Source organism: Pseudomonas sp. WMBT8 (assembly GCF_050916005.1).
Lineage (GTDB): Bacteria > Pseudomonadota > Gammaproteobacteria > Pseudomonadales > Pseudomonadaceae > Aquipseudomonas.
In genome coordinates this window covers 5,688,557-5,910,981 of record NZ_CP188096.1, presented here as the reverse complement: position 1 = coordinate 5,910,981, position 222,425 = coordinate 5,688,557, and the positions used below count along the sequence as shown (strand labels likewise).

218 protein-coding genes, 1 other RNA gene and 1 pseudogene (2 of these 220 running past the window's edge) are annotated in these 222,425 nt (G+C 61.9%); 123 read left to right on the top strand and 97 right to left on the bottom strand.

Features of this window, described 5'->3' with window-relative positions; genetic code table 11:
* Positions 1–264, bottom strand: the 5' end (the start) of a protein-coding gene (locus ACO77H_RS27070; protein ID WP_172313745.1) for a NorM family multidrug efflux MATE transporter. 1,104 nt of this gene lie to the left of the window's left edge; 264 of the gene's 1,368 nt are visible here — the first part of the coding sequence; the start codon lies at positions 262–264; its stop codon lies beyond the left edge, outside the window.
* Positions 265–416: 152 nt separating this feature from the next.
* Here ACO77H_RS27070 and ACO77H_RS27065 point away from each other — a divergent pair, with 152 nt between their 5' ends.
* Positions 417–1,337 carry a LysR substrate-binding domain-containing protein gene (locus ACO77H_RS27065; RefSeq protein WP_170042075.1) on the top strand — a complete coding sequence of 307 codons (921 nt, stop codon included), beginning with the start codon at positions 417–419 and terminating at the stop codon, positions 1,335–1,337.
* Between the two features lie 189 nt (positions 1,338–1,526).
* Entirely contained in the window at positions 1,527–3,509 is a 1,983-nt protein-coding gene (locus ACO77H_RS27060; RefSeq protein ID WP_432754781.1) for a methyl-accepting chemotaxis protein, read from the top strand.
* Here ACO77H_RS27060 and ACO77H_RS27055 read toward each other — a convergent pair whose 3' ends face one another.
* Positions 3,510–4,421: an ABC transporter six-transmembrane domain-containing protein gene (locus tag ACO77H_RS27055; protein WP_432754780.1), complete on the bottom strand. Its 912-nt coding sequence runs from the start codon at positions 4,419–4,421 to the stop codon at positions 3,510–3,512.
* Between the two features lie 113 nt (positions 4,422–4,534).
* Here ACO77H_RS27055 and ACO77H_RS27050 point away from each other — a divergent pair, with 113 nt between their 5' ends.
* Positions 4,535–5,110: a TetR/AcrR family transcriptional regulator gene (locus ACO77H_RS27050; protein ID WP_169955392.1), complete on the top strand. Its 576-nt coding sequence runs from the start codon at positions 4,535–4,537 to the stop codon at positions 5,108–5,110.
* A gap of 6 nt (positions 5,111–5,116) precedes the next feature.
* Here the strand turns inward: ACO77H_RS27050 and ACO77H_RS27045 are convergent, their stop codons facing one another.
* Positions 5,117–6,613, bottom strand: coding sequence for a YifB family Mg chelatase-like AAA ATPase (locus tag ACO77H_RS27045; protein ID WP_432754779.1), 1,497 nt, complete (start codon positions 6,611–6,613; stop codon positions 5,117–5,119).
* A gap of 176 nt (positions 6,614–6,789) precedes the next feature.
* Positions 6,790–7,050 carry an accessory factor UbiK family protein gene (locus tag ACO77H_RS27040; RefSeq protein WP_057444205.1) on the bottom strand — a complete coding sequence of 87 codons (261 nt, stop codon included), beginning with the start codon at positions 7,048–7,050 and terminating at the stop codon, positions 6,790–6,792.
* Positions 7,051–7,470: 420 nt separating this feature from the next.
* Here ACO77H_RS27040 and glnK point away from each other — a divergent pair, with 420 nt between their 5' ends.
* The 4 genes and pseudogenes from glnK (at position 7,471) to sutA (ending at position 10,021) form a co-directional block, all read left to right on the top strand.
* Entirely contained in the window at positions 7,471–7,809 is a 339-nt protein-coding gene (gene glnK / locus ACO77H_RS27035; RefSeq protein WP_002555808.1) for a P-II family nitrogen regulator, read from the top strand.
* A 34-nt stretch (positions 7,810–7,843) separates the two neighbouring features.
* Entirely contained in the window at positions 7,844–9,181 is a 1,338-nt protein-coding gene (locus ACO77H_RS27030; RefSeq protein ID WP_029289659.1) for an ammonium transporter, read from the top strand.
* Positions 9,182–9,432: 251 nt separating this feature from the next.
* A pseudogene (locus ACO77H_RS27025) lies at positions 9,433–9,537 on the top strand (YjbQ family protein); the annotation flags it as partial.
* A 160-nt stretch (positions 9,538–9,697) separates the two neighbouring features.
* Positions 9,698–10,021 (top strand): transcriptional regulator SutA, encoded by a 324-nt coding sequence (sutA, locus tag ACO77H_RS27020; RefSeq protein ID WP_169955390.1) that lies wholly within the window; start codon positions 9,698–9,700, stop codon positions 10,019–10,021.
* Positions 10,022–10,131: 110 nt separating this feature from the next.
* Here sutA and ACO77H_RS27015 read toward each other — a convergent pair whose 3' ends face one another.
* Genes ACO77H_RS27015 through lptM form a run of 6 tightly spaced genes read right to left on the bottom strand, consistent with a single transcriptional unit; the run spans position 10,132 to position 14,717 of the window.
* Positions 10,132–10,827, bottom strand: coding sequence for an HAD family hydrolase (locus ACO77H_RS27015; protein WP_432754778.1), 696 nt, complete (start codon positions 10,825–10,827; stop codon positions 10,132–10,134).
* Positions 10,824–11,723 (bottom strand): tyrosine recombinase XerC, encoded by a 900-nt coding sequence (xerC, locus tag ACO77H_RS27010; RefSeq protein ID WP_170042082.1) that lies wholly within the window; start codon positions 11,721–11,723, stop codon positions 10,824–10,826. The genes ACO77H_RS27015 and xerC overlap by 4 nt, the downstream gene beginning before the upstream one ends.
* 2 nt (positions 11,724–11,725) lie before the next feature.
* A complete protein-coding gene (locus tag ACO77H_RS27005) occupies positions 11,726–12,451 on the bottom strand; it encodes a DUF484 family protein (protein WP_169955387.1) in 726 nt (241 codons plus the stop codon).
* A gap of 13 nt (positions 12,452–12,464) precedes the next feature.
* Positions 12,465–13,295, bottom strand: a complete 831-nt coding sequence (gene dapF, locus ACO77H_RS27000) for a diaminopimelate epimerase (RefSeq protein ID WP_169955386.1) — start codon at positions 13,293–13,295, stop codon at positions 12,465–12,467.
* Positions 13,296–13,298: 3 nt separating this feature from the next.
* Positions 13,299–14,546, bottom strand: a complete 1,248-nt coding sequence (gene lysA, locus ACO77H_RS26995) for a diaminopimelate decarboxylase (RefSeq protein ID WP_169955385.1) — start codon at positions 14,544–14,546, stop codon at positions 13,299–13,301.
* A 9-nt stretch (positions 14,547–14,555) separates the two neighbouring features.
* Complete coding sequence (lptM, locus tag ACO77H_RS26990; protein WP_038444426.1) at positions 14,556–14,717, bottom strand: LPS translocon maturation chaperone LptM; 162 nt, start codon at positions 14,715–14,717, stop codon at positions 14,556–14,558.
* Between the two features lie 239 nt (positions 14,718–14,956).
* Here lptM and cyaY point away from each other — a divergent pair, with 239 nt between their 5' ends.
* From cyaY to rnk, 3 genes are all read left to right on the top strand, one after another.
* Positions 14,957–15,289: an iron donor protein CyaY gene (gene cyaY / locus ACO77H_RS26985; protein WP_038444425.1), complete on the top strand. Its 333-nt coding sequence runs from the start codon at positions 14,957–14,959 to the stop codon at positions 15,287–15,289.
* 2 nt (positions 15,290–15,291) lie between these two features.
* Positions 15,292–15,510, top strand: coding sequence for a DUF1289 domain-containing protein (locus tag ACO77H_RS26980; RefSeq protein ID WP_169955384.1), 219 nt, complete (start codon positions 15,292–15,294; stop codon positions 15,508–15,510).
* 143 nt (positions 15,511–15,653) lie between these two features.
* Positions 15,654–16,064: a nucleoside diphosphate kinase regulator gene (rnk, locus tag ACO77H_RS26975; protein WP_169955383.1), complete on the top strand. Its 411-nt coding sequence runs from the start codon at positions 15,654–15,656 to the stop codon at positions 16,062–16,064.
* Here the strand turns inward: rnk and ACO77H_RS26970 are convergent.
* The 3 genes from ACO77H_RS26970 to ACO77H_RS26960 form a co-directional block, all read right to left on the bottom strand.
* Positions 16,061–18,901, bottom strand: a complete 2,841-nt coding sequence (locus ACO77H_RS26970) for a class I adenylate cyclase (protein WP_169955382.1) — start codon at positions 18,899–18,901, stop codon at positions 16,061–16,063. The genes rnk and ACO77H_RS26970 overlap by 4 nt on opposite strands.
* 168 nt (positions 18,902–19,069) lie before the next feature.
* The gene (locus ACO77H_RS26965; RefSeq protein WP_169955381.1) at positions 19,070–19,324 is read right to left on the bottom strand and encodes a TIGR02647 family protein; all 255 of its coding nucleotides are present in this window, start codon (positions 19,322–19,324) and stop codon (positions 19,070–19,072) included.
* Between the two features lie 149 nt (positions 19,325–19,473).
* Positions 19,474–19,758 (bottom strand): hypothetical protein, encoded by a 285-nt coding sequence (locus ACO77H_RS26960; RefSeq protein WP_057440482.1) that lies wholly within the window; start codon positions 19,756–19,758, stop codon positions 19,474–19,476.
* 126 nt (positions 19,759–19,884) lie between these two features.
* Here ACO77H_RS26960 and ACO77H_RS26955 point away from each other — a divergent pair, with 126 nt between their 5' ends.
* The gene (locus ACO77H_RS26955; protein ID WP_170042084.1) at positions 19,885–20,547 is read left to right on the top strand and encodes a glutathione S-transferase family protein; all 663 of its coding nucleotides are present in this window, start codon (positions 19,885–19,887) and stop codon (positions 20,545–20,547) included.
* Positions 20,548–20,714: 167 nt separating this feature from the next.
* Here ACO77H_RS26955 and argH read toward each other — a convergent pair whose 3' ends face one another.
* On the bottom strand, positions 20,715–22,109 hold the full coding sequence (gene argH / locus ACO77H_RS26950) for an argininosuccinate lyase (RefSeq protein ID WP_169955380.1): 1,395 nt from the start codon (positions 22,107–22,109) through the stop codon (positions 20,715–20,717).
* A gap of 552 nt (positions 22,110–22,661) precedes the next feature.
* On the opposite strand from argH, the gene ACO77H_RS26945 reads away from it, so the two are divergent.
* The 7 genes from ACO77H_RS26945 to ACO77H_RS26915 all read left to right on the top strand — a co-directional run bounded on the left by ACO77H_RS26945 (position 22,662) and on the right by ACO77H_RS26915 (position 29,051).
* Complete coding sequence (locus tag ACO77H_RS26945) at positions 22,662–23,408, top strand: LytR/AlgR family response regulator transcription factor (RefSeq protein ID WP_169955379.1); 747 nt, start codon at positions 22,662–22,664, stop codon at positions 23,406–23,408.
* 137 nt (positions 23,409–23,545) lie between these two features.
* Positions 23,546–24,487: a hydroxymethylbilane synthase gene (gene hemC, locus ACO77H_RS26940; RefSeq protein WP_432754777.1), complete on the top strand. Its 942-nt coding sequence runs from the start codon at positions 23,546–23,548 to the stop codon at positions 24,485–24,487.
* On the top strand, positions 24,484–25,251 hold the full coding sequence (locus ACO77H_RS26935) for a uroporphyrinogen-III synthase (RefSeq protein ID WP_432754776.1): 768 nt from the start codon (positions 24,484–24,486) through the stop codon (positions 25,249–25,251). Before hemC ends, ACO77H_RS26935 begins: the two co-directional genes overlap by 4 nt.
* 19 nt (positions 25,252–25,270) lie before the next feature.
* On the top strand, positions 25,271–26,383 hold the full coding sequence (locus ACO77H_RS26930) for a uroporphyrinogen-III C-methyltransferase (protein WP_169955376.1): 1,113 nt from the start codon (positions 25,271–25,273) through the stop codon (positions 26,381–26,383).
* A 5-nt stretch (positions 26,384–26,388) separates the two neighbouring features.
* Positions 26,389–27,630: a heme biosynthesis protein HemY gene (locus ACO77H_RS26925; protein WP_170042086.1), complete on the top strand. Its 1,242-nt coding sequence runs from the start codon at positions 26,389–26,391 to the stop codon at positions 27,628–27,630.
* Positions 27,631–27,866: 236 nt separating this feature from the next.
* Positions 27,867–28,388 carry a disulfide bond formation protein B gene (locus ACO77H_RS26920; protein WP_169955374.1) on the top strand — a complete coding sequence of 174 codons (522 nt, stop codon included), beginning with the start codon at positions 27,867–27,869 and terminating at the stop codon, positions 28,386–28,388.
* Positions 28,389–28,592: 204 nt separating this feature from the next.
* A complete protein-coding gene (locus ACO77H_RS26915) occupies positions 28,593–29,051 on the top strand; it encodes an Rsd/AlgQ family anti-sigma factor (RefSeq protein WP_070994033.1) in 459 nt (152 codons plus the stop codon).
* A 55-nt stretch (positions 29,052–29,106) separates the two neighbouring features.
* On the opposite strand, the gene ACO77H_RS26910 is transcribed toward ACO77H_RS26915, so the two are convergent.
* On the bottom strand, positions 29,107–29,772 hold the full coding sequence (locus ACO77H_RS26910; protein WP_432754775.1) for an FKBP-type peptidyl-prolyl cis-trans isomerase: 666 nt from the start codon (positions 29,770–29,772) through the stop codon (positions 29,107–29,109).
* Between the two features lie 192 nt (positions 29,773–29,964).
* Between ACO77H_RS26910 and ACO77H_RS26905 the strand changes: the two genes are divergently transcribed.
* Positions 29,965–31,107, top strand: coding sequence for an AlgP family protein (locus tag ACO77H_RS26905; protein ID WP_432754774.1), 1,143 nt, complete (start codon positions 29,965–29,967; stop codon positions 31,105–31,107).
* On the opposite strand, the gene ACO77H_RS26900 is transcribed toward ACO77H_RS26905, so the two are convergent.
* Positions 31,104–31,568 (bottom strand): TIGR02444 family protein, encoded by a 465-nt coding sequence (locus ACO77H_RS26900; RefSeq protein WP_432754773.1) that lies wholly within the window; start codon positions 31,566–31,568, stop codon positions 31,104–31,106. The genes ACO77H_RS26905 and ACO77H_RS26900 overlap by 4 nt on opposite strands.
* A 50-nt stretch (positions 31,569–31,618) precedes the next feature.
* Here ACO77H_RS26900 and ACO77H_RS26895 point away from each other — a divergent pair, with 50 nt between their 5' ends.
* From ACO77H_RS26895 to ACO77H_RS26885, 3 genes are all read left to right on the top strand, one after another.
* Positions 31,619–33,529 carry an ATP-binding cassette domain-containing protein gene (locus ACO77H_RS26895; RefSeq protein WP_432754772.1) on the top strand — a complete coding sequence of 637 codons (1,911 nt, stop codon included), beginning with the start codon at positions 31,619–31,621 and terminating at the stop codon, positions 33,527–33,529.
* Positions 33,529–34,098, top strand: coding sequence for a mechanosensitive ion channel family protein (locus tag ACO77H_RS26890; RefSeq protein WP_057440468.1), 570 nt, complete (start codon positions 33,529–33,531; stop codon positions 34,096–34,098). The genes ACO77H_RS26895 and ACO77H_RS26890 overlap by 1 nt, the downstream gene beginning before the upstream one ends.
* Positions 34,099–34,168: 70 nt before the next feature.
* Positions 34,169–34,801: a LysE family transporter gene (locus tag ACO77H_RS26885; protein WP_432754771.1), complete on the top strand. Its 633-nt coding sequence runs from the start codon at positions 34,169–34,171 to the stop codon at positions 34,799–34,801.
* A gap of 122 nt (positions 34,802–34,923) precedes the next feature.
* Here the strand turns inward: ACO77H_RS26885 and ACO77H_RS26880 are convergent, their stop codons facing one another.
* From ACO77H_RS26880 to ACO77H_RS26865, 4 genes are read right to left on the bottom strand one after another with little or no spacing between them, the layout of a single operon-like run.
* Entirely contained in the window at positions 34,924–35,664 is a 741-nt protein-coding gene (locus ACO77H_RS26880; RefSeq protein ID WP_170042092.1) for a penicillin-binding protein activator LpoB, read from the bottom strand.
* 3 nt (positions 35,665–35,667) lie between these two features.
* On the bottom strand, positions 35,668–36,255 hold the full coding sequence (gene lpoB / locus ACO77H_RS26875) for a penicillin-binding protein activator LpoB (protein WP_169955039.1): 588 nt from the start codon (positions 36,253–36,255) through the stop codon (positions 35,668–35,670).
* A 35-nt stretch (positions 36,256–36,290) separates the two neighbouring features.
* Entirely contained in the window at positions 36,291–36,659 is a 369-nt protein-coding gene (locus ACO77H_RS26870) for a YcfL family protein (protein ID WP_169955038.1), read from the bottom strand.
* Positions 36,660–36,669: 10 nt separating this feature from the next.
* Positions 36,670–38,067: a COG3014 family protein gene (locus tag ACO77H_RS26865; protein WP_169955037.1), complete on the bottom strand. Its 1,398-nt coding sequence runs from the start codon at positions 38,065–38,067 to the stop codon at positions 36,670–36,672.
* Positions 38,068–38,368: 301 nt separating this feature from the next.
* Between ACO77H_RS26865 and ACO77H_RS26860 the strand changes: the two genes are divergently transcribed.
* Positions 38,369–40,267, top strand: coding sequence for an FTR1 family protein (locus ACO77H_RS26860; RefSeq protein ID WP_169955036.1), 1,899 nt, complete (start codon positions 38,369–38,371; stop codon positions 40,265–40,267).
* A gap of 63 nt (positions 40,268–40,330) precedes the next feature.
* On the opposite strand, the gene elbB is transcribed toward ACO77H_RS26860, so the two are convergent.
* Complete coding sequence (elbB, locus tag ACO77H_RS26855; protein WP_432754770.1) at positions 40,331–40,996, bottom strand: isoprenoid biosynthesis glyoxalase ElbB; 666 nt, start codon at positions 40,994–40,996, stop codon at positions 40,331–40,333.
* Between the two features lie 114 nt (positions 40,997–41,110).
* On the opposite strand from elbB, the gene ACO77H_RS26850 reads away from it, so the two are divergent.
* Positions 41,111–42,346 (top strand): sterol desaturase family protein, encoded by a 1,236-nt coding sequence (locus ACO77H_RS26850; protein WP_432754769.1) that lies wholly within the window; start codon positions 41,111–41,113, stop codon positions 42,344–42,346.
* Here the strand turns inward: ACO77H_RS26850 and ACO77H_RS26845 are convergent.
* Complete coding sequence (locus tag ACO77H_RS26845) at positions 42,327–42,971, bottom strand: DedA family protein (protein WP_169955033.1); 645 nt, start codon at positions 42,969–42,971, stop codon at positions 42,327–42,329. The two genes, ACO77H_RS26850 and ACO77H_RS26845, sit on opposite strands and share 20 nt — an antisense overlap.
* Before the next feature lie 218 nt (positions 42,972–43,189).
* Between ACO77H_RS26845 and hemB the strand changes: the two genes are divergently transcribed.
* From hemB to ACO77H_RS26830, 3 genes are all read left to right on the top strand, one after another.
* Entirely contained in the window at positions 43,190–44,203 is a 1,014-nt protein-coding gene (gene hemB / locus ACO77H_RS26840) for a porphobilinogen synthase (protein WP_169955032.1), read from the top strand.
* Between the two features lie 18 nt (positions 44,204–44,221).
* Positions 44,222–46,444, top strand: coding sequence for a polyphosphate kinase 1 (ppk1, locus tag ACO77H_RS26835; protein WP_169955031.1), 2,223 nt, complete (start codon positions 44,222–44,224; stop codon positions 46,442–46,444).
* Positions 46,445–46,677: 233 nt separating this feature from the next.
* Positions 46,678–48,087, top strand: a complete 1,410-nt coding sequence (locus tag ACO77H_RS26830; protein WP_170042269.1) for an amidase family protein — start codon at positions 46,678–46,680, stop codon at positions 48,085–48,087.
* A gap of 3 nt (positions 48,088–48,090) precedes the next feature.
* Here ACO77H_RS26830 and ppx read toward each other — a convergent pair whose 3' ends face one another.
* Positions 48,091–49,593 (bottom strand): exopolyphosphatase, encoded by a 1,503-nt coding sequence (gene ppx, locus ACO77H_RS26825; RefSeq protein WP_170042097.1) that lies wholly within the window; start codon positions 49,591–49,593, stop codon positions 48,091–48,093.
* A 480-nt stretch (positions 49,594–50,073) separates the two neighbouring features.
* Between ppx and ACO77H_RS26820 the strand changes: the two genes are divergently transcribed.
* The 4 genes from ACO77H_RS26820 to ACO77H_RS26805 all read left to right on the top strand — a co-directional run bounded on the left by ACO77H_RS26820 (position 50,074) and on the right by ACO77H_RS26805 (position 54,595).
* Positions 50,074–50,721 carry a DUF1120 domain-containing protein gene (locus ACO77H_RS26820; protein WP_170042098.1) on the top strand — a complete coding sequence of 216 codons (648 nt, stop codon included), beginning with the start codon at positions 50,074–50,076 and terminating at the stop codon, positions 50,719–50,721.
* Positions 50,722–50,909: 188 nt separating this feature from the next.
* Positions 50,910–51,557: a fimbria/pilus chaperone family protein gene (locus ACO77H_RS26815; RefSeq protein ID WP_432754768.1), complete on the top strand. Its 648-nt coding sequence runs from the start codon at positions 50,910–50,912 to the stop codon at positions 51,555–51,557.
* Entirely contained in the window at positions 51,547–54,036 is a 2,490-nt protein-coding gene (locus tag ACO77H_RS26810) for a fimbria/pilus outer membrane usher protein (RefSeq protein WP_432754767.1), read from the top strand. Before ACO77H_RS26815 ends, ACO77H_RS26810 begins: the two co-directional genes overlap by 11 nt.
* A gap of 4 nt (positions 54,037–54,040) precedes the next feature.
* Positions 54,041–54,595, top strand: a complete 555-nt coding sequence (locus ACO77H_RS26805) for a hypothetical protein (protein WP_178123952.1) — start codon at positions 54,041–54,043, stop codon at positions 54,593–54,595.
* On the opposite strand, the gene ACO77H_RS26800 is transcribed toward ACO77H_RS26805, so the two are convergent.
* Genes ACO77H_RS26800 through ACO77H_RS26785 form a run of 4 tightly spaced genes read right to left on the bottom strand, consistent with a single transcriptional unit; the run spans position 54,567 to position 57,406 of the window.
* On the bottom strand, positions 54,567–55,304 hold the full coding sequence (locus tag ACO77H_RS26800; RefSeq protein ID WP_169955027.1) for an amino acid ABC transporter ATP-binding protein: 738 nt from the start codon (positions 55,302–55,304) through the stop codon (positions 54,567–54,569). The genes ACO77H_RS26805 and ACO77H_RS26800 overlap by 29 nt on opposite strands.
* The gene (locus tag ACO77H_RS26795; RefSeq protein ID WP_169955026.1) at positions 55,291–55,941 is read right to left on the bottom strand and encodes an amino acid ABC transporter permease; all 651 of its coding nucleotides are present in this window, start codon (positions 55,939–55,941) and stop codon (positions 55,291–55,293) included. Before ACO77H_RS26795 ends, ACO77H_RS26800 begins: the two co-directional genes overlap by 14 nt.
* On the bottom strand, positions 55,938–56,606 hold the full coding sequence (locus ACO77H_RS26790) for an amino acid ABC transporter permease (protein WP_170042101.1): 669 nt from the start codon (positions 56,604–56,606) through the stop codon (positions 55,938–55,940). Before ACO77H_RS26790 ends, ACO77H_RS26795 begins: the two co-directional genes overlap by 4 nt.
* Positions 56,607–56,620: 14 nt before the next feature.
* Complete coding sequence (locus ACO77H_RS26785; RefSeq protein ID WP_169955024.1) at positions 56,621–57,406, bottom strand: transporter substrate-binding domain-containing protein; 786 nt, start codon at positions 57,404–57,406, stop codon at positions 56,621–56,623.
* 254 nt (positions 57,407–57,660) lie between these two features.
* Between ACO77H_RS26785 and ACO77H_RS26780 the strand changes: the two genes are divergently transcribed.
* The 5 genes from ACO77H_RS26780 to ACO77H_RS26760 all read left to right on the top strand — a co-directional run bounded on the left by ACO77H_RS26780 (position 57,661) and on the right by ACO77H_RS26760 (position 62,895).
* A complete protein-coding gene (locus ACO77H_RS26780) occupies positions 57,661–58,362 on the top strand; it encodes a FadR/GntR family transcriptional regulator (RefSeq protein ID WP_170057556.1) in 702 nt (233 codons plus the stop codon).
* 120 nt (positions 58,363–58,482) lie between these two features.
* Positions 58,483–58,812, top strand: a complete 330-nt coding sequence (trxA, locus tag ACO77H_RS26775; RefSeq protein WP_169955022.1) for a thioredoxin TrxA — start codon at positions 58,483–58,485, stop codon at positions 58,810–58,812.
* 232 nt (positions 58,813–59,044) lie between these two features.
* Positions 59,045–60,304, top strand: a complete 1,260-nt coding sequence (rho, locus tag ACO77H_RS26770) for a transcription termination factor Rho (protein WP_003176825.1) — start codon at positions 59,045–59,047, stop codon at positions 60,302–60,304.
* A gap of 156 nt (positions 60,305–60,460) precedes the next feature.
* Entirely contained in the window at positions 60,461–61,927 is a 1,467-nt protein-coding gene (ubiD, locus tag ACO77H_RS26765; protein ID WP_038444369.1) for a 4-hydroxy-3-polyprenylbenzoate decarboxylase, read from the top strand.
* A complete protein-coding gene (locus ACO77H_RS26760) occupies positions 61,927–62,895 on the top strand; it encodes a CDP-6-deoxy-delta-3,4-glucoseen reductase (protein ID WP_170042104.1) in 969 nt (322 codons plus the stop codon). The genes ubiD and ACO77H_RS26760 overlap by 1 nt, the downstream gene beginning before the upstream one ends.
* Positions 62,896–63,098: 203 nt before the next feature.
* Here the strand turns inward: ACO77H_RS26760 and ACO77H_RS26755 are convergent, their stop codons facing one another.
* Positions 63,099–63,575 carry a sn-glycerol-3-phosphate transporter gene (locus ACO77H_RS26755; RefSeq protein ID WP_169955020.1) on the bottom strand — a complete coding sequence of 159 codons (477 nt, stop codon included), beginning with the start codon at positions 63,573–63,575 and terminating at the stop codon, positions 63,099–63,101.
* A 326-nt stretch (positions 63,576–63,901) separates the two neighbouring features.
* Between ACO77H_RS26755 and ACO77H_RS26750 the strand changes: the two genes are divergently transcribed.
* The gene (locus ACO77H_RS26750; RefSeq protein ID WP_432754766.1) at positions 63,902–66,289 is read left to right on the top strand and encodes a TonB-dependent receptor plug domain-containing protein; all 2,388 of its coding nucleotides are present in this window, start codon (positions 63,902–63,904) and stop codon (positions 66,287–66,289) included.
* A gap of 26 nt (positions 66,290–66,315) precedes the next feature.
* On the top strand, positions 66,316–66,981 hold the full coding sequence (locus ACO77H_RS26745; protein ID WP_169955018.1) for a gamma-glutamylcyclotransferase: 666 nt from the start codon (positions 66,316–66,318) through the stop codon (positions 66,979–66,981).
* Here ACO77H_RS26745 and glpT read toward each other — a convergent pair.
* On the bottom strand, positions 66,965–68,302 hold the full coding sequence (glpT, locus tag ACO77H_RS26740; RefSeq protein ID WP_057440450.1) for a glycerol-3-phosphate transporter: 1,338 nt from the start codon (positions 68,300–68,302) through the stop codon (positions 66,965–66,967). The genes ACO77H_RS26745 and glpT overlap by 17 nt on opposite strands.
* Before the next feature lie 288 nt (positions 68,303–68,590).
* Positions 68,591–69,571 (bottom strand): NADPH:quinone oxidoreductase family protein, encoded by a 981-nt coding sequence (locus ACO77H_RS26735; protein ID WP_169955017.1) that lies wholly within the window; start codon positions 69,569–69,571, stop codon positions 68,591–68,593.
* A 149-nt stretch (positions 69,572–69,720) separates the two neighbouring features.
* Here ACO77H_RS26735 and ACO77H_RS26730 point away from each other — a divergent pair, with 149 nt between their 5' ends.
* Positions 69,721–70,128 carry a flagellar basal body-associated FliL family protein gene (locus tag ACO77H_RS26730; RefSeq protein WP_169955016.1) on the top strand — a complete coding sequence of 136 codons (408 nt, stop codon included), beginning with the start codon at positions 69,721–69,723 and terminating at the stop codon, positions 70,126–70,128.
* A 62-nt stretch (positions 70,129–70,190) separates the two neighbouring features.
* Here ACO77H_RS26730 and ACO77H_RS26725 read toward each other — a convergent pair whose 3' ends face one another.
* The 5 genes from ACO77H_RS26725 to ACO77H_RS26705 form a co-directional block, all read right to left on the bottom strand.
* The gene (locus ACO77H_RS26725) at positions 70,191–70,640 is read right to left on the bottom strand and encodes a hypothetical protein (RefSeq protein ID WP_432754765.1); all 450 of its coding nucleotides are present in this window, start codon (positions 70,638–70,640) and stop codon (positions 70,191–70,193) included.
* A gap of 150 nt (positions 70,641–70,790) precedes the next feature.
* Positions 70,791–71,909, bottom strand: a complete 1,119-nt coding sequence (locus tag ACO77H_RS26720; protein WP_432754764.1) for an ABC transporter permease — start codon at positions 71,907–71,909, stop codon at positions 70,791–70,793.
* The gene (gene rbbA / locus ACO77H_RS26715; protein WP_170042106.1) at positions 71,909–74,626 is read right to left on the bottom strand and encodes a ribosome-associated ATPase/putative transporter RbbA; all 2,718 of its coding nucleotides are present in this window, start codon (positions 74,624–74,626) and stop codon (positions 71,909–71,911) included. The genes ACO77H_RS26720 and rbbA overlap by 1 nt, the downstream gene beginning before the upstream one ends.
* Positions 74,623–75,588 carry an HlyD family secretion protein gene (locus tag ACO77H_RS26710; protein ID WP_432754763.1) on the bottom strand — a complete coding sequence of 322 codons (966 nt, stop codon included), beginning with the start codon at positions 75,586–75,588 and terminating at the stop codon, positions 74,623–74,625. The genes rbbA and ACO77H_RS26710 overlap by 4 nt, the downstream gene beginning before the upstream one ends.
* A gap of 86 nt (positions 75,589–75,674) precedes the next feature.
* Positions 75,675–76,124, bottom strand: a complete 450-nt coding sequence (locus ACO77H_RS26705; RefSeq protein ID WP_169955011.1) for an EVE domain-containing protein — start codon at positions 76,122–76,124, stop codon at positions 75,675–75,677.
* Positions 76,125–76,319: 195 nt separating this feature from the next.
* On the opposite strand from ACO77H_RS26705, the gene ACO77H_RS26700 reads away from it, so the two are divergent.
* Entirely contained in the window at positions 76,320–76,469 is a 150-nt protein-coding gene (locus ACO77H_RS26700; RefSeq protein WP_169955010.1) for a hypothetical protein, read from the top strand.
* A 2-nt stretch (positions 76,470–76,471) separates the two neighbouring features.
* Here ACO77H_RS26700 and ACO77H_RS26695 read toward each other — a convergent pair whose 3' ends face one another.
* The 4 genes from ACO77H_RS26695 to ACO77H_RS26680 all read right to left on the bottom strand — a co-directional run bounded on the left by ACO77H_RS26695 (position 76,472) and on the right by ACO77H_RS26680 (position 77,896).
* Complete coding sequence (locus ACO77H_RS26695; RefSeq protein ID WP_169955009.1) at positions 76,472–77,107, bottom strand: 5-formyltetrahydrofolate cyclo-ligase; 636 nt, start codon at positions 77,105–77,107, stop codon at positions 76,472–76,474.
* A 56-nt stretch (positions 77,108–77,163) separates the two neighbouring features.
* Positions 77,164–77,342, bottom strand: a non-coding RNA gene (ssrS, locus tag ACO77H_RS26690) — 6S RNA.
* Between the two features lie 30 nt (positions 77,343–77,372).
* Positions 77,373–77,690 carry a cell division protein ZapA gene (locus tag ACO77H_RS26685; RefSeq protein ID WP_029289530.1) on the bottom strand — a complete coding sequence of 106 codons (318 nt, stop codon included), beginning with the start codon at positions 77,688–77,690 and terminating at the stop codon, positions 77,373–77,375.
* On the bottom strand, positions 77,687–77,896 hold the full coding sequence (locus tag ACO77H_RS26680; RefSeq protein ID WP_057440444.1) for a TIGR02449 family protein: 210 nt from the start codon (positions 77,894–77,896) through the stop codon (positions 77,687–77,689). Before ACO77H_RS26680 ends, ACO77H_RS26685 begins: the two co-directional genes overlap by 4 nt.
* Positions 77,897–78,033: 137 nt before the next feature.
* Between ACO77H_RS26680 and ACO77H_RS26675 the strand changes: the two genes are divergently transcribed.
* The 9 genes from ACO77H_RS26675 (at position 78,034) to gcvH (ending at position 87,483) form a co-directional block, all read left to right on the top strand.
* Positions 78,034–78,591, top strand: a complete 558-nt coding sequence (locus ACO77H_RS26675; protein ID WP_169955008.1) for a YecA family protein — start codon at positions 78,034–78,036, stop codon at positions 78,589–78,591.
* A gap of 20 nt (positions 78,592–78,611) precedes the next feature.
* Positions 78,612–79,934 carry a Xaa-Pro aminopeptidase gene (gene pepP, locus ACO77H_RS26670; RefSeq protein ID WP_432754762.1) on the top strand — a complete coding sequence of 441 codons (1,323 nt, stop codon included), beginning with the start codon at positions 78,612–78,614 and terminating at the stop codon, positions 79,932–79,934.
* The gene (gene ubiH, locus ACO77H_RS26665) at positions 79,931–81,118 is read left to right on the top strand and encodes a 2-octaprenyl-6-methoxyphenyl hydroxylase (protein WP_432754761.1); all 1,188 of its coding nucleotides are present in this window, start codon (positions 79,931–79,933) and stop codon (positions 81,116–81,118) included. The genes pepP and ubiH overlap by 4 nt, the downstream gene beginning before the upstream one ends.
* Positions 81,111–81,596 carry a DUF4442 domain-containing protein gene (locus tag ACO77H_RS26660; protein WP_169955005.1) on the top strand — a complete coding sequence of 162 codons (486 nt, stop codon included), beginning with the start codon at positions 81,111–81,113 and terminating at the stop codon, positions 81,594–81,596. Before ubiH ends, ACO77H_RS26660 begins: the two co-directional genes overlap by 8 nt.
* A gap of 9 nt (positions 81,597–81,605) precedes the next feature.
* Complete coding sequence (locus ACO77H_RS26655) at positions 81,606–82,823, top strand: 2-octaprenyl-3-methyl-6-methoxy-1,4-benzoquinol hydroxylase (RefSeq protein WP_432755787.1); 1,218 nt, start codon at positions 81,606–81,608, stop codon at positions 82,821–82,823.
* Between the two features lie 166 nt (positions 82,824–82,989).
* Entirely contained in the window at positions 82,990–83,994 is a 1,005-nt protein-coding gene (locus ACO77H_RS26650; protein WP_169955004.1) for an extracellular solute-binding protein, read from the top strand.
* A gap of 197 nt (positions 83,995–84,191) precedes the next feature.
* Entirely contained in the window at positions 84,192–85,808 is a 1,617-nt protein-coding gene (locus ACO77H_RS26645) for an ABC transporter permease (RefSeq protein ID WP_169955003.1), read from the top strand.
* Between the two features lie 156 nt (positions 85,809–85,964).
* Positions 85,965–87,047: a glycine cleavage system aminomethyltransferase GcvT gene (gene gcvT / locus ACO77H_RS26640; RefSeq protein WP_169955002.1), complete on the top strand. Its 1,083-nt coding sequence runs from the start codon at positions 85,965–85,967 to the stop codon at positions 87,045–87,047.
* 52 nt (positions 87,048–87,099) lie between these two features.
* Positions 87,100–87,483, top strand: coding sequence for a glycine cleavage system protein GcvH (gene gcvH / locus ACO77H_RS26635; RefSeq protein ID WP_432754760.1), 384 nt, complete (start codon positions 87,100–87,102; stop codon positions 87,481–87,483).
* Between the two features lie 42 nt (positions 87,484–87,525).
* On the opposite strand, the gene ACO77H_RS26630 is transcribed toward gcvH, so the two are convergent.
* The 6 genes from ACO77H_RS26630 to ACO77H_RS26605 form a co-directional block, all read right to left on the bottom strand.
* Positions 87,526–88,665 (bottom strand): DegT/DnrJ/EryC1/StrS family aminotransferase, encoded by a 1,140-nt coding sequence (locus ACO77H_RS26630; RefSeq protein ID WP_169955000.1) that lies wholly within the window; start codon positions 88,663–88,665, stop codon positions 87,526–87,528.
* A 161-nt stretch (positions 88,666–88,826) separates the two neighbouring features.
* Positions 88,827–89,144, bottom strand: a complete 318-nt coding sequence (locus tag ACO77H_RS26625; RefSeq protein WP_057440438.1) for a DUF2388 domain-containing protein — start codon at positions 89,142–89,144, stop codon at positions 88,827–88,829.
* A 69-nt stretch (positions 89,145–89,213) separates the two neighbouring features.
* Positions 89,214–89,660 carry an NfeD family protein gene (locus tag ACO77H_RS26620; RefSeq protein WP_169954999.1) on the bottom strand — a complete coding sequence of 149 codons (447 nt, stop codon included), beginning with the start codon at positions 89,658–89,660 and terminating at the stop codon, positions 89,214–89,216.
* A gap of 10 nt (positions 89,661–89,670) precedes the next feature.
* Positions 89,671–90,591, bottom strand: coding sequence for an SPFH domain-containing protein (locus tag ACO77H_RS26615; protein ID WP_027608388.1), 921 nt, complete (start codon positions 90,589–90,591; stop codon positions 89,671–89,673).
* A gap of 74 nt (positions 90,592–90,665) precedes the next feature.
* Positions 90,666–92,417: a GspE/PulE family protein gene (locus tag ACO77H_RS26610; RefSeq protein WP_432754759.1), complete on the bottom strand. Its 1,752-nt coding sequence runs from the start codon at positions 92,415–92,417 to the stop codon at positions 90,666–90,668.
* 84 nt (positions 92,418–92,501) lie between these two features.
* A complete protein-coding gene (locus ACO77H_RS26605) occupies positions 92,502–92,837 on the bottom strand; it encodes a hypothetical protein (protein ID WP_169954997.1) in 336 nt (111 codons plus the stop codon).
* 127 nt (positions 92,838–92,964) lie between these two features.
* On the opposite strand from ACO77H_RS26605, the gene ACO77H_RS26600 reads away from it, so the two are divergent.
* Positions 92,965–93,435 (top strand): Lrp/AsnC family transcriptional regulator, encoded by a 471-nt coding sequence (locus tag ACO77H_RS26600; RefSeq protein WP_076963642.1) that lies wholly within the window; start codon positions 92,965–92,967, stop codon positions 93,433–93,435.
* Positions 93,436–93,537: 102 nt separating this feature from the next.
* Here the strand turns inward: ACO77H_RS26600 and ACO77H_RS26595 are convergent, their stop codons facing one another.
* The gene (locus ACO77H_RS26595; protein ID WP_170042117.1) at positions 93,538–94,905 is read right to left on the bottom strand and encodes an inorganic triphosphatase; all 1,368 of its coding nucleotides are present in this window, start codon (positions 94,903–94,905) and stop codon (positions 93,538–93,540) included.
* 160 nt (positions 94,906–95,065) lie between these two features.
* On the opposite strand from ACO77H_RS26595, the gene argE reads away from it, so the two are divergent.
* Together argE and argA are read left to right on the top strand one after the other, a co-directional pair.
* Complete coding sequence (gene argE / locus ACO77H_RS26590; RefSeq protein WP_169954995.1) at positions 95,066–96,214, top strand: acetylornithine deacetylase; 1,149 nt, start codon at positions 95,066–95,068, stop codon at positions 96,212–96,214.
* Between the two features lie 135 nt (positions 96,215–96,349).
* Positions 96,350–97,648, top strand: a complete 1,299-nt coding sequence (gene argA / locus ACO77H_RS26585; RefSeq protein WP_032858930.1) for an amino-acid N-acetyltransferase — start codon at positions 96,350–96,352, stop codon at positions 97,646–97,648.
* 126 nt (positions 97,649–97,774) lie between these two features.
* Here argA and tauA read toward each other — a convergent pair whose 3' ends face one another.
* Positions 97,775–98,761 carry a taurine ABC transporter substrate-binding protein gene (tauA, locus tag ACO77H_RS26580; RefSeq protein ID WP_169954994.1) on the bottom strand — a complete coding sequence of 329 codons (987 nt, stop codon included), beginning with the start codon at positions 98,759–98,761 and terminating at the stop codon, positions 97,775–97,777.
* Between the two features lie 369 nt (positions 98,762–99,130).
* On the opposite strand from tauA, the gene ACO77H_RS26575 reads away from it, so the two are divergent.
* From ACO77H_RS26575 to ACO77H_RS26540, 8 genes are all read left to right on the top strand, one after another.
* Positions 99,131–100,462 (top strand): OprD family porin, encoded by a 1,332-nt coding sequence (locus ACO77H_RS26575; protein ID WP_169954993.1) that lies wholly within the window; start codon positions 99,131–99,133, stop codon positions 100,460–100,462.
* Positions 100,463–100,738: 276 nt separating this feature from the next.
* Positions 100,739–101,377 (top strand): peroxiredoxin, encoded by a 639-nt coding sequence (locus ACO77H_RS26570; protein WP_169954992.1) that lies wholly within the window; start codon positions 100,739–100,741, stop codon positions 101,375–101,377.
* A gap of 316 nt (positions 101,378–101,693) precedes the next feature.
* Positions 101,694–102,287: an NADPH-dependent FMN reductase gene (ssuE, locus tag ACO77H_RS26565; RefSeq protein WP_170042120.1), complete on the top strand. Its 594-nt coding sequence runs from the start codon at positions 101,694–101,696 to the stop codon at positions 102,285–102,287.
* Positions 102,288–102,380: 93 nt separating this feature from the next.
* A complete protein-coding gene (locus ACO77H_RS26560; protein ID WP_169954991.1) occupies positions 102,381–103,349 on the top strand; it encodes a sulfonate ABC transporter substrate-binding protein in 969 nt (322 codons plus the stop codon).
* Positions 103,350–103,374: 25 nt separating this feature from the next.
* Positions 103,375–104,523: an FMNH2-dependent alkanesulfonate monooxygenase gene (ssuD, locus tag ACO77H_RS26555; protein WP_169954990.1), complete on the top strand. Its 1,149-nt coding sequence runs from the start codon at positions 103,375–103,377 to the stop codon at positions 104,521–104,523.
* Between the two features lie 9 nt (positions 104,524–104,532).
* The gene (gene ssuC, locus ACO77H_RS26550; RefSeq protein WP_169954989.1) at positions 104,533–105,321 is read left to right on the top strand and encodes an aliphatic sulfonate ABC transporter permease SsuC; all 789 of its coding nucleotides are present in this window, start codon (positions 104,533–104,535) and stop codon (positions 105,319–105,321) included.
* The gene (gene ssuB / locus ACO77H_RS26545) at positions 105,318–106,124 is read left to right on the top strand and encodes an aliphatic sulfonates ABC transporter ATP-binding protein (RefSeq protein WP_169954988.1); all 807 of its coding nucleotides are present in this window, start codon (positions 105,318–105,320) and stop codon (positions 106,122–106,124) included. Before ssuC ends, ssuB begins: the two co-directional genes overlap by 4 nt.
* 27 nt (positions 106,125–106,151) lie before the next feature.
* Positions 106,152–106,367, top strand: coding sequence for a TOBE domain-containing protein (locus ACO77H_RS26540; protein WP_003213899.1), 216 nt, complete (start codon positions 106,152–106,154; stop codon positions 106,365–106,367).
* Between the two features lie 113 nt (positions 106,368–106,480).
* Here the strand turns inward: ACO77H_RS26540 and ACO77H_RS26535 are convergent, their stop codons facing one another.
* Both ACO77H_RS26535 and ACO77H_RS26530 read right to left on the bottom strand, forming a co-directional pair.
* Positions 106,481–107,107, bottom strand: coding sequence for a TetR/AcrR family transcriptional regulator (locus ACO77H_RS26535; RefSeq protein WP_169954987.1), 627 nt, complete (start codon positions 107,105–107,107; stop codon positions 106,481–106,483).
* Between the two features lie 163 nt (positions 107,108–107,270).
* Entirely contained in the window at positions 107,271–108,647 is a 1,377-nt protein-coding gene (locus ACO77H_RS26530; protein WP_057440427.1) for a glutamine synthetase family protein, read from the bottom strand.
* 278 nt (positions 108,648–108,925) lie between these two features.
* Here ACO77H_RS26530 and ACO77H_RS26525 point away from each other — a divergent pair, with 278 nt between their 5' ends.
* From ACO77H_RS26525 to ACO77H_RS26490, 8 genes are all read left to right on the top strand, one after another.
* Positions 108,926–109,714, top strand: a complete 789-nt coding sequence (locus ACO77H_RS26525) for a gamma-glutamyl-gamma-aminobutyrate hydrolase family protein (protein WP_169954986.1) — start codon at positions 108,926–108,928, stop codon at positions 109,712–109,714.
* A gap of 39 nt (positions 109,715–109,753) precedes the next feature.
* A complete protein-coding gene (locus tag ACO77H_RS26520) occupies positions 109,754–111,112 on the top strand; it encodes a glutamine synthetase family protein (protein ID WP_038444282.1) in 1,359 nt (452 codons plus the stop codon).
* Positions 111,113–111,167: 55 nt separating this feature from the next.
* Positions 111,168–112,532 carry an aspartate aminotransferase family protein gene (locus ACO77H_RS26515; protein ID WP_169954984.1) on the top strand — a complete coding sequence of 455 codons (1,365 nt, stop codon included), beginning with the start codon at positions 111,168–111,170 and terminating at the stop codon, positions 112,530–112,532.
* Positions 112,533–112,726: 194 nt separating this feature from the next.
* Entirely contained in the window at positions 112,727–113,824 is a 1,098-nt protein-coding gene (locus ACO77H_RS26510) for a polyamine ABC transporter substrate-binding protein (protein WP_038448089.1), read from the top strand.
* A 241-nt stretch (positions 113,825–114,065) separates the two neighbouring features.
* Entirely contained in the window at positions 114,066–115,160 is a 1,095-nt protein-coding gene (locus ACO77H_RS26505; protein ID WP_169954983.1) for a polyamine ABC transporter substrate-binding protein, read from the top strand.
* A gap of 67 nt (positions 115,161–115,227) precedes the next feature.
* On the top strand, positions 115,228–116,370 hold the full coding sequence (locus tag ACO77H_RS26500; protein WP_029289449.1) for an ABC transporter ATP-binding protein: 1,143 nt from the start codon (positions 115,228–115,230) through the stop codon (positions 116,368–116,370).
* The gene (locus ACO77H_RS26495; protein ID WP_029289447.1) at positions 116,367–117,287 is read left to right on the top strand and encodes an ABC transporter permease subunit; all 921 of its coding nucleotides are present in this window, start codon (positions 116,367–116,369) and stop codon (positions 117,285–117,287) included. Before ACO77H_RS26500 ends, ACO77H_RS26495 begins: the two co-directional genes overlap by 4 nt.
* Entirely contained in the window at positions 117,284–118,168 is an 885-nt protein-coding gene (locus ACO77H_RS26490; protein ID WP_057440425.1) for an ABC transporter permease subunit, read from the top strand. Before ACO77H_RS26495 ends, ACO77H_RS26490 begins: the two co-directional genes overlap by 4 nt.
* Positions 118,169–118,298: 130 nt before the next feature.
* On the opposite strand, the gene ACO77H_RS26485 is transcribed toward ACO77H_RS26490, so the two are convergent.
* Entirely contained in the window at positions 118,299–118,940 is a 642-nt protein-coding gene (locus ACO77H_RS26485) for an HD domain-containing protein (RefSeq protein WP_432754758.1), read from the bottom strand.
* Positions 118,941–119,212: 272 nt separating this feature from the next.
* On the opposite strand from ACO77H_RS26485, the gene ACO77H_RS26480 reads away from it, so the two are divergent.
* Complete coding sequence (locus ACO77H_RS26480; protein ID WP_432754757.1) at positions 119,213–120,178, top strand: GlxA family transcriptional regulator; 966 nt, start codon at positions 119,213–119,215, stop codon at positions 120,176–120,178.
* Here the strand turns inward: ACO77H_RS26480 and ACO77H_RS26475 are convergent.
* The gene (locus tag ACO77H_RS26475; protein WP_432754756.1) at positions 120,117–120,509 is read right to left on the bottom strand and encodes a carboxymuconolactone decarboxylase family protein; all 393 of its coding nucleotides are present in this window, start codon (positions 120,507–120,509) and stop codon (positions 120,117–120,119) included. The two genes, ACO77H_RS26480 and ACO77H_RS26475, sit on opposite strands and share 62 nt — an antisense overlap.
* Before the next feature lie 99 nt (positions 120,510–120,608).
* On the opposite strand from ACO77H_RS26475, the gene ACO77H_RS26470 reads away from it, so the two are divergent.
* Complete coding sequence (locus ACO77H_RS26470) at positions 120,609–121,514, top strand: AraC family transcriptional regulator (RefSeq protein WP_432754755.1); 906 nt, start codon at positions 120,609–120,611, stop codon at positions 121,512–121,514.
* 110 nt (positions 121,515–121,624) lie between these two features.
* Here ACO77H_RS26470 and ACO77H_RS26465 read toward each other — a convergent pair whose 3' ends face one another.
* On the bottom strand, positions 121,625–123,991 hold the full coding sequence (locus tag ACO77H_RS26465) for a penicillin acylase family protein (protein WP_432754754.1): 2,367 nt from the start codon (positions 123,989–123,991) through the stop codon (positions 121,625–121,627).
* A 40-nt stretch (positions 123,992–124,031) separates the two neighbouring features.
* Positions 124,032–124,607, bottom strand: coding sequence for a DUF6436 domain-containing protein (locus tag ACO77H_RS26460; RefSeq protein ID WP_170042128.1), 576 nt, complete (start codon positions 124,605–124,607; stop codon positions 124,032–124,034).
* Positions 124,608–124,718: 111 nt separating this feature from the next.
* Between ACO77H_RS26460 and ACO77H_RS26455 the strand changes: the two genes are divergently transcribed.
* A complete protein-coding gene (locus tag ACO77H_RS26455; RefSeq protein ID WP_432754753.1) occupies positions 124,719–125,660 on the top strand; it encodes an alpha/beta hydrolase in 942 nt (313 codons plus the stop codon).
* Positions 125,661–125,782: 122 nt separating this feature from the next.
* Here ACO77H_RS26455 and ACO77H_RS26450 read toward each other — a convergent pair whose 3' ends face one another.
* Positions 125,783–126,535: a DUF2059 domain-containing protein gene (locus ACO77H_RS26450; protein WP_169954976.1), complete on the bottom strand. Its 753-nt coding sequence runs from the start codon at positions 126,533–126,535 to the stop codon at positions 125,783–125,785.
* 131 nt (positions 126,536–126,666) lie between these two features.
* Here ACO77H_RS26450 and ACO77H_RS26445 point away from each other — a divergent pair, with 131 nt between their 5' ends.
* Entirely contained in the window at positions 126,667–127,299 is a 633-nt protein-coding gene (locus tag ACO77H_RS26445; RefSeq protein WP_169955048.1) for a 2OG-Fe(II) oxygenase, read from the top strand.
* 2 nt (positions 127,300–127,301) lie between these two features.
* Positions 127,302–127,796 carry a DUF523 domain-containing protein gene (locus ACO77H_RS26440; protein ID WP_169954975.1) on the top strand — a complete coding sequence of 165 codons (495 nt, stop codon included), beginning with the start codon at positions 127,302–127,304 and terminating at the stop codon, positions 127,794–127,796.
* 159 nt (positions 127,797–127,955) lie between these two features.
* On the opposite strand, the gene ACO77H_RS26435 is transcribed toward ACO77H_RS26440, so the two are convergent.
* The gene (locus tag ACO77H_RS26435) at positions 127,956–128,579 is read right to left on the bottom strand and encodes a transporter substrate-binding domain-containing protein (protein ID WP_169954974.1); all 624 of its coding nucleotides are present in this window, start codon (positions 128,577–128,579) and stop codon (positions 127,956–127,958) included.
* 134 nt (positions 128,580–128,713) lie between these two features.
* Between ACO77H_RS26435 and ACO77H_RS26430 the strand changes: the two genes are divergently transcribed.
* Complete coding sequence (locus tag ACO77H_RS26430; RefSeq protein ID WP_169954973.1) at positions 128,714–129,151, top strand: DUF4399 domain-containing protein; 438 nt, start codon at positions 128,714–128,716, stop codon at positions 129,149–129,151.
* A gap of 64 nt (positions 129,152–129,215) precedes the next feature.
* Here the strand turns inward: ACO77H_RS26430 and serA are convergent, their stop codons facing one another.
* Positions 129,216–130,445: a phosphoglycerate dehydrogenase gene (gene serA, locus ACO77H_RS26425; RefSeq protein ID WP_029289418.1), complete on the bottom strand. Its 1,230-nt coding sequence runs from the start codon at positions 130,443–130,445 to the stop codon at positions 129,216–129,218.
* 205 nt (positions 130,446–130,650) lie between these two features.
* On the opposite strand from serA, the gene ACO77H_RS26420 reads away from it, so the two are divergent.
* The 4 genes from ACO77H_RS26420 to ACO77H_RS26405 all read left to right on the top strand — a co-directional run bounded on the left by ACO77H_RS26420 (position 130,651) and on the right by ACO77H_RS26405 (position 134,968).
* On the top strand, positions 130,651–132,045 hold the full coding sequence (locus tag ACO77H_RS26420) for an FAD-binding oxidoreductase (protein ID WP_169954972.1): 1,395 nt from the start codon (positions 130,651–130,653) through the stop codon (positions 132,043–132,045).
* A gap of 24 nt (positions 132,046–132,069) precedes the next feature.
* Positions 132,070–132,735: a fumarylacetoacetate hydrolase family protein gene (locus ACO77H_RS26415; protein ID WP_170042132.1), complete on the top strand. Its 666-nt coding sequence runs from the start codon at positions 132,070–132,072 to the stop codon at positions 132,733–132,735.
* Positions 132,736–132,999: 264 nt separating this feature from the next.
* Entirely contained in the window at positions 133,000–133,926 is a 927-nt protein-coding gene (locus ACO77H_RS26410; RefSeq protein WP_169954970.1) for an SdiA-regulated domain-containing protein, read from the top strand.
* Positions 133,927–134,047: 121 nt separating this feature from the next.
* On the top strand, positions 134,048–134,968 hold the full coding sequence (locus ACO77H_RS26405) for an SdiA-regulated domain-containing protein (RefSeq protein WP_169954969.1): 921 nt from the start codon (positions 134,048–134,050) through the stop codon (positions 134,966–134,968).
* A gap of 7 nt (positions 134,969–134,975) precedes the next feature.
* On the opposite strand, the gene ACO77H_RS26400 is transcribed toward ACO77H_RS26405, so the two are convergent.
* The gene (locus ACO77H_RS26400) at positions 134,976–136,922 is read right to left on the bottom strand and encodes an autotransporter domain-containing protein (protein ID WP_432754752.1); all 1,947 of its coding nucleotides are present in this window, start codon (positions 136,920–136,922) and stop codon (positions 134,976–134,978) included.
* 362 nt (positions 136,923–137,284) lie between these two features.
* Positions 137,285–137,956, bottom strand: coding sequence for a ribose-5-phosphate isomerase RpiA (gene rpiA, locus ACO77H_RS26395; RefSeq protein ID WP_029289406.1), 672 nt, complete (start codon positions 137,954–137,956; stop codon positions 137,285–137,287).
* Between the two features lie 136 nt (positions 137,957–138,092).
* Here rpiA and ilvA point away from each other — a divergent pair, with 136 nt between their 5' ends.
* Both ilvA and ACO77H_RS26385 read left to right on the top strand, forming a co-directional pair.
* A complete protein-coding gene (ilvA, locus tag ACO77H_RS26390) occupies positions 138,093–139,607 on the top strand; it encodes a threonine ammonia-lyase, biosynthetic (protein WP_169954967.1) in 1,515 nt (504 codons plus the stop codon).
* A 40-nt stretch (positions 139,608–139,647) separates the two neighbouring features.
* Positions 139,648–140,061 carry a DUF2269 family protein gene (locus ACO77H_RS26385; RefSeq protein ID WP_170042135.1) on the top strand — a complete coding sequence of 138 codons (414 nt, stop codon included), beginning with the start codon at positions 139,648–139,650 and terminating at the stop codon, positions 140,059–140,061.
* A 112-nt stretch (positions 140,062–140,173) separates the two neighbouring features.
* Here ACO77H_RS26385 and ACO77H_RS26380 read toward each other — a convergent pair whose 3' ends face one another.
* Positions 140,174–140,830, bottom strand: coding sequence for an HAD family hydrolase (locus ACO77H_RS26380; protein ID WP_169954965.1), 657 nt, complete (start codon positions 140,828–140,830; stop codon positions 140,174–140,176).
* A gap of 143 nt (positions 140,831–140,973) precedes the next feature.
* Between ACO77H_RS26380 and ACO77H_RS26375 the strand changes: the two genes are divergently transcribed.
* Both ACO77H_RS26375 and ptsP read left to right on the top strand, forming a co-directional pair.
* The gene (locus ACO77H_RS26375) at positions 140,974–141,453 is read left to right on the top strand and encodes an RNA pyrophosphohydrolase (protein WP_032858866.1); all 480 of its coding nucleotides are present in this window, start codon (positions 140,974–140,976) and stop codon (positions 141,451–141,453) included.
* A 22-nt stretch (positions 141,454–141,475) separates the two neighbouring features.
* Positions 141,476–143,755, top strand: a complete 2,280-nt coding sequence (gene ptsP / locus ACO77H_RS26370; RefSeq protein ID WP_169954964.1) for a phosphoenolpyruvate--protein phosphotransferase — start codon at positions 141,476–141,478, stop codon at positions 143,753–143,755.
* A gap of 111 nt (positions 143,756–143,866) precedes the next feature.
* Here the strand turns inward: ptsP and ACO77H_RS26365 are convergent, their stop codons facing one another.
* Entirely contained in the window at positions 143,867–144,613 is a 747-nt protein-coding gene (locus ACO77H_RS26365) for an NRDE family protein (protein ID WP_432754751.1), read from the bottom strand.
* Between the two features lie 213 nt (positions 144,614–144,826).
* On the opposite strand from ACO77H_RS26365, the gene lgt reads away from it, so the two are divergent.
* Positions 144,827–145,639, top strand: a complete 813-nt coding sequence (gene lgt, locus ACO77H_RS26360; RefSeq protein ID WP_169954962.1) for a prolipoprotein diacylglyceryl transferase — start codon at positions 144,827–144,829, stop codon at positions 145,637–145,639.
* Positions 145,640–145,690: 51 nt separating this feature from the next.
* Positions 145,691–146,662: a thymidylate synthase gene (locus ACO77H_RS26355; protein ID WP_170057573.1), complete on the top strand. Its 972-nt coding sequence runs from the start codon at positions 145,691–145,693 to the stop codon at positions 146,660–146,662.
* A 114-nt stretch (positions 146,663–146,776) separates the two neighbouring features.
* Here the strand turns inward: ACO77H_RS26355 and cadR are convergent, their stop codons facing one another.
* Positions 146,777–147,226 carry a Cd(II)/Pb(II)-responsive transcriptional regulator gene (gene cadR, locus ACO77H_RS26350; RefSeq protein WP_169954961.1) on the bottom strand — a complete coding sequence of 150 codons (450 nt, stop codon included), beginning with the start codon at positions 147,224–147,226 and terminating at the stop codon, positions 146,777–146,779.
* Positions 147,227–147,311: 85 nt separating this feature from the next.
* Between cadR and ACO77H_RS26345 the strand changes: the two genes are divergently transcribed.
* The 6 genes from ACO77H_RS26345 to ACO77H_RS26320 all read left to right on the top strand — a co-directional run bounded on the left by ACO77H_RS26345 (position 147,312) and on the right by ACO77H_RS26320 (position 155,277).
* Entirely contained in the window at positions 147,312–149,624 is a 2,313-nt protein-coding gene (locus ACO77H_RS26345; protein ID WP_432754750.1) for a heavy metal translocating P-type ATPase, read from the top strand.
* Positions 149,625–149,640: 16 nt separating this feature from the next.
* On the top strand, positions 149,641–150,504 hold the full coding sequence (locus ACO77H_RS26340) for a LysR family transcriptional regulator (RefSeq protein ID WP_432754749.1): 864 nt from the start codon (positions 149,641–149,643) through the stop codon (positions 150,502–150,504).
* Between the two features lie 235 nt (positions 150,505–150,739).
* Positions 150,740–151,804: a putative 2-aminoethylphosphonate ABC transporter ATP-binding protein gene (locus ACO77H_RS26335; RefSeq protein WP_169954958.1), complete on the top strand. Its 1,065-nt coding sequence runs from the start codon at positions 150,740–150,742 to the stop codon at positions 151,802–151,804.
* 1 nt (position 151,805) lies between these two features.
* Positions 151,806–153,530 (top strand): putative 2-aminoethylphosphonate ABC transporter permease subunit, encoded by a 1,725-nt coding sequence (locus ACO77H_RS26330; RefSeq protein ID WP_432754748.1) that lies wholly within the window; start codon positions 151,806–151,808, stop codon positions 153,528–153,530.
* Positions 153,531–153,555: 25 nt separating this feature from the next.
* Positions 153,556–154,581, top strand: a complete 1,026-nt coding sequence (locus tag ACO77H_RS26325) for a putative 2-aminoethylphosphonate ABC transporter substrate-binding protein (RefSeq protein ID WP_432754747.1) — start codon at positions 153,556–153,558, stop codon at positions 154,579–154,581.
* Between the two features lie 141 nt (positions 154,582–154,722).
* Positions 154,723–155,277 (top strand): phosphonate degradation HD-domain oxygenase, encoded by a 555-nt coding sequence (locus tag ACO77H_RS26320; protein WP_172313666.1) that lies wholly within the window; start codon positions 154,723–154,725, stop codon positions 155,275–155,277.
* On the opposite strand, the gene ACO77H_RS26315 is transcribed toward ACO77H_RS26320, so the two are convergent.
* Together ACO77H_RS26315 and ACO77H_RS26310 are read right to left on the bottom strand one after the other, a co-directional pair.
* Entirely contained in the window at positions 155,274–156,641 is a 1,368-nt protein-coding gene (locus ACO77H_RS26315) for a DUF3482 domain-containing protein (protein WP_169954954.1), read from the bottom strand. The genes ACO77H_RS26320 and ACO77H_RS26315 overlap by 4 nt on opposite strands.
* Positions 156,634–158,013, bottom strand: a complete 1,380-nt coding sequence (locus ACO77H_RS26310) for a DUF2868 domain-containing protein (RefSeq protein ID WP_432754746.1) — start codon at positions 158,011–158,013, stop codon at positions 156,634–156,636. Before ACO77H_RS26310 ends, ACO77H_RS26315 begins: the two co-directional genes overlap by 8 nt.
* A gap of 69 nt (positions 158,014–158,082) precedes the next feature.
* Here ACO77H_RS26310 and ACO77H_RS26305 point away from each other — a divergent pair, with 69 nt between their 5' ends.
* A complete protein-coding gene (locus ACO77H_RS26305) occupies positions 158,083–158,595 on the top strand; it encodes a dihydrofolate reductase (RefSeq protein WP_169954952.1) in 513 nt (170 codons plus the stop codon).
* Between the two features lie 67 nt (positions 158,596–158,662).
* On the opposite strand, the gene ACO77H_RS26300 is transcribed toward ACO77H_RS26305, so the two are convergent.
* On the bottom strand, positions 158,663–160,054 hold the full coding sequence (locus ACO77H_RS26300; RefSeq protein ID WP_170042142.1) for an L-cystine transporter: 1,392 nt from the start codon (positions 160,052–160,054) through the stop codon (positions 158,663–158,665).
* Between the two features lie 242 nt (positions 160,055–160,296).
* On the opposite strand from ACO77H_RS26300, the gene ACO77H_RS26295 reads away from it, so the two are divergent.
* A complete protein-coding gene (locus ACO77H_RS26295) occupies positions 160,297–161,355 on the top strand; it encodes a haloacid dehalogenase-like hydrolase (protein ID WP_432754745.1) in 1,059 nt (352 codons plus the stop codon).
* A 168-nt stretch (positions 161,356–161,523) separates the two neighbouring features.
* Here the strand turns inward: ACO77H_RS26295 and ilvD are convergent, their stop codons facing one another.
* The 3 genes from ilvD to ACO77H_RS26280 form a co-directional block, all read right to left on the bottom strand.
* On the bottom strand, positions 161,524–163,365 hold the full coding sequence (gene ilvD, locus ACO77H_RS26290) for a dihydroxy-acid dehydratase (protein WP_170057576.1): 1,842 nt from the start codon (positions 163,363–163,365) through the stop codon (positions 161,524–161,526).
* 228 nt (positions 163,366–163,593) lie between these two features.
* Entirely contained in the window at positions 163,594–164,793 is a 1,200-nt protein-coding gene (locus ACO77H_RS26285; protein WP_172313660.1) for an MFS transporter, read from the bottom strand.
* Between the two features lie 246 nt (positions 164,794–165,039).
* The gene (locus tag ACO77H_RS26280; protein WP_057960898.1) at positions 165,040–166,236 is read right to left on the bottom strand and encodes a class I SAM-dependent rRNA methyltransferase; all 1,197 of its coding nucleotides are present in this window, start codon (positions 166,234–166,236) and stop codon (positions 165,040–165,042) included.
* A gap of 296 nt (positions 166,237–166,532) precedes the next feature.
* Here ACO77H_RS26280 and ACO77H_RS26275 point away from each other — a divergent pair, with 296 nt between their 5' ends.
* Together ACO77H_RS26275 and mutM are read left to right on the top strand one after the other, a co-directional pair.
* Positions 166,533–167,345 carry an HDOD domain-containing protein gene (locus ACO77H_RS26275; RefSeq protein ID WP_169991609.1) on the top strand — a complete coding sequence of 271 codons (813 nt, stop codon included), beginning with the start codon at positions 166,533–166,535 and terminating at the stop codon, positions 167,343–167,345.
* Positions 167,346–167,366: 21 nt separating this feature from the next.
* Complete coding sequence (mutM, locus tag ACO77H_RS26270) at positions 167,367–168,179, top strand: bifunctional DNA-formamidopyrimidine glycosylase/DNA-(apurinic or apyrimidinic site) lyase (protein WP_057440389.1); 813 nt, start codon at positions 167,367–167,369, stop codon at positions 168,177–168,179.
* A 124-nt stretch (positions 168,180–168,303) separates the two neighbouring features.
* Here the strand turns inward: mutM and ACO77H_RS26265 are convergent, their stop codons facing one another.
* The 5 genes from ACO77H_RS26265 to ACO77H_RS26245 form a co-directional block, all read right to left on the bottom strand.
* On the bottom strand, positions 168,304–168,555 hold the full coding sequence (locus ACO77H_RS26265; RefSeq protein ID WP_003213796.1) for a YfhL family 4Fe-4S dicluster ferredoxin: 252 nt from the start codon (positions 168,553–168,555) through the stop codon (positions 168,304–168,306).
* A gap of 103 nt (positions 168,556–168,658) precedes the next feature.
* Positions 168,659–169,138, bottom strand: a complete 480-nt coding sequence (gene coaD, locus ACO77H_RS26260) for a pantetheine-phosphate adenylyltransferase (protein ID WP_003176711.1) — start codon at positions 169,136–169,138, stop codon at positions 168,659–168,661.
* 114 nt (positions 169,139–169,252) lie between these two features.
* Positions 169,253–170,848 carry a GMC family oxidoreductase N-terminal domain-containing protein gene (locus tag ACO77H_RS26255; RefSeq protein ID WP_432754744.1) on the bottom strand — a complete coding sequence of 532 codons (1,596 nt, stop codon included), beginning with the start codon at positions 170,846–170,848 and terminating at the stop codon, positions 169,253–169,255.
* 57 nt (positions 170,849–170,905) lie between these two features.
* The gene (locus ACO77H_RS26250; RefSeq protein WP_170042145.1) at positions 170,906–171,451 is read right to left on the bottom strand and encodes a twin-arginine translocation pathway signal protein; all 546 of its coding nucleotides are present in this window, start codon (positions 171,449–171,451) and stop codon (positions 170,906–170,908) included.
* Between the two features lie 28 nt (positions 171,452–171,479).
* Entirely contained in the window at positions 171,480–172,907 is a 1,428-nt protein-coding gene (locus tag ACO77H_RS26245; RefSeq protein ID WP_432754743.1) for a coniferyl aldehyde dehydrogenase, read from the bottom strand.
* A gap of 147 nt (positions 172,908–173,054) precedes the next feature.
* Here ACO77H_RS26245 and ACO77H_RS26240 point away from each other — a divergent pair, with 147 nt between their 5' ends.
* Positions 173,055–173,726, top strand: coding sequence for a TetR/AcrR family transcriptional regulator (locus ACO77H_RS26240; RefSeq protein WP_029300622.1), 672 nt, complete (start codon positions 173,055–173,057; stop codon positions 173,724–173,726).
* Between the two features lie 33 nt (positions 173,727–173,759).
* Complete coding sequence (locus ACO77H_RS26235; protein ID WP_170042147.1) at positions 173,760–174,614, top strand: sulfurtransferase; 855 nt, start codon at positions 173,760–173,762, stop codon at positions 174,612–174,614.
* 113 nt (positions 174,615–174,727) lie between these two features.
* On the opposite strand, the gene ACO77H_RS26230 is transcribed toward ACO77H_RS26235, so the two are convergent.
* Genes ACO77H_RS26230 through ACO77H_RS26215 form a run of 4 tightly spaced genes read right to left on the bottom strand, consistent with a single transcriptional unit; the run spans position 174,728 to position 179,233 of the window.
* Complete coding sequence (locus ACO77H_RS26230; RefSeq protein ID WP_172313654.1) at positions 174,728–175,723, bottom strand: hydrolase; 996 nt, start codon at positions 175,721–175,723, stop codon at positions 174,728–174,730.
* Positions 175,724–175,780: 57 nt separating this feature from the next.
* Complete coding sequence (gene rsmD / locus ACO77H_RS26225; protein ID WP_169954941.1) at positions 175,781–176,395, bottom strand: 16S rRNA (guanine(966)-N(2))-methyltransferase RsmD; 615 nt, start codon at positions 176,393–176,395, stop codon at positions 175,781–175,783.
* Positions 176,395–177,885 (bottom strand): M16 family metallopeptidase, encoded by a 1,491-nt coding sequence (locus ACO77H_RS26220; RefSeq protein ID WP_432754742.1) that lies wholly within the window; start codon positions 177,883–177,885, stop codon positions 176,395–176,397. The genes rsmD and ACO77H_RS26220 overlap by 1 nt, the downstream gene beginning before the upstream one ends.
* A complete protein-coding gene (locus ACO77H_RS26215) occupies positions 177,878–179,233 on the bottom strand; it encodes a M16 family metallopeptidase (RefSeq protein ID WP_169954939.1) in 1,356 nt (451 codons plus the stop codon). The genes ACO77H_RS26220 and ACO77H_RS26215 overlap by 8 nt, the downstream gene beginning before the upstream one ends.
* Positions 179,234–179,574: 341 nt before the next feature.
* Between ACO77H_RS26215 and ftsY the strand changes: the two genes are divergently transcribed.
* From ftsY to rpoH, 4 genes are all read left to right on the top strand, one after another.
* The gene (ftsY, locus tag ACO77H_RS26210; RefSeq protein WP_432754741.1) at positions 179,575–180,960 is read left to right on the top strand and encodes a signal recognition particle-docking protein FtsY; all 1,386 of its coding nucleotides are present in this window, start codon (positions 179,575–179,577) and stop codon (positions 180,958–180,960) included.
* Entirely contained in the window at positions 180,957–181,628 is a 672-nt protein-coding gene (gene ftsE / locus ACO77H_RS26205) for a cell division ATP-binding protein FtsE (protein ID WP_003213784.1), read from the top strand. The genes ftsY and ftsE overlap by 4 nt, the downstream gene beginning before the upstream one ends.
* On the top strand, positions 181,625–182,647 hold the full coding sequence (ftsX, locus tag ACO77H_RS26200) for a permease-like cell division protein FtsX (RefSeq protein ID WP_057440383.1): 1,023 nt from the start codon (positions 181,625–181,627) through the stop codon (positions 182,645–182,647). The genes ftsE and ftsX overlap by 4 nt, the downstream gene beginning before the upstream one ends.
* Before the next feature lie 129 nt (positions 182,648–182,776).
* Positions 182,777–183,631: an RNA polymerase sigma factor RpoH gene (gene rpoH / locus ACO77H_RS26195; protein WP_003176698.1), complete on the top strand. Its 855-nt coding sequence runs from the start codon at positions 182,777–182,779 to the stop codon at positions 183,629–183,631.
* A 170-nt stretch (positions 183,632–183,801) separates the two neighbouring features.
* Here rpoH and mtgA read toward each other — a convergent pair whose 3' ends face one another.
* Positions 183,802–184,524 carry a monofunctional biosynthetic peptidoglycan transglycosylase gene (mtgA, locus tag ACO77H_RS26190; protein WP_170042150.1) on the bottom strand — a complete coding sequence of 241 codons (723 nt, stop codon included), beginning with the start codon at positions 184,522–184,524 and terminating at the stop codon, positions 183,802–183,804.
* 74 nt (positions 184,525–184,598) lie between these two features.
* Here mtgA and ACO77H_RS26185 point away from each other — a divergent pair, with 74 nt between their 5' ends.
* The 4 genes from ACO77H_RS26185 (at position 184,599) to trmB (ending at position 186,836) form a co-directional block, all read left to right on the top strand.
* Complete coding sequence (locus ACO77H_RS26185) at positions 184,599–184,979, top strand: DUF423 domain-containing protein (RefSeq protein ID WP_076963151.1); 381 nt, start codon at positions 184,599–184,601, stop codon at positions 184,977–184,979.
* 71 nt (positions 184,980–185,050) lie between these two features.
* The gene (gene thiS / locus ACO77H_RS26180) at positions 185,051–185,251 is read left to right on the top strand and encodes a sulfur carrier protein ThiS (RefSeq protein ID WP_162947777.1); all 201 of its coding nucleotides are present in this window, start codon (positions 185,051–185,053) and stop codon (positions 185,249–185,251) included.
* 55 nt (positions 185,252–185,306) lie between these two features.
* Positions 185,307–186,101 carry a thiazole synthase gene (locus ACO77H_RS26175; protein WP_017845016.1) on the top strand — a complete coding sequence of 265 codons (795 nt, stop codon included), beginning with the start codon at positions 185,307–185,309 and terminating at the stop codon, positions 186,099–186,101.
* 9 nt (positions 186,102–186,110) lie between these two features.
* Positions 186,111–186,836 (top strand): tRNA (guanosine(46)-N7)-methyltransferase TrmB, encoded by a 726-nt coding sequence (trmB, locus tag ACO77H_RS26170; protein ID WP_432754740.1) that lies wholly within the window; start codon positions 186,111–186,113, stop codon positions 186,834–186,836.
* 138 nt (positions 186,837–186,974) lie between these two features.
* Here the strand turns inward: trmB and ACO77H_RS26165 are convergent, their stop codons facing one another.
* The 9 genes from ACO77H_RS26165 to ACO77H_RS26125 all read right to left on the bottom strand — a co-directional run bounded on the left by ACO77H_RS26165 (position 186,975) and on the right by ACO77H_RS26125 (position 193,633).
* The gene (locus ACO77H_RS26165; RefSeq protein WP_034116244.1) at positions 186,975–187,298 is read right to left on the bottom strand and encodes a DUF3392 domain-containing protein; all 324 of its coding nucleotides are present in this window, start codon (positions 187,296–187,298) and stop codon (positions 186,975–186,977) included.
* A gap of 18 nt (positions 187,299–187,316) precedes the next feature.
* Positions 187,317–188,519, bottom strand: coding sequence for a radical SAM family heme chaperone HemW (gene hemW, locus ACO77H_RS26160; protein WP_432754739.1), 1,203 nt, complete (start codon positions 188,517–188,519; stop codon positions 187,317–187,319).
* On the bottom strand, positions 188,516–189,112 hold the full coding sequence (gene rdgB / locus ACO77H_RS26155) for an RdgB/HAM1 family non-canonical purine NTP pyrophosphatase (RefSeq protein ID WP_169955044.1): 597 nt from the start codon (positions 189,110–189,112) through the stop codon (positions 188,516–188,518). The genes hemW and rdgB overlap by 4 nt, the downstream gene beginning before the upstream one ends.
* Entirely contained in the window at positions 189,109–189,543 is a 435-nt protein-coding gene (locus tag ACO77H_RS26150; protein ID WP_029300487.1) for a DUF4426 domain-containing protein, read from the bottom strand. The genes rdgB and ACO77H_RS26150 overlap by 4 nt, the downstream gene beginning before the upstream one ends.
* Before the next feature lie 21 nt (positions 189,544–189,564).
* Complete coding sequence (gene metW / locus ACO77H_RS26145) at positions 189,565–190,185, bottom strand: methionine biosynthesis protein MetW (protein WP_029300485.1); 621 nt, start codon at positions 190,183–190,185, stop codon at positions 189,565–189,567.
* Between the two features lie 7 nt (positions 190,186–190,192).
* A complete protein-coding gene (gene metX / locus ACO77H_RS26140) occupies positions 190,193–191,332 on the bottom strand; it encodes a homoserine O-succinyltransferase MetX (RefSeq protein ID WP_169954935.1) in 1,140 nt (379 codons plus the stop codon).
* A 162-nt stretch (positions 191,333–191,494) separates the two neighbouring features.
* On the bottom strand, positions 191,495–192,085 hold the full coding sequence (locus tag ACO77H_RS26135) for a YggT family protein (RefSeq protein ID WP_057440376.1): 591 nt from the start codon (positions 192,083–192,085) through the stop codon (positions 191,495–191,497).
* A gap of 9 nt (positions 192,086–192,094) precedes the next feature.
* The gene (gene proC / locus ACO77H_RS26130) at positions 192,095–192,913 is read right to left on the bottom strand and encodes a pyrroline-5-carboxylate reductase (RefSeq protein WP_057440375.1); all 819 of its coding nucleotides are present in this window, start codon (positions 192,911–192,913) and stop codon (positions 192,095–192,097) included.
* Positions 192,914–192,946: 33 nt separating this feature from the next.
* The gene (locus tag ACO77H_RS26125) at positions 192,947–193,633 is read right to left on the bottom strand and encodes a YggS family pyridoxal phosphate-dependent enzyme (protein ID WP_170042152.1); all 687 of its coding nucleotides are present in this window, start codon (positions 193,631–193,633) and stop codon (positions 192,947–192,949) included.
* Between the two features lie 57 nt (positions 193,634–193,690).
* Here ACO77H_RS26125 and ACO77H_RS26120 point away from each other — a divergent pair, with 57 nt between their 5' ends.
* Positions 193,691–194,725: a type IV pilus twitching motility protein PilT gene (locus ACO77H_RS26120; RefSeq protein ID WP_170042153.1), complete on the top strand. Its 1,035-nt coding sequence runs from the start codon at positions 193,691–193,693 to the stop codon at positions 194,723–194,725.
* A gap of 76 nt (positions 194,726–194,801) precedes the next feature.
* Here the strand turns inward: ACO77H_RS26120 and ACO77H_RS26115 are convergent, their stop codons facing one another.
* Positions 194,802–195,437, bottom strand: coding sequence for a C40 family peptidase (locus ACO77H_RS26115; RefSeq protein WP_170042154.1), 636 nt, complete (start codon positions 195,435–195,437; stop codon positions 194,802–194,804).
* A gap of 249 nt (positions 195,438–195,686) precedes the next feature.
* Here ACO77H_RS26115 and ACO77H_RS26110 point away from each other — a divergent pair, with 249 nt between their 5' ends.
* Positions 195,687–196,115, top strand: coding sequence for an NINE protein (locus ACO77H_RS26110; RefSeq protein ID WP_170042155.1), 429 nt, complete (start codon positions 195,687–195,689; stop codon positions 196,113–196,115).
* Between the two features lie 144 nt (positions 196,116–196,259).
* Here the strand turns inward: ACO77H_RS26110 and ACO77H_RS26105 are convergent, their stop codons facing one another.
* The 7 genes from ACO77H_RS26105 to gshB form a co-directional block, all read right to left on the bottom strand.
* On the bottom strand, positions 196,260–197,531 hold the full coding sequence (locus ACO77H_RS26105; RefSeq protein ID WP_432754738.1) for a dihydroorotase: 1,272 nt from the start codon (positions 197,529–197,531) through the stop codon (positions 196,260–196,262).
* Positions 197,528–198,532 carry an aspartate carbamoyltransferase catalytic subunit gene (locus ACO77H_RS26100; protein ID WP_038444135.1) on the bottom strand — a complete coding sequence of 335 codons (1,005 nt, stop codon included), beginning with the start codon at positions 198,530–198,532 and terminating at the stop codon, positions 197,528–197,530. Before ACO77H_RS26100 ends, ACO77H_RS26105 begins: the two co-directional genes overlap by 4 nt.
* A gap of 24 nt (positions 198,533–198,556) precedes the next feature.
* Positions 198,557–199,063 carry a bifunctional pyr operon transcriptional regulator/uracil phosphoribosyltransferase PyrR gene (gene pyrR, locus ACO77H_RS26095; protein WP_432754737.1) on the bottom strand — a complete coding sequence of 169 codons (507 nt, stop codon included), beginning with the start codon at positions 199,061–199,063 and terminating at the stop codon, positions 198,557–198,559.
* An 82-nt stretch (positions 199,064–199,145) separates the two neighbouring features.
* The gene (gene ruvX / locus ACO77H_RS26090) at positions 199,146–199,583 is read right to left on the bottom strand and encodes a Holliday junction resolvase RuvX (RefSeq protein WP_005792259.1); all 438 of its coding nucleotides are present in this window, start codon (positions 199,581–199,583) and stop codon (positions 199,146–199,148) included.
* Entirely contained in the window at positions 199,583–200,152 is a 570-nt protein-coding gene (locus tag ACO77H_RS26085) for a YqgE/AlgH family protein (RefSeq protein WP_170042156.1), read from the bottom strand. Before ACO77H_RS26085 ends, ruvX begins: the two co-directional genes overlap by 1 nt.
* 100 nt (positions 200,153–200,252) lie before the next feature.
* The gene (locus ACO77H_RS26080; RefSeq protein ID WP_169953560.1) at positions 200,253–201,152 is read right to left on the bottom strand and encodes an energy transducer TonB; all 900 of its coding nucleotides are present in this window, start codon (positions 201,150–201,152) and stop codon (positions 200,253–200,255) included.
* A 77-nt stretch (positions 201,153–201,229) separates the two neighbouring features.
* Entirely contained in the window at positions 201,230–202,183 is a 954-nt protein-coding gene (gene gshB, locus ACO77H_RS26075; RefSeq protein WP_029300457.1) for a glutathione synthase, read from the bottom strand.
* Positions 202,184–202,421: 238 nt separating this feature from the next.
* On the opposite strand from gshB, the gene pilG reads away from it, so the two are divergent.
* The 6 genes from pilG to ACO77H_RS26045 all read left to right on the top strand — a co-directional run bounded on the left by pilG (position 202,422) and on the right by ACO77H_RS26045 (position 212,298).
* Complete coding sequence (gene pilG / locus ACO77H_RS26070) at positions 202,422–202,829, top strand: twitching motility response regulator PilG (protein WP_032858786.1); 408 nt, start codon at positions 202,422–202,424, stop codon at positions 202,827–202,829.
* A 44-nt stretch (positions 202,830–202,873) separates the two neighbouring features.
* Entirely contained in the window at positions 202,874–203,239 is a 366-nt protein-coding gene (gene pilH, locus ACO77H_RS26065) for a twitching motility response regulator PilH (RefSeq protein WP_169953561.1), read from the top strand.
* Positions 203,240–203,251: 12 nt separating this feature from the next.
* Entirely contained in the window at positions 203,252–203,788 is a 537-nt protein-coding gene (locus tag ACO77H_RS26060; RefSeq protein ID WP_169953562.1) for a chemotaxis protein CheW, read from the top strand.
* Positions 203,785–205,836, top strand: coding sequence for a methyl-accepting chemotaxis protein (locus ACO77H_RS26055; protein ID WP_169953563.1), 2,052 nt, complete (start codon positions 203,785–203,787; stop codon positions 205,834–205,836). Before ACO77H_RS26060 ends, ACO77H_RS26055 begins: the two co-directional genes overlap by 4 nt.
* A 158-nt stretch (positions 205,837–205,994) precedes the next feature.
* Complete coding sequence (locus tag ACO77H_RS26050) at positions 205,995–211,850, top strand: Hpt domain-containing protein (protein ID WP_432754736.1); 5,856 nt, start codon at positions 205,995–205,997, stop codon at positions 211,848–211,850.
* A complete protein-coding gene (locus ACO77H_RS26045) occupies positions 211,843–212,298 on the top strand; it encodes a chemotaxis protein CheW (RefSeq protein ID WP_169953565.1) in 456 nt (151 codons plus the stop codon). The genes ACO77H_RS26050 and ACO77H_RS26045 overlap by 8 nt, the downstream gene beginning before the upstream one ends.
* Before the next feature lie 158 nt (positions 212,299–212,456).
* Here ACO77H_RS26045 and ACO77H_RS26040 read toward each other — a convergent pair whose 3' ends face one another.
* Both ACO77H_RS26040 and ACO77H_RS26035 read right to left on the bottom strand, forming a co-directional pair.
* Positions 212,457–212,744 carry a HigA family addiction module antitoxin gene (locus ACO77H_RS26040; RefSeq protein ID WP_172313644.1) on the bottom strand — a complete coding sequence of 96 codons (288 nt, stop codon included), beginning with the start codon at positions 212,742–212,744 and terminating at the stop codon, positions 212,457–212,459.
* 14 nt (positions 212,745–212,758) lie between these two features.
* Entirely contained in the window at positions 212,759–213,019 is a 261-nt protein-coding gene (locus ACO77H_RS26035; protein ID WP_169953841.1) for a type II toxin-antitoxin system RelE/ParE family toxin, read from the bottom strand.
* A 395-nt stretch (positions 213,020–213,414) separates the two neighbouring features.
* On the opposite strand from ACO77H_RS26035, the gene ACO77H_RS26030 reads away from it, so the two are divergent.
* The 11 genes from ACO77H_RS26030 (at position 213,415) to madM (ending at position 221,769) form a co-directional block, all read left to right on the top strand.
* Positions 213,415–213,666, top strand: coding sequence for a DUF6124 family protein (locus ACO77H_RS26030; protein ID WP_432754735.1), 252 nt, complete (start codon positions 213,415–213,417; stop codon positions 213,664–213,666).
* A 121-nt stretch (positions 213,667–213,787) separates the two neighbouring features.
* Positions 213,788–214,510, top strand: a complete 723-nt coding sequence (locus ACO77H_RS26025) for a hypothetical protein (RefSeq protein ID WP_432754734.1) — start codon at positions 213,788–213,790, stop codon at positions 214,508–214,510.
* Between the two features lie 99 nt (positions 214,511–214,609).
* Entirely contained in the window at positions 214,610–216,280 is a 1,671-nt protein-coding gene (mdcA, locus tag ACO77H_RS26020) for a malonate decarboxylase subunit alpha (protein WP_115129199.1), read from the top strand.
* Entirely contained in the window at positions 216,281–217,138 is an 858-nt protein-coding gene (locus ACO77H_RS26015) for a triphosphoribosyl-dephospho-CoA synthase (protein ID WP_432754733.1), read from the top strand. It abuts the gene before it with no gap.
* Positions 217,138–217,437, top strand: coding sequence for a malonate decarboxylase subunit delta (locus tag ACO77H_RS26010; RefSeq protein WP_057960874.1), 300 nt, complete (start codon positions 217,138–217,140; stop codon positions 217,435–217,437). Before ACO77H_RS26015 ends, ACO77H_RS26010 begins: the two co-directional genes overlap by 1 nt.
* Positions 217,430–218,272, top strand: coding sequence for a biotin-independent malonate decarboxylase subunit beta (locus ACO77H_RS26005; RefSeq protein WP_432754732.1), 843 nt, complete (start codon positions 217,430–217,432; stop codon positions 218,270–218,272). Before ACO77H_RS26010 ends, ACO77H_RS26005 begins: the two co-directional genes overlap by 8 nt.
* On the top strand, positions 218,269–219,048 hold the full coding sequence (gene mdcE / locus ACO77H_RS26000; RefSeq protein WP_432754731.1) for a biotin-independent malonate decarboxylase subunit gamma: 780 nt from the start codon (positions 218,269–218,271) through the stop codon (positions 219,046–219,048). The genes ACO77H_RS26005 and mdcE overlap by 4 nt, the downstream gene beginning before the upstream one ends.
* Positions 219,042–219,638, top strand: a complete 597-nt coding sequence (locus ACO77H_RS25995) for a malonate decarboxylase holo-ACP synthase (RefSeq protein WP_170057591.1) — start codon at positions 219,042–219,044, stop codon at positions 219,636–219,638. Before mdcE ends, ACO77H_RS25995 begins: the two co-directional genes overlap by 7 nt.
* Entirely contained in the window at positions 219,635–220,540 is a 906-nt protein-coding gene (gene mdcH, locus ACO77H_RS25990) for a malonate decarboxylase subunit epsilon (RefSeq protein ID WP_169953578.1), read from the top strand. The genes ACO77H_RS25995 and mdcH overlap by 4 nt, the downstream gene beginning before the upstream one ends.
* A 66-nt stretch (positions 220,541–220,606) precedes the next feature.
* The gene (madL, locus tag ACO77H_RS25985; RefSeq protein WP_169953580.1) at positions 220,607–220,999 is read left to right on the top strand and encodes a malonate transporter subunit MadL; all 393 of its coding nucleotides are present in this window, start codon (positions 220,607–220,609) and stop codon (positions 220,997–220,999) included.
* A 5-nt stretch (positions 221,000–221,004) separates the two neighbouring features.
* Positions 221,005–221,769 carry a malonate transporter subunit MadM gene (gene madM / locus ACO77H_RS25980; protein WP_169953582.1) on the top strand — a complete coding sequence of 255 codons (765 nt, stop codon included), beginning with the start codon at positions 221,005–221,007 and terminating at the stop codon, positions 221,767–221,769.
* Positions 221,770–221,871: 102 nt separating this feature from the next.
* On the opposite strand, the gene ACO77H_RS25975 is transcribed toward madM, so the two are convergent.
* On the bottom strand, positions 221,872–222,425 hold the 3' portion of the coding sequence (locus ACO77H_RS25975; protein ID WP_169953584.1) for a LysR family transcriptional regulator. It continues 361 nt past the right edge of the window; 554 of the gene's 915 nt are visible here — the last part of the coding sequence; its start codon lies off the right edge, out of view; its stop codon occupies positions 221,872–221,874.

Sequence of the window (222,425 nt, the reverse complement as noted above, 5' to 3'; positions counted from 1 at the left end):
GGTAGCGCCTTCGATATCACCGGCGCCCTGGCGAATGGCGACCAGGGTGCCCACGGCGGCAATCACGCCGATGCAAAAGATCGACACGAACGAATAGCTCGCCGCGCCGAGCCCACCGCCGGCCAGGGCTTCGGGGCTCAGGCGGGCCATCATCAGGGTGTCGGTCAGCACCATCAGCATGTGCGCCAGCTGTGAGGCAATCAACGGCCCTGACAGCCGCAGAATGGCCCAGAGTTCGGTACGCGCCGGATGCTGCATGATCATCACGCTCAATATTTGCACAAAGGGTAGAAGGGTTGATTTTCGACGCTCTCAGCGCTTTTCACAAAGGGATAAATGCGATCATTGGCATGATTAAAACTCATGCCAGGATGATTCTGGTAGGGTTTGCGGATCGTGCCGTCGGAGTTTTCCTCATGTCTCGTCGCCTTCCTCCGCTGTATGCCTTGCGTGCATTTGAAGCCGCCTCACGGCACAACTCCTTCACCCGTGCCGCCGAAGAACTGTCCATCACCCAAAGTGCGGTCAGCCGGCATATCCGCACCCTGGAGGAGCATTTCGCCTGTCGCCTGTTCCAGCGCAGCGGGCGCACCTTGCAGCTCACCGAATCGGCGCGCTTGCTGCTGCCGGGCGTGCGCGAGGGCTTCGCCGCCCTGGAGCGCGCCTGCCATACCTTGAATGCCGAAGATGACATCCTGCGCATGAAGGCCCCGTCGACCCTGACCATGCGCTGGTTGCTGGCACGCCTGAGTCGGTTCCGGCACTTGCAGCCGGGCAACGAGGTGCAGTTGACCAGTGCGTGGATGAGCATCGATGAGGTGGATTTCAACCAGGAGCCGTTCGACTGCGCGGTCCTACTGAGCGATGGGCACTTTCCCACAGATTGGGAGGCCAGTTACCTGTTCCCCGAACTGCTGATCCCGGTGGGCGCGCCGAACCTGCTCAACGATGGCCCCTGGGATGTGGAGCGCCTGGCCGGCGCTGAACTGCTGCACCCCACGCCGGACCGGCGTGATTGGCGCCGTTGGTTGCAACGCACCGGCCTGGCCTCTCGTGTCGCCATCAAGGGTGGGCAGGTGTTCGATACGCTGGAGTTGGGCATGATTGCCGCCGCTCGGGGCTATGGCGTGTCCATGGGGGATTTGCTGATGGTTGCCGAAGATGTGGCGCAGGGGCGCTTGAGCCTGCCCTGGCCTACTGCGGTGGCCAGCGGCGAAAGTTACTACCTGGTCTGGCCCAAGACCCGCCCCGGCGGCGAGCGCCTGCGCAGGCTCTCGGACTTCCTGCAAAGTGAGGTCCGGGCCATGACACTGCCGCCAGTGGAGCAGCTCGACTGAATCGATGCAGCGCGCGCAAACAATGCGTTTGAGTGATACCCCTGTAATTTGCTCAAGTATTGATCCAGGCCGCCGAAGTAGGTGTGTCGGAGCCGCCATTAGTTGCGGCTCAGCGTGCCCCCCAATCCAAGAAATTCGCCGATTAGCGCTATGAGATCAGGACGATCCGGGCCTCGGCCAGGAGCTGTCATGTCTCAACCCCGCGCCCGCATCGCTTCGCAGCTGGGCATTGCCTTGGCGGTCATATTGGCTGTCGTGATCAGCGCCAGCACCCTATTTGCCCTGCGCTCCCTGGATTCGGCCAACCTGCAAACCCGCGAAGAACACCTGGCCAGCGAAGCGCGCTTGCTCGCCGACCAACTCAATACCTTCCACAGCACCCTGCGCGAGAGCACCGAGCGTTTGAGCGGGTTGTTTGAGCAGCGCTTCGCCGCCGGGTTGCGCGTGCATCCCGAGCAGAAAGTGAACGTGGCCGGGGTACAGACCCCGAGCCTGTACCTGGGCGACCAGGTGTTGAACAACAACTTCGACGAGGTTGATGAGTTCAAGCAGATGTCCGGTGGCGTGGCTACGGTGTTCGTGCGCAGTGGCGAAGACTTTGTCCGCATCAGCACCTCCCTGACCAAACAGGACGGCAACCGTGCGATCGGCACCGTGCTGGATCGCCAGGGCCCGGCCTACCAGCGCCTGCTTGCCGGGCAGAGCTACATTGGCCGTGCGGTTCTGTTCGAGCGCTCCTACATGACCCAATACAGCCCGGTGCGCGATGCCAGCGGCCAGGTGATTGCGGTGTTGTTTATCGGTTTTGACTACACCGATGCGCAGAACGCCCAGTTCGCCAACCTCAAGCGTTTTCGCATTGGCCAGACCGGCTCGCTGGCGCTGCTGGACGAGCAAAAGCACTGGCTGGTGCCGCCCGCTGGTGTGCAGGCCCCGGAGCAGGCGGTTGCGCCGATCCTGGAGCTGGCGCAAAAGCCCGGCCAGGGGCGTTTCTGGAGTGACCAGGGCGAGGACTTCTACAGCGTTGCGGTGCCGTTTGACGGCGGCCCGTGGTCGGTGGTGGCGACCATGCCCAAGGCCGAGATCCGCGCGGTGACCTGGGCCGTGGGTATCCGCCTGGTAATCGGCAGCGTGCTGGCGATGCTGTTGGCCGTGGGCGCGGCGGTCTGGCTGCTGCGCAGCAAACTCCAGCCCCTGGGTGACCTGGTGCGCCAGGCCGAAGCCCTGGGCGCCGGTGATTTGAGTGCGCGGCTGAATGTGTCCAGCCATGACGAGATCGGTCAACTGGCGCGCAGTTTCAACCAGATGGGTGAAGCCCTGTCGACCATGGTCTCCCACATCCGCGAGGCGGCCGAAGAGGTCAACAGCCGCGCCCAGGCGCTGTCGGGTCTGTCGGGCGGGGCCTATGAGGGCATGGAGCAGCAGTCCGGCGAGATCACCAGCATGGCCGGCGCGGTGGAAGAGTTCAGCGCCACCTCGTTGAACATTGCCGACAACATGGGCAATACCGAGCGCCTGGCCCAGGAAAATGCCCAGCAGACCCGCATCGGTCGCAACTCGATGCAGGAGGCGTCGTCGTCCCTGGAACATATCGCCACGGCACTCAACAGCACGGCCACGGTGATCAATACCCTGGGCCAACGCTCCCAGGAAATCGGCGGCATCGTCGGCGTGATCACCTCGATTGCCGATCAGACCAACCTGCTGGCGCTCAACGCCGCCATCGAGGCGGCGCGGGCCGGGGAGCAGGGGCGTGGGTTTGCCGTGGTCGCCGATGAAGTGCGCAACCTAGCCTCACGCACCCGCCAGGCCACCGATGAAATTTCCGGAATGATCCAGAGCATCCAGCAGGAAACCGGCAACGCCATCAGCACCATGGAGCAGGGCAATGTGCTGATGCAGGAAGGCCTGTCGCGCAACGCCGACGTGGCCTCGGCTCTGGCGCGCATCGACGAACAAAGCCGTTCGGCGGGGCAGCAGTTCGCCGCGATTACCACCGCGACCCAGGAGCAAAGCAGCACCGCGACTTTGCTCAGCAGCAACCTGCAGAGCATTGCCCTGGCCAACAGTGAGCAGCGGGAAGTGGTGTCGAACCTTGCGATCACTGCCCGGGAGCTGGAGACGTTGGCGGCGGGGTTGCGGCAGGAGGTGGATCGGTTTCGACAAGGCTGATCAATCCCCGAGCCCCGGGTCCACCCGTTTGCCGATGTCCTTGAGTCGCGCCAGTTGATCAACCATCCCTGGCGCTTCGTCGAGACTGCTGACGAAGGTCCACAGGTACGTCATCACCGCATAGACATGACCGGCCTTGACCGCTGGCGACAAGGCCAGTTGGCTGATCGCTACGATGAACAGTAGCGCTGCCAGCGTGCCGAGAAACAGGTAGGCGGCGGCTTCGCGGTCCGACAGCCAGATACGCAGGCGTGACAGCAACTGGTAATGGCGTCGCAATGTCTGGGCGCCCACCTTTTCCACCAGGCCAATTTCTTTCTCCAGGCGGTTATTCAACCGTTCGTGCAACTGCTCGTTACGGCGGGCAAATCGCGGTAGCAGGATGATGCAAAGCAGCAATGCCGCAAAGCAGGCCAGGCCCACCCAAGGTTCAATCACCAGCAGCATCGCAGCTGCGCCAACGATGGAGACCAAGGCCGTTGCGATCACGGGCACATGTTTTTCGAAAAAATCGACAAAGTCCCGCGCCAGCACCACCCGTGCGGCTGCCTTGGACGTGCTGTGGTTCTGCAGACGCTGATTGAGAATCACAGGTACGGCAAGATCGGCGTAGATCCGCGTGAAAGTGCGGGTATCCAACGCCCGGCGTGCGGCGCCGACCACCCAGAACGCCATCACCACGGCCGCATAGAACAGCGCACTGCCGGCATCGCCGCGCAGGATCGAGTCCACGGCGAAACCGGCAAACAGGGGATAGGCCAGCAGCAACGCGTTCTCCAGCGCAACCAACGACAGCGTGCAGAACAGCTTGCCGGGATAAGCCTTGGCGATTGCCTTGAGGGTTTGGCTGGCCGATTGCTGGCCGATTTTCTTGCTTTCTTCGATCAGGATGTGTGGCGTTGTGGATGGCATGGGTGCACCGAAGGAGTAATAGGCGCTACTATTGAGCGACTGCTCAAGTATCCTTGAGCGATCGCTCAAAAAGCAAGCGCCGCTTATCTGGTGGCGCCCGTAAGGAATTGCCCATGTCGCGTATCGACCGTAAAGACCAGATCATCGCCGCTGCCTTGGAGCTGTTTCGCAGCAAGGGGTTTGCCGATGTATCCACCCGTGACTTGGCCGAACATGCCGGGCTGTCGCGCAGCCATGTCTATCACTACTTCAGCGACTGGAATGAATTGCGCCGCGAAGCCTTTGTGCGCTTTGCGAATGAGCAATTGGATGAAGTGCGCGAGCCCTTGGCCGATGCCCCACCACTGGAGGCGCTCGTAGGATTCTTGAGCGACTGTCTGCCCAGCACCGCCGATGCAGGCTGGGCTCTCTGGCTGGACGCCTGGGACGAGGCCATGCATGACGCGCAAATGGCCAAGGCTTACCTGGTGATCAATGCCCAATGGCAAGGCATGCTTGCCGAGGTGATCGAGCGGGGTGTCGCTGCCGGGGTCTTTCGCTGCAAGTCGCCCCAACGCGCTGCACGGCAGCTCTTCGCCCTGGCGATGGGCTACGCCGATGACCTGATGCTCAAGCCTTCCGCCGAGTCGGCAGAAGCGGTACTGGGTGAGGTGCTGGAAGTGGCGAGGCTGCTGCTGGATTTTTCCTGAACGCTGCTAGCCAACTGATGCCGGCCGGTACTGCAATGCCTCCGCCAAGTGATGGCGAGCGATGCCTTCCACTTGCTCAAGGTCTGCCAGGGTACGCGCGACCTTGAGCAGTCGGTGGGCTGCGCGCAGCGATAACGTCAGCCGCTCGCAAGCGCTCTCCAGCCAGCTTTCATCGGCGTTTACCAGTGCGCAGTGCTCGCGTAATCCCGCCAGGTCGAGGAAGGCATTCGCGCAACCCTGGCGCCCTTGCTGGCGCTCCCGGGCCTCGGCCACTTGGGCGGATGCCTTCGCCGTGTCATCACCGACCTTTTGGGAGGGGTTCAGCACGGTGGTTTCACGTGCCACGGTCAGGTGCAAATCAATCCGGTCCAGCAACGGCCCGGAGAGTTTGTTGCGGTAGCGCTGGATCTGCTCCGGCGTACACCGGCAACGTCCACTGGGCTCACCCATGTAACCGCAAGGGCAGGGGTTCATCGCCGCCACCAGTTGAAAGCGTGCCGGGAAGCTGACGCGGTCGCGTGCCCGGGAAATCACGATATGTCCCGATTCCAGCGGTTCGCGCAGCACCTCCAGCACCTTGCGATCAAATTCCGGCAGCTCATCGAGAAACAACACCCCGTGATGGGCCAGGGTGATTTCCCCAGGCTGCGGTTTCGAGCCGCCGCCCACCAGCGCCGGCCCGGACGCGGAATGGTGCGGCTGGCGAAAGGGCCGATGAGGCCAGTGGCTCAACGGCGCCAGGCTGACCACTGATTGGATCGCCGCCACTTCCAGCGCCTCCTGTTCGCTCAAGGGCGGTAGCAGGCCGGGCAGGCGGCTGGCAAGCAAGGTCTTGCCGGTGCCGGGTGGCCCGCTGAACAGCAAGTTGTGGGCACCCGCTGCCGCAATCAGCAGTGCGCGCTTGGCGGCCAGTTGGCCCTGCACCTCGCTCAGGTCCGGGTAAGGTTTGTTCAGGTACAGCAATCCGTCGGACGTGTAAGGCTCGATCGGCACCAGCCCATTCAGGTGCGCCACCACTTGCAGCAGATGATCCACCGCAATCACCTTCAACCCGCCGGCCAGGCACGCCTCCTCGGCATTGGCCCTGGGCACGATCACGCTGCGCCCGGCCTTGCGTGCGGCCAATGCGGCTGGCAACACACCTTTGACGGCACGCACTTCGCCAGACAGGGCCAGTTCGCCGAGGCACTCCACGCCATCCAACGCCTGTGCCGGCACCTGTACGCTGGCCGCGAGAATCCCCAGGGCAATCGCCAGATCAAAACGCCCGCCGTCCTTGGGCAGGTCGGCGGGCGCCAGGTTAAGGGTGATGCGGCGCGCGGGGTATTGCAGCGCACTGTTGAGAATGGCGCTGCGCACGCGGTCTTTGCTTTCCTTGACCGCAGTCTCCGGCAAGCCCACCAGGGTCAGGGACGGCAAGCCATTGGCCATATGCACTTCGACCGTGACGGCGGGGGCTTCGACGCCGATCTGGGCGCGGCTGTGGACGATGGCGAGGGACATGTTCGTTCCTTGAAGGGAGGGCCGCTTTGCGGTTTTTCAAGGGTAGACGAGAGAGGGGGAGGCGCCTTGCGCAGGTTTTACTGAACGTATCCGGGCGTTGAAATTGCAGGAGCCGGCTTGGTGTGTCAGGTAGACAGCCATCGCCGGCAAGCCGGCTCCTACAGGGGGCAGGGTGGTTATTCCTGGGGTGGATTCAACCGTGCTTCCAACTCTGCCACCTTCGCCTCCAGGCTCTCCAGGCGTGCTCGGGTGCGGGCCAGGACTACCATCTGGCTGTCGAATTCTTCCCGGCTGACCAGGTCCAGTTTGCTGAACCCGCTTTGCAGCAGTGCCTTGAACTGGCTTTCGATTTCATTGCGAGGCAGCGGGGTCTCGCCGCTGAACAGGCGAGAGGCGTGGCCGCTCAGGGCGTCGAGGAGGTCTTTGGGCGCGAGCATGGGAAACATTCCGGAAAACAGTTGGCCGGCAGTGTATCACGCAGCGCCTATAGTCTTTTCCCAGTGCTCTGCGCACGCTTTTCGCGCATTGGCCCGAATGCGGACGCACTGTTTTTGTGCGTATGTGGGCTGCTACAACGGCCCATCGCTCGGTGTGAGCGGGCAACGGATTGATTTCAGTGATTTTTACGGAGCTGGCAAGGTTTCTGCTTAGACGATCATGACCCATGCACTGATGCAGTCGCTGTGACGAATGCAGTGCGCTGACGGACCAGGGTACATGTTTCGTCACCAACGGTTAGCTGGCGTCGCCAAGGCAATTGCCGAGGCGACGATGCGTTACAAAGCCAGGCACTGCGCTTAGACTTGAGACGGGTTTGTTTTCCTGGGGCAAGTCCACCAATTCGGGAGAGAGTTTTCATGAAGCTAGTCACTGCCATCATCAAGCCGTTCAAGTTGGACGATGTACGCGAGTCACTGTCCGAGATCGGCGTGCAGGGCATTACCGTCACTGAGGTCAAAGGCTTCGGTCGGCAGAAGGGTCATACCGAGCTGTATCGCGGCGCGGAATACGTAGTCGATTTCCTGCCGAAGGTGAAGATTGATGTCGCCATTGACGACAAGGATCTTGATCGGGTTATCGAGGCGATAACCAAGGCGGCCAACACCGGCAAGATCGGCGACGGCAAGATCTTCGTGGTCAATCTGGAACAGGCTATTCGCATCCGTACCGGCGAAACCGATACCGACGCAATCTAAGCCGCCAAACCCCAACGCCCCAGGAGAAAACAATATGACTCTGCGTAAATTCGCAGGGCTAGGAGCCCTGTTGTCCATCGTAATGCCCAGCCTGGCCATGGCGGCAGACGAAGTGGCGGCTCCAGTCCTCAATTCCGGCGACACTGCCTGGATGCTGACAGCCACCGCACTGGTGCTGTTCATGACCATCCCTGGCCTGGCGCTGTTCTACGGCGGCATGGTCCGCTCCAAAAACATTCTTTCTGTGATGATGCAGTGCTTCGCCATTACCGGTCTGATCAGCATCCTGTGGGTCGTCTACGGCTACAGCATTGCGTTCGACACCACGGGCATGGAGCAAGGCGTCGTCAACTTCAACTCGTTCTTCGGCGGCATGGGCAAGGCGTTCCTGGCGGGTGTCACACCGTCCAGCATCACTGGGCCTGCAGCGCTGTTCCCGGAAGCGGTGTTCATCACCTTCCAGATGACCTTCGCGATCATCACCCCGGCGCTGATCGTCGGTGCGTTTGCCGAGCGTATGAAGTTCTCCGCCATGCTGCTGTTCATGGCCATCTGGTTCACCCTGGTCTATGCGCCGATCGCGCACATGGTCTGGAGCGGCAACGGCGGCCTGATGTGGGACTGGGGCGTGCTGGACTTCGCTGGCGGCACCGTGGTGCACATCAACGCCGGTGTGGCTGGCCTGGTGGCGTGCATCGTGCTCGGCAAGCGTAAAGGCTACCCGACTACGCCGATGGCCCCGCATAACCTGGGCTACACCCTGATCGGCGCGGCGATGCTGTGGATCGGTTGGTTCGGCTTCAACGCCGGCTCCGCTGCTGCGGCCAACGGCACGGCGGGCATGGCGATGCTGGTGACCCAGATCGCTACCGCGGCTGCGGCACTGGGCTGGATGTTCGCCGAGTGGATCACCCACGGCAAACCAAGCGCCCTGGGCATCGCCTCGGGTGTGGTCGCCGGCCTGGTGGCCGTTACTCCGGCCGCCGGTACCGTGGGCCCAATGGGCGCCCTGGTGATCGGCCTGGCGTCTGGCGTGATCTGCTTCTTCTGCGCCACCAGCCTCAAGCGCAAGCTGGGCTACGATGACTCCCTGGATGCCTTCGGCGTGCACGGTGTTGGCGGGATTGTCGGGGCGATCCTCACCGGTGTATTCGCGGCGCCGATCCTGGGTGGCTTCGGCACGGTGACCGATATTGCCGCGCAGGTCTGGATCCAGGCCAAGGGCGTAGGCTTTACCGTGATCTACACCGGTATCGTGACCTTTGTGATTCTCAAGGTGCTGGACTTGACCATCGGCCTGCGTGTGACCGAAGAGGAAGAGGCCGTTGGCCTGGACCTGGCGGAACACAACGAACGTGGCTACAACTTGTAAGAACCTATGAAAAAAACATGCCCGGCTTGCCGGGCATTTTTTTGTCTGGTATTTGCCTGTGGTGAAAGCGTGTGAGAATTTTTGTGTCGAGTTTGTGATCGGATCCACACGGTACTTTTCAGTGTGCGAATGTCTTACAGGCATGTAGGCGTATTCGGCACTTTGTTTTTTCCCAGAGCGCGCTAGAATGCGCGCCGATGGGCGCAGAACTGTATACATCGGCAGACCCTGATTACCCTGCGGGCCAAGCCCCGGGTCATTTCAAGGGCAGCCTTTCGGCTCGCCAACTGAGTTTGCAGGTCACGGCCGGCCATTTGGCAATGGGCACATGGCAAGGCGTTTATCTGGGCGAGTAGCGTGATCATGGCGGTGCTCGTAACGTCCTCGGCACCTTGCACGGTGACGGGGCATAAGCCACTGGTTATCCGGTGGACGTTGATTTTTTTCCGGCAGCCTTCGACAGATGGTGAAGCTGGGCTATAACTAATCTGCTTTTCGCAAGTCATGAGGTAGAACATGAGCGACGATGATCTGGAAAACGACGACCTCGAAGTAGGTGACGACGAAACCGAAGAAGGTCTTGAGGCGGCTGCCGAAGACGTAGCTGACGACGACGGCGGCGATGACGCGCCGGCCCCGACCGCCAAGGGCAAGGCCAAGGCTGCTGTGTCGGTTGATGAGTTGCCGAGCGTTGAAGCCAAGAACAAAGAGCGCGATGCGCTGGCCCGCGCGATGGAAGAATTCCTCGCCAAGGGCGGCAAAGTGCAGGAAGTCGAGGCCAACGTGGTGGCAGATCCACCGAAGAAGCCGGACAACAAGTACGGCAGTCGGCCTATCTGAGGCCGGTTACTTGCTTGCTGAAAAAGCCCGCCGTCGCTGCGGGCTTTTTCATGCCTGAGACAAATGGCCAGTGCCGCAAACCCATGTGGGAGCTGGCTTGTCGGGTCGCGTTATTTCCAGCTGTGGAGCAGCGAAGGCAGCTCGCTCAAGCTGCGAATCTGCGCATCCGGCAATTTCTCGCCTTCCCAAACCTTGCCCGCCGGGTTGAACCACACCGCCCGTAACCCCGCCTGCTGCGCCCCGGCGATGTCGTCGCCCGGATGGTCGCCAATATGTACCGCCGCACTGGCATCCACCCCACCTTGCTGCAACGCTTCCTGAAACAAGCGCGCATCCGGCTTGGCGATGCCGATATCTTCGGCCCTCAGGGCAAAGTGGAAGTAATCCGCCAGGCCCACGCGCTGGACATCGGCATTGCCATTGGTGATCACCCCCAGCAGGAAGTGCTGGCGCAGGGCTTGCAGCATCGGCTCAGTTTCCGGGAAGACCGTGAGCTGGTGCCGCGCATGAATAAACGCTTCAAAACACACATCGGCCATTTCCGTGGCCTGCGGCTGTGGATAACCGGCCTCTTCAAAGGCGTGCATCAGCACCCGGTGGCGCAGGATGCTGATCCGGTGCTTGAGTTCGGGATGACGTTGCAGTACGTGCTGGCGCAGGCTGGCGAAATGCTCCAGGGGCAGGTCGCCGACCTTGGACGCATGGGTCGCCAGCCAGTGGCGCATCGACGCTTCGGCGCTGATGATGACGGGGACGTTGTCCCACAGGGTATCGTCCAGATCGAAGGTGATTAGCTTGATGCTCATGAGTCGCCGCCTTTAACGCGTTTGGCCCGTGGATGGGCGCTGTCGTACACCGTCGCCAGGTGCTGGAAGTCCAGGTGGGTGTAGATCTGTGTGGTCTTGATATCCGAGTGGCCGAGCAGTTCCTGCACGGCGCGCAAGTCTTGTGATGACTCCAGCAGGTGACTGGCAAAGGAGTGGCGCAGCATGTGCGGATGCAGGTTCTGCCCCAGTTCCCGCTCGCCGGCGGCCTTGACCCGCAGCTGAATGGCCCGTGGCCCGAGGCGTCGGCCTTGCTGGCTGACAAACACCGCATCGTCCGGCGGGTTGGCCAGGGCTCGTAGGGGCAGCCATACCAGCAGGGCGTCGCGGGCTTTTTTGCCAATGGGCAGCACGCGGGTCTTGCTGCCTTTGCCGTGCACTTGCACCAGGCCATCGGCCAGGTCCAACTGCTCGAGGTTGAGGCTGGTCAGCTCCGACAGCCGCAGGCCCGAGGAATAGAACAGCTCCAGGATCGCCTGGTCGCGGTGCGCCAGGAAGTCATCCTCGACCGCGCCATCGAGCAATTGCAGGGTGCGGTCGGCATCCAGGGTTTTGGGCAGGCGGCGCTCACCCTTGGGCGGTGCCAGGCCGTTGGCCGGGTCGTGATCGCACAGGCCTTCGCGGTTGAGGTAGTGATACAGGCCACGCACCGCTGACAGCAGGCGCGCCAGGCTGCGGGAGGATTGGCCTTGCTGGTGCAGGCGCGCAACCAGGCTGCGCAGGCCCTGGATATCGAGGGCCTTCCAACTGCCGATCTGTTGTTTCTGGCAGAACGCCAGGACCTTGTTCAAGTCCCGCCGGTAGGCTTCCAGCGTATGGGGAGACACCTGGCGCTCGCTGCGCAGGTGAGCGCAGTAGGCGTCCAGTTGTCGTTCCATGGCTAGCGCACCGCGCGCAGGGCGCTGGTGAAGCGTGGCAGGCTGCGGCTCAACACTTCGGCAATGTAGGTCAAGAACAGCGTGCCCACGGTGCTTTTGTAGTGCTGCGGATCACGGCTGGCGATGGCCAGGACACCGTGCAAGCCTTGATGGCTGAGGGCGACCACGGCAGTCGAGCCGATCTGCACGCGCTGGTCTTCGCCAAACAGGAAGTCCAGCTCATGCTCGCGCAGGGTGCCGCTGATGGTCTTGCCTTCCGACAACAGGCCGCCGATGGCGGTCTGTGCGTCGCTGCCCTTGACCCAGCGCCCGACCGGCATCGGGTTGTCACTGAACAGGATCAGGCTGACAAACGGCACCTGGAAGTCCTGGCGCAGGCTGTCTTCGACGGCAATGGTCAGGTCTTCCAGGCTGGCGGCATCCAGCAGCGCCAGGATCAAGCGGCGGGTCTTGTCGAACAGGCGGTCGTTGTCGCGGGCCACGTCCATCAACTGTGAGAGCCGATGGCGCATTTCGATATTGCGCTCGCGCAGGATCTTCATCTGCCGCTCCACCAGCGACACGGTATCGCCGCGCTGGTGAGGGATGCGCAGGGCCGGCAGCAGCTCGTCGTGTTCGACGAAGAAGTCCGGGTTAGCCTCCAGGTAAGCGGCGACAGCCGCTGCCTCCAGGCTTTCGCAAGGGGATCCTTCGGGCTGCTTGGCGGGTGCCTGGGGCTTATCGGTCATTAGCGAGTCGCTCTCATAGACGGACCTGTCCTTCGTATACACGGGATGCCGGGCCGGTCATCTTCACCGGTTGGCCTGGGCCTGCCCATTCGATGGACAGGCGTCCACCAGGCAGGTCGATCAACAGTGGCGAATCCATCCAGCCCTGGCTGATCGCCGCCACGGCGGCGGCGCAAGCACCGGTGCCACAAGCCTGGGTTTCCCCGGCGCCGCGTTCCCAGACCCGCAACTGCGCGCGGGAGCGGTCGATGACCTGCAGGAAGCCGACGTTGACCCGTGCCGGAAAACGTGGGTGATGTTCGATCTTCGGGCCCAACTCATGCACTGGCGCATTGTTGATGTCGTTGACCCGCAGCACTGCATGGGGGTTGCCCATGGACACGGCGGCCACCTCGACCACGGTACCGTCGACATCCAGCGGATAGCTCAACGCCTGGGCATCAGCCACGAACGGAATATCGGCCGGTACCAGGCGCGGGGCGCCCATGTCGACGCTGATCTGGCCGTCGCTGCGGATATCCAGCTCGATAATGCCGCTTTTGGTCTCGACGCGAATCTGCCGTTTGGCGGTCAGGCGCTTGTCCAGCACGAACCGCGCGAAGCAGCGCGCACCGTTGCCGCATTGCTCCACTTCGGAACCGTCGGAGTTGAAGATCCGGTAACGGAAATCCACCTCCGGGTTGCTCGGCGCTTCGACGAGCAGCAGTTGGTCGAAGCCGATGCCGGTATGGCGGTCGCCCCACAGTTTGGCGTGCTTGGGCAGGATATGCGCGTGCTGGCTGACCAGGTCAAGGACCATGAAGTCATTGCCCAGCCCGTGCATCTTGGTAAAACGCAGCAGCATGGCTTACTCCGGCAGCAGGCTTTCGCCAGCAAACAACTCGGCTACCGTCTCGCGGCGACGCACTTCAAACGCTTGATCACCGTCCACCAACACTTCGGCGGTACGCCCGCGGGTGTTGTAGTTGGAACTCATGACAAACCCATAGGCACCGGCCGAATGCACGGCCAGCAGATCGCCTTCTGCCAGGGCCAGTTCACGGTCCTTGGCCAGGAAGTCACTGGTCTCGCAAATCGGGCCGACGATGTCATAGGTGTGCGGCGCGCTGTCGCGCGGGCGCACGGCGCTGACATCCATCCAGGCCTGGTACAGGGCCGGGCGGATCAGGTCGTTCATCGCCGCATCGACGATGGCGAAATCCTTGTGTTCGGTGTGCTTGAGGTACTCGACCTGGGTCAGCAGTACGCCCGCATTGGCAACGATGTAGCGGCCCGGCTCGAATATCAGCTTCAGGTCGCGGCCTTCGGTGCGCTCGCGTACGGCCTTGACGTAGTCGGCCACCAGCGGCGGCTCTTCGTCGCGATAACGCACGCCCACGCCACCACCCAGATCAATGTGGTGCAGGTAGATGCCGCACTCGCCGAGGCGATCGATCAGCGCCAGCAGGCGGTCGAGGGCATCGAGGAACGGTGGCAGGCTGGTCAGTTGCGAGCCGATATGGCAGTCCACGCCCAGCACTTCCAGGTTCGGCAGTTGGGCGGCGCGGATGTACACGTCTTCGGCGTCGGCAATGGCGATGCCGAACTTGTTCTCTTTGAGACCGGTGGAAATGTACGGGTGCGTGCCGGCATCCACGTCCGGGTTGACGCGCAGGGAAATCGGCGCACGCACGCCCATCTCGGCGGCCACCACTTGCAGGCGCTCCAGCTCGTCGGTGGACTCGACGTTGAAGCAATGCACGCCGATTTCCAGGGCGCGGCGCATGTCTTCGCGGGTCTTGCCGACACCGGAGAACACGATTTTGTCAGCCTTGCCGCCCGCGGCCAGTACACGCTCCAGCTCGCCACGGGACACGATGTCAAAACCAGCGCCCAGGCGCGCCAGGACATTGAGTACACCCAGGTTGGAGTTGGCTTTTACTGCATAGCACACCAGGCTTGGCGTACCCTCCAGTGCATCGGCAAAGGTGCGGTATTGCGCTTCGATATGCGCTCGCGAGTACACATAGGTCGGGGTACCGAAGCGTTCGGCAATCGCGGACAGCGCCACGTCTTCCGCGAACAGCTCGCCGTCCCGGTAGTTAAAAGCGTCCATGAAATTCCCTTAGTAGGTGTCGTGCTTGTGCGCTTTGGATTGCGACGTTTGCGCCTGTTCATTCGGGTCTTTGCTGTCATCGGGCAGGTACAGCGGGCCTTTTTGACCACAGGCACTGACGAGGCAAGCGACCGCGACGAGCGCAGCAAGGGAAGAGATCAGGCGCTTCATGGCTAAATCCTTGAATATGCATTAATTGCGCCCGAGTATACCGACCACCCGCCAGCTTGCCTATGCGCCGGGACACCCGTCCGGCGGGGCTTTGCCGAGTATGTCGTGATGTGGCCTACATCCCGTCGGGATAATTCGCACGGCTGGTGGGAATGAAATCGGTATCCTTTGCAATCATCATGGCGCCTCCGTATCGTGCGGCGCTTGAGCGTGAGTAGACACTTTTTGAGGTTCCCACCATGAGTTTGACCGAAGCCCGCTTTCACGACCTGGTCGATGCGACCCAGCAAGCGCTGGAGGATATTTTCGACGAGAGTGGCCTGGACGTGGATCTGGAAAATTCTGCAGGCGTGTTGACCGTCAAGTTTGAGAACGGCAGCCAATTGATCTTCAGCCGCCAGGAGCCGCTGCGCCAGCTGTGGCTGGCCGCGCGTTCCGGAGGGTTTCACTTCGACTACGACGAAGAAGAAAAACGCTGGTCGAACGACACCAGTGACGAGCTGTTGAGCGAAATGCTTGCACGCATCACCCTGGAACAAGCCGGCGTCGAGCTGGACTTCGACGAGATCTGATCGTGACCCAGCCCGCGCCCGTCCGCCCGCCCAAGCCGCTGTTCAGCAATGTCAGCCCGGCTGTGCCGTCACCTTGTATCAGTTTGTGTCGGCTGGATGAGCAAAAAGTCTGCCTTGGCTGCTTCCGGCATGTGGAAGACATCCGGGAATGGCGCTCCGCCGACGATCAGCGGCGCCGCGTGATCGTCGCCCAGGCCGAGCAACGCAAGGCTGGCGCCTGACCTTCAGGCCGGCCCATCTTGTTTATTTGGTGTGCTGTGGTAGTGTCCGGGTATACCTCAACTCATCGAGGTCCGTGAGAACCCCGCCGTTTATTGGCGGGGTTTTGCTTTTTTGTGCAGAAAAAAAGGAGTCTGCCGCAATCATGACTGCACCTTCCATCATCCTCACCCGTCTCGATGTGCAACGTCTTGAGCAACTGATCGACCGTATGGACGACAAACTGCCAGGCGTCATCGCCCTGCAAGCCGAACTTGACCGCGCCGAAGAGGTGGTTGGCCACGATGAAGTGCCTGCCGGTGTCGTGACCATGAACTCCAGCGTGCATTGCCGTGAGCAAAGCAGCGGCAAGGACTATCACCTGACCCTGGTCTACCCCAAGGACGCGAATGCCGACGAAGGCAAGATCTCGATCCTGGCCCCGGTGGGCAGTGCGTTGCTGGGCCTGCAAGTCGGCCAGCATATCGATTGGCCTGCTCCGGGCGGCAAGACCCTCAAGCTTGAGCTGCTGAGTGTCGAAGGCCAGCCGAAGGACGGCGGCGCATTCGCGCTCTAAACCTCATTCAAGGCCTGGTTGAGCGCCTGCTCCAACTCGGCTTTGTAGCGCAGGTACAGATTGCTTGGGCTTTGAACATCACCGAGTAGGCCGGATAGGTCCAAATCGGTGATGTAGCAACGATAGCGCTCGGTTTCCCGGCGCTGCCCGACGATCTCCTGGGCGACCACAGCAAACAGTTGGTCGCCAAACTCCAGTTCGCAAAACTCCCGCTGATTGCAGTACAGGGTAATCCCCACCTGGCCTGGCGCGCCCTTGCCGATAATCGCCTGCACGTCGTAGAACGGTTTGTTGGCCGGAGTCTGCGGCGCAGGCCGTGGCTCGACCCGACGGGTACGGCCGCCTGCCGATGGCAGCAGTTGGTAATACAGCGTCTGCACCGCCCCCAGTGGCTGCTGCGGGTCCAGCGGTGACAGCGCGTCCCGTCGATAAATGATCGATTGCAGAAAGCGCTGCAAAGGCGCGAGCAAGCTCTGCTCATCATGAAACGGCAGGCGCTGTTGCCAGAGGGCGTTGAACTCGTCGAGTACGTACAGCTCGGCGAAGCCGTCGTTGATGCGGTAGAACACCTGCACACAATCGGCCTGGCCCATGGGCAGCAGTGCTGCCAGGTCGTGGTCTTCCAGGGCCATGGCATCCAGGTGCAACGGGCTGTAGCTGGCCAGCTCCTCGCTGAGGTAGTCCACCAGCGCCTGCTGGCTGGGCAATGACACGTGATTGGCTTGCCCCGGTGCCAGCTCCATGACGTGATAGTGCTGTTGTACCTGGATCAGATAGCGGTGGTTGAGCTGGCTGAGCATCAGGTTTTGCGCGGTATCGAAAATCTCTTCGACCCGCTGGGCAATGAACTGCGCACGGTTGTGACAGAAACAACGCACCCGCAGCCGCGGCAATCGGTCATGCGGTAACTGATTCAGGTAATCGCGCAGGCAATCGAGCAGGGCGTGGGGCCCCTCGTAGCGGCTGACCATCACCTCGTTCCAGCTGTTGAGCGTCACCTGGTCCAGGGTCAGCACCAGGTTTTCCCTGACGCCGGCGTAACTCAGGGAGTCGGTGCGCTCGGTGGTCATCAGGATATTCAAGTCACGGTGATGCTTGAGGGGGTCGACGCCGACGTTGATCAGCAACAGCACCTCCTCGGGTATCGCCGTACGCAGCAGGCGTTCTTCATCGACCGTGGCCAGGGGCAGGGCGACAGTCTGTTGCAGGCTGCCCAGCAGGTTGAACAGCTCGAATTCGCTCAAGTCGCTGGTGCCGGGGTGCAGGGCCAGGCGTGTGCTGCTGTCGATCACGCCGTTGCGATGGCACCAGGTGAGCATCTCCAGCAGGTCGCGGCTGCGTTTGATCGGCGCAAAGTGCTCCCATTCCAGGGCGGTCAGGCTGCCGTTGTACAGGCCCCAGTGAAACTGACCCGGCTCCTTGCGATTGGGCGAATGAACCAGGGTGAGGGTGTCTTCGGCCAGGTCCGGAGCAATCCCTGGGTTGATGAACTCGACCTTGCCGGCCTTGCGTTCGAAGGCCGCGTACAGGCGCCGGCCCAGCACATTGAGGTCGCGCTTGTTGATCAGGCTCACGGTCTGTTCGGTGCGGGCGAACTGGGTCAGGAAGCGATAACTGTAATTGAGCTCATTGACCAGGGCCCGGCGCTCGGACGCGACCTGGCGCACTTTCCACTGGCTGCGGCTGTCGAGCAGGGCCAGTTGCCGCTGGTCCCAGCCCCATTCATTGGCCAGGCGCTCCAGCAGTGCGCGCTGCCAACCGATGGTGCGCTGGCCGGTGGTGAGCTTGCGGTTGACCTTCAGGTACAGGCTGCGCCGCACCAGTTCCAGGCGTTCGGGTTCGTTGCGGCTGCGCAGGTATTCCTCGATGCGGCGGTAGACCACGATATACGGGTCCAGCTCATCCAGATCCAACTGGTTGGCGAACACTGCGCGTTTGAAACGCAGGCTCAGGCACTGCACCTTGGGGTGTTCGCTGGCATACACCTCGGTCAGCAACAGCTTGAGCACCGACTTATAGGGTGACTCGATGCCCTTGAACAGTTGCCACAGGCCGGCGCCGATGAATTCCCCAGGTGGAATATGGGCCAGGTGCCCGAGGTCGAGGGTTTCGTCGGCGCGGATAAAACGTTTGGAAATCAGCGTGTGGGTAAATTCGGCGTAGCGCGCTTCTTCGTAGACCGGTACCAGCCACCAGATCGGCGTGCGCCCGGCCAGCCAGATGGCGGTGCGGTAGAACTCGTCGAGCAACAGATAGTGCTGGCTGGTGCCACAGTCATCCGAACTGAGCTGGGTATCGCGACCGCCCTGTGCAAAGCGGCTCGGTTCGATCAGGAAAAAATGCGCTTCGGCGCCCATGCCCAGGGCCCAGGCTTCCAGCAGTTGGCATTTTTTGCGCAGCTCGCCCAGCTCGGCCTCGCTCAGGTCGGCGGCGTGGCACACCCACACGTCCATATCGCTCTGGTCAGCCTGGGCCAACGTGCCGAGGCTGCCCATCAGGAACAGGCCGTGGATCGGGGTGGGCGGGTTGCCGTGGCGTGGCTTGTAGGAAAACGAGCGGGTCAGGCGCTGGGCTTCGGCCAGGACCTGGGCATCCGGTTCAAAATTCGCCAAGCCGGCCGGCGTACTGCCCGAGACATAGCCCGGCAGCAGCGGGTGATTGACGTGGAAAAACAGCGGCAGCAGCGCCAGCACGCTTTGCTGGCGCGGCGTCAGGCCTTCGACGGCGCGGGCCATGCGGCCGGCATTGAGGGTCAGGAAACGCGAGCGCAGTTGGGCCAGTACCTTGCGGTCAATGCCTTCATCCAAGTCAGGGCGGATTTCATGGGTACTGGTCATGTCGAACTCAACGGCTCGCAGGGCCCGGCGTGGGCAGCCGTGTAGGAGTTTACAGACAGAATCGTAGGAGGTTTAAGGGGAATTTGTTTTTGACGTCAGAATTTTATCGTGCACACGGGAATGCCCGCGGAATCCGTGAACAGAGGATCCCGTGGGCGATACGGTGGATCAGGCGGCTTCTTTGGTGGTAGCGGTAGTCAGAATCGTCAGCAATGTTTGCGCTTGTTCTGCCGCGTCGCGGCCCAGGCTGGTCAGGTAGCCGCCATCTGGCTGGTCGATCAGTTTTTTCTCGAACAGGCGTTTGGCAGCAGCAATGGCAGTGGGAGCGGCGGTCTGATGGACTTTCAGGCCTTCCTGGATATTGCCCAGGTTAAAAAGTGCAAGGATTTCCAGTTCGGCAACCAACTCAGGGGTATACGACATAAGGACTCCAGACGTTCTAGGAATTGTCAGACGCTAGCAGCCCCTAAGGTGAACGTACTTGGGCGAACTGTCCAGTGCGATATGGGCACAGGGGAGGCAAGCCGCACTCCTGTAGGAGCCAGCTTGCCGGCGATGGCGGTTCCAGGGGCCTACTGGTTTTCCGGCGGCAGCTCTGGCAGTGCGCGCAGGGCGGTTTCATACCAGTCGGTGTTGAACGGCCGGTCTTCTTCCAGCATCGCGTCGATTTCCACGGCCAGCACATGGGCCATCAGGTTCAGGATGTCTTCGCGCTCGTAACCCACCAGGGTCAGCTTGTTGAACGTGGCCTTGGCCGCGGGCGGGTTGTCGCTTTCGATCTGGTTTTCGATCGCTTGGGTCAGGGTGGACTCGGCGAACTCTTCGTCGTCGTTGTCGATATCGGTTGGCTCGCTCATGGCTGCCTCCTGTCAGGAAAGGGCGCCAGTCTACCTCCATTCAGCCAGGTGATGCTGCTGGTCAGGCGGCGCATCACGTTCTATAACCTACCCAGCCAACCCCCTGCACGGCCTGGAGGCTTTGTGATGCTCAAGCTCTACGGATTTTCGGTCAGTAACTACTACAACATGGTCAAGCTGGCGCTCCTGGAAAAAGGCCTGCCCTTCGAGGAAGTGGCTTTTTATGCCGGGCAAACCCCTGAAGCCCTGGTGGTGAGCCCGCGCGGCAAGGTGCCGGTGCTGAAGGTCGAGAGAGGTTTTATCAACGAAACCAGCGTGATTCTCGAATACCTCGAACAGACCCAGTCGGGCCCGGCCCTGCTGCCAGGCGATGCATTCCAGCGCGCCCAAGTGTTGGCGCTGTGCCGGGAAATCGAGTTGTACATCGAACTGCCGGCCCGCGCTTGTTATGGCGAGGCGTTCTTTGGCATGACGGTACCGCAGGCGATCAAGGACAAGGCCAAGGCCGAGTTGCTGTTGGGGATTGCGTCGCTGGGCCGGCACGGCAAGTTCGCGCCGTATGTGGCGGGGGAGAGTTTTACGCTTGCCGATCTGTATTTTATGTACAGCGTGGACTTGGCGTGTGCGGTCGGTGGGAAGCTGTTTGGCCTGGATCTGCTGGCTGAGTTGCCGAAGGCCAAGGCCTTGCTGAAGAAGCTGCAAGACCTGCCCAACGCCCAGCGAGTGGCGGCGGACAAGGAGGCGGCGATGCCAGCCTTCATGGCGATGGTCGCGGCGAAGAAGTCATAAATGTGGGAGCGGGCTTGTGTGGGAGCTGGGCTTGCCCGCGATGCAGGCACCTCGGTGTGTCAGTGACACTAAGGTGATGTTATCGCAGGCAAGCCAGCTCCCACATTTTGACCGAGTTAAATTGAAGGCTCTGGTCAAAGGTGGGAGCTGGCTTGCCTGCGATGCTTTTAGCGGCTGGCGAGCAGGGCCTGGCCGCGCACCACGGCTGCCTTGACCTGGGCCGGAGCCGTGCCGCCGATATGGTTACGGGCATTGACCGAGCCTTCCAGGGTCAGCACCGCGAACACATCCTGCTCGATCTGGTCGCTGAACTGACGTAGCTCTTGCAGGCTCATTTCCGCCAGGTCCTTGCCGGTGTCGACGCCGTACTTCACGGCATGCCCGACGATTTCATGGCAGTCACGGAACGGCAGGCCACGGCGCACCAGGTAGTCCGCCAGGTCAGTGGCGGTGGAGAAACCGCGCAGCGCCGCTTCACGCATGATCGCGTGCTTGGGCTTGATCGCCGGGATCATGTCGGCAAATGCGCGCAGCGAGTCGCGCAGGGTGTCGGCGGCGTCGAACAGCGGTTCCTTGTCTTCCTGGTTGTCTTTGTTGTAGGCCAGGGGCTGGCCCTTCATCAGGGTCAACAGGCCCATCAGTGCGCCGAATACACGGCCACTTTTACCGCGCACCAGCTCCGGCACGTCGGGGTTTTTCTTTTGCGGCATGATCGAACTGCCGGTGCAGAAGCGGTCCGGCAGGTCGATGAACTGGAACTGTGCACTGGTCCACAACACCAGTTCTTCGGAGAAACGCGACAAGTGCATCATCGCGATGCTGGCTGCTGCACAGAACTCGATGGCGAAGTCGCGATCCGATACGCCGTCCAGGGAGTTGCCGCCCACGGCGTCGAAACCCAGCAGTTGCGCGGTGTACTCGCGGTCGATCGGGTAGGTGGTGCCGGCCAGGGCCGCGCTGCCCAGAGGCATGCGGTTGGCGCGCTTGCGGCAGTCGACCAGGCGCTCGTAGTCGCGGCTGAGCATTTCGAACCAGGCCAGCAGGTGGTGGCCAAAGGTCACGGGTTGTGCGGTCTGCAGGTGGGTGAAGCCGGGCATGATGGTGTCCGATTCACGCTCGGCCTGCTCCAGCAGACCTTTTTGCAGGCGGGTGATTTCGGCCAGGATCAGGTCGATTTCATCGCGCAGCCACAGGCGGATATCGGTGGCCACCTGGTCGTTGCGGCTGCGCCCGGTGTGCAGCTTCTTGCCAGTCACGCCGATGCGGTCGGTAAGACGCGCCTCGATATTCATGTGCACGTCTTCAAGGTCCACGCGCCAGTCGAAGGTGCCAGCCTCGATTTCGCCACGGATGGTGGTCAGGCCATCGATGATGCTGTCGCGCTCGGCATCGGTCAGCACGCCGACCTTGGCCAGCATGGTGGCGTGGGCGATCGAGCCCATGATGTCGTGGCGATAGAGGCGCTGGTCGAAATTGACGGAGGCGGTGAAGCGCGCGACGAAGGCGTCGACGGGCTCACTGAAGCGGCCGCCCCAGGACTGGTTGGTCTTGTCGGTGCTCATGGATTCGCTCGTGATCTGCTTAAAAGAGGGCATGAAAGTGTGCCGCCGATAATAACAGGGTTGTCCGTGGAGGCGTTGATACGCCGCGTCGGCATTTTTATTTGTTTGATGGGTGGCAAAGTGCCTTGCCGTTGGCCGCGTCCGGGATGAGACTGGAGGCGGGAGTGAACGCGGGGGTTTAAACCGGTCGGTTCCTGAGGTAAACAAAGGGTGTTTATCGAGACGATATTTGACGATTGAGCAATGTCGCCTTCGTGAGCGTCTACAGTTGCACTGACAGGGGTGCAGTGCACCAATGCCAGGCGATGAGGTCGAACTCCAGGCTAACCTTAAAGTAGAGGGGGTGTTCATATTGAGTATCAGCAAACCCTATGACGATGCCCTGCGGTATCGGGTTTTGGGCGGTATTGAACAGGTCCGGGTAAATATTGGTGTCGCTCTCGGGGCACTTTTTGCCGCTCACGCTAGTCTTAGCGTGGATCGCCGTGACGGAAGTCACCGCACCTGTCTACGCTATCCTTGTGCGAGACTCACGCAGGAATCCAGCGCAATATGAATGTCCTGATCGTTGATGACGAACCCCAAGCCCGCGAGCGACTGAGCCGTATGGTCAGTGAACTCGAGGGATACACTGCCCTTGAACCGAGCGCGTCCAGTGGCGACGAGGCATTGACCTTGATCGACAGCCTGAAGCCGGACGTGGTGCTCCTCGATATCCGCATGCCGGGCCTTGATGGCCTGCAGGTCGCCGCCCGCTTGAGCGAGCGCGAGTCGCCGCCGGCGCTGGTGTTATGCGCCAGCGACGAGGAGTTTTCTGCCGAGGCCCTGGAGGCCAGCGGTGTGAGCTTCCTGGCCAAACCGGTATCAGCCGATGCCCTGCTCAAGGCCTTGAAGAAAGCCGAGCGGCCCAATCGCGTGCAACTTGCCGCCCTGACCCAGCCCGCGGCGCAAAGTGGCAACGGCCCCCGCAGCCATATCAGTGCCAGGACTCGCAAGGGCATCGAGCTGATTCCCGTGGACCAGGTGATTTATTTCATTGCCGATCACAAGTACGTGACCTTGCGTCACGAGCACGGTGAAGTGCTGCTCGATGAGCCGCTCAAGGCCCTGGAAGACGAATTTGGCGAGCGTTTCGTGCGTATCCACCGCAACGCGCTGGTGGCCCGCGAACGCATCGAGCGTCTGCAGCGCACGCCCCTGGGCCATTTCCAGCTGTTCCTCAAAGGGCTCAACGGCGACGCATTGATCGTCAGCCGGCGCCACGTCGCAGGCGTGCGCAAGATGATGCAGCAGCTTTAGCCCGAAGGCTGTAGCGACCTGCATGCCCCAATTGCGGTGCGCTGCGGCCAGGGAGGCCCCGCACTTGCTGATTCAAATCAAGGCGGTTCTGCCTGAGCTGTTATTATCTGCCGTATCTATTCAGTACGGATTGATCCATGTCCTCTCGCGAAATCCGCATCGCCACCCGTAAAAGCGCCCTGGCCTTGTGGCAGGCCGAATACGTCAAAGCCCGCCTTGAGCAAGCCCATCCTGGCCTCACGGTGACCCTGGTGCCCATGGTCAGTCGCGGCGACAAGCTGCTCGACTCGCCGCTGTCGAAAATCGGTGGCAAGGGCCTGTTCGTCAAGGAGCTGGAAACCGCTCTGCTGGAGAACGAAGCCGACATCGCCGTGCACTCGATGAAAGACGTGCCGATGGACTTTCCCGAAGGCCTCGGCCTGTATTGCATCTGCGAGCGTGAAGACCCGCGCGATGCCTTCGTGTCCAACACCTACGCCTCCCTCGATGAATTGCCGCAGGGCAGTATCGTCGGCACCTCCAGCCTGCGTCGCCAGGCCCAGTTGCTGACCCGTCGCCCGGACCTGCAGATCCGCTTCCTGCGGGGCAACGTCAATACCCGCCTGGCCAAGCTGGATGCCGGCGAGTACGACGCGATCATCCTGGCGGCGGCTGGCCTGATTCGCCTGGGCTTTGAAGACCGCATCACCTCGGCCATCAGTGTCGAGGACAGCCTGCCGGCCGGTGGCCAGGGAGCAGTCGGTATCGAATGCCGCACCGCAGACTGGGAAATCCAGACGCTGCTCAAGCCTCTGGATCACCACGACACTGAGGTTCGTGTCACCGCCGAACGCGCCCTGAACAAACACCTCAATGGTGGCTGCCAGGTACCGATTGCCTGCTACGCGGTACTTGAGGGTGAGAACCTGTGGCTGCGCGGCCTGGTGGGCGACCCTGACGGTGGTTTGCTGCTCACCGCGCAAATCCGCGGGCCACAAGCCGAAGCCGCGAGCCTGGGCGTGCAGGTAGCCGAAGAGCTCCTGGCAAAAGGCGCCGGCGCCATTCTGCAAAAAGTCTATGGCGAGGCCGGCCCGCAGTGACCGGCTGGCGTGTGCTGCTGACGCGGCCTGCCGAGGATTCGGCAGCCTTGGCGGCCTCGTTGTCCGAAGCCGGTATCTTCAGCAGCAGCCTGCCGTTGCTGGAAACCCAACCCTTGCCCATCACTGCTGAACACCGGGCGGTTTTTCAGGGCCTGGATCGCTATTGTGCGGTGATCGTCGTGAGCAAGCCGGCCGCACGCCGGGCGTTGCACTTGCTTGATCGATACGCGCCAGCAGTGCCGGCCTTGCCGTGGTTCAGCGTTGGTGCGGCAACGGCCCAGGTCCTGGCTGAGCATGGCCTTAACGTGAGCTACCCCGAGCTTGGGGATGACAGTGAGGCCTTGCTTGCATTGCCCAGGTTGCGCGAGGCTGTCGCTGTTGACCATGCGCGGGTATTGATCCTGCGCGGGCAGGGTGGGCGAGAGCTGCTGGCTGAGCGTTTGCGCGGCCAAGGTGCTAGTGTCGATTATCTGGAGTTGTATCGTCGGTTTCTGCCGGCCTACGACCCGGATGTGCTCGCCCAACGCATTGCAGTGGAACGCTTGAACGGCCTGGTGGTCAGCAGTGGGCAGGGTTTTTTGCATCTGCAAGGCCTCGCCGGTGCCCATTGGCCACGCGTGGCCCAGTTGCCGTTGTTCGTGCCCAGCCCACGAGTCGCCGAAATGGCGCGGGCGGCGGGCGCGGAAAAAGTTGTGGATTGCCGTGGTGCCAGTGCCGCGGCTTTGCTAGTGGCGTTACGGAGCCAGCCCGTTCCCACTCTCTAATAACGCAAAGGATGGACACGTGAGCGAAACAGCCTTGCCTAAAGATGAAGCTCAGCCCGCGCTCGATGCGCCTGTTGAGACCCCGATCACTGCGCCTCGCCGTGGCAATGGCCTGGCGATCCTCGCTCTGCTGCTTGGTGCCGCCGGTGTTGCGGCTGGCGGCTGGGGGCTCTGGCAGGTCCGGGCCTTGCAAGCGAGCAGCCAGCAACAGTTGGGGCAGGTGCGCACCCTGGATGAACAATCCCAGGGCATCGCGCAGGCGCAACAGCAGTTGGCCGCACGTCTGGCACAATTGCCCGGTGCTGATGAGCTGGAGGAACGCCGCCGGTTGGTCGCGCAATTACAGGGCGACCAGCAGCGCCTGAACCAGCGTCTGGAAACCGTACTGGGTGCCAGCCGCAAGGACTGGCGCCTGGCCGAGGCCGAGCATCTGCTGCGCCTGGCCAGCCTGCGTTTGTCAGCGTTGCAGGACATCAACAGTGCCCAGGCGCTGGTGCAGGGCGCCGATGAGATCCTGCGCGAGCAGAGCGATCCGGGTTCGTACGCCGCCCGCGAGCAATTGGCCAAGAGCCTGGCGGCGTTGCGCAGTGTCGAGCAGCCAGATCGTACCGGGCTGTACCTGCAACTGGCGGCGCTGCGTGACCAGGTGGTGCAACTGGCGGCCGTGTCCCCGGAATATCAGCTGCAAGAAAGCCCGCAAGGCCTTGCGACTACCGACACTGACAATCGCTGGAGCCAATGGTGGGAGCAGATTTCCCGCTACTTCCGTATCGACTTCAATCCCGACGATAACATCCGCCCGTTGCTGGCAGGCCAAGGCCTGAACCAGGTGCGCCTGGCCCTGAGCCTGGCGCTGGAGCAGGCGCAATGGGCCGCACTCAATGGCGAGCCGGCGGTATACGCCCGAGCGCTGGGCGAGGCGCGCAGCGTGTTGCAGGGCAACTTCAACCAGGACAATCCGCAAAGCCAGGCCATGCTGGCGCGTATCACCGAGCTTGAGCCCAAGGCCGTCTCGGTGGTGACCCCGGACCTCGCCGCGAGTTTGTCTGCGGTGCAGGCTTACCTTGAACGCCGCCACCTGTCTGCCGATGAAGCCAAGGCTTCAGCCGGTAAGCCGGCGACCCAGGAGTAAAGCCGATGAAGCGTTTCTATGTGATCCTGGTGCTGGCGATAGCTCTCGCCCTGGCGCTGGCGGTGGGCATCTCGAAACACACCGGCTATGTGCTGATCAGCTACCCCCATGTGCTGCATTATGAGTCCGGCCTGTGGTCGACCCTGGTGGCGGTGTTTGTCGTCGGCCTGGCGATCTATCTGCTGCGGGTACTGCTGGGCCTGGTGACGACTTCCGGTGGCGTGGTCAACCCGTGGTCGCGGCGCAATCGCAGTCGACGGGTGCAAGTCGCTATTGAACAAGGGCAGATGGACCTGGCGGAAGGCCGCTGGGCCAGTGCCGAGCGGCACCTGCACCGCGCGGCGGAAGCCGAACGCCAACCATTGCTGTATTACCTTGGCGCAGCCCGGGCGGCCAACGAGCAGGGGCGTTATGAAGAGTCCGACAGCCTGCTGGAGCGCGCTTTGGAGCGTCAGCCCCAGGCCGAGCTCGCCATCGCCTTGAGCCACGCGCAGTTGCAGATGGACCGTGGCGACACGGATGCGGCCCTCGTGACGCTGCAGGCCATGCATGAGCGCCATCCGCACAACGCCCAGGTCTTGCGCCAGCTCCAGCGCTTGCACCAGCAGCGCGGTGACTGGTCCTCGGTGATCCGGCTGTTACCGGAGCTGCGCAAGGACAAAGTGCTGCCCGCCCCCGAGCTGGCGGATCTGGAGCGCCGGGCCTGGGGTGAAAACCTGAGCTTGGCGGTACAGCGTGAAGAACAGGGCGAGGCGGGCCTGCAATCCCTTGAGCGGGCCTGGCAACAATTGACCTCGGCCCAGCGCCAGGAGCCCCAGTTGGTGTTGGCCTATGCCGAGCAATTGCGCCAATTGGGCGCCGATGCCAAGGCCGAAGAGGCGTTGCGTGTTGCGCTCAAGCGTGGTTACGACAGTCACTTGATCAGGTTGTATGGCCTGCTGCGCGGTAGCGATCCGGCACGCCAGCTGAAATTCGCCGAAGGTTGGCTCAAGGACCATCCGGGGGACGCCAGTCTGTTGCTGACGCTGGGCCGGCTCTGCCTGCAAAACAGTCTTTGGGGCAAGGCGCGGGACTATCTGGAAAGCAGCCTGCAAGTGCAACGCAACCCCGAGGCCTGCGCCGAATTGGCGCGATTGCTGGCGCAGTTGGGTGACACCGAGCGCAGTAATCAATTGTTCCAGGAAGGCCTGGGGTTGTTGGATAGTCGCCTGCTGGCTTCGCCGCTACCGGTGCCTGCACGGGTTTAACGTAGGATGTTTTGAAGGGTTGGCTCGGAAGCATCTGGTAACCAGCCCTTCAAAATCCCTGGGTTTTCTCGATTTCAGGGGCTTGAGGTGGTTTCCCACACCGGGCCACGTAAAGTCGCCTGCCCTCTGACGGGATATCCCTGCTATCTCGCGGAAGCGTCTGCTCCAGCGCGTATTGAAAGGGGTAAGGTCTTTCCTCTACCGTAACTACCTATCTCTTGCGTTGCGGATAAACAATGTCTTTGGCCCCCTCACGCTCCTTGTTCTTCCTGGCGTTCATGGCCGGTGTGCTGACGTTGGGCGCGTCTTTTTATCTGGAATACGGGGCTCTGCTGCGACCTTGTTTCCTGTGCCTGATCCAGCGCAGCCTGCTGGCGGTGTTCACCCTGATTACCCTGATAGCAACGCTCCATGGCCCCAGGCGCGTGGGCATTTACCTGTACTGGGCGGCGAGCATGGGTTGTGCGCTGCTCGGCGCAGTGACAGCGGTGCGCCAGGTGCTGTTGCAGAACATCCCGCCTGACCAGATGCCCAACTGCTGGCCGAGCCTGGAATACATGATCGAAAACCTGTCGCTGGGGCAAGCCTTGCAACTGGCATTCAAGGGCACCGTCGATTGTGTGGAAATCAACTGGACGCTGTTCGACTTGAGCATCCCGGAGTGGAGCCTGCTGTTCTTCGTGGCCATGCTCATCCTGGGGGCAACGCAGTTTTCGCGTTTGTTGCCCGGCCCGGGTTTGCGGTTCGTGAAGCACTGATTGGGTGTGTTGGCTCGTAGGATGGGATTAAACACTTGTATGAACTTTCTGGTCTGCGTACCTTGAAGCCATAGTCACGCGGGCATAATCTGGCCCGCACGCGTTATTGAAACAGTTTGTTCGATGCGGCGTTGTCCGCTTGCCGCTTATCCTCGACGTATTGCGCGGGCAAAAGCGGCACCGCCCATAAGGGAAGAGATCATCATGTTGGAAAGTTGTCAGAATGCTCAGGAACGCTGGGGTGGTGTGCATAAGCTGATCGACAGCTGGTTGAAAGCACGTCACGAATTGGTTCGGGCCTTTGATGCTCTTGGTGAGAAACCCGAGGCTCTGGCTGAGAACCGCAAGCCTCTGCAGGAGTTCTGTGGGGTCTTGGTGGACTACGTCTCGGCAGGGCACTTCGGGGTGTATGAGCAACTGACCAAGGAGGCCGAGGCCTTTGACGACCAGCGTGGCCTGGACTTGGCCAAGACCATTTACCCGCGCATCGACGTCATCACCGAAAAGCTCCTGGCTTTTAACGACCTCTGCGACAAGGGTGAGTGCGTTGCCGCAAAATTCAAAGAGCTGGGCGGCTTGCTCCATGAGCGTTTCGAGCTGGAAGACTGCCTGATCGAAGTGCTGCACAACGCCCACAAGGAAGAGCCTGCAACCCAGGCTTGAGCCTTCGCCGCGAGACAAGAAAACGGTGCGCATGGCGCACCGTTTTTCGTTGGGGTCAGGCTCCGGTTGCGAGCAACTCAATCTCGAAAACCAGTGGCGTGTAAGGTGCTATCAACTCACCTGCGCCGTCTGCGCCATAGGCTTGTGCCGATGGAATCACCAGGCGCCACTTCGCGCCCACCGGCATCTGCTGCAACGCGCTTTGCCAGCCGTTGATCACACTGTCCAGGCGAAACCATTGGGGCTGGGCACTCTGGTCGAAAATCGTGCCATCGGGCAATCGCCCCACATACGTCACTTGAACCCGATCATGGGCGCCCGGCTTTTTCCCGCTGCCGGGGGTAAGTTCCGTGAGCAAGATACCGTCGGCCAATTCACGCACGCCGGTCCGGGTTTTTTCCGTGGTCATGAATTGTTGTTCGGCGGCGAGGGCCTTTTCGCTTTGCGGCACTTGGGTCTCGTTGCTGGCCTGCGCTTCGTGCTGGGCGAGAATCTGTGCGATGCGTGCCTCATCCAGTGCCAGGGGCTTGCCTTGATAGGCTTGTTTGAGACCGTCGAGCAAGGCCTGGATCTGCAGGTCGGGGACTTCCTGGCGCAGGCGCTCACCCAGGCTGGCGCCCAGGCTGTAGGCCAGATCGTGGCTGTCTTTGGACGCCGCCGGTTCAGTTGCATTGGCCACTGAAATCGACAAACCCAGGATGAAAAAAAGGTAACGCGACATGGGTATTCTCCAGCCGAAAGTGCGGTGGATTATGCCAGTGTGAGGGGGTAAAGAATGGAGTGGTTTTTCGTTATATCGATAAGAATTTTTGTGCGGTGCAACGCAACGCATTCGATACTGTCAACATGCCCTAGCGGCGGTAAGAGCAGAGGGCTAGTATGAGCCGCACCCACGTCAGCCAGGAGGTAAACCATGTCGGCCAAACAGAAGCCTGTTAATACCCCGTTGCACTTGCTCCAACAACTCTCGGGCAGCCTGCTCGAACATTTGGAAAGCGCTTGCTCCCAAGCCTTGGCTGATGCAGAAAAATTGCTCGCCAAGCTGGAAAAGCAACGCGGCAAGGCGCAAGAAAAACTGCATAAATCCCGTACCAAACTGCAAGACGCCGCAACCGCCGGCAAAGCCAAGGCGCAAACCAAAGCCAAGGGCGCCGTGAAAGAACTTGAGGACTTGCTCGATGCCCTCAAGGATCGTCAATCCGAAACCCGCACCTACATCCTTCAACTCAAGCGCGATGCCCAAGAGAGCCTGAAATTGGCGCAGGGTGTTGGTCGTGTGAAAGAAGCGGTGGCCAAAGTGCTGAGCACTCGTACACCGGCCAAGGCCGTTGCGGCCAAGGCGCCGGCCAAAGTTGCGGCTAAGCCTGCTGCTAAAAAAGCGCCTGCGAAACCAGCTGCCAAGCCAGTTGCCAAAACCGCTGCTGCGAAACCAGCCGCTAAACCAGCTGCCAAAACCGCTGCTGCGAAACCAGCCGCTAAACCAGCTGCCAAAACCGCTGCTGCGAAACCAGCCGCTAAACCAGCTGCCAAAACTGCTGCTGCGAAACCAGCCGCCAAGCCAGCTGCCAAAACCGCTGCTGCGAAACCAGCCGCCAAGCCAGCTGCCAAACCTGCTGCTGCGAAACCAGCCGCTAAGCCAGTTGCCAAAACTGCTGCTGCGAAACCAGCCGCTAAGCCAGTTGCCAAAACTGCTGCTGCAAAGCCTGCCGCTAAACCAACTGCCAAAACTGCTGCTGCGAAACCAGCCGCCAAGCCAGCTGCCAAAACTGCTGCTGCAAAGCCGGCCGCTAAGCCAGCTACTAAAACTGCTGCCGCAAAACCAGCCGCCAAGCCAACTGCCAAACCTGCTGCCGCAAAACCAGCTGCCAAACCTGCTGCTGCAAAATCAGCGGCTAAACCTGCTGCTGCCAAGCCAGCTGCTGCAAAGCCAGCCGCCAAACCAGCTCCAGCAGCCGCCAAGCCTGCTACCCCTGCCGCTCCAGCCGCTACCACCGCACCGGCCAGCAACACGCCTGCCCCGGCAGCACCCGTCACCACCCCAACCAGCGCTTCCTAAGTGCCGGTGGCCGCGGCGCGCAGCTGATGCAGCGCGTCGTGGTCGAGGTTGGCGGCTTCGGTCGCCAGTCCTTCAAGCCATGTTTGATCCGTGGCTCGTTCCCCTGTTGGCCAACCCTTCGCCAGCGCCTCCAGGCGTAACAGCAACTGCCGTTCGGCTTCCAGCTCCAGGGCCTTGACCCGCTCGCGCAAAGCTCCCAGTTCCACATCCTGCTGCGCCATAGCGCGCCATTGCGTGCGCACCTTGCGCAAGGGCTGTACGACATCTGCCTGCCAGGGGTCGGCAATTTCCCGTAGTGCCAGCACACGCGCAGGTTCGGGTGCGACGCCACGCTGTTCCAGCCACAGCCCGCACAACAACAGACACACATTCGCCCCTTGTTCCTGCAAGCGCAGGCAGGCATCTTCAGCGCCCGCACGGGCGTAGGTCGAGAGGGCAAAGCTCCACAGGTCAGCGCACATGTTCACACCCAAGCCAGCGGTCAACGAAGCTGGTAGACTCCGCCGCCATTATGATCCGACTTCAAAGCCTAACATTACAGCGTGGCCCGCAACGTCTTCTTGAAGACGCCGAGCTGACCCTGCACGCCGGTCACAAAGCCGGCCTGATCGGTGCCAATGGCGCCGGAAAATCCACGTTGTTTGCCCTGTTGCTCGGTGAGCTGACCCCGGATTCCGGGGATTGCCTGCTGCCGGCCGACTGGCGTATCGCCCATATGCGCCAGGAGATCGACACCCTGGACCGCATCGCGATCGACTATGTGCTCGATGGCGACCTGCGCCTGCGCCAGGTGCAACACGACCTGGCCGAGGCTGAGAAAGCCCAGGACGGTGCCGCCCAGGCCCGCCTGCACTCGGAACTCGACAGCGCCGACGGCTACACCGCGGACGCCCGCGCGCGCAAAATGCTCGCCGGCCTTGGGTTCACCAACGAACAGATGGATCGCCCGGTCGCCGACTTTTCCGGTGGCTGGCGCATGCGCCTGAACCTGGCCCAGGCGCTGATGTGCCCCTCGGACCTGTTGCTGCTCGATGAGCCGACCAACCACTTGGATCTCGATGCGATCCTGTGGCTGGAGGATTTCCTCAAGAGCTACCCCGGCACCTTGTTGCTGATTTCCCACGACCGGGATTTCCTCGACGCCGTGGTCGATAACATCGCCCATGTCGAGCAAAAGAAAATCACCCTCTATCGCGGCGGCTACACCGCGTTCGAGCGGGCCCGTGCCGAACGCCTGGCCCAGCAGCAACAGGCTTTCGAGAAGCAGCAGGCGCAGCGTGCGCACATGGAAAGCTACATCGCCCGGTTCAAGGCCCAGGCCACCAAGGCCCGCCAGGCCCAGAGCCGGATCAAGGCCCTGGAGCGCATGGAAGAACTGTCGGCGGCCCACGTCGATTCGCCGTTCGACTTTGTGTTTCGCGAGTCGGTGAAAATCTCCAGCCCCTTGCTCGATCTCTCGGATGCACGCCTGGGTTATGGCGACAAAACCATCCTGGAGAAGGTCAAGCTGCAGCTCACCCCGGGTGCGCGCATCGGTTTGCTCGGCGCCAACGGCGCGGGCAAATCGACGCTGATCAAGAACCTGTCAGGCGAGCTGCAACCCCTGGCCGGGCGCCTGACCCGTGGCGAGAACCTGGTGGTGGGCTACTTCGCCCAGCATCAACTGGACTCCCTCGACTCCAAGGCCAGCCCGCTGTTGCACTTGCAGCGCCTGGCGCCAACCGAGCGCGAACAGACCCTGCGTGACTTCCTCGGTGGCTTCGACTTCCGTGGTGCACGCATCGATGAGCCGGTGCTGAATTTCTCCGGCGGCGAAAAAGCCCGCCTGGCCCTGGCCCTGATCGCCTGGGACCGGCCCAACCTGCTGCTGCTCGACGAACCGACCAACCACCTGGACCTGGAAATGCGCCTGGCGCTAACCATGGCCCTGCAGGAGTTCAGCGGGGCGGTACTGGTGGTGTCTCACGACCGCCACTTACTCAAGAGCACCACCGACAATTTCCTGCTGGTGGCCGATGGCAAGGTGGAAGAGTTCGACGGCGACCTGGACGACTACGCCCGTTGGCTGACTGACTATCGCCTGCGTAACGCGCCGGTCAGCAACACCCCGGTCAACCCGGACAAGACCGACAAGAAAGCCCAGCGCCAGGCCGCCGCTGCCCTGCGCCAGCAGTTGGCGCCGCACAAACGCGAAGCCGACAAGCTCGAAGCCGAGTTGGGCAAGGTCCACGAGCGCCTGGCCAAGATCGAAGCCAGCCTCGGCGACAGCGCGGTGTACGAAGCGGCCCGCAAGGATGAACTGCGCGACTTGCTGGCCGAACAGGCCAAGCTCAAGGTGCGTGAAGGGCAATTGGAGGAAACCTGGATGGAAGCCCTCGAATTGCTCGAAGGCCTGCAAGCGGAGCTGGAGGCGCTGTCCTGATGGAAGCCTTGCAACTGCCGCTGCCAGCGCAATGGATCGAACCGGTGTGGGTCGGCGTGCAAATCCTGCTGATCCTGCTGGCCGGCTACCTGGCCCAGCGCTTCGTCGCCAAGGGCCTGACGCGGCTGGGCGAGCGCTACCCGTTCCCGCCACAACTGCTGATGCCCCTGCGTGGCGGCCTGCGCTGGCTGATCATGGGCAGTGCGCTGATCTTCGTCCTCGAACGCCTGGGCGTGTCGGCCACCGTGCTGTGGACTGCGCTCTCGGGTTTTGTGGCCGTGGCGGCAGTGGCGTTCTTTGCCATGTGGTCGGTGCTGTCCAACCTGCTCTGCGCGATCCTGATTTTTACCGTCGGCCCGTTTCGCCTGGGCGATGTGGTCGAGCTGGTGGACACCGTCGACAAGCCTGGCGTCAAAGGCCGGGTGATCGCGATCAACCTGCTTTACACCACGCTGATCGAAGTGGCCGAGGCGGGCACCGACAGCGCGGTGGTGCAAGTGCCCAACAGCCTGTTCTTCCAGCGTTCGGTACGCCGCTGGCGCGGTAGTGATATCAGCCCCTTGCCTTAAAATTCTCTAGCCAGCCCTCGGCCCTCGGAGTTAGCTTAGTGCTCACAACGAATTTGCTACGAGGTGTGTAATGGCGCTCGACACATGGCTGGCCTTTTTCCTGGCCAGCTGGATCATCAGTCTCTCCCCCGGCGCGGGCGCCATCGCCTCCATGTCCAGCGGCCTGCAATACGGTTTCCTGCGCGGTTACTGGAACGCCATCGGCCTGCAATTGGGCCTGGCGATGCAGATTGCCGTGGTGGCGGGCGGCCTGGGCGCCATTCTTGCGGCGTCTTCTACCGCGTTCTATGCGATCAAGTGGTTTGGCGTGGCGTACCTGGTGTACCTGGCCGTCAAGCAATGGCGCGCCTTGCCCATGGACATGAGCGATGACGCGGCCGTACGCCCGATCGGCAAGCCGATGGCGATGATGTTCCGTGGTTTCTTGGTCAATGCCAGCAACCCCAAGGCCCTGGTCTTCATGCTGGCGGTGCTGCCGCAGTTTGTGAACCCGCAGGCACCGCTGCTGATCCAGTACCTGATCCTCGGCGCGACCATGATCGGCGTGGATATGGTCGTGATGGCCGGCTACACCGGGCTGGCGTCGAAGGTACTGCGCCTGTTGCGCACACCCAAGCAGCAAAAACGCGTGAACCGTACGTTTGCCGGGCTGTTCGTGGGCGCGGCGGGTTTCCTCGCCAGCCTGCATCGCGCAACGGCCTGACTGAATAAACCCAATCAAAACTGTAGGAGCTGGTTTGCCGGCGATAGCGGTGTATCAGCCAGCATATATTGCACTGACCCATCGCTATCGCCGGCAAGCCGGCTCCTACATTGGTTTTGGGTTCAGTGCAGGATCTTCGGCGCCTCATCCCTTGGCAGGTTATTGCGCAACGCAGGCTGGCCGGGCTCTTGATACCCGCCGCCCAACTGCTCTTGTAGCTGGCGCGCCACATCTTCACCCAGGGTTTTCGACACTTCCTTCACCACCCGTGGCCGGCTCAGGCTCACGCGCACGTCGCGACTGCTCACCAACTTGGTGTCCTGGCCTTCACCCATGGCGGTAAATGCCGAGGTGATCTCGTAGGTACGGGTGTTGATCAGGCTGAAGTCCGCCACGACCGCCAGCCCCAGTACCGCTGAATAGCTGTTGGTGCGATCCAGGGCGTTGATGTCCTGGGTGAAGTCGATATCCGACAAGGTGCCAAACAACACATAGTCGGCGCCCTTGAAGTGGCCGGCCTTGATCCGCTTGATCACGTCGTACACATCGCCTTTGGCCTCGCTGGTGTAGGGCGTGCCCTGGACCAGTTGGAACTGGCGCGACTTGAGAATCTCGCCCTTGATATCGCCGCTGAATTTGCGCAGCTCGCTCTGTTCGATGTAGCTGTTGCGGCTCTCGAACTCGGTGTAGCTGGACGCACCGCTGGCGTTGTACGGGCTGGCCTGGAAGTTATTGCTGGCCGCGACGGCGTGGATGTATTGCTCCACCCGCGCCTCGTAGGCCAGGTCCGTGACCGCGATTTTCGGCGCCGCCCAGGCGCCAAAGCTGCACAGCAGGGCGATGATGCCGATCCATGGGCCCATGGCTTAGCGCTCCGTGGTCTTGCGGATTTCTTTTTCGTCCATCCATTCCGCCAGGCCGCTTTCGACGTCGACCAGTTGCAGGCTGAACTTGTAGAACACGTCCTTGTAGTCGGCGCTGCGCTTGACGATGGAGCTGATGGAACCTTCCAGGCGGTACTTGGCGGCGACCATGTTGCCGGTCTTGCTGACCGTGGACTTCTTGTACAGGCCGCTCTGGTTTTGCAGCTTGAGCTGGTCGACCTGGCTTTGCATATCGGTGTTGTCGCTGGCGAAGCGGGCGGTGCCGGTCTTCATCAACTGGGTCTTGATCGAGGTGGTGATCTCGCGGGTATCGATGTACTCGCTGGTCTTGTTCTTCACGTCATACACCTGCACCACCGGGCGGCCCTGGAGGATGCCGGACTGCGCCAGGGAGCGGGTCATGCTTTCAGCGATCATCTGCAGGTCGGTGGAGCCGAACTCGTTGGTCACCAGTTCCACGGCCTTGGTGTCGCCATAGCTGATGTTTTTGCCGCCGATGACCGGCGAGGTGTTGGCGCAGCCGCTGGCCAGGACGGCGATCACGGCGAGGAACGAAAAGCGTGCAAACATGGGAAGGTCTCTCGAAAACTGAATAGGGGCCAGGCTCAAGGCGTCTTGACTTCAAGGCGGAAGTCGGCGGCCTGGGGCAGGTTGGCGATGGCCGGCAGGAAGGTGGCCTGGTTGGCGTAGAGGTTCAGCACTTTCCAGGTTTCTTCGTCGCCCACCGGGAAGCCATCGGCGCCCAGCCAGGCGAAGCGGTAGTACATCATCTGATTGCTGCTGGTGATGTTGCTCAGTTGCACTTTGGCTGTCAGGAAGCCGTTTTCGCGGGCCACCCGAATGGCGCCGACGGCGATGCCCTTGAACTTGCCCATCACCACGACTTTGCTCGCGGCGCTGCCAGGTGCCGGCGGCGGGGTGGCGCAGCCGGCGAGGAAGATCAGCGCCAGGGCGCCGAGGATGAAATGACGCATAGCGTGCTCCTTAAGGTTGTTTGAGGCTGGCGACGGCCTGGGCCGGGTTGCTCGCGACCACATGGGCCGCCAGGCCGCTGGCGAAGACCTGGTTGCCGACCACCCGCAAGGTGATCACCTGGTGGCGTTGTTCGGCCTTGACCGTCACCAGGCTGCCGCCCAGGGCATTGGGCAGGCTCACCTGGTGCTCGCCACGCTTGAGGCGCAGGCGCGTGACCTGGGTGACGTCCGGCAGGGTGCGCCAGGTGCGGGTGTCGGCGCCCTCGGTGACGGCGGAGGCGATGCCCAGCACCAGGCCGGCCATCGGGTTGGTCTGGTTGAGGTTTTTTTGCGTCACGCCACGGCTGATGGCACGCACGGTCGTGCGCAGGATGATCCCCGGCATGTCGTCGCGCAGGGCGCGGCGTGACATCGCGGTCGTGCTGTTGAGGGCCGTGAGGTTCTGCTGCCGGCCATCGACGCCGATCTGCGCAAAGGTGGCCGTCGAAGTGTCTGGCTTAATCACCGGGAACGACAGCGGTGTGATCACCCAATGCCCGTCGATAGGAATCGGCAACGGCAGGCGGATCGAGTCGCGGGCCGGCGCCAGGCCGCTCTGGACCACGATCAGCACGTCGCTTTCGTCAGCCGCCACGGCAGAAGCGTCCAGATCGAGCAGCGCCTGTTCCAGCAGCGGTGTGTTGGGGCGCAGTTCGGCGGCCTTGCGATAGCCCGGCGCGGCCAGGTCCTTTTCGCCCAGGGCTTCGTAGACGAAACCGGCCAGGTAATGGCTGAACGCGCTCTGGTAGCTGTTCTTCAGGCCCACCACGTCCGGCGCGTCGAGGCTTTCTACCGGGTAGCCACGCAAGTCCTTGAACTGGGTGGCTACGCCCTGGCGCTCGGCTTCGTTTTCGCGCTTGAGGTATTCCCTGTCCCGCAGCTCGGCGATCACCGCTTCGCGTTCGTGGGTTTTCTTGATTTCGGTCCGGGCGCCGTCGAAGTCATTGACCGCCAGCAGATTCAACGCCATCTGGGTGGTGAGCATGACTTTTTCATAGTCATACCCTTCGTAGCGCCGCACCTTGTCATTGACCAGGAAACTGCCGAACTGCGCCAGATAGCGCTCGGTGTCGAACTTGACCGACTCCTCCCACTTGTACACCACCACGTCTGCGCGGTGCCAGGCCGCCTGGCTGCCGGCCAGGTCGCCCTTGGCGCGCAGCAACTCGCCTTTTTCGAAGTAGTAGAGAAGGTCTTTGTCTTCGCTACTGTTGTTCTTTTCCAGCAGGGTCAGCGCGGCATCCACGTTGCCGCTGGCCAACTGCTGGTTGGTGGCTTGCAGTTCCGTGTCGTAACTGCGGAACATCGAACAGCCCGACAGCAGCGTGACTGCCGCGAGGGCAAGGGAGGTAAAAGCGCGAGATGCCATTGAGGTGCTGCTTCCCTGAGCGTAATCGGCCGAAGGGGCTGGTCGGGTCGAATAACCAATCGCAGGAAGCTTTTTCCTACCTATTCCTCATAAAAAGAGGAGCCTAAATGCCGATTCGCGATAACGAAGGCGGCGCATTATAGGCCTCGTTACTGGCAAAACAATGGCTTTTCAGCGGCATTGTTTAAGGTTTGTGCCACTACCCAGGGCACAGATTTCAGCCGCCAATCACTAACGCCTTGAGTCAAACCCATTAACATTCGACAATATGTTACTTCTTGTTTCCATCTGAGATTCATTCATGACTGCCCCCTCCCGTTTTCTCGCCTGGCTGTTGTTGCCAGCGTTGGTGTCGTGCAGCTTCAATCTGCTGGCTGCCACCGCAGAAGGTGCGCCCCAGGCCCTGCATTTGCTGGACTATATTGGCGCCGACTATCCGCCGACGGTGCAGGCGGGCAAGGTGGTCGATGAGTCTGAATACCGTGAGCAGGTGGAATTTCTCGGCGTGTTGCAGGGGCTGGTGGCAGAACTGCCGGACAAGCCCGAGCGTGAGGCGCTGGTCAAAGGCGTCGATGAGCTGCTGGCCGCCGTTACCAGCCATCAGGACGGTAACGCGGTAGCACGCCAGGCCCGGCAACTGGGGGCGCAGTTGGCGGTAGCCTATGAAGTCAGCCAGGCGCCGGCCATTACCCCGGACCCGACACGTGGCGCGCCGCTGTACGCCCAGCATTGTTCGGTGTGCCACGGTGACGCCGGGGCGGGCGATGGCCCGGCCGGTGTCGGCATGACCCCGCCGCCGGCCAACCTGCGCGATGCGCAGCGCCTGGACCGCCTGAGCCTGTATGGCATCTACAACACCCTGGGCCTGGGCGTCGAAGGCACCGACATGCCGTCGTTCGCCGACCAGCTGGATGACCGTCAGCGCTGGGACCTGGCGACCTACATCGCCGGCTTCACCGCCGACCCGGCCGCTGCAAAAAGCGAAAAATCCTTCAACCTGGCCGACCTGGCGCGCCAGACCCCGGAAGAGGTGCTGGCCGCCGAAGGGCCGGACGCCGTCCGGGTGTTCCGCGCCCAGCGCGCGCAGCCGCCGCAGGTCCAGCGTGGTCCGGCGCAGTTGCTGGAGTACACCGCGGCGACCCTGGACAAGAGCCTTGCGGCGTTCCGCAGTGGTGAGCACGAGCAGGCCTACGACCTGTCGGTAGCGGCGTACCTGGAAGGCTTCGAGCTGGTGGAAAGCTCACTGGATAACGTCGATGCCAACGTGCGCAAGGACACCGAGAAAGCCCTGATGGCGTATCGGCAGTCGTTGCAGGACGGATTGCCAATCGAGCAGGTCCAGCAGCGCCTGGATGTGGCCAAGGGCAAACTCACTGAAGCGGCCGGCCTGTTGGGCGGCGACGGCCTGAGCTGGTCGTTGAGCTATATCTCGGGCTTGCTGATCCTGCTGCGTGAAGGGCTGGAAGCGATCCTGGTGCTGGCGGCGATCCTGGCCTTTTTGCGTAACACCGGCCAGCAGTCGGCGGTGCGCAGCGTCAACGTCGGTTGGGCGCTGGCGTTGGTCGCTGGCGCGGCGACCTGGGCCCTGGCGGCGTATGTGATTGACGTCAGCGGCGCCCAGCGTGAATTGCTCGAAGGCTGCACGGCGCTGTTTGCCAGTGTGATGGTGTTGTGGCTGGGGGTATGGATGCACGATCGGCGCCACGCGGCCGCCTGGCAGGACTACATCAAGAGCAGCCTGGTCGGTGGTGGCGGGCGTTTTGGGTTTGCGATCCTGGCGTTCTTCTCGGTGTACCGCGAACTGTTCGAGGTGATCCTGTTCTACGAAACCCTGTGGCTGCAGGCCGGTCCTGCCGGGCATAACGCGGTATTGGCCGGTGGCGCCACGGCGCTGGTGCTGCTGATGGGCCTGGCGTGGATCATCCTGCGCGGTTCGGCGAAGTTGCCGTTGGCACTGTTCTTCGGCATCAACGCGGCGTTGCTGTGTGCGCTGTCGGTGGTGTTCGCCGGGCATGGCGTCAAGGCGTTGCAGGAAGCCGGCATTTTCGGTACCCGGCCGGTGGCGTTCTTTGACTTCGATTGGCTGGGCATCCATGCCGATGCGTACTCGTTGAGTGCCCAGGCCGTGGCGATCATTGCGATTGTGGTGCTGTACAGCCGCAGCCGCTTGGCCGAGAAGCGCCGGGTGGCGGCTTCCTGAAGGTACTTGCGGTCAAATTGTGGGAGCTGGCCAGCTCCCACCTGTTTGATCGGCTTCGCTGGTTCAGTCGTTCTCGTGGGTCAGTTCCAACACCCGGTCCACCAGCTTGTTGATCCCCGATGCCACTTCGCTGATGTTCTTGCCCAGCATATAGGCCGGCGTGCTCACCAGCTTGCGCGCCTTGTCTTCGACGATTTCGTCTACCGCGCATTCCTGGTGGGTCGCACCCATCTTGTCCAGGGCGGCGGCGGTGTCGGCGTCGTTGCCGATGGTGCAGGTCACGCCTGGGCCGTAGATTTTTGCCGCCAGGGCCGGCGAAATGCAGATCAACCCCACCGGCTTGCCCGCTTCGGCAAAGGCTTCGGCCAGTGCCAGTACGTCCGGGTTGACGCTGCAACCGGCGCCTTCGACGGCAAAGTTCGACAGGTTCTTCGCCGCGCCAAAACCGCCGGGCACGATCAGCGCATCGAATTCTTCCACGCGGGCCTCGCGAATGTCCTTCACCTCGCCCCGGGCGATGCGCGCCGACTCCACCAGGACATTGCGCGACTCAGGCATTTCTTCGCCGGTGAGGTGGTTGATCACATGCAACTGCGCGATGTCCGGGGCAAAGCACTGGACCTCGGCGCCGCGCTGATCCAGGCGCAGCAGCGTGATAACACTTTCATGGATTTCAGCGCCGTCGTACACGCCACAGCCGGAAAGGATCACTGCAATCTTTTTGCTCATGGGCATTTCTCCTGATTTATGGCGTTAAATGTCTACTTATTTGTCGCGCATTGCCAATGGGACAACCGGCCACTGCACTAATCTTGGTGTAACAATAATTGACCGGACTGGCCCATGGACTTCGTCCCTTATGCGGTACCGTTTTTCATTGCCCTGATTGTGGTCGAACTGCTGGCCGACCGTTGGCGCGGCGAGCGCAACTACCGGGTGGCCGACGCCATCAACAGCCTGAGCACCGGTGTATTGTCCACCACCACTGGGCTGTTGACCAAAGGCGTCGGGCTGCTGACCTATGCCTTCGCCCTCAAGCATTTGGCGCTGTTCGAGCTGCCGGCCCAGAGCGTCTGGACCTGGGTGTTCGCCTTTGTCTTCTACGACTTCTGCTACTACTGGCTGCATCGCTGCGGCCACGAGCGCAATATCCTGTGGGCGGCGCACTCGGTGCATCACCAGAGCGAGGACTACAACCTCACCACCGCCTTGCGCCAGACCAGCACCGGCTTTTTGCTGAGCTGGGTCTTCTATCTGCCGCTGGCTGTCGTCGGCGTGCCGCTGCTGGTGTTTATCAGCGTGGCGTCGCTCAACCTGCTGTACCAGTTCTGGGTGCATACCCGCCATGTGCCCAAGCTCGGCTGGTTCGAATGGTGCTTCGTCACACCGTCCAATCATCGGGCCCACCATGCACAGAACGCTCTCTACATGGATCGCAACTACGGCGGGGTGTTCATTATTTGGGACCGTTTGTTTGGCTCGTTCCAGGAAGAAGACGAAAACGAGCCGGTGATCTTTGGCGTGACCACGCCTCTGGCCAGTTGGAATCCGCTGTGGGCCAACCTGCAGTTTTATGCACAGCTGTGGAGTGACGCCCGGCGTACCGAAAATGGGTGGGACAAACTGCGTATCTGGTTCATGCGCACCGGCTGGCGCCCGGCGGACGTCCAGGCCAGGTACCCGCTGGCCAAGCCGGACCTGAGCCAGTTCCGGAAATTCGAGGTGCCCCTGGACACGCGCCAGCAGATTTACATCGCCCTGCAATTTGCCGCGTATGTGGGTTTTGGCAGCTATTTGATGAATGTCGGCGAAGGTATGCCGACGGCTGCGCTAGTGTTGGGTTGGAGTGTGATGGCACTGGGCTTGTTTACCCTGGGCGTGGCCCTGGAGAATCGCCCGTGGGCCTTGAAGGCCGAGCTGCTGCGGTTGGGGCTGAATGTGCCGCTCGTGTGGCTGGCGCCGCTGGTCGGGTTGTGGCCCGCCAGCGTGCTGGGCTGGCTGGGGTTGGCCAGCTACAGCCTGCTCAGTGTCATCGGCCTTTACTGTTGCCGGGGCCGGCTTACTCGATTGGCGTCGTAGGCTCGGGCTTTTTCGGCTCGGCCAGTTGTTCCTGCTCCAGCCGGGCTTTTTCGGCCGCGCAGTTTTCCCGGGTCAGGCGGGCGTTGCGGATGCGCCGGCGCAGCCACAAGCCCAAGCCGAGCACTAGCAAGGCGCCGAGGACCCACAGCTCGTACTTCTTGACGCTGCCCAGCATGCCTTCGAGCACGGCGCCAAAGTGATAGGCCGCAGCACCCAGCGCTGCCGCCCAGATCGCCGCGCCGATACCGTTGAGCAACAGGTAGCGCCCCGGCGGGTAGCCGGACAGGCCAATGGCCACGGGCATGACCGTACGCAAGCCGTAGACGAAGCGGAAACTCAGTACCCAGATATCCGGGTGCCGGCGGATATGCTCCAGCGCCCGATCGCCCAGCAGTTGCCAGCGTGGCTTGCGCGCCAACAATTTGCGCCCGTGCTTGCGGCCCATGAAGTACCAGAGCTGGTCGCCGGCGTAGCTGCCGAAGAACGCGACCACCACCACCACGTTGATATCCATGTATCCGCGGAACGCAAGGAAGCCTGCGAGAACCAGGATGGTCTCACCTTCAAAGAACGTCCCCAGGAAGAGGGCAAAGTAGCCAAAGTCATTCAGAAATTGTTGGAGCATTGTCTGGGTGCTGGCGAAATGAACGCGCAGCCTACGCCTTCGTGAACATTCATGAAAGTATCGAGATGTGTCACGAAGTGAACATTTCCTACGTAAAGCATGAATGCGGCTACAGGTCGCATGCCAGTTGGATGAGTAAGCACAACTGTCATTCCTTCGTCATAATGGCCGCTTATAACTGTCACGCTCGCCCGTCAAGCCGGGCTCAGGAGTCTGCCGTGAGCTTTACCCCCGCCCAACGCCTGTTTCCCGCTACCCGCCTGCGCCGCAACCGTCGTGATGATTTTTCTCGCCGCCTGGTCCGTGAAAACGTACTGACGGTGGATGATCTGATCCTGCCGGTGTTTGTGCTGGACGGTGAAAATCGCCGGGAAGCGGTGGCGTCGATGCCGGGTGTCGAGCGCTTGACCATTGATCTGCTGCTCGAAGAGGCGGCGCAGTGGGTTGAACTGGGGATCCCGGCGCTGGCGCTGTTCCCGGTCACGCCGGCCGGGCTCAAGTCCCTGGACGCCGCCGAGGCCTGGAACCCTGAAGGCATTGCCCAGCGCGCAACCCGCGCCCTGCGCGAGCGTTTCCCCGAGCTTGGGGTGATCACCGACGTGGCGCTGGACCCGTTCACCACCCACGGGCAGGATGGCATCCTGGATGAAGAGGGTTATGTGCAGAACGACATCACCGTCGACGCACTGGTCAAGCAGGCGCTGTCCCATGCCCAAGCGGGCGCCCAGGTGGTGGCCCCCTCGGACATGATGGACGGTCGGATCCAGGCGATCCGCGAGGCGCTGGAGCTGGCCGGGCATGTCAACGTGCGGATCATGGCCTATTCGGCCAAGTACGCCAGCGCCTACTACGGCCCGTTCCGCGATGCGGTCGGCTCGGCATTGAACCTGGGCAAGGCCAACAAGGCCTCGTACCAGATGGACCCGGCCAACAGCCACGAAGCCTTGCACGAAGTGGCGGCGGACCTGGCCGAAGGCGCCGATATGGTGATGGTCAAGCCTGGCATGCCGTACCTGGACATCCTTTATCGGGTCAAGGAGGAATTCAAGGTGCCAACCTTTGTCTATCAGGTCAGTGGTGAATACGCCATGCACATGGCCGCGATTCAAAATGGCTGGTTGGGTGAAGGCGTGATCCTTGAGTCCCTTACCGCCTTTAAACGTGCGGGTGCTGATGGCATCCTGACTTACTTTGCCGCCCGTGCCGCCCAATTGCTTAGAGAGCAACAATAGCCCTCACAGGAACACTCGATGAATACCGAAGGACTCACAGAAGTTGCCGTAAAAGATGCGCACCCGGTGGTTGAACAGGTGGCCGAAACCCCGCCGGAGCTTGCGCCCGAGCAGCCTGCCGTGACCGCGGAGCCGGTGGTGGCGGCACCGCCTATCGTGATTCCGAACCTGGACGACAGCAGCCTGTACATCCATCGCGAGCTGTCGCAACTGCAATTCAATATCCGCGTGCTGGAACAGGCGCTGGATGAGTCCTACCCGTTGCTCGAGCGTTTGAAGTTCCTGCTGATCTTTTCCAGCAACCTGGACGAGTTCTTCGAGATCCGTGTCGCCGGCCTCAAGAAGCAGATCACCTTTGCCCGCGAGCAAGCCGGCGCCGATGGCCTGCAGCCGCACCAGGCCCTGGCCCGTATCAGCGAGCTGGTGCACGGCCATGTGGATCGCCAATACGCCATCCTCAACGACATCCTCTTGCCGGAGCTGGAAAAGCACCAGGTGCGCTTCATCCGCCGCCGCAACTGGACCGTCAAGCTCAAGACCTGGGTTCGTCGCTATTTCCGTGACGAGATCGCGCCGATCATCACCCCGATTGGCCTGGACCCGACGCACCCGTTCCCGCTGCTGGTGAACAAGAGCCTGAACTTTATTGTCGAGCTCGAAGGGATCGATGCCTTTGGCCGTGATTCGGGCCTGGCGATCATTCCTGCACCGCGCCTGTTGCCAAGGATCATCAAGGTACCGGAAGAGGTCGGGGGGGCTGGCGATAACTATGTATTCCTTTCGTCGATGATCCACGCCCACGCCGATGACCTGTTCCAGGGCATGAAGGTCAAGGGTTGCTACCAGTTCCGCCTGACCCGTAACGCTGACCTGGCGGTCGACACCGAAGACGTCGAAGACCTGGCCCGCGCCCTGCGCGGCGAGCTGTTCTCGCGGCGCTACGGCGACGCGGTCCGCCTGGAAGTGGCGGACACCTGCCCCAAGCACCTGTCGGACTACCTGCTCAAGCAGTTCAACCTGGCCGAGACCGAGCTGTACCAGGTCAATGGCCCGGTGAACCTGACGCGCCTGTTCAGCATCACCGGCCTGGACAGCCACCCGGAACTGCAATACACGCCGTTCACCCCGCAGATTCCGAAGCTGCTGCAAAACAGCGAGAACATCTTCAGTGTGGTCAGCAAGCAGGACATCTTGCTGCTGCACCCCTTCGAGTCGTTCACCCCGGTGGTCGACCTGTTGCGCCAGGCCGCCAAGGATCCTCATGTCCTGGCCGTGCGCCAGACCCTGTACCGCAGCGGCGCCAACTCGGAAATCGTCGATGCACTGGTCGACGCCGCGCGTAACGGCAAGGAAGTCACGGCGGTGATCGAACTGCGTGCGCGGTTCGACGAAGAATCCAACCTGCAACTGGCCAGCCGCCTGCAAGCGGCCGGCGCGGTGGTGATCTATGGCGTGGTCGGCTTCAAGACCCATGCCAAGATGATGCTGATCCTGCGCCGCGAGGCCGGTGAAATCGTGCGTTACGCGCACCTTGGTACCGGCAACTATCACGCGGGCAACGCCAAGCTCTACACCGACTACAGCCTGCTGACGTCCGACGACGCGCTGTGCGAAGACGTCGGCAAACTGTTCAGCCAGTTGATCGGCATGGGCAAGACGCTGCGCATGAAAAAGCTGCTGCATGCGCCGTTCACCCTGAAAAAGGGCATGCTCGACATGATTGCCCGCGAGACCCAGTTCGCCCTCGACGGCAAGCCGGCGCATATCATCGCCAAGTTCAACTCGCTGACCGATCCGAAGATCATTCGCGCGCTGTACAAGGCCAGCCAGTCCGGCGTGCGGATCGACCTGGTGGTGCGGGGCATGTGCTGCCTGCGTCCGGGCATCGCGGGCGTGTCCCACAATATCCACGTGCGTTCGATCATTGGGCGCTTCCTGGAGCACACGCGGGTGTTCTACTTCCTCAACGGCGGCGAGGAGCAGATGTTCCTCTCCAGCGCCGACTGGATGGAGCGCAACCTCGACAAGCGGGTGGAGACTTGCTTCCCGGTGGAAGGCAAGAAGCTGATCATGCGGGTCAAGAAAGAGCTTGAGAGTTATCTGACCGACAACACCCACAGCTGGAGCCTACAGTCGGACGGGCGCTATGTGCGCAACACGCCGACCGGCAACCAGAACCCGCGCAGTGCCCAGGCAACCTTGCTGGAGCGCTTGGGCAGCCCGGTGCTGACGGTCCGCTGATATCGGCCAGGCCTACACCCCCCACTGAGAAATCGGACAGCACCGTCAGATTTCCCAGGTTGGGGAGCCCAGGCTCCCGCTCCTAGACTGACCTCGGGCTATCAGGCGATAGCCTGTATAGCGCAGTTGAGGAGTTTTCGATGATCGGATCGGGCGTAGGAATCGGGCTTGAAGCCTCGGGTTTTTTTGAGGTGCTGGCCGCACCGCCGAAGGGCTACCGCAGTGCGCAGGCCATGTCGTCCGACATGGCTCGGGCGGCAGTCACTTCAGAGTCGCTGGTGCGCGATTCATTGCAAGGTATCGCCAACATCGACCAGGGTTTGCAGGGTGGCAATGCGTTCCTGCAGGTCAACCCCGATGCACGTGAACAGGCGCGGGCGCGCGATCAGGAGCGTGCCGGCGGTACCGTGCGCGGTTTTTTGCACGGCGTGCCGATTGCCCTGAAAGATGTCTTTGAAACCAGCGGTAAAATGCACACCAGTGCGGGTTCCCGTGCGCTGGTCGGTTCACCGGCGACCAAAAACGCCAAGGTTGTGGACAACCTGCTCAAGGCTGGCGCCGTGATCGTGGGCAAGACCAATATGAGCGAGCTGTCCAACTTCCGCTCCAGCGTGGCGGTCGATGGCTGGAGCTCCCGTGGCGGGCAGACCCTCAATCCCCATCGGCTGGGAGGGCAGGTGGCAGGGTCCAGTTCGGGTTCGGCGGTGGCGGTCGCCCAGGGCCTGGTACCGCTGGCACTGGGCATCGAGACCAACGGCTCGATCATTGCCCCGGCGGCCTACAACGGCGTGGTTGGTTTGAAAACCTCGGTCGGGCTGGTGAGTACCGAGGGCGTCATCACCAGTTCCAGGCTGGACTCGGTGGGCACGTTTACCCGCAGCGTGCGGGATGCTGGCGAAGCGCTCAATGCCATGACCGAAACCACCGGCTACACCGCCGGCCTGACGGCCAATGCCTTGCAGGGTAAGCGTATCGGCTACACCCCGCTGCCTGAGCTGTCGCCGCAGGCCGCCCAGAATCCGGCCCTGCGCGCAGACAGAAAGCACTACGAGGACGCGCTCGCATTGCTCGCGTCCAAGGGTGCAGTCATGGTGCCCATAGGCAGGCTGGACGCGAATGTATCGAATGAGACGTACGATCAATACAGCGACGCGCTGTTTGCTGGGATCAAGCAACGCCTGGAAGGCTACTTGGCCGGCCGGGAAGGGTTGCCCGTGAAGTCGCTGGCTGAGCTGATTGCGTTCAACGAGCGTGACAGGAAAACCGGGGAGCCGGACCAGGCGTTGCTGGAGCACATCAACAGCCTGGACGTGACGGATGAGCAGCGCGAGCAACTGTGGGCGGCCGTCCTGCCGACTTTCAAGGACACCCTCGATAAGCCGTTGAGCGAGCACAGGCTCGATGCCATCGTGTCGAACTTCCGCTCCGACAGTTACTACTTTGCCGCCGCAGCCGGTTACCCCGGCATCTCGGTGCCCTCGGGCATGGATGAGGAGGGTATGCCGACCGCGCTGCACTTTTGCGGCACGGGCAACAGTGAAGCCACGCTGCTCTCGGTTGCACACGGTTATGAACAGGCCTCGCAGGCCATCCGCGAGCCGGCGTTCCGGCCTGGCGTACCGCTGTCGTCCGAGAGGGTCTAGGTGTCAGTGCACGTTCAAGCTGAACCCCACCCGCGTCAGCCACTCGGCTTCCTGGGCGAAATCCGCCTGGGTCAGTTGGTTCTCGTCCAGCCAGTTTTTGGGGAACACCACATCCAGGCTGTCGCCATTGGCGCGCAGGGTGACTTGCGGCATCTGTTGGGTGCCTCGAATGTGATGGAACAGGATCGCAAAGCGCAGTAGGGCGCATAGGCGAATCAGCTTGATGCCCTCGGCGCCGAACTCGGCGAACTTGTCCTTGGGGATATTGCGGCGATGGCCGCGCACCAGCAGCGCCAGCATCTGCTGGTCCTCCCGGGAAAACCCCGCCAGGTCGGAGTGCTCGATCAGGTACGCGCCGTGCTTGTGGTAATGGTAGTGGGCGATGTCCAGACCCACCTCATGGACCTTGGCCGCCCAGCCCAGCAGTTCACGCCAGACCCCGTCTTCCAGGTCCCAATCCTCGGCGACCTGGTCAAAGGCATGCAGCGCCTTGCGCTCGACCCGTGCCGCCTGTTCCAGGTCAACGTGGTAACGCTCCATCAGCGAACCCAGGGTGCGCTCACGCACGTCTTCGTGATGATGGCGGCCCAACAGGTCGTAGAGCACACCTTCACGCAGGGCACCATCGCAATGGTCCATACGCTGCAACTCGAGGGCGTCGAAGATGGCTTCCAGGATCGCCAGGCCGGCAGGGAAGATGGCGCGGCGGTCGGGCTTGATGCCATCGAAGTCGATCTTCTCGGCATCGCCGAGCTTGAACAGCTTGCGCTTGAGCCAGGCCAGGCCTTCGGCATTCACTTCGCCAGTGCCATGGCCGCCGGCCTTCAGGGCCAGGCCGATGGCGCGGATGGTGCCGGATGAGCCGATGGCTTCATCCCAGGTCAGGCGGTGCAGGGCGTGCTCGATGCTCATGATCTCCAGCCGCGCCGCCGTGTACGCCTGGGCGTAGCGGGCCGGGGTGATCTTGCCGTCCTTGAAATAGCGCTGGGTGTAGCTGACGCAACCCATTTGCAGGCTTTCGCGCAGCAGCGGCTCGAAGCGTTGGCCGATGATGAACTCGGTGCTGCCGCCGCCAATGTCGGCCACCAGGCGCTTGCCGGGGGTATCGGCCAACGTGTGGGAAACGCCGAGGTAGATCAGGCGCGCTTCTTCACGGCCGGAGATGACTTCCACCGGGTGCCCGAGGATCTCCTCGGCGCGGCGGATGAATTCGCCACGGTTACGCGCTTCGCGCAAGGCGTTGGTGCCGACGATACGCACGGCGCCCTGGGGCATGCCGTTGATCAGTTGGGCAAAGCGCTTGAGGCAATCGAGCCCGCGCTGCATGGATTCTTCGTTGAGCTTGCGCTCATCGTCGATCCCGGCCGCCAATTGTACCTTTTCGCCGAGCCGCTCAAGGATGCGGATCTCACCGTTCTGGGCCTTGGCCACGACCATGTGAAAGCTGTTGGAGCCCAGGTCGATGGCGGCGATCAGGGACAGATTCTTGGCTTGGGATTGCGGCATGGGTAGGGGATCTCGGTCGATAACCTTGCCATCGTGCCACGATCAAACGCTGGCGCCAACGCGTAGTGCTCGGTGATTTGTCTTACCCCTGCTCTCGATCAAGTTTTGTAGGAAATGTAGGGCAAATTCCCGGGCGGCCTATGACATCTCCCTAGTGGTATGTAGGGGGTTATAAAGTTTTTCAAAAGTTGAAGTGCTTATGCGGTTTCCTACATGGCGGCGTTAATTATGCTGATCTTTAGTTTGCTCCGGACTACTTCTATAGTTGTTAAAAGGGACGGTTGTATTTAACAGGTCTCACAGGGTTTAAGGTGTTGTCTTATATTTATTAGGTGGTGGGCAGGGTGAAACTGTCCTTCGGCAATGATGCCGTGGTGTTATTTATTTATGGCTTTGTGTTTCAACAAGGAACTAAAGATGGGCGGTAAACTGCCCGGTTTAAATAAATAACGCCTGACACTTTCTAACGACAGGTTGATCATGAAAAAAGCATTGGGTTTGACGATGGGCATTATCTGCCTGGCAGCCAGTATCGCTGCCCAGGCAACAAACGTAGCGCAACTGGTGGTGCGGGGGACGATCACTCCCACCTCCTGCAACCTGAGCCTGGGTGGTGGTGGGATCATCGACTACGGGACCATCCGCTCCGGCGAGTTGTCCCAGACCGCCTTCAACCCTCGCGAGGAGCGAACCACCTCGGTGTCCGTCAACTGCGGCAGCACCCCGGCCAAGTTCGCCCTGGCCCTGACCGACCTACAGGCTAGCAGCAAGGTCACCGGGATCCTCGGTGCCGGCTATACCGAGGCGCAGAACTTCGGCTTGGGGGCCGTATCGAACCGGCGTACCGGCGGTTACTCGGTCACCCTGCGCGACCTGAGGTCGTCAGGGGTGGTGTTGAACCCGATCATGCGGTCGGGCACCGGCGCCTGGCAGGTCAGTGATGGCAAAGTCGCGCAATCCCCCAGCCAGTATTCGTGGCGCAATGGCGCGACCATTACTCCGGCAGCCGTTGCCCAACTGACCGGTGTGATTGCGGTCAAGGCGGTCATCAACAAGGCGCAGGACCTGGACCTCACCCGGGATGTCACGCTGGATGGGCGGGCTACTTTAGTACTTAGTTACATCTAAGCACTTATAAAAACAGCCGATATTGCAACGGAAGTTTTCTTGGTACTTCCGGAACTTGTCGGCTGCTTTTGCGTGGGCACTTGTTTGTTATTTGTTTGGGTCGTTGCGGAGAAAACACTGTGAGTTGTTTTTTGAAAGCAAGTGTGACGCTGTTGAGTTGTTCAGCTTTACTGTTTTGCGCAAGTGGCATGGCCTTCGCCGATGGCATGCAGCCCGAGACAACGGTGGTCGTGCTCTATGAAGAAGACGGTGAAGCGACGATCAATCTCAAGAACACCGATCCGGGTCCCGCGTTACTTCACTCGGTGATTGAAAACATCCCGGAAGATCAAGAGCCGCTGCTGGTTGTCACGCCGCCGATTAGCCGGGTCGAAGCCGGTGAAACCCAGTTGGTGCGTTTTATCAGCACCGCCGCTGCGCCGCTCAAGACCCAGCGCTTGAAACGAGTGTCCTTTGAAGGCATCCCCCAGGCCCGCAGCCCCGGCGGGGCGACCATTGGCATCACGCTGCGCCAGAACCTGCCGCTGATCCTGCATCCCAAGGGGCTGGCCAGGCACCAGGCACCCTGGGAACTGCTGAAGTGGAAGCGCCAGGGCAGTGGCCTGGTCGTGCACAACGACAGTGCGTATGTGGTGCGGTTGGCGCTGGAGTTGCAACTGCTGCCGGGCAAACAGCTGGCGACCCTGCCGCGCAGCTACATCCTGCCGGGTGAGACCCTGGCGGTCGCGACCCAGGGCGCCCTTTCCGCCGTCAGCTCGGTGGTCCTGCAGCCGGCGACTGTCTACGGGTTCAGCGTCGACACTTACCAAGCCAATGTGGCCGATCATGGGAATTGACCGGGCGGTGGGCAAGATGACGGGTGGTGCCCGTTGTTCGGGGCTGTTCATGGGCCTGGCCAGCCTTTTCGGGGGGCATGGGGAGGTGGTGGCCATCGAGCTGGGGACGGGGTTTGACCTGGCGGCCCTGACCACCCATGGCATTGATCCAAAAGTCTCGGAATACTTTCGCAGTGCCGCGCGTTTTCGCGAGGGTGTCCAGGTGGTCGGGCTGCGGGTCAATGGCGCCGCATTGGGGTTGGTCGACGCTCGTTTCGACTACCAGGGCCAACTGTGCTTTACCCGAGGGCTGCTGGACAAGGCCGGTTTGCGGGTGCCATCGGTGATCTTGCAGGCCGGTGTCACGGCCGATCAGGCATGCCATGACTTTATTGGTGAGTATCCGGCAACGATAGTGCGGCTGCGCCCCGGCAGTGACGAAGTATCCCTGGTGGTGCCCACGCAATCGTTGCGCGAGGCGCAGTGGGAGGCGGGCAGCTTCAGCCAGGGCGGTACGGCCGCCATGCTCAACTACGATGTGCTGGGGTTCGACAGCCATGCACGTGATGGCTCCAGCCGGTTTGTCTCGGCCTATACCGAGGCGGGGTTCAACCTGGGCAACTGGGTTGTGCGCAGTCGGCAGTTCTACATTTCCGATAATGGCAGGGGCAGCAGCGAGCATGTGTATGCCTACGCCCAGCGCGATTTCGCGGCCCTGCAATCGACCTTCCAGGCAGGCCAGATTTCCAGCCGCAGCCCGGTGTTTGGTGGGCTCCAGCTTTCGGGCTTCCAATTCTTTCCCGATGGTGTGGCGCGCCTTGGGAGCGCCAACGGTGTAGTGGTCGAAGGCCTGGCCCATAGCCAGGCGAGGGTTGAGGTGCGCCAGTCCGGGGTACTGATTTATTCGACCCTGGTGCCTGAAGGCCCCTTCAGCCTGACCGGTCTGCCGCTGCTCAATGGCACCAGTGACCTGGACGTGAGTGTCATCGGGACCCGGGGTGGCAAGCGCAGTTTCGTGGTGCCGGCGGCGTCGTTCGGAGCCCAGGTGCCTGTGGCGCCTGGCTTCGACTTTGCCCTGGGCAAGGTGCGCGAAACGCTCGTCAGTGGCCGGGAGCAACCGGTGGTGGCGATGGGCAGCGGTACCTGGGGCCTGGGCGCAGGCACGGCCCTGGGGTTCGGCGTGCTGGGGACAGATGAATATCATGCGGCCGGTGGTACGTTGAGCCGGGTGTTTTTCCAGCGGGTTTCGCTGACGGCAAGGCACAACATGTCGCGTGACCAGGTCCGTGGCGTGGGCGGCACGCGCAATGCCGTGTCGCTGGGCAGCCCGTTGGGCGCCGGGGTTGAAGTGAACCTGAGTGCTACTACCCAGAGCCGAGGTTATCGGGATGTCCTGGAGGCAGGCGCCGTCTCGAACAAGGACTTTCTGGATGCGCGTTTCCAGCGCCAGTACACCGCCGGGCTGAGTTGGGCCGAGCCGCTGTTTGGCGCGCTATCTCTCAGCTATTCGCGCAGCACCCAGTTTGACGGGCAGGGTGCCGAACACGTATTCGCGTCGTGGAACAGGCGTTTCAGTGAGGTTGATGTCGCGTTGATCGCCGACTCGCAAACCGGCCCGTCGCGCCGCCGAAAACGCCGTTATGCCGCCAATGAGGAGCTTCCCTCGCAAGGGATGTCCCTGCGCCTGCAGGTCAGCCTGCCCTTTGGCGAGAGCCGTCGCCTGACCTCCTACGCCAGTCGGCGCAATGGCCGCTCCGATATCGGCACATCCTTGTCGGAACGGGTCAATGAGTATGTGGACTATGAGGTTGGAGCCGAGCGCGATCTGACGGACCGCCAGCAATCGGTGCACGGGCGGGTCGATGTCATGCCGCGCTACACCCGCATAGGTGCGGGAGTGAACCGCGACGCCTCGGGAACCAGCTACACCGGGCAATTGCAGGGCGCCGTGGTGGCCCATGGGCAAGGGCTGACTTTTTCGCCCTACCCGGTACAGGACACGTTCGGCCTGCTGTCGGTGGGGAATATCTCGGGCGCCAAGGTCGAGACGCCCCAGGGCCCGGTCTGGACTGACTATCGCGGCCAAGCGGTCATTCCTGGGCTACCGGCGTACAGCAACAGCCACCTCCAAGTGCAGACCCAATCGCTGCCCAAGCGCGTCGACCTCAAGAACGGCACCCAAACCCTGGCGGCTGCACGCGGCTCGTTCAATACCGTGGAATTCCAGGTGGTCAGTGCCCGCCGTGTTCTATTGACTGCCCGTGATCAGCATGGGCGCGCGTTACCCCAGGGGGCTGCTGTGTTTGGCACCGACAAGGCCTTTGTGACCAGCGTGGTGGGCGAAGGCCTGATCTTCCTGAATGACAGCCAGCCCCAGCAAACCCTGAGTGTCCAATTGCCGGATTCGACCAAACCCTGCCTGTTGCAACTGAACCTTGAGCCAGAGCCCTCCAATGACAAACTTTATGAAACCGCCTCGGCCACCTGCCAAGGGTTGTAAATCGGTGAGCAGGTTTTATCAGCGCCTGTTGTTCGTTATCGCGATATTGGCCAGTGAAGCCAGTGTCGCCAATTGCCAGTTGGTTTTAAGCCAGCCTCGCGTCGACTTTGGCATATTGCGCCACGCTCAGTGGCTTGATGGCCCCGCCAGTTCACCGTCACTGGGCAAGCGTACGGTGGTGCTGAACGTGGTGTGCATCGATCCCGTGCCCATGGCGATCCGGTTTGGCGGGTTGCCTGCGGGAGGGCGGGGGTTTCGGTTTGGTGACGAGGGCGTCGTTACCTTGAGTATCCGGCACTCCCAGCTGGATGGCCGCCCCGTGGACCTGGCCGTCGACGGCTCGACCGGCGATCAGCTTGTGCCCGGGCAGGTGCTGATCGCCCGGGCCGCAGGCGTACCGGTGACAGGCCGGCGATTATCGGCGCAGTTGGAGGTCGACCCGTATCTGCCGGTCGATGCGTTCTCTGTGCGCCGTGAAACCACATTGGAAGGGCAGGTCCAGGTCGAGTGGGTGCCGCACGGGGCTGGCATCAGCCCGGCTGCTCCACAGAACCAATAAAGTTGGCTAGCTCAGCGGTGCGCGGTTGGGCAAACAGAACCTTCGGGTCGCCAACCTCATGTACCTTGCCCTGGTGCATGAACACCAATTTGTCGCCGACTTCCCGGGCAAAACGCATCTCGTGGGTGACCATGATCAAGGTCATGCCATCCTTAGCCAGTTGGCGCACCACTGTGAGCACTTCATTGACCAACTCCGGGTCCAGCGCCGAGGTGATCTCATCGCACAGCAACACTTTGGGCGACATCGCCAGTGCCCGTGCGATGGCCACCCGCTGTTGCTGGCCGCCGGACAGGCGATCCGGGAAGGCATCGAATTTTTCCCCCAGCCCGACGCGCTCCAGCATCTGTCGCGCCAGGTCCGCGGCCTTGGCCTTGGTGACTTTTTGCACGACCTGGGGCGCGAGCATGACGTTTTCGCCCACGGTCAAATGGGGGAACAGGTTGAACTGCTGGAACACCATGCCGACTTTCTGCCGCAGGCTGCGCAGGTCGGCGCGGGCCGCGTCGAGGTATTCGCCGTCGACTTCAATCACCCCATCGTTGATCGACTCCAGGCCATTGAGGGTGCGCAGCAAGGTGGATTTTCCCGAGCCACTGCGGCCGATGATCGCCACCACCTGGCCTTCCTCGACCGTCAAATCGATACCCTTGAGCACATGGTGATCGCCGTAATACTTGTGCAGCGCGGATATTCTAAGCAGAGGCATGCAGTCTCCTTTCCAGGTAGCGGGCACTGAGGGACAAGGGGTAGCAGAGCAGGAAGTAACCGAGTGCCACCAGGCTGTAGACCATGAAGGGCTCGAAGGTGGCGTTGGCGAGCATGCTGCCGGTCTTGGTCAATTCGGTGAAGCCGATGATCGACGTCACCGCCGTGCCCTTGACCACCTGCACCGAGAAACCCACTGTCGGCGCCACGGCAATTCGCAGGGCCTGGGGCAAAATCACGTAGCGCAGTTGCTCATAAGGGTTGAGGGCCAGGCTGGCGGAGGCTTCCCACTGGCCATGGGCGATCGCGTCGACACAGCCGCGCCAGATCTCGGCCAGGTAGGCGCTGGTAAACAGGGTCAAGGCAATCGCGGCGGCCAGCCACGGCGAGATATCGATCCCCAGCAAGGCGATGCCGAAGAACACCAGGAACAACTGCATCAGCAGCGGCGTGCCCTGGAACAGTTCGATATAGGTGCGGGCAATATTGCGCGGCAGTGCCTTTTTGCTGATGCGCAGGGTCATCACCAGCAAGCCGATCAGCCCGCCGCCGATAAACGCCACCAGCGACAACAGTAGCGTCCACTGCAGGCCGGTCAGCAGGTTGCGCACGATGTCCCAGAACGAAAAATCACTCATCGGCTGTTCCTCATCACATAGCGGCGGCCGATCCAGTTGAGCAACTGGCGGATCATCAACGCCATGCACAGGTACACCAGGGTGGTCAGTGCATAGGTTTCAAACGCACGGAAATTGCGGGACTGGATAAAGTTGGCGGCAAAGCTCAACTCTTGCGTGGCGATCTGTGAGCACACCGCCGAACCGAGCATCACGATGATGATCTGGCTGCTCAGCGCCGGCCACACCTTGCCCAGCGCCGGCAGCAACACCACATGGCGGAACGCTTCAAGGCGCGTCATTGCCAGCGCCGCTGCGGCCTCCAGTTGCCCACGGGGAATCGCCTGGATCCCGGCGCGAATGATCTCCGTGGAATAAGCCCCCAGGTTGATCACCATCGCCAGCACCGCTGCCTGCCATTCGGAAATCTGCAGGCCCAGGGACGGCAAACCGAAGAAGATGAAGAACAACTGCACCAGGAATGGCGTATTGCGGATCAACTCGACATACACCCCGAAGAGCCAGCAGAACGGCTGGATTTTCCATGCCCGCACCACGGCGCCGACAATCCCCAGCGCCACCCCAAGGATGGCGCCGATAGCGGTCAGCTCCAGGGTGAACAGCGCACCGCGCAACAACAGGTCGGTATTGGCCAGCACCGGCACAAAGTCGAATTGATAGGCCATGGATCAGCTCCGCCTCACAGGTCTGCCGGCAACGGTTCTTTGAGCCACTGCATCGCGTTTTTTTCCAGGCTGCCGTCAGCCTTGGCGGCGACCAGGATCTGGTTGACCTTCTCCAGCAGCGCCGGCTCGTTTTTGTTCACGCCGACATACACCGGCGAATCCTTGAGTTTGACTTTCAACGCCGGCACCCGCTTGGGGTTGCGCGCGCTGATCGCCACCATCACCACGTTGCCACTGGCGATCAGGTCTACCTGGCCGGCGAGGTAGGCGGCGATGGTCGAGTTGTTGTCTTCAAAGCGCTTGATCGTGGCTTCCTTGGGCGCGACGGCGGTCAACTCGATATCTTCGATGGCGCCGCGGGTTACGCTGATGGTCTTGCCCTTGAGGTCGTCGAGGCTCGCGATGGCCGCGTCAGGTGGGCCAAATACCGCGAGATAGAACGGCGCGTAGGCCTTGGAGAAGTCGATGACCTTCTCGCGCTCCGGGTTCTTGCCCAGGCTGGAAATCACCAGGTCCACTTTGCCAGTGGTGAGGAACGGGATGCGATTGGTGCTGTTGACCGGGGTCAGCTCCAGCTTGACCTTGAGTTGCTCGGCCAACAGTTTGGCGGTGTCGATATCCAGGCCGCGCGGCTTCATGTCGGGGCCGACCGAGCCGAACGGCGGGAAATCCTGGGGCACCGCGACCTTGAGGGTGCCACGGGCGACGATATCGTCCAGGCCGTTGGCCTGGGCTGGCGCCTGGCTGAGCATCAGGCTGGCAAACAAGGCAGTGAGCAGGGCGCTGCAACGCTTGGTCATGGCAACTCTCCGAAAAGGGTGAAGGGGTTTTCTGAGTTTGCCCAGTGCACAGCCCATGCCATGACGCCCTGAAACGGTCGCAAGGCAGGATTTAATGGGCTTGCAGCGGTCTTACTGGTCTGAACAGTCAGCCGCTGTTTCGCACCCTTTTCGAGCGCCGGCAAAACCGCACGAGCCCCTTTGGGGCGTGGCTTGCGGGCTGCCGAGAATAGATTTACAACTAGGCTTACTGTTGACTAAAACCTCGGGTTTTTATGAATTCCATCGCCCAAGCCGTACCGGAAGCGGCCTTGCAAGCCATCCGCAAACTGATCAAGCAACAGGGCTTCGGTCCAGGTGATGCATTGCCTTCCCAGCGGGACCTGGCGCTGCAACTGGGGGTCAGTCGTGCCTCGTTGCGTGAGGCCTTGTCATCGCTCAGCGCCCTGGGGTTGGTCAGCGTGCAACCGGGCAAGGGCGTGTTCGTGCAGGCACCACTGGCGGGTGATATGGGCGGTGTGGCCTGGCCGTTTACGGCACAGGCTAGCCCGTTGGATATCTTCCAGTTGCGTTACGCCCTGGAGGGTTTTGCTGCGGGGCTGGCGGCCATGACGTTGACCACCGAGGAACTGGATGGGCTCGAAGACAATGTCCAGGCCATGCGCCGGGAGCTCAAGGCCGGTGATTTCGAGGCCGCCGCACGGCTGGACTTCGCTTTCCACCAGCGCATCCTGTTGGCCAGTGGCAATCAGGCGATGGTGAGCATCCTCAGCGCCAGCGCCGAGGTGTTCCTGGAAAGCCAGAAACTACCGTTCATCCGACCGGAACGGGCGATGGAAACCTGGCAGGAGCACCGCAAGATCCTCCGTGCCCTGGCCCGGCGCAGCAGCGCGGCGGCGCACAAATCCATGCAGGAGCACGTGCGTAACGCGGCGCTGCGTACGGGGATCGCCTTTATCACCCCGGTAGCCTCATGACCCGGCCATATCCAAAATGATAGCGTCCCATAGCAAGAGTCAATCAGCGGCGGCTTCCTGAACGAAGGAAGGGCGGCTATGATGGGCAACGTTTTTTTTGCTTACAACCCGGAGACATCCATGAGCAGCGATCTTATCAAGCACGTCACCGACGCGACCTTTGATGCCGAAGTCCTTCAGGCCCAAGGCCCGGTGCTGGTTGACTACTGGGCTGAGTGGTGCGGCCCTTGCAAAATGATCGCCCCGGTCCTGGACGATATCGCAGCTACCTACGAAGGCAAGCTGACCATCGCCAAGCTGAACATCGACGACAACCAGGAAACCCCGGCCAAGCATGGCGTACGTGGTATCCCGACCCTGATGTTGTTCAAGAACGGCAACGTCGAGGCCACCAAGGTCGGCGCGCTGTCGAAGTCGCAACTGCAAGCTTTCCTCGACGCCAACATCTAAGCGTCGTCAAAAAGCCCCGCAAATTGCGGGGCTTTTTCGTGAAACAGGGCTAGACGCTCCCAAACTCAGGTGGTACATTCGGCCCCGCACTGGTTTCTCCACTGCCCCCTGCAAGCCGTCGCCGACGCATTCCTTTCGATTAGTACGCGATCCTGTCGCCTTCTCTGCGGCGCGGCCTCATTAAGCCAAAAGCTTAATTCCCCCCCTCTATAAATGATTACGTCATTCCTATATGAATCTGACTGAACTCAAGCAAAAGCCGATTACCGACCTGCTCCAACTGGCCGAAGAAATGGGCATAGAAAATATGGCCCGTTCGCGCAAGCAGGACGTGATTTTCTCCCTGCTGAAAAAGCACGCGAAAAGCGGCGAGGAAATCTCCGGTGATGGCGTGCTGGAGATTCTCCAGGACGGCTTCGGCTTCCTCCGCTCTGCAGACGCCTCCTATCTCGCCGGCCCAGACGATATCTACGTCTCGCCGAGCCAGATCCGTCGCTTCAACTTGCGCACCGGTGACACCATCGTTGGCAAGATCCGTCCTCCAAAGGAAGGCGAGCGTTACTTCGCCCTGCTCAAGGTCGACACGATCAACTTCGATCGTCCCGAGAACGCGAAGAACAAGATTCTCTTCGAGAACCTGACGCCGCTGTTCCCGACCGTGCGCATGAAGATGGAAGCCGGCAACGGTTCCACTGAAGACTTGACCGGTCGTGTGATCGACCTGTGCGCCCCGATCGGCAAGGGCCAGCGTGGCCTGATCGTCGCACCGCCGAAAGCCGGTAAGACCATCATGCTGCAGAACATTGCAGCGAACATCGCGCGTAACAACCCTGAAGTTCACCTGATCGTGCTGCTGATCGATGAGCGTCCGGAAGAAGTGACCGAAATGCAGCGCACCGTGCGCGGCGAAGTGGTTGCCTCGACGTTCGATGAGCCGCCAACCCGCCACGTGCAGGTTGCCGAAATGGTGATCGAGAAGGCCAAGCGCCTGGTCGAACACAAGAAGGACGTGGTGATCCTGCTCGACTCCATCACCCGTCTGGCCCGTGCCTACAACACCGTGATCCCGAGCTCCGGCAAAGTGCTCACCGGTGGTGTCGATGCCCACGCCCTGGAGAAGCCGAAACGTTTCTTCGGCGCCGCGCGTAACATCGAAGAAGGCGGCTCGCTGACCATTATCGCCACCGCGCTGGTTGAAACCGGCTCGAAGATGGACGAAGTGATCTACGAAGAGTTCAAGGGTACCGGCAACATGGAACTGCCGTTGGACCGTCGCATCGCTGAAAAACGCGTGTTCCCGGCCATCAACATCAACCGCTCCGGCACCCGCCGCGAAGAGTTGCTGACGGCCGACGACGAACTGCAGCGCATGTGGATCCTGCGCAAGCTGCTGCACCCGATGGACGAAGTTGCCGCCATCGAGTTCCTGATCGACAAGCTGAAAACCACCAAGACCAACGACGAGTTCTTCCTGTCGATGAAGCGTAAGTAATACGACGTTTCAGGTCCGAAAGAATGGCGCCCCCAGGGGCGCCATTTTTTTTCGTGTGTTTTTTAAGCATGTTCCAAACGCAAATACGCCGCGATAAGCTGCCAGCCGCCCTCAGAGCAGGTAGGATGTACGCCTATTTTACGGGTGGCATGGTTAATGAAATTCAAGGATCTTCGGGATTTCGTGCAGCAACTTGAGCAGCGCGGAGAGTTGAAACGTATTCAGGTGCCGGTTTCCCCGGTCCTGGAAATGACTGAGATTTGCGACCGCACCCTGCGTAACAAGGGCCCGGCGCTGCTGTTCGAGAACCCCACAGGCTTTGATATCCCGGTGCTCGGCAACCTGTTCGGCACGCCCGACCGGGTGGCGTTCGGCATGGGCGCCGAGTCGGTCAGCGAACTGCGCGAGATCGGCAAGCTGCTGGCCTTCCTCAAGGAGCCCGAGCCGCCCAAGGGCCTCAAGGATGCCTGGTCGAAGCTGCCGATCTTCCGCAAGATCATTGCCATGGCGCCCAAAGTGGTCAAGGACGCGGTGTGCCAGGAGGTGGTCATCGAAGGCGATGACGTCGACCTGGCAATGCTCCCGGTGCAGACCTGCTGGCCCGGCGACGTCGGCCCGCTGATCACTTGGGGCCTGACCGTCACCAAGGGCCCGAACAAAGACCGCCAGAACCTCGGCATCTACCGCCAGCAAGTGATCGGCCGCAACAAGGTGATCATGCGTTGGCTTAGCCACCGTGGCGGCGCGCTGGACTTTCGTGAGTGGTGCGAGAAGCATCCCGGCCAGCCGTTCCCGGTATCTGTCGCCCTGGGCGCCGACCCGGCCACCATCCTCGGGGCCGTGACGCCGGTGCCGGACAGCCTGTCCGAATACGCCTTTGCCGGCCTGTTGCGCGGCAACCGCACTGAGCTGGTGAAGTGCCGTGGCAACGACCTGCAAGTGCCGGCCACCGCCGAAATCATCCTCGAAGGCGTGATTCATCCGGGCGAGATGGCCGATGAAGGCCCCTATGGCGACCACACCGGCTACTACAACGAAGTCGATAGCTTCCCGGTGTTCACCGTCGAGCGCATTACCCACCGGATCAAGCCGATCTACCACAGCACCTACACCGGCCGCCCGCCTGATGAGCCGGCGATCCTGGGGGTGGCGCTGAACGAAGTGTTCGTGCCGATCCTGCAGAAGCAGTTCCCGGAAATCACCGACTTCTACCTGCCGCCGGAAGGCTGTTCGTACCGCATGGCCATCGTGACCATGAAGAAGTCCTACCCGGGCCACGCCAAGCGCGTCATGCTCGGTGTGTGGTCGTTTTTGCGACAGTTCATGTACACCAAGTTCGTTATTGTCACCGATGACGACATCAATGCCCGGGACTGGAACGATGTGATCTGGGCCATCACCACGCGCATGGACCCCAAGCGCGACACAGTGATGATCGATAACACGCCGATCGACTACCTCGACTTCGCCTCGCCGGTGTCGGGCCTGGGCTCGAAGATGGGCCTGGATGCCACCCACAAGTGGCCGGGTGAAACCACCCGTGAGTGGGGCCGGGTGATCGTCAAGGATGAAGCCGTGACGGCGCGTGTCGATGCGATGTGGAAAGAATTGGGAATAGATTGATGCGTGTAACCCTGCAACCTTCCGGTGCGGTCCTCGACTTGCAGCCGGGCGAGCGGATTCTTGAAGGTGCGCGGCGCCTGGGCTACGAATGCCCGCAGGCGTGCCGCAATGGCGTGTGCCACGTGTGCGCGGCCCTGTTGGTCGAGGGCCGGGTGCAGCAGGCCGGCGAGGTGCGCGATCATGGCGAGTTCTACACCTGCATCGCCGAGCCGCTGGAAGATTGCATCGTGCTATGGGATGGCGTGTTGGCGCCGGGGGAGTTGCCGGTGCGCAAGCTTGCCTGCCAGTTGAGCGAGTGCGTGGACCTGGGTGGCGATGTGTGGCGCGTGCGCCTGCGTGCGCCGGCCGGCAAGGCGCTGCGCTACCACGCTGGCCAGTACCTGATGATCGAGCGCGAAAACGGCGAGAAATCGGCGTTTTCCCTGGCGTCGGCGCCCCATGCCGGGCGCGACCTGGAGCTGCATGTGCTGGTGCGCGAAGACAGTGCCCGCAGCCTGATCGAGCAGTTGCAGCGCAACCAGATGGCGCGGGTCGAACTGCCGTTTGGCGATACCCACCTGGCCGAGCTGCCCGACGGGCCGCTGGTGCTGATCGCGGCCGGCACCGGCATGGCGCAGATGCACAGCCTGATCGAGCACTGCCGGGCCAGCGGTTTCAAGCACCCGGTGCATCTGTACTGGGGCGTGCGCCGTCCCGAAGATTTCTATCAGGTCGAACATTGGGAGCAGTGGCAGCAATTGCCCAACTTGTTCCTGCACAAAGTGGTCAGCGACCTGTGCGGTTGGGAGGGGCGTTGTGGCTTGTTGCATGAGGCGGTGTGCGAAGACATAACTGACCTCAAGGCTGTGCATGTCTACGCCAGCGGTTCGCCGGCAATGATCTATGGCACGCTGGATGCGCTGGTCAACGCGGGCATGGATGCACATCAGATGCGTGCTGACGTGTTTGCCTACGCCCCTCGCGCCTGAGGCGCCGATCAAACTGTGGGAGCGGGCTTGCCCGCGATAGCGGTGTATCAGTCAGCGACGATATTGACTGAACCAACGCTATCGCGGGCAAGCCCGCTCCCACAGGGGATCTGCGCATGGCAGGGAATTTTGGTACCGCCACAAATCAAATATGGGGGCGGGCAAGCTCCCACATCGGATTGTGTCTACTCAGGTGCGCGGCCTCAGAAGCGCACGCCCGTGGTCACCATCGCCGCATTGAACCCCAGCAGCACAAGCTCTGCCGCCACCGGCCCATAGTGCGCGCCTACCGACGGAATGATCACTGGTGCCACGCCGTAGCGGTTCAGCGGGATCTTGTCGCGGTATTTGCCGCGATAGCCCTGGATCGCCCCGCCGGTCAGCTTCAGGTACACCGGATAGTTGGCCATGTCATAGCGCTTGCCCGCATAGGCGTAATACGAGCGCTGGCGAAACGAGTTGCGAAAGGTCGCACCGCCATACACCCACCCCGAAGCGTCATTGCGCTCCAGGCCGATCAGGTCCTGGTGGTTGTTGTGCTCGGGGTCCGGCGCAAAGTGCCGGGTGTAGACGCTGGTCTGGGCGTACCAGAAGCCTTTGTCGTCGTTGGCGGGTGTTTCGGCGGCCAGGGCGGTGGTGGCCTGCGCCAGGAGCAGCAGGCCAGAAAGTCGGTTTTTCATGGGGCGACCTCGATAGTCGGTTAATGCGCGGCTAAGTGGGGTCGTGACGCGGGCCCATCTTGAGGCCAGGCCGCCCGTAAAGGCTGAACCGGTGCTGAAACAACGACGTTTACCGGGGCAATCCTGACGAATGGGGCCCATTGCTTATGCTTTCTCTTATTCTTAAAAGATATTTATTCGTCAAGATAAATATCATTAAGCTATATGTCATCGGGCCACCGACTTTCTGCCAATAACCAGTAAATGACCGCCACCGTCCGCCACACGGATCGATCGTATGAACTCAGGGCATTGAAGTTCTGACTTTTGATTGCAAGGGGAGCGGTATGGGGAGCTACAACAAACACGCGCTGTACACGGCGATTTTGTCAGCCAATTTGCTGACCGCCGTGGGATTCAATCCAGTGATCGCCGCTGAAACGACGACTGCGGACGCACCAAAGCTCGACACGGTGATCGTCACCGGCACTCGTGCCCAAGAACGCACGGCCAGCGCCTCACTGTCACCGATTGATGTTATTTCCGGCGAAAGTCTGCGCAGTACCGGCTCCGATGAGCTGGGTGCTGTACTGGCGCGGCTGATTCCTTCCATCAACTTCCCACGCCCCAGCCTGGTGGACGGCGCCGAGCTGGTGCGCCCGGCGCAACTGCGCGGCCTGTCGCCGGATCAGGTGCTGGTGCTGGTCAATGGCAAGCGGCGCCACACCAGTGCCTTCGTCAACCTGGGCGGGGCGGTCGGTCGCGGTTCGGCCCCGGCAGACTTGAATGCCATCCCGCTGTCGGCGGTCGACCATATCGAAGTGCTGCGCGATGGCGCGTCGGCCCGCTACGGCTCTGACGCGATTGCCGGGGTGATCAACGTGATCCTCAAGCAGACCGACCATGGAGGCGCGGTTTCCAGCAAGTTCGGGCAATACAAGAAAGGCGACGGGATCCAGCGCAACATCAGCGGCAATACCGGCCTGGCAGTGGGCGAGAATGGGTTTATCAACCTCTCCGCCGAAGGCGCCGACAATGACTACACCAATCGCGCCGGCCACGATTACCGCCCGGCCAGCATCGGCTCTACCACGTACGGCCAGCGGGTGTTCCGCCAGGGCGAACCCTCGACCAACGAAGGCAAGCTGTGGTTGAACGCCGGCTATGCCTTCAACGATGCTGCCGAGTTCTACACCTTTGGCGGCTACAGTAAGCGGCGCGGCGAGACGGCGGCGTTTTACCGGGCGAGCAATGCGTCCAACAACATCCCGGCGCTCAACCCCAATGGCTACCTGCCGCTGATCCGTGGCAACCTCGAAGACACCTCGCTGGTGGCCGGCCTGCGTGGGCAGTTGGCGTATGACTGGCACTACGACCTGTCGGCCAACTACGGCAAGAACCAGTACGAACTGCGCACCGAAACCATCAACACCTCCCTGGGCCTGGCGACGCCGCGCAAGTTCGACAACGGCACCCTGAGCAACGAACAGAAGCAGCTCAGCCTTGACCTGTCCCGGGAGTTCGACCTTGGTTGGTTGCCGTACCCGGTGTCGGTGGCCTTCGGTGGTGAGTACCTGCACCAGGGCTATGAGATTGAAGCCGGTGAGCCGGCGTCCTACTACCAGACCGGCAGTTCGGGCCTCGGCGGTTTCCGTGATGCCGACGCCGGCAGCACCTCGCGCCACAACTGGGCGCAATACCTGGACCTGGAAACCAATTTCACCGAGAAGCTCGGGGTTTCGGCGGCGGTGCGCCATGAGGACTACAGCGACTTTGGCTCCAACGTCAGCGGCTCGCTGTCGGCACGCTATGACTTCACCCCGCAGGTGGCCCTGCGCGGCAGCATTTCCAATGGCTTTCGCGCACCGTCCCTGGCCCAGCAGAACTTTGCCTACACCTCGTCGCAGTTGATCGGCAACACTATCCAGGAAGCCGGCACGTTCCCGGCCACCAGCCAGGTCGCCCGCCTGCTCGGCGCCGAAGACCTCAAGGCCGAAAAGTCGCGCAACTACAGCCTGGGCCTGGTGCTGGAGCCCGCGGATAACCTGACGGTGACGGTCGACGTGTACCGTATCGATATCCGCGACCGTATCAGCCTGTCGTCCAACCTCGCGCTCAACGCGGCGACTCGCGCTTATCTGCAGGCCAACGGTGTTGGCAACATCGACTACACCACCGCCCGTTACTTCACCAATGCCACCGACACCAGCACCGATGGTGTCGACCTGGTGGCCAATTACCGCTACCAACTGGATAACGGCATCCGCTGGAACAGCACTGTGGGCTACAACTACAACCACACCAAGGTCACGGACGTGAAGGCCAACCCGGCCATTCTCGATAGCCTGGGCGCCAACCTGGTGCGGGTCGACCGGCGCGAGCGCATCGGCTTGCTGGGCGACACCACGCCCCAGCACAAGCTGAGCCTGGCCAACGATTTCACCTTCGGCAACTGGGCGCTGCACAGCAACCTGGTGCGTTATGGCGAATTCACCAGCTACCAGGCAGACAAGGTCAACGACCAGACCTTCAAGGCCGCCTGGGTGCTGGACCTGTCGGCTGACTACAAATTGCACAACTGGACCTTCACCGTGGGCGGCGACAACGTGACCGACAAATACCCGGAAAAGCTCAATGCCTACGCCAGCAGTGGCGGCAACCTGGCCTATAGCACTTTTTCGCCTTACGGTTACAGCGGCGCGTTCTATTACGGTAAAGTCGCCTATAACTGGTAATGCACAGGAGACCTAAGCGATCTGCCATGACCGTTATTGAATCCGAACGTCTGCAATTGGCTTACCCACCGCGGCTCGATCTGGGGCCGCAACTCACTCACGAACAATTGATGAGCTCGATGCAAGCCACCATGGGCCTGCACAAGGGTGGGCCGGTCTGGCTGTTTGCGTATGGCTCGCTGATCTGGCGTCCCGAGTGTTCGGCGACCCAGCGCCTGCGCGCCCGGGTCCATGGGTATCACCGGGGCCTGTACCTGTGGTCCCACGAGCACCGGGGCACGCCGGAGTTGCCGGGGCTGGTGTTTGGCCTGGATCGTGGTGGCTCGTGCAGCGGCTTTGCCTACCGCCTGCCGGAGGATCAACTGGAGGCCTCGCTCTATGCCTTGTGGCAGCGCGAGATGCCTTACCCATCGTATCGGCCACATTGGCTCAGTTGCCGGCTTGAAGACGGCAGCCAGGTGCAGGCGTTGGGTTTTGTGCTGGAGCGGCACCTGCCCAGCTACGCCGGCAACTTGCCCGACAGCGTGCTGAACCAGGTATTTGAAAGCGCTTGCGGGCGTTACGGCACCACTCGCGATTATGTCGAGCAGACCGTCAACGCCCTGCGTAGCCACGCCATGCCAGATAAAAATCTGGAGGCGCGGCTCAAGCGATGTGCCAAAGGCGTCGCGGCGATTAACGCGCCGAGCTGACGCTATTGGTGTGCCACAGGGTTGGGATCAGGAACGCGATGGCCAGCAGGCACGCGCCGATCAGCAGCACAAAGCCGCCGTCCCAGCCGAAGTGGTCCACGGTGTAGCCCATGGCCGCACTGGCCGCTACCGAACCGCCCAGGTAGCCGAACAGGCCGGTAAAGCCTGCCGCCGTACCAGCGGCTTTCTTCGGCGCCAGCTCCAGCGCCTGCAGGCCGATCAACATCACCGGGCCGTAGATCAAAAAGCCAATGGAGAACAGCGCGATCATGTCGACCATCGGGTTGCCTGGCGGGTTGAGCCAGTACACCAGGGTCGCCACGGTCACCAGGGCCATGAACACAATGCCGGTCAGGCCACGGTTGCCACGGAAGATCTTGTCCGACATCCAGCCGCACAGCAGCGTGCCGGGAATCCCCGCCCATTCGTAGAAGAAGTACGCCCACGACGACTTGTCGACGGTGAAGTGCTTGGCTTCCTTGAGGTAGGTCGGTGCCCAGTCCAGCACGCCATAGCGCAGTAGGTAGACGAACACGTTGGCGAAGGCGATGTACCAGAGCATTTTGTTGCGCAGCACGTACTTGACGAAGATTTCCTTGGCGCTGAATTCGTCTTCGTGGCTGGCGTCGTAGCCTTCCGGGTAGTCGTTCTTGTACTTCTCGATCGGCGGCAGGCCCACCGACTGCGGGGTGTCGCGCATGGTGATGAAGGCAAACGCCGCCACTGCCAAGGCTACGGTGGCCGGCACGTAGAACGCTGCGTGCCAGTCGTTGAACCAGGCCATGCCCAACAGGAACAGCGGGCCGATCAGGCCGCCGCCGACGTTATGCGCCACGTTCCATACCGACACCACGCCGCCGCGTTCTTTCTGCGACCACCAGTGCACCATGGTCCGCCCGCTTGGCGGCCAGCCCATGCCCTGGGCCCAGCCGTTGATGAACAGCAAAATGAACATCATGGTCACGCTGGAGGTTGCCCAAGGCGCGAAACCGAAAATGAACATCACCCCGGCCGATACCAGCAGGCCAAACGGCAGGAAATAGCGCGGGTTGGAGCGGTCGGACACCAGGCCCATGAGGAACTTGGACAGGCCGTAGGCAATGGCGATTGCCGACATGGCCAAGCCCAGTTGACCACGGGTGTAACCCTCGTCGATCAGGTACGGCATGGCCAGGGAGAAGTTTTTGCGCAGCAGGTAGTAACCCGCGTAGCCAAAGAAAATACCGGCGAAGATCTGCCAGCGCAGTCGTCGGTAGGTACTGTCGATCTTTTCTTCAGGCAGGGGTGCCTGGTGTGGGGCAGGACGAAAGAAAGCAAACATTCAAGAGCTCCAAATTTCTTGTTTTGACTGCGGATGCGAATGTTACAGTTTCGTTACCGAAAATAGCATCGCCTCTTATCCGCAAACACAGGAAACCGGAGTAATTGCATGTTCTTTTACGAACATGTCGCCAATAGACAAGTATGGGTCGTAACCAGATTCTTCAGAACACCGCAGACCCACTGTAGGAGCTGGCTTGCCTGCGATAGTGGTGGATCAGTTACCAACGATGTAGCTGGCCCACCGCTATCGCAGGCAAGCCAGCTCCTACATTGATTGCATTTCAAATCACTGGCGGACCTGCACGACCACCTTGCCCACCGCCCTGCGCTGCCCCAGGTCATTGATCGCCTGCGCCGCGTTATCCAGCGGATACACCTGCGACACCAGCGGCTTCAACTTGCCCTGCGCATACCAACTGAACAACTGCTGGAAATTCGCCGCGTTATCCTGCGGCTGGCGCTGGGCGAACGAGCCCCAGAACACCCCGAGCACCGCCGCGCCCTTGAGCAGCGCCAGGTTCACCGGTAGTTCAGGGATGCGCCCGCTGGCAAACCCCACCACCAGCAGGCGGCCGTTCCAGGCAATGGCGCGGATGGCCTGGTCAAACAGATCGCCACCCACCGGGTCGTAGATCACGTCGGCGCCGTTGCCATCGGTCAGGCGTTTGATTTCATCCTTGAGGTTGCTTTCGCTGTAGTTGATCAACTCATCGGCCCCGGCAGCCTTGGCCACGGCCAGCTTGTCGGCGCTGCTGGCGGCGGCGATCACCCGGGCACCCATGGCCTTGCCGATTTCCACGGCGGCCAGTCCGACGCCACCGGACGCGCCCAGTACCAGCAGGGTCTCGCCAGCGGCCAGATGGCCACGCTGGGTGAGGGCGTGCATCGAAGTGCCGTAGGTCATGCTGAAGGCAGCGGCGGTATTGAAATCCATGCTCGGTGGGATCGGCAGCACGTTATAGCCCGGCACCGCGACCTGCTCGGCAAAGCTGCCCCACCCGGTCAACGCCATGACCCGGTCGCCGACCTTGAGGTGGCTGACCTTTTCCCCGACCTCGCTGACCACACCTGCCGCTTCGCCACCCGGCGAGAACGGGAAGGGTGGCTTGAACTGGTACTTGCCCTCGATGATCAGCGTGTCCGGGAAATTCACCCCGGCGGCGTGCACATCCAGCAGGATCTCGTTCTTCTTGATCGCCGGGCTTTCGACGTCTTCCAACACCAGGGTTTCGGCAGGGCCGAAGGCTTTGCACAGCACGGCTTTCATCGGACTATTCCTTTTGGCGTATTGGCCGATAAGTGTAGGTGGGTAAGGTCACGGGTCAACGAGCATGCCCCGGCCTGATAAGTCGCCATAAGCTTGTGCTCTGCCTTGCTAGCGTTATGCTACTGGCCACCGAATATGAGGAATGAACTGTGAAAGCGTGGATCCTGTTGATGCTGGCCCTGACGTTGCCGATGGCAGCCCATGCCGAAGAAGCCAAGGAAGGCGAAGCGCCCAAGGTCAGCTATTACAGCCTGACGCCGCCTTTTGTCGGCAACTACGCCCTGGATGGCGGCCCGAAACTGCGGGTATACAAGGCCGATGTGGCCCTGCGCGTGACCGGCCCGGAAGCGGCGGCGGCGATCAAGGCCAATGAGCCGCTGATTCGCAATCAACTGGTGGCGTTGTTTACCCAGCAGACAGTCGAGAGCATGGGCAGTGTCGAGGGCAAGGAGAAGTTGCGCCAGGAAGCGCTGAAGCAGGCTCAGCAAGTGATGAACGATGAGACGGGCAAGCCGGTGGTTGAGGATTTGTTGTTTAACAACCTGATCATTCAATAGCTCCGAGTGGGGGAGCTTTTGATGGTTTAAAAAACCAGCAACTAAGTTGCTGGTTGTAATAGTTAGTACACAGTGAGCTTCAGTGTTTTTCTATCTGTTCTCCATACTCCCTCGGGGGGCGCGTCGAAGATAAAGTAGAAAGTGAAAAATAGTGCTGTGTTGGCTGTTTGGTAGCTCATTGATGAACCCCAAGAGTGCCATTGGCCATCTTGTGGAGGGTTGACTGACAATGTGGGGCCGATGGGGCCCTCGGTGTCTCTGGTGATTTCGAAGCGGGGGTTTTTACCCGTTACCGCAGTACGCTCGAATAGATATCTGAGCGCAGTTATCGTGTAGACATTACTTCTCCAGGTGTATTCAACCTCTATCGCTCCTTTATATCCATGCAATGAATACTCCCCTGTAACTGTTGTTTTTCCGTTGGGGTTATTCGAGTCGATCTTAATCTCTATGACCTCTGGGGTGGCAGCGTCGCTGGAGCCACTGTTATCCGAATCTGATTTATTGACCATTTTCGTTCTCCCGGGGTGCTACGGCGATAAGTTCGTGGTTGGCTGTTCAAGCTAACAAGGGGAGAGGAATGCCGGCTACTGTCATAAATGACAGTTTTTTATTTTGTTTTTTAATAGGCTTAGTGGTTTTTATAATTTACAAGTGATAGTTCAAGACGCCAGACTCTTCCTGAACCGCGCCAACGCCACCGCAAAAAACAGCAACCCAATTCCCGCCAGCGCCAGCAAATCCGGCCACACCACGCTCACCCCCGCATCCCGGAACAGAATCGCCGCACTCAAACTCACAAAGTGCGTGGACGGCGAGCCCTGCATCACCCATTGCAACCATTCGGGCATGCTGTCCAACGGCGTACTGCCGCCTGATAACAGCAGCATCGGAATGATCACCGGGATCGCCAGCAAGCCGAACTGCGGCGTCGAGCGGGCGAGGGTGGCAAGGAAGATGCCCAAGGCGGTGCTGGCAAACAGGTATAACGCCGTCACCAGCAGGAACAGGCTCAACGAGCCGGCCAGCGGCACGCCGAGCAGGCCCTTGACCACCACTTCCAGGGACAGCCATGTACACAGCACCACCACCAGCATATTGCTCCAGATTTTTGCCAGCATGATTTCCAGGGCGGTCAGCGGCAGCACCAGCAAATGGTCGAGGGTGCCGTGCTCGCGTTCGCGCAGCAGGGCGGTGCCGGTCAGTACGATGGCGAGGATGGTGATGTTGTTGACGATCTGGATCACCGCCAGGAACCAGCCACCTTCCAGGTTGGTGTTGAACAACGCGCGGGTGGTGAGGGCCGCTGGCGCGCGCTGGCTGGCGTCGGACTGGCCGCCGTAGGTCAGCAGTTCGCGCTGGAAAATCCGCCCGATATAGCCCGCGCCCATAAACGCCTGGCTCATGGCCGTGGCATCCACGTTGACCTGCACGCTCGGCTGGCGTCCGGCCAACAGGTCGGCCTGGAAATTGGCCGGCACGTTGATCACGAAAGTGTACTGGCCGCTGTCCATGACTTTGTCCAGCTGGTCGTAGGGCAGTGGCACGGCAGGCTGGAACTCCGGTGGCTGCAGGGCTTCGGCCAACTGGCGCGACAATTGGCCGTGGTCTTCATCGACAAAGGCCACGCTGGCGTTGTGCACGCCAATCACCGAGCCGGCCGCCGGCATGTAGATGGCGACGGTGAAGGCATAGAACAGGAACAACAGCAGCACCCTGTCGTGGCGCAGGCTGGTGAGCTCTTTGACTCCCAGGCGCAGGATATGGGCGAACTTGTGCATCAGGCCTCCTGCTTCTTGAGCATGACCAGGCTCAGCCCGGTGAACCCCAGGAAAAACCCGAACAGCGCCAGGCACTGGGGCCACAGTTGGCGCAGGTCCAGGGCTTTGGTGAAGGTGCCGACGGCGACATCCAGGAAGTAACCGGCGGGAAACAGCATCCCCATCAGCGCCGCCGCCCCTTCCAGGGACGAGCGCGGCACGATCAACCCGGAGAACTGGATGGTCGGCAGGCTGGTGATGATCATGGTGCCGAGGATCGCCGCGATCTGGGTGCGGGTGAACGCGGAAATCAGCAGGCCCATGCTGGTGGTGGCCAGCACATACAGCAGGCCGCCAAACGCCAGGGTCAGGCCGCTGCCCTTGAACGGCACGCCGAACAGCCAGCGGTTCATCGCCACCAGCAAGGCCAGGTTGATCAGGCTGATCACCAGGTACGGCGCCTGTTTGCCAAGGAGGAACTCCAGGCGGGTAAGGGGCGTGGCGTAGAAGTTGGTGATCGAGCCCAGTTCCTTCTCGCGCACGATGCCCAGGGCGGTGAGCATGGCCGGGATAAACGCCAGGATCAGCGCCATCACACCCGGGCCGATGGCATTTACGCTGACCACGTCCTGGTTGTAGCGAAAGCGCGTTTCCAGCTTGGCCGCGGCCGGTTGGGACAGCGGTGTGCTGTTGAGTTCGGCCAGTTGTTGCAGGTTGGCCTGGTGTACGGCTTCTACATAATTGCGGCTGGTCTCGGCGCGAAACGGCATTCCTCCATCGAGCCAGGCGGCCACCGCTGGTTGGCGCCCGGCGTACAGGTCGCGGCCAAAGCCGGGCGGAATTTCCAGGGCCAGTTTGATTTCCGAACGTTGCAGGCGCCGGTGCAGCTCGGCCGAATCAGTGATCGGCGGCTGTTCGGCGAAGTAGCGCGAACTGCGAAAGGCCTCCAGATAGGCGCGGCTTTGCGGCGTCTGGTCCTGGTCATACACGGCGAAGGCGAGCTTCTCCACGTCCAGGGAAATGCCGTAGCCGAAGATCACCATCATGAAAATCGCCCCGAGCAAGGCAAAGGCCATGCGCACTTTGTCGCGCAGCAGTTCCTTGCCTTCACGGCTGGCCACCGCCAGCAGGCGCGCCAGGCTGAAGCCGCGCTTGCTGACGGGCGGCGTGGTCGGCGTGCTGACGCTCGCGCTGGGCGCGGCGGTTTCCGGGGTTTGCTGGGCTTGCTCCAGGCAGGTGACGAACGCGGCTTCCAGGGTCTCGCCGTGGAATTGTCGTTGCAGGGCGTCTGGCGTGTCGCAGGCCAGCACCTTGCCTGCGTGCATCAACGAGATGCGGTCGCAGCGCTGGGCTTCGTTCATAAAGTGGGTGGAGAGGAAAATCGTCACCCCTTGCTCGCGGGACAACTCCACCAGCAAGCGCCAGAAATCGTCGCGGGCGGCGGGGTCCACACCCGATGTGGGTTCGTCGAGGATCAGCACTTCCGGGCGATGCAGCACCGCCACGGCCAGGGACAGGCGCTGGCGCAAGCCCAGGGGCAACTCGCCGGAGGGTTGTTCGGCGACGCTGCCCAGGTCAAAACGCTGGATCAATTCTTCGATGCGTGGGCCGCTGTCGGCCTTGGGCAGATCAAATAACTGTGCGTGCAGCACCAGGTTCTGGCGCACGCTGAGTTCGCCGTACAGCGAGAAGCTCTGGGACATGAAACCCACGCGCTTGCGGGTCGCCAGGTCCTTGGCATTCACCGGGTTGCCCAGCAGCGTGGCGCTGCCTTCACTGGCCGGCATCAGCCCGGTGAGGACTTTCATGGTGGTGGTCTTGCCGCAGCCGTTGGAACCGAGAAAGCCGAAGATCTCGCCACGGCCAATGGCGAAGCTGACTTTGTTGACAGCGGTGAAGTCGCCAAAACGCAGGGTCAGGTCGTGGGCTTCGATGGCGATATCGGTGTTGTCGTTAGCCCGAGGGGGGATCACCAGCGGCTGGTTGTTGTGCGCGCTGTCGCCCTGGAAATGGGTGAACGCGTCATCCAGCTTGCCACTGGGCGTAACAGCAGCCAGGTCACGGCTCAGGCCATCGGCAATCAGCTTGCCGCGGTCGAGCATCAGGCAGTGCTCGAACTGCTCGGCTTCTTCCATGTAGGCCGTGGCCACCAGCAGCGTCAGTTGTGGGCGCTCGCTGCGTACGGTTTCTACCAGTTCCCAGAAGCGCCGGCGTGACAAAGGGTCGACGCCGGTAGTCGGTTCATCGAGGATCAGCAGGTCCGGATCGTGGATCAGCGCGCAGCACAGCCCCAGTTTTTGCTTCATCCCGCCCGACAGCTTGCCCGCCGGGCGGTCGGCGAAGCGTGCCAGGTCGGTGGCCAGCAACAGGTTGTGCATGCGCTGGTCGCAATCGGCTGTGGACAGGCCAAACAGGGTGGCGAAAAAACGGATGTTCTCGCTGATAGACAGCTCTGGATACAGGTTGCCACCCAGGCCCTGGGGCATGAAGGCGATCAACGGGTACAGGCTGTTGCGGTGGCGGCGGTCTTCGATGGAACCGCCCAGCACCTGCAAGTCACCGGTCTGCAGCTTTTTGACCCCGGCGATCAAGCCCAGCAGGCTCGACTTGCCCGCGCCATCGGGGCCGATCAGGCCGCAGCGGGTGCCGGCCGGCAGGCTGAAGGCGATGTCGATCAGCGCCTGTTGCTTGCCGTAGCGGTGGTTGATGCCCGTGGCGTGCAGCGCCAGCCCGTTCATTGCAGGTTGGCCGGCCAGTCCAGGTCGGCAGTGCGCACGTAGCCGGCGCCGGGCATGCCGGGCTTGGCCTGGGGCACGGCGCTTGGTTGAGTCAGGCGCAGCTTGACGCGAAACACCAGTTTCTGGCGCTCGTCGCGGGTTTCCACTTCTTTGGGGGTGAACTGGGATTTGGCCGCGACAAAGCTGATTTTCGCTGGCAGCGGCTGATCCGTGAGGGCATCGAGCACGATCCGCGCTTCACTGCCCACGGTCAGGCGACCAGTGACGGAGGCGGGCAGGTAGAGGTTCATGTACTGGTCATTCGGATCGATCAGCAACAACACCCGCCCACCGGCGCCGAGCACTTCGCCAGGTTCGGCCAGGCGCAGTTGAATGATGCCGTCGATGGGCGCGCGCAGGCTGCTGTCGTCGATTTCGCTGGTCAGTTGCGCCACCTGGGCCTCGGCGGCACCAATGGCGGCCTTGACCGCATTCACCTGGGCCTGGGCGGCCACCACCGCCGCATTGCCGGTGTTCTGGCGTGCCTGCTGCTGGTCGATCAACTGCGCGCTGGCGAAACCGCGGCGGTACAGCTCTTGGGTCCGCTTGAGTTCCTGGCTGGCCAGCAGGTTCTCGCTCTGGCGCAATTGCACGTTGGCTTCGGCAGCGGCGAAGTTCTCCTTGGCGCGCAGTACTTCGGCTTCGGCCTGGGAACGCTGGGCTTCCAGGGTGCGGGTGTCGATACGCGCCAGCAGTTGGCCCTTGAGCACCTTGTCGCCTTCATCGACCCGCACCTCGGCCAAGCGGCCGGGGATCTTGGTGGCGATCTGCACTTCGGTGGATTCCAGTCGGCCGTTGCCCATGCTCAAGCCTTCCGGCAGGCGGTCGAGGGTGGACTTCCAGTAACCGAAGCCGCCGGCGGCCACCAACAGCAAAATCAGGAGAAAGGCGAAGAATTGCGAACTGCGATGTGACGTCGACATGGGTGCATCCTGCGGTGTTAGCGTCCTAGTTTGCCGGGATCGTAACCGATAGCCGTTGATACCGGTCAAATGAATACCTTTAGGCGTTAGCGCAGCGCCATGACCGCCGCCCATTGCTCCGCCGTCACTGGCATCACTGACAGGCGACTGCCTTTTTGCACCAGCGGCAATTCGGCCAGGGCCGTCTGTTGCTTGAGGTAGCCCAGCCCGAGGACTTTGGGGAAGGTTTCGACGTGGGCCACGGTGATGGCGCTCCACGGATTCTTCTCGGTGGTGGCCTTGGCATCGAAGTAATGGCTATCAGGCTCCAGCGCAGTCGGGTCGGGGTAAGCCGCTTCGATGATTTTTCCTACGCCGGCAATGCCCGGTTCCGGGCAACTGGAGTGGTAAAAGAAGAACGCGTCGCCCACGGCCATGGCCCGCAGGAAATTGCGCGCCTGGTAATTGCGCACGCCGTCCCAGCGCGCCTCGCCGAGTTTTTCCAGGCCCTTGATGGACAGCTCATCGGGCTCGGATTTCATCAGCCAATAGGCCATGGTTTTGCTCCTTTGCAGGGGATTGGGCAGCTTGTCTGTCAATTTCATGACAAACCGACGGTCGGTTGACGCCAAGGTTTGCGTGTTGGTTCACGTTAACGCAGAATGCCGGGATTTTAAGCTTGACGCAGCTGGAACGGACTACTTTGGAACGTTGCTGTCATCGTGTGTGATATGCCTGAAGGGGGGCAATCGATGAAACGCAAACCGGATTTACTATGGATTTTGGTTATTTTGTTCGGTCTGGGCGTCGTGACCACCGGGTATGCGCAAAGCCTATGGTCGAACAAGACCCAAGCCCCGGTTGAATTTGCACAGCAGCAACAACAAACCTTCAAGCGTTGACGCTATTTCGGCGCCGTTGAGTCCAGCGGCGTCCCCTCTGCGACATACCATCTTCTATCGGTAACGGTGCCATTCAACGGCACGTCCCAGCTTGCCTGCGCCAGGCGTTCGACCTTCTGGCATTCATGGGCCAGCCCCAGCAGCGTCGGCTTGCGCCACGACGAGCGGCGCGCCAGGTACGCCAGGCTGCGATCGTAAAAACCGCCGCCCATGCCCAGCCGCCCGCCCGCGTCATCAAAACCCACCAACGGCAGCAGCACCAGGTCCAGGGCCCAGACCTTGCGCTGGCGCCCGACATTGACCCGTGGCTCAAGAATGCCAAAGCGGTTGGGCGCGAGCTTTTCCCCAGGGCGCACGCGTTGGAACACCATCTTGGTCCGTGGCCAGGCGCTGAGCACCGGCAGGTAGGTGGCCTTGCCCCGGCGCTGGGCAGTGCGCAGCAGCAAGCGCGGATCGATTTCGCCATCCGTCGACAGGTACAGGGAGATATGTTTGGCCCGGCGAAACAGCGGGTGCTGTGCCAGTTGCCGATACAGGCCAAGCGCGGCCTGGCGTTGCTCGCTCGGCGTCAGGGCGCGGCGGGCCTTGCGCAACATGCGTCGAAGGTGCGGACGGGAAAGTGGCGCAGGTTCGGTCATGGTGTTCGGCTCATAAAACAATGCCAGTCCGGGGACTGGCATTGAGTTTGGGAATCAGGCTCCCCGACAGAACCGCTGTCGACTTAGCCCTTGAACCCGAAAGTTCAAGGTGGAAGATGCAGTAGGCTTTAAGGCTTTCCGTCTAGCGGACATGCACACCAGCCCAACGTGCAACTTCCAGGGTAGTGCGAATCGGCTCAGGGACATCGCCGACTGGCAAGCACGCCAGGGAGTGAGGCGAGTATACCCGAAATAGACGCGGCGATCAGCCCTTGGGTGGTTCCTGGTCGGTAGAAAGCACCAGGTCGACGCGCTCGAGCAGGTCACGCACTTGCTCGCGTGTCGAACCACTGGCCTGTACGTCAGGGCGTTCCTGCTTATGCAGCAAATCGTGGGTAATGTTCAGCGCGGCCATCACGGCGATACGGTCGGCGCCGATGACTTTGCCGCTGCTGCGGATTTCACGCATCTTGCCATCCAGGTAGCGGGCGGCGCTCACCAGGTTGCTGCGCTCCTCCTGGGGGCAGATGATCGAATACTCTTTGTCGAGAATCTGCACGGTGACGCTATTGCTTGAACTCATGAGTCTTGCTCCAGGGCCTTCAGGCGCGAAATCATCGATTCGACCTTACGCCGGGCGATTTCGTTTTTTTCAATGAGGTGCGCGCGTTCCTCGCGCCAGGTCTTTTCCTGAGCTAATAGGAGTCCGTTTTGACTCTTTAGTTGCTCGACCCGGGTAATTAGCAATTCGAGTCTGGCCATCAGCGCTTGCAAGTCGGCGTCTTCCATAGGGTTCCACTGGATTTGTCTGATGAATGGCAACTGCAGGATAAACGATCTGACGCCCTTGATAGTCGGGTGCGTCTGCCGGTGCTAGGATACAGCGCTTCATTCTAGACATCGCGCCGCCTGGCGCCTAGCTCATCATGCCTATTCAGAACTCCCCGTACGACGCTTTTTCCAAACTGCTGAGCTCCAGCGGTCACCCTTGCTCGCCTGCCGAACTGCATGGCGTGCTGCTGGGCCGTAGTTGCACCGGCGTCGGTTTTGACGCCGACAACTGGCTGGCCGACGTGGCCGAGCTGCTGGAAACCGAGCCTACCGAAAACGTGCGCAACGCGTTGATCGGCTTGCAAGAAATGGTTAAAGGCGAACTGACCGGTGATGACGTCACCGTGGTCCTGCTGCTGCCAACCGACGATGCGTCGCTCACCGAGCGTGCCGCTGCACTGGGCCAATGGTGCCAGGGTTTCCTCCATGGCTTTGGCGTGAACGCCGGCGGCCTGGAGCTGAGCACCGACGCCAAGGAAGTGTTGCAGGACCTCGCAGCCATCTCCCAGGTGCAAGATGCCCTGGAAGAATCCGAAGACGGCGAAGGCGACTATATGGAAGTCATGGAATACCTGCGCGTCGCGCCGTTGCTGCTGTTCACCGAGAACAAAAAGTCTGCTGAACCTGCTGCAACCAAGCCGTCGCTGCACTAAGAGAGGGAACCCACCTGCCCATGATCCATATCCCCAAAGCGGAATACACCCGCCGCCGCAAGGCGCTCATGGCGCAGATGGAACCCAACAGCATCGCGATCCTGCCGGCCGCTGCCGTGGCGATCCGCAACCGTGATGTCGAGCACGTGTACCGCCAGGACAGCGACTTCCAGTACCTGAGCGGCTTCCCCGAGCCCGAAGCGGTGATTGTGCTGATGCCTGGGCGCATTCACGGCGAATACGTGCTGTTCTGCCGTGAACGCAACGCCGAGCGCGAATTGTGGGACGGCCTGCGCGCTGGCACCGAAGGCGCGATTCGCGAATACGGCGCCGACGATGCGTTCCCGATTACCGATATCGACGACATCCTGCCCGGCCTGATCGAAGGCCGCGACCGGGTGTACTCGGCCATGGGCAGCAATGCCGAATTCGACCGGCACCTGATGGAGTGGATCAACGTGATCCGCTCCAAGGCGCACCTCGGTGCGCAGCCGCCGAACGAATTCGTTGCCCTGGATCATCTGCTGCACGACATGCGCCTGTATAAATCCGCCGCAGAAGTGAAGGTCATGCGCGAAGCCGCGCGGATTTCCTGCGCGGCCCATATTCGGGCGATGCAGGCCAGCCGCGCCGGGTTGCATGAGTTCAGCCTGGAAGCCGAGTTGGACTACGAATTCCGCCGGGGCGGGGCGAAGATGCCGGCCTATGGCTCCATCGTCGCCTCGGGGCGCAACAGTTGCATCCTGCACTACCAGCAGAATGACGCGCTGCTCAAGGACGGGGACCTGGTGTTGATCGACGCCGGGTGTGAAATCGACTGCTATGCCAGCGATATCACCCGCACCTGGCCGGTCAATGGCAAGTTCTCGGCCGAGCAGAAGGCGATCTACGAAATTGTGCTGGCCTCCCAGGACGCCGCCTTTGCCCAGATCGCGCCGAACAAGCACTGGAACCAGGCCCATGAGGCGACGGTGCAAGTCATCACCGCGGGGCTGGTGAAGCTGGGCTTGTTGCAGGGTGATGTGGACGAGTTGATCGCCAGCGAAGCCTACAAGGCGTTCTACATGCACCGCGCCGGGCACTGGCTGGGCATGGATGTGCATGATGTGGGCGAGTACAAGGTCGGCGGCGAATGGCGGGTGCTGGAAGTGGGCATGGCCCTGACCGTGGAGCCGGGCATCTACATTGCCCCGGACAACCAGAACGTGGCAAAGAAATGGCGTGGCATAGGCGTGCGCATCGAGGATGACGTGGTGGTGACCAAGCAAGGCTGTGAAGTTCTGACCAATGGCGTACCCAAGACCGTGGTCGAGATTGAAGCACTGATGGCGGCCGCCCGATGAGCCGGGTCAACCTGGCGATTATCGGTGGCGGCCTGGTGGGCGCCAGCCTGGCCTTGGCATTGCAGGCCGGGGCCAAGGCCCGTGGCTGGAAAATCGTGCTGATCGAACCCTTCGCCCCCGGCGACAGCTACCAGCCGAGCTATGACGCGCGTTCCTCGGCGCTGTCCTTTGGCGCGCGGCAGATCTACCAGCGCCTGGGTGTATGGCAAGACATTTCCCGACGTGCCGAACCGATCAAGCAAATCCATGTTTCCGACCGTGGGCGCTTCTCTACCGCACGCTTGTCGGCCCTTGAAGAGGGCGTACCGGCCCTGGGCTATGTGGTGGAAAACGCCTGGCTCGGGCAGTGCCTGTGGCAAGGCCTGGACAAAGACGTGATCAGTTGGCGCTGCCCCGCAGAAGTCAGCCGCATGGAGCCGCTGGCCGATGGCTACTGCCTGACCCTCAACGATGAAACCGTCATTGAGTGCGACCTTGCGGTACTGGCCGATGGTGGCCGCTCCGGGCTGCGCGAGCAGTTGGGCATTGGCGTCAAGCAACGGCCTTACAACCAGAGTGCCCTGATCGCCAACATCACCCCCAGCGAAGCCCATAACGGCGAGGCGTTCGAGCGTTTCACCGACGAAGGCCCGATGGCCTTGCTGCCGCTGGCGGACAACCGTTGCGCGCTGGTCTGGACCCGCGTCGGCATGGACGCCCAGCGCCTGGCGCAGTTGGATGAACGCAGTTTCCTCAACGAGTTGCAGGGCGTGTTTGGCTATCGCCTGGGCACCCTGAAACAGGTCGGCGCGCGCCACTTGTATCCGCTGACGCTGGTGGAGGCCGAGGAGCAAGTGCGCTCGCACCTGGTGGTCCTGGGCAACGCCGCCCACAGCTTGCACCCGATTGCCGGTCAGGGTTTCAACCTGTCCCTGCGCGATGCCTATGCGTTGGCCGAGGCCTTGCTGGCCGGGCCCGCCGTGCCGGGTGACCTGGCGACCTTGCAGGCCTACCGCGAACGCCAGCGCCTGGATCAACAACTGACCGTGGGCTTCTCCGACCAGGTCACCCGCCTGTTCGGCAGCGGCCAACCGCTGGTCGCCATGGGGCGTAACCTCGGCCTGCTGGGCCTGGACCTGCTGCCGCCGGCCAAACGCTGGTTCGCCCGGCAGGCCATGGGCCTGGGCACGCGCCCCGATGCGTAAGTGGCTGACGGAGCGCCTGGGCAAGGCGCGGTTATTACGCTGGTTCTTGAGCCTGTACCCGCCGTACCTCGGCGCCGGGGTGCGGGTCCAGCACCTGAGTGCCGACTTTTGTCACGCCAAGGTGCGCATGGGCCTGGGCTGGTACAACCGCAATTACGTCGGTACGCAGTTTGGCGGCAGCCTGTATTCGATGGTCGACCCGTTCTACATGCTGATGCTGATGGAGAACCTGGGCCGCGACTACATCGTCTGGGACAAGGCGGCGAGCATCGATTTCATCTCGCCGGGCAAAGGCCCGGTGTTTGCCGAATTCTCCATCGACCAGGCCTTGCTCGATGAAGTGCGACGCCAGACCGAGGGCGGCGAGAAATACTTGCCGCACCTCAAGGTGCAGATTTACGACGGCTCCGGCACCCTGGTGGCGCGAGTCGACAAAACCCTTTACGTGCGGCGCAAGCCGCCAGCGAAACAGGCATAAAGCATGGACATGCGCGCAGATGTGCTGATTGTCGGGGCCGGAATGGTCGGAAGCGCCCTGGCGCTGGCGTTGCAGGGCAGTGGCCTGCAAGTGCTGCTGCTCGACGGCAGCCCGTTGAGCGTCAAGCCATTTGACGCTGATGCTCCGTTTGAACCGCGGGTGAGCGCCTTGTCGGCCGCCAGCCAGCGCATCCTCGACCGCCTGGGCGTGTGGGACGGCATCGCCAGTCGCCGCGCCAGCCCCTACGGCGAAATGCAGGTTTGGGATGGCAGCGGCACCGGGCAGATCCACTTCTCGGCGGCCAGTGTGCATGCCGAGGTGTTGGGGCATATCGTCGAAAACCGTGTGGTCCAGGACGCCCTGCTTGAGCGCCTGCACGACTGCGACCTGGGCCTGCTGGCCAATGCACGCCTGGAGCAGATGCGCCGCTCCGGCGATGACTGGCTGCTGACCCTGGCCGATGGCCGCACCCTGCGCGCGCCGCTGGTGATCGCCGCCGACGGCGCCAACTCGGCCGTGCGCCGCCTGACCGGCACCGCCACACGCGAATGGGATTACCTGCACCACGCCATCGTCACCAGCGTGCGCAGCAGCCAGCCGCACCAGCGTACGGCCTGGCAGCGCTTCACCGACCATGGCCCGCTGGCGTTCCTGCCGCTGGTGCGCGATGGCCAGGAAGATTGGTGCTCGATCGTCTGGTCGACCACGCCGAGCGAGTCCGAACGCTTGATGGCCCTGGACGACGAAAGCTTCTGTGGTGAACTGGAGCGCGCTTTTGAGGGTCGCCTGGGCAGCGTGGTCAGTGCCGACCCACGCCTGTGCGTACCGCTGCGCCAGCGCCACGCCAAGCGCTACGTCGCCGAAGGCCTGGCGCTGATTGGCGATGCCGCCCACGTTATTCACCCGTTGGCGGGGCAGGGCGTGAACCTGGGCTTCCTCGACGCCGCGGTGTTGGCCGAGGTGCTGCTAAAGGCGTGCGAGCGCGGTGAACGCTTGGCAGATGTGAAGGTGCTCAGTCGCTACGAGCGCCGGCGCATGCCGCACAACCTGGCGCTGATGGCGGCGATGGAGGGCTTTGAACGGTTGTTCCAGGCCGACCAGCTGCCGTTGCGCTGGTTGCGCAATGCCGGGCTGAAATTGGTCGACCAAATGCCCGAGGCCAAGGCGCTGTTTGTGCGTCAGGCGCTGGGCTTGACCGGCGACCTGCCGGACCTGGCCAAGCCCTGAGTGCGTTCACCCCGCTAGGAGCCGGCTTGCCGGCGATGAGGCCGGTTGTCGCAGGGTAAATTCTTCCCATGCAACATCTCGTAACGCCTGCGCCCAGTGTTTGGTTGAGATGCTAAATGTGAGTCCTTATCATTTGCGCTCACTTTTCCTACGAGAGACCGCACCTATGTTGGCACCCAAGCGCCTCCTGACTGCCCTGGCACTCACCCTTATCGCCAGCACCACCGTCCAGGCGGCTGACGAAGTGGTGGTCTACTCCTCTCGTATCGACGAGTTGATCAAGCCGGTGTTCGACGCCTACACCAAGAAAACCGGGGTGCAGGTGAAGTTCATCACCGACAAGGAAGCGCCGCTGATGCAGCGCATCAAGGCCGAAGGCCAGAACGCCACCGCCGACCTGCTGCTGACCGTCGATGGTGGCAACCTCTGGCAAGCCGAGCAGATGGGCATTCTGCAACCCTTCACCTCCAAGGTGATCGACGCCAACATCCCTGCACAATATCGCTCCTCCAGCCATGCCTGGACGGGCTTGAGCCTGCGGGCGCGCACCATCGCCTACTCCACCGACCGCGTGAAGCCGGCAGAGCTGACCACCTACGAAGCCCTGGCCGACAAGCAATGGGAAGGCCGCCTGTGCCTGCGCACCGCGAAGAAGGTCTACAACCAGTCGCTGACCGCCACCCTGATCGAAACCCATGGCGCAGAAAAGACTGAAGAAATCATCAAGGGCTGGGTCAATAACCTGTCCACCGACGTCTTCTCCGATGACATTGCGGTACTGCAGGCAATCAACGCCGGGCAGTGCGATGTGGGTATCGTCAACACCTACTACTACGGGCGCCTGCACAAGCAGGACCCGAAACTGGCGGTGAAACTGTTCTGGCCGAACCAGGGCGACCGTGGCGTGCACGTCAACCTGTCGGGCATCGGCCTGACCAAGTACGCCCCGCACCCGGAAGCCGCCAAGGCTCTGGTGGAGTGGATGACTACGCCTGAGGCGCAGAAGATCTTTGCCGACGTCAACCAGGAGTTCCCGGCCAACCCTGCGGTAGAACCTTCGGCTGAAGTGGCGAGCTGGGGCAAGTTCAAGGCGGACACCCTGCCGGTGGAAGTGGCGGGCAAGCGCCAGGCCGAGGCGATTCGCCTGATGGATCGTGCGGGCTGGAACTGAGTACAATTTGTAGCACACCGCAGTTCTAATTAATGTGGGAGCGGCTTGTGTGGGAGCTGGCTTGCCTGCGATAGCATCACCCCGGTATCGCTGATAAACCGAGGTGTCTGCATCGCAGGCAAGCCAGCTCCCACACAAGCCAGCTCCCACAGTGTTTTGTGCAGGCCTGCGAATAATCCACTGCTTGAGAATTCCTTTTGGCCCACCCCGCCCAACGCCGCTGGTACCTGCCGGTCTTCACTGTCGCCGCCCTGGTGCTGCTGCCCCTGAGTGTCCTGTTGCTGTCCTGGCAAAGCATCGACACGCAAATCTGGTCGCACCTGTGGGACACCCAGATGCCGCGTCTGCTGGGCAACACCTTGACCCTGGTGGTGGGCGTCGGGGTAGGCGTAACGGTGCTGGGCGTGAGCCTGGCCTGGCTGACCAGCCTCTGTGAGTTCCCCGGCCGGCGCTGGCTGGACTGGGCGTTGATGCTGCCGTTTGCCATCCCGGCCTATGTCCTGGCGTTTGTCTTCGTGGGTTTGCTGGATTTCTCCGGGCCGGTACAAACCCTGCTGCGCGAATGGTTCGGCATGGGCCTGCGCCTGCCGCGCGTGCGCTCCACCAGTGGCGTGATCATCGTGCTGGTGCTGGTGTTCTATCCCTACGTCTACCTGCTGGCGCGCACCGCGTTCCTGGCGCAGGGCAAGGGGTTGATGGAAGCGGCGCGGGTGCTGGGCCAGTCGCCCTGGCAGGCGTTCTGGCGGGTGGCCCTGCCCATGGCGCGCCCGGCCATCGGCGCCGGCGTAGCCTTGGCGTTGATGGAAACCCTGGCGGACTTCGGCGCGGTGTCGGTGTTTAACTTCGACACCTTCACCACCGCCATCTACAAGACCTGGTATGGCTTTTTCAGCCTGTCCAGCGCCGCACAACTGGCGAGCCTGCTGCTGTTGGTGGTGATGCTGGTGCTCTACGGCGAGCGCCGGGCCCGTGGCGCCAGCCGCCCGAGCAACGAGCGACCGCGGGGCAAGGCGCTCTATCACCTGCATGGCGTCAAGGCCGCCGCCGCCACCGGCTGGTGCGCCCTGGTGTTTGCCTGTGCCTTTGTTATCCCGATGCTCCAGCTGCTGGCCTGGTTCTGGCAGCGCGGGCGTTTCGACCTCGACGAGCGCTATGCCGGGCTGATCGTGCATACCCTCTACCTGGGCGGCATGGCCGCGCTGATCACCGTCAGCGTGGCGTTGCTGCTGGCCTTCGCCAACCGCCTGGCGCCGACCCGGGCTATCCGCTCCGGGGTCAGCCTGGGAAACCTGGGCTATGCCTTGCCGGGTTCGGTATTGGCGGTGTCGATCATGCTGGCTTTCAGCTATCTGGACCGCGAGTTGGTGATTCCGGTTTCCAGCTGGCTGGGCGGCGCTGGCAAACCTTTGCTGCTGGGCAGCCTGTCGGCGCTGGTGATGGCCTATCTGGTGCGCTTCCTGGCGGTGGCCTATGGCCCGCTGGAAAACAGCCTGGCGCGCATCCGCCCGTCCTTGCCGGAAGCAGCGCGCAGCCTGGGGGTCAGTGGGCCACGACTGTTTTGCAAAGTGTATCTGCCACTTTTACTGCCCGGCACCTTGAGCGCGGCCTTGCTGGTGTTTGTCGATGTGCTCAAGGAAATGCCCGCGACCCTGCTGATGCGCCCATTCGGCTGGGACACGCTGGCGGTACGCATCTTCGAGATGACCAGCGAGGGCGAGTGGGCGCGTGCCTCGTTGCCCGCCCTGACCCTGGTGTTGGTCGGCCTGTTACCGGTCATCGGCTTGATCCGACGTTCGGCGCGACGAATCGGTTAGGTGCCAGTCCTACGGCTTGAGGCTACAATGCGCGGCATTCGGTGCGGCCCGTCTTCCGGGCAGGGTGGCTGATTGTGGCTGCAGGCCTTGTATTTCAAGGTGTGTAGCCCGAACGGCAACCGTCCGCACCTTCGCCACGCCCGGAAGGAGAAACCCATGGGACAGCGTACGCCTCTGTATGACCTGCATCTCGCCCTCGGCGCGAAAATGGTCGATTTTGGCGGTTGGGATATGCCTCTGCACTACGGCTCGCAAGTCGAGGAGCACCATCAGGTGCGCCGTGACTGCGGGGTGTTTGATGTTTCCCACATGACCGTGATCGATATCTCAGGCCACCAGGCCAGGGAGTGGCTGCAGTACTTGCTGGCCAATGATGTCGATCGTTTGCATGGCTGCGGCCATGCGCTGTACAGCGCCATGCTCAACGAGCAGGGCGGGGTGGTGGACGACATGATTGTCTACCGCACCGAAGACGGTTACCGGCTGGTGGTCAATGCGGCCACCCGCGACCAGGATATCGCGTGGATGCAGGCCCAGTTGGGCAGCTATCAGGTGCTGATGCGTGAGCGCCCGGACCTGGCCATGCTGGCGATCCAGGGGCCCCAGGCCCGGCACAAGATTGCCGAGCTGGTCACCCAGTCTCGCGGCGTGCTGATCCACCAGCTCAAGCCTTTCGAGGGCCGCGCCGACGGCGACTGGTTTATCGCACGCACAGGCTATACCGGCGAAGATGGCCTGGAAATCGTCCTGCCCGCCGACCAGGCCCCGGGCTTTTTCAACGACCTGGTGGGCGCGGGCATCTCGCCTATCGGCCTGGGTGCGCGTGACACCCTGCGCCTGGAGGCCGGCATGAACCTCTACGGCCAGGATATCCACCTGAATGTGTCACCTTTGGCCGCCAATATGGCCTGGAGCATCGCCTGGGAACCCGCGGGCCGCGACTTCATCGGGCGTGCCGCCCTGGAGGCTGAACGGGCCGCCGGAGTGCAGCTCAAGCTGGTGGGTTTGGTGCTGGAAGAACGCGGGGTTTTACGCGCTCATCAAGTGGTTCGTATCGCCGATGTTGGCGAAGGAGAGATCACCAGTGGTAGTTTCTCTCCTACGCTGAGTAAATCCATTGCCCTGGCGCGTGTACCGATGGCAACCGCTGACCGCGCGGAAGTAGAGATTCGCGGCAAGTGGTACCCGGTGCGAGTGGTCAAGCCGACCTTCGTGCGCCATGGCAAGACCTTGATCTAACCTTTTGCGGCAGGCCAATGGCCGCTGACATTTCTTTTTGAGGACACAGACTATGAGCGATATCCCTGCCGCACTGCGTTTTGCCGAAAGCCACGAATGGGCACGCCTGGAAGCGGATGGCACCGTGACCGTCGGGATCTCCGATCACGCCCAGGAAGCGTTGGGTGATGTGGTGTTTGTTGAATTGGCGGAAGTGGGCAAGGTGTTCGCCGCGGGCGACGCCGCAGGCGTAGTCGAATCGGTGAAGGCTGCTTCGGATATCTACTCGCCGGTTTCGGGTGAAGTGATTGCGGTCAACGAGGATTTGGCCGATGCCCCTGAGTCGCTCAATGAAAAGCCTTACGAGGCCTGGATCTTCAAGGTCCAGCCAAGCAATACCGCCGAACTGGAAAAACTGCTGGATGCCGCTGGCTACCAAGCCGCCATCGGCGAATAACAACGTCCCCTGCAGGAGCCGGCAAGCCGGCTCCTGCAACGGTCAGGGCTTGAGCACCTGCTTCACCGCCGCAACAGCCCGCTCCACATCCGCCTTGGTCATCGCCGTAAACATCGGCAACGACACAATCAAGCGCCCGACGCTTTCCGCAACCGGAAACATGCCTTCCTTGAACCCCTGTGCCCGATACAGGCTCAGCAGGTGGATCGGCGGGTAGTGATAGCCAATGCCCACGCCCTGGGCCTGCATCTGCTCCATGAACGTAGCGCGGGCCGGCAGGCCATCCGAACGCTCGGGCAGAACCAGTTGGAACAGGTGCCAGTTGCTGTTTTCAAAGTCCGCAGGCGGCAGTTGTGCGCCGTACGTTGCCTCGAAATCGCTGCCCAAACACTCGAAGTAATGCCGGGCCAGGGCCTGGCGATGGGCCGTGATCTGCTCGAGATGGGCAAACTGGCCCAGGCCGATGGCGGCGGCGATATCGGTCATGTTGAACTTGCCGCCCAGCACATCCACGTCCAACCCGTCGAACCCACTGCGGGTTACGCCTTGCAGGCGGTATTTCTCCGCCAGGCGCGCTTCTTCAGCGTTGTTCAACACCAGGCAGCCGCCTTCGGAACAGGTGATGTTCTTGTTCGCCTGGAAGCTGAACGAGACAAAATCCCCCGTGGCGCCAATTCGCTGGCCATCCCAACTGGAGCCCAATGCCTGGGCGGCGTCCTCGATGATCCGCAGCCCATATTTGTTGGCCAGTGCATAGAGCATCGGCATGTCCAGCGGCAGGCCGGCCAGGTACACCGGGATGATCGCCTTGGTGCGCGGCGTAATGGCGGCCTCCACCTGGGCCAGGTCGATATTGCGGGTCACCGGGTCAATATCGGCAAACACCGGCGTGGCGCCTACCTCCAGAATCACGTTGGCCGTTGCCACCCAGGAAATCGGCGTGGTGATCACTTCATCCCCCGGCCCGACACCGGCGATGCGCAAGGCAATCTCCATGGTGCAGGTGCCGGAGTTGAAGGTGCGCACCGGCCGGCCGCCAAAATATTCCGACAATTGTGCTTCGAACGCCTGCACCTTGGGCCCGCTGGTGATCCAGCCGGAACGCAACACTTCACCGACTGCCGCGATAGTGGCTTCATCAATGGTCGGTTTTGAAAACGGCAGGAAAGGCAGTTGGCTCATGACGTTGAAAGCATCCGTTTTAAGAAGAACTAAGAATAAAAGCTCATATCAACCCCGGCATCGTCGCACGGGGTAACTGAATATAGCCTGTCATCCGTGAACGAATCGTCGAACGACAGGCACAAAAAAGCCGCTTTTGAAGCGGCTTTTTTGTGCCCGGTTTACTCGGCGGCGATGGCGTTCTTCGCCAGGATGGCGTTGGCCAGTTCCATGTCAGTGGCCTTCAGGCCTGGGTTGTCGGCACGCACTTTCTGCATGGCGGCTTCCAGGTAAGGGCCACGGATGCCGCCGTCGCTGGCGACGAAGCTACCGGCGTCGTCCTGGGCGGCGACTACCAGCTTGTGGTCCTTGAAGGTCAGGTACGTGGAGCCGGTGGTGGCGCCCGATGAGATGACATTACGCCAGAAGCTGTCGGCCATGGCCGATCCAACTGGGAGGGAAAGCACGGCGAGGGTGGCGACAGCATATTTGAGACGCATGATGGGTGACTCCGACTGGGTTATCTGAACAGTTTGATTGTAGATAACCCAGCCTAGTTCCATGGCTGACTAAACAGTTTCGACCCGCAGAATCACGCCTTCCTGGCCAATCACCCGTACTTGAGCCCCTACAGGCGCATCAGGCCCGGTGACCATCCACACGCCATCGCCGACCTTGACTTTGCCCCGGCCATCGATAATCGCCTGATGCACCACAAAGGTGCGGCCAATCAGCTCCGAACCACGCATATTCAGGCCCGGCTGATCGCTGGCCTTGGCACTGCTGCGCTGGCGCTTCCACCAGTACACCGCCGTCAGGATCGACAGCACCGCAAACAGCAGCAGTTGCAGCTCCAGCCCAAGCCCTGGAATCAGGAACTTGAGCACGCCAACCGCTGCCGCCGCGATCCCCATCCACAACAGATAGCCGCCGGCACCAAACACTTCGAGAATCAGCAGCACGGTGCCCAGCGCCAGCCAATCCCAGAACGACAGGTGTTGCAGGAATTCCCACATGGCGCGAGCCTCAGGCTTTCTTGTTGTCGAAGGTGGCCTTGACGATTTCGCCGATGCCGCCCACCGCGCCAATGACCTGGCTGGCTTCCAGCGGCATCAGGATCACTTTGCTGTTGTTGGCCGAGGCCAGCTTGCCCAGGGCATCGATGTATTTCTGCGCGACAAAGTAGTTGATGGCCTGCACGTTACCGGTGGCAATCGCCTCCGATACCACCTGTGTGGCGCGCGCTTCGGCTTCAGCCTGACGCTCACGGGCTTCAGATTCCAGGAACGCAGCCTGGCGACCCCCTTCGGCCTCGAGGATCTGCGCCTGCTTCTTGCCTTCGGCGGTCAGGATAGCGGAGGCACGCAGGCCTTCGGCTTCGAGGATCTGGGCACGCTTGATCCGCTCAGCTTTCATCTGGCCGGACATAGCGGCCATCAAGTCGGCAGGTGGGCTGATGTCCTTGATCTCGATGCGGGTGATCTTGATGCCCCACGGCGCGGTGGCTTCATCGACCGTGCGCAGCAGCTTCTCGTTGATGCCGTCGCGCTGGCTGAGCATGGCGTCCAGTTCCATGGAACCGAGCACCGTACGGATGTTGGTTTGCAGCAGGTTGCGGATCGCATGTTCGAGGTTGTTGACCTCGTAGGCCGCCTGGGCGGTATTCACCACCTGGAAGAAGCACACCGCGTCGATCTGCACCGTGGCGTTATCGGCCGTGATCACTTCCTGGGGCGGAATATCCAGCACGCTTTCCATCACGTTGATCTTGCGCCCGATGCGGTCCATCACCGGAATGATGATATTCAGGCCAGGCTTGAGCGTGTTGGTGTAGCGGCCGAAGCGCTCCACCGTCCATTGGTAGCCCTGGGGCACGACTTTGAAGCCCATGAACAGGATGGCAATGGCCAAGCCTACGAAGAGGAGAAGCACTGTTCCGATCTGCATAACGATTCCTTGTCTGGTGGTGGCGGTACGCGAAGTCTGTCGATTGTAACGGGCTTGTCGCAGATAAGAACGGTTTACTCGTTGGAGGGGATGACCCGTAAGACCTCTTCCAGGGTGGTCAGCCCCGCCGCAACCTTGTGGGCGCCCGACAATCGCAGGCTGTGCATGCCGTCCTTGAGCGCCTGGCGGCGCAATGCCTGCAGGTCGGTTTCGGCGCAGACCAGGTTCCTGGCAGCGTCATTCATCAGCATGATCTCGTAAACCCCGATGCGTCCGCGATAGCCACTGTCCCGGCATTCTGCACAGCCATTGGCCCGGTAGACGCTGGCGGGGGGCGGCGTGCAGGACTGGGTGGCGCTGCGCCAATCGTCCTGGTTCAGTGCCTCCGGGCTTTTACACTGTGGGCACAACCGTCGCACCAGACGCTGGGCCATGACCCCAATTAATGTGGCCTTGATCAAGTAATGGGGGATGCCCAGTTCCAGCAGGCGGCTGATCGCGCTGGGGGCATCGTTGGTATGTAGGGTCGAGAGCACCAGGTGGCCGGTCAAGGCCGCCTGGATCGCCATTTCAGCGGTTTCCAGGTCGCGGATCTCGCCGATCATGATGATGTCCGGGTCCTGGCGCATCAGCGCGCGGATGCCGCTGGCGAAGGTCAGGTCGATATTGTGCTGGACCTGCATCTGGTTGAAGGCCGGTTCCACCATCTCGATTGGATCTTCCACCGTGCACAGGTTGACCGTGCGGGTCGCCAGCTGTCGCAGGGTGCTGTAGAGGGTGCTGGTCTTGCCTGACCCGGTGGGGCCGGTGACCAGGATGATGCCGTTGGCCTGACCGGTCATTTGCCGCCAGCGCAGCAAGTCATCGGCCGAAAGCCCCAGTTGCTGGAAGTCCTGGAGCAGCACCTGTGGATCAAAAATCCGCATCACCAGCTTCTCGCCGAAGGCCGTGGGCAGGGTCGAAAGGCGCAGTTCCACTTCGATCCCCGCGGGCGTCTTGGTCTTGATCCGGCCATCCTGGGGTTTGCGCTTTTCGGCGACATTCATCCGCCCAAGGCTTTTCAGGCGGCTGACCACGGCGGTGGTGACCTGGGACGGAAACTGATAGGCATCGTGCAGCAGTCCATCGATACGCAAGCGCACGCGGCCCTGGTCGGCGCCCGGCTCGATGTGGATATCGCTGGCGCGCTGGCCAAAGGCAAATTGCAGCAGCCAGTCGACAATATTGACGATGTGCGCGTCGTTGGCGTCTGGTTCCTGCTCACCGGCACCGAGCCTGAGCAGTTGCTCGGCAGCGGTCGCCGTGGGGTTGGTCTGGTCGGCCCCGTTGACCGACCTGGCCAGGCGGAAGAACTCCTGGGTGCAACTGCGGATTGCCTCGGGGTTGGCTACCACGCGCTTGATCGGGCGCTTCAACACATGGGCCAGGCCTGTTTCCCACTCACGCAGGTACGGTTCGGCACTGGCTACCGTCACGCTGTCGCGGTCAACGGCGACGGCAAGGATATGGTGGCGTTGGGCGAAGGCGTGAGACATCAGCGGCACCACGCTCGCGACATCAATTTTCAGCGGGTCGATGCGTAGGTAGGGCTGCCCGACCTGACGGGCGAGCCACTCCGTCAGCCGTTCCAGGCACAGCAATAGGCCGGGCCTGGCGGGATCAGGCAGTGACTGGCCGGCGAGAAACTCCAGCGGATGCAAGCCATTGGCCGATGTGCGCCGCAAGCGCTCGGCCAGGGCGGTGTCGAGCAAACCGTGGGCGGTAAGGGCGGGCAGCAGATCGTCGAGGCAAAGCCTGCGATCCTGGTGTTCTGGCACAGCGGACATGGCGGTTTCCTGGGCGGTTTGAAGCAGCAGCGCCAAGGCTAGTCCGATCCTGCTCGCTGTCGCCCAGCGGGTTATTGCCGGTTTTTACTGAGCCACCGCCTGCACGGTTTGTAGCCTTGTGGATTCAACGGGTTGCAGTTCCAGCGAGCACACGCTGATCAGGTTACGAAGTTTTTCACCGATCACCTGGGCGCGGTGCCAGCTCAGGCCATCCATCACTACGTCGATGTTCAGCAGGTCATCGTCGCGCATCACGGTCACCTGCTGCGGCACCAAAAACTGCAAGGCGAAGAAATTGAGGATCCGGCACAGCACATCGGGCTCGGCTTCGGCGAGGATCTGGTAGCGCGCCTGGCAATGGCTGTTGTTGACGGCCCAGGCATCGACGCGGGTGGTGGGGCTGGATGGAATTGAATGCATGGCCGTTCTCCAAATTTGACTGGAGAAATTTTTACATGGGGTGTGGGGTATTTCTTATCTATGTTGGAGTGATATGCCTTATATATGAATAAGGTAATTCGCAGAAACTGGATTAATAGGTATTTTTATGCACAGTGAGTTGGACGTCTACGACCGCCGGATCCTGGCACTGCTCCAGGAAGACGCGTCGCTCTCCAGCGCGCAGATTGCCGAACAGGTCGGCCTGTCGCAGTCGCCCTGCTGGCGGCGGATTCAGCGGCTCAAGGAGGAGGGGGTGATTCGCGCCCAGGTAACGCTGCTCGACCGCAAGAAAATCGGCCTTAATACGCAGATCTTTGCCGAGGTCAAACTCAACGCCCACGGGCGCTCCAACTTCACGGAATTCACCGAGGCGATCCGCGGGTTCCCGCAAGTGCTGGAGTGTTATGTGCTGATGGGGTCGGTGGATTTTCTACTGCGCATTGTCACCTCGGATATCGAGGCATATGAGCGTTTCTTCTTCGAGAAACTGTCGATGGTGCCGGGGATTCAGGAGGTCAATTCGATTGTGGCGCTGTCGGAGATCAAGTCCACCACCAGCCTGCCAGTGTTGCGGTGATAGTGCGGGTGTCATCGCGGGCAAGCCCGCTCCCACAGTTGACCGAGTGTTCCAGAGGAAATCGGTTCGAGTGTGGGAGCGGGCTTGCCCGCGATAGCAATCTTACATGCGCAACAAAGTCTTCCAGGCACGGTTCTGATACACCGCAATCACCTGATGCATCCGCGCATCCAGCGACTCATCGGTGATCGGCTGGTTGGCCAGGGCCGCCAACTTGTTCAACTCGCCGTACAAACGATCCAGCTCCGGGATCTCCAGCAGGTGGCGGGCGTGATGCAGCCAGGCCTGCAGACGCTCGATGCGCGGCAGTTGCTCGGCCAGGTCTTCGGGCTGTTGCTGGTAGCGCGGCAGGCGCAGGGCCACGGCTTCGTCGGCCAGCAGGCGCGGCAGCCAGTTGGCGACCTGGGCGGCGCCCTGGCGGTTGCCACGCACATTGCGGTCCAGGGTCCAGGTGCGGGCCAGCAACCAGCGCGAAGTGTTCAGTGAGAACAGGCCCCAGCGCACGTCGGTCAATTCTTCGAGGAACTGTTCTGGCGCGGCCTTGCGCACGTCTTCATCGTCTTCACCGGCCTGGACCAGCGGGCGCCAGTCTTCCAAAAGGGCGTCGAGGGCGCTGCGCAGTTCGCTGGTGGATTGGCGCGGCGCGGCCTGGCCAAGGCTGCCGATCAGGGCGCGCATTTCGGCGAGGTTGTCTACCCAGTCCTGCAACAGGCGCCAGTGACCGTTGAAACGGTACTGCTCGGCCAGGCGCTGGCTGCTGCCCAGCAAATGCCAGGTCAGCGCGGCGAAGGCGTCGTCCAGGGGCATTTGTGGTTGCAGTTGCGGGGCCGGCAGGCTCAGGGAGTAGCTGTTGGCGTCGAACAGGCGATAGCCGCGCTCGGCCTTGCTGATATCACACGGCATCAGCGCCAGGGTTTGCGCCAGCTCGGCTGCCAGTTCCAGGAGGGCGGCGGGCTCGCCTTCGCGCAGTTCCAGTTCCAGCTCGCAGATTTCTTCCTTCTGCTTGCCGACAATCACCTGGCCCAGGTCCAGGGCGGCTTCGATCACCACCTTGGCCTTGCCACGGCCCCAGGCGATCTCGGCACGTTCGCGTACGAAGTCGGTGGTGAAGATCGGCTTGAGGGTCTTTTTGTCCAGCTCGGCCAGTTGCTCGGGCCAGCACTCGCCGTCGAGTTTCTTCACGTCGAGCTTGGCCTTGGCCAGTTTCCAGTCGTATTCATTGCGCTCCGACAAGCCGGCAACGCTGTGGCCACGGGTCTTGAGGGTCTGGATCACTTCGTCGCCATCCTTGCGCAGGCGCAGGGCAACCTTGGCCTGGGCCAGGTCGCGCTCGGGGGTGTCGAAGTACTGGTTCATCAACTCACGGCGTTCCCAGCCACTTTTGTTGCGTTTTTTCAGGAGCGGGTGCTCACGCAGCGCGGCGAGGGTCTCGCGGCTGACGCGGAGCTTGATTTCGGTTTCTTTTTGCATGGCCGGAACATCCAGGATCGGGAGTGCAGCCGGGAGAATAGGTGGCTGCCAAGGCCGTGCAGTGTACAGGACTGAGCCGGGCAACGTGCCGTAACGGGTTTATTGTGCAGCGCGGATGGTTCTATGATGGGTTTCATCTGTGGAAGTTGAGAGACAGCGCATGCCTTTACCGTCCATGAAAGAACAATTTGCCGCACTGATTGCCGCGCCCTCTGTCAGTTGTACCCAAGCGTCTCTCGACCAGACCAACCGCCCGGTGATCGATTTGCTCGCCACCTGGCTCGGCGATTTGGGTTTTGCCTGCGATATCCAGCAGGTCAGCCCCGGCAAGTTCAACCTGTTGGCCAGCTTCGGCAGCGGCCCCGGTGGCCTGGTGCTGGCGGGGCATAGCGATACCGTGCCGTACGATGAAGCGCTATGGCAGACCGATCCTTTGAAGTTGACGGAAGTGGACGGGCGCTGGGTAGGATTGGGTAGCTGCGACATGAAGGGTTTCTTCGCGCTGGCCATTGAAGCCGTCTTGCCGCTGCTCGACCAACCGTTCAAGCAGCCGCTGCTGATCCTCGCCACCTGCGATGAAGAAAGCTCCATGGCCGGCGCCCGCGCCCTGGCTGCGGCCGGTCGCCCGCTGGGGCGTGCCGCGGTGATTGGCGAGCCCACGGGCCTCAAGCCGATCCGCCTGCACAAAGGCGTGATGATGGAGCGCATCGATATTCTCGGACGCAGTGGCCATTCGTCGGACCCAAGCCTGGGCCACAGCGCCCTCGAAGCCATGCATGACGCCATGGGCGAGCTGCGCGGCCTGCGCCTGGCCTGGCAGCGGGAGTACCGCAACCCCCAGTTCAGCGTGCCCCAGCCGACCTTGAATTTTGGCTGCATCCACGGCGGCGATAACCCCAACCGCATTTGTGGCCAGTGCTCCCTGGAGTTCGACCTGCGGCCCTTGCCCGGCATGGATCCCCAGGTGTTGCGCGACGCCATCCGCCAGAAGCTGACGCCCATCGCCGAGCGCCATCAGGTGCAGATCGACTACGCGCCACTGTTCCCTGAAGTGCCGCCCTTCGAGCAGCCGGAAGATGCGGAGCTGGTGCGGGTCGCGGAACGTTTGACCGGTCATCGTGCCGAAGCAGTAGCGTTCGGCACTGAAGCGCCTTATCTTCAGCGCCTTGGTTGTGAAACCCTGGTGCTCGGCCCTGGGGATATCGCCTGCGCCCACCAGCCGGGCGAGTACCTTGAAATGTCACGCTTGACGCCTACAGTGCGTCTATTGCGGGAATTGATTGAACACTACTGCCTCAAACCTGCATAAATTAACTCCATTGCACCCCGTACATAGAAGGAGAGCGAGCGTGTCGCCAAGCCTGTTCCGACGATAACCATCAGCCCGCTGTGCGTTTAGCGATTCATCCTTTTTTGGCTGCTTTTTATTACAGGCCCAGGTTTTATGCCCGAATACGTCAATTGGCTTCGTCACGCTTCGCCCTACATCAATGCCCACCGTGACTGCACCTTTGTGGTCATGCTGCCGGGCGACGGTGTGGATCACCCCAACTTCGGCAATATCGTCCACGACCTGGTGCTGCTGCACAGCCTCGGCGTGCGCCTGGTGCTGGTGCATGGTTCGCGCCCGCAAATCGAAACCCGCCTTGCCGCTCGCGGCCTGACCCCGCATTACCACGACGGCATGCGCATCACCGATGCGGCAACCCTTGAGTGCGTGATCGACGCGGTCGGCCACCTGCGCATCGCCATTGAAGCGCGGCTGTCCATGGACATGGCGTCTTCGCCGATGCAGGGCTCGCGCCTGCGGGTGGCCAGTGGCAACCTGGTGACCGCGCGGCCGATCGGCGTGCTGGACGGCATCGACTACCACCACACTGGCGAAGTGCGCCGGGTCGACCGCAAGGGCATCAATCGCCTGTTGGACGAGCGCTCCATCGTCGTGCTGTCGCCGTTGGGCTATTCGCCGACCGGGGAGATTTTCAACCTCGCTTGTGAAGACGTCGCCACCCGCGCCGCCATCGACCTGGGCGCCGACAAGCTGCTGCTGTTCGGCGCAGACCTGGGCCTGATCGACGAAAATGGCCGGCTGGTGCGCGAACTGCGTCCGCAACAAGTGCCGGCGCACCTGCAACGCCTGGGCAACAATTACCAGGCCGAGCTGCTGGATGCGGCGGCCGAGGCCTGTCGTGGGGGCGTGGGGCGCAGCCATATCGTCAGTTATGTCGAGGACGGTGCGCTGTTGACCGAACTTTTCACCCGCGACGGCGGCGGTACCCTGGTGGCTCAGGAGCAGTTCGAGCTGGTGCGTGAGGCGGCGATTGAAGACGTCGGTGGCTTGCTGGACTTGATCAGCCCGCTGGAAGAGCAGGGGATCCTGGTGCGCCGCTCGCGGGAAGTGCTGGAGCGGGAAATCGAGCAGTTCAGCGTGGTGGAACGCGAAGGCATGATCATCGCCTGCGCCGCGCTATACCCGATTGCCGACTCGGATGCTGGCGAACTGGCGTGCCTGGCGGTCAATCCGGAGTATCGCCATGGCGGCCGTGGCGATGAGCTGTTGGAGCGCATCGAAACCCGCGCCCGGACCCAAGGCTTGAAGACCTTGTTCGTGCTGACGACCCGCACTGCCCACTGGTTCCGCGAGCGCGGCTTCGTGCCGAGCAGCGTCGATCGCCTGCCATCGGCGCGGGCTTCGCTGTACAACTTCCAGCGTAATTCGAAGATCTTCGAAAAGACCTTATAAGCGCCACCCATCCAATGTAGGAGCGGGCTTGCCCGCGATGGCGGTGTATCAGTCGACATCTTTGTTAACTGGCCCACCGCCACCGCCATCGCCATCGCCGGCAAGCCGCTCCTACAGGGGGAGGGTTTATTCTTTGATGAATTTTCCGGTGACGTAGGCCGAATAGTCCGGTAACACGGTCTCTACTTTCCCTTGTTCCTTAAGAAATTTCGCCGTCTCCCCAATGGCCTTGGCTGTCCCACCATTGAGCAAAGCGTCGGTTCGCTGCGCCTGTGCATCGGGGAAGGTGCTGCCTTCCAGCAGTTCGGGGATGTCTGCGGCGTTTGCGCCGGTCAACCGGGCGATCTTCTGCACCGGTACCGAATCCGCCGTCCACTCGGATTTGTGCGCTGCGTACTCGGCAAACGAATCCAGGGTGACCTTGGCAAACTTGGCCACGACCTCCGGATGTTTCTCGGCAAAGTCCTTGCGCGCCACCCACACCTCGAACGTCGGCGCGCCCCATTGGCCCACCTCGGCGGCGTCGGTCAACGTCTTGCCGGTCTTGCGGATTTCCCCCAGGGCGGGCGACCAGACAAAGGCACCATCGATATCCCCGCGTTTCCAGGCTGCGGCAATTTCGCCTGGTTGCAGGTTCACCACTTTCACCTGGGTGGTGTCCAGGCCCCAGTGTTTCAAGGCCCCGAGCAGGCTGTAGTGGGATGTGGAGACAAAAGGTGTGGCAATGGTTTTGCCGATCAGGTCCTTGGGTGCGTCAATTTGGCTGCCGTTACGCACTACCAAAGCTTCAGAACTATTGATCTGAGCCGATACGATGAAGGCTACGATGGGTAGATTGCGGGATGCGGCGGCCGCCAACGGGCTGGAGCCGAGGTTGCCGATCTGCACATCGCCGGAGGCAATCGCGGTGACCACGTCCGGGCCGCTATTGAAGCGGCGCCAGTCGATTTTCTCGCCGATGGCCTGCTCATAAACACCGTCGGCCTGGGGCACTTTGCTCGGATCGATGCCGGTCTGATAGCCGATGGTGAGGTTGGCGGCCTGCACCCCAAAAGAAAGTGTAAGCGATAGTAAAACTGTAACAAATTGACTAGAGGATGCGCGTTTGGCCATGATGGCGTCGCCTTTTTGATCGTGAGTGACGTGTGCGAGATTCTGCTCACACTAAACGATCTAAAAAATGGCCAATAAATACCCTTTAGGAATTAGCTTATGGAGCGATACCCCGCTGCGGGATTGTCGCGCCATGGAAAGTGTTATTCCTGAATAGTATGAAAAAGGATGAAATAATTCTTTTTGGGTGTATGAAAAACTCATTACCCTGCAGGGACCAAATCAACTGCGATTAGACGAAGGTAGTAGACACACAAGGTTACGATTGACTTGTCAGTCACGATCTGGCGCTAATCGCGCATCTGTGGATCGAGGGCGTCAGACCCGAGACCAAAGAACTACAAAAATTAGAAACGAGAGGAGCGGTACATGAAGAAGTCCACATTGGCGTTCGCCGTCGCAGCTGGGGTTTTGGCCCAGCAAGCTGGCGCCGCTGGTTTTGTTGAAGACAGCAAGGCAAGCGTTACTGCACGTAATTTCTACATCAATACCGACAACCGTGATGGCACGGCCAAGCCTTCCAAGCAGGAAGAGTGGGGCCAGGGCTTCATTTTCAACTTTGCTTCGGGCTACACCCAAGGCACCGTTGGTTTTGGTGTTGATGCAATCGGCCTGTACGGCGTCAAGCTGGACTCCGGTAAAGGCACTGCCTACAACGGCAACAACTCCAAGGGCGGCACCGTGTTCCCTAGCGACCACGACGGTCGTGCGGTAGACGACTTCGCCAGCCTGGGCCTGACCGGTAAGGTCAAGATCTCCAAGACCGAACTGAAGCTGGGTACCTTGCTGCCGAAACTGCCGGTAGTGACGTCCAACGACGGTCGTATGCTGCCGCAGACCTTTGAAGGCGGTCAGATCACCTCCAACGACATCGACAACCTGACTCTGGTTGGCGGTAAGCTGGAACACGCCAAAGGCCGTAACTCCACCAACAACGACTCGCTGACCATCGCTGGCTCCAACGGTGCAACCCGCACCGCTACCGCCAACGCCCGCAGCAACGAGTTCTACTTTGCTGGTGGTGACTACAAGATCACCAAGGACCTGACTGCCCAGTACTACTACGGCAACCTGTCTGACTTCTACAAGCAGCACTTCCTGGGCCTGACCCACAACTGGGCGCTGCCAGTCGGTAGCATCAAGTCCGACCTGCGTTACTTCAACAGCGACTCCGACGGCAAGAACTCGAGCCAGGAAGGTCGTATTGCCGGCTACCGTGCTTCGGGCTACCAGAATGGCGGCGAAGTCGACAACCGCACCTGGAGCGCCAAGTTCACGTACAGCCTGCAAGGCCACGCCATCAGCGCCGGCTACCAGCGTGTCAATGGCACCAGCGACTTCCCGTTCCTCAACCAGGGTGATGGCGCTTCGGCTTACATCATCACCGACATGCAGATCGGCAAGTTCCAACGCGCCGGTGAGCGTACCTGGTTGGCCCAGTACGCCTATGACTTCGCAACCATCGGCTTGCCAGGCCTGACCACTTCTGTGGTCTACCTCAAGGGCGACAACATTGCCGCCGTGAATGGTGACAAAAGCGAGTGGGAACGTGACTTCAACCTCGGCTACGTCATCCCTGAAGGCACCTTCAAGGGCCTGGGCCTGGCCTGGAAAAACGCCTCGCTGCGTTCCCAGGTTACTACCCAGCGTGACCAGGACGAAAACCGTCTGATCGTCAGCTACACCCTGCCGATCCTGTAAGACCAGCAGTAAAACCTTGCCCGGCGCAATGCCGGGCAAGGTGCTGTTGCTTTCAAGTCGGGCTCAACCCCCGCAAGCCCTTCCTGAACCCCTCTTTCTACAGCGTCTCAAGGCCTTCTCGAACCTTGGGTGCATGTTGGCCTGCACCTTGGTTGCGGTCCAGTGAACAGATTTTTAATATTCCTTTATCGTCTAAATAAATCGATATTTATTCTTTTTAAAATATCATCGGCACAGGCACAGTGGGTTCCATAAGCACTCATCAGGAGCCACACCATGAGCCTCAGACTGGGCGATATCGCCCCCGACTTTGAACAGGATTCCAGCGCCGGCAAGATTCGCTTCCACGAGTGGCTGGGCGATAGCTGGGGCGTGTTGTTTTCCCACCCGGCTGACTTCACCCCGGTGTGCACCACCGAGCTGGGTTTCACCGCCAAGCTCAAGGATGAGTTCGCCAAGCGCGGGGTCAAGGCCATTGCCCTGTCGGTAGACCCGGTGGACTCCCACCACAAGTGGATCGAAGACATCAACGAAACCCAGAACACCATCGTCAACTTCCCGATCCTGGCCGATGCCGACCGCAAGGTCTCGGACCTGTACGACCTGATCCACCCCAATGCCAACGATACCCTTACCGTGCGTTCGCTGTTCGTGATCGACCCGAACAAAAAGATTCGCCTGACCATCACCTATCCGGCCAGCACTGGGCGCAACTTCCACGAAATCCTGCGGGTTATCGACTCGTTGCAGCTGACCGACAACTACAAAGTCGCCACCCCGGCCAACTGGCAGGACGGTGACGAAGTGGTGATCGTGCCTTCGCTCAAGGATGAGGAAGAGATCAAGAAGCGCTTTCCCAAGGGCTATCGGGCGGTGAAGCCGTATCTGCGGCTGACCCCACAGCCCAACCGGTAACCCGAATCCAATGTGGGAGCGGGCTTGCTCGCGAATGCGGTGGTTCAGCAAGAAATGTGCTGACTGATACGCCGCAATCGCGAGCAAGCCCGCTCCCACAAGTTAATCGCATTTCAGTACTCACATAGCAGGGGTTTTCAGGCCGTTTCGACGGCCTTTTTTTTCGCCTGGCGAATGATCTTTCTTATATGCAATTTAAGAATAAACAAATGAAAAAATAAGATTTATAGATATATAAATCTGCTGATAAGGTCTGTCCCATCTTGGCGCCATCGCCGCACCGCGAACCGCCGACACTTGCTCAAGGAAACTCCAGATGCTGGTCGTAACACTTGGTGGCAGTCCCAGTCAGCGTTCCCGCTCGGGGGTCTTGCTGGATCATTCCCGGCGCTGGTTGCAGCAGCAAGGCGTGGAAGTGGTGAGTTATCAGGTACGGGACTTCCCGGCCGAAGATTTGTTGTATGCCCGCTTCGACAGCCCGAAGGTCCTCGACCTGCTGGCCCAGGTGGCCAATGCCGATGGTTTGCTGATTGCCACGCCGGTGTACAAGGCTTCGTTTTCCGGTGCATTGAAAACCGTCCTCGACCTGCTGCCGGAACGCGCCCTGGCCCACAAAGTGGTATTGCCCATGGCCACCGGCGGCAGCATTGCCCACATGCTGGCGGTGGACTACGCCCTGAAACCCGTGCTGTCGGCGCTGAAAGCCCAGGAGCTGCTGCACGGGATTTTCGCCGAAGACAGCCAGATCGCCTACGGCGAAGGCAGTGCCCAGGCGCAGTTGGTGCCGATCCTTGAACAACGCTTGAGCGAAGCCCTGGAGCAGTTCTACAGCGCCATGGCCCGCCGCCCGCAACCGCTGGACCCCCATGTGTTGAATGAACGTTTGTTGAACGCTCGCTGGAGCATCTAAGCCGAACCCTAATGTAAGAAACCCTCACCTTACTCAGCCGCCAACGGCCAAGCAGGTGCAGCCACAACCCTCATCGTCAATTTGGAGAGCGCCATGCGCACTGTCATCTTGCGTCGGGGCCTGGTCGCACTGTTTGCTGCGGCTGTGTCCTTCGGCGCCATTGTTCAAGCCCAAGCCGCAGAAACCCTGCGGATCGGTTATCAGAAGTACGGCACCCTGGTGCTGCTCAAGGCCAAGGGCACCCTGGAAAAACGCCTGGCGGACCAGGGCGTGAACGTGCAGTGGACCGAATTTCCCGGCGGCCCGCAGTTGCTTGAAGGGCTGAATGTCGGCTCCATCGACTTTGGCGTCACCGGCGAGACCCCGCCAGTGTTCGCCCAGGCCGCCGGCGCCGACCTGCTCTACGTCGCCTACGAACCGCCAGCGCCGACCAGCGAAGCCATCCTGGTACCCAAGGACTCGCCGATCAAATCGGTGGCCGAGCTCAAGGGCAAGAAAGTCGTGCTCAACAAAGGCTCCAACGTGCATTACCTGCTGGTGCGCGCCCTGGAAGACGCGGGCCTGAAATACACCGACGTACAGACCGTGTTCCTGCCGCCCGCCGACGCCCGTGCCGCCTTCGAGCGTGGCAGTGTCGATGCGTGGGTCATCTGGGACCCGTACCAGGCGGCTGCCGAGAAGCAACTGCAAGCCCGCACCCTGCGTGACGCCACCGGCATTGCCGATAACCACCAGTTCTACCTGGCCACCAAGCCTTACACCGAAAAACACCCGGACGTGATCAAGGCGTTGGTGGAAGAAGTACGCGCCGTGGGCGAATGGTCCAAGGCCAACCCCCAGCAAGTCACCGAACAAGTCGCACCATTGCTCGGCCTGCCGGCTGACATCACCCTGACCTCGGTGAAACGCCAAGGATACGGCGCGCTGTTCCTGACCCCGGAAGTGGTAGCCGCCCAGCAGAAAATCGCCGACACCTTCTACCAGCTCAAATTGATTCCCAAGCCCTTGAGCATCAAGGACGTGATCTGGACGCCACCTGCGACCGTTGCCAAAGCGCCGTAATCCGACTTCTTCAGGAGACAACTCCATGAGCCTCAATATTTTCTGGTTCCTGCCAACCCACGGCGACGGCCATTACCTTGGCACCGCCGAAGGCGCTCGCGCCGTGGATCACGGTTATTTGCAGCAGGTCGCCCAGGCCGCTGATCGCCTGGGCTTTGGCGGGGTGCTGATCCCCACCGGGCGCTCCTGCGAGGACTCGTGGCTGGTGGCCGCCTCGCTGATCCCGGTGACCCAGCGTCTGAAGTTCCTGGTTGCGCTGCGCCCCGGGATCATTTCCCCGACGGTGGCGGCGCGCCAGGCAGCGACCCTTGACCGGCTGTCCGGTGGCCGCGCACTGTTCAACCTGGTGACCGGTGGCGATCCAGAAGAGCTGGCCGGTGACGGCCTGTTCCTCAGCCATGAAGAGCGCTACCAGGCCTCGGTGGAGTTCACCCGCATCTGGCGGCGCGTGCTGGAAGGCGAAACCGTGGACTACGACGGCCAGCACATCAGCGTCAAAGGCGCCAAGCTGCTGTACCCCCCCATCCAGCAACCTCGGCCGCCGTTGTATTTCGGCGGTTCTTCCGAAGCGGCCCAGGACCTGGCAGCCGAACAAGTGGAAATGGTCCTGACCTGGGGCGAACCACCTTCGGCGGTGGCGGAAAAAATCGAGCAGGTGCGGGCCAAAGCGGCGAAGCTCGGGCGCACCGTGCGCTTCGGTATTCGCTTGCATGTGATCGTGCGTGAAACCAACGACGAGGCATGGAAAGCCGCCGACAAACTGATCTCCCATCTGGACGACGACACCATCGCGCGCGCCCAGGCGTCGCTGTCGCGCTTTGATTCGGTGGGCCAGCAACGCATGGCCGCCCTGCATGGCGGCAGCCGCGACAACCTCGAAGTCAGCCCTAACCTGTGGGCCGGCGTCGGCCTGGTACGCGGTGGTGCCGGCACGGCACTGGTGGGTGACGGGCCGACCGTGGCGGCGCGGGTCAAGGAGTACGCGGACCTGGGCATCGACACCTTTATCTTCTCCGGTTATCCACACTTGGAAGAGTCGTACCGGGTCGCGGAATTATTGTTCCCGCACCTGGATATCGAACGTCCCGAGCTGCCGAAAAGCGCCGGTTACGTCAGCCCGTTTGGCGAGATGGTGGCCAACGACATTCTTCCCAAAGCCGCGTCGCAGAGCTGAGGCGCCGTCATGAATAGTCAACGGATTCTGCATCGGCTGGCGCCGTGGGCGCTGCCGGTCCTGTTGCTGGCGGTGTGGCAGTTGTCGGTGTCGGCGGGCTGGTTGTCGACGCGTATTCTGCCGGCCCCCAGCGCAGTGATTGCGGCTGGGGTACATCTGGTCAGCAGCGGTGAAATCTGGACCCACCTGGCCATCAGTGGCTGGCGCGCGGGCCTGGGTTTTGTGATCGGCGGCGGCATCGGCCTGGCCCTGGGCTTTATCACCGGCCTGTCGAAATGGGGCGAACGCCTGCTGGACAGCTCGGTGCAGATGATTCGCAACGTGCCGCACCTGGCGTTGATCCCGCTGGTGATCCTGTGGTTTGGCATCGATGAGACGGCGAAGATTTTCCTGGTGGCCCTTGGCACGCTGTTCCCGATCTACCTCAACACCTATCACGGCATCCGCAACGTCGACCCGGCGCTGGTGGAGATGGCTCGCAGTTACGGTTTGTCGGGTTTGAGCCTGTTTCGCCAGGTGATCCTGCCCGGCGCCTTGCCCTCGATCCTGGTGGGGGTGCGCTTTGCCCTGGGCTTTATGTGGCTGACGCTGATCGTTGCGGAAACCATCTCGGCCAGTTCCGGCATTGGCTACCTGGCTATGAATGCCCGCGAGTTCCTGCAAACCGACGTTGTAGTGCTGGCGATCGTGCTGTACGCGGTGCTCGGCAAGCTGGCGGACCTGGCGGCGCGGGGCCTGGAGCGGGTCTGGCTGCGCTGGCATCCGGCCTATCAAGTACATAAAGGAGGTGCGGCATGACCGCTCAACAACCTCCACGCCTGCTGCGGGGTATCCCGTTGGCGGTGCGCAAGCTACGCAAGGCCTTTGGCGCGCGGGAAGTCCTGCGCGAGATCGATCTGCACATCCCGGCGGGCCAGTTCGTCGCCGTGGTCGGGCGCAGTGGCTGCGGCAAAAGTACCTTGCTGCGCTTGCTGGCCGGCCTTGATAGCGCCACCAGTGGCGAGTTGCTTGCAGGCTCCGCACCGTTGAGCGAAGCGCTCGAAGACACGCGGCTGATGTTTCAGGAAGCGCGCCTGCTGCCCTGGAAAAAAATCATCGATAACGTCGGCCTGGGCCTTAAAGGCAACTGGCGGCCCCAGGCCCTTGAAGCGCTGGAAGCGGTCGGCCTGGCCGAGCGTGCCGATGAGTGGCCGGCAGCGTTGTCTGGTGGCCAGAAACAACGGGTGGCCCTGGCCCGCGCCCTGATTCACCAGCCGCGCCTGTTGCTGCTGGACGAACCTTTGGGGGCGCTGGATGCCCTGACCCGCATCGAGATGCAGCAACTGATCGAAAACCTGTGGCGCAAGCATGGTTTTACCGTGTTGCTGGTGACCCATGACGTCAGCGAAGCCGTGGCCATTGCCGACCGCGTGATCCTGATCGAGGACGGCGAAATCGGCCTCGACCTGCATGTGGAACTGCCACGCCCGCGGGTCCGCGGCTCCCATCGCCTGGCGGCCCTGGAAACCGAAGTGCTCAACCGTGTGCTGTCACTGCCCGGCACGCCGCCTGAGCCGGAACCTGTTTCACCGTTGCCTACGCAATTGCGTTGGGCGCAATAACTCACTTGTCCCTTAAGGAATAACACCATGACTATCAAAGCGATCAACGTGCGTAACCAGTTCAAAGGCACCATCAAGGAAATCGTCGAAGGCGACGTACTGTCGGAAATCGACGTGCAGACGGCGTCCGGCATCGTCACGTCAGTGATCACCACCCGCTCGGTCAAAGAGCTGGAGCTGGTGATTGGCAGTGAAGTGATTGCGTTTGTAAAGTCCACCGAGGTGTCGATCGCCAAGCTGTGATCGGCTTCAGGCCGCTATCGCAGGCAAGCCTACTGCCACATTCGAACATGGGAATGCGGTCGAATGTGGGAGCGGGCTTGCTCGCGAAGAGACCGGCCCAGTCACCGTAAAACTTATCGCTTAGGCAAAAACACCGGCAAATAAAGCCCCACATACGCATCGAATACCCGCATCCCTTCCTCCGCCATGCGCGGGGTGATCTGCCCATGCTGATGCACCGAGCGCGCATACACGCGGTCGCTCAGTTCCAGTGCCAGGGCAAACACGTCCACATCCGCCGGCAGCGTCGGCACCTCAAAGTGGCGGTTGAACACTTGCAGCATCAAGTCCCCCAACTCCAGGTCGTGCTGGCGGTCGGCCTGGGTCACTTCGGTGAGGCCGTGCTGGGCGAGGATCAATTGGCGGGCGGCGGCGTCCTTGCTGTAGATCGCCAGCATGCGCAACTCGACCAAGCGCGACAGGTCGCGCCAAGTGTGCAGTTGGTCGTGGTCGATGGGTGCTTGCAGCGCTGCGCGGAAGGCGGCGTGCACGTCTGCCGTCAGGGCTTCGAGTAAGGCCGGTACGCTGGCGAAAAAGTGATACACCGAGGACGGCGGAATCTGCGCCCGTTCGGCCACGCTGTAGATCGACAGGCTGGCCACACCTTCGGCGGCCAGCAAGGTGCGGGCGGCGTCGAGGATCGCGTCGATCCGGGCCTGGCTGCGGGCGCGGGGTTTGCGAGGGGCGGCGGGGCGGGTCATGGATGTCTCCTACAGGGCAGCGGGCATTGTATGAGCAGGAAGGTGTGTTGTCTGCCAAACCGCTATCGCTGTAGGCGCGGGCTTGCCAGCGATCCGCCGCAGGCGGCCATAAAAAAACGCCACAGGCCATAAGCCTGCAGCGTTCATTTATTGCAGCCACCGCTTACACGGTATGCAGATACCAGTTGTATTCAAGGTCGGAGATGGAGTGTTCGAACTCCTCCAGCTCACTTTCCTTACAGGCGACGAAGATATCGATGTATTTCGGATCGATGTACTTGGCCATCACCTCGCTGTCGTCCAACTCGCGCAGGGCGTCGCGCAGGTTGTTCGGCAGGCTTTGCTCGTTCTGCTCGTAGCTGTTGCCTTCCACCGGTGCGCCAGGCTCGATCTTGTTGGTCAGGCCGTGGTGTACGCCTGCCAGGACCGAAGCCATCAGCAGGTAAGGGTTGGCATCGGCGCCGGCCACACGGTGTTCGATACGTACGGCGTCGGACGAGCCGGTCGGTACGCGAATCGCCACGGTGCGGTTGTCCAGGCCCCAGCACGGCGAGTTCGGCACGTAGAACTGTGCGCCGAAACGACGGTAGGAGTTGACGTTGGGGCACAGGAAAGCCATTTGTGCAGGCAGGGTCTCCAGCACACCGCCGATCGCGTGACGCAATGCGGCGTTCTGCTCGGGATCCTCGCTGGCAAAGATGTTCTTGCCGTCTTTGTCCAGGATCGAAATATGCACGTGCAACCCATTGCCGGCCTGGCCTGGGTAAGGCTTGGCCATGAAGGTGGTATCCATCTCATGGTCGTAGGCAATGTTCTTGATCAAACGCTTGAGCAGTACCGCGTAGTCGCATGCCTTGATCGGATCGGCGACGTGGTGCAGGTTCACTTCGAACTGCGCCGGGGCACTTTCCTTGACGATGGCGTCAGCCGGGATGCCTTGCTCTTTGGCACCTTCCAGAATGTCCTGGAGGCAGTCGACGTATTCGTCGAGGTCGTCGATCAGGTAGACCTGTGTCGAGTGCGGGCGTTTGCCGGAAATCGGCGAGCGGGGAGGTTGTGGCCGGCCGTTCACGTTCTCCTGGTCGATCAGGTAGAACTCAAGCTCGAAGGCGGCGCAGATGGTCAGGCCCATATCGTCAAACTTGGTTACAACTTGGCGGAGCACTTCGCGCGGATCGGCGAAGAAAGGTTCACCTTCAAGTTCGTGCATGGTCATCAGCAGTTGCGCGGTAGGGCGCTTTTGCCAGGGTTCATTGCACAGGGTGTCGGGGATTGGATAACAGATTCGGTCAGCATCACCGATGTCCAGACCCAGGCCGGTGCTTTCCACCGTCGAGCCATTGATATCCAGGGCAAATAAAGAGGCCGGCAAGTTGATGCCTTTCTCGTAAACCTTGTGGAGGCTGGTGCGTTCGATGCGCTTACCGCGCACCACACCATTCATATCCGCAATTAGAAGGTCTACGTACAGAACCTCAGGATGATCCTTAAGGAACGCGTTCGCTTCGTTAAGCTGAACGGCACGCGGGGGTACCGACATGATGCAACACCTTTGTTGTTAAAAATATCAATCATTGATCTTTTCTGGTTTCAGTCAACCCGAACGGCTTGCCGAAGTCAAGCGAGGCCTTTTTTGCCCTAAAAAAGCGCCCGGGGGGCTTTTTTGCGGCTTTTTTGGGCAGTTTTGCCAGTTTGACCGGCTTGGGACTAGCAGGCTTGAGCGGGCCGTGTTGTATTTTTTACGGGGGTGTTGTGTAAAAAAATGAACAAGGCTAAGCTCGATTCAAACCCATAACAGCAATAATACCGGGGTGCTTCATGTCTGGCCTGCCGTTAATCGGCGTCACCGCCTGCTCCAAACAGGTTGGTCTGCATGCTTATCACATCAGTGGCGACAAATACGTCCGCGCCGTGGCAGTCGCTGCCAAGGGCCTGCCATTGATTATTCCGTCCTTGGCGGAGCTGTTCGAACCGGCCAATATTCTTGACGGTCTGGACGGCATTCTCTTTACCGGCTCACCTTCCAATATCGAACCCTTCCATTACGACGGTCCGGCCAGTGCGCCCGGGACTGCCCATGATCCTGCACGGGACCAGAGCACCCTGCCGCTGATTCGCGCCGCGATTGCCGCAGGCGTGCCGGTGCTGGGGATTTGCCGGGGCTTCCAGGAAATGAACGTGGCCCTGGGCGGCAGCCTGCACCAGAAGGTTCATGAGTTGCCGGGTATGCTCGATCACCGCGAAGACGATACCCAGCCGCTGGAAGTCCAGTACGGCCCGGCGCACGCCGTGGCGATTGCCCCGGGCGGGGTATTGGCGGGCCTGGGCTTGCCGGACACGATCCAGGTCAACTCGATCCACAGCCAGGGCGTCGACCGCCTGGCGCCGGGCCTGCAGGTCGAGGCGACCGCGCCGGACGGCCTGGTCGAGGCTTTTTCGCTCAAACAGGGCAAGGCTTTTGCAGACGCTTTTGCATTAGGAGTGCAATGGCACCCTGAATGGCAGGTAAGCTCCAACCCGTACTACCTCGCGATCTTCCAGGCATTTGGCGATGCCTGCCGAACGCGGGCGAAACAAAGAGACGCGCACGCGTCAAACAACGCCTGACCTTTAATGGATGTCAGGAAACCCAGCCCAGAGGCATTTATGAGTAACAACCTCGACCAGCTCACCGATTGGTTGAAAGACCACAAGATCACAGAAGTCGAATGCATGATTGGCGACCTCACGGGGATCACCCGGGGCAAGATCTCGCCGACCAACAAGTTCATTGCCGAAAAAGGCATGCGCCTGCCCGAGAGCGTTCTGTTGCAGACCGTGACCGGCGACTATGTCGAAGACGACATCTATTACGAATTGCTCGACCCGGCCGACATCGACATGATCTGCCGCCCGGACCAAAACGCTGTGTTCCTGGTGCCCTGGGCCATCGAGCCCACCGCCCAGGTGATCCACGACACCTACGACAAGCAAGGCAACCCCATCGAGCTGTCGCCGCGCAACGTGCTCAAGAAAGTCCTCAAGCTCTACGCCGACAAAGGCTGGCAGCCCATCGTGGCGCCAGAGATGGAGTTCTACCTGACCAAGCGCTGCGAAGACCCGGACTTCCCGCTGCAACCGCCGATTGGCCGCTCTGGCCGTCCGGAAACCGGTCGCCAGTCCTTCTCTATAGAAGCGGCCAACGAATTCGACCCACTGTTCGAAGATGTCTACGACTGGTGCGAGCTGCAGGAACTGGACCTCGACACCCTGATCCACGAGGACGGCACGGCGCAGATGGAAATCAACTTCCGTCACGGCGATGCCCTGTCCCTGGCCGACCAGATCCTGGTGTTCAAGCGCACCATGCGTGAAGCCGCGCTCAAGCACGACGTGGCCGCCACCTTCATGGCCAAGCCGATGACCGGCGAGCCCGGCAGTGCCATGCACCTGCACCAGAGCATCATTGATATCGCCACCGGCAAGAACGTGTTCTCCAATGAGGACGGCTCCAAGAGCGAGCTGTTCCTGCACCACATCGGTGGCCTGCAGAAGTTCATCCCCGAGCTGTTGCCGCTGTTCGCGCCTAACGTCAACTCGTTCCGCCGCTTCCTGCCCGACACCTCGGCGCCGGTGAACGTGGAGTGGGGCGAAGAGAACCGCACCGTGGGCCTGCGCGTGCCGGATGCCGGCCCGCAGAACCGCCGCGTGGAAAACCGCCTGCCGGGCGCCGATGCCAACCCGTACCTGGCCATCGCCGCCAGCCTGCTGTGCGGCTATATCGGCATGGTCGAAGGCATCAGCCCGAGCGCCCCGGTGGTCGGTCGTGGTTACGAGCGACGCAACCTGCGCCTGCCGTTGACTATCGAAGATGCGCTGGAGCGCATGGAAAACAGCAAGACCATCGAGAAATACCTGGGTCACAAATTCATCACTGGCTACGTCGCGGTCAAGCGGGCCGAGCATGAAAACTTCAAGCGCGTGATCAGTTCGTGGGAGCGGGAATTCCTGCTCTTCGCCGTCTGATGCGCCGGGTGCGGCCAGGATGGGTCGCACCTTCACCTACTTTTTGGAGATTGGTATGTCCAGCAACAACCCGCAAACCCGTGAATGGCAAGCCCTGAGCAACGATCATCACTTGGCGCCGTTCAGCGACTTCAAGCAGTTGAAAGAGAAAGGCCCGCGCATTATCACCAACGCCAAGGGCGTTTACCTGTGGGACAGCGAAGGCAACAAGATCCTCGACGGCATGGCCGGCCTGTGGTGCGTGGCCATCGGTTATGGTCGCGATGAGCTGGCTGACGCCGCCGCCAAGCAGATGAAACAACTGCCTTACTACAACCTGTTCTTCCAGACCGCCCACCCGCCAGTGCTGGAACTGGCCAAGGCGATCGCCGATATCGCCCCGGCCGGCATGAACCACGTGTTCTTCACTGGCTCCGGCTCCGAAGGCAACGACACCATGTTGCGCATGGTCCGCCACTATTGGGCGATCAAGGGCCAGCCGAACAAGAAGACCATCATCAGCCGCAAGAATGGCTACCACGGTTCCACCGTGGCCGGCGCCAGCCTGGGCGGCATGACTTATATGCACGAGCAGGGCGACTTGCCGATCCCGGGCATCGTGCACATCGCCCAGCCGTACTGGTTTGGCGAAGGCGGCGACATGAGCCCTGAAGAGTTCGGGGTGTGGGCCGCCAATCAACTGGAAGAGAAGATTCTGGAAGTCGGCGTGGACAACGTCGGTGCCTTTATCGCCGAGCCGATCCAGGGCGCCGGCGGTGTGATCGTGCCGCCAGAGACCTACTGGCCGCGCATCAAGGAAATCCTCGCCAAGTACGACATCCTGTTTGTCGCCGACGAAGTGATCTGTGGCTTTGGCCGCACCGGTGAGTGGTTCGGTAGCGATTTCTATGGTCTCAAGCCGGACATGATGACCATCGCCAAGGGCCTGACCTCGGGCTACATCCCCATGGGCGGCCTGATCGTGCGCGACGAAGTGGTGGCAGTGCTCAACGAAGGCGGCGATTTCAACCACGGCTTCACCTATTCCGGGCACCCGGTGGCTGCTGCGGTGGCCCTGGAAAACATCCGCATCATGCGCGATGAAAAAATTGTCAGCCGCGTCCATGACGAAACGGCACCGTATTTGCAAAAGCGTCTACGCGAGCTCGCGGATCATCCGCTGGTGGGCGAAGTACGTGGTGTCGGCATGTTGGGTGCGATCGAGCTGGTACAGGACAAGGCCACGCGCAAGCGTTATGAAGGCAAGGGCGTGGGCATGATCTGCCGCACCTTCTGTTTCGAAAATGGCCTGATCATGCGCGCCGTGGGCGACACCATGATCATTTCGCCGCCGCTGGTGATCAGCAAGGCCGAGATTGACGAGCTGGTCACCAAGGCTCGCCAGTGCCTGGACCTGACTTTGGCGGCATTGCAGGGCTAAGTGCTAGGCTCAGAATGCAGCGGCTAGCGGCTGTTGCATTCGGGCAATGATAAATGCGGGGCTTTGGTTGAAAGCCGGCCCCTGAACTTGCCAGACTGTCGCCCTGTTTTGTTGCCCTTCGACGGGCCATGAAACGTAGAAAAATGTGGCCCAAAAAAGAAAAATTGGAGCATGACCGAATGAAGGCATTAGGTTTGAAGAACGCTGGCAAGACCCTCCTGGCCTTGTCCCTGATGGGCGTGATGGCGGGCGCGGCCCAGGCAGACAGTAAAGTACTGCATGTCTACAACTGGTCCGACTATATTGCACCGGACACCATCGCCAACTTCGAGAAAGAGTCTGGCATCAAAGTGGTGTACGACGTTTTCGACAGCAACGAAACCCTCGAGGCCAAGCTGCTGGCGGGCAAGTCCGGCTACGACGTGGTTGTGCCGTCGAACAACTTCCTGGCCAAGCAGATCAAGGCCGGTGTGTACCAGGAGCTGGACAAGTCCAAGCTGCCTAACTGGAAGAACCTCGATACCGACCTGCTCAAGGCCGTCGGTGACGCCAGCGACAAAGGCAACCTGCACGCATTCCCGTACATGTGGGGCACCATCGGCATCGGCTACAACCCCGACAAGGTCAAGGCTGCGCTGGGCGTGGACAAGATCGACTCGTGGGATGTGCTGTTCAAGCCCGAGAACATCGAAAAACTCAAAAGCTGTGGCGTGAGCTTCCTCGATTCGCCAACCGAAATGATCCCGGTGGCCCTGCACTACCTGGGCTACCCGACCGACAGCCAGGACAAGAAGCAACTGGCTGAAGCCGAGGCACTGTTCCTCAAGATCCGTCCTTCGATAGGCTACTTCCATTCCTCCAAGTACATCTCGGACCTGGCCAACGGCAACATCTGCGTGGCCGTGGGTTACTCGGGCGACCTGGAACAATCCAAGTCCCGCGCGGCTGAAGCCGGTGGCAAGGTCAAGGTTTCCTACGCCATTCCCAAGGAAGGCGCAGGCAGCTTCTACGACATGGTCGCCATCCCTAAAGATGCCGAGAACCTGGACGCCGCCTACCAGTTCATGAACTACCTGCTCAAGCCTGAAGTCATGGCTGCCATCACCAACAGCGTACGTTTCCCGAACGGTAACAAGGCCGCTACGCCGCTGGTGAACAAGGATATTTCGGGTGACCCGAGCATCTATCCCTCGGATGCAGTGAAAGCCAAGCTGTATGCAATCAGCGACCTGCCGGCCGCTACCCAGCGCCTGCTGACACGCAGCTGGACCAAGATCAAGTCGGGTAAATAAGCCTTGATAAGTGTGGGAGAGGGTTTGGGTGGGAGCGGGCTTGCTCGCGAAAGCGGCGTGTCAGTAGAGACATATGCAGGCTGACACGCCGCCTTCGCGAGCAAGCCCGCTCCCACACAAGCCCGCTCTCACAAATTAAATGACAGAAAGTTTTGCCGGATCGGTTTATCGAGGGTAAGTTGCGCGCCGGTTTTGTTGTCGGGCAACAACTTTGGGCCCAACTATTTAAGAGGACCTCCACTTGCCAATTTCTTTATTTCGCAAAGCCTTGCTGGTAGGGGCGGGTCTCACGTTGGCAGTCAGCGTGCAGGCGGCTTCGACTGTGCATATTTATAACTGGTCGGACTACATCGGCCCCGACACCCTGGCCAACTTTGAAAAGGCCACCGGCATCAAGCCGGTCTATGACGTGTTCGATTCCAACGAAACCCTGGAAGGCAAGTTGCTGGCCGGGCGCACCGGGTATGACGTGGTGGTGCCGTCCAACCACTTTTTGGGCAAGCAGATCAAGGCGGGCGCGTTCCAGAAGATCGACAAGTCGTTGCTAAGCAACTATGCCAATCTCGACCCGGCGCTGCTCAAGCGCCTGGAAAAGAACGACCCGGGTAACCAATACGCGGTGCCTTACCTGTGGGGCACCAACGGCATTGGCTACAACGTCGACAAAGTCAAAGAAGTGCTGGGTGTCGACAAGATCGACTCCTGGGCCGTGCTGTTCGAGCCGGAAAACATGAAGAAGCTGGCCAGTTGCGGCGTGTCCTTCATGGACTCGGCCGATGAAATGCTACCGGCGGTGCTCAACTACATGGGCCTGGACCCTAATAGCACCAACCCGGCCGACTATAAAAAGGCCGAGGAAAAACTCCTGAAAGTACGTCCCTACGTGACCTACTTCCACTCATCCAAATACATCTCGGACCTGGCCAACGGCAATATCTGCGTGGCTGCCGGCTTCTCCGGCGATGTGTTCCAGGCCAAGGCCCGGGCGGCCGAGGCAGGCAAGGGCGTGAACATCGCCTACGCGATTCCGAAAGAAGGCGGCAACCTGTGGTTTGACGTGCTGGCGATCCCCAAGGACGCGACCAACGTCAAGGAGGCCCACGCCTTCATCAACTATTTACTGCAACCTGAAGTGATCGCTCAGGTCAGTGATTACGTCGGCTACGCCAACCCTAACCCAGGGGCGGACACGCTGATGGAGCAATCGATACGCACCGACGAAGCGGTTTATCCACCGCAGGCGGTTCTCGACCGGACGTTTGTCAACTTCGAGCTACCCCCGAAAGTGCAACGCTTGATGACCCGTAGTTGGACCAAGGTCAAGACGGGCAAGTAAGGCTCACACTATCTAAGGTTCGTCCGTATTGGACGTTCTGCACTCTTTTTTTCTGGGAGTTTCGTAAATGGCAGTTGCCTCCGGCGCCTATAAGAAAGCCCTCGAGGGCGACCAGACACCGAAAAAGGTGTTGGTCAAAATCGACCGGGTCACGAAGAAGTTCGACGAGACGATTGCCGTGGACGATGTGTCCCTGGAAATCAAGAAAGGCGAGATATTCGCCTTGCTCGGCGGTTCTGGTTCGGGCAAGTCCACCTTGCTGCGCATGCTCGCAGGTTTCGAGCGACCGACCGAAGGGCGGATTTTCCTCGACGGTGTGGATATCACCGACATGCCGCCCTACGAGCGGCCGATCAACATGATGTTCCAGTCCTACGCCTTGTTCCCACACATGACCGTGGCGCAGAACATCGCCTTCGGCCTGCAACAGGACAAGATCCCCAAGGCCGAAGTCGAGGCCCGCGTGGCCGAGATGCTCAAGCTGGTACAGATGAGCCAGTACGCCAAGCGCAAGCCGCACCAGTTGTCTGGCGGCCAGCGTCAGCGGGTGGCCCTGGCCCGGTCCCTGGCCAAGCGCCCGAAACTGCTGCTGCTCGATGAGCCAATGGGCGCGCTGGACAAGAAGCTGCGCTCGCAGATGCAGCTTGAACTCGTCGAAATCATCGAGCGCGTCGGCGTGACCTGCGTGATGGTGACCCACGACCAGGAAGAGGCCATGACCATGGCCGAGCGCATCGCGATCATGCACCTGGGCTGGATCGCGCAGATCGGCAGCCCGATCGATATCTACGAAACCCCCACCAGCCGCCTGGTGTGCGAGTTCATCGGCAACGTCAACATCTTCGACACCGTGGTGGTGGATGACGCCGAAGGCCACGCGGTGCTCAAGTGCGCCGACCTGGACCGCGATATCTACGTGGGTTATGGCATCGCCACGTCGGTGGAAGACAAGTCGGTGACCTACGCCATCCGCCCGGAAAAGCTGCTGGTCACCACCGAAATGCCGACCTGCGAGCACAACTGGTCCAGCGGCAAGGTGCATGACATTGCCTACCTGGGCGGCCACTCGGTGTTCTACGTCGAGCTGCCGAGCGGCAAGCTGGTGCAGTCCTTCGTCGCCAACGCCGAACGCCGTGGCGCGCGGCCGACCTGGGGTGACCAGGTCTACGTATGGTGGGAAGACGACAGCGGCGTGGTACTTCGCTCATGAACATGAAGAAATTCAAACGGCGATTGCACCGAATAATTCCCAGCGGCAAGCAGGTGGTCATCGGGATTCCATTCCTGTGGCTGTTCCTGTTCTTCATGCTGCCGTTCTTCATCGTCCTGAAGATCAGCTTTGCCGAAGCCGACGTGGCGATCCCGCCCTACACCGAGATCTACACCTACATCGAGCAGAAGCTGGAGGTGGTGCTCAACCTGGCCAACTACAGCCTGCTGGCCGGCGACGAACTGTACATTGCCGCCTACCTGGGCTCGCTGAAGATGGCGTTTTTCAGCACGGCCTTGTGCCTGCTGATCGGCTACCCGATGGCCTACGCCATCGCCAGTGCGCGCAAAGAGATGCAGACCGTGCTGGTGCTGCTGATCATGATGCCGACCTGGACCGCGATCCTGATCCGCGTGTATGCGTGGATGGGCATCCTTAGCAACAACGGCTTGCTCAATGGCTTCCTGATGTCCATGGGCCTGATCAACGAACCGTTGCAGATCCTCAACACCAATATCGCGGTGTATATCGGCGTGGTCTATTCGTACCTGCCGTTCATGATCCTGCCGCTGTATGCCAACCTGGTCAAACATGACCAGAGCCTGCTGGAAGCCGCGTCGGACCTGGGTTCGAGCACCTTCAACAGCTTCTGGAAAATCACCGTGCCGCTGTCCAAGAACGGCATCATTGCCGGCTGCATGCTGGTATTCATCCCGGTGGTGGGCGAGTTCGTGATCCCGGAACTGCTGGGCGGCCCGGAAACCCTGATGATCGGTAAAGTGTTGTGGCAAGAATTCTTCAACAACCGCGACTGGCCGGTGGCCTCTGCGCTGGCGGTGGTGATGCTGGCGATCCTGATCGTGCCGATCATTCTGTTTAACCGCAGCCAAGCCAAAGAGATGGAGGGCAAGGTATGAAGCGCTTCAGTTTCTCCAGCTTCATGCTGGTCGTAGGGCTGCTGTTCATCTACCTGCCGATGCTGATCCTGGTGATCTATTCGTTCAACGAATCGAAACTGGTGACGGTGTGGGGCGGCTGGTCGATCAAGTGGTACGTGGGCCTGTTGGACAACACCCAGTTGATGGGCTCGGTGGCGCGCTCCCTGGAAATCGCCTGCTACACGGCGGTGGCCGCGGTGGCGCTGGGTACGTTGGCAGCGTTCGTGCTGACCCGTATCAGCCAGTTCAAGGGCCGCACGCTGTTTGGCGGCCTGGTGACCGCGCCGCTGGTGATGCCGGAAGTGATCACCGGTCTGTCGCTGTTGCTGCTGTTCGTGGCCATGGCGCAGATGATCGGCTGGCCCCAGGAGCGTGGCATCGTCACCATCTGGATCGCCCACACCACGTTCTGTGCGGCGTATGTGGCGGTGGTGGTGTCGGCACGCTTGCGTGAGCTGGACCTGTCGATCGAAGAGGCGGCCATGGACCTGGGTGCGCGGCCGTGGAAGGTGTTCTTCCTGATCACCATCCCGATGATCGCACCCTCGCTGGCGGCGGGCGGCATGATGTCGTTCGCGTTGTCCCTGGATGACCTGGTACTGGCCAGCTTCGTGTCGGGCCCGGGTTCGACCACCTTGCCGATGGAAGTGTTCTCGGCGGTGCGCCTTGGGGTCAAGCCCGAGATCAACGCCGTGGCCAGCCTGATTCTGTTGGCGGTGTCGCTGGTGACCTTTTTGGTGTGGTTCTTCAGCCGCCGTGCCGAAGAGCGTCGCAAGAAGGCGATCCAGCAAGCGATCGAAGAAGCCGCGGCGGATGGCTGGAAACAGCCGGATGTACGGCGCGCGCCCGCACCGGTCTAACGGCCGGAACAGGCTCAAAATGTGGGAGCTGGCTTGCCTGCGATAGCAGAGTGTCAGTCACAGAAGATGTGACTGAACCACCGCTATCGCAGGCAAGCCAGCTCCCACATTCAATTGCATTTCAAGTTGATTAAGCCGTCCACGGCGACTGGCGAATCACCTCGACAAAGTTCATCGGCTTGAACCCCGGCTCCTGATCCACCAGCACATCGGTCTTCACGTTGCCAAACGTGGTCTGCGGGCGATGGCGCAACCCGTCGGCAAACGCGCAGATGATGCACTCCTTGAACCCTTCACCCCGTGGATGCGCATGCACCACCGCCTCGCGCTGCACGTGGGTAAACGCGGCGTAGTCCATGCCCAGCACATCCATCTCCACGCCAGCGGTCACCAGGGCGACGGTAGGGCGCAGGTGCTTGGGCACGCCCGGCGTGGTGTGCAGGGCGATGGACAGCCACACCTGCTCGATATCGTCGTCGCTCAAGCCATAAGGCTTCAGAAAGGCGGCGGCAGCGTTGGCGCCGTCCACTTCAAAACGCTCATCATCGCTGCGGTGGCCGGCCACCAGGCCCAAGTCATGGAACATTGCGCCGATGTACAGCAGCTCCGGGTTGTAGGCCAATTGCTGGCGCTCGCCGCTCAAGGCGCCAAACAGGAACACCCGGCGGGAGTGGTGGTAGAGCAGGTCGGATTCAATGTCGCGGATGTACTCGGTGGTAGCCTTGGCCAGGGCACTGTCGGGGATTTTGATGCCGGCGATGGTGGTGCTCATGGTCATGATCCTCAAGAAAGCGCCGGTTGGCGCTGATCAGTCCAGTCTGGTCGCCCAACTGCCAGGCAACCACCGCCGCAGGGGCGCGATCCCGGCCAATGTGCCTTCATATCGCGCCATGGTTGTACACGATGCAATGTGGGAGCTGGCTTGCCTGCGATAGCATCGCCTCGGTACATCAGGTATACCCAGGTGATGCCATCGCAGCGATGCGGCGATCCGACAAGCCAGCTCCCACAGGGTTTTGCGACAGTCCAGAGGAAGGTTTACCCATGCACAAGACCGTCGCGATCCTGATCTTCCCCGGCGTCCAGTCGCTGGACGTGACCGGCCCCATGGATGTGTTCTGCGAGGCCAATCGCTTCCTGGCGCCTGCGGATCATTACCGGCTCGAAGTCATCGGCCAGGTCCAGGGCCAGATCGCCTGTTCCAACGGTCTGTCCTTGCAGGCTCATATCCATTACAGCAATGCGCTGCAAGCCTATGACCTGTTGTTGGTCGCCGGCGGCCCGCAGTTGCCCTTCGAAGATTTCGGCGCGCCGTTCCATCAATGGCTGCGTGACGCCAGCGCCAGGGCCCGGCGCTTCGGTTCGATCTGTAATGGCGCCTTCATGCTGGCCCGGGCCGGATTGCTGGATGGCAAAACCGTCACCACCCACTGGAGCGATGCGGCTGATCTGGCGCGCCTGTGCCCCTCGACCCAGGTCGACGCCGACCGCCTCTACGTGCAGGACGCCAACCTCTACACCTCGGCCGGGGTCACGGCGGGCATCGACCTGTCGCTGTACCTGTTGGCCCAGGACCACGGGCCGGAAGTGGCCTTGAGCGTGGCCAAGCGCCTGGTGGTGTTTACCCAGCGCAGCGGCGGGCAATCGCAGTTCAGCCCGTTTCTCACGCCCCACGCCGAAGCCACCTCGGCGGTGGCGCAAGTGCAGTTGTACGTGCTGGCGAACCTGACGGGTGACCTGGGCATCGCCGACCTGGCCCGCGCGGCCAATATGAGTGCGCGCAACTTTTCGCGGGTGTTTGCCCGCGAAGCGCGGATCACCCCGGCAGAGTTTGTCGAGCGCGCGCGGGTGGATGCGGCGCGGGTGATGCTCGAAAGCAGCACCGCACCGCTGAAGACCGTGGCCTACCAATGCGGGTTTCGCGACGCCCAGCACCTGCGCAGTGTGTTCAAGCGCCGGCTGGGGGTGACGCCGCAGCAGTTTCGGCTGAACTTTGCGGCGCTGGTTTGAGTGTGTCGTAGGCTTCCAGTGCGCGCAGCGAGTAGATGTAGGCGGCGCCGGCATTCAGCGAGATCGCGGTGGCAAGCGTCGCGGCGATTTCTTCGCGGGTGGCGCCGGCCTTGATCGCGGCGTCGGCATGTACGCCGATGCAGCCGTCGCAGCGGGTGGTGATGGCCACGGCAATCGCGATCAGTTCGCGGGTCTTGGCATCCAGGACGTTGTTTTCCTCGGCAGCCTCGCCCAGCGCCATGTAGGCTTTGACCATCTTCGGGTTGCTCTTGCCCAGTGCGCCAAAGGCGTTCTTCACGGTGGGCAGCAAGTCGGGCCAGTTATTGAACATTGCGTTGACTCCTGAACGGGTTGGGTGTGAAGCCAGTGTGTGCCGTTCGGATTTGGCGGTATTGTTCGATCCGCTCATCTTTTTGACCGATATTCGCAAATGAACGCTATCGACACGCTGATCACATTGGCCAACCTGCGTGGCCGCCTTGACGTGCGCTGCCAGTTCCAGGGCGACTGGGCCCTGGACCATGCGCCCGAATCGCTGGGGATGGCGCCGTATCATATTGTCGTGCGGGGGACCTGCCACGCCGAGCTTTCGGGTGGGCAGCAGGTGACGCTGGCAGAAGGCGATATCCTGTTGATGCCCGGTGGTGCGACCCATCTGCTGCGCAGCCAGGGCGCGCAGACCCTGCCGAGGCTGCCCACGGTGATCGACAGCGGGGTACTGAAGGTGCATCGCTTGGGCGGTGATCAGCCGGATGTGGAGATGCTCTGTGGCGCCTTTCACTACAACCGCCAGTCGTTGCTGTTTGCGGCCTTGCCCGAGTACCTGGTGGTGTCCAGCCGACAATGGCCGGCCGATGGGCAACTGGCGGCACTGATTGCGCTGATGCGCAGTGAGGCTGACGGTGAGCGGCTGGGCGCGCGGTCGTTTATTGATGCCCTGTCGGTGGCGCTGTTCACCTTGCTGGTGCGCACCTGGTTGGCGCAACTGGCGCCGCTGGCCGGCACCTTTGCCTTGCTCACCGACAAACGCCTGGGCCGCGCCTGGCAGGCGATGCTGGCCGAGCCCGGGCATGACTGGACCATCGACAGCCTGGCGGGGGCTGCATCGATGTCCCGGGCCACGTTCATGCGCGCATTTGTCAAAGTGGCCGGCGTGTCGCCGTGGGTGCTGCTGACCCAGTTGCGCATGGAGCTGGCGTTCAATCTGCTGCAGCAGTCACGGCTGAGCCTGACGGATATTGCGGCCCGGGTGGGTTACCAGTCCCAGGCGGCGTTCAGCAAGAAATTCAAGGAGGCATATGGCCAAGCGCCCGGTCGAATGCGCAACGCAGATTAAAACTGTGGGAGCGGGCTTGCCCGCGATGGCGGTGTATCAGTCAACTAATGTATCGACTGACACTCAGCCATCGCGAGCAAGCCCGCTCCCACCGTTTTGAGGGTGTTTCTTCAGGGCTGTTGTGGGCGGGCCGGCAACAACTTGAGGGTGCCGCGAGTATTGGCCTGGACCTCTTCTTCATCAAAATGCGCCTGCTCGTACCCGCCCTCGATATAGGTCTCGGCCTGGTCGGCATAGTGCTTGTCGAACGGCACACCGCTTTGGCCCACCGGGTTGATGGTCAGCGCGTGAGCGGCGTCGGCAAAGTCCACCAGGCGTCGGGTGGACGGGCCGTACGTCACCGGCCATGGCGCAGGGCCGATGATTGCCGACAGGTTGTTCGGCACTTCGTGGCTGCCCGGTGAGGCGAACGGCCCGACATTGACGATCTGGTCCAGTGGCTTCTTGATGCCCAGCGGATGGCCGTGGGTCAGGGTATGGGCCTTGCCCCACTGCCATTGCGCCGGGTCGTCACCGAAGGTGGTTCTCAGGTGCGCCAGGCTGTTGTCCCAGGCGTGCTTGACGGTCGCGGCACGCTGGCCGTTCCACCACGGCGAATCGGCAGCAGCGGCCAGGCGTGGCAAGGCGGCGTCGATCACACGGGTGGTGATCAGGGTCTTGAACATCTCGTCACCCAGTTTGGGGCGAAAGGCCGCGTCAGTCAGGTCGTACAGCAGTTGGTTGAACAGCGTGGCCGGGATCGACTGCACCGGGTAGTCACCTTTCCACGCGGCCAGTTGCTCCAGCAGCTTGAGTTCGGCCGGGTCCTTGACCACCTCGCGCAGCACCGGCAACAGCGGCGCCAGCAGGCGTGGCCCGTAGGCAGTGGTGGTGCCCAGTTGCAGGGCCTGGCTGTTGTCCAGGTCCCATTTGACCTGGTTGGCGCTCAATTGCGCGTTCAACTGCTGGCCACGGTCCGCCAGGTTGTAATAGCCGGGGATCTGCATGCCAGTAGGTGACACCGGCTGGGCATTGGCCGAGACCACGTAGCCACGGGCCGGGTTTTCTTCCTGGGGGTTGGCGCTGAACGGGTAGAAGCCCAGCTTGTCGGCCTGGGCTGTGCTGCCATCGAGGATAAACCCGGCGTTGACCCCGGCCGGGCGGATCGGCAACTGCGCTGCGGCCCACCAGCCAATATCGCCCTTGGCATTGGCCCACACGATATTCAGCCCCGGTGCATGCACCTTGGCCACCGCCTGGCGGGCCTTGGCCAGGGTGTCGGCGCGGTTGAGTTGGTAGAAACCATCGAGGATCGGGTTTTCGGTATCGAGGAACGCCCACCACATGGCAATCGGCGTGGTGCCGGCATTGGCGCCGAGCACGTCGTTGATGATCGGGCCGTGGGGCGACTGGCGCAGGGTCAGCGTCACCGGGGCCTGGCCCTTGACCGCGATCTGTTGCTCGCTGCTGGTCATGTCGACCCACTGGTCGTGGTAGCGCACCTGGTTGGGGTTGTCCGGGTTGACCTGCTCGGCGATCAGGTCGAGGTCGTCGTTCTGGAACATCGTCAGGCTCCAGCCAAACGCTTTGTTATGGCCCAGGAACGCCACCGGCACCAGGGCGTTGTGATAACCGTAGAGTTCAAAGCCGGGCGCCGACAGGTGCGCCTCGTACCATACCGACGGCACCGAAAAGCGGATATGCGGGTCGCCCGCCAGCAACGGCTTGCCGCTCTTGGTGCGGTTGCCGCTGATGGCCCAGGCGTTGCTGCCTTCGAACTGCGGCAGGCCATTGTCGGCCAGGGCCTGCTCGCTGAGGCGGGCGATGGCGCTCAGGCCTTGCCAGTCGGCGGCGGCCAGGCCGAGGTCGCCCTTGGGTTTCCAGTCGAGGTCGAACACCTTCAGGTAATCGCTGCCCAGTTGGTCGCGCACGTAAGTCAGCAAGGGCTCTGTACGAAAGGCTGCGGCAAAGCTGTAGGCCAGGTAGCCGGCAATGCTGATGGTGTCCTCGGCGGTGAACGGCCGCTTGGGGATGCCCAGCACGTCAAACTCCATGGGGCTGGCGTGGCTGTCCTGATATTGGTTGATCCCGTCCAGATAGGCTTGCAGGGCCTTCCAGTGCGGGGACTGGCGGTCCATCTGGGCCGCGTAGGTGGTGGCGCGCTCGCGGATACGCAGGCTGCGGAACAGTTTATCGGTGTCCAGCAACTTGACGCCGAGCACCTCGGCCAGCTCACCGCGCGCCAGGCGGCGCATGATTTCCATCTGGAACAGGCGGTCCTGGGCGTGCACGTAACCCAGGGCGCGATACAGGTCGGCCTCGTTTTCCGCGCGGATATGCGGCACGCCCCGGTCGTCATAGCGCACCGTGACCGAGCCTTGCAGGTTGGCCAGCTCCACCGTGCCCTGGCGGGAGGGTTGCTTGCTGTAGACGTACCAGCCAGCCCCGAGGGCGATCAACACCAGCAGGGCTACAAGACCCGACAAAACGCGCTTCATAAACAATCCTTATTATTAGAAGTGGGGCTACCTTGAAAATCTACGAACCTTGCGGCCAGGAACAATAGCAGCCCACTGCCAGGGTGTGGGTTGCGTTCACCGCCCGCCCGCCGTTGAGCGCCTGCAGGATCGGTTCGATAAAGCTGTTGCTCGAATTACAGGTCAGGCCCTCGCTGTACGGGCCGAAATACGCCAGCTTGCCGCTGCGATCCCAGATACCCACCGCCGGGCTGGCGGGCACCTGGTCGGCGCCGGGCAGGGCGGTGATGATTTTCATCGCGCCAAGGGTCGCGGGCAATTGGCCGTGGCTGCCGGCTTTTTGCAGGGCATAGAACTCCACGCCCTGGGGCGCGTATTGCTCGATCAGTTCGCTCAGGTGCTGCTGGTTGCCGACATTGCACGGGCAAGCCGGGTCCCAGAAGTGCACCAGGCGGATCGGGCCGGGGCCTGCGAGGTCGTCGGGCAGGCGTAGCAGGTCGCCGGAAAACACCGCCGTATGTTCGCTGAATGCCCGCAGGTAGCGGCCCTGGAACCAGTCATACGCAACCCACAGCACCACGGCGCAGATCAGCAGGATCAGGCTGGCGAGCAGGGCGTTGCGGTAGGGCTTTGGCATTCAGAACAATCCTCGACGGTGGCGTAGCTTGCCATGCTTGCCCTGACAGATGAATATCGCGACTCAATATTCATCTGTTCACTGCTGTGAAGCCCTAGTCTGGAAGTTCTTATGCCCGTTACCTTTGACCCCGATCATCTGCGCGAAAGCCTGCGGCCCCTGGTGGACGCGCAGCCGCTTTCGGCCGAGGCCAGGGTCTACCAGCGCTTCTATGGGCTAGACCTGGCCGCGCGCAAAACCCCGGTGGCCAGCCGCCTGGGGCGCATGGAGGTGGATGGGTTCGAGGTGGTCAGCCAGGTCTGGTGGCCGGCGCACCCTGTGGCCACACTGTTTATGTTCCACGGCTTCTACGATCACATGGGGCTGTATCGCAGCGTGGTGGAGTGGGGGCTGGACCAGGGTTTTGTGGTGATTGCCTGCGATTTGCCGGGCCATGGCCTATCCAGTGGCGAACGTGCCAGCATCGATGATTTTGCGGTGTACCAGCACGTGGTGAACGGCTTGTTCGACCAGGCCGACGCGCTGCAACTGCCCAAGCCCTGGCACCTGTTCGGGCAAAGCACCGGCGGGGCGATTGTGGTGGACCATCTGCTCAACCATGGCTCCAGCAGCCCGGCGCAAGGCCAGACCTTCCTGTTGTCGCCGCTGGTGCGGCCGCGTGCCTGGGGTTGGTCGCAGCTCAGCTATTACCTGCTCAAGCCGTTCGTCAAAGGTATCGCCCGGCGCTTCAGCGATAACAGCAACGACCCGGCGTTCCGTCCGTTCCTCGAGGCCGACCCGTTGCAGCCCCGGCAACTGCCGACCGCCTGGGTGGGCGCGCTGGCGCGCTGGATCAAGCGCATCGAGGCCGCGCCGCGCAGTACGCGGCGACCACTGATCGTGCAGGGCGAGGAAGATATGACGGTGGATTGGCAGCACAACTTGCAGGTGCTGCGCGGCAAGTTTGATCAGCCGCAGATCCTGATGGTGCCGCGTGGGCGGCATCACATGGCCAATGAGCTGCCTGAAATCCGCGAGCAATACTTCAAGTTCCTCACCGACCACCTGAAATAACCCTCCCCCCTGTAGGCGCGAGCTTGCTCGCGAAGAACGTCAACGATAACGCGTGCTGCCTGGTTAGACGCGGCGTCCTTGAGTTCTTCGCGAGCAAGCTCGCTCCTACAGGGGGAGGGGCGTCAGGGGGCCAGGCTGGAGGTGCTTTGGCCGACCGCCAGCCCGGCGCGGATCGCCGCCAGTGCTGCCTGGTAGTAAGCCTTGCCTTGCGGCGACTCGGCAAAGGTGGCGAATTCTTCCAGCTCCGGGTCCGACAAATCCCGATAGACGTACAACAAGGTGTTGTTCAGGTCATTGCCGATCTGCTGCATCAACCGCTCGCGCTGGCCATTGAGCATGCTCTGCGCCTGACCGCCGCCCAACAGGCCGGGGATCATCTGGCTCAGGCTGTCTGCGGCCACGCCGGCAATCGCCAGGCTGACTTCGGCCCCGGCTTCGCGGGCAGGCAGGGCCTGGGCCAGATGGCCGATGATCAGGCTGCGGGTGGCGTCGGCCTGGATCTGCGGCAAGCCCTGGGCGTTCTTGGCCAACTGGTCGCGACGGGTCGCCAGCAACTCGGCGGCGACAATCTTGCGCCCCAGCGGCGACTGGAAAAACGCCAGCGCCGGTTTTGGGTCCGCCAGGTTCTGGCGCAACTGGGCTTCGGCGCGCTGATCCATGGCCTTGGGGGCGAAGCGTTTATTGCTGTTGTCCACCAGCGCCTGGTACACCGCCGGCGGCAAGCTGTTGCGGTAGCGCTGCTGGGCGGCACTCAAGGCGTCATTAAAATGCGCGCGTTGTTCCGGCCAGCCGGCGACCGCGTACAACTGGTCATGGCTGTCTGCCCAGGCGGGCAACACGCAGAACATCAGCAAGGATAAAAACAAACGACGCATAGGGACTCCTGTCAGTCGGCCACTATTGTCCGTGTCGGGCGTAGGATTTGTCGAGAAGTCCTATCAATCGCCTGACTAAAGTGTATTTAGGCGCTCGGCGGCGCTGTCGGTTTGCCAGGCGTATGGATACTATGCGCGCCATGCAAATATCCCCTGATGACCCGCTGCTGCTAAGCATCGTCGACGACCTGGCCGTGAAGGGCTGGTCGCAGCAGAACATCTTCCTGCCAGAGGCTCTGACCCTGGAACTGGCGGCTGAGTGCCATAAACGCGCAATTGAAGGCGAATTGGCCCCGGCCGCTGTCGGACGCGGCCCGGCCCAGGAGATTCGCGAGGGGATCCGTGGCGACCATATCCAATGGCTGGAGCCCGGCCAGGCGGCGATCTGCGACCGCTATCTGGCGTTGATGGACAACCTGCGGCTGGCGATGAACCGCGGGCTGTTCCTCGGCCTGGAAGAGTTCGAATGCCACTTCGCCATGTACCCGCCGGGGGCGTTCTACCTCAAGCACCTCGACCGTTTTCGCGATGATGACCGGCGCATGGTCTCGGCGGTGGTCTACCTGAACCAGGACTGGCTGCCCGAGCACGGCGGCCAGTTGCGCATGTACCTCAAGGACGGCGTTGAATACGACGTGGACCCCACCGGCGGTTGCCTGGTGGTGTTCCTGTCGGGGGAAGTGCCCCACGAAGTCCTGCCCGCCCACCGCGAACGCCTGTCCCTGACAGGCTGGTTTCGCCGGCGGGGCAACGAGCCGTTTTGAGCATGCAAAAGATTCTGGTCAGCCGCTGCCTGCTGGGGCATCGCGTACGTTACGACGGTGGGGCCAGCGGGCCGTTTGACCAACTGGCCGCCTGGCAGGCCGAAGGCCGGGTGGTTGCGGTATGCCCGGAGGTGGCCGGTGGCCTGCCTACCCCACGGCCATCTGCCGAGATTCCGGGCGGGCAGGGGATGGCGGTGTGGGAAGGCCGCGCCCAAGTGCTGACCGCCGATGGCGAGGACTTCAGCGACGCCTTTGTCGAGGGTGCGCGCCAGGCTCTGGCCCTGGTGCAGCGCCATGGCATCCGCATCGCCGTGCTCAAGGCCAACAGCCCGTCTTGCGGCAACCTGCTGACGTATGACGGCACCTTCAGTGGGGTCAAAGTCACGGGCGAAGGCGTGACGGCGGCGTTGCTCAAGCGCCATGGGGTGCAGGTGTTCAGCGAGCTGGAGCTGGCCGAGGCGGCGGTAGCCCTGGACCAGCTCTCAAACCCCGCTTAAATCCCATGTAGGACCAGCCTTTTGTGGGAGCGGGCTTGCTCGCGAATGCGGTTTATCAGTGCCAGATTTGTTGACTGACACACCGCTTTCGCGAGCAAGCCCGCTCCCACACAAGCCCACTCACACACACACACACACACAAATCTGGCCCCACATTGGTTATTTGGCAGGTTTGCTGGTGTCAGCCTCAAACCACTTTTCCGACAGCGCCGTCAGCCGTCCATCGGCCTTGATCCGCTCCAGTGCCTTGTCCAGGCTCGATTTGAACGCCGGGTTGCCCTTCTGGAAGGGGATGGCCAGGGTCAGCGTGGCCTTGGCATCGACCCGGCTGCGCAAATCCACGCCCGCGGTGGGCTTGGCGGCAAATTGACTGCTGGTGAGTGTATTCAGGCCGCTCAACAGGGGTTTTTGCTGCTTGTTGGCAAGCATCTGGGCATTGGCATAGCTATAAGGCGCGCTGAAATCGAAACGATCCCGCAGTTCAGGAGTCACAGCGATGTGGTTGATCGCCACGTCGTACTTGCCGCTTTCCACACCGGGCAGCAAGTCGCTGTCGTCGGTGGTGATAAAGGAGGCGCGTACGTCCATTTCCCGAGCCAGCAACTCACCCAGGTCCACTTCAAAGCCGGTGAGTTTGTCGCCTTCCTTGAAGTTGAAGGGCGGCGTGTCCGCTTCCAGGGCAATGCGCAGTTCGCCACGGTCAAACACCTCGTCGAACAGTTCGGCGTGAGCCAAGGGGCTCAGCAAAGGCAGCACAAGTAACAGGCCAGGCAAAAAACGCATGGTCACTCCTAAAGAATTCGAAGGTGCGAGACGCGGTTAAGGCTCGCTTTGCTATGGTGTTGAGTGCCTTGGACAACGTTTCGTCACTAAGTTGTCTTAACCCTACAGATTTCATAGAAAAACTGGAGAAGTTAATGAAAGCCATTTTGTCTCGTGCAACCCTGGCCAGCCTGCTGCTGGGGGCTTCAATGCTGGCGTCTGCGGCGGATATCCCGCGCACACCGGCACCCAAAGGGGCTGAAGTGTTCATTGTTTCGCCCAAGGATGGCGCCACCGTCGACAAGACCTTCACCGTCGAGTTTGGCATCAAGGGCATGGACCTGGAGCCCATCGACAAACAAGTCCCGGGTGCAGGCCATCACCACCTGCTGGTCGACCAGGCGCAACTGCCAGATCCAAGCCAGCCGATTCCGGCCACCGACACTGTGATCCACTTCGGCAAGGCGCAAACCAAGACCGAACTGACCCTGGCCCCAGGCAAGCACACGCTGCAACTGGTGGCGGGCGATAACCTGCATCGTCAGTTCGAACCTACTGTAGCCTCAAAAGTGATCACTGTTACCGTGAAGTAAGATTTGTTCAGACGAAAAAAAGGGAGCCCCGCGGGGCTCCCTTTTTCGTGGCGCGCTTGAAACCTTAGAACAACACGCGGCTACGAATAGTACCGCTGATGTGCTGCAGCTTCTCTTGCGCCAGGTCCGAGTACTCGGCGTCTACGTCGATCACCACGTAGCCGACCTTCTCGTTGGTCTGTAGGAACTGACCGGAGATGTTGATGCCGTTTTCCGCGAAGACCTTGTTGATCTCCATCATCACGCCAGGAATGTTCTGGTGGATGTGCAGCAGGCGGTGCTTGCCAGGGTGAGCCGGCAGGGCCACTTCCGGGAAGTTGACCGAGGACACCGACGTACCGTTGTCGCTGTACTTGACCAGCTTCTCTGCCACTTCCAGGCCGATGTTGGCCTGGGCTTCAGCGGTGGAGCCGCCGATGTGCGGGGTCAGGATCACGTTATCCAGGCCACGCAGCGGGCTTTCGAAGATGTCGTCGTTGGAGCGTGGCTCCACCGGGAACACGTCGATGGCAGCGCCGATCAGGTGCTTGTCCTTGATCGCGTCGGCCAAGGCATCCAGTTCGACCACGGTGCCGCGTGCGGCGTTGATCAGGATCCCGCCCTTCTTGATGGCGCGGATTTCCTTCTCGCCGATCATCCACTGGGTCTCAGCGGTTTCCGGCACGTGCAGGGTGACGATGTCGGACATGCCCAGCAGTTCGGTCAGGCTCGACACCTGGGTGGCGTTGCCCAACGGCAGCTTGGTCAGGGTGTCGTAGAAGAACACCTGCATGCCCAAGCCTTCAGCCAATACCGACAGTTGGGTACCAATGGAGCCGTAACCGACGATACCCAGCTTTTTACCGCGAATTTCGAAGGAATTGGCCGCGCTCTTGATCCAGCCGCCACGGTGGCAGGAAGCGTTCTTCTCAGGGATACCGCGCAACAGCAGGATGGCTTCCGCCAACACCAGCTCCGCCACGGAACGGGTGTTGGAGTACGGGGCGTTGAACACCGCGATACCGCGCTCGCGCGCTGCATTGAGGTCGACCTGGTTGGTGCCGATGCAGAAACAACCGACCGCCACCAACTTCTTGGCGTGGTCGAAGATCTCTTCGGTCAGCTGGGTGCGGGAGCGAATGCCGATAAAGTGCGCGTCGGCGATCTTTTCCTTGAGCTGGGATTCCGGCAGAGAACTGGTGATGTACTCAATGCTGGTGTACCCGGCGGCCTTTAGGACGTCGACGGCCGATGGGTGGACGCCTTCCAGAAGAAGGAACTTGATCTTGCTCTTATCGAGAGAAGTCTTGCTCATCTGCGTAAACCTGTATCCCGGAGAAAAATGGCAGGGAATCGAGCAGCGCAAGCTGACCCGGACGGCAGGAAAGCCGTCACCGCAGAAACGCCCTTGGGCTCTGTCCTGCGGGGGCGGTATGCTAGCATACGCGCCCCGCTAAACACTCATTCCTGCGACGTGAAGCGTTCTCAGGATGACCATGAATTGTTCGAGAGTTCTGTCGATGACCCATCCTGCCCTGATTGATGAGCTAAAGACCCTGGTTGAGCCCGGCAAAGTGCTGACCGATGCAGACTCCCTGGAGGCTTACGGCAAGGATTGGACCAAGCACTTCGCCCCCGCGCCGACCGCTATCGTCTTCCCCAAGACCATTGAGCAGGTGCAGGCCATCGTTCGCTGGGCCAACACGCACAAGGTGGCGCTGGTGCCGTCCGGCGGGCGTACCGGCCTGTCGGCGGCTGCCGTGGCGGCCAATGGCGAAGTGGTGGTGTCGTTCGACTACATGAACCAGATCCTCGATGTGAACCTCACCGATCGCACCGCCGTGTGCCAGCCGGGCGTGGTCACCAAGCAATTGCAGAACGTCGCCGAAGAAAACGGCCTGTACTACCCGGTGGACTTCGCGTCGTCCGGTTCCAGCCAGATTGGCGGCAATATCGGCACCAATGCCGGCGGGATCAAGGTGATTCGCTACGGCATGACCCGTAACTGGGTAGCGGGCATGAAGGTCGTCACCGGCAAAGGCGATGTGCTGGAACTGAACCGCGACCTGATCAAGAACGCCACCGGCTACGACATGCGCCAGCTGTTTATCGGCGCTGAAGGCACCCTGGGTTTTGTGGTCGAAGCCACCATGCGCCTGGACCGGGCGCCGAAAAACCTCACCGCAATGGTGTTGGGCACCACCGACTTCGACTCGATCATGCCGGTGCTGCACGCGTTCCAAAGCAAACTGGACCTGACGGCGTTCGAGTTTTTCTCTGACAAGGCCCTGGCCAAAGTCCTCGGCCGTGGCGATGTGCCGGCGCCGTTCGAGACCGATTGCCCGTTCTACGCCCTGCTGGAATTCGAAGCCACCACCGAAGAAGTCGCCAACCACGCCCTGGAAACCTTCGAGCACTGTGTCGAACAGGGCTGGGTGCTCGATGGCGTGATGAGCCAGAGCGAAACCCAGTTGCACAACCTGTGGAAGCTGCGCGAGTACATCTCCGAGACCATCTCCCACTGGACGCCCTACAAGAACGACATTTCGGTCACCGTGTCGAAAGTGCCGGCATTTCTTAAGGAAATCGACGCGATCGTCGGCGAACACTATCCAGACTTCGAAATTGTCTGGTTCGGCCACATCGGCGATGGCAACCTGCACTTGAACATTCTCAAGCCGCAAAACCTGTCCAAGGACGAGTTCTTCGCCAAGTGCGCCACCGTCAACAAGTGGGTGTTCGAGACGGTCGAGAAGTACAACGGCTCGATCTCTGCCGAACACGGCGTGGGCATGACCAAGCGCGATTACCTGACTTACAGCCGCTCTCCGGTTGAAATCGAATATATGAAGGCAGTGAAAGCCGTGTTCGACCCGAACGGGATCATGAACCCGGGCAAGATCTTCGCTGTTTAACCATCACGAAAGAGGAAGCGGTCCATGAGCTATCAGCACAAGTACGTCGACGGCACCAACATCCACTTTCCACTGGGCAAAGTGGTCTGCATCGGGCGCAACTACGCCGAACACGCCAAGGAACTGGACAACCCGGTACCGACCGAGCCCCTGCTGTTTATCAAGCCGGGCAGTTGCGTGGTGCCGTTGGAAGGCGGCTTTGCCATTCCAGCCGAGCGCGGTTCGGTGCATTACGAAGCGGAAATCGCGGTGTTGATCGGCAAACCCCTGTCGAAAACCCCGAGCCGTGAAGAAGTGCTGGACGCCATCTCCGGCTTCGCCCCGGCCCTGGACCTGACCTTGCGCGACAAGCAGTCCGAGCTCAAGGCCAAGGGCCTGCCGTGGGAAATCGCCAAGTCCTTCGACGGTGCGGCAGTCATTGCGCCGTTCGTGGTGGGCAGCACCTTTCCCGACCTGACCGATATCGGCATTCGCCTGACCATCAATGGCCAGGTGCGCCAGGACGGCAACAGCGCGCAAATGCTCAACCCGATCGTGCCGATGATCCAGCACATGGCGGGCTGCTTCTCGCTGCAGGCCGGGGATGTGATCCTGACCGGAACCCCTGTGGGCGTGGGCCCGCTGGAAGTGGGTGACGAACTGGTGCTGGAACTGCCGGGTGTCAGCCGCTTCGAAAGCGCCGTACGCTAACTCCCATACTCATGTAGAAGCCGGCTTTAGTGGGAGCTGGCTTGCGTGCGATAGCATCACCGCGGTGTGCCTGATGCACCACGGTGCTTGCATCGCGGGCAAGCCCGGCTCCCACACAAGCTTGTACACAGATTATTTGTGCGTACTGCGCACATCGGGGCTTTGCATTTTTTTCACACTCCATCCGGATAATCCTCGGCCATATGGCACGCAGGCGCTCTGAGCCTGGGCCATCACCTACAGCCGATTATCTGGAATGCCTCCATGGCCGTGCCCCTCCCTTCTGTGAAACCCACTCTTCGTTCGCGCTTGAACATGCGCTGGTATTCCTGGCTGTTCCTGGCCGGGGCGATCATGTACGGGATTTCCTGGTTGATGCACTGGGATGACCGGGGCGCGTTGTGGGTGTTGGAGCGGTTTGAAAGCCCGATGGAGCGTCGCGAGAGCATCTGGCTTCCGGATTACCAGGCGGTGATCGACGCCAAGCCGTTGCCTGGCATGGAAAAGGACGAAGCTTCGGATCTGGCCTACGACCCCAGGACCAAGACCCTGTTCGCCGTCATGGGCAGAAACCCGTTCCTGGTGGAGCTGAGCCTGCAGGGTGATGTGTTGCGCAAGATTCCGATGGTGGGCTGGAGCAACCCGGAAGGCGTGACGGTCATGGAAAACGGCGTGCTGGCCATCGTGGATGAGCGCAGGCACAACGTGACCCTGGTCAAGGTCGATGCCGACACGCGGCAACTGGCCTTCGCCGATTACCCGAGCTACGACCTGGGCCCCTCCAAGAACCAGAACAAGGCGTTCGAGGCCATTACCTGGGACAAACGCAATCAACAATTGGTGCTGGGTATCGAGCGCCCAGCGCAGCTGTTTACCTGGGCCAGCGACGGCAGCCAGGTCCTGGCGGGCGACAAGCAGAAATTGCCCAGCTCCGAGCTGGATATCCGCAACCTTTCGGCCCTGAGTGTCGATCCGCGTACCGGCCACCTGTTGGTACTGTCCGCCGACTCCCATCTGCTGCTGGAACTGGACGAGAAGGGCGAGCAAGTCAGCTTCATGACTGTACTGGGCGGCTTCAACGGCTTGAAAAACACCATCCCCCGCGCCGAAGGCGTGACCATGGACGAAAACGGCACCCTGTACATGGTCAGCGAGCCCAATTTGTTCTACCGCTTCGAGAAGCAGAAATAGCCGATTGATTACGTCGGATTCTTCTCTATGAGCGGCATTCCCCAGACATTGAGCTGCGTTTAAGTTTAAATTCAGATGGCTGTGATATTCATTTGCCAGTTTTGACTTTGAGCCAGCCCCCATGCGCCGATTTGCCCGCCCCAAACCTGCCCTTCTTATCCTAGTGTTGATCGCCCTGGTTGCTGTGGGCGTGGTCGCCCAGCAGTTTCGTTTATTCGAGCGCGCCTGGTTCAACTGGCAGACCTGGCGCCAGCCGCTGGATGAACGCTCCATTGGCCTGGCGGACTATGAGGTGGTGCTGGAAGCCCAGGTAATTGAAGGCCTGGATGATGATGTCTCGGCGCTGACCTACGACCCGGTGCGCAAGAGCCTGTTTACCGTGACCAACCAAAACGCCGAACTGGTCGAGTTGTCCCTGGACGGCAAGATCCTGCGGCGCATCAACCTGGTGGGGTTTGGCGATGCCGAGGCGGTGGAGTTCATCAGCGAAAACACCTACGTGGTCAGCGATGAGCGCCAGCAGCGGCTGATCAAGATTCACCTGGAGGACGACACGCAGTTTCTCGACGCGGCCGAGGCCGAGCAGATGACCCTGGGTGTACACCTGAAGGGCAACAAAGGTTTTGAAGGGCTGGCCTATGACTCGGTGGGCAAGCGCCTGTTTGTCGCCAAGGAACGGGACCCGATGCTGATCTACGAAGTGCACGGCTTTCCCCATTTCAAACCGGAAAAAACCTACTCGGTCCACGTGGTCAACAACCCCCGACGCGATGCCGGGCTGTTTGTACGCGACCTGTCCAGCCTGCAATACGATGAGCGCAGCGGCCATTTGCTGGCGCTGTCCGATGAGTCGTACCTGGTGCTGGAACTGGATATCGACGGTCGCCCCTTGAGCAGCTTGTCGCTGCTCAAGGGGCGCAATGGCCTGAAGAAACGCGTGCCCCAGGCCGAGGGTATTGCCATGGATGACGATGGCACGTTGTACCTGGTGAGTGAGCCGAACCTGTTCTATGTCTTCAAGAAAAAGCCCGAGCAGCGCTAAGCGCGGATCAGAACATCCACTGCACACCCAACGAATAGCCGGTCTGGCTGCCTTCGGCATGGCCCAGGCGGCCGTTCACCTCTGCGTACACCCCAAGCTGCGGGGTGATCGCCAATTGGCTGCCGACCTGTGCGCGACCAAAGCTCTTGTCCACTGAGCCCAGGCGTGCGGTACGGGCCTGGCCGTCGGCGCGGGCGGTCAGGTCGAGGTCGTCGAGGCGGCCGTCGGCCAATTCCTTGACCCAGGCGATGTCGCCGTAGGGCATCAGGCTCAGGCCATAAGGCAGGGCCACGGCACCGCGCACGCGCCAGCCGAGGCTGGCTTCCAGGGAATCGAAGGACTGTTCTTCATATTCAAGGGCGGTGCGCAGGTTCTGCTTCTCGTGGAACTTGTCGATGCGCGAGTGGCTGTAATCGAGCCCGGCAAACGGCCCGGTCTTGATCGCGCCCAGATCGAAGTCATAACCGCCGAGCACTCGGGCGCCCAGGGACAGGGCGTCGGTCTCGCCAGTCAACTGCTGGTTAAGTAGCACGGGGCCACTGTTGGCCTGGATCAGCAGGTTGCGCTTGGAGTCGAAGCTGCTGTGGCCCACGCTCAGGTCTCCGGCCAGCCAGGTCGGGCCGCCATCGTTCAACAAGGCGTAGACCGCGGCTTGCCAGGTGTCGCTTTGCAGCTTGCCACGGTGTTCCAGCTTGTCGCGGCCGTTGAGGTAGCTCAGGCTGGCGCCGATGTTCAGGCTGCTGCTCAGTTGATAGTCGCCCAGGGCATGCAGGCCCAGGCGCCGGGCCTCTGGGTTGGGGGCGGTGTCGAAGCCGCTGTCCGGGTTGTATTCGCCGTCCACGCCGATCTCGCCATCGAAGCTACCCACTTCACGGCTGGCCGCTTGCAAAGTCAGCCAGCGACGGTCGTGCAGGCGCACCATGGCCTGGTGCTGGCGCTGCAGGTTGTCCTGCATATTGCGCGCAACCGCGCCGCCCGAGGTGGTCGATGCCATCAAGTCGGCATTGGTCAGTTCCAGCACCAGGCGACTGAGCAGGCGCGAATAGTCGCGCAGGCGCTGGTCGATGCGTTCCTGGCCGAAGGCGTTGGTCAGGACCGTCTTGTTGTCTTCATTGGGGTCGTGCCACGTCGAGCCGCCGGGGATTGCCGGGTTGTTGGTCTGGGTGTAGCCGTCCAGGGCGCCCAGCTCCCAGTTGGTGGCTTCGATATACAGGATCGGGATGTTCAGCGCCTCGAAGGCCTCGCCGTCACTGCAGCAGCCGGTGCCGGCGGGGTATTGCGCGTCCAGGCCGGGGTTGGTGAACAGGTTGATGTTCAACTCCTTGGCGATCTGGAACGTGTGTTCGCGTAACGACGCCAGGGCCGGGTTGGCGGTGCTGTTCTGGCCGGCGTGGGCGTACATCATGTCGCCGGTGATCAGGCTGTCGAGGTTGATCATGGCCAGCATATTGGCGCGTTGGCTGGCGCTCAATGAGTCGACAAACGCCCGGGAGCCGCGCAGGCCTTCCTCCTCGGCGCCGAAGCCGACGATCTGCAGGCCGTTTTCCAGTTGCAGGCCACCGAGGTTCTTCGCCACTTCGGTCAGCACGCTGGCGCCGGAGCCGTTGTCGTCCAGGCCTTGCAGGGTCGGGCGGCCGAAGTAGGTGTCGAAGTGCGCGCCAATCACCACATATTGCGGTTTGGTACCGGCGGCGTAGGCCACCACGTTCTGCGAGGCGCGGCTGCCGCCATTCCAGGTGAAGTCCTGGCGGCTGATGTTGTAGGCGCTGCCCATCTGGCTCTGCATCCAGTCGGCGGCCCCGGCAAAGTTGGCCGTGCCGCGATAGCGGCCTGGGTAGTCGGTGATCAGCTTTTCCAGGGTGACATTGGCGTGCTCGCCGTAGTCGTAGGCATGGGATTGAGTCGACAGCAGGGCACAGGCAACGCTGACAGCGAGGGCTAGGGGCTTGATCACAAGGTCTTCCTTGAGGTGGTTGAGGGAGTGGCTCGGCGGGACCGATTGCACAATGCGCGCCTCATTCCATGGGGCGGTCGCGAATTGGCGCGTTGTTGGAAGTGGGGGTCGCCTGGCTATAAGTTGTAACGGATTTGATACCAGATATGGCAGGGGATGCCGTGAGCTGGCGCACAAATTGGGGCAGGCGGGGGAGGGAATGCTGCGAAAAGTAGCGTTTTTGTTACATGTACATCGGATAGGGCGCGGTCAAAAATGTGGGAGCGGGCTTGCTCGCGAATGCGGTGTGCCAGTCACCGATTTTGCTAGCTGACACACCGCATTCGCGAGCAAGCCCGCTCCCACAGGGGTTCTGCGTGTACTTAGGCCTTGAGGGTTTTCACGCCTTCACTGGTCCCCAGCAGCAGTACATCGGCAGGCCGCGCTGCAAACAACCCGTTGGTGACCACGCCGACGATGGCATTGATCTGGGTCTCCAGCTCCACCGGGTTGGTGATCTGCATGTTGAACACATCGAGGATGATGTTGCCGTTATCGGTCAGCACGCCTTCGCGGTACACCGGGTCGCCGCCCAGTTTCACCAGCTCGCGGGCCACGTGGCTGCGGGCCATGGGGATCACTTCGACGGGCAGCGGGAAGTTGCCCAGCACTGGCACCAGCTTGCTGGCGTCGGCGATGCAGATAAAGGTCTTGGCCACGGCTGCGACGATCTTCTCGCGGGTCAGGGCTGCGCCGCCGCCCTTGATCAGGTTCAGGTGCTCGTCGCTTTCATCGGCGCCGTCGATGTAGAACTCCAGGTCGCTCACGGTATTGAGCTCGTACACCGGAATACCATGGCCCTTGAGGCGCGCGGCGGTGGCTTCGGAGCTGGCCACGGCGCCGTCGAACGCGCCCTTGTGCAGGGCCAGCGCATCGATAAAGCAATTGGCGGTGGAGCCGGTGCCGACGCCGACGATGCTTTTATCGTCGAGTTTAGGAAGGATTAAATCGACGGCGGCCTGGGCCACTGCCTGTTTGAGTTGATCCTGGGTCATGCGGGCTCCGGAACGGGCGGGGAGTAAAGAGGGGCGCGAGTATAACCCAACAAAACCTCTGGATTCGTGTGGTCGTCCGGCCAAGAGGCGGGTTAGACTCCTCGGCCCTGCCCAACCCGCCCAGTGATGCTTTCCGATGCTCGAACAGTACGTCAAGAAGATCCTCACCTCGCGCGTTTACGACGTTGCCGTGGAAACCCCGTTGCAGACCGCCCGCCAGCTCTCCGAGCGCCTGGGCAACAAGGTCTGGCTTAAGCGTGAAGACTTGCAGCCGGTGTTCTCCTTCAAGATTCGCGGCGCCTACAACAAGCTGACCCAACTGAGCGCCGAAGAACGTGCCCGTGGCGTGGTCACCGCCTCGGCGGGCAACCATGCCCAGGGCCTGGCCCTGGCGGCCAAGGTGCTGGGGGTCAAGGCCACCATCGTGATGCCCAAGACCACCCCGGAGATCAAAGTCGAAGGCGTGCGTTCCCGTGGCGGCAAAGTGGTGCTGCACGGTGACTCCTTCCCGGAAGCGCTGGCGTACTCGCTGAAACTGGTCGACGAAAAAGGCTACGTCTATATTCACCCCTACGATGATCCACACACCATTGCCGGGCAGGGCACCGTGGCGATGGAAATCCTGCGCCAGCACCCAGGGCCGCTGGATGCGATTTTCGTCCCAGTGGGCGGCGGCGGCCTGATTGCCGGCATCGCGGCGTACGTGAAGTACCTGCGCCCGGAGATCAAGATCATCGGTGTCGAGCCGGACGACTCCAACTGCCTGCAAGCCGCCATGGCCGCGGGCGAACGCGTGGTACTGCCGGCCGTGGGGATCTTTGCCGATGGCGTGGCGGTGGCGCAGATCGGCCAGCACACCTTCGATATCTGCAAGGACTATGTGGATGAAGTGATCACCGTCAGCACCGATGAAATCTGCGCGGCGATCAAGGATATCTACGACGACACCCGCTCCATCACCGAGCCTGCAGGGGCATTGGGCGTGGCCGGGATCAAGAAGTATGTGGAGACCCGTGGCGTCAGCGGCCAGACCTTTGTCGCCATTGATTCCGGGGCCAACGTCAACTTCGACCGCCTGCGCCATGTGGCCGAGCGCGCCGAGCTGGGCGAAGGTCGCGAGGCGATCATTGCCGTGACCATCCCCGAGCGCCCGGGCAGCTTCAAGGCCTTCTGCGAGGCCGTGGGCAAGCGCCAGATCACCGAATTCAACTACCGCTACCACTCCGGCAGCGAAGCGCACATTTTTGTCGGGGTGCAGACCCACCCGGAAACCGACCCGCGCAGCGCGCTGATTGCCAGCCTGAGCGAGCAGGGTTTCCCGGTGCTGGACCTGACCGAGAACGAACTGGCCAAGCTGCACATCCGCCATATGGTCGGCGGGCATGCGGCGCATGTCAGCAATGAAGTGGTGTTTCGCTTCGAGTTCCCGGAGCGTCCGGGGGCCTTGTTCAACTTTCTGAATAAATTAGGCGGGCGCTGGAACATCTCGATGTTCCACTATCGCAACCACGGCGCGGCCGATGGCCGTGTGGTGGCTGGGCTGCAAGTGCCGGCCAACGAGCGCCACCTGGTGCCAGCGGCATTGGAAGCGATTGGCTACCCGTATTGGGATGAAAGTGACAACCCGGCCTATCAGCTGTTCCTCGGTTGAGCGACTACGCTGACTGGGCGGCCTTTAAGGAATCGAGAGCATGGAATATCTGACGACCCTCAAGACGATCCACATGGTGGCAACAGTACTGCTGTTGGCCAGTGGCCTGGCGCTGGCCGTACTGAGCTGGCGCAAGCGCGCCGCCGGCCCGGCGGTTACGTTGCACCGGCCATGGCTGTTTGTCTGGTTGTTGATGGGCGTAAGCCTGGTAAGCATGCCGTTTACCGGCTGGTGGCTGGTGCACCTGATCGGCTGGCCATTGGGGCAGACATGGATCCTGGGCTCCAGCGTGATCTACACCGTGGCGGCGCTGGCCTGGTTCTGGCTGGTGGTGCGCCTCAATCGCCTGCGGCTGGGCGGTACGGGCAGTGCGAAGTTCACCCTGGCCCTGGCGGTTGTCAGCCTGGTGGGGTTTGTGGCGATTGCCGGGTTGATGGGTGCCAAACCCGTTTAAGGCTTGAAACCGGGTCGCCTTCATTCGCGAGCAAGCCCGCTCCCACATTTGATCGGGTTCCACCTTTGGAATGCAGTCGAATGTGGGAGCGGGCTTGCTCGCGAAAGCTTTATCAGCCGCGCAGGCTAATCACCGGCCAGCCACGCTTCTGGGCCTCGGCCCGCAGATTCGGGTCCGGATCCACCGCCACCGGGTGGGTCACCTGCTCCAGCAGCGGCAGGTCATTCATTGAGTCGCTATAGAAATAGCTGTCTTGCAGGCTATACCCGGTCTCTTCCAGCCAACGATTCAAGCGCGTGACCTTGCCCTCGCGAAAGCACGGTACATCGGTGCTGCGCCCGGTGTAGCGGCCATCGGCCATCTCGCATTCGGTGGCGATCAGGGTTTCAACCCCCAAACGTGCGGCAATCGGCGCGGTGACAAAGCGGTTGGTGGCGGTGATGATCACCAGCGTGTCACCGGCGGCGCGGTGCTTGGCCAGCAGTTCAGCCGCCTTGGGCAGCATCAGCGGCTCGATGCAGTCGCGCATGAAGTCGCGGTGCCATTCGTCGAGCTGGGCCATCTCGGTGCTGCCGAGGATCTCCAGGCTGAAGTTCAGGTACGCGGCGTTGTCCAGCTTGCCGGCCAGGTAATCCTGGTAGAACTCGTCGTTGCGGGTCTTGTAGGCAACGGCATCGAGGATGCCGCGCTCACACAGGTAATCACCCCAGGCGTGGTCACTGTCGCCGCCCAAAAGCGTGTTGTCCAAGTCGAATAAAGCCAGGCGCATTGCGGTTACTCGCTGAAAAGTCTGTAAAAAGGCGTCCAGAATACGGTCTTTTCACAAGAGTGCACATAAGGTAAGCAGCCTCGTTGCCGCTGCAACAAGCTTTGTGGAACAATGCGGCGACATGCGTTTGCGAGGTTGTTGCCGTGATCGACCCCGATGGTTTCCGTCCAAATGTCGGGATTATTCTTACGAATGATGCCGGACAGGTGCTATGGGCTCGCCGAATCAACCAAGATGCCTGGCAGTTTCCCCAGGGTGGGATCAACCCCGATGAAACCCCTGAAGACGCCCTGTACCGTGAGTTGAACGAAGAAGTCGGCCTGGAGCGCGAAGATGTGCAAATTCTGGCCTGTACCCGAGGCTGGTTGCGCTATCGTTTGCCGCAACGCCTGGTGCGTACCCACAGCCAACCGCTGTGCATCGGCCAGAAGCAAAAGTGGTTTCTGCTGCGCCTTGTCTCCAACGAGCAGCGGGTGCGTATGGATTTGACCGGTAAACCGGAGTTCGATGGCTGGCGCTGGGTCAGTTATTGGTATCCGTTGGGCCAGGTGGTGACATTCAAGCGCGAGGTTTATCGTCGCGCTCTCAAAGAGCTTGCCCCGCGCCTTTTAGCGCGCGACTGACGACGGAGTTCGACCCCGAGCCATGCTCAATACGCTGCGCAAGATCGTCCAGGAAGTTAACTCCGCCAAGGATCTCAAGGCGGCGTTGGGGATTATTGTGTTGCGCGTCAAGGAAGCCATGGGCAGCCAGGTCTGCTCGGTTTACCTGCTGGACCCCGAGACCAACCGTTTTGTGCTGATGGCTACGGAGGGCTTGAACAAGCGCTCCATCGGCAAGGTCAGCATGGCGCCCAATGAAGGTCTGGTGGGCCTGGTGGGGACGCGTGAAGAACCCCTGAACCTTGAAAACGCGGCCGATCACCCGCGTTATCGCTACTTTGCCGAAACCGGTGAAGAGCGCTATGCCTCATTCCTCGGCGCACCGATCATCCACCACCGCCGCGTTGTCGGCGTATTGGTCATCCAGCAGAAAGAACGCCGCCAGTTCGATGAAGGTGAAGAAGCCTTCCTCGTGACCATGAGCGCGCAGTTGGCCGGGGTGATCGCCCACGCCGAAGCCACCGGCTCGATTCGCGGCCTGGGGCGCCAGGGCAAGGGTATCCAGGAAGCCAAGTTCGTCGGCGTACCGGGTTCGCCGGGTGCGGCGGTCGGTACTGCGGTGGTCATGCTGCCGCCGGCCGACCTCGATGTGGTGCCGGACAAGTCCGTCGACGACATCGACGCGGAAATCAAACTGTTCAAGACCGCCCTGGAAGGCGTGCGCGCCGATATGCGCAACCTGTCGACCAAGCTGGCCACCCAGTTGCGCCCCGAAGAACGGGCGCTGTTCGACGTGTACCAGATGATGCTCGACGACGCGTCCCTGGGTAACGAAGTCAAGACCGTGATCAAGACCGGCCAGTGGGCCCAGGGCGCGCTGCGCCAGGTGGTCACCGATCACGTCAACCGCTTTGAATTGATGGACGACGCCTACCTGCGCGAGCGCGCCTCGGATGTGCGCGACCTCGGTCGGCGCCTGCTGGCCTACCTGCAGGAAGACCGCACCACCAACCTGGTCTACCCCGACAACACCATCCTGATCAGTGAAGAACTGACCGCCACCATGCTCGGCGAAGTGCCGGAAGGCAAACTGGTGGGCCTGGTCTCGGTATTGGGTTCGGGCAACTCCCACGTGGCGATCCTGGCCCGTGCCATGGGCATCCCGACAGTGATGGGCCTGGTGGACCTGCCGTATTCCAAGGTCGACGGCATTTCGATGATCGTCGACGGGCACCGTGGCGAGGTGTTCACCAACCCCAGCGAGGTGCTGCGCAAGCAGTACGCCGAAGTTGTCGAGGAGGAGCGCCAGCTGTCCCAGGGGCTCGATGCCCTGCGCGAACTGCCCTGCGTGACCCTCGACGGCCACCGTGTACCGCTGCTGGTCAATACTGGCCTGCTGGCGGACGTGGCGCGTGCGCAACAACGTGGCGCTGAAGGGGTGGGCCTGTACCGCACCGAAGTGCCGTTCATGATCAACCAACGTTTCCCGAGCGAGAAGGAGCAGCTGGCGATTTATCGCGAGCAACTGTCCGCCTTCCATCCGTTACCGGTGACGATGCGCAGCCTGGACATCGGCGGCGACAAGTCACTGTCTTATTTCCCCATCAAGGAAGACAACCCCTTCCTTGGCTGGCGCGGTATCCGCGTTACCCTCGACCACCCCGAAATCTTCCTCGTCCAGACCCGCGCCATGCTCAAGGCCAGCGAAGGCCTGAACAACCTGCGCATTCTCCTTCCGATGATCTCCGGCACCCATGAGCTGGAAGAAGCCCTGCACCTGATCCACCGGGCCTGGGGCGAAGTGCGCGACGAAGGCGCCGACGTGCCGATGCCGCCGATTGGCGTGATGATCGAAATCCCGGCCGCGGTGTACCAGGCCAAGGAACTGGCGCGGCAGGTGGACTTCCTGTCGGTGGGCTCCAACGACCTGACCCAATACCTGCTGGCCGTGGACCGCAACAACCCACGGGTGGCCGACCTCTACGACTACCTGCACCCGGCGGTGCTGCAAGCCTTGCAGAACGTGGTGCGCGATGCCCATGCCGAAGGCAAGCCGGTGAGTATCTGTGGGGAAATGGCCGGTGATCCGGCGGCGGCGGTGCTGTTGATGGCCATGGGCTTTGACAGCCTGTCGATGAACGCCACCAACTTGCCCAAGGTCAAGTGGATGCTGCGCCAGATCAACCTGAGCAAGGCCAAGGACTTGCTGGCGGAACTGATGACCATCGACAACCCGCAAGTTATCCACAGCTCGCTGCAATTGGCCCTGAAAAGCCTGGGGTTGGCGCGGATGATCAATCCGACCGCGACGAAAACCCTCTAAAAAATGTGGGAGCGGGCTTGCCCGCGATTGCGGTAGGTCAGTCAACTAAGATGCCGACTGATCCAATGCTACCGCGGGCAAGCCCGCTCCCACAGTTGACCTGCGGCGCTGTTAGATCTTGAGTTCCACCTCGCCCAACCGCCCCCCATGGGGCCCAAAGCTGCGTTCGAGCATATGTCGCAGCCCATCGGCATGCACAATCAGCGCGGTACTCGCCCGCGTCCCATAACTGGGGCTGGCGATAAACACACTCGACAACAAACTCTCCGTAGCCAACCCCACCCCGGTATCCGGCAACTCGGCAAAAGGAGCGGTCTGCGGGTCGCTCAAAATTTCCAGCAAGGCATCCGGCTGCGGATCACCCAGCACTTGGCTCAGTGCCGCCTTGGCCTTGAGCAGCTTTGGCCAGGGCGTATCCAGCCCGGCGTTGGATAAACCATAGATCCCGGCCGTCAGTTGGGTGGGGGCCGATTCATTGGCGTTGTAGTGCCACAGCTCGTGCGGCGTGCCAAGCAACAGGTTGAATCCGGCATATTCAATCGATCTGCCGTTAACCTCGGCCAAGTAGTCGGCAACCGGCAGAGAACCGCCGAGAAAGCGCGCTACCAACTCGCCGCGGGACTTGCGCGCCGGTGGCTGGTGCGGGTCGCGGATATTGGTCAGCGCGGCAAACCGTCCATCGGCGCCGACCCCCAGCCAAGTGCCCCCCGCTTCCTGGTCGCGACCGGCATACACCTGCGGTGCATCCGGCCACTGGGCCAAGGGCAGGCTGGGCCGGGCGTAGAATTCGTCACGGTTGGCCGCGACGATCAGCGGCTGGGCATGGCCCGGCCGCCAGGCGAAAACAATCAGGCACATAAGGCGATCCTTTTGTGTTTTGCTCACTCTACCCATAGAACCGCCGGCTATCCATCGTATCGAAGTTGGGCCAGATGCCTCCCATCCGTTAACATGCCAGGCTGCTTGGCGCGGGTGCGAACTTCTTCATTTGATCGAGCTGCTGTAACGCAGGCTTAATCGTCCACCGGCAAGGTCCGTGCGCAATAACGAATGATTTAACGAGGAGTCGCAATGCTGCCTTACCCGCAGATCGACCCGGTGGCCCTGGCCATCGGTCCGCTGAAAATCCACTGGTACGGGTTAATGTACCTGATCGGCATCGGCGGCGCCTGGCTGTTGGCTTCCCGACGCCTGAACCGCTTCGACCCGACCTGGACCAAGGAGAAGCTCTCCGACATGGTGTTCTGGATGTCGATGGGCGTGATCGTCGGCGGGCGCCTGGGCTATGTGCTGTTCTACGACCTGAGCGCGTACCTGGCCAACCCGACCCTGATTTTCGAGGTATGGAAGGGCGGCATGGCGTTCCACGGCGGCTTTATCGGCGTGATGCTCGCGGCCTGGTGGTTTGGCCGGCGAAACGGTAAGTCGTTCTTCCAACTGATGGATTTTGTCGCGCCGATGGTGCCGATCGGCCTGGGTGCCGGGCGGATCGGTAACTTCATCAACGCCGAGCTGTGGGGCAAGCCGACCGATGTGCCGTGGGCCATGGTGTTCCCGCCGTTCAGCGACCCGGCGCAGTTGGCGCGCCATCCGTCGCAGTTGTACCAGTTCGCCCTTGAAGGCGTGGCGCTGTTCCTGATCCTCTATATCTACTCGCGCAAACCGCGGCCGACCATGGCGGTTTCGGGGATGTTCGCCCTGTTCTACGGGATTTTCCGTTTCATCGTCGAGTTCGTGCGGGTGCCGGATGCGCAGTTGGGCTACCTGGCGTTCGGCTGGCTGACCATGGGTCAGGTACTGAGCATTCCGATGATTCTTGTTGGCCTGGGCCTGCTCTGGTGGGCTTACAACCGCCCACAGGCGATCAAGACCACTGCGCTATAAATTCGAACGCCGAGGCCCGAGGGCCTCGGCTTCACCGATACAGGTAATGTCATGAAGCAATATCTCGAGCTGGTTTCCCACGTCATCAACAACGGCACCAAGCAGGCCAACCGCACTGGCGTGAACACCATCAGCTTCCCCGGTGCGATGTTGCGCTTTGACCTGCAGGAAGGCTTCCCGGCCATCACCACCCGCAAAATGGCCTTCAAATCGGCGATTGGCGAGATGTGCGGCTTTTTGCGTGGGGTGAATAACGCCGCCGAATTCCGCGCCCTGGGCTGCAAGGTCTGGGACCAGAACGCCAACGAAAACGCGCAGTGGCTGGCCAACCCGTTCCGCCAGGGCGAGGACGACCTGGGCGAGATCTATGGTGTGCAATGGCGCAAATGGCCGGCGTACAAGCAGATCCCGCTAAGCAACCAGGCCGCTATCGAGCAGACCCTGGCCCAGGGCTATCGCCAAATCGCCGAAGGCGAGGAAGACGGCCAGGCCTACGTGGTGCTGTACAAGGCCATCGACCAGATCCGCCAGTGTGTCGACACCATCATCAAGGACCCGGGCAGCCGGCGCATCCTGTTCCACGGCTGGAACTGCGCCCAGCTCGATGAAATGGCCTTGCCACCGTGCCACCTGCTGTACCAGTTCCACCCGAATGTCGAGACCAAGGAAATCTCCCTGACCCTCTACATCCGTTCCAACGACCTGGGCCTGGGCACGCCGTTCAACCTCACCGAAGGCGCCGCGCTGCTGAGCCTGATCGGGCGCCTGACCGGCTACACGCCGCGCTGGTTCACCTATTTCATCGGTGATGCGCACGTCTACGAGAACCATCTGGACATGCTCAGCGAACAGCTCAAGCGCGAGCCATTCGCCGCGCCGAAGCTGGTGATCAGCGAGCGCGTGCCGGAGTTTGCCAAGACCGGGGTGTACCAGCCGGAGTGGCTGGAGCTGATCGAGCCTGGCGACTTCTCGCTGGAAGGCTATGAGCACCATGCGCCGATGACGGCGCCGATGGCGGTCTAGTCGAGACCGCATCGTCTGCATCGCAGGCAAGCCAGCTCCTACATGTGACCGAGTACTCAGGCACATGTGGGAGCTGGCTTGCCTGCGATGGCGTCAGCTCAGTTACCCCATTATCTAATGGCCGTGACTACGACCCACATGTGAGTGCTCCGCCTCACTGGCCGCCACACTCCCACTGACCTCCAGCCGCTGCAAAATCCCACACTGGTCGATCTCCGGCCCTTCGCCACAGCGCTGGCGCAGGTCGAGTAGTTGTGTCTGCAAGGCCAGCAACCCGTCAATCCGCGCCTTGACGTGATGGATATGCTCGTCGATCAGTGCATTCACGCTCTCGCACTGGTCCTGGGGGCTGTCACGCAGGCCGAGCAGGCTGCGGATTTCCTCCAGGGTCATGTCCAGGCTGCGGCAGTTGCGGATAAAGGTCAGGCGCTCGGTGTGCGCCTGGGTGTACAGCCGGTAGTTGCCCTCACTGCGCGCCGGTGGTGGCAGCAGGCCTTCTTTCTCGTAATAACGGATGGTTTCCACCGGGCAGTCGGTCAGTTTTGCCAGTTCGCCGATCTTCATCGCAGCAATCTCCAAAAGGGTGCTTGACCCTATAGTGGCTACAGGGTCTTTACTTGGCAACAGGCACCTTCATGGACGCGACACAATGAGCGATTCCCTGCGCACCCCGCACAAGCACGACCACAGCCACGATCATGATCACGACCATGATCACAGCCATCACGGCCACGGCCATGATCATAGCCATCATGATCACGCGCAAAAGCTTGCGCCTGTGAAAAAGCATGATCACGGTGGCGGCTCCTGCTGTTCCGGCGCCGCAGCCCCGTCGTTGGTGACGTTGACGCAAGCAACCAGCGCCAACGCGCGCCTGAGTACCTTCCGCATCGAGGCCATGGACTGCCCCACTGAGCAGACGCTGATCCAGAACAAACTGGGCAAGATGGCCGGTGTGCAGCAACTGGAATTCAACCTGATCAACCGTATCCTCGGCGTGACCCACGACCTGCCGAGCACCGCGCCGATCGTCGAGGCCATCAAGTCCCTGGGCATGCAGGCCGATCCGATCGAGGAGGGCGTGCCGGCCGCCGCACCACCGGCCAAGAAGCACTGGTGGCCGCTGGCCCTGTCTGGTTTTTGCGCCCTGGCAGCAGAGGTGATCCATTTCACCGACGCGGCCCCGACCTGGGTGGTGGCGCTGGTAGCGCTGGTGTCGATCCTCAGTGGCGGCCTCACCACCTACAAAAAGGGCTGGATTGCCCTGAAAAACCTCAACCTGAACATCAACGCGCTGATGAGCATCGCCGTGACCGGTGCGATCCTGATCGGCCAGTGGCCGGAAGCGGCGATGGTGATGTTCCTGTTTACCGTGGCCGAGTTGATCGAGGCCAAGTCCCTGGACCGTGCGCGCAATGCCATCAGTGGCTTGATGCAGATGACCCCGGAGCGGGCCACGGTGCGTCAGGCTGACGGTAGCTGGGTCGAACAAGAGGTCAAGACCATTGAACTGGGCGCTGTCGTGCGGGTACGTCCCGGCGAGCGCATTGGCCTGGACGGCGAAGTCACTGCCGGCCAGTCCACCATCGACCAGGCGCCGATCACCGGCGAGAGCCTGCCGATCGAGAAGACCGTGGGCGATAAAGTCTTCGCCGGCACCATCAACCAGGCCGGTTCCCTGGAATACCGGGTGACCGCTGCCGCCAACAACTCGACGCTGGCGCGCATCATCCATGCAGTGGAACAGGCCCAGGGCTCGCGGGCGCCGACCCAGCGCTTTGTCGACAGCTTCTCGAAAATCTACACCCCGGCGGTGTTCCTGTTTGCCCTCGGCGTGGCGGTGATCCCGCCGCTGTTCATGGGCGCGGTGTGGTTTGACTGGATCTACCGCGCCCTGGTGCTGTTGGTGGTCGCGTGCCCTTGTGCGCTGGTGATTTCCACCCCGGTGACCATCGTCAGCGGCCTGGCTGCCGCTGCGCGCAAAGGCATCCTGATCAAGGGCGGCGTGTACCTGGAGGCCGGCTACAAGCTCGACTACCTGGCCCTGGACAAGACTGGCACCATCACCCACGGCAAGCCGGTGCAGACCGACTACCTGGCGTTGTTCCCCAACTTGGAGGACCGCGCACCGGCGCTGGCCGCCAGCCTGGCCGCGCGTTCCGACCACCCGGTGTCGCTGGCGATCGCCAATGCCGCTGTTGATAAAAAACTCCCGCTACAGGCTGTGGATAACTTCGAAGCCCTGGCCGGGCGCGGGGTGCGCGGCGAGATCAATGGCCAGGTCTATCACCTGGGCAACCATCGCCTGGTGGAAGAACTGGGCCTGTGCTCGCCGGCCCTCGAAGAGAAACTCTTCGCCCTGGAAAAACAAGGCAAGTCGGTGGTGCTGCTGCTCGACACATCCGGCCCATTGGCGCTGTTCGCCGTGGCCGATACGGTCAAGGACAGCAGCCGCGAAGCCATCCAGCAGTTGCACGAGCTGGGCATCAAGACCCTGATGCTCACCGGCGACAACACCCACACCGCCCAGGCAATTGCTGCCCAGGTGGGCATCGACCAGGCCCAGGGCGACCTGCTGCCCACCGACAAGCTCAAGGCTATCGAGGACCTGTACGGGAAAAACCACCGGGTCGGCATGGTCGGCGACGGCATCAACGACGCCCCGGCCCTGGCCCGCGCCGAGATTGGCTTTGCCATGGCTGCAGCGGGCACCGACACGGCCATCGAGACCGCCGACGTTGCGCTGATGGACGACGATTTGCGCAAGATTCCGGCATTCATACGCTTGTCGCGACAAACGTCGAGTATCCTCAAGCAGAACATTGCCCTGGCGCTGGTGATCAAGGCGATCTTCCTGGCGGTCACCTTCATGGGCATGGCCACTATGTGGATGGCGGTGTTCGCCGACATGGGCGTGAGCCTGCTGGTGGTGTTCAATGGTCTGCGCCTACTGCGCAAATAGTCGATGAGAGGGTGGTGTGCTGAGTGCCGAGTTGAAGGCGTTTTACATGGTTGCCCGCCTGGGCAGTATTACCCAGGCGGCGAAAAAACTCGGCCTGAGCCAACCCACGGTGACCACCCAGATCCGCCATCTGGAAAGCCAGTACGCAGTTGAGCTGTTCTACCGCGGTGGCCGCCGCCTCACCGTCAGCGACGAAGGTGCGCGGCTGTTGCCGATGGTCAAGGCGCTGTTGCAACAGGAAGCGGATATCGAGTTTTTCCTGCGCAACAGTGGCCAGGTCCAGGGCACGTTGCGGATCGCCGCGACCGCGCCCTATTACATCCTCGACCTGGTGAAAACCTTTCGTGAGCGCTTGCCCCACGTGGAAGTGGCGGTGGAAATCGGCAATTCCCAGCAGGTCCTCGAAGCCCTGGATGATTACCGGGTGGACGTCGCCGCCTCCTCGCAACTGCTGGACGACCCGCGCCTGATCCGCCGGGTGCTGGGCACCGATCCACTGGTACTGGCGGTGCATCGCAATCACCCGTTGGCCGTGCTGGAGCATGTGCCGCTCAGTGCGCTGGCGGGGCATACCCTGTTGATGCGCGAGGCAGGGTCCACCACCCGGCGCCTGACTGAAGAGATGCTCAAGGGCGCTGGCGTGAGTTATGGGCCGCTGCTGGAAATCGGCAGCCGCGAATCGATTCGCGAGGCGGTGCTGCGCAACATCGGCATCAGTATCATCGCCCGCCAGGAAGTGCCCCATGACCCGCAACTGCGAGTGCTGACCATCGAGAATGCGCCGCAGATTCCCGAGTACCTGTACTGCCTTAAAGAGCGCAAAGGTGCCCGGTTGCCGGCGGCGTTTCTGGGGTTGGCGCAGGAAATGTCGCCACTCTGAAAAGGTGGATGGCTATGAAATCGCCATCGCAGGCAAGCCAGCTCCCACATTTGAATGTATTCACAGATCAAAATGTGGGAGCTGGCTTGCCTGCGATAGCGGTAGACCAAACACCCCAAGGCTATACCCCTACCCAAATCCACCAATACCACTATCACCCGCTTTTGCCTTCCTGCCACACCAGGGACGCATTTGCTCCCTAGCATGGCCTTCATCAGTTTGATGAGGTGCCACCATGAACACAGCCCAGCTCAACCCCGGCGCGCCGATGAAGGTGCGTGGTATCCAGAAGCGCTTTGGCGCCTTTACTGCCCTGGACCATGTGTCCCTGGACGTCGCCGCCGGTGAACTGGTGTGCCTGCTCGGTCCCTCGGGCTGCGGCAAGACCACCTTGCTGCGCTGCATCGCCGGCCTGGAACGCCAGGACAGCGGCGAGTTGTACCTGGGTGATCGCGACGTTTCCCTACTGGCACCCCAGGCGCGGGACTACGGCATTCTGTTCCAGTCCTACGCGCTGTTTCCCAATCTCAGCGTCGAGGCCAACATCGGCTACGGCCTGACCGGCAGCGGTCGCGATGAAGTGCGCAAGCGCGTGGCGCAGATGCTGGAACTGGTGGGCCTGACCGGCAGCGAAAAAAAATACCCCGGCCAACTGTCCGGCGGCCAGCAACAGCGCGTCGCCCTGGCCCGTGCCCTGGCGCCGGCCCCGTCGCTGTTGCTGCTGGACGAACCGATGTCGGCCCTCGATGCCCGAGTGCGCGAGCACCTGTGTACCGAGCTGCGCCAACTGCAACGCCGCCTGGGCATCACCACCCTGATGGTCACGCACAATCAGGACGAGGCCATGCTGATGGCCGACCGCATCGCCGTGATGAACAACGGCAAGGTCGAGCAGTACGCCACCCCGCAAGAAATCTACGACCGCCCGGCCACGCCGTTCGTGGCCGAGTTTGTCGGCCAGGGCAACTGGCTGCCGTTCAGCCGCAACAGCGCCAGCCACGCCCAGGTCGGCGGGATGAACGTGCGCCTGGCCGATGACTGCGGCAAAGCCGCGTCGGGCCGCCTGTTCTGCCGGCCGGAAGCGATCAGCGTCAACCCGCCGGTACACGAAGAAAACCTGTTCCCGGCCAAGGTCCGCGAGATCACCTTCCTCGGCAACCGTTGCCGCATGAGCTTTGAACTGGACCAGTTGCCCGGCCATTCACTGCTGGCCGAACTGGCGCCGGAAGCCATGCCGCGCCTGGGCGCCCAGGACATCTGGGTGGCACTGCCGCCGCGCAGCCTGCAGGTGTTTGCCTGAGATGGCCGTTGATATGAGCCTGCCGGTACCCGGCCGCGTGGCCCGTCAGGCTTCCCGTGCGCAAATCGGCGACCGCATCTTTGTGCTGGGCGGCAAGCTGCTGTTGCTGTGCCTGTTGGGTGTCGCCGTGCTGCTGCCGCTGCTGGCGATCTTCTGGCGCGGTTTCAGCGCCGAAGACGGCCAGGGCGGCGGCCTGGTGGCCGCGCGCGAGTTGCTGACCAGCGCCAACTTCCATTGGCTGCTGGGCAATAGCCTGAAGGTTTCCCTGAGCGTCGCGATCATTGTCGTACCCCTGGCCTACCTGTTTGCCTACGCCCTGCAACGCACGCTGATCCCCGGCAAGACCCTCTGGCGCGGCCTGTCGTTGCTGCCGCTGATGGCGCCGTCGATGTTGCCGGGCATCGCCCTGGTGTACCTGTTCGGCAACCAGGGCATGTTGCGCGGTTTGCTGTCAGACAACATCTACGGCTTCTGGGGGATTGTCCTCGGTGAAGTGATCTACACCTTTCCCCACGCGCTGATGATCCTGCTGTCGGCGTTGTCCCTGGCGGACGCGCGGCTGTTCGATGCCGCCTCAAGCATGGGCGCCAGCCCGGCCCGGGCGTTTCGCAGCATCACTTGGCCGGCGACACGCCAGGCGGTGTTCGCCGCGTTCTGCCTGGTGTTCACCCTGACCATCACCGACTTCGGCGTGCCGGTGGTGGTGGGCGGCGACTATCAAGTGCTGGCGCTGGAAGCCTACAAGGCCGTGGTCGGCCAGCAGCAATTCGGTCGTGGTGCCCTGATCGGCATGGTGCTGCTGTTGCCGGCGCTGCTCAGTTTTGCGGTGGATACCTGGCTGCGCCGGCGCCACGGCGACTCCATGAGCGGCCGCGCCCAGGTGTTCCAGCCGGCGCCATCGCGCCTGCGTGATGGCTGTTACCTGGCGATTGTGCTGCTGATCTGCGCGGTGCTGATGTTGGTGTTCGGCATGGCGGTGTATTCGTCGCTGGTGAAGTTCTGGCCGTACAACCTGTCGCTGTCGCTCAACCACTATCAGTTCAATGACACCGCCGGCGGCGGCTGGCTGGCCTATCGCAACAGCCTGACCATGGCGATCTGCACCGCACTGATCGGCAGCGTACTGATCTTCACCGGCGCTTATCTGATGGAAAAGACCAAGGGGCAAAAAGGCCTCAACCTGGCGCTGCGCATGCTCAGCTTTGTGCCGATGGCGGTGCCGGGCCTGGTGCTGGGCCTGGGCTACGTGTTCTTTTTCAACCTCAACGGCAACCCGCTGCATGTGCTCTACGGGACCATGACGCTGCTGGTGGTGTGCACCATTGCTCACTATTTGACCACCGCGCAAATGACCGCCACCACGGCCCTGCGCCAACTCGACGCCGAGTTCGAAGCCGCCGCGCTGTCGCTCAAGGCGCCGCTGTACCGCCACTTTTTGCGGGTCACCGTGCCGATCTGCCTGCCGGCGCTGTTGGACATCCTGCGCTACCTGTTTGTCTCGGCGATGACCACCGTATCAGCCGCGATTTTTCTCTACAGCCCCGACACCATCCTCGCCGCAGTGGCCGTGCTGAACATGGACGACGCCGGCAACGTAGGCGGCGCGGCGGCCATGTCGACCCTGATTCTGTTCACCTCAGCCAGCGTCTCGCTGCTGCTGGCGTGGGCCTCACGCGGTTTGTTGCGCCGCTCCCAGGCCTGGCGCCAAACCGCGCCCGGTCAATAACTCTGCCCCCACAAGGAAACGCACCATGTTCAAGCCCCTGGCCCTCGCCGCTGCTGTGCTCACCGCGTTCAGCCTGAATGCCTTTGCTGCCAAGACCGAGTTGACCGTGTACACGGCCCTTGAAGCCGAGCAGTTGAAGACCTACAAAAAAGCCTTCGAGGCGGCCAACCCGGACGTCGAGATCAAGTGGGTGCGCGACTCCACCGGGATCATCACCGCCAAGCTGCTGGCGGAAAAATCCCGCCCGCAAGCCGATGCGGTGTGGGGCCTGGCGGCTTCCAGCCTGGCGATCCTCGATCAGCAAGGCATGCTGCAAAGCTATGCGCCAAAGGATCTGGACAAGATTGGCAAGAACTACCGCGACGCCGCCAACCCACCGGCCTGGGTCGGCATGGACGTGTGGGCCGCGACGATCTGCTTCAACACCGTCGAAGCCGAGAAACAGGGCCTGAGCAAACCCATCAGCTGGCAGGACCTGACCAAGCCCGAGTACAAGGGCAAGATCGTCATGCCTAACCCGGCGTCGTCCGGCACCGGTTTTCTCGACGTCAGCGCCTGGTTGCAGACTTTCGGCGAGAAGCAGGGCTGGCAGTACATGGATGACCTGCACCAGAACATCGGCCAGTACGTGCACTCCGGTTCCAAGCCGTGCAAGCTGGCGGCTTCGGGTGAGTTCCCGATCGGCATTTCCTTCGAATACCCGGCGGTACAGTTGAAACGCCAGGGCGCGCCGCTGGACATCGTATTGCCCAAGGAAGGCCTGGGCTGGGATATCGAAGCCACTGCGGTGATCAAGGGTACGGCCCACCCGGAAGCAGCGCAGAAACTCGCCGACTTCTCCGCCAGCCCCGCAGCGATGGAGCTGTACAAGGAAAACTTCGCGGTGCTGGCCCAGCCGGGCATTGCCAAGCCGCAGACCGAATTGCCGGCGGACTATGAGCAGCGCCTGATCAAAAACGACTTTGCCTGGGCCTCGAAGAACCGTGACAACATCCTGGCTGAATGGCGCAAGCGCTATGACGGCAAGTCGGAGAAAGTGGCAGGTCAATAATATTCGTTGGGGCTGATGGCCTTATCGCCGGCAAGCCAGCTCCCACATTTGAAGGTGTTCACAATTCACCCTGTGGGAGCTGGCTTGCCTGCAATAGTGGTCTGCAATTCGCTACATCACTTAATTCTGGGGAGAGGCCTAATGAAAGCTGAGCAGGTAGTCGCCGAGGTCTTTGCTCTGTATGAACAGCATGGCGCTGCCGATTACATCGGCGAGCCGGTGTCGCAGATCGAGCATATGTCCCAGGCCGCGCAACGGGCCATGGCCGAAGGCTTCGACGATGAAGTGGTGCTGGCGGCGTTCTTTCACGACATCGGACATATCTGCGGCCAGGGTGGCGCGAACATGGGCGGCTACGGCGTGGTCAGCCACGAACGGCTGGGCGCCGATTACTTGCGGCGCGCCGGGTTCAGCGAACGCCTGGCGAAACTGGTGGAGTATCACGTGCAGGCCAAGCGTTACCTGACCTTCAGCCAGCCGGACTATTACGCACGCTTGAGCGAGGCCAGCCGCCGCACCCTGGGTTATCAGGGCGGGGTGATGACGGCCGACGAGGCCCGCGCGTTCGAGCAGGACCCGCTGTGCGCGGTGAGCCTGCGCATGCGCCACTGGGATGAACAGGCCAAGGAAATGCACGTGCCGCTGCTCGACCTTGAGGTGTTGAAGGCCAAGGCCCGGCAACTGCTGGCGGCCTAGGCCTCGTCCAGGCGTTGGGCCAGGGCCTCGATCTGTTCCTGGCGCTCGGCCTGGCTCAACCTTGGGTGAGGGTTGAGCGATGACCATTGCGGATGGGCGCGCGCCTTGTGCAAGGCGTCGGGCAGTTTGCCTTCGCGCCAGCTCTTGTCCTGCGGGGTGTCGACCTTGATGCTGTGCAGCGCCGCATGCCCGCGCAGGTTCAGGGCCTTGAGCAACTGGCGCTGGCGCAGGGCCAACAGGCGCAACACGCTGTCATCCACGGTCAGTTCGCGCTGGCCCTTGATCTTGCCCAGCAGACGGCTGCCGTAGCTGCGCGCGGTTTGCAGCGCGCCGCCGGCAATCGCCCCGGCCAGGGCGGCTGCGCCCAGGGTCAGGCCGCCCACCAGCAAATCCACACCGGCACCGGCGGCGGCCCCCGCGGCAATCCCGCCGCCGACCCGCACCCCCAGTTGCTTGAGGGTTTCGGGGTTGAACAAATCATCACCCCAACGCCCGTCCAGCAACGGCAGGTCGCTGGCCGCAGCGTCTTGCGGGCGGAAGCCGTAGAGTTTGAGCAGGGCCTCGACGCAACGTTGTTCGCGCTGGCGCACGGCCTTGCGCAGATCGCTGATGGCTTGCTGTTCATCCTCGGTGACCACGCTGCGTCGGCACGCAGCGCAGTCGATCAGCAGCTCGGCGATCAGGCGCGCGGCGCTTAGCTGGCGCGCCTGGCGCTGGGCTTCCTGGTCGAGGATCAGCCGTTCCAACTGTGGCCGCGAGCTTTCCAGCAACAGGGCGAGGCTTTCATACAACCGCCGCTCGCCATCTTCGGGGGGCGCCACGCTGTCAAAGCGCACCAGCGCGTGCAGGCCCAGGCGGGCCAGGGCTTCACGCCAGTCCGGCTCGCGGTGTTCGGCGCTGCTGACAAAGTTGAGCACCGGCAGCAGCGGTTTGCCGCAACTGGCCAGCACTTGCAGCTCGTCGCGGTACTTGGCCAGCACCGGCTCCCGGGCGTCGATCACGTACAGGCCGGCGTCGGACGCCAGCAACTGACGCAAGACCTTGGCCTCCTGCTCAAAGCGCTGGCGGGCTTCGCTGCCTTCGAGGAAACGCGCCAGGCGCGCCGGGCCATCCAGGCGTTCACCGGGGCGGTCGAGGCGTTCGAGGTAGTCGAGCAGGGCGATGGCATCTTCCAGGCCTGGGGTGTCGTACAACTCCAGCAAGGCCTCGCCGTCGACCGACAAGCGCGCACCTTCGACATGCCGGGTGGTGCTGGGGCGGTGGGACACTTCGCCAAAGCCTACGTCACGGGTCAGGGTGCGCAGCAGCGAGGTCTTGCCGACGTTGGTGTGGCCGACCACCGCCAGTTTCAGGGGTTTAGTCATGACCGGTCTCCAGCCAGGTGAGCGGCGCGCAATCGGCGAAGGGCAAGTCCAGTTGCTGCAATGCGCTGTGCCAATCGCCGAGGCGCTCGGCATCCAGCGCCTGGCCCGGTGGCGCTTGCAGCAGCCAGACGCGGGTAGCGCTGGCGCTGCGGGCCAGCTCGCCGATCAGCGCGAGGCTGCCGCGATCCGGCGAGCGGCGTGGATCGCAGGCGATCAGCAGGCGTGCCGGCGGGAAGCGGGTCAGTTGCTCCAGCAGTTTGTGGCGCGATTCGCGGCTGTCGAGGATGCCGGCGTCCTTGACCGTGGCCGGCAACTTGGGCGGCCAGGGGCGCTGGTCGTCCAGTTCGATGGCCACCAGCAGGGCGCCATCGCTGTGCAGGTCGCTGGCGCCGCCGCTGACGTGGTGCAACTGCGGCGGCGCGGCATCGTTGACGCCAAGGCGTTCGCTGCTGGGCATCAAGGCTTCGCGCAAGTGGCTGTAGCCGGGCAGGTTGAGGTCCAGGCCCAGGGCTGCGCGCCCGCGTTTCCAGCGCCATAGGCACAGTACGGCGAGGATCAGCCTTGGCAGCAAGCCATAAACCAGCAACACCCCTACCAGCCACGCAGCCCAGGCCTGGCGGGCGCTTTCGATATTCAGCGCCGAATCGCCGCTGGCGCGGATCATCTCCACGCTGGGTACGCTGAAACCGAGCAGCGCGGGCAGGCTGCCCAGGGCCTGGGTCACGCTGACAAAGGTGTCGGCGCCAAGGATGGTGGTTTCCCAGACAAACCCGTAGCGCCGGGTGGCCATCAGCGTCAGCAGGATCACCAGCGCGCTGCACAGTGCCAGCAGCCACAGGCCATTGACCAGCACACCCACCGCCCAGCGGTTGAGCTTATGGCGTTGCAGCAGCAACAACAGCGCTGGCGCCAGTTGCGCGGCCTTGGCATCGCGGGCGAGTTTTTCGCTGAGCCACAACCACAGGCGGCCGAGGCTGGCGCTGTGTTCGCCGGCAAACAGCAAGCCCAGGGCCCAGCTCAGCAGCAGGATCAGGTTCAAGCCCAGCAAGCTGCCCAGGGCCCAGAACACATTGACCGGGGCCAGGCCGTTGCCCAGGGCGGCGAAGGCCAGGCCAGCGCCGCTGACGATGGCCAGCACCATCAGCACGATCAGCGCCAGGCGTGCGCCTTGCAGCCAGTGGAGCAGGGCGGCGTGCAGGCCGTCACGCTCGGCCAGCCACAACGCGCGGTTTTGAATGCGCGTCGGCAGGTCGCCGCCGTGGCTGCGGGCCAGGCGATTGGCTTCCTGGTCTTCCAGGGGGCCAGCGTGTTCTTCACGCAGGCGCACGGTTTCCGTCAGCCAGAGTGTGTGCAGGGGGTTCAGAGCAGTCACGCGCCGTCCTGTTGTGTCAGTGAGCCTGGAGCATAACCGCTGGCCCGCGCCTCTGGTATTCTCGTCGCCATGAAAAAAACTCTCCCTTTAAGCCTGATCGCAGCCCTCGGTGAAAACCGCGTGATCGGCGTCGACAACAGCATGCCCTGGCATTTGCCGGGGGATTTCAAATATTTCAAGGCCACCACCCTGGGCAAGCCGATCATTATGGGGCGCAAGACCTGGGACTCCCTGGGTCGACCGTTGCCGGGTCGCTTGAACATAGTGGTCAGCCGTCAGACCGATCTGGTGCTCGAAGGTGCGGAAGTTTTTCCGTCCCTCGATGCGGCAATTGAGCGAGCCGAGGCCTGGGCGCTGGAGCAGGGCGTGGACGAGCTGATGCTGATCGGCGGCGCGCAACTGTATGCGCAGGGGCTGGAGCAGGCGGATCGCCTGTATCTGACGCGGGTTGCGTTGAGCCCGCAGGGGGATGCGTGGTTTCCGGAGTTTGACTTGAACCGGTGGACGCTGGTGTCGAATGTGCAGAATCCGGCAGAAGGCGACAAGCCGGCGTACAACTTCGAAGTCTGGGAAAAGGCCTAAAAGCATCGCCGGCAAGCCGGCTCCTACAGGACCGTGTAGGAGCCGGCTTGCCGGCGATAGCGCTCTATCAGGCCTGCGCCAACTCAGCATGCTCATCGGCATCGAGCAGCTTTTTATCGGTCTGCTGCATGATCTGGCTGGTAATCGCCCCGGCGGTCATCGAACCATTCACGTTCAACGCCGTGCGGCCCATGTCGATCAGCGGCTCCACGGAAATCAGCAACGCCACCAACGCCACCGGCAAGCCCATGGCCGGTAGCACGATCAGCGCGGCAAACGTCGCACCGCCGCCCACACCGGCCACGCCGGCTGAACTCAAGGTCACAATCGCCACCAATGTTGCGATCCACAGTGGGTCCAGCGGGTTGATGCCCACGGTCGGCGCCACCATCACGGCCAGCATCGCCGGATACAGGCCGGCACAGCCGTTCTGGCCAATCGTCGCGCCGAACGAGGCGGCGAAGCTGGCGATGGACTGCGGGATGCCCAGGCGGCGGGTCTGCGCCTCGATGCTCAGCGGGATGCTCGCCGCGCTGGAGCGGCTGGTGAAGGCAAAAGTCAGCACCGGCCATACTTTGCGAAAGAAGCGCAGCGGGTTGATCCCGGCCAGCGACAGCAGCAGGCCGTGGACCACAAACATCAGCCCCAGCGCCAGGTAGGACACCAGCACAAAACTGCCGAGCTTGATGATGTCTTGCAGGTTGGAACTGGCGACCACTTTGGTCATCAGTGCCAGCACCCCGTAAGGAGTCAGCTTCATCACCAGGCGCACCAGGCGCATCACCCAGGCTTGCAGGGTGTCGATGGCGTTCAGCACCTTCTGGCCTTTTTCCACGTCGTCCTTGAGCAGTTGCAGCGCGGCAACCCCCAGGAACGCAGCGAAGATCACCACACTGATAATCGACGTCGGCTTGGCCCGGGCCAGGTCGGCAAACGGGTTCTGCGGGATGAACGACAGCAGCAACTGCGGGATATTCAGGTCGGCGACCTTGCCCGCGTAGTCACTCTGGATCACCTGCAGGCGCGCCAGTTCCTGGGTGCCGGCCACCAGGCCTTCGGCGGTGAGGCCGAACAGGTTGGTCAGGCCGATACCGATCAGCGCCGCAATGGCGGTGGTGAACAGCAGCGTGCCGATGGTCAGGAAGCTGATCTTGCCCAGGGACGCGGCGTTATGCAGGCGGGCCACGGCGCTGAGGATCGAGGCGAACACCAGCGGGATCACGATCATCTGCAACAGTTGCACATAACCATTGCCCACCAGGTCGAACCAACTGATCGAGGCCTTGAGCACCGGGTGGCCGGCGCCGTAGATGGTGTGCAGGACCACACCAAACACCACCCCGAGCACCAGGGCCAGCAAGACCTTCTTGGCCAGGCTCCAGTGGGTGCGACGGGTTTGGGCCAGGCCTAGCAATAAGGCCAGGAACACCAGCAGATTGAGAATCAGCGGCAGATTCATTGAAGCTCCAAGTAAATGGCTGCCAGTCGCCTGAGCGTGCGACTGCGAACCGGAAAGCCTAACAGCTTGAAATATATTGATTTAATACCTTTATGGAATGACTACTGTCGTTTTTGGAATAAGGGCCTGGCGCCCTGACATATGCCGGTGGCGGTTTCAGGACGCAGACGGTCGTGCTGGTGCCGGGAACGGTCACACGGATTTGTTAGCGTCGATGTCTTTCACTCAGGGAGAAAACGCACATGAAGCTCACGTCGAGACTGTTTGCCGCCGCGCTGTGCCTGGGGCTTGCCAGCCAGGTCATGGCCGCCACCGAGTTGAAGCACTGGCCGGCACCCGCCGCCAAGCAACTCAATGAAATGATTGCGGCCAACGCCAACAAGGGCAATTACGCGGTGTTCGACATGGACAACACCAGCTACCGCTTCGACCTCGAAGAGTCGCTGTTGCCGTACATGGAAAACAAGGGCCTGATCACCCGCGACAGTCTCGACCCATCGCTCAAGCTTATGCCGTTCAAAGACACCGCCGAGCACAAGGAAAGTCTGTTCAGTTACTACTATCGCCTGTGCGAAGTGGACGACATGGTCTGCTACCCGTGGGTCGCCCAGGTGTTTTCAGGCTTTACCCTCAAGGAACTCAAGGGTTACGTGGATGAGTTGATGGCCTCCGGCAAGCCGGTGCCGGTCACCTACTTTGAAGGCGATGTGGTGAAGAACATGGAGGTGCAACCGCCGAAAATCTTCACCGGCCAGACCGAGCTGTACAACAAACTGATGGAAAACGGCATCGACGTGTACGTGATGACCGCCGCCTCTGAAGAGCTGGTGCGCATGGTCGCCTCCGATCCGAAGTACGGCTACAACGTCAAGCCGCAGAATGTCATCGGGGTCAGCCTGTTGCTCAAGGACCGCAAGACTGGCGAGCTGACCACTGCCCGCAAGCAGATCAGCGCCGGCAAATACGATGAAAAGGCCAACCTCGGCCTGGAACTGACCCCCTACCTGTGGACCCCGGCGACCTGGATGGCCGGCAAGCATGCGGCGATCCTCACCTACATCGACGAATGGAAAAAACCGCTACTGGTCGGCGGCGACACCCCTACCAGCGACGGCTACATGCTGTTTCACGATGTGGACGTGGCCAAGGGTGGCATCCACTTGTGGATCAACCGCAAGGACAAGTACATGACCCAGCTCAACGGCATGATTGCCAAGCATGCTGCGGCCCAGGCCAAGGAAGGGCTGGCGGTGACGGCGGACAAGAACTGGGTGATCGTCAAGCCCGATGAAATCCAGTAACCCTGTGGGAGCTGGCTTGCCTGCGATAGCATCACTGCGGTGTGGCAGGCAGACCGGGTCGCCTGGATCGCCGGCAAGCCAGCTCCTACATTTGATCTCTTGTGGTTTGGCAATTCAGGCAGGCAAAAAAATGCCCCGCACGTGGCGGGGCATTTTTATGGGCGGGGCTTACAGGCCGTCGAGCATGGCCTTGTTACGCACCGCACCCTTGTCGGCACTGGTGGCCAGCAGGGCGTAGGCCTTGAGGGCGGTGGTGACTTTGCGCGGACGCTTCTCCACCGGTTTCCAGCCTTTCTTGTCCTGCTCGACCCGGCGTGCGGCCAGTTCTTCGTCGCTGATCAACAGGTTGATCGAGCGGTTCGGAATGTCGATCAGCACCTTGTCGCCATCCTGCACCAGGCCAATCGCGCCACCGGCAGCGGCTTCTGGCGAAGCATGGCCGATGGACAGGCCCGAAGTGCCGCCCGAGAAGCGCCCGTCGGTCAGCAGCGCACAGGCTTTGCCCAGGCCCTTGGATTTCAGGTACGAGGTCGGGTAGAGCATTTCCTGCATACCCGGGCCGCCTTTCGGGCCTTCGTAGCGGATGATCACGATGTCGCCTTCTTTCACTTCGTCGGCGAGGATGCCGCGCACCGAGCTGTCCTGGCTTTCGTAGATCTTGGCGCGACCCTCGAACACGTGGATCGACTCATCCACGCCAGCGGTCTTCACCACACAGCCGTCGAGGGCGATGTTGCCGTAGAGCACGGCCAGGCCGCCTTCTTGCGAGTACGCGTGCTCGACACTGCGGATGCAGCCGTTTTCACGGTCGTCGTCCAGGGTGTCCCAACGGGTCGACTGGCTGAAGGCCGTCTGGGTCGGGATGCCGGCCGGGCCGGCCTTGAAGAAGGTGTGCACGGCTTCGTCGTCAGTCTGGGTGATATCCCACTTGGCGATGCCCTCGGCCATGGACGTGCTGTGCACGGTCGGCAGGTCGGTGTGCAGCAGGCCGCCACGGGCCAGGGAGCCTAGGATCGAGAAGATCCCGCCGGCGCGGTGCACGTCTTCCATGTGGTACTTCTGGATGTTCGGCGCGACCTTGCACAACTGCGGCACGTGGCGGGACAGGCGGTCGATGTCGCGCAGGTCGAAGTCGATCTCGGCTTCTTGCGCTGCGGCCAGCAAGTGCAGGATGGTGTTGGTGGAACCGCCCATGGCGATATCCAGGGTCATGGCGTTTTCGAACGCCTTGAAGTTGGCGATATTGCGTGGCAATACCGACTCGTCGTTGTCGGTGTAGTAACGCTTGCACAGGTCGACGATGGTGCGGCCGGCCTGCAGGAACAGCTGCTCGCGGTCGCTGTGGGTGGCCAGTGTCGAACCATTGCCCGGCAAGGCCAGGCCCAGGGCTTCCACCAGGCAGTTCATCGAGTTGGCGGTGAACATGCCGGAGCACGAACCGCAGGTCGGGCAGGCGCTACGCTCGTATTCCGCGACTTTCTCGTCAGAAGCGCTGGAATCGGCGGCGATGACCATGGCGTCCACCAGGTCCAGGCCGTGGGAGGCGAGTTTGGTCTTGCCGGCTTCCATCGGACCGCCGGAGACGAAGATCACCGGGATGTTCAGGCGCAGGGAGGCCATCAGCATGCCGGGGGTGATCTTGTCGCAGTTGGAGATGCAGACGATGGCGTCGGCGCAGTGGGCGTTGACCATGTACTCCACGGAGTCGGCGATGATCTCGCGGCTCGGCAGGGAATACAGCATGCCGTCATGGCCCATGGCGATGCCGTCATCCACGGCAATGGTGTTGAATTCTTTTGCTACGCCGCCAGCACGTTCGATCTCGCGGGCGACCAGTTGGCCCAGGTCCTTGAGGTGGACGTGGCCCGGTACGAACTGGGTGAACGAGTTGGCAATCGCGATGATCGGCTTCTTGAAGTCGTCATCTTTCATCCCCGTGGCACGCCACAGTGCGCGGGCGCCGGCCATGTTGCGGCCATGGGTGGATGTTTTCGAGCGGTAATCTGGCATGGAGCACTCCGGGCGGCTAATCAGGTACTAAATAGGGGAGTGAGCTTCTATTGACGTCTGGAACACTCAGAAATAGCCGTGTGTCCGGAAGTTGCCGCAAACGTTACGGGATCGCCGTGCGCATTGGCCTTGAGCTCATAAACCCGCCGGGGGATGACTGGCGATGAATAGGGTCGATTCTACACCGCTGGCGTCGGGAGGGAATGGCGAGAAGCATGTCCCGGGGCTTTATCGCCCGACCCTCGTATTTGTCAGCCAGCCCCAGAGGCTGAAGACGATAAAGCTTGCGGCAATGGTCATCAGCAAATGCGTTCCGGTTTGCGCAAGGGCTGCGCTGCTGATGGCGGCCGTCAGGAACATGATGCTGTTGCCCGCCGAGGCGGCCGTGCCCGCGCTGCTTGAGAACAACAGCATCGCCGCCGAAATGGCCGCCGGGCGCACCAGGGTCACGGCCAGGGCGCTGATCAGCATCGGGATCAGCAGGGTTATGGTGGTGATGGCGTCAAGGCTGACGATCAGCATCAGTAGCACACCGGCCACCAGCAGTAACCCCAGGCCGATATTGATTTGCCGGGCCAGCGAGATGCGTTTTTGCAGAAACGAGGCCACCATGCCGCCCAGCAGATAGGCCACGCCGTAGACCATCAGCACCAGGGCGTACTGGTATTCGGACAGTTTCAGCCCATCCATGAACATCAGGGGTGTGACGCTGATCAAGGCGAAGTAGCAGGCGAACACCAGTGCGGCGATCCACCAGTAGCGCAGGAAGTCCCGGTTGCCGGCCACGGCTTTCAACGTGGCAATGATCGACACCGATGCGCGATGGGGGCTGGCGGACTTGGTGGGCAGGATGCACAGCGCATGGATCAACATGCCCAATGCCATCACCGCGAACCCGTAGAAGCTGCCTTGCCAGTCAAAGGTGGTTTGCAGCCAGGAGCCGATCAGCGGCGAAAGGGCGACGAACGAGCCGCTCAGGGTCATGTAATACAGGCGCACGCGAGCCCGGTCCTGCTCCTCGAACAGGTCTTCCACCAGGGCGTGGCCCAGCACGAAGAAGCCACAGCCCATGGCCTGCACGCTGCGAAACAGCAGGAAGGTCAGGTAGTCCGGTGCCAGCGTGCAGCCTATCGCCCCCAGGATCGACAGTGTGATGCAGCCAAGCAGGACTTCCTTGCGCCCCCATTTATCCGAGAGTGGGCCGGCGATCAGTTGGGAGACCGAAAAGACCAGGGTAAACAGGCTGATGGACAGCGCGACATTGGCGCTGGGCGTGTCGAACCTGGCGGCGAGGGCCGGAAATGAAGGCAGCAGGATATTGATCGGGAAGAAACTGATCAGGGAAATGCAGGTGATCAGGATGAAGCGGGAAAAATACTGGCGTTTGGCTGGGCCATCGAGGACGGGCGAGCAGGTGGAATCAGACATTGTTTTTGTTTTCCGCAGTAAAGCCAGAAACCGATACTAGTCTGCAAAAAGTGGAATTCAATCAAAACCTTTGAAGGAAATTTCCTGGGGGCGCGTGGCTGGCGAAGGTAGGAAAATCTTTCTGACACTGCACAAAAAAAGGTGGGAGCTGGCTTGCCTGCGATAGCGGTGTAACAGATTAAAAATCTGTAACTGATACACCGCTATCGCAGGCAAGCCCACTCCCACCTTTGATCTGCGTGTTACTTAGCTATTGGGCAGCAACCGGCACGTGATGCTCTTGATGTAGCGCGTCTCGGCAATCGCCGGGTGCACCGGGTGGTCCGGGCCCTGGCCGCCACGTTCGAGCATCTGGATATTGCGGTCCAGATGGCGGGCGCTGGTCAGCAGGATGTTTTGCAGGTCGTCTTCAGGCAGGTGCATGGAGCACGAGGCGCTGACCAGGATGCCGTCCTTGCTGAGCAGGCGCATGGCTTGCTCGTTCAGGCGGCGGTAGGCGCCCTCGCCATTTTTCATGTCTTTCTTGCGTTTGATGAAGGCCGGTGGGTCGGCGACGATCACGTCGAAGCGCTCTTCGCTGGCTTTCAATTCTTTGAGGGCTTCGAACACGTCGCCTTCGATGCAGGTCATTTTCTCGGCAACGCCGTTCAGCGCGGCGTTGCGCTCTACGCCATCCAGAGCAAAGGCCGAGGCATCGACGCAGAACACTTCACTGGCGCCGAACGCTGCAGCTTGCACGCCCCAGCCGCCGATGTAGCTGTACAGGTCGAGAACGCGCTTGCCTTTGGCATACGGGGCCAGGCGTGCACGGTTCATGCGGTGGTCGTAGAACCAGCCGGTCTTCTGGCCCTGGATCACCGGGGCTTCGAATTGCACGCCGTTTTCTTCCAGGGCAACCCACTCTGGCACCAGGCCGAACACGGTTTCGACGTAGCGGTTGAGGCCTTCGGCGTCGCGCGCGGCGGAATCGTTCTTGAACAGGATGCCGCTGGGCTTGAGCACTTGGGTCAGTGCGGCGATCACGTCTTCTTTATGGGCTTCCATGGTCGCCGAGGCGATCTGCACCACCAGGATATCGCCGAAACGGTCGACCACCAGGCCCGGCAACAGGTCGGAGTCGCCGTAGACCAGGCGGTAGAACGGCTTGTCGAACAAGCGGTCGCGCAGGGACAGGGCGACGTTGAGGCGGTGCACCAGCAGCGACTTGTCCAATGGCAACTTGATGTCGCGCGACAGCAGGCGCGCGCAGATCAGGTTGTTTGGGCTCATGGCCACGATGCCCAGGGTCTTGCCACCGGCCGCTTCGAGGATGGCCTGGTCGCCTGCCTGGAAGCCGTGGAGTGGGGTGGCGGCCACATCGATTTCGTTGCTGTAGACCCACAGGTGGCCGTTGCGCAAACGACGATCGGCGTTGGCTTTGAGACGCAGGCTTGGCAGGGACATGACGTCGCTCCGGAAAAAAGAGCGGGAGTATACCGTGTTGTGTCGTTGTTGGCCGCGCCGCCGGACATGTGGGAGCTGGCTTGCCTGCGATCCAGGCGACTCGGTCTGTCTGTCGCACCGCAGCGATGCCATCGCAGGCAAGCCAGCTCCCACATTTTGCTCCGGTTTCCAATCCGGCTTTTGAGGTGTCGGTCAGGTTCCCATCGGGGTTAGAATCGCCCCCTAGCCCAGAGTGTGTATTTATGTCCCAAGAGCTTTCCGCCGAACAGATCCAACAGGCCCTGCAAGGCATCAGCGTGCCGCCCCAACCGCAAATCATGGTGGATTTGCAGATGGAGCAGTACATGCCCGATCCGGACCTGGAGGTGATTGCGCGGCTGATCTCCCAGGACCCCGGCCTGTCCGGCTCGCTGCTGAAAATCGTCAACTCGCCGTATTACGGCCTGAGCAACAAGATTGCCTCGATCCAGCGCGCGGTGAACCTGTTGGGCAGCCGCTCGATCGTCAACCTGATCAACGCCCAGTCGATCAAGGGCGAGATGAGCGACGACACCATCGTCACCCTCAATCGGTTCTGGGACACCGCCCAGGATGTGGCGATGACCTGCCTGACCCTGGCCAAGCGCACCGGCTCCCAGGCGGTGGACGAAGCTTATGCCCTGGGGCTGTTCCACGATTGTGGCGTGCCGCTGATGCTCAAGCGTTTCCCGGACTACATGAGCGTGCTGGAAGACTCCTACGCCAAGGCAGGGCCCGATTGCCGGGTGGTCGACACCGAGAACCGTGCGTTCCACACCAACCACGCGGTGGTGGGCTACTACACTGCCAAGTCCTGGCGCCTGCCGGAGCATGTGACCAACGCCATCGCCAACCACCACAACGCCCTGGCGATTTTCAGCGATGAGTCGGCGCGCAACAGCCCGCTGAAAAACCTGCTGGCGATCCTGAAGATGGCGGAGCACATTTGCGCGTCCTATCGGGTGCTGGGCAACCAGACGGTTGACCATGAATGGGAGAGCATCGGCCACCTGGTGCTGGATTACGTGGGCCTGTCGGACTACGACTTCGAGAGCCTGAAGTTGTCGATCCGCGAGCTGGGCGCGCACTAACCTTTCTATCGCGAGACGAATATGCCTGAGCTGCCAGAAGTCGAAACCACCCGGCGCGGAATTGCGCCGCACCTGGAAGGCCAGCGGGTCAGCCGCGTGGTGGTGCGTGAACGGCGCCTGCGCTGGCCGATCCCCGAAGACCTCGATGTGCGCCTGTCCGGGCAGCGCATCGTGCTGGTGGAGCGGCGGGCTAAGTACCTGCTGATCAACGCCGAAGTCGGCACCTTGATCAGCCACTTGGGCATGTCGGGCAACCTGCGTCTGGTGGAAGTCGGCCTGCCGGCGGCCAAGCACGAGCATGTGGATATCGAGCTGGAGTCGGGCCTGGCCCTGCGCTACACCGACCCCCGGCGCTTTGGCGCGATGCTCTGGAGCCAGGACCCGCACAACCACGAACTGCTGTTGCGCCTGGGGCCGGAGCCGTTGACCGACCTGTTCGACGGCGAGCGCCTGTTCCAGCTGTCCCGTGGGCGCTCGATGGCGGTCAAGCCGTTCATCATGGACAACGCGGTGGTGGTGGGGGTGGGCAATATCTACGCGACCGAGGCGCTGTTTGCCGCCGGGATCGACCCGCGCCGGGAGGCCAAGGGCATTTCCCGTGGGCGTTACCTGAAGCTGGCGATCGAGATCAAACGCATCCTCGCGGCCGCCATCGAGCGCGGCGGTACGACATTGCGCGACTTTATCGGTGGCGATGGCCAGCCGGGGTATTTCCAGCAGGAACTGTTCGTCTACGGCCGGGGTGGCGAGGCGTGCAAGGTCTGCGGGAGCGAATTGCGCAATGTGATGCTGGGGCAGCGGGCGAGTGTGTTTTGCCCTAAGTGCCAGAGCTGAGGTTCGCGGGTGCTGCGAGTGGCCTCATCGCAGGCAAGCTAGCTCCCACATTTGAAGGTGTTCACAAGTCAAAATGTGGGAGCGGGCTTGCCCGCGATGAGGCCCGCCCAGCCAACACAAGGTCTCAGGCCTTACCGGTAATCAACCGGTACTTCTCCATCAACTGCTCTTCAGTCTCAGGGTGTGCCTCATCCAGCGGGATGCAATCGACCGGGCACACTTGCTGGCACTGGGGTTCGTCGTAGTGGCCGACACACTGGGTGCACAGGTTGGGGTCGATCACGTAGATCTCTTCACCCTGGGAAATGGCAGCGTTCGGGCACTCGGGTTCGCAGACGTCGCAGTTGATGCAATCGTCGGTGATGATCAGGGACATGGAAACTCCTGCCAGGGCGCTCTGCCAAGGCATCTGAAAAACTAATGCGCGCAATTGTGCCGCATTGGCGCCCGCAGTGCGAGCGGGCGCCGGTCGAGCGGTCTTACTTCTTGAAGCGCAGCGTCAGCGCATCGGCGACCGCAGGGTGCACAAACTTGGTGATATCCCCACCCAATGCCGCGATTTCCCGCACCAGGGTCGAGGAAATGAACGAGTAACGCTCCGACGGCGTAAGAAACAGGCTCTCAACGTCCGGCGCCAGTTGGCGGTTCATATTGGCCAGCTGGAATTCATACTCGAAGTCCGACACCGCCCGCAGGCCACGCAGGAACACATTGGCGTTCTGTTCCTTGGCAAAGTGCGCCAGCAGCGTCGAAAAGCCCACCACTTCCACGTTGGGCAGGTGCTTGGTGACCTCGCGGGCCAGCTCCACGCGCTGTTCCAGGGGAAACAGCGGGTTTTTCTTGGGGCTGGCCGCGACCGCGATGATCACATGGTCGAACAAGCGCGAGGCGCGTTCGACCAGATCGCCATGGCCTTTGGTAATCGGGTCGAAGGTACCTGGGTACAACACTCGGTTCATCGCGTCGTCCTGGCGGAGTCCGTTGGGGAACCGGATGGTATCGCAGCCATCCCGGTCGGCCAAGTCAACTTATTCAGAAGAAAGCACTATAGACACCGCGAATACCTGGTTTTTTCATGCTGTTTTCAGACGTTCAGCCAGCGCCGTCGCCAGTTGCGCAGTCAGGCCGTACACCGAAAGCTGGGGGTTGGCGCCGATGCTGGTGGGGAACAGCGAGCCGTCGTGGATCGACAGGTTACGCAGTTGGTGATGCCGCCCCAGGCTGTCGGCCACGGCGCTTTTCGGCTCTTCGCCCATGGCGCAACCGCCCATCACATGGGCGCTGCCCAGGCAGGTGCGATGCAGTTCCAGGTTCAGGCCGTCAATCAGGCTGCGGGCCTGCGCCAGTGTGTTGACGTGGCGCGCGTCGTGGTGCAGCGGCTTGACCGACTTGGCGCCGGCGGCAAACTGGATCTCGGCCATGCTGTGGAAAGCCCGGCGCAGGCCGTCCCAGGCGTAGGGCGAGACCTCATAGTCGAGCACCGGCGTGCCATCGCCGCGCAGGCCGACGCTGCCGCCCTGGCTGTCGGGGTGGAAGCCGTCGCGCAGCAGCGCCAGCATGGCGTGGGTCTTGGGCAACTGGCTCATGTCCAGGGCGTTCTGCGTGCCATAACCCCCGAACAACGTGCTGGCCAGCGCCGGGTGCAACGGCGGCGCTTCGAGCTTGTAGGACATTTTGCCGGTGGTGCCGTCCTGCCATTGGAAGTGGTCGGAGTAAATCGACTGCGGCGCGCCGTAGAACGGGTTGATCACCTCGTCGAACAGCCCCGCAGAAAAATTCACCAGATGCAGGAACGTGCGCTTGCCCAGGCGCGAATGCGGGTCGGGTGCGTCCGAGCGCATCAACAGCGCCGGGCTGTTGATGCCGCCGCCTGCCAGTACGTAATGCTTGGCTTTGACCGTGATCTTGCGGCCGGTAGGCGCTACGCAGCGCGCATCCATGGCCACGCATTCGAGGCTGGTGATGGTGTCGCCGCTGAACTTCAGGCGCTCGGCGCGGGCCAGGTACAGCAACTCGCCGCCTTGCTCCAGGGTCGAGGGAATGGTGGTCACTAGCATCGATTGCTTGGCGTTGACCGGGCAGCCCATGCCGCAATAGCCTAGGTTGAAGCAGCCGCGCACGTTGCGCGGGATCACGTGCCAGCTGTAGCCGAGCTTTTCGCAGCCTTTGCGGATCACATCGTTGTTGGGGTTGGGCGGCACGGCCCAGGGCGCGATGCCCAGGCGCTGTTCCATCTTTTCAAACCACGGTGCCATCTCGGCGCTGCTGTGGCCCTTGACCGCGTACTCGCTGGCCCAGTGGGACAGCGTCGGGTCGGGGGTGCGAAAGCTCGAGGTCCAGTTGATCAGCGTGGTGCCGCCCACGGCGCGGCCTTGCAGGATGGTGATGGCGCCGTCCTTGCTCATGCGGCCGATGCCTTCCTGATAAAGGCTGGCGTAGGCCTCGTCTTCCAGTAGCTTGAAGTCGCTGCTGGTCTTGAGCGGGCCTTCTTCGATCAGCAGCACCTTGTAGCCGGCGGCGCTGAGAATCTCTGCGGTAGTACCGCCGCCTGCGCCGCTGCCGATGATCGCGACATCGGCTTCCAGCACCAGGTCCTGGTCGAGGGCGGCGCCGTTATGGGTTTTCCAGCCGCGGGCCATGCCATCGCGGAACACATCAGGTACGGGCATTAGCTTGTTCTCTTATTGTTTTGGCTACGGAGTGGCTATCAAAGTGGGTTGCCAAGGTCAGATCTTCGGTGGCCCGGGGTACCCGCAATGGGCCCAGGACTCGGGCCGAAAGTACCAGGCCATGATCACCAGCTTGAGCAGCGAGCCTTGGCCCATGCGCAGTAGGTTGAGGAAGCTGTTCTCCCAGCGATGCAGGAAGTTGCGGATCTGCTCGCTGCTGGCATTTTCCCAACTGCCCCAGATGCCGGTCAGCGGGCCACGGGTGACGGCCATGCCCAGTACGTCGAACAACTGCTGGGTCAGCTTGAACATCTCCGGTGACAGGTGCTGCAGGCTGTAATCGAGTTTTTTCAGGGTGTCTTCAATGCCTGCCGCCACCACCTCGGCGCTGGCGGCGCCTTCGAGCAACACCGGGATCACTGCGCGCAAAAACGGCAGGTCGCTGTTGCGCAGCATGGCAAAGCCGCTGGCGGGGGTGCTGCTGGAGCAGCCGCTGAGGCTGGCGCCAAGGCCTGCGGTGGCCAGGAAGGCGCTGGCGCACAGGCCGATTTTCAAGACGCCGCGCCGTGACAGCGCGGGTGATTCAGTCAGGCTAGGGTTCATTTTTATTGTGGTCCCGGTGGTAACGGTTTTAGCGCACGAACAGCTTCTGGATCAGTTTCTGGATGGCTTTGCCATACGGTGGGTAAATCAGCTTGGCCGCATTCAGGCGTTGCTTGATCAGCACCCCCTTGGCCTTGCTGAACGTGAGGAACCCTTCATGGCCGTGGTAGTGGCCCATGCCCGACGGGCCGATGCCGCCAAAAGGCATATCGTCCTGGGCCACGTGCAGCAGGGTGTCGTTCAAGCACACGCCGCCGGAATGGGTCTCGTGGAGTACGCGATTCTGTTCGGCCTTGTTGTAGCCGAAGTAATACAGCGCCAGTGGGCGAGGGCGTTGGTTGATGTAGGCAAACGCCTGGTCGATCCCGCGATAGGGCACGATGGGCAACACCGGGCCGAAAATCTCGTCCTGCATCACGGTCATTTCATCGCTGACATTCAGCAGCAGGCTATGGGCCATGCGCCGTGCCTGGCCCTGTTCATAGAGCGGCACCAGGGTCGCGCCCTTGTCGGTTGCGTCCTTGACGTAGGCATTGAGTCGGGCGAGTTGTCGCTCGTTGATGATGGCGGTGTAGTCCGGGTTGTCGGCCAGGGTCGGATAAAACCCACGTACCGCCTGGGTGTAGGCCTCGACGAAGCCGTCCACACGGTCTTCGGGAACCAGCACGTAGTCCGGCGCCACACAGGTTTGCCCGGCATTCAGCGCCTTGCCGAATGCGATCCGTTCAGCGGCATCCTTGAGCGGCACATCGGCCGAGACAATCGCCGGGGATTTACCGCCCAGCTCCAGGGTCACCGGGGTCAGGTGCTCGGCGGCGGCGCGCATCACATGCTTGCCGATGCTGGTGGCACCGGTGAACAGCAGGTGATCGAACGGCAGCTTGGAGAACGCCATGCCCACTTCTGCTTCGCCGAGCACCACGCACACCAGGTCTTCGGGGAAGATTTGCGCCAGCAGGGTCTTGAGCAACTGGCCAGTGGCGGGGGTGGATTCGCTGAGCTTGAGCATCACCCGGTTGCCCGCCGCCAACGCACCGACCAGCGGGCCGATGGCCAGGTACAACGGGTAGTTCCAGGGCACGATCACCCCGATGACGCCCAGGGGCTGATAGATCACTTTCGCAGATGCCGGCTGGAAGGCTATACCTACAGCGCGGCGCGACGGTTTCATCCAGCCTTTGAGGTGTTTGCTGGCGTAGTGAATGCCGTGCAGGCTGGGCATCAGTTCGGCGAACAGGGTTTCGTCGGCACTGCGATGGCTGAAATCGCTGCTGATGGCCTCGATCAGCGCCTGGCGCTCATCGCTGAGCAGGTCGCGCAAGGCCTTGAGCCACTGCTGGCGCTGCGCCGCCGTTGGCATCGGGTTGGCCGCGTAGGCGCGGCGCTGAGCAGCGAACAGGTCCTGGAGTTGGTCCAGCGCCTGGGAATCTTGCAGGTAGGCAACGTTGGCAGACATGGCGCAGTTCCCGATTGTTATTGGAATACCTGCGTTTTTAGAGTTATTGCTCTATTTTGTCAAATGACTTCGCGGCAACATGCAGTTTTATCCTGGCAAGGATAGACCGTAAGATGTTTGCATCAGGATTTTAGAAGCCGATACCCCATGGCACCACGAGTAAAGACCAGCGAACGCATTGTGCAAACCAGCCTGGAGCTGTTCAACCAGCAGGGCGAGCGCAGCATCAGCACCAACCATATTGCCGCCCACATGGAAATATCCCCCGGCAACCTGTACTACCACTTCCCGAACAAGCAGGCGATTATCGCCGTGCTGTTTCGCGAGTACGAAGCCCTGGTAGACAGCTTCCTGCGCCCGCCCCAGGGGCGGGCCATGGTGGTCGAGGACAAGCGCTTCTACCTGCAGGCGGTGCTGGCCGGCATGTGGCGCTACCGCTTTTTGCACCGCGACCTTGAGCATCTGCTGGAAAGCGATCCGGAACTGGCCACCGGCTACCGGCGCTTTTCCCAGCGCTGCCTGATCCAGGGCGGCGCGATTTACCGGGGGTTTGTCGAGGCCGGGATCCTGAACATGGACCCGGTGCAGACCGAAGCCTTGACCCTCAACGCCTGGATTATCCTCACCTCCTGGGTGCGCTTTTTGTGCACCACCAACGAGAACTCCGCACACCTGAGTGCCGAGGCGATCAAGCGCGGGGTGTATCAGGTGCTGGTGCTGGAGGCGGGGTTTATCACGCCCCAGGCCAAAGAAGCCGTGGACGCGTTGTTCAAGGAATTTTACGTGCCTCTAAGTCAGGCACTGGAAGAAGTGAAGTAGGCCCTTTCCCGAACGTATTTCCAGGAGTTCGTTATGCCGCTTGCACAACTGATCAGCCCGCAACAACTGGCCGAGCGCCAGCAGCACGCAGGCTTAGTCATCCTCGATTGCCGTTTTGCCCTGGAAGACCCGGATTACGGGCGTTGCAGCTATGCCGAAGGGCATATCGAGGGGGCGCAGTATGCGGACCTGGAGCGCCATCTCAGTGGGCCAGTGACCAAGGGCGTGACTGGTCGCCATCCGCTGCCGGCGCCCCAGGTGCTGGTCCAGCAGTTACAGGCCTGGGGCGTCAATGCCGACAGCGAAATCGTGCTGTATGACGACGGCCCTGGCGCGTTTGCCGCCCGTGCCTGGTGGCTGCTGGTGTGGCTGGGCAAGCGTGACGGTGTGTCGATCCTCGATGGTGGCCTGAAGGCCTGGCACAGCGCCGGTTTCCCCTTGAGCCTGGATGCGCCGAGCACCGAGCCTGGCACCTTTGCCGGCAGCCCGGACAACCATCTTCTGCTGGACGCCGAGCACCTGCAAAAACGCCTGGGCCAGCCGGGCCTGACCTTGATCGACGCCCGTGCCTTGCCGCGCTTTCGCGGTGAAGTGGAACCCATTGACCCGATTGCCGGGCATATTCCCGGCGCGCAATGTGCGGCGTTCAGCGAAAACCTGGGCAGTGACGGACGCTTCTTGCCGGTGTCGCAGCTCAAGCAACGGTTTACAGAAAAGCTGCAAGGCCGCTCGCCCCAGGAATTGGTGGCGTATTGTGGCTCGGGTGTGACGGCGTGCCACAACCTGTTTGCCTTGAGCCTGGCGGGGTATCCGTTGGGCAAGTTGTATGCGGGGTCGTGGAGTGAGTGGATCACTGATCCGCAGCGCGAAATTGCTACCGGCGATTAAGTGGGTAATCCCCGATCAAATGTAGGAGCGGGCTTGCCCGCGAATGCGGTGTGCCAGCCACCGAATTTATTAGCTGAAACGCCGCATTCGCGAGCAAGCCCGCTCCCACATGATTAACCGTGTTTTACCCGTAACCAATGCGGGATCCGCCGCTCCAGGTAGTACCCAGGCGTCTTCAGCGAACCCTCGACAAACCCCACATGCCCACCCTTGGCCTGCAGTTCAAACTCGATGCAGTCCGACAGCTCGCTGGCCTGGGGCAAGCTGTGGGCGAACACAAAAGGATCATCCGCCGCCTGGATGATCAGCGTTGGCGTGCGAATCTCCCCCAGGAAGTAACGACTCGACGCCCGCCGGTAATAGTCCTCGGCGCTCAGATAGCCATGCAGCGGTGCGGTGACGCGCCCATCAAAATCCCAGAATGTGCGCATCTTCTCCAGCGAGCCCAGATCGGCCAGGGTCTTCAGTGCGTCTTCGCGCCCGTCCTGGGTGAATTGGCGCTGCTTGACCCGGATATAGCTGAGCATCTCGCGCATGAAGTGCTTCTGATAGACCCGTGAGAAGCCCAGGCCGATGCGGTCGGCGCACTGATCCAGGCGAAACGGCACCGATACCGCCGCCGCGCCTTGCAGGCCGCAGTGGTCGCCGGTTTCGCCCAGGTGCTTGAGCAGCACATTGCCGCCCAGGGAGTAACCCACGGCATACAGCGGCGCCAACGGCCGCTTGGCCCGCAGGTGCGCGATGGCGGCGGCCAGGTCTTCACTGGCGCCGGAGTGGTAACTGCGGGCCAACAGGTTGGGTTCGCCGGAGCAGCCACGCCAATTCAGCGCGACACTGGCCCAGCCCTGGCTGGCCAGGGCTTTTTGCAGGCCGGCAACGTAGGGCGAGTTGGACGAACCGGTCAGCCCATGCAGCACCAGCACCAAGGGCGCATGCGGGTCGTGGGGGCCGTGCCAGTCGAGGTCGAGAAAATCGCCATCTTCCAGCCACAGGCGCTCGCGCTGGCGCTCGAGGTGGGTGGTGGGGCGCCAGAGCGGGCCCCACAACGTTTGCAGATGTGGGTTGCCGAGGCCGAAGGCGGGGGTGAAGCGGTTTGCTGGCGGTGTCATGAATACCTGTCCTGTAGGCGCGGCCTGCCCGCAGACAAACTCGCGCCTACAGCGTTTTCAGTGGGTCAGAGCCGTACGTTGCCACAACGCGTAATACACCCGCCCGGACTTTTGCTCGCGGTGCAGGCGCCAGTTGCCCGGCAGGCCCAGGGTTGATGGCGCGGTTTCGCTTTCGGTGTAGACCCAGGCGTCATCGGCCAGCCATTGGCGCTCTTCCAGCAGGGTGCAGACGGTCGGCAGCAGGTTCTGGTTGAACGGCGGGTCGAGGAACACCACGTCGAATGCACTGGCCGGCTGGGTTTCCAGGTAGCGCAGGGCATCGGCGGTTTGGACGTGACCGGTGGTGCAACGCAGGGTGCCCAGGTGTTCACGCAGGCTGGAAACCGCCACGTTGCTCGCGTCCAGGGCCTGGCCCAGGGCGGCGCCACGGGACAGCGACTCGAGGAACAGCGCGCCGCTGCCGGCGAACGGGTCAAGCACCTTGGCCCCTTCGATGTACGGCGCGAGCCAGTTGAACAGGGTCTCGCGGACCCGGTCCGGGGTCGGGCGCAGGCCCACGACATCGGGGAAGCTCAGCTTGCGGCTGCGCCATTGGCCGCCAATGATGCGCAGTTGGCCCACACCGTTATGAACGTTGTGGACAGGTTTTTTAGGGCGCGATGGACTAGCCATTAATGCTCCGGAACCCCGAGCGGCTGCTCGGCAGGTTCATCAGTGGGGGGCGGTAGTGGCTTTTGCGCGGTGGTGGGACCAGCGGTCACGATCACCATTTTATCGCTGCTCAAGTGCTTGTTCAGTGCAGCCTTGACCTGTTCGGTGGTCAGGGCCTGGGATTGCTTCATGAAGTCTTCCAGGTAATTGAGCGGCAGGTTGTAAAAACCCATGGCGCCCAGTTGCCCGACGATATCGGCGTTGCTCGCGGTAGACAGCGGGAAGCTGCCGGCCAGTTCACGCTTGGCGTCATCCAATTCTTTTTGCGTCGGCCCGGTCTTGAGGTAGTCGGCCAGCACTTGCTCCACCAGGCGCAAGGTGCCACCGCTCATTTCGGCGCGGGTCTGCAGGTTGATCATGAAGGGGCCACGTACCTGCATCGGCGAGAAGCCGGAGTACACGCCATAGGTCAGGCCGCGCTTCTCGCGCACCTCGCTCATCAAGCGGGTGCCAAAGCCACCGCCGCCAAGGATCTGGTTGCCCAGGGACAGGGCGGCGTAGTCCGGGTCGGCACGGTCGATGCCCAGTTGCGCGAACAGCAAGTGCGTCTGCTTGGAGGGAAACTCGATGTGCCCCAGGCCGGCCTTGGGCTCGGTCGGCTCGGCGATTTTCGCCAGTGCCGGGCCCTTGGGCAGGGACGCGGACACCTTGGCTGCCATGGCTTCGGCGTCGGCACGGGACAGGTCGCCGACCATCGCGATCACCGCGTTGCCGGCGGCGTAGGCCTTGGCGTGGAATGCCTTCAACTGTGCCTGGGTAATGGCCGGTACGCTCTCTGGTGTGCCTTCGCTTGGGTGCGCATAGGGATGATCGCCGTACAGGCGCTTGAACAGCTCGATGCTCGCCAGCTTGCTCGGGTTCTGTTTCTGGTACTCGAAGCCTGCCAGCAACTGGTTCTTGATCCGCGCCAGGGAGTCGGCAGGGAAGGTCGGCTGGCCGATCACCTGGTCAAACAGCGTGAGGGCGGCCTCGCGCTTGTCGGCGGCACTGAGGCTGCGCAGCGACACCAGCGCCATGTCGCGGTAGGCACCGTTGCTGAAATCCGCGCCCAGGCCTTCAAAACCGGCGGCAATCTGCCCCACATCCTTGCCCGGCACGCCTTCGTTGAGCATGGCGTTGGTCAGCAGCGCCAGGCCCGGCGTGTTGCCGTCTTGGCTGCTGCCGGCGGCGAACAGGATGCGCATGTCGAACATTGGCAGCTCATGGGCCTCGACGAACAGCACCTTGGCGCCCTCGGCGGTGTTCCAGGTCTGCACGTTGAGCTGGCGATTGGTCGGGTTCTTGCCGTCCAGTTCCGCCAGGGATTGCAGGGTCTTGCTGGACTTGGCCTGCTCCAGCGCTGGGCTGGCCACGGAATCATCCGGGCGACCGATATACACCGCGACCGCCGCCACCAGGGTCACGACGATCAGGCCAGGCAGCACCAGGCGGTTGTTTTTGCGATCACTCATGAGTGGTCTCCTCGGGCATGACATGGGCGACACTCAGGCGTTCGCGGGTGAAATACGTACGCGCGGCTTTCTGGATGTCTTCGGGCGTCACGCTTTGCAGCTCGGCAAGCTCGGTGTCCATGAGTTTCCATGACAGGCCGACCGTTTCCAGGGAGCCAATGGCCGTGGCCTGGCTGGTGATGGAGTCGCGCTCGTAGACCACGCCGGCAATGACCTGGGCGCGAATACGCTCCAGTTCCTCGGCGGTCGGTGGCTTGGCCTTGAGTTCGTCCAGCAGGCGCCAGAGCCCGGCTTCGGCCTGGGCCACGGTTTTCTGCTTCTGCTGGTTGGGTGTGGCGCTCAAGGTGAACAGGCTGTCGCCGCGGGTGTAGGCGTCGTAGTTGGTCGAGGCGGCGGACACCAGTTCTTCACCGCGTTCCAGCTGGCTCGGGATGCGCGCGCTGTAGCCGCCATCGAGCAGTGCCGAGATCAGGCGCAGGGCGTTGACCGAACGCTTGTCTTCGGCAGTGGCCAGGCCCGGTACGTTGAAGCCCAGGATGACGCTCGGCAATTGGGTTTGCACGTGCATGGTCAGCAGGCGTTCGCCCGGCTCGGCCAGTTCCAGGGGCTTTTTCGCCGGTGGCACGTCACGCTTGGGGATCGGGCCGAAGTAACGCTGGGCCAGGGTTTTCACCTCGTCCGGGGTCACGTCGCCGACCACTACCAGGGTGGCGTTGTTCGGCACGTACCAGGATTGGTACCAGTGGCGCAGTTCCTCGACCTTCATGCGGTCCAGGTCGGCCATCCAGCCGATGGTCGGCGTGTGATAGCCGCTGGCCGGGTAGGCCATGGCCTTGAAGCGTTCGAAGGCCTTGGACATCGGGTTGTCATCGGTGCGCAGGCGGCGCTCCTCCTTGATGACTTCGATCTCGCGGCTGAATTCGTCGGCCGGCAGGCGCAGGGTAGCCATGCGGTCGGCTTCCAGTTCCAGGGCCACGCCCAGGCGGTCGCGGGCCAGCACTTGGTAATAGGCGGTGTAGTCGTCGCTGGTGAAGGCGTTTTCTTCGGCGCCCAGGTCGCGCAGGATCAACGAAGCTTCGCCTGGACCAGTCTTGGAGCTGCCCTTGAACATCATGTGTTCCAAGGCATGGGACAAACCGGTCTGGCCAGGGGTTTCATAGCTGGAGCCGACCTTGTACCAGACCTGCGAGACCACCACCGGAGCGCGATGGTCTTCGCGTACGACGACCTTGAGGCCGTTGTCCAGGGTGAATTCATGGGTGGGTTGAGGGTCGGCAGCCAAGGCTGAAAGGGGCAGACAAACTGTGCTGAGCAGCAGGCCTGCGGCGCGGCGGGCTAGAGCATTCATTCGTTTTTAAACCTGTTGGGCTGCCCGCTTGGTCTTAGCGTCGGCGGGCGAGGAGGTGCTAGGATACTGATCCGTATTAGCGGCGGCCACTGCGGCTGTCATATCGTTTCGGATCCAGTCGTCGTGAAGATGGAGTTATCCGTGGGTTTCCCCGGTTTTAATCCGCTTTTCGCCGATTTTATCGCTTCAGTCCTATATTGAATCGATTTGTTGAGGCTGTATTCACGCCTCACAAAATACTGCGCATGAACAAGCTGGCTAAAAAACAGTCTGTTGCGCATCGAATATTATTTACCGAGGCGCCACCTTGGCGCGTCGCTACCGTGAGATAGCCGTCCTCCATGTTTGGTTCCAACGACGACAAGAAGAGCCCAGCTGCGGCTGGCGAGAAAAAAGGCCTGTTCGGATGGCTGCGCAAAAAGCCGCAGGAAACCGTCGTCGAACAGCCGCAAGTCCAACCTGAGCCCGTGCCTGAGCCTGTTTTGCAGGCGCAACCTGCGATTGAACCGGTGGCCGAGCCTGTCGTCCAGGCGCCGGCGCCTGTGGTGCTGCCTATCGCCGAGCCGGTCTTGCAGCCGGTGGTGGAGGCTGCGCCAGAGCCAGAGCCAGAGCACAAGCCGTGGCCGCCATTGCCGGTGGCTGAAGAGCCTGTCGCGCTGGTCGAGGATGTGCAGGCCGAACATGTGGCACCACCGATTCCTGTGGTTGTGGAGCCGGTCGAGGTGGTCGCCGAGCCCCTGCCCGTTGTGGTCGAACCGGTGATTGTCGAGCCTGCCACCGCACCTGCTGAAACCAGTAAGACCGGCTTCTTCGCCCGACTCAAGCAAGGCCTGAGCAAGACCAGCGCAAGCATCGGCGAAGGCATGGCCAGCCTGTTCCTCGGCAAAAAAATCATCGATGACGAGCTGCTCGAAGATATCGAGACCCGCCTGCTGACCGCTGACGTGGGCGTCGAAGCCACCGCCGTGATCATCCAGAGCCTGACCCAGAAGGTCGCGCGCAAGCAGCTCACCGACGCCGACGCGCTCTATAAGTCATTGCAGGCCGAACTGGCCGCCATGCTCAAGCCAGTGGAAGCGCCGCTGGTGATTACCGAGAAAAAACCCTTTGTGATCCTGGTGGTTGGCGTCAACGGCGCCGGCAAGACCACCACCATCGGCAAGCTGGCGAAGAAGCTGCAACTGGAAGGCAAGAAAGTCATGCTCGCCGCCGGTGACACCTTCCGCGCCGCTGCCGTGGAGCAATTGCAGGTGTGGGGCGAGCGCAACAAGATCCCGGTGATCGCCCAGCACACCGGCGCCGACTCCGCCTCGGTGATCTTCGATGCCGTGCAGGCCGCCAAGGCCCGTAACATCGATGTGCTGATCGCCGATACCGCCGGTCGCCTGCATACCAAAGACAACTTGATGGAAGAGTTGAAGAAAGTCCGCCGGGTGATAGGCAAGCTCGACGCCGACGCGCCCCACGAGGTGCTGTTGGTGCTGGACGCCGGGACCGGGCAGAACGCGATCAGCCAGGCCAAGCAATTCAACCAGACAGTCCAGCTGACTGGCCTGGCGTTGACTAAGCTCGATGGCACGGCCAAGGGTGGGGTTATTTTCGCCCTGGCTAAACAATTCGGGCTGCCGATTCGTTATATCGGTGTCGGCGAAGGTATTGATGACCTGCGCACGTTTGAGGCCGAACCCTTTGTCCAGGCACTGTTTGCCGAGCGGGAGCGTTCATGATTCGTTTTGAACAGGTGGGCAAGCGTTACGCCAACGGGCATGTCGGCTTGCATGAGCTGAGTTTCCGGGTGCGTCGTGGCGAGTTTTTGTTTGTCACCGGTCACTCCGGCGCCGGCAAAAGTACCTTGCTGCGCCTGTTGCTGGCCATGGAGCGTCCGACCACCGGCAAATTGCTGCTGGCGGGCCAGGACCTGGCCACCATCAGCAATGCACAGATCCCGTTCCTGCGCCGGCAGATCGGCGTGGTGTTCCAGAACCACCAGTTGCTGTTCGATCGCACGGTGTTCAATAACATCGCCCTGCCATTGCAGATCCTGGGGCTGTCCAAGGCCGAAATCGTCAAGCGTGTGGATTCGGCCCTGGAGCGGGTGGCGCTGTCGGACAAGACCGACCTGTACCCCGGCGACCTGTCCACCGGCCAGCAACAGCGCGTCGGCATTGCCCGCGCCATCGTCCATCGCCCGGCCTTGCTGCTGGCGGACGAACCTACCGGTAACCTCGACCCGCGCCTGGCTGCAGAAATCATGGGTGTTTTTGAAGACATCAACCGCCTGGGCACCAGCGTGCTGATTGCCAGTCACGACCTGGCATTGATCGCGCGCATGCGCCATCGCATGCTGACCCTGCAGCGCGGCCGCCTGATTGGTGACGGGGAGGCCGGCGTATGAGTGCCACACGCAGCCCTAAAGTTTCCGAGCGCGTAGCGCCGAAAGCGGCCGACCCGCAACCGCAGAAAAAGAAACGCGACGATGATGACGGCCCTGACTTCAGCACCTTGCTGCACGCCTGGATCGAAAGCCATCGCGCCAGCCTGGTGGACAGCCTGCGCCGCCTGGGCAAGCAGCCGATTGGCAGCTTCTTCACCTGCCTGGTGATGGCCGTGGCGTTGAGCCTGCCGATGGGCTTGTCGTTGCTGCTTAATAATGTCGAGCGCCTGGGCGGTTCCTGGCAGCGCGCGGCGCAGATTTCCCTGTACCTGCAACTGGATGCCAGCGCCACCGAAGGCGAGGCCCTGCGCGAGCAGATCAAGAACCTGCCGGGCGTGGCGGATGCCGAGTACATCAGCCGCGACCAGGCGCTGGAAGAGTTCCAGCAACAGTCCGGCCTGGGTGAGGCGCTCAAGGAGCTGCCGCAGAACCCGCTGCCGGGGGTTGTGTTGGTCACGCCCAATGAAATCGACAAGACGGCCCTTGAAGCATTAAGACAAAAATTGGCTGAATTGCCCAAGGTACAGCAGGCGCAGCTTGATCTGGTGTGGGTTGAGCGTCTGGCGGCGATTCTCAAGCTGGGCGACCGGTTTGTCTTTGGCCTGACGGTGTTGCTGGTTTCTGCATTACTTTTGGTGATAGGCAATACCATTCGCCTTCATATTGAAAACCGCCGCACCGAGATAGAAGTGATTAAACTGGTCGGCGGCACAGACAGCTATGTGCGTCGTCCTTTTCTGTACATGGGCGCGCTTTATGGCTTTGGTGCGGGGATTCTGTCCTGGGGCGTATTGGCGTTTGGCCTGGATTGGCTGAACGACGCGGTAGTCGGCCTGGCCGGTTTGTATGGCAGTGATTTTGCCCTGGCTGGCGTACCCGCTGCCGATGGTCTATCACTGTTGCTTGGCGCGGTGTTGTTGGGGTATATCGGTGCTTGGATTGCGGTCGCACGGCATTTACGTGAGCTGGCGCCGAAGTAGTTAATGTCAGATTAATGTGGTTTCGTTTGTATTGACCGTATCAGTGGTTTAGGGAACTTGTCCTACGGTTTCCGGTCAATTTTCGCAGTGCTGAACTGCACGAGTTATGTGAGTCGGAGGTTTTTTCGTATGACCACTTCTTTGCAACCTGCTTATGCTCTGGTCCCGGGTGCGAACCTGGAAGCCTATGTGCACACGGTCAACAGCATTCCATTGCTGACGCCCGAGCAGGAGCGTGAACTGGCCGAGAGTCTCTACTATGAGCAGGATTTGGGGGCGGCTCGGCAGATGGTGCTCGCCCACCTGCGTTTTGTCGTACATATCGCCCGTAGCTATAGCGGCTACGGCCTGGCCCAGGCTGACCTGATCCAGGAAGGCAACGTCGGCCTGATGAAGGCTGTGAAACGCTTCAACCCGGAAATGGGTGTGCGCCTGGTGTCGTTCGCCGTGCACTGGATCAAGGCGGAAATCCACGAGTTCATCCTGCGCAACTGGCGCATTGTGAAAGTGGCAACCACCAAGGCCCAGCGCAAGCTGTTCTTCAACCTGCGCAGCCAGAAAAAACGCCTGGCGTGGCTGAACAACGAGGAAGTCCACCGTGTGGCCGAAAGCCTCGGCGTGGAGCCTCGGGAAGTGCGCGAGATGGAAAGTCGCCTGACCGGCCATGACATGGCCTTTGACCCGGCCGCTGAAGCGGACGATGACAGCGCTTTCCAATCGCCGGCCAATTACCTGGAAGACCACCGGTATGACCCGGCGCGTCAACTGGAAGATGCCGATTGGAGCGACAACTCCAATCACAATCTGCACGAAGCACTGGAAGTGCTGGACGACCGCAGCCGTGACATCCTCTACCAGCGCTGGCTGGCAGAAGAAAAAGCCACGCTGCACGACCTGGCGCAAAAGTACAATGTGTCGGCCGAGCGCATTCGTCAGCTTGAGAAGAGCGCGATGAATAAGCTGAAACTGTCGATCGCCGCCTAACACGCAGCGAACGAGAAAAAAAACGCCCCGATCGAAAGATCGGGGCATTTTTGTTCGTGCCGCGCCCCTGTAGGAGCCGGCTTGCCGGCGATGGCGATCTACCGGCTCTCAATGATTGGCTGATACAGCGCCATCGCCAGCAAGCCGGCTCCTACAGGTTTTATGTTGCGTCAGTTGGCCCACGGCGCCTTTCGCGTACTGTTCAGCTCATTCAAATAGCCAGTACCACCCAACTGCCCCATCTGCTGGCGAATCCACGCCGCCCGCCGCGCCACATACGCGGTCGGATGGCTGGCACTCCACACCCGTGGATTGGGCAGTACCGCTGCCAGATAACTGGCCTGCTGCCGCGAAAGCCCCTTGGCACCCACGCCAAAATGATGCCGCGCTGCCGCCTCTGCGCCAAACACACCTTCGTCCCATTCCACGCTGTTGAGGTACACCTCAAGGATCCGCTGCTTGGGCCAGAGGATTTCGATCAGCCCGGTAAACCAGGCTTCCAGGCCCTTGCGCAAATAACTGCGGCCGGCCCACAGGAACAGGTTTTTCGATACCTGCTGGCTCAGCGTACTGGCGCCGCGAATCGAGCCGCCGCGCTCGTTATGCAGCAGCGCAGCCTGGATCGCCCCGAAGTCAAAACCCCAATGCTGCGGGAAGCGCTGGTCCTCGCCGGCCATCACCGCGACTTTCAGGTCATCGGAGATCTCATCCCACGGCACCCAGGTACGTTGCAGGTCAATGGGCTCGCCATCGACCCAGGACTCGATCTTGCGCTCGACCATCAGTGCGGTAAACGGCGGCGGGACGACACGAAACAGCAGCACCAGCAAAACACTGCCGATGACAAACCATTTCACGACTTTGAGAAAACGACTGAAGAGGACACGCAGCATAGAGATGGCTTGGCCGAACCCGTTGAGCGGGCCATTATACAGACCCGGCCCTTTGAGTCTGACTGGAGTTCCTCATGCTGCGTGGCTTTCTGATGTTGGCGGCCTTTTTCGGCTTTACCGGTGTTGCCCTCGGCGCGTTCGCCGCCCATGGCCTGAAAAAAAGCCTGACGGCTGAATACCTGGCGATATTCCACACCGGCGTGACCTACCAACTGGTGCACGCCCTGGCGTTGTTTGGCGTGGCCTTGCTGGCCGCGCATGTGCCCGGGCGCCTGGTGCTCTGGGCCGGTGTGTCGTTCAGCATCGGCATCTTGCTGTTCTCCGGCAGCCTGTACCTGCTGACCACCATCGGCATTGGCAAGTTGGGGATCATCACGCCGTTTGGCGGCCTGGCGTTCCTGATTGGCTGGCTGTGCCTGGGGCTCGCCGCCTGGCGCCTGCAACTGACCGCCTGACGCTTGTAGCTGACCTTCAGGTCACGATCAGGCTAGAATGCTGGCCCCTAAAAACGATGGCGGCCCGTGGCATGCGCATTCAATTGAACGGCGAATCCTATGAACTGCCCGACGGTGAAACCGTCGCGGCCCTGCTGACCCGTCTGGAACTGACCGGACGTCGCGTCGCAGTGGAGCTCAACCAGGATATCGTCCCGCGTAGCCAGCACACCGAAACCGCCCTCACCGAAGGCGATCAGGTTGAAGTGGTCCACGCCATCGGCGGCGGCTAGCCCTGCGGCAACTACCCGGATTCTGCAGAACCTCACCCCAACTCGAGGATTTCCCATGAGCATCGTTCGTAGCGACAAGCCCTTCGTCCTGGCCGGTCGTACCTACCAGTCGCGTTTGCTGGTAGGCACCGGCAAGTACCGCGACATGGAAGAAACCCGCCTGGCTATCGAAGCCTCGGGCGCCGAAATCGTGACGGTGGCTGTGCGCCGCACCAATATCGGCCAGAACCCGGGCGAACCGAACTTGCTGGATATCCTGCCGCCGGATCGCTACACCATCCTGCCCAACACTGCCGGTTGCTACGACGCCATCGAAGCTGTGCGCACCTGCCGCCTGGCCCGTGAGCTGCTCGACGGCCACAACCTGGTGAAGCTGGAAGTGCTGGCGGACCAGAAAACCCTGTTCCCCAACGTGATCGAAACCCTCAAGGCCGCCGAAACCCTGGTCAAGGAAGGGTTCGACGTGATGGTCTACACCAGCGATGACCCGATCATCGCCCGCCAACTGGCCGAGATCGGCTGCATCGCGGTGATGCCGCTGGCCGGCCTGATCGGTACTGGCCTGGGGATCTGCAACCCGTACAACCTGCAGATCATCCTCGAAGAAGCCAAGATCCCGGTGCTGGTGGATGCCGGCGTCGGTACCGCGTCCGATGCCACCATCGCCATGGAACTGGGCTGCGAAGCGGTGCTAATGAACTCGGCCATCGCCAATGCGCAACAGCCGATCATGATGGCCGAAGCCATGAAACACGCGATTGTCGCCGGCCGCCTGGCGTACCTCGCCGGGCGTATGCCAAAAAAACTTTACGCCAGCGCCTCCTCGCCGCTGGATGGTCTGATCAAGTAAGAGCCATTGATGACTGAATCAAACGAAACGCCGAACCCCGTGGAAGAAGGCGACGAGTCCAAGCACCGCCGCATCAAGAGTTTTGTGATGCGTGCCGGGCGCATGACCGAAGGCCAGCAAAAGGGCCTCGACCAGGGCGCGCCGCTGTTCGTCTTGCCCCTGGCCGATGCGCCGGTGGACTTCGACCAGGTGTTTGGCCGTTCTGCCCCGCGCTCCCTGGAAATCGGCTTCGGCATGGGCCATTCCCTGCTGGAAATGGCTGTGGCGTCGCCCGAGCAAGACTTTATCGGCGTGGAAGTGCACCGTCCGGGCGTGGGCGCGCTGCTTAACGGCGTGCTGACCCAGGGCCTGAAAAACCTGCGGGTCTATGACTGCGATGCGATCGAAGTGCTTAACCGCTGCATCGCCGACAACAGCCTCGACCGCCTGATGCTGTTTTTCCCGGATCCATGGCACAAGAGTCGTCACCACAAGCGCCGTATCGTCCAGGCGTCCTTCGCGGAACTGGTGCGCAGCAAGCTCAAGGTGGGCGGCATCCTGCACATGGCCACCGATTGGGAACCGTATGCGCAGTACATGCTGGAAGTGATGAACGTCGCCCCTGGCTACCGCAACCTGGCCGAAGATGGTCAGTGCGTACCACGCCCGGCCGAACGTCCGATCACCAAGTTCGAACGCCGTGGCGAGCGGTTGGGGCATGGGGTTTGGGATTTGAAGTTCGAAAAGCTGGCTTGATCAGCCAGAAAACTGGAATGCGACCAACTGTAGGAGCTGGCTTGCCTGCGATAGCGTCACTTGGGTATCACTGATACACCGAGGTGATGCTATCGCAGGCAAGCCAGCTCCTACAGTTGTTTTGTGGTGGGCTTTGAGTCAGCGACGGTCGGCAACCACGCCAATCAACACCAGCACCACCAACAGCACCGGTGCCAGGCTGTAGTTATTGAACTGGCTCAACCCCCGCACAATCCACGGCGTGGCGTAGATCAGCGCAGCGCCGCTGCCGATCATGCACAGCAGGGCCATCAACGGTACGCGCAAGGCGCCGGCGATGCTGCCCAGGCGCGCTTCGACCCAGCCCTTGATGTCGGCGCCGAACAGCACCAACAGGCAGCCTACCAGCGCCAGGGAGATTTCCGACAGGTTGCTACGGCTCCAGCGGGATACGGTGGCGAGCAGGTCGAGTACCAGATCCATTCGATTTCCTTAGAGCGATCAGCTCAAAAACTTCTGCAGCAGGTCATTGAGAAAGAGTTGCCCACGGTCCGTGGCCGCCAGGCGTGACGGTTCGACCTGCAATAAGCCACTTTGTTCGGCATCCCTGCGGGCTTGATCCAGGCTGGTCAAGTCCAGGCCGGTGCGCTCGGCATACAGCTTGGCTTCCACGCCCTCGGTCAGGCGCAGGGCGTTCATCAGGAACTCGAAGGGCAGTTCCTCGTTGGTCAGCTCTTTCATGCCTGCCTGGAAGCTTTTTGCCGGGTTGAGGTAGTCCTTCGGTGCGCGGGTCTTCCAGGTGCGCACGATGCGCCCGTCTGGATGGCTGAGCTTGCCGTGGGCGCCGGCGCCGATGCCGATAAAGTCGCCAAAACTCCAGTAATTGAGGTTATGCCGCGCGGGCCGGCCCGGCTGGGCGTAGGCCGAGACTTCATATTGCGCGTAGCCGTGTTCGGCGAGCAGGGCCTGGCCGGCTTCCTGGATATCCCACAGGGTGTCGTCTTCCGGCAGCGTCGGCGGCTGGTTCCAGAACACGGTGTTGGGTTCCAGGGTCAGTTGGTACCACGACAGATGGGTCGGCTTGAGCGCAATCGCCTGGCGCAGGTCGCCCAGGGCGTCGTCCAGGGATTGATCGGGCAAACCGTGCATCAGGTCCAGGTTGAAGTTATCGAACCCGGCCTGGCGTGCCATGCCGGCGGCGCGTACGGCTTCGTCGCCGTTGTGGATGCGGCCCAGGGCCTTGAGCTTTTCCTGCTGGAAGCTCTGGATGCCAATCGACAGGCGATTGATCCCCAGCTTGCGGTAGGCGACGAACTTCTCTTGCTCGAAGGTGCCGGGGTTGGCTTCCAGGGTGATTTCGATATCGCTGGCAAACCGGATACGTTGCTCCACACCCTCCAGCAACCGGCCCAGCGCCGCCGCACTGAACAGGCTTGGCGTGCCGCCGCCAAAGAAGATCGAACTCAACTCGCGGCCATACACCGCGTGCAGGTCCTGATCCAGGTCCGCCAGCAGCGCGTCGACATACTCTTCTTCCGGCAGCACTTTGCTGGCGGTGTGGGAGTTGAAGTCGCAATAGGGGCATTTACGCACGCACCACGGGATGTGGATGTACAGCGCCAGGGGCGGCAGCACTGGCAAGGCCGCCCGAGGTGTTTGCGCGCCACCGAGGATCAGGGGCTGCGCGGAGGTGTTCTGGGTCATTTCAAGCCCAGGCGCTGGCGCAGCAGATCCATTGCGCGGGCGCGGTGGCTGATCTGGTTCTTGTCGGCGGGGCTCAGTTCGGCGCTGGACACATTGCGCTCCGGCACCCAGAACAGCGGGTCATAGCCAAACCCGTGCTCGCCGCTGGCCGTATGCAGGATGCGCCCGTGCCACAAGCCTTCGCAGAGGATCGGCAGCGGGTCGTCGGCATGCCGCACCAGCGCCAGCACGCAGACAAACTGCGCGCCGCGCATCGCGTCCGGCACGTCCTTGAGGGCGTCCAGCAGCTTGGCGTTGTTCGCCGCGTCGCCTTTGCCGTCGGCATAGCGCGCCGAGTAGATGCCAGGAGCGCCGCCGAGGAAGTCCACCGCCAGGCCCGAATCGTCGGCCAGTGCCGGCAGGCCGGAAATGCGCGAGGCATTGCGGGCCTTGAGGATGGCGTTTTCGACGAATGACAGGCCGGTCTCTTCCGGCTCCACCTGGCTGAACTCGCCAATCGAGCGCAATTGCACCGATTCGCCGAGCATGGCCTGGAGTTCCTTGAGTTTGCCGGCGTTATGGCTGGCCAGTACGAGTTGTGTCAGGTTCATTATTCGGCCGGGAACAGTTCTTGGGTGAAACTGAAACCGTGGGCCTTGCCGCCGGTTTCAACATTGATGGTAAAGGTGCGGAATTCCTGCTGCGGCACCGAGTAGGGGGCGAGGTAGTAGATCGCGCCTTTTTCGGTGATTTGCTTGAAGGTCAGCATTTCACTTTTGCCGGTCAGGTCCTTGATCGTGCCGGTCACTTGCGCCGCCACGGGCTCCACGCCCTTGATCACCGAAACGTTGATCATGCCCTTGTTCTTGCTGCGCACCACGCCCACGGCCTGGGCTGTCTCGGGTTGCAGGAAGCTGGAGGTGAAGGTGCTGTAGTGCACGGTGATATCACCAAATGCCTTCTGCCGATTGCTGTCGATAGGGCCGGCGGCCATGGCACTGGCGCCCAGGCAGGCGGTGAGTAGAAAAATAGCCAGGCGACTCATGATCGTCCTCCTCGAAAATGGTTAGACGGCAATCTGGTGGTCGGTCAGGCCAGGACTGCTGACCCGATAAATCCCGATTTCACCCAAAAGATTAGGCCATAGCTTACTCGCCCAGCCGTGGCGATGCTGTTGATCGACGGCAAGGCGGTTGATCACCTTGGCTTCGCGCCCGCTGCACAATGCTTCGAAGTCCTCGAAGGTGCAGAAGTGAATGTTGGGCGTGTTGTACCAGGTGTACGGCAAGAAGTCCGATACCGGCATCCGGCCCTTGGTGGCCAGGTACCAGCGGCAGCGCCAGTGGCCGAAGTTGGGGAAGGTGATGATGCACTGGCGGCCGACGCGCAACATCTCGTCGAGGATCCGGTCCGGATAGTGCACGGCCTGCAGGGCCTGGGTCATCACCACGATATCGAAGCTGTTGCTGGCAAAGTTGCCCAGGCCCTTGTCCAGGTCCTGCTCGATCACGTTGATGCCCTTGGCCACGCACTGGGCGATGTTGTCCGGGTCGTTTTCCAGGCCATAGCCGGTGACTTGCTTGTTGTCGCGCAGCCAGCTCAGCAGTTCGCCATCGCCGCAACCCAGGTCGAGCACGCGGCTGCCGGCGGGGATCCAGTCTTGGATGATTTCCAGGTCGGCTCTCATGGCTTTCTCACAATGTAATGCGGTTCATGTAGTTGCTGAACGCCTGCAGGTAGCGCGGGATCGGGATCAGGAAGGCGTCGTGGCCTTGCGGTGCATCGATCTCCAGGTAGCACACGTCCTTGCGGGCGGCCATCAGCGCATCCACCAGTTCCCGCGAGCGGGCCGGCGAAAAGCGCCAGTCGGTGGTGAACGACATCACGCAGAACTTGGCGCTGGCCCCCTCGAAGGTCTTCGCCAGGTCGTCGTCAAAGTTTGCCGCCGGGTCGAAGTAGTCCAAAGCCTTGGTCATCAGCAGGTAGGTGTTGGCGTCGAAACGCCCGGAAAACTCCTCGCCCTGGTAACGCAGGTAGCTTTCGACCTGGAATTCGACGCTGTGGAAGTCGTAGTTGAGCTTCTCGCTCTTGAGCCCACGGCCGAATTTCTCGCCCATGGAGTCATCCGACAGGTAGGTGATATGCCCAACCATCCGCGCCAGCATCAAGCCGCGCTTGGGAATCACCCCGGCTTCCTGGAACGAACCACCGTGGAACTCGGGGTCGGTGAGGATCGCCTGGCGCGCCACTTCGTTGAAGGCGATGTTCTGCGCCGACAACTTGGGGGCCGAGGCGATGGCCAGGCAATGGCGCACGCGGTCGGGGTAGGTGATGGTCCATTGCAGGGCCTGCATACCGCCCAGGCTGCCGCCGATCACCGCTGCCCATTGCTGGATGCCCAGCAGGTCGGCCAGGCGTGCCTGGCTGTGCACCCAGTCTTCGACGGTCAGTACCGGGAAGTCGGCGCCAAACGGCTTGCCGGTTTCCGGGTTGAGGCTGCTGGGGCCGGTGGAGCCATTGCAGCCGCCAAGGTTGTTCAGGCTGACCACAAAGAATTTGTTGGTGTCGATGGGCTTGCCGGGGCCGATGCAGCTGTCCCACCAGCCGGGCTTGCGCTCGTCGGCGCTGTGGTAGCCAGCGGCGTGGTGATGGCCGGACAGGGCGTGGCAGATCAGCACGGCATTGCTGGCCGTGGCGTTCAACTCGCCGTAGGTTTCATAGATCAGGTCATAGGCCGGCAGCGATCGACCGCAGGCCAGGGCCAGGGGTTCGCTGAAGTGCGCCACTTGGGGCACGACCAGTCCAACAGAATCGGGGGGGAAGGCAGCTGGCATCGACCCTGCTCTCGTTTAAATGAGGCGTAAGTCTAAAGAGCGGGGGGGCCAGCGGCAAGCGAACCTTGTCCTGGCTGATGACGGCTTGTTTCTGTGGGAGCCGGCTTGCCGGCGATGGCGTTTTCGCGGGTGCCATCGCCGGCAAGCCGGCTCCTCCAAAGGTCAGATCAGCAAGCGCAGGATGTCCGGCATCATGGTCATTGCCGCCAGGTTGTTGATCACCAGCATGTCCAGGAGCTTGAGCACCATGAACGCAAGGATCGGCGAGATATCCAGGCCACCCAGGTTCGGCAGGATCTTGCGAAACGGCGCCAATGCCGGCTCGCAGATCTGGTTGACCAGTTCGGCGCCCGGGTTATGGCTGCCCGGTGCGACCCACGACAGGATCACGCTGATAATCAGGGCGAAGAAGAAAATCTTCAGGAACAGCGCGGTCACGCCGATCAGGGCCCAGACCAGCAGTTGCAGGAAATTGCCCATGGTGCCGTAGGTCAGCAGCAGCGTCAGGGCCATCAGCGCCAGTTGAACCAGGATCGCCAGGACCAGCGAAGACATGTCCAGGCCGAACAGGCTCGGGATCACCCGGCGCAGCGGCTTGAGCAGTGGCTGGGTGGCCTTCACGGCGAACTGGCAGAGCGGGTTGTAGAAGTTGGCGCGTACCAGTTGCAGGACAAAACGCAACAGCACGATCAGCAGGTAAAGGCTGCCGAGGGTTTGCAGTACATAGACGGCGGCGGTGTTCAAACCAATCATATTGGCTCCTTATTGACCCAGTTGTTCGGCAAGTTCGGCCGAGCGGTGCGCGGCGGCACCCAGTGCTTTTTCGACCAGGGCTTCAAAGCCCCCGGCCTGGAACGATTCGATGGCCGCCTGTGTGGTGCCATTGGGCGAGGTCACGCGCCGGCGCAACTCGGCCGCGTCTACATCGCTGGACACCACCATATGCGCGGCGCCGAGGGCAGTTTGCTGGGTCAGTTGCTCAGCGATTTCCCGTGGCAGGCCCAGCTTCACACCGGCGGCGGTCATGGCTTCGACCAGCAGGAAGAAATACGCCGGGCCACTGCCGGACACGGCGGTGACGGCATCCAGTTGCTGTTCTTCTTCCAGCCACAGGGCCACGCCCACGGCCGACAACAGCTCCTGGGCCTGCTCACGCTGGGCGGCGCTCACTTGGGCGGTGGCGTACAGGCCGCTGACGCCTTGGCGCAGCAATGATGGCGTGTTGGGCATGCAACGCACGATGGGCTGGGCGCCGAGCCAGTTGTTCATGCTGGCGCAGTTGATACCAGCGGCAATCGACACCACCAGTTGCTGCGGCGCCAGGCTTGGGCGCAGGGCTTCGCACACGGCCTTCATGGCCTGTGGCTTGACTGCCAGCACGATGACGTCGACGCCCTGGATGGCCTCGGCGTTGTCGGCGAAGGTTTCGATACCGTGTTCTGCGCTCACCCGGGCACGGGTCTCGGCGCCCGGATCGCTGGCGCGAATTTGCGAGGCTTGCAGGCCCTTGGCCCGCAGGCCGCCGATCAGGCTGGCCGCCATGTTACCGGCGCCGATAAAGGCTATACGCGTGCTGCTCATGACAGGTCCTTACTCAGATGGAAGTCAGCCATTTCATGGCTGGCCGTAGTCGCGGGCGCCAAACAGGGCGGTACCGATCCGCACCCAGGTGGCCCCTTGGGCAATGGCCGACTCAAGGTCATGGCTCATGCCCATGGAAAGTGTGTCGAGCCCCAGGTTCAGGCTCGCTTGCAAGTCTCGTACGGCGGCAAACGCGGCATCTTGCTGCGCGCGGTCGTCGGTGGGCTCGGGGATCGCCATCAGGCCGCGCAGCTTCAAGCGGGGCAGGGCCTGGATCGCCTCGGCCAATGCTGGCAAATCGGCGGGTGTACAGCCGGATTTGCTGGCTTCGCCACTGACATTGACCTGGATGCAGATATTGAGCGGCGGCAGGTCGGCCGGGCGTTGTTCGGACAGGCGTTGGGCGATTTTCAGGCGGTCCACGGAGTGCACCCAAGCGAAGTTCTCGGCGATAGCGCGCGTCTTGTTCGATTGAATGGGGCCGATGAAGTGCCAACTCAAGGGCAGGTCGGTTAATTCGGCCTGTTTGCCGAGGGCTTCCTGCAAGTAGTTCTCGCCGAAGTCGCGTATCCCTGCGGCATGGGCCTGGCGCACGGCTTGCGCGGGTTTGGTCTTGCTCACGGCCAGCAAGTGGACGCTGCTTTCATCGCGCTGCACGGCCCGGGCCGCGGCACGGATGCGCTCACTAACCAGGCCGATATTGTCTGCTATGGTCGACATTCAAGTTGCGCCCGTGGATATGGAGTCCGCGGCATTCTACTGGAAATGGATAGCCCTATGGACATCACTGAACTGCTGGCCGCAAGTGTCAGCCGGGGCGCCTCCGACCTGCATCTGTCGGCAGGGCTGGCGCCGAGGGTGCGCGTTGATGGTGAGGTTCTGCCGCTGGATTGGCCGGTGCTGAGTGCTGCCCAACTGGCCGACCTGCTCAGCCCGATCCTCAATAAACACCAACAAAAGGATTTCGAAACATCTCTTGAAACGGATTTTTCTTTTGAAGTGCCGGGTGTCGCGCGCTTTCGCGCCAATGTGTTCCGCCAGCACCGGGGGATGGGCGCGGTGTTTCGCGCGATCCCCTCGCGGGTCCAAAGCCTGGAAGCCTTGGGGCTTGGCGATGTATTCCGGCGCATCGCCGAGCTGCCCAGGGGGCTGGTGCTGGTGACAGGTACCACGGGCTCGGGCAAGTCCACCACCCTGGCAGCGATGGTCGATTACCTCAACAACACCCGCCAGCAGCACATCCTGACCCTTGAGGATCCCATCGAGTTTGTCCACGAACCGCGCAAGGCGTTGATCAGCCAGCGCCAGGTGCATCGCGACACCCACAGTTTCTCGATGGCCCTGCGTTCGGCGTTGCGCGAAGACCCGGATGTAATCCTGGTGGGGGAGTTGCGCGACCTGGAAACCATCCGCCTGGCCCTGACAGCGGCTGAAACCGGGCACCTGGTGTTCGGCACCCTGCACACCAGTTCGGCGGCAAAGACGGTGGACCGGCTGGTGGATGTGTTCCCGGTTGGGGAAAAGGCCATGGTCCGCTCGATGCTCTCGGAGTCGCTGCAGGCGGTGGTGAGCCAGGTGTTATTGAGCAAAGTCGGCGGCGGGCGCGTGGCGGCCCATGAAATCATGCTCGGCACGCCGGCGGTCCGTAACCTGATCCGCGAGGACAAGGTGGCGCAGTTGTACTCGGCGATCCAGACAGGTGGGGCGTTGGGGATGAAAACGTTGGATATGAGCTTGAAGGTGTTGGTCGGTCAGGGGCTGATTAGTCGCGAAGAGGCGCGGGGGCAGGCGCGGGTGCCAGCAGATATATAGGATGTGGGAGCTGGCTTGCCTGGGATGCAGGCAAGCCAGCTCCCACACAAGCCAGCATTCACATTTGCATTTACTGTCAGCGCTGCACAATCCGCAGGTTGTTCTGCTCTTTGGGCAGCACGCGCTTGGCAATCACGTAGTTCTTGTTCCAGAACGGTTTTTTCAGGGTGTCGATACTGACCGACTTGCCACGGCGTGGTGCGTGGATAAAACGGTCGTTGCCCAGGTAAATGGCTACATGGTTGACCTGGCGGCTCTTGAGCTTGAAGAACAACAGGTCGCCGGGCTTCAAATCCTTGCGATCAACCTTCTGCCCGTGGCCGCTGGCCATGGCATTGGAGGTGCGTGGCAAGTCCACCGCAGCTACATCATTGAAGGCGTATTTCACCAAACCACTGCAATCAAAGCCTTTACTTGGGCTGCTGCCGCCCCAACGATAAGGGGTACCGAGCACGTTGACCGCACGGCTCAAGACTTTGCTGCTTTGCTGGTTATTGCTCGCGACCAGGCCGGGAACTGCTTTAACGTTGGCCTTGCTCAGTTGAGCCGGGCGCTTGACGCTGAGCTTTACCGATTTGGCGGAGCTGGTAGTGGCGTGAACTTTAGGGGTGAAACCATTAACGTTCGGAAGTCGTTGCTCACGATTGGTGGCGTGGGCGGCCAGTGGCATCAATAGGCAAATGGTTAGCCATGTCTTTAAAAATGGTCGCATAAGGCAGGCTCTTGTTGGTTTGCGCGCAACTTTATAACAGCTTTTAGTGTCTTTCTCAGGCCGTTTGTCGACTGAACCTTGACGTCAAAATCAGGAAAACCGCGACGAACTGTCGCAATTGTCCTACACAAGTCAGGCGGCATAAGGCTTTGAGGGAAGCGACGATAGCATTTGCCGTACGTCGGGTGCCTGTAAAAAAGTCACAAAGAAACTAGAAATATTTATCTATCGAGGCAAAAGAGGTCATTCATGAACACCTATCGACAGGATGTTTCGCAACAGGACACTCACAGCAAGATGATCGGTTATCTGCTCTGGATCTTCGGTTTTACCGGGGCACACCGCTTCTACTACGGCAAGCCGGTGACCGGGACGATCTGGTTCTTCACCTTTGGTTTGCTGGGGATTGGCTGGTTGATCGACCTGTTTCTGATCCCGGCAATGGACCGTGAAGCCGACCTGCGTTTTACCGCCGGGCCGATTGAATACAACGTGGCGTGGATTCTGTTGGCGTTTCTTGGGGTATTTGGCTTGCACCGCATGTATCAGGGCAAATGGCTCACCGGCCTGTTGTACCTGGTGACCGGCGGCTTGTTCCTGATTGGCGTGCTGTATGACTTCTGGACGTTGAATACGCAGGTTTCGATCCGCAATGCCGAGCGGTTGGGCGGTCGCTGATCATCTCCAGCCTTGTGAGGATCTAATTGTGGGAGCGGGCTTGCTCGCGAAAGCGGTGTATCAGTCGACCTATTTGTTAACTGATACACCGCTTTCGCGAGCAAGCCCGCTCCTACATTTGACTGTGCCCGCTTCAGTTCTGGATCAAGCCTGGTAGCTGATCCGTCCATCCACCAGGGTGTAGCGCACAGTCGCCGGCAAGCTATGGCCGATGAACGGGCAGTTTTCACCGCGGGACAGCCACTGCTCGCCGGCGACAGTAGAACTGGCCGGGTCAAACAGCACCAGGTCCGCCGCCGCACCCACCGCCAGCTTGCCCGCCGGCAGGCGTAGCGCTTGCGCCGGGCCTGAGCTCAGGCGTGCCAGCAACGTTGGCAAGTCCAGCAACCCATCTTCCACCAGGGTCATTGCCAGTGGCAGCAGCAGCTCGACGCTACTGATCCCAGGCTCTGTCGCGCCAAACGGTGCCAGCTTGGCATCCCGTTCGTGGGGCTGGTGGTGGCTGGAGATCGCCGAAACCACCCCGGACTTCACCGCCGCACGCAAACCGTCACGGTCGGCGCGGGTGCGCAGTGGCGGTTGCACGTGGTACAGGCTGGAGAAGTCGATCAACGCCTCATCGGTCAGGATCAACTGGTACAGCGCCACATCGGCGGTCACCGGCAGGCCACGGGCCTGGGCCTGGGCGATCAAGGCTACGCCGCGGACGCTGGTCAGTTGGCTGAAGTGCGCGCGTACGCCGCTTTGTTCCACCAGCAGCAGATCACGGGCCAGGGCCACGGTTTCTGCGGTTTCCGGGATGCCTGCCAGGCCGAGGAAGCTGGCGGTAGGGCCTTCATGGGCCAGGCCGCCTTCGGCCAGGTCGTGGTCCTGGGAGTGGAAGATCACCGTCAGGTCGAAGGTGGCCGCGTACTCCAGGGCACGGCACAGGGTGCGGGTGCTGCGGAAACTCTCCAGGCCGTTGCCGAAGGCCACGCAACCCGCGTCGCGCAGGGCAATCAGCTCGGCCAGTTGCTCGCCATCCAGGCCTTTGCTCAGGGCGCCGATGGGGAACACTTTGCAATTGCCGGCCTCGCGGGCGCGGTCGAGGATCAGCTCGGCCACGGCCGAGGTGTCCAGCACCGGCTTGGTCTGCGGCGGGCAGCACAGGCTGGTGACACCGCCTGCAGCGGCGGCGCGGGTTTCGCTGGCGATGCTGCCTTTGCGGCTGTAGCCCGGCTCGCGCAGGGCCACGTTCAGGTCTACCAGGCCGGGCGCGGCCACCAGGCCTTTGGCATCGATGCTCTGAACCGGGCTGAAACCACTGGGGGCGGCGCCGATGGCGATGATCTTGCCGGCTTCCAGGTGCAGATCAGTGACTTGATCCAGGCCGCTGGCCGGATCGATGACTCGGGCGCCGAGAATGCTGAGCTTCACTGGGCGTTCTCCTGCTCGAATTGACGTTGGGCAGTTTGCCCGCTCATGGCCATGGACAGCACGGCCATGCGCACCGCGATGCCGTAGGTGACCTGGTTGAGAATCACCGAGTGCGGACCGTCGGCCACCGCCGACTCAATCTCCACCCCCCGGTTGATCGGGCCTGGGTGCATGACAATGGCATCCGGCTTGGCGCCAGCCAGGCGTGCGGTGGTCAGGCCGAACAGGCGGTAGAACTCGCCTTCGCTGGGCAGCAGGCCACCGGCCATGCGCTCGCGTTGCAGGCGCAGCATGATCACCACGTCGACATCCTTCAGGCCTTCGGCCATGTCGGTGTAGACCTTCACCCCGTATTGCTCGATGCCTACCGGCAGCAGGGTTTTCGGCGCGATCACGCGGATATCCGGGCAGCCCAGGGTTTTCAGGGCCAGCATGTTCGAGCGTGCCACCCGCGAGTGCAGGATATCGCCGACGATGGCCACAGAGAGGTTTTCAAAGCCGCCCTTGTGCCGACGGATGGTGAGCATGTCGAGCATGCCCTGGGTCGGGTGGGCGTGGCGGCCATCGCCACCGTTGATGATCGCCACCTGCGGGCACACGTGCTCGGCGATAAAGTGCGCCGCGCCCGAGTCGCCATGACGCACCACGAACATGTCGGCCGCCATGGCCTCCAGGTTGCGCAGGGTGTCGAGCAGGGTTTCGCCCTTGCTCGCCGACGAGGTGGAGACGTTCAGGGTGATCACGTCGGCTGACAGGCGCTGGGCCGCCAGTTCGAAGGTGGTGCGGGTGCGCGTCGAGTTCTCGAAGAACACGTTGCAAATGGTTTTGCCGCGCAGCAGCGGGACTTTCTTCACCGCCCGGCCGCCGACTTCAAGGAACGAGTCGGCAGTGTCGAGGATTTCGGTGAGCAATTCGCGGGGCAGGCCGTCGAGGGACAGGAAGTGTTGCAGCTGGCCCTGAGCGTTGAGCTGCAGCGGGCGCTTGGCATCTAGAGGCGTCATCGCGGGGACTCTTTACAAGGCGGTTTAAAGGGCGAGGTCTTGCAGTTCGAGTTCGAGCGGCGTGGGACCGGACAATTTTACCCGCTGCTGGGCCGAAAGCGACAGGGTCGCGCCCACCACATCCGGGCTGATCGGCAGTTCGCCAGCCTCGAGGTCGAGCAGGCAGACCAGGGTGATGCTGGCCGGGCGGCCGTAGTCGAACAGCTCGTTCATGGCGGCGCGGATGGTGCGGCCGCTCATCAGCACGTCATCGATCAGTACCAGGTGCTGGCCTTCGATTTCAAAGGGCAGCGCTGACGGGCGCACTTGCGGGTGCAGGCCGTTCTGGCTGAAGTCATCGCGGTAGAAGGACACATCCAGGGTGCCCAGGGGCGCATCACTGCCCAGCTTTTGCAGCAACGCCTGGGCGACCCACACGCCACCGGTACGGATACCGATGAAACGCGGCTCGCTGATGGCGCGGTGTTGCAGGTGGGTCGTGAGGCTCGTCGCCATCTGACGGATCAGTTCGGCGGGATTGGGCAGGCTCATGGTGGCTCCTTCAAGGGCTTGGGCAGCGTGACGCTGGCAAAGTCCGGGCTCAAACGTAAGAAGACGCGGCAAGCCGCGTCAGTCAGGATTCAAATAAAGCGGTGTTTTCATCCAGCCAACCCTGCAGCAGCAAGGCGGCGGCAATGGCGTCGACCGGGTTGTCGCGGTAGCTGCCTTTCTGCCCGCCACGGTCGCGACGCTCACCCTTGGCCTCGAAGGTCGTCAGGCGTTCATCGTGGGTATAGAAGGGCAGGTTGTAGCGGCCGTTGAGGCGGCGGGCGAACTTTTCGGCGCGCAGGCACATGTCGCTGGGGGTGCCGTCCATGTTCAGCGGCAGGCCGACCACCACTGCGTCGGGCTTCCATTCCTTGATCAGGGCTTCGACCTGATTCCAGTCCGGTATGCCGTTCTGCGCCTTCAAGGTACACAGCTCGCGGGCCTGGCCAGTGATGACCTGGCCCACGGCCACGCCAATCTGCTTGGTGCCGTAATCAAACCCGAGGATCAGTCGCAAGGCCATCAGGCGTGCCCCACCTGGCTGGTCAGCAGGTTGAGGTTGACCCCCAACTGCTTGGCCGCGGCATTCAGGCGCAGTTCGCTGGCGGTGTTGAACAGAATGTCGGCATCGAAGGGGCAGGTCAGCCAGGCATTGTTGGCCAGCTCTTCTTCCAACTGCCCGGCTTCCCAGCCCGCGTAACCCAGGGTGATCAGGCTCTGCTGCGGGCCGGCGCCATCAGCGATGGCAAACAGCACGTCCTGGGAAGTGGACAACGACACGCCCTCCAGGTCGACGGTTGCCTGGAACGTCGGGCCGCTGGGATGCAGCACGAAGCCGCGGTCAGTCTGCACCGGGCCACCGAAGTAGATCGGCACCGCCTGGCAACTGGCGGGTGGGTCGATCTCCGGGCGCAGTTGCTCAAGGATATCCGCCAGGTTCAGGTCTTGCGGTCGGTTGACCACCAGCCCCATGGCGCCATTGGCCGTGTGCTCGACGATATAGGTCAAGGTGTGCGCAAAGTTCGGGTCGGCCATATGGGGCATGGCGATCAGGAATTGGTGCTTGAGGTAAGTCGGGCTGACATTTTTCATGTCCGCTAGTGTGGCGTTGGAGGGGCGAACTGACAAGCTGGGGATGTGTAGGAATACGGTTAGCGGATTTGTTGCCCGTGTAGGAGCGAGCGTGGGGTAGTCAATTGCTGGAAAGCCGGTCGCCCTTGGCAAAGCGCCAGGTGCGGATGATTTCCAGGCGGTCGATATCGTTCAGGTCGCCGGTAAACGGGGCGAACGGTGCGGCCAGGCGCACGATGCGTTGTGCCGCCTGGTCCAGTAATGGCTGGCCGGACGACTCCAGCACCAGCACTTCATATAAGGAACCGTCGCGGTTGATTGATACGAGCAGGCGCAGGTTGCCGTAGATCTGCTGGCGCCGGGCCTCGTCCGGGTAGTTCAGGTTGCCGATGCGCTCGACCTTCTTGCGCCATTCGTCCTTATACCAGGCGCCTTTGTCGCGCATGGTAGAGGCGGCATTGAGCCGATAGATGCGCGGGCGCTTGGCATACAACTGTTGTTCGTTGGCCAGTTCGGCCTCCAGGCTGGAGATTTCGCTGGAAAGTTGCGAGCTGTCGAATGTCGGTGCGGGCTTGCTCGGCACAGGCTCGGTCTTCACGGCTTCGCGCTGGGTCACGGCCTTCTGGGGTTTTGGCGCAATGGTGGCGACGGCGGCCTTGGGCGCGGCCTGCTTGACCTCGGGCTTGGCCGCTGGAGGCGGGGTGACCTTATTGATCTTGTTGTCCTGGAAGGGCGCCACTTCGGTGGTCTTGGGCACTGCCTTTTTATCCAGGGTGCCGCTGCCCTGCTGGTTGTCCTGCGCCAGAAAGTCAGCCTTCTCGGGCTTTTTCTCACTTTTGAAGGTGGCGAGGGTGATTTCCAGGGTTTTGCTGATTTGCTGGGGTTCGACGAACGTGAAGCCCAGGCCGAGGATCAACGCCAAATGAATCAGCGCTGCCAGGAATAGGGTAAATCCGAGCCGATCAGCCGGGCGTACGCCGCTGTGGCTGAGTTCGGGGGGCAGGTCGGACGGAAGCGTCATAACAGGAAAACCAACATCGCGCGTCTCACGGGTGGCGCATGATAGCGCAATGTTGGTTTACATCTGGCTGTTCTATGTCACTTGGCTTGTAGCTTGTCGGCAATTGCCGCCATGAGCATTTCGCCGATATTGGTGCCGAACGCGTTGTCTATTTCGCGGATACAGGTGGGACTGGTCACGTTGATTTCGGTCAGGTGCTCGCCAATTACGTCAAGGCCTACAAACAGCAGGCCCTTTTCCCGCAGGGTCGGGCCAACCTGGGCGGCGATCCAGCGGTCCTTGTCGCTCAGCGGGCGGGCTTCGCCACGACCACCGGCCGCGAGGTTGCCACGGGTCTCGCCGGCCGCCGGGATACGCGCCAGGCAATAATCCACCGGCTCGCCGTCGATCATCAGGATGCGCTTGTCGCCGTCCTTGATTGCCGGCAGGTAGGCCTGGCCCATGATCTGCTGGGTGCCCAGGGCGGTCAGGGTCTCAAGGATCACCGACAGGTTCGGGTCGCCCGCGCGGTGACGGAAGATCGAGGTGCCGCCCATGCCATCCAGCGGCTTGAGGATCACATCGCCATGCTTGGCGGCAAATTCACGCAGCACATCGGCGCGGCGGCTGACCACGGTCGGCGGCGTGCACTGTGGGAACAGGGTGGCGAACAGTTTTTCGTTGCAGTCGCGCAGGCTCTGCGGCTTGTTGACGATCAGCACGCCGGCGCGCTCGGCCTGCTCCAACAGGTAGGTGGAGTAGACGAACTCCATGTCGAACGGCGGATCCTTGCGCATCAGGATCACGTCCAGGTCGCTCAGGGGGCTGTCGATCTCGTCTTGCAGCTCAAACCATTTCTCAGGGTTGGCGAACACCTGCAAGGGACGCATCCGCGCCCGCGCCTCGCCATCGCCCTGGTAAAGGTCGCGCTGTTCCATATAGAACAGGGTCCAGCCGCGGGCCTGGGCGGCCAGCAGCATGGCCAGCGAGCTATCCTTTTTATAGGAGATGCTGGCGATAGGGTCCATGACAATGCCGACGCGAACGCTCATGGGGAATTCCTCTAACAAATAAGGGCGCATAAAAGTGGCGTCAGAGTGGCGCTGCGGCTGTTGTGGGTCAAGGAAAAACCACCTTGCCGGTCGGCCGATAGATTGCCTCCCCAGTCTGTGCTAAAAAGGCTGCCATGGCGTGTCGGCCCTTGCATGGCAAGGGTTTTGGCGCTCCTCCCAGGCAGCATCCGGCAGTACACGCCGAAACCCGATTCGCTGTGGCGATGGTAGAGCAGATATGGAACAGCATTCCAACGCCTTGAAAGTGATGGTGATCGACGACTCGAAAACGATTCGCCGCACCGCTGAAACGCTGTTGAAGAACGTGGGGTGCGAAGTCATCACGGCCATCGACGGTTTTGATGCCCTGGCCAGGATCGTTGACCATCACCCGCACATTATCTTTGTCGACATCATGATGCCGCGCCTGGATGGCTATCAGACCTGCGCCCTGGTCAAGAACAACCCGGCGTTCAAGGCCATCCCGGTGATCATGCTGTCGTCCAGGGACGGCCTGTTCGACAAGGCCAAGGGGCGCATCGTCGGCGTCGATCAATTTTTGACCAAGCCTTTCAGCAAGGAAGAACTGCTCAGTGCGATCAAGGCCTATGTGCCGGGTTTCGCCGCAGTAGAACAAGCACATTGACCCAGCCCCCTGGGCTTGCGTCAACCAATGTAGTGGGGAAAACCATGGCACGCGTTCTGATCGTCGACGATTCGCCGACTGAAATGTACAAACTGACCGGCATGCTGGAAAAGCACGGCCACCAAGTCCTCAAGGCCGAGAATGGCGCCGATGGCGTGGCCCTGGCCCGCCAGGAAAAACCCGACGCCGTCCTGATGGATATCGTCATGCCCGGCCTCAATGGCTTCCAGGCCACGCGCCAGTTGTCCAAGGAGCCGGAAACCAACGGTATCCCGATCATCATCGTCACCACCAAGGACCAGGAAACCGACAAGATCTGGGGCGCACGCCAGGGCGCCAAGGCGTACCTGACCAAGCCGGTGGAAGAAGACAAGCTGATCGAAGTGCTGAACTCGGTGCTCAAGTCCTGACGGCACGTTCCCATGACCGAGTCGCAAACCGCCTTTGAGCTGCTGCTGGACATCGACCGCCGTTGCCGCCTGTTGGCCGCTGATTTGCCGTCCCAGGAAACCCGCTCGCACAGCTGGAGCGGCATTGGCTTTCGCCTGGGCGGGCATTGGTATGTGGCGCCCATGGGCGAAGTCGCCGAGGTACTGCATGAACCGCGCTGCACCCTGATGCCCGGGGTCAAGCCCTGGGTCAGGGGCGTGGCCAACCTGCGCGGGCGCTTGCTGCCGGTGATCAACCTGTGCGGGTTTTTCGGCTATGAGCTGTCGACGGCGCGCAAGCAGCGCCGGGTGCTGGTGATCGAACACGAAGACACTTTCGTCGGCCTGCTGGTGGATGAGGTGGTCGGCCTGCAGCACTTCGCCCAGGACCAGCTGCGCCCGGTATCGGCCAGCGTGCCCGCGGCCAGCGCCGCGTTTATCCAAGGCCAGTTCAGCGGCGACCCGCTGTGGCAGGTCTTCAGCCCCTTCGCCCTGGCCCAGGCCCCGGGCTTTCTGGATGTTGCCGCATGAGCACCGCCACGCCCGTCAAACCGCAGGAAGCCTCCCGTAGCCGCTCGCAGATCATCGTGCTGTTTATCGCGCTGATCATCTTCATCATGCTGCTGTTCGCCAACTTCGCGTACCTCAACACCCAGTCCACCTACGACAAGCAGTACATCGGCCACGCCGGCGAGCTGCGCGTGCTGTCCCAGCGCATTGCCAAGAACGCCACCGAGGCCGCAGCCGGCAAGGCCGCCGCGTTCAAGCTGTTGAGCGAGGCGCGCAATGATTTTGCCCAGCGCTGGAGCTACCTGAAAAAAGGCGACCCGGCCACCGGCCTGCCCGCTGCGCCCAGCGCCGTGCGCAGCGAAATGCGCGCCGTGCAGCATGACTGGGAAGCCTTGCTCAAGAACACCGACGTGATCCTGGCCAGCGAGCAGACGGTGCTGTCCCTGCATCAAGTGGCGGCGACCCTGGCCGAAACCGTGCCGCAATTGCAGTTGGAGTCGGAAAAGGTCGTCGAGATCCTGCTGCAGCGCGGCGCGCCCGCCAGCCAGGTGGCCGTGGCCCAGCGCCAGTCGCTGCTGGCCGAGCGCATCCTGGGGGCGGTCAACACCGTGCTGGCGGGGGATGACACGGCGGTCAAGGCCGCCGACGCCTTTGGCCGCGATGCCAACCGCTTTGGCCAGGTCCTGGCCGGCATGCTCCAGGGCAGCGCAGGCCTGAAGATCAGCGAAGTGCAGGACCCGGACGCCCGTGCGCGCCTGGCGGAGATTGCCGAGCTGTTCGAGTTTGTCTCCGGCTCCGTGGATGAAATCCTCGAAACCTCGCCGCAACTGTTCCAGGTGCGCGCCTCGGCAAGCAACATCTTCAGCCTGTCGCAAACCCTGCTCGATGAAGCCTCGCACCTGGCCACCGGTTTTGAAAACCTGGCCGGCGGGCGCACCCTCGACACCATCGGCGGCTATGTCCTGGGCTTGCTGGCGCTGGCGTCAATCATCCTGATTGGCCTGGTGATGGTGCGCGAGACCAATCGCCAGCTGCGCGAAACCGCCGAGAAAAACGAACGCAACCAGAACGCGATCATGCGCCTGCTCGACGAAATCGAAGACCTGGCCGACGGCGACCTCACCGTGACCGCCTCGGTGACCGAAGACTTCACCGGCACCATCGCCGACTCCATCAACTATTCGGTGGACCAGTTGCGCGACCTGGTGGCGACCATCAACCTCACCGCCGGTGAAGTGGCCGGCGCCGTGCAGGAAACCCAGGCCACCGCCATGCACCTGGCCCAGGCCTCGGAACACCAGGCCCAGCAGATTGCCGAAGCCTCGACGGCGATCAACCAGATGGCCCAATCCATCGACCAGGTATCGGCCAACGCCGCCGAGTCTTCGGCGGTGGCCGAGCGCTCGGTGGAGATCGCCAACAAGGGCAACGAGGTGGTGCACAACACCATCCACGGCATGGACAACATTCGCGAGCAGATCCAGGACACCGCCAAGCGCATCAAGCGCCTGGGCGAGTCGTCCCAGGAAATCGGCGACATCGTCAGCCTGATCGACGACATCGCCGAGCAGACCAACATCCTCGCCCTCAACGCCGCGATCCAGGCGAGCATGGCCGGTGACGCCGGGCGCGGGTTTGCGGTGGTGGCCGATGAAGTGCAACGCCTGGCCGAGCGCTCGTCGGCGGCTACCCGGCAGATCGAGAACCTGGTGCGGGCGATCCAGACCGACACCAACGAAGCGGTGATCTCCATGGAGCAGACCACCACCGAAGTGGTACGTGGCGCCCGCCTGGCCCAGGACGCCGGGGTGGCCCTGGAAGAAATCGAGGGGGTGTCCAAGACCCTGGCCGCGCTGATCCAGAGCATCTCCAACGCCGCGCAGCAGCAAACCTCGTCGGCGGGGCAGATCTCCCTGACCATGAACGTGATCCAGCAGATCACCAGCCAGACCTCATCGGGCTCCACGGCCACCGCCGAGAGCATTGGCAACCTGGCCAAAATGGCCAGCCAGTTGCGCCGCTCGGTATCGGGTTTCACCCTGCCGCCCGTGCGCAAGACCGATGAATGACATGCCTCCCCAAAGCCACCGCAATCTAAATGTGGGAGCGGGCTTGCTCGCGAAAGCGGTGTATCAGTCACCTAATGTGCCGACTGACCCAGCGCTTTCGCGAGCAAGCCCGCTCCCACATGGATTCTCACTTTTCACCCATTCAGACGGGAGTCGTTATGGTTGACCGGCACGACTACGTCGCCCTCGAATGGGTCAAGGGCGAGATCGCCGACACCCTGAAGCAGGCCCGTGCGGCGCTGGACGCCTTTGCCGAGGACGCCAGCGAGCAAGCCCTGGCGCAGTGCCTGGAGGGCATTCACCAGGTCCACGGTGCGCTGCAAATGGTCGAGTTCTACGGCGCGGCACTGCTCGCCGAAGAAATGGAGCACCTGGCCCTGGCCCTGCAAGCCGGGCGTGTCAGCCAGCGTGAAGAAGGCATTCGCCTGCTGCAACAGGCCCTCGGCCAACTGCCGTTGTACCTGGACCGTGTGCACAGCGCGCGGCGCGACCTGCCCCTGGTGGTGTTGCCACTGCTCAACGACCTGCGCAGCGTGCACGGCAAAAGCCTGCTCTCGGAAACCAGCCTGTTCAGCCCGCAACTGCTGGTGATCGCGCCGCTGCCCGATGATGCCCTGGCCCAACGAGCGCCGGCCGATTTTGCCGAGCAACTGCAGCAATGGCGGCAAATGCTGCAACAGGGCTTGGCCGGGCTGCTGCGTGAAGACCACGGCCCGAGCAACCTGGAAGACATGGCGCGGGTCTTCGCGCAACTGGAAGCGCTGTGTCACGGCGCGCCGTTGCTGGCGTTGTGGCAAGTCACCTCGGCGCTGGCCGAAGGCATGCTCACCGGCGTTATCGCCAATAGCCCGGCGTTGCGCAGCCTGCTCAAGAGCTGTGACAAGGTGCTCAAGCGCCTGCAAATCCAGGGCATCGAAGGGATCAACACCCCGGCGCCCGACCAACTGCTCAAGAGCCTGCTGTTTTACATCGCCAAAGTCACCCGACCGACGCCGCGCATGCAAAGCCTCAAGGAACGCTACGGCCTGGATGAAGCCTTGCCCGACAGCACCGTGGTCGATGCCGAGCGCGCGCGCCTGGCCGGGCCGGACCGCAACGCCATGGGCTCGGTGCTCGGCGCGTTGTGTGAGGAGTTGGTGCGGGTCAAGGAGCGCCTGGACCTGTTCGTGCGCAGCGACCGCCAACACATCTCTGGCCTGGACAGCCTGCTGGCGCCGTTGCGGCAGATCGCCGATACCCTGGCGGTATTGGGCTTTGGCCAGCCGCGCAAAGTGATCATCGACCAATTGGCGGTGGTCCAGGGCCTGGCCCAGGGGCAGCGCGAGCCCAACGACGCGGTGTTGATGGATGTCGCCGGGGCCCTGCTTTATGTCGAAGCGACCCTGGCGGGGATGGTCGGCACCGTCGAACCGCAAAACCGTGAAGACAGCCGCCTGCCCACCACCGACCTGACCCAGATCCACCAATTGGTGATCAAGGAGTCATGCCAGTGCCTCAAGCAGGCGCGAGAGCTGGTCATCGACTGCCTTGAGGCGCAATGGGATACACAGCGCCTGGAGTCCCTGCCAGAGCTGCTGACCCAGGTGCGTGGCGCCCTGGCGATGATCCCGCTGCCGCGCGCGGCGAGCCTGGTGCGTGGCTTCAAGATTTACGTCGATGAACAGTGGATGGGCCATGACACCGCGCCGCCGGCGGCGCAGCTGGAGCATTGCGCCGATGTGCTCACCAGCCTGGAACACTACCTGGAGCGCATGCTGCAGGACCCGGATGCACCGGGCGAGCGGGTGTTGGATATCGCTTTTGAAGGGCTCGCGGCGCTAGGTTATGCGCCAGTGCCCGCGCAGCAAGCCTGGCGCCAGGAACCCTCGGCACCGCACGATGAATTGCCGGTCGATTCCCAGACCCTGGCGCAGGCCCTGGCCAGCCCGACCCCACGTCTCAACCCACCGGCCCTGCAACGCCCGGGCAGCCTGCTGCCGCCGCCAGCCGATGAAGAGTCGGTGGATGATGAACTGCGCGAAGTGTTCCTGGAAGAAACCGCCGAAGTGCTGGACGTGTTGCAGCGCCTGGTGCCCCAAGGTGCCGCCAGCCTTGAAGATAAAACCGCCCTGAGCGACATGCGCCGCGCCTTCCATACCCTCAAGGGCAGCGGGCGCATGGTGCGTGCCCTGGTGTTGGCGGAGTTGGCGTGGGCCGTGGAAAACCTGCTGAACCGCGTGCTGGAACGGGTGGTCGCGCCGGGCGCCGAGGTCCAGGCCGTGCTGGATGACGTGCTGGTGCTGCTGCCGGCCTTGATCGCCGAGTTCGCCGCCGACACCCAGCGCCAGCGCGATGATGTCGACCACCTTGCCGCACGCGCCCATGCCCTGGCCAGTGGCGCGCCGTTACCGCCAGCCGTGGCTCAGGATGACAGCGCGCTCGACCCACTGCTGCTGGAGATCTTTCGCAACGAAGCACAGAGTCACCTGGACAGCCTCAATCGGTTTTTGCACCAGGCCACCGAGCAGATGCCGCTGCCTGTCAGCGATGAGCTGCAACGTGCCCTGCATACCCTCAAGGGCAGTGCCTACATGGCGGGCGTCTTGCCCATCGCCGAACTGGCGCGGCCGCTGGACCACCTGACCCGCGAATACAAGGCCCATCGCCTGGCCCTGGACCTGGATGAAATCGACTTGCTGCTGGAGGGCGAAGCCCTGTTCCAGCGCGGCCTGCGCCAGTTGGACAGTGACCCCCTGGCGCCCATCGACGGTGCGCAATCGTTGATCGAGCGCACCCAGGCGCGCCTCGACAGCCAGCTCGAAGCCTTCCTCAATGCGCCGAGCGCCGGCCTGCGGGTCAAGCGCGACCCACAGTTGATCAGCAACTTCCTGGCCCAGGGCATGGACATCCTGCTCGATGCCGAAAGCCTGCTGCGGCGCTGGCAACAACACCCTGGCGAGCGCCAGGAGCTCAGTGCGTTGCTGGACGAGCTGACCACCCTGGGCGAGGGCGCGCACCTGGCCGAACTGCATCCGATGGATGAACTGTGCGAAGCCTTGCTCGACCTGTATGGCGCGGTGGAAGAAAGCAGCCTGGCGGTCAGCGAGCGATTTTTCCAGGAGGCCGAACAGGCCCATGAAGCCCTGATCAACATGCTCGACCAACTGGCCGCCGGCCAGGAGGTCTGCCCGGCGCCGGCGCGCATGAAAGCCTTGCGCGAGTTACTCGATGAAGGGCTCGACCCCAGCGCCACCGGCCTGATCAAAACCGATGGCAGTCGCGCCTTGAGCATTGCCGAACTGGGCGCGGCCACCTCGCAGTTGCAGCAGGACTGGGCGGTGGACGATGAGATCGTCGAGATCTTCCTTGAAGAAGCGGTGGATATCCTCGACAGCGCCGGGCAGTCCCTCAAGCGCTGGCTGCTGGACCCCGACGGCGTGGCGCCGCTGTCGTCCCTGCAACGCGACCTGCACACCCTGCGCGGCGGTGCGCGCATGGCCGAAATCGGCCCGGTGGGCGATCTGGCCCAAGAGTTGGAAAGCCTTTACGAAGGCCTGGTGGACCGGCGCTACAACTACTCCGTTGAAATGGCGCAAGTGTTGATGGACAGCCATGAACACCTGGCCTTGCAACTGGAGCAGTTGCAAGAGCAGCAACCCTTGAGTGATTCCAGCGCCCTGATTGGCCGCTTGCGCGAGGTGCGCCAGAACGCCGCGCCGGTGGCGCTGCCCACACCGCCCGATGCACAGGGCGGCGGCAGTGATCCGGAGCTGCTGGACATCTTTCTGGAGGAAGCGGCCGACATCCTCGACAGCTCCGGCGCCGCACTGTCGCGCTGGCAGGCCGAGCCCCAGGGCCGCCAGGAAGTCGAGACTCTGCTGCGCGACCTGCACACCCTCAAGGGCGGCGCGCGGATGGTCGAGATTGGCCCGATTGGCGACCTGGCCCACGAACTGGAGTTTCTCTACGAAGGCCTGTCGGCGGGCTTGCTGGCGCCCACCAGCGAGCTGTTTGCGCTGCTGCAGGGCTGCCATGACCGCCTGGCGCAGATGGTCGAGGCAGTGGCGGCGGGGTTGCCGGTCGGTTCGGTGGAGCGCCTGATCGAGCGCATCAAAAGCCTGGTCCAGCCCAGCGAAGACCAGGCCGCACCGGTCGCCATGGCCGCCAGCAAACCCGAAGCCCCGGCCGCTAGCGAGCCGGGCGCGGACATGGTGAAAATCTCTGCCGAGCTGCTGGATGACCTGGTCAACCTCGCCGGCGAAACCTCGATTTTCCGTGGGCGCATCGAGCAGCAGGTCAACGACGCCCGCGCCGCCCTCAGTGAGGTGGAAACCACCATCGAGCGCATGCGTGACCAACTGCGCCGCCTCGATACCGAGACCCAGGGCCGTATCCTCAGCCGCCAGCACGCCGAGACCGAGCGCCTGGGCTACGAAGAATTCGATCCACTGGAAATGGATCGCCATTCCCAGTTGCAACAGCTGTCCCGCGCGTTGTCCGAGTCGGCCTCGGACCTTTTGGACCTCAAGGAAACCCTCGACCAGCGTAACCAGGACGCGCAGAACCTGTTGCAGCAACAGGCGCGGATCAACACCGAGCTGCAAGAAGGCCTGATGCGCACGCGCATGGTGCCGTTCGAGCGCATGCTGCCGCGCCTCAAGCGTATCGTGCGGCAAGTGGCCGGCGAGCTGGGCAAGGACGTGGAATTCGTGGTCGGCAATGCCGAGGGCGAGATGGACCGCAACGTGCTGGAGCGCATGGCCGCGCCCCTGGAGCATATGCTGCGCAACGCCGTCGACCATGGCCTGGAATCGCGGGATGCACGGCTGTTGGCGGGCAAGCCGCAGAAGGGCCGGATCACCCTGGACCTGAGCCACGAAGGTGGCGACATCATCTTCGACATGCGCGACGACGGCGCTGGCGTGCCGCTGGATGCGGTGCGGCGCAAGGCGATCAAGCGTGGCCTGCTGGACCCGGAGATGGAGATCAGCGATCGCGATGTGTTGCAGTTCATCTTGCAGCCGGGGTTTTCTACCGCCGAAAAAATCACCCAGATTTCCGGGCGCGGCGTGGGCATGGACGTGGTGCATGAAGAAGTGCGCCAGCTCGGCGGGAGCATGGTGATCGACTCTACGCCGGGGCAGGGCGTGCATTTTCGCATTCGCCTGCCGTTCACCGTGTCGGTCAACCGGGCGTTGATGGTGCAGTGCGCGGAAGACCAGTACGCGATCCCGCTGAACACCATCCAGGGCCTGGTGCGCGTGTTGCCCAATGAGCTGGAAGGGCACTACCAACTGGACCCGCCGGTGTATCAATACGCCGGCCAGCGCTATGAGCTGTATTACCTGGGCGAGCTGCTGCACACCGTGGCCCGGCCCAAGCTGCTGGGGCAAAGCCAGCCGCTGCCGGTGCTGCTGATGCAATGCAACGAGCGATATATTGCGGTGCAGGTGGACGACATGGCCGGCACCCGGGAAATCGTGGTCAAGGGCCTGGGCCCGCAGTTTGCGGCGGTGCAGGGGCTGTCCGGGGCGACCATCCTCGGCGATGGCCGGGTGGTGTTGATCATCGACCTGCTGGCACATATCCGCGCCCTGGCCCCGGCCTTGCCGGCCCAGGCGGCGGACACGGCATTGGCGGTCAACGAGCCGCAGAAAAAACAGCGATTGCTGGTGCTGGTGGTAGACGACTCAGTGACCGTACGCAAAGTCACCAGCCGCCTGCTCGAGCGCAACGGCATGAACGTACTGACTGCCAAGGACGGCATCGACGCCATCGCCCTGCTCGAAGAACACACCCCGGACCTGATGTTGCTGGACATCGAAATGCCGCGCATGGATGGCTTTGAAGTGGCGATCCAGGTGCGCAACGACCCACGGCTCGCGCGCCTGCCGATCATCATGATCACCTCGCGCACCGGCCAGAAACACCGCGATCGGGCCATGGCGATTGGCGTCAACGACTACCTTGGCAAGCCCTATCAAGAGTCGGTGTTGCTCGAAAGCATCGCCTACTGGAGCCCGAAACATGCTTGACCACCGCACCAGCCAACTCACCGGCTTGCTGCTGCCCCTGGCCGACCGCCACCTGCTGCTGCCCAACGTAGCGGTGGCCGAGCTGATCGACTTCCAGCGCGGCGAACCGGCCAGCGACGCTCCGCCGTGGTACCTGCGGCAAGTGACCTGGCGCGACCAGCAACTGCCCCTGATCAGCTTCGAAGCGGCCTGCGGTGGTACCAGCGTTGTCAGCGAACGCGCACGGATCGTCGTGCTCAACGCCCTCGGCGGGCGCCCGACCTTGAAGTTCATCGCGCTAGTGATCCAGGGCATTCCCCGCTCGTACAAGCTCGACAGCCAGTTGAGCTACGTGGACGTACCCCTATCACCGCTGGAACTGGCGGCGGTACAGGTCGGCGAGCATGTGGCGAAAGTGCCGGATCTGATGGGGTTGGAAGCGCTGCTGGTCGAGGCTGGGTTGGCGTGAACAACCGTTTTCAGCACCTCTGAAGACCCAATGTGGGAGCTGGCTTGTGTGGGAGCTGGCTTGCCTGCGATAGCATCACCTCGGTTTAACTGACACACCGAAGCGTCTGCATCGCAGGCAAGCCAGCTCCCACATTGGATTGCGCTTGGCGCCAAACCTTACTTAATCTGCGCAAAACGCTCAATGACCGGTTGTTCACGGTGCTCTGCTTGCCAAAGATCGTAGGTACTTTGCATCGACAACCATAACCGCGCTTTGCTGATGCCTGCCCGCTCCAACCTCACGGCAAGGTCTGGGCTGACTGGCGCGTGACCATGCAGGATCCTGGAGAATGTTTCCCTGGCAAAGCCGAGCCGCCGGGCCATGTCGGTAATGGTGATGCCCAAGCTGGGCATCACATCCTCAAGCAGGATTTCGCCGGGATGTGGCGGGTTGTGCATACCCATGTACGTGCCCCTGTTCAATGGTAGTCAAGGTAATCAACCAGTTCGACGTGATCATCAAGCATACGAAAAATGATGCGCCAGTTACCGCTAATGCTGACGGAGCAGTAGTCGAGCAGATCGCCTTTGAGTCGATGAAAACGCCATCCTGGGAGATTCAATTCGCCCGGGTGTCCTGCGCTATCCAGAATCAGCAGCACACGACGCAAGCGTTTCGCGTGACCCGCGTTGATGCCTTTGGTTGATCCTGTTTCATAATGTTCTGCTGGTGAGATGATTCAAATTCCAAAGGCTAGAGAGGTGCCATCCGAGCAACAACCCTAAAAATCTGTAGGAATGATCATGCGGCATGATGCCTTCAGATTTTTCCCGCACATTTTCGCGCCGCCCATGAACTTGTCGCTCGCCGCCTGCGCGCCTAGGCTTGGTCGGTCATCGCAAAAAACGGTGACACGGACGTGCAAGTCCGGTTACATATCGGCGCACCAACGCCCATAGCCTTTCAACGGGCGTTTTTTATGCCTGCTGTGTTTGTTATGGCGGCTGTGCGTGGGAGACCTTCGGGTCTGCCGGGGTCCGATATGCCCGGTCTTGCACACCTGCGCACAGCTGCCACCCGATTTGCGTGCAAGCAAGCGGTGTCAGTCTCCTTCACATATCGGAGATGTTCACCATGATCAAACCCACCCCCAACCGACCTACCTCATCCAGTATCTTCACCGTCAACCCACACCAGAACACCGAAACCCTGCTGGTCAACGCCAGTGAAACCCTCGCGTCCCTCAACGCCCTGACCTGCGGCCTGGCCTTTGAGCTGAACGGCGCCCAGCGCGGCGTGCTCCTGGCCATCCAACAAATGACCGAACTGGGCCAACTGCTGGTCGAGCGTGCGCTGGAGCAAATATCGCCTGCGGTCGTTGCGTAAAACTTGATCAGTCCCAGAAAGGGACCGTTCGTTCCCTTTTTGGGACTGATGCCTGCTCGGGTAAAGCCCCACGTAAACCCGCCGATAACCCAAGGAGTCTTTCGGTGGAAGCAACAACACAATGTGGCTATTTGACGTATTTGCCTGGCTGTACAACCTCACCCCGTTTACCGGTGCTTTGCTGTTGTGGTTCCTGGTGTTGGTGTTCACTGCCAGCGCGACGATGAGTTTTCCGACACGGCGCGGCAAGCTCGCTGGCTTCGGGATTTCGGTGGTGGGCGCGGTGTTTATCTTGGGGTACCTGGAAACCCTCGTGCTCAACGCCACAGGCAAAGAAATCAAGGGTGTTGTGATCAACCTGGTGGTCATGAGCCTCGGCGGTTTGGGCTCGTGCTTGCTTGGGGTGGCCATTTCGAAAAGGCCGAGCAAGGCCGAGATTGAACAGACCCGCACCAGCATTCGTGGCTGGGGCCTGGCGGTCTTTGAATACCTGTTCGTGTTTATCCTGATGTGTTCACTGGTGCTGACTGTTTTCTGCCTGCCCTTGTGGCGCCTGGATTGGCCCGTGGTGTCGGGGCATCAAGTCACCGGCCTGTTGCTGGCTTTCCTGGGCGCGGCTTCAGGCTGTGCGATCGTCTCCTATCTGCGTCGGTTGATGAAGTGGGAGCAATGGGGCGTGGCCGTGTTGTTTGGGCTGCTGCTGTTTCTGCTGCCCGTGTACGTGCAGGCGATTTGGGGGCTGGTGAGCTGGAGCCTGGCGGCGGTGCTGGGGTTTCATGGCGTGGCGGGCATTGGCTTGGGCTGGACGGTGTGGCGCCAGCGCATGGAATGGCGGCGCTCCTGACCATTACTCCAACCGTAACAATCCGCCGTCGAGCTTGATTGATACCCCCCCGATTCACTCCTATGGTGAGCCCCACGACAGCGAACCCGTGGAGCGATCATGACAACAACAATAACCCCCGACTCGCGCTGGACGCGGCGCCGCGACGAGAAGCAGCGGCGGCTCGGGCTGGTCCAGGCGTTTGCCGACGGGGCCGTGCTGCCCAGCGACAGGATCGTCGAGGCCCTGCAAGCCCTGATCCTGCCCGGCGACCGCGTGGTGCTGGAAGGCAATAACCAGAAGCAGGCCGACTTTCTCTCGCGCTCCCTGGCCAAGGCCGACCCGGCCGTGCTCCACGATTTGCACATGATCATGCCCAGCGTCGGGCGCTCCGAGCACCTGGACCTGTTTGAAAAGGGCATCGCCCGCAAGCTCGATTTCTCGTTTGCCGGCACCCAATCCCTGCGCATCAGCCAGCTGCTTGAAGACGGCCTGCTGGAAGTCGGCGCGATCCACACCTACATCGAACTCTATGCGCGACTGGTCGTAGACCTGATCCCCAACGTGGTGCTGTCCGCAGGCTTCATGGCCGACCGCGCCGGCAATATCTACACCGGCCCCAGCACCGAAGACACCCCGGCGCTGATCGAGCCGGCGGCGTTCAGCGATGGCATCGTCATCGTGCAGGTCAACCAATTGGTGGACGACGTCAGCGACTTGCCCCGCGTGGACATCCCGGCCAGTTGGGTGGATTTCGTGGTGGTGGCCGACAAGCCCTTCTATATCGAACCGCTATTCACCCGCGACCCCCGGCATATCAAGCCGGTGCATGTGCTGATGGCGATGATGGCGATCCGTGGCATCTACGAAAAACACAACGTGCAGTCGCTGAACCATGGCATTGGTTTCAATACCGCCGCCATTGAACTGATCCTGCCGACCTACGGTGAGTCCCTGGGCCTTAAAGGCAAGATCTGCCGCAACTGGACCCTCAACCCGCACCCCACGTTGATCCCCGCCATCGAAAGCGGCTGGGTTGAAAGCGTGCATTGCTTCGGCACCGAACTGGGCATGGAAAACTACATCGCCGCGCGCCCGGATGTGTTCTTCACCGGCCGCGACGGCTCGTTGCGCTCCAACCGGATGTTCTGCCAACTGGCGGGGCAATACGCGGTGGACCTGTTTATCGGCGCCACTTTGCAGGTGGATGGTGACGGCCATTCGTCCACTGTGACCCGAGGCCGGCTCGCCGGGTTTGGCGGCGCGCCGAACATGGGCCACGACCCACGCGGGCGCCGCCACGGCACCCCGGCCTGGCTCGATATGCGCCACGACGATGCCCCCGAAGCCTTGCTGGAGCGCGGCAAAAAGCTGGTGGTGCAGATGGTCGAGACCTTCCAGGAGGGCGGCAAACCGACCTTCGTCGACACCCTCGACGCGGTGGAAGTGGCGCGCAAAAGCGGCATGCCCCTGGCGCCGATCATGATCTACGGCGACGACGTGACCCACTTGCTCACCGAAGAAGGCATCGCCTACCTGTACAAGGCGCGCTCCCTGGAAGAGCGCCAGGCGATGATCGCGGCGGTCGCCGGGGTGACCGCCATCGGCCTGCGCCACAACCCCAAGGACACCGCGCGCATGCGCCGCGAAGGCCTGATCGCCTTGCCCGAAGACCTCGGCATCCGCCGCACCGACGCCACCCGCGAACTGCTGGCGGCCAAAAGCGTGGCCGACCTGGTGGACTGGTCCGGTGGCCTGTACAACCCGCCCGCCAAGTTCAGGAGCTGGTAAATGCACGCACTCAAACTGCACACACTGACCCTGGCCGAGCAACTGGCGGACCTGGCGGTCGATGCACTGATCGACGAAGCGGACCTGTCGCCCAAGCCGGCGCTGGTGGATCGGCGTGGCAATGGCGCCCATCACGATTTGCACCTGGGCCTGATGCACGCGTCGGCGCTGTCCTTGTGGCCGGCCTTCAAGGAAATGGCCGAAGCGGCGATTGCCCTGGGCGAGATCGGCCTGCCGCTGCGCGAAGCCCTCGGCCGGATCGGCCGCGAAGGCGAACAGGCGATGCTCGCCACCACCCAGGGCGTGAATACCCACCGTGGCGCGATCTGGGCCCTTGGCCTGCTGGTGGCCGCCGCCGCGCTGGCACCTACCTCGCGCACGGCCAATGCGCTGACTTTAAGGGCTGCGCGCCTGGCCCTGCTCCATGACCGTTATGCACCGCAACCGCTGAGCCATGGCGCGCAAGTCGCGCAGCGCTATGGCGTACGTGGCGCCCGCGAAGAAGCGCAACTGGGCTTCCCCGCAGTGCTGCAACGGGGCCTGCCGCAACTGCACGCAAGCCGTTTGCAACAACACGGCGAGCAGAACGCGCGCCTCGATGCGCTGCTGGCGATCATGACCCAACTGGCCGACACCTGCGTGCTCTACCGCGCCGGCACCGATGGCTTGCAGGCGATGCAACGGGGCGCCCAGGCCGTGCTGGATGCGGGCGGCAGCGCGAGCCTGGCCGGGCGGCGTCGCCTCAATGAGCTGGACCAGCAACTGCTGGCCCTGAATGCCTCCCCCGGTGGCGCCGCCGACCTGTTGGCCGCCTGCCTGTTTATCGACCGCATCGAGTCTTGCGACGGAGCGTTTTGATGGAAACCCTATCCTTTGAATTCCCCGCCGGGCAGCCGCCCAAAGGCCGCGCGCTGGTGGGCTGCGTCGGTTCCGGCGACCTTGAAGTGCTGCTGGAACCGGGCACGGCGGGCACCTTGAGCATCCAGGTGCAAACCTCGGTCAACGGCGCCGAGCAGCGTTGGCAGCACCTGTTCCAGCGGATTTTCCAGGAGCAGACCCCACCGGCGCTGAACATTCAGATCCACGATTTTGGCGCCACCCCCGGCGTGGTGCGTTTGCGCCTGGAGCAAGGTTTCGAGGAGCTTGGCCATGACTGATTTACTCAACCGGCACAGCTTCGTCGAACTCGGCGCCCGCCAGCGGGCCAAGGCCTTGCTCGATGCCGGCAGCTACCGTGAATTGATCGACCCGTTCCAGCGCGTGATGTCGCCGTGGTTGAGCCGCCAGGGCGTGGTGCCGCAGGCTGACGACGGGGTGGTGATCGCCAAGGGCACCCTCGATGGCGTGCCGCTGGTGATCGCCGCCATCGAAGGCAACTTCCAGGGCGGCAGCCTCGGTGAAGTGGGCGGCGCGAAAATCGCCGGTGCCCTGGAGCTGGCCGCCGAGGACAACCGCAACGGCATCCCGACGCGTGCGGTGCTGTTGCTGGAAACCGGCGGCGTGCGCCTGCAGGAGGCCAACCTCGGGCTGGCGGCGATTGCCGATATCCACGCGGCGATTGTCGACCTGCGCCAGTACCAACCGGTGATCGGCGTAGTGGCCGGCAGCGTTGGCTGTTTTGGCGGCATGTCCATTGCCGCGGGCCTGTGCAGCTACCTGGTGGTGACCCGTGAAGCGCGCCTGGGCTTGAACGGCCCGCAAGTGATCGAACAGGAAGCCGGCCTTGAAGAATACGACTCCCGTGACCGGCCCTTCATCTGGAGCCTGACCGGCGGCGAGCAGCGCTTCAACAGCGGCCTGGCCGACCGTTATGTGGCGGACGATGTGGCGCAGATCCGCCAGCAGATCAGCGAACTGTTGCAGCAAGGTTTGCCGGCCTCGCAACGCAGCCGCCAGGCCGACTATTACCTGGCGCGCCTGGCTGCGCTGGACGCCGAACCGCAGATCGAGCCGGCCACGGTTCGTGACCTGTATCAGGGAGAACGCTCATGAGAGGCTTGCACTGGTTCAACGCATTGCGCGCGGATGCGGCGCCGGTGGCGGGTTTGCCGGCTTCGTTGAAAGTTGCTGATGGCGTGCTCGGCGAGCAGGCCGTGCGGTTTATCGCGGTGGTGCCCGATGCTGCCAACCGCTTCCCCCGCGCCCGCCAAGGTGAGGTTGGGTTGCTGGAAGGCTGGGGCCTGGCCAAGGCGGTGGATGAAGCCATCGCCCGCGGCGATCAACGCGCGATTGTGGCCATTGTCGACGTGCCGAGCCAGGCCTACGGCCGTCGCGAAGAAGCCCTGGGCATTCATCAGGCCCTGGCGGCGGCGGCGGACAGTTATGCCCGCGCCCGTTTGGCCGGGCACCCGGTGATCGGGTTGCTGGTGGGCAAGGCCATGTCCGGGGCGTTTCTCGCCCATGGCTACCAGGCCAACCGCCTGATTGCCCTGCGCGACCCTGGGGTGATGGTCCACGCCATGGGCAAGGCCTCGGCGGCGCGGGTCACCTTGCGCAGCGTCGAAGAGCTTGAGGCCCTGGCCGCCAGCGTGCCGCCCATGGCCTATGACATCGACAGCTATGCCAGCCTTGGCTTGCTCTGGGAAACCCTCACGGTCAGCCAGATCGAACAACCGACCGCCGACGACCTGGCGCGGGTCAGGGATTGCCTGGTGCAGGCGATCAAGGATGTGCAGAACAGCGGCGTGCGCGATTTACGCGGGCGCCTGGGCGCCGTCAACCGTGCCGCGTCCAGCCATGTACGCCAGCTGTTGCGGGAGCAATGGTGAACGCCCACGACTTGCTCTGGGGCATGGCCCCGGCGCACGTGCCCGCTGACGCACCGGCCTGGGTACTGGCGGTGATCGGGGCGGGGCAGCCGGTGGTGGTGCGCCGGGCGCTGGCCGAACCGGGCTATGTGGCGGTGGGTGTGCGTGGACGTTTGCGTGAGCAGCGCTTTGCAGCCGTGATGCCCGTGGCGGCTGTGCAACGGCGAGTGACACCCGAGGCCCTGTGCGGGGTGATCTCGCCGCGGGATTTACCGGCGTTGCGTGCCCTCGACCAACTGCGGCCGGTACTGGCGCAAGAGGTGTGGGGTGTGACGGGCAGCGCGGGTTTCGAGTTGGCCACGGGCATTGAGGCACTGCATGCCCAGAGCGATCTGGATTTGCTGCTGCGCGCGCCCGAGCGGCTTGATCGCGGTGATGCCGAGGCGCTGCTGGCGATTCTGGACACCGCACCGTGTGCCGTGGACCTGCAATTGCAAACCCCTTATGGCGCGGTGGCCTTGCGCGAATGGGCCGGCCCATCGCTGCGGGTGCTGCTGAAAAACGCCAGCGGTGCGCATCTGGTGATCGACCCTTGGCAGGCCGTGGCATGAGCAGCCTCCTGGTGTTTCCGGGGCAGGGTGCCCAACGCCCGGGCATGCTCCAGCAATTGCCTGCCAACGTCCTCGATGAAGCCAGCGATACCTTGGGACAAGAGGTGCGCCAGCTCGATTCGGCGCAGGCCCTGGCCAGCACCCGCGCCGTGCAACTGTGCCTGCTGATCGCCGGCGTGGCCCATGCCCGTGAGTTGCAACACACACCGGACTATGTGGCGGGCCTGTCCATCGGCGCTTATCCGGCGGCAGTGATCGCCGGGGCCCTGGCGTTTGCCGATGCGCTGCGGCTGGTCAGCCTGCGCGGTGAACTGATGCAGCACGCTTATCCACAGGGCTACGGCATGACAGCGCTGATCGGCCTGGAGTTATCCACCGTCGAAAGCGTGCTCGCCGAGGTCCACAGCGCGCAAACCCCGGTGTACCTGGCCAATATCAATGCCGATAACCAGTGCGTGATCGCCGGCAGCGATGCCGCCATGCAACGGGTGGCCAACCGCGTCAAAGGCCAGGGCGTGGCCAAGCGCCTGGCCGTCAGCGTGCCGTCCCATTGCGCCCTGCTGGAGCAACCGGCCCAGGCCCTCGCTGAAGCGTTTGCCAAGGTCGCGCTCAAGGCGCCGGCCATCACTTACCTGAGCAGCAGCCGGGCGCGGCCGATCCGCGATCCTGCGCAGTTGCGCGACGACCTGGCGTTCAACATGTGCCGCCTCGTCGATTGGCGCGGCACCGTGCAAAGCGCCTATGAGCGCGGCGTGCGCCTGCACATCGAGCTGCCTCCGGGCACAGTCCTCACCGGCCTTGCGCGGCGGGTGTTTGAGCAAGGCACCGTGATTGCCTTCGAAGGTGCGCGCCTGGACACCTTGCAGGCCTTGCTGGAACAGGAGGGCCGCCACCACCGATAAAGCGTGAGCTTGGCTTTCGAAGCACAAAAACAACAATTTCGATCAAGCATCAAGAGGACTACCAGCATGATTATTTACGGTGTGGCGTTTCTGGCCCTGTGTACCCTGGCGGGCCTGTTCGTCGGCGAGCTATTGGGCAAATGGATGGGCATCCCGGCCAACGTCGGCGGGGTGGGGATCGCGATGTTGCTGCTGATCGGCCTGGGCAGTTACCTCGCCAAGCGTGGCCTGTTTACCGGCAAATCCGAGCAGGGCGTGAGCTTCTGGGCGGCGGTGTACATTCCCATTGTGGTGGCCATGGCGGCCCAGCAAAACGTGTATGGCGCGATCAGTGGCGGCCCGATGGCGATCCTCGCCGGCACCAGCGCGGTGGTTGTGGCATTTGCCCTGGTGCCGGTGCTGGTGCGCATCGGCAAGCGTGAGCCGGAAGCGGTTGTCACTCCCAAGTCGGCAGGGTGAGCGCCATGTACGAATCCTTGATGAAAGTCATCACCGGCTACGGCCTGATCAGCGGTTTTGCGGTGATCGGCCTGACCATGTGGGTGTCCTACTGGATCAGCGACACCTTCACCAAAGGCCGCCTGCATGGTTCGGCCATCGCGATCCTGCTGGGGCTGGTGCTGTCCTATGTGGGTGGTGCGTTTACCGGCGGGGCCAAGGGCGTGGTGGATATCCCGTTGTTGTCGGGTATCGGCCTGCTGGGCGGGGCGATGCTGCGGGACTTTGCCATCGTGGCCACCGCGTTTGGGGTGAGCGTCGATGAGCTCAAGCGTGCTGGATATGTGGGGGTGCTGGCGTTGTTTGTCGGCGTTGGCTCGTCGTTTATCGCAGGCGTCGGAGTGGCCATGGCGTTTGGTTATACCGATGCGGTGAGCCTGACCACCATCGGCGCCGGGGCCGTGACCTACATCGTCGGGCCGGTGACCGGGGCGGCGATTGGCGCCAGTTCCGAGGTGATGGCGCTGTCCATCGCGGCGGGGTTGATCAAGGCCATTCTGGTGATGGTGATGACCCCGTTCGTCGCCCCGCTGATTGGCCTGAACAGCCCGCGCAGTGCGGTGATCTTCGGCGGGCTGATGGGCACCTCCAGCGGCGTGGCCGGTGGGTTGGCGGCGACTGATCCGAAGCTGGTGCCTTATGGCTGCCTGACGGCGGCGTTTTATACGGCGCTGGGGTGTTTGTTGGGGCCTTCGTTGTTGTTTTTGATCATGCGGGGGTTGGTGGGCTGATCGACCCTTTGTAGGATCCGGCTTGCCGGCGATGGCTGCCTTGGATGTGTCGCAAGGCGAATGGCCTCATCGCCGGCAAGTCGGCTCCTACAGGGGCAGTGTTCAACGTTGCCGATTGGCATACATCCGACACTCCGCCAACAACGCCAGCAAGTTCGGATCGCGCTCCTTGGCCTTCAAGAACACCACGCCAATGTGCTGCTGCAACCGGTAGCGTGGTTGCAGCGGGATCAGCTTGACCCGGTTCTCATACACCGCCGCGATCCTTCCCGGCAGCAGCGCATAGCCAACGCCCGAGCTGACCATGCTCAGCAGGGTAAAGATATCGTTGACCTGCATCGCCACCTTCGGCTCGAAGCCTGCCTGCTTGAACACCCGTGCGCCGTCCTGGTGGGTGGCGAAGCCTTGGGTCAGGGTGATGAAGGTGGCATCGCGCACCTGGGCCAGGTCGATTTCCTGTTCGCGATCCAGGGGCGAGTCGGCGGGGGTGGCGAGGAAGATATCGTCGCAAAACAGCTGGATCTGCGCGCAGTCCGGCTCGACGGCCTGGTCGTCGAGGGAGATCAGGATCGCGTCGACTTCCATGTTCTTGAGCTTGTACATCAGGTCGACGTTGGAGCCCAGGATCAGGTCGATATTGAGCTCGCTACGCCTGA

What these genes read in the sequence shown, in the direction of transcription:
- ACO77H_RS27065 (WP_170042075.1), top strand. Translation starts at nt 417, where the DNA reads ATGTCTCGTCGCCTTCCTCCGCTGTATGCCTTGCGTGCATTTGAAGCC.
- ACO77H_RS27060 (WP_432754781.1), top strand. Translation starts at nt 1,527, where the DNA reads ATGTCTCAACCCCGCGCCCGCATCGCTTCGCAGCTGGGCATTGCCTTG.
- ACO77H_RS27055 (WP_432754780.1), bottom strand. Translation starts at nt 4,421, where the DNA reads ATGCCATCCACAACGCCACACATCCTGATCGAAGAAAGCAAGAAAATC.
- ACO77H_RS27050 (WP_169955392.1), top strand. Translation starts at nt 4,535, where the DNA reads ATGTCGCGTATCGACCGTAAAGACCAGATCATCGCCGCTGCCTTGGAG.
- ACO77H_RS27045 (WP_432754779.1), bottom strand. Translation starts at nt 6,613, where the DNA reads ATGTCCCTCGCCATCGTCCACAGCCGCGCCCAGATCGGCGTCGAAGCC.
- ACO77H_RS27040 (WP_057444205.1), bottom strand. Translation starts at nt 7,050, where the DNA reads ATGCTCGCGCCCAAAGACCTCCTCGACGCCCTGAGCGGCCACGCCTCT.
- glnK (WP_002555808.1), top strand. Translation starts at nt 7,471, where the DNA reads ATGAAGCTAGTCACTGCCATCATCAAGCCGTTCAAGTTGGACGATGTA.
- ACO77H_RS27030 (WP_029289659.1), top strand. Translation starts at nt 7,844, where the DNA reads ATGACTCTGCGTAAATTCGCAGGGCTAGGAGCCCTGTTGTCCATCGTA.
- sutA (WP_169955390.1), top strand. Translation starts at nt 9,698, where the DNA reads ATGAGCGACGATGATCTGGAAAACGACGACCTCGAAGTAGGTGACGAC.
- ACO77H_RS27015 (WP_432754778.1), bottom strand. Translation starts at nt 10,827, where the DNA reads ATGAGCATCAAGCTAATCACCTTCGATCTGGACGATACCCTGTGGGAC.
- xerC (WP_170042082.1), bottom strand. Translation starts at nt 11,723, where the DNA reads ATGGAACGACAACTGGACGCCTACTGCGCTCACCTGCGCAGCGAGCGC.
- ACO77H_RS27005 (WP_169955387.1), bottom strand. Translation starts at nt 12,451, where the DNA reads ATGACCGATAAGCCCCAGGCACCCGCCAAGCAGCCCGAAGGATCCCCT.
- dapF (WP_169955386.1), bottom strand. Translation starts at nt 13,295, where the DNA reads ATGCTGCTGCGTTTTACCAAGATGCACGGGCTGGGCAATGACTTCATG.
- lysA (WP_169955385.1), bottom strand. Translation starts at nt 14,546, where the DNA reads ATGGACGCTTTTAACTACCGGGACGGCGAGCTGTTCGCGGAAGACGTG.
- lptM (WP_038444426.1), bottom strand. Translation starts at nt 14,717, where the DNA reads ATGAAGCGCCTGATCTCTTCCCTTGCTGCGCTCGTCGCGGTCGCTTGC.
- cyaY (WP_038444425.1), top strand. Translation starts at nt 14,957, where the DNA reads ATGAGTTTGACCGAAGCCCGCTTTCACGACCTGGTCGATGCGACCCAG.
- rnk (WP_169955383.1), top strand. Translation starts at nt 15,654, where the DNA reads ATGACTGCACCTTCCATCATCCTCACCCGTCTCGATGTGCAACGTCTT.
- ACO77H_RS26970 (WP_169955382.1), bottom strand. Translation starts at nt 18,901, where the DNA reads ATGACCAGTACCCATGAAATCCGCCCTGACTTGGATGAAGGCATTGAC.
- ACO77H_RS26965 (WP_169955381.1), bottom strand. Translation starts at nt 19,324, where the DNA reads ATGTCGTATACCCCTGAGTTGGTTGCCGAACTGGAAATCCTTGCACTT.
- ACO77H_RS26960 (WP_057440482.1), bottom strand. Translation starts at nt 19,758, where the DNA reads ATGAGCGAGCCAACCGATATCGACAACGACGACGAAGAGTTCGCCGAG.
- ACO77H_RS26955 (WP_170042084.1), top strand. Translation starts at nt 19,885, where the DNA reads ATGCTCAAGCTCTACGGATTTTCGGTCAGTAACTACTACAACATGGTC.
- argH (WP_169955380.1), bottom strand. Translation starts at nt 22,109, where the DNA reads ATGAGCACCGACAAGACCAACCAGTCCTGGGGCGGCCGCTTCAGTGAG.
- ACO77H_RS26945 (WP_169955379.1), top strand. Translation starts at nt 22,662, where the DNA reads ATGAATGTCCTGATCGTTGATGACGAACCCCAAGCCCGCGAGCGACTG.
- hemC (WP_432754777.1), top strand. Translation starts at nt 23,546, where the DNA reads ATGTCCTCTCGCGAAATCCGCATCGCCACCCGTAAAAGCGCCCTGGCC.
- ACO77H_RS26925 (WP_170042086.1), top strand. Translation starts at nt 26,389, where the DNA reads ATGAAGCGTTTCTATGTGATCCTGGTGCTGGCGATAGCTCTCGCCCTG.
- ACO77H_RS26920 (WP_169955374.1), top strand. Translation starts at nt 27,867, where the DNA reads ATGTCTTTGGCCCCCTCACGCTCCTTGTTCTTCCTGGCGTTCATGGCC.
- ACO77H_RS26915 (WP_070994033.1), top strand. Translation starts at nt 28,593, where the DNA reads ATGTTGGAAAGTTGTCAGAATGCTCAGGAACGCTGGGGTGGTGTGCAT.
- ACO77H_RS26910 (WP_432754775.1), bottom strand. Translation starts at nt 29,772, where the DNA reads ATGTCGCGTTACCTTTTTTTCATCCTGGGTTTGTCGATTTCAGTGGCC.
- ACO77H_RS26905 (WP_432754774.1), top strand. Translation starts at nt 29,965, where the DNA reads ATGTCGGCCAAACAGAAGCCTGTTAATACCCCGTTGCACTTGCTCCAA.
- ACO77H_RS26900 (WP_432754773.1), bottom strand. Translation starts at nt 31,568, where the DNA reads ATGTGCGCTGACCTGTGGAGCTTTGCCCTCTCGACCTACGCCCGTGCG.
- ACO77H_RS26895 (WP_432754772.1), top strand. Translation starts at nt 31,619, where the DNA reads ATGATCCGACTTCAAAGCCTAACATTACAGCGTGGCCCGCAACGTCTT.
- ACO77H_RS26890 (WP_057440468.1), top strand. Translation starts at nt 33,529, where the DNA reads ATGGAAGCCTTGCAACTGCCGCTGCCAGCGCAATGGATCGAACCGGTG.
- ACO77H_RS26885 (WP_432754771.1), top strand. Translation starts at nt 34,169, where the DNA reads ATGGCGCTCGACACATGGCTGGCCTTTTTCCTGGCCAGCTGGATCATC.
- ACO77H_RS26880 (WP_170042092.1), bottom strand. Translation starts at nt 35,664, where the DNA reads ATGGGCCCATGGATCGGCATCATCGCCCTGCTGTGCAGCTTTGGCGCC.
- lpoB (WP_169955039.1), bottom strand. Translation starts at nt 36,255, where the DNA reads ATGTTTGCACGCTTTTCGTTCCTCGCCGTGATCGCCGTCCTGGCCAGC.
- ACO77H_RS26870 (WP_169955038.1), bottom strand. Translation starts at nt 36,659, where the DNA reads ATGCGTCATTTCATCCTCGGCGCCCTGGCGCTGATCTTCCTCGCCGGC.
- ACO77H_RS26865 (WP_169955037.1), bottom strand. Translation starts at nt 38,067, where the DNA reads ATGGCATCTCGCGCTTTTACCTCCCTTGCCCTCGCGGCAGTCACGCTG.
- ACO77H_RS26860 (WP_169955036.1), top strand. Translation starts at nt 38,369, where the DNA reads ATGACTGCCCCCTCCCGTTTTCTCGCCTGGCTGTTGTTGCCAGCGTTG.
- elbB (WP_432754770.1), bottom strand. Translation starts at nt 40,996, where the DNA reads ATGAGCAAAAAGATTGCAGTGATCCTTTCCGGCTGTGGCGTGTACGAC.
- ACO77H_RS26850 (WP_432754769.1), top strand. Translation starts at nt 41,111, where the DNA reads ATGGACTTCGTCCCTTATGCGGTACCGTTTTTCATTGCCCTGATTGTG.
- ACO77H_RS26845 (WP_169955033.1), bottom strand. Translation starts at nt 42,971, where the DNA reads ATGCTCCAACAATTTCTGAATGACTTTGGCTACTTTGCCCTCTTCCTG.
- ppk1 (WP_169955031.1), top strand. Translation starts at nt 44,222, where the DNA reads ATGAATACCGAAGGACTCACAGAAGTTGCCGTAAAAGATGCGCACCCG.
- ACO77H_RS26830 (WP_170042269.1), top strand. Translation starts at nt 46,678, where the DNA reads ATGTCGTCCGACATGGCTCGGGCGGCAGTCACTTCAGAGTCGCTGGTG.
- ppx (WP_170042097.1), bottom strand. Translation starts at nt 49,593, where the DNA reads ATGCCGCAATCCCAAGCCAAGAATCTGTCCCTGATCGCCGCCATCGAC.
- ACO77H_RS26820 (WP_170042098.1), top strand. Translation starts at nt 50,074, where the DNA reads ATGAAAAAAGCATTGGGTTTGACGATGGGCATTATCTGCCTGGCAGCC.
- ACO77H_RS26815 (WP_432754768.1), top strand. Translation starts at nt 50,910, where the DNA reads ATGGCCTTCGCCGATGGCATGCAGCCCGAGACAACGGTGGTCGTGCTC.
- ACO77H_RS26810 (WP_432754767.1), top strand. Translation starts at nt 51,547, where the DNA reads ATGGGAATTGACCGGGCGGTGGGCAAGATGACGGGTGGTGCCCGTTGT.
- ACO77H_RS26800 (WP_169955027.1), bottom strand. Translation starts at nt 55,304, where the DNA reads ATGCCTCTGCTTAGAATATCCGCGCTGCACAAGTATTACGGCGATCAC.
- ACO77H_RS26795 (WP_169955026.1), bottom strand. Translation starts at nt 55,941, where the DNA reads ATGAGTGATTTTTCGTTCTGGGACATCGTGCGCAACCTGCTGACCGGC.
- ACO77H_RS26790 (WP_170042101.1), bottom strand. Translation starts at nt 56,606, where the DNA reads ATGGCCTATCAATTCGACTTTGTGCCGGTGCTGGCCAATACCGACCTG.
- ACO77H_RS26785 (WP_169955024.1), bottom strand. Translation starts at nt 57,406, where the DNA reads ATGACCAAGCGTTGCAGCGCCCTGCTCACTGCCTTGTTTGCCAGCCTG.
- ACO77H_RS26780 (WP_170057556.1), top strand. Translation starts at nt 57,661, where the DNA reads ATGAATTCCATCGCCCAAGCCGTACCGGAAGCGGCCTTGCAAGCCATC.
- trxA (WP_169955022.1), top strand. Translation starts at nt 58,483, where the DNA reads ATGAGCAGCGATCTTATCAAGCACGTCACCGACGCGACCTTTGATGCC.
- rho (WP_003176825.1), top strand. Translation starts at nt 59,045, where the DNA reads ATGAATCTGACTGAACTCAAGCAAAAGCCGATTACCGACCTGCTCCAA.
- ubiD (WP_038444369.1), top strand. Translation starts at nt 60,461, where the DNA reads ATGAAATTCAAGGATCTTCGGGATTTCGTGCAGCAACTTGAGCAGCGC.
- ACO77H_RS26760 (WP_170042104.1), top strand. Translation starts at nt 61,927, where the DNA reads ATGCGTGTAACCCTGCAACCTTCCGGTGCGGTCCTCGACTTGCAGCCG.
- ACO77H_RS26755 (WP_169955020.1), bottom strand. Translation starts at nt 63,575, where the DNA reads ATGAAAAACCGACTTTCTGGCCTGCTGCTCCTGGCGCAGGCCACCACC.
- ACO77H_RS26750 (WP_432754766.1), top strand. Translation starts at nt 63,902, where the DNA reads ATGGGGAGCTACAACAAACACGCGCTGTACACGGCGATTTTGTCAGCC.
- ACO77H_RS26745 (WP_169955018.1), top strand. Translation starts at nt 66,316, where the DNA reads ATGACCGTTATTGAATCCGAACGTCTGCAATTGGCTTACCCACCGCGG.
- glpT (WP_057440450.1), bottom strand. Translation starts at nt 68,302, where the DNA reads ATGTTTGCTTTCTTTCGTCCTGCCCCACACCAGGCACCCCTGCCTGAA.
- ACO77H_RS26735 (WP_169955017.1), bottom strand. Translation starts at nt 69,571, where the DNA reads ATGAAAGCCGTGCTGTGCAAAGCCTTCGGCCCTGCCGAAACCCTGGTG.
- ACO77H_RS26725 (WP_432754765.1), bottom strand. Translation starts at nt 70,640, where the DNA reads ATGGTCAATAAATCAGATTCGGATAACAGTGGCTCCAGCGACGCTGCC.
- ACO77H_RS26720 (WP_432754764.1), bottom strand. Translation starts at nt 71,909, where the DNA reads ATGCACAAGTTCGCCCATATCCTGCGCCTGGGAGTCAAAGAGCTCACC.
- rbbA (WP_170042106.1), bottom strand. Translation starts at nt 74,626, where the DNA reads ATGAACGGGCTGGCGCTGCACGCCACGGGCATCAACCACCGCTACGGC.
- ACO77H_RS26710 (WP_432754763.1), bottom strand. Translation starts at nt 75,588, where the DNA reads ATGTCGACGTCACATCGCAGTTCGCAATTCTTCGCCTTTCTCCTGATT.
- ACO77H_RS26705 (WP_169955011.1), bottom strand. Translation starts at nt 76,124, where the DNA reads ATGGCCTATTGGCTGATGAAATCCGAGCCCGATGAGCTGTCCATCAAG.
- ACO77H_RS26700 (WP_169955010.1), top strand. Translation starts at nt 76,320, where the DNA reads ATGAAACGCAAACCGGATTTACTATGGATTTTGGTTATTTTGTTCGGT.
- ACO77H_RS26695 (WP_169955009.1), bottom strand. Translation starts at nt 77,107, where the DNA reads ATGACCGAACCTGCGCCACTTTCCCGTCCGCACCTTCGACGCATGTTG.
- ACO77H_RS26685 (WP_029289530.1), bottom strand. Translation starts at nt 77,690, where the DNA reads ATGAGTTCAAGCAATAGCGTCACCGTGCAGATTCTCGACAAAGAGTAT.
- ACO77H_RS26680 (WP_057440444.1), bottom strand. Translation starts at nt 77,896, where the DNA reads ATGGAAGACGCCGACTTGCAAGCGCTGATGGCCAGACTCGAATTGCTA.
- ACO77H_RS26675 (WP_169955008.1), top strand. Translation starts at nt 78,034, where the DNA reads ATGCCTATTCAGAACTCCCCGTACGACGCTTTTTCCAAACTGCTGAGC.
- pepP (WP_432754762.1), top strand. Translation starts at nt 78,612, where the DNA reads ATGATCCATATCCCCAAAGCGGAATACACCCGCCGCCGCAAGGCGCTC.
- ubiH (WP_432754761.1), top strand. Translation starts at nt 79,931, where the DNA reads ATGAGCCGGGTCAACCTGGCGATTATCGGTGGCGGCCTGGTGGGCGCC.
- ACO77H_RS26660 (WP_169955005.1), top strand. Translation starts at nt 81,111, where the DNA reads ATGCGTAAGTGGCTGACGGAGCGCCTGGGCAAGGCGCGGTTATTACGC.
- ACO77H_RS26655 (WP_432755787.1), top strand. Translation starts at nt 81,606, where the DNA reads ATGCGCGCAGATGTGCTGATTGTCGGGGCCGGAATGGTCGGAAGCGCC.
- ACO77H_RS26650 (WP_169955004.1), top strand. Translation starts at nt 82,990, where the DNA reads ATGTTGGCACCCAAGCGCCTCCTGACTGCCCTGGCACTCACCCTTATC.
- gcvT (WP_169955002.1), top strand. Translation starts at nt 85,965, where the DNA reads ATGGGACAGCGTACGCCTCTGTATGACCTGCATCTCGCCCTCGGCGCG.
- gcvH (WP_432754760.1), top strand. Translation starts at nt 87,100, where the DNA reads ATGAGCGATATCCCTGCCGCACTGCGTTTTGCCGAAAGCCACGAATGG.
- ACO77H_RS26630 (WP_169955000.1), bottom strand. Translation starts at nt 88,665, where the DNA reads ATGAGCCAACTGCCTTTCCTGCCGTTTTCAAAACCGACCATTGATGAA.
- ACO77H_RS26625 (WP_057440438.1), bottom strand. Translation starts at nt 89,144, where the DNA reads ATGCGTCTCAAATATGCTGTCGCCACCCTCGCCGTGCTTTCCCTCCCA.
- ACO77H_RS26620 (WP_169954999.1), bottom strand. Translation starts at nt 89,660, where the DNA reads ATGTGGGAATTCCTGCAACACCTGTCGTTCTGGGATTGGCTGGCGCTG.
- ACO77H_RS26615 (WP_027608388.1), bottom strand. Translation starts at nt 90,591, where the DNA reads ATGCAGATCGGAACAGTGCTTCTCCTCTTCGTAGGCTTGGCCATTGCC.
- ACO77H_RS26610 (WP_432754759.1), bottom strand. Translation starts at nt 92,417, where the DNA reads ATGTCCGCTGTGCCAGAACACCAGGATCGCAGGCTTTGCCTCGACGAT.
- ACO77H_RS26605 (WP_169954997.1), bottom strand. Translation starts at nt 92,837, where the DNA reads ATGCATTCAATTCCATCCAGCCCCACCACCCGCGTCGATGCCTGGGCC.
- ACO77H_RS26600 (WP_076963642.1), top strand. Translation starts at nt 92,965, where the DNA reads ATGCACAGTGAGTTGGACGTCTACGACCGCCGGATCCTGGCACTGCTC.
- ACO77H_RS26595 (WP_170042117.1), bottom strand. Translation starts at nt 94,905, where the DNA reads ATGCAAAAAGAAACCGAAATCAAGCTCCGCGTCAGCCGCGAGACCCTC.
- argE (WP_169954995.1), top strand. Translation starts at nt 95,066, where the DNA reads ATGCCTTTACCGTCCATGAAAGAACAATTTGCCGCACTGATTGCCGCG.
- argA (WP_032858930.1), top strand. Translation starts at nt 96,350, where the DNA reads ATGCCCGAATACGTCAATTGGCTTCGTCACGCTTCGCCCTACATCAAT.
- tauA (WP_169954994.1), bottom strand. Translation starts at nt 98,761, where the DNA reads ATGGCCAAACGCGCATCCTCTAGTCAATTTGTTACAGTTTTACTATCG.
- ACO77H_RS26575 (WP_169954993.1), top strand. Translation starts at nt 99,131, where the DNA reads ATGAAGAAGTCCACATTGGCGTTCGCCGTCGCAGCTGGGGTTTTGGCC.
- ACO77H_RS26570 (WP_169954992.1), top strand. Translation starts at nt 100,739, where the DNA reads ATGAGCCTCAGACTGGGCGATATCGCCCCCGACTTTGAACAGGATTCC.
- ssuE (WP_170042120.1), top strand. Translation starts at nt 101,694, where the DNA reads ATGCTGGTCGTAACACTTGGTGGCAGTCCCAGTCAGCGTTCCCGCTCG.
- ACO77H_RS26560 (WP_169954991.1), top strand. Translation starts at nt 102,381, where the DNA reads ATGCGCACTGTCATCTTGCGTCGGGGCCTGGTCGCACTGTTTGCTGCG.
- ssuD (WP_169954990.1), top strand. Translation starts at nt 103,375, where the DNA reads ATGAGCCTCAATATTTTCTGGTTCCTGCCAACCCACGGCGACGGCCAT.
- ssuC (WP_169954989.1), top strand. Translation starts at nt 104,533, where the DNA reads ATGAATAGTCAACGGATTCTGCATCGGCTGGCGCCGTGGGCGCTGCCG.
- ssuB (WP_169954988.1), top strand. Translation starts at nt 105,318, where the DNA reads ATGACCGCTCAACAACCTCCACGCCTGCTGCGGGGTATCCCGTTGGCG.
- ACO77H_RS26540 (WP_003213899.1), top strand. Translation starts at nt 106,152, where the DNA reads ATGACTATCAAAGCGATCAACGTGCGTAACCAGTTCAAAGGCACCATC.
- ACO77H_RS26535 (WP_169954987.1), bottom strand. Translation starts at nt 107,107, where the DNA reads ATGACCCGCCCCGCCGCCCCTCGCAAACCCCGCGCCCGCAGCCAGGCC.
- ACO77H_RS26530 (WP_057440427.1), bottom strand. Translation starts at nt 108,647, where the DNA reads ATGTCGGTACCCCCGCGTGCCGTTCAGCTTAACGAAGCGAACGCGTTC.
- ACO77H_RS26525 (WP_169954986.1), top strand. Translation starts at nt 108,926, where the DNA reads ATGTCTGGCCTGCCGTTAATCGGCGTCACCGCCTGCTCCAAACAGGTT.
- ACO77H_RS26520 (WP_038444282.1), top strand. Translation starts at nt 109,754, where the DNA reads ATGAGTAACAACCTCGACCAGCTCACCGATTGGTTGAAAGACCACAAG.
- ACO77H_RS26515 (WP_169954984.1), top strand. Translation starts at nt 111,168, where the DNA reads ATGTCCAGCAACAACCCGCAAACCCGTGAATGGCAAGCCCTGAGCAAC.
- ACO77H_RS26500 (WP_029289449.1), top strand. Translation starts at nt 115,228, where the DNA reads ATGGCAGTTGCCTCCGGCGCCTATAAGAAAGCCCTCGAGGGCGACCAG.
- ACO77H_RS26495 (WP_029289447.1), top strand. Translation starts at nt 116,367, where the DNA reads ATGAACATGAAGAAATTCAAACGGCGATTGCACCGAATAATTCCCAGC.
- ACO77H_RS26490 (WP_057440425.1), top strand. Translation starts at nt 117,284, where the DNA reads ATGAAGCGCTTCAGTTTCTCCAGCTTCATGCTGGTCGTAGGGCTGCTG.
- ACO77H_RS26485 (WP_432754758.1), bottom strand. Translation starts at nt 118,940, where the DNA reads ATGAGCACCACCATCGCCGGCATCAAAATCCCCGACAGTGCCCTGGCC.
- ACO77H_RS26480 (WP_432754757.1), top strand. Translation starts at nt 119,213, where the DNA reads ATGCACAAGACCGTCGCGATCCTGATCTTCCCCGGCGTCCAGTCGCTG.
- ACO77H_RS26475 (WP_432754756.1), bottom strand. Translation starts at nt 120,509, where the DNA reads ATGTTCAATAACTGGCCCGACTTGCTGCCCACCGTGAAGAACGCCTTT.
- ACO77H_RS26470 (WP_432754755.1), top strand. Translation starts at nt 120,609, where the DNA reads ATGAACGCTATCGACACGCTGATCACATTGGCCAACCTGCGTGGCCGC.
- ACO77H_RS26465 (WP_432754754.1), bottom strand. Translation starts at nt 123,991, where the DNA reads ATGAAGCGCGTTTTGTCGGGTCTTGTAGCCCTGCTGGTGTTGATCGCC.
- ACO77H_RS26460 (WP_170042128.1), bottom strand. Translation starts at nt 124,607, where the DNA reads ATGCCAAAGCCCTACCGCAACGCCCTGCTCGCCAGCCTGATCCTGCTG.
- ACO77H_RS26455 (WP_432754753.1), top strand. Translation starts at nt 124,719, where the DNA reads ATGCCCGTTACCTTTGACCCCGATCATCTGCGCGAAAGCCTGCGGCCC.
- ACO77H_RS26450 (WP_169954976.1), bottom strand. Translation starts at nt 126,535, where the DNA reads ATGCGTCGTTTGTTTTTATCCTTGCTGATGTTCTGCGTGTTGCCCGCC.
- ACO77H_RS26445 (WP_169955048.1), top strand. Translation starts at nt 126,667, where the DNA reads ATGCGCGCCATGCAAATATCCCCTGATGACCCGCTGCTGCTAAGCATC.
- ACO77H_RS26440 (WP_169954975.1), top strand. Translation starts at nt 127,302, where the DNA reads ATGCAAAAGATTCTGGTCAGCCGCTGCCTGCTGGGGCATCGCGTACGT.
- ACO77H_RS26435 (WP_169954974.1), bottom strand. Translation starts at nt 128,579, where the DNA reads ATGCGTTTTTTGCCTGGCCTGTTACTTGTGCTGCCTTTGCTGAGCCCC.
- ACO77H_RS26430 (WP_169954973.1), top strand. Translation starts at nt 128,714, where the DNA reads ATGAAAGCCATTTTGTCTCGTGCAACCCTGGCCAGCCTGCTGCTGGGG.
- serA (WP_029289418.1), bottom strand. Translation starts at nt 130,445, where the DNA reads ATGAGCAAGACTTCTCTCGATAAGAGCAAGATCAAGTTCCTTCTTCTG.
- ACO77H_RS26420 (WP_169954972.1), top strand. Translation starts at nt 130,651, where the DNA reads ATGACCCATCCTGCCCTGATTGATGAGCTAAAGACCCTGGTTGAGCCC.
- ACO77H_RS26415 (WP_170042132.1), top strand. Translation starts at nt 132,070, where the DNA reads ATGAGCTATCAGCACAAGTACGTCGACGGCACCAACATCCACTTTCCA.
- ACO77H_RS26410 (WP_169954970.1), top strand. Translation starts at nt 133,000, where the DNA reads ATGGCCGTGCCCCTCCCTTCTGTGAAACCCACTCTTCGTTCGCGCTTG.
- ACO77H_RS26405 (WP_169954969.1), top strand. Translation starts at nt 134,048, where the DNA reads ATGCGCCGATTTGCCCGCCCCAAACCTGCCCTTCTTATCCTAGTGTTG.
- rpiA (WP_029289406.1), bottom strand. Translation starts at nt 137,956, where the DNA reads ATGACCCAGGATCAACTCAAACAGGCAGTGGCCCAGGCCGCCGTCGAT.
- ilvA (WP_169954967.1), top strand. Translation starts at nt 138,093, where the DNA reads ATGCTCGAACAGTACGTCAAGAAGATCCTCACCTCGCGCGTTTACGAC.
- ACO77H_RS26385 (WP_170042135.1), top strand. Translation starts at nt 139,648, where the DNA reads ATGGAATATCTGACGACCCTCAAGACGATCCACATGGTGGCAACAGTA.
- ACO77H_RS26380 (WP_169954965.1), bottom strand. Translation starts at nt 140,830, where the DNA reads ATGCGCCTGGCTTTATTCGACTTGGACAACACGCTTTTGGGCGGCGAC.
- ptsP (WP_169954964.1), top strand. Translation starts at nt 141,476, where the DNA reads ATGCTCAATACGCTGCGCAAGATCGTCCAGGAAGTTAACTCCGCCAAG.
- ACO77H_RS26365 (WP_432754751.1), bottom strand. Translation starts at nt 144,613, where the DNA reads ATGTGCCTGATTGTTTTCGCCTGGCGGCCGGGCCATGCCCAGCCGCTG.
- lgt (WP_169954962.1), top strand. Translation starts at nt 144,827, where the DNA reads ATGCTGCCTTACCCGCAGATCGACCCGGTGGCCCTGGCCATCGGTCCG.
- ACO77H_RS26355 (WP_170057573.1), top strand. Translation starts at nt 145,691, where the DNA reads ATGAAGCAATATCTCGAGCTGGTTTCCCACGTCATCAACAACGGCACC.
- cadR (WP_169954961.1), bottom strand. Translation starts at nt 147,226, where the DNA reads ATGAAGATCGGCGAACTGGCAAAACTGACCGACTGCCCGGTGGAAACC.
- ACO77H_RS26345 (WP_432754750.1), top strand. Translation starts at nt 147,312, where the DNA reads ATGAGCGATTCCCTGCGCACCCCGCACAAGCACGACCACAGCCACGAT.
- ACO77H_RS26335 (WP_169954958.1), top strand. Translation starts at nt 150,740, where the DNA reads ATGAACACAGCCCAGCTCAACCCCGGCGCGCCGATGAAGGTGCGTGGT.
- ACO77H_RS26330 (WP_432754748.1), top strand. Translation starts at nt 151,806, where the DNA reads ATGGCCGTTGATATGAGCCTGCCGGTACCCGGCCGCGTGGCCCGTCAG.
- ACO77H_RS26325 (WP_432754747.1), top strand. Translation starts at nt 153,556, where the DNA reads ATGTTCAAGCCCCTGGCCCTCGCCGCTGCTGTGCTCACCGCGTTCAGC.
- ACO77H_RS26320 (WP_172313666.1), top strand. Translation starts at nt 154,723, where the DNA reads ATGAAAGCTGAGCAGGTAGTCGCCGAGGTCTTTGCTCTGTATGAACAG.
- ACO77H_RS26315 (WP_169954954.1), bottom strand. Translation starts at nt 156,641, where the DNA reads ATGACTAAACCCCTGAAACTGGCGGTGGTCGGCCACACCAACGTCGGC.
- ACO77H_RS26305 (WP_169954952.1), top strand. Translation starts at nt 158,083, where the DNA reads ATGAAAAAAACTCTCCCTTTAAGCCTGATCGCAGCCCTCGGTGAAAAC.
- ACO77H_RS26300 (WP_170042142.1), bottom strand. Translation starts at nt 160,054, where the DNA reads ATGAATCTGCCGCTGATTCTCAATCTGCTGGTGTTCCTGGCCTTATTG.
- ACO77H_RS26295 (WP_432754745.1), top strand. Translation starts at nt 160,297, where the DNA reads ATGAAGCTCACGTCGAGACTGTTTGCCGCCGCGCTGTGCCTGGGGCTT.
- ilvD (WP_170057576.1), bottom strand. Translation starts at nt 163,365, where the DNA reads ATGCCAGATTACCGCTCGAAAACATCCACCCATGGCCGCAACATGGCC.
- ACO77H_RS26285 (WP_172313660.1), bottom strand. Translation starts at nt 164,793, where the DNA reads ATGTCTGATTCCACCTGCTCGCCCGTCCTCGATGGCCCAGCCAAACGC.
- ACO77H_RS26280 (WP_057960898.1), bottom strand. Translation starts at nt 166,236, where the DNA reads ATGTCCCTGCCAAGCCTGCGTCTCAAAGCCAACGCCGATCGTCGTTTG.
- mutM (WP_057440389.1), top strand. Translation starts at nt 167,367, where the DNA reads ATGCCTGAGCTGCCAGAAGTCGAAACCACCCGGCGCGGAATTGCGCCG.
- ACO77H_RS26265 (WP_003213796.1), bottom strand. Translation starts at nt 168,555, where the DNA reads ATGTCCCTGATCATCACCGACGATTGCATCAACTGCGACGTCTGCGAA.
- coaD (WP_003176711.1), bottom strand. Translation starts at nt 169,138, where the DNA reads ATGAACCGAGTGTTGTACCCAGGTACCTTCGACCCGATTACCAAAGGC.
- ACO77H_RS26255 (WP_432754744.1), bottom strand. Translation starts at nt 170,848, where the DNA reads ATGCCCGTACCTGATGTGTTCCGCGATGGCATGGCCCGCGGCTGGAAA.
- ACO77H_RS26250 (WP_170042145.1), bottom strand. Translation starts at nt 171,451, where the DNA reads ATGAACCCTAGCCTGACTGAATCACCCGCGCTGTCACGGCGCGGCGTC.
- ACO77H_RS26245 (WP_432754743.1), bottom strand. Translation starts at nt 172,907, where the DNA reads ATGTCTGCCAACGTTGCCTACCTGCAAGATTCCCAGGCGCTGGACCAA.
- ACO77H_RS26240 (WP_029300622.1), top strand. Translation starts at nt 173,055, where the DNA reads ATGGCACCACGAGTAAAGACCAGCGAACGCATTGTGCAAACCAGCCTG.
- ACO77H_RS26235 (WP_170042147.1), top strand. Translation starts at nt 173,760, where the DNA reads ATGCCGCTTGCACAACTGATCAGCCCGCAACAACTGGCCGAGCGCCAG.
- ACO77H_RS26230 (WP_172313654.1), bottom strand. Translation starts at nt 175,723, where the DNA reads ATGACACCGCCAGCAAACCGCTTCACCCCCGCCTTCGGCCTCGGCAAC.
- rsmD (WP_169954941.1), bottom strand. Translation starts at nt 176,395, where the DNA reads ATGGCTAGTCCATCGCGCCCTAAAAAACCTGTCCACAACGTTCATAAC.
- ACO77H_RS26220 (WP_432754742.1), bottom strand. Translation starts at nt 177,885, where the DNA reads ATGAGTGATCGCAAAAACAACCGCCTGGTGCTGCCTGGCCTGATCGTC.
- ACO77H_RS26215 (WP_169954939.1), bottom strand. Translation starts at nt 179,233, where the DNA reads ATGAATGCTCTAGCCCGCCGCGCCGCAGGCCTGCTGCTCAGCACAGTT.
- ftsY (WP_432754741.1), top strand. Translation starts at nt 179,575, where the DNA reads ATGTTTGGTTCCAACGACGACAAGAAGAGCCCAGCTGCGGCTGGCGAG.
- ftsE (WP_003213784.1), top strand. Translation starts at nt 180,957, where the DNA reads ATGATTCGTTTTGAACAGGTGGGCAAGCGTTACGCCAACGGGCATGTC.
- ftsX (WP_057440383.1), top strand. Translation starts at nt 181,625, where the DNA reads ATGAGTGCCACACGCAGCCCTAAAGTTTCCGAGCGCGTAGCGCCGAAA.
- rpoH (WP_003176698.1), top strand. Translation starts at nt 182,777, where the DNA reads ATGACCACTTCTTTGCAACCTGCTTATGCTCTGGTCCCGGGTGCGAAC.
- mtgA (WP_170042150.1), bottom strand. Translation starts at nt 184,524, where the DNA reads ATGCTGCGTGTCCTCTTCAGTCGTTTTCTCAAAGTCGTGAAATGGTTT.
- ACO77H_RS26185 (WP_076963151.1), top strand. Translation starts at nt 184,599, where the DNA reads ATGCTGCGTGGCTTTCTGATGTTGGCGGCCTTTTTCGGCTTTACCGGT.
- thiS (WP_162947777.1), top strand. Translation starts at nt 185,051, where the DNA reads ATGCGCATTCAATTGAACGGCGAATCCTATGAACTGCCCGACGGTGAA.
- ACO77H_RS26175 (WP_017845016.1), top strand. Translation starts at nt 185,307, where the DNA reads ATGAGCATCGTTCGTAGCGACAAGCCCTTCGTCCTGGCCGGTCGTACC.
- trmB (WP_432754740.1), top strand. Translation starts at nt 186,111, where the DNA reads ATGACTGAATCAAACGAAACGCCGAACCCCGTGGAAGAAGGCGACGAG.
- ACO77H_RS26165 (WP_034116244.1), bottom strand. Translation starts at nt 187,298, where the DNA reads ATGGATCTGGTACTCGACCTGCTCGCCACCGTATCCCGCTGGAGCCGT.
- hemW (WP_432754739.1), bottom strand. Translation starts at nt 188,519, where the DNA reads ATGACCCAGAACACCTCCGCGCAGCCCCTGATCCTCGGTGGCGCGCAA.
- ACO77H_RS26150 (WP_029300487.1), bottom strand. Translation starts at nt 189,543, where the DNA reads ATGAGTCGCCTGGCTATTTTTCTACTCACCGCCTGCCTGGGCGCCAGT.
- metW (WP_029300485.1), bottom strand. Translation starts at nt 190,185, where the DNA reads ATGAGAGCCGACCTGGAAATCATCCAAGACTGGATCCCCGCCGGCAGC.
- metX (WP_169954935.1), bottom strand. Translation starts at nt 191,332, where the DNA reads ATGCCAGCTGCCTTCCCCCCCGATTCTGTTGGACTGGTCGTGCCCCAA.
- ACO77H_RS26135 (WP_057440376.1), bottom strand. Translation starts at nt 192,085, where the DNA reads ATGATTGGTTTGAACACCGCCGCCGTCTATGTACTGCAAACCCTCGGC.
- proC (WP_057440375.1), bottom strand. Translation starts at nt 192,913, where the DNA reads ATGAGCAGCACGCGTATAGCCTTTATCGGCGCCGGTAACATGGCGGCC.
- ACO77H_RS26125 (WP_170042152.1), bottom strand. Translation starts at nt 193,633, where the DNA reads ATGTCGACCATAGCAGACAATATCGGCCTGGTTAGTGAGCGCATCCGT.
- ACO77H_RS26120 (WP_170042153.1), top strand. Translation starts at nt 193,691, where the DNA reads ATGGACATCACTGAACTGCTGGCCGCAAGTGTCAGCCGGGGCGCCTCC.
- ACO77H_RS26115 (WP_170042154.1), bottom strand. Translation starts at nt 195,437, where the DNA reads ATGCGACCATTTTTAAAGACATGGCTAACCATTTGCCTATTGATGCCA.
- ACO77H_RS26110 (WP_170042155.1), top strand. Translation starts at nt 195,687, where the DNA reads ATGAACACCTATCGACAGGATGTTTCGCAACAGGACACTCACAGCAAG.
- ACO77H_RS26100 (WP_038444135.1), bottom strand. Translation starts at nt 198,532, where the DNA reads ATGACGCCTCTAGATGCCAAGCGCCCGCTGCAGCTCAACGCTCAGGGC.
- pyrR (WP_432754737.1), bottom strand. Translation starts at nt 199,063, where the DNA reads ATGAGCCTGCCCAATCCCGCCGAACTGATCCGTCAGATGGCGACGAGC.
- ruvX (WP_005792259.1), bottom strand. Translation starts at nt 199,583, where the DNA reads ATGGCCTTGCGACTGATCCTCGGGTTTGATTACGGCACCAAGCAGATT.
- ACO77H_RS26085 (WP_170042156.1), bottom strand. Translation starts at nt 200,152, where the DNA reads ATGAAAAATGTCAGCCCGACTTACCTCAAGCACCAATTCCTGATCGCC.
- ACO77H_RS26080 (WP_169953560.1), bottom strand. Translation starts at nt 201,152, where the DNA reads ATGACGCTTCCGTCCGACCTGCCCCCCGAACTCAGCCACAGCGGCGTA.
- gshB (WP_029300457.1), bottom strand. Translation starts at nt 202,183, where the DNA reads ATGAGCGTTCGCGTCGGCATTGTCATGGACCCTATCGCCAGCATCTCC.
- pilG (WP_032858786.1), top strand. Translation starts at nt 202,422, where the DNA reads ATGGAACAGCATTCCAACGCCTTGAAAGTGATGGTGATCGACGACTCG.
- pilH (WP_169953561.1), top strand. Translation starts at nt 202,874, where the DNA reads ATGGCACGCGTTCTGATCGTCGACGATTCGCCGACTGAAATGTACAAA.
- ACO77H_RS26060 (WP_169953562.1), top strand. Translation starts at nt 203,252, where the DNA reads ATGACCGAGTCGCAAACCGCCTTTGAGCTGCTGCTGGACATCGACCGC.
- ACO77H_RS26055 (WP_169953563.1), top strand. Translation starts at nt 203,785, where the DNA reads ATGAGCACCGCCACGCCCGTCAAACCGCAGGAAGCCTCCCGTAGCCGC.
- ACO77H_RS26050 (WP_432754736.1), top strand. Translation starts at nt 205,995, where the DNA reads ATGGTTGACCGGCACGACTACGTCGCCCTCGAATGGGTCAAGGGCGAG.
- ACO77H_RS26045 (WP_169953565.1), top strand. Translation starts at nt 211,843, where the DNA reads ATGCTTGACCACCGCACCAGCCAACTCACCGGCTTGCTGCTGCCCCTG.
- ACO77H_RS26040 (WP_172313644.1), bottom strand. Translation starts at nt 212,744, where the DNA reads ATGGGTATGCACAACCCGCCACATCCCGGCGAAATCCTGCTTGAGGAT.
- ACO77H_RS26030 (WP_432754735.1), top strand. Translation starts at nt 213,415, where the DNA reads ATGATCAAACCCACCCCCAACCGACCTACCTCATCCAGTATCTTCACC.
- ACO77H_RS26025 (WP_432754734.1), top strand. Translation starts at nt 213,788, where the DNA reads ATGTGGCTATTTGACGTATTTGCCTGGCTGTACAACCTCACCCCGTTT.
- mdcA (WP_115129199.1), top strand. Translation starts at nt 214,610, where the DNA reads ATGACAACAACAATAACCCCCGACTCGCGCTGGACGCGGCGCCGCGAC.
- ACO77H_RS26015 (WP_432754733.1), top strand. Translation starts at nt 216,281, where the DNA reads ATGCACGCACTCAAACTGCACACACTGACCCTGGCCGAGCAACTGGCG.
- ACO77H_RS26010 (WP_057960874.1), top strand. Translation starts at nt 217,138, where the DNA reads ATGGAAACCCTATCCTTTGAATTCCCCGCCGGGCAGCCGCCCAAAGGC.
- ACO77H_RS26005 (WP_432754732.1), top strand. Translation starts at nt 217,430, where the DNA reads ATGACTGATTTACTCAACCGGCACAGCTTCGTCGAACTCGGCGCCCGC.
- mdcE (WP_432754731.1), top strand. Translation starts at nt 218,269, where the DNA reads ATGAGAGGCTTGCACTGGTTCAACGCATTGCGCGCGGATGCGGCGCCG.
- ACO77H_RS25995 (WP_170057591.1), top strand. Translation starts at nt 219,042, where the DNA reads ATGGTGAACGCCCACGACTTGCTCTGGGGCATGGCCCCGGCGCACGTG.
- mdcH (WP_169953578.1), top strand. Translation starts at nt 219,635, where the DNA reads ATGAGCAGCCTCCTGGTGTTTCCGGGGCAGGGTGCCCAACGCCCGGGC.
- madL (WP_169953580.1), top strand. Translation starts at nt 220,607, where the DNA reads ATGATTATTTACGGTGTGGCGTTTCTGGCCCTGTGTACCCTGGCGGGC.
- madM (WP_169953582.1), top strand. Translation starts at nt 221,005, where the DNA reads ATGTACGAATCCTTGATGAAAGTCATCACCGGCTACGGCCTGATCAGC.